Origin of the sequence: Desulfoluna butyratoxydans (genome assembly GCF_900699765.1) — a bacterium.
GTDB classification, from domain to species: domain Bacteria; phylum Desulfobacterota; class Desulfobacteria; order Desulfobacterales; family Desulfolunaceae; genus Desulfoluna; species Desulfoluna butyratoxydans.
The window spans coordinates 746,135-936,145 of record NZ_CAADHO010000002.1 but is presented as its reverse complement, the minus strand read 5'-3'; the positions used below and the strand labels follow the sequence as shown (position 1 = coordinate 936,145).

The following is a 190,011-nucleotide window of genomic DNA, read 5'->3' as shown; positions in this document are numbered from 1 at the left end:
TGGGCTCCCGCCTGTTTGCTGAAAAGCAATACCCTATAAGACCATCGAGTACCGAAAACCGGGCTTCTTGAACAAAGGATTGATGTGACCTTCGGTCACGAGCAATCCTTAATGTTATGAGGGATTCTCATATATTTCTTCAAAACCTTTCCAACCATGCTTTTTAGCACTTCTAATTAAAAAGTCTATATCAACAAAATCACCATCATCGCTTTCAAATTCATGCTCTTGGGTAGAACAGTGAAATCTTTGATCTTCAATATTGTATGAAATACTCTCAATTGGTTTTGTTTGCCAACGAGCACCAACTTCACCCCATAATGAAAGACCTATAAATGGAACAAAAGGGAGTGTAGTATCAATATATCCGCCAGCCCACCTTTTTTTATCAAGGCTCATTATTGTTAGTACAATTCTGACTTTATATTCCATTTTTACCTCAGTCGTGGTAGGAATACCGGTTGCCCAATACCCCCCACACAGATCCGGACGTGAAGTTTTCCCTCATCCGGCTCCTCGGTTGTACTCGCTTTCGCAGTCAGCAAAAATAAGAGCCTTACCACCAAACCCGCTGTTGTTTTGCCGGTTGATATTTCACCACCGGGTACTTCAGCTGGATCACGCTTAAAAGACTCTTCAACCTATCCCAAGTAAAACTCCTCCTTTGACTTCGCCTGTTCAGCCATTTGTACAGTGCTTTCACAACGCAACTGTACGGTACGTGCAGCGCTGACAGGTTACCCACCACACCAAAATAGTTGTAGTGGCCTTGTAGCTTCCGGTTGAGCTTGTTTATCAACAAAGGTATTTTCATGTGTCGGTGTTTCTTGACATACTCTTTCAGGGCAGCTTTCACAATTTTGAGTTTCTTTCTTGAAGTGCGCTTGAACAGCCGGGGTTTCCCCTTCTTGTCCGTGCTCCAGTAAAACTCAAACCCCAAAAACGTAAAACGATTCTTCAGCCCAGGAGCAAATCGACTAAAGCGCAAGATATTCGTCTTGTCTTCTGCCACTTGCAGGTTAAACTTACCGAGTCTTTTCGGTAACACGTTGTAAAACCGCACTGCATCGCGCTGATATTGAAAACCACAGACAAAATCATCTGCGTATCGACACAGCACTGCATCTCCCTGGCACCTAGGTTTCACCACTCTCTGAAACCAATCGTCAACGACATAGTGAAGATAAATATTTGCCAAAACGGGCGAAATACTGCCGCCTTGAGGCGTCCCCTCCTCTGGATACTGTATGCTCTGATCTTCTTCCAGTATGCCAGCCTTCAGCCATTTGTTTATCAGCCTTATGAAACGTTTGTCATCGACCCTATGCGCCACCATTTTCAGCAGTACGTCATGATCAAGATGATTAAAGAAACCCTTGATATCGGCCTCTACAACATATCCGAATCGTCCGAACTGCATCCTCACGGTCAAATCATCCACAGCATCTCTACCGCCACGGTTGGGACGGTATCCATAACTGAAAGGATAAAACGCTTGTTCATAGATCGCACTTAACAAAGCCGATACCGCTGTCTGCACCAGTTTGTCTTCAATCGCCGGTATTCCCAGCGGACGAGTCTTTCCTGGAGCCTTCGGGATGTGTTTCCTCCGGACCAACTTAGCCTTGTAACTCTCCCGTTTTAATCTGCCTATCAAATCATTCAGATTTGCATCTAAATTCTTCCTGTATTCTTCCACGGTGACTTTATCCACCCCCGGTGCTGACTTTCGATTCAACTTTCGAAAGCAATAGACCAGAAGAGGCTTGTCAAGACAGCGGGACAGATCCTTGAATCGATAGTCCGGTCTTCGTTTTGCCTTGTTTGCTATTCCCCGCAGGAAGGTTGGCTCATGGTTACCCCGATCTGCTTTGTCGGGCATCAGTTGCCTTTGCGGGCTACGTACTTCCGTCATTCCCTTCCCCTTGTAATTGGCTCTCCCAATCTCTGAGTACTATGAAATGATCCGACTCCCACCCCGTCATCAGCGATTTTCCTCTTCAAAGTACTCTACGCCTACCTGCTTTGCAGGAACTGAAGTGGGTCTCCCAAGTTCTTGAACGCATCTCTTTGTACATGCCACAGTCTGATGACTCCGGAGACCCTCCACATCCTCACCACGATACGGATGCTTCTGTATTGACTTCGGTGCGCGTTAAAGCCCTCGTCGATCTCGACTTTCATTTCGAAGCTGTACCAACTCTCAGGAGCTGCGAACTCCCTACGGCCTGCACAATTCTCTGTGTACGCTTCACCTGTCTTGTTCGCTTGACTTTCCAAGCTCCGCAACAGGCGCAACACTCGATACGGGTGGCGGGTTAGACCTTTCCCGGCAGGGACTTACACCCTGCAAGATGCGCCAAGCTTTGCTTGGCGCTCTAACGCCGCAAATCACCGGCGGCAAAAGTTGCAAAGCGAAGCGGCGCAGCTTTTGACGTCCAAGTGCATTTGCATTGTTAGGCGCATTTTGAAATTAGTTCTTATTTGTAAAGACCTGCCGAGATACCAATGAACCATCGTTGTGATGACAAATCATTTCTTTTGATGATGTATCATAAAAGTTATGTGTAATTTCATGGGCTTGAAATATGTTTTTATGAAGCGGTATTTCAGCATATGGATTATAGTAAATATGCAAACCATCAAGGTGAGTTTCAGTATATTCACTAGATTTACAGAAGTGCATATCCGAGCCAAACACTATATCATCAAGTGGCTGCCGCATTGAAATTACTTCATGTGTATCAGAAAGCTTAGATTGTGCTATTCCGAGCTTTTTGGCTCCTTCATTGGAGAGAAAATCAACGATATTGCTTTGTCTATACCTCGTAGACTTTACCATACAATCAATACCACCTTGAAGTATTGCCTTACCAAACATACCTGTAGTTGAAAAAATGACAGCACTGATCTCTTTGAAACTATCATCTGTAAAAATACCAACTTTTACTTTATCTCCGCTGTATGTCTCTATATGAGAACTTTTTTTAACATTAAAAGTTCCATCATAATTTTGCTTTGGTGGTTCTACTCCATATAAAACTTTATTAATGGCAGTATTATTTTGAGAGAATGATAAGTCGTTATCAAAAGGTGCTATAGCTACTACAAATGGCTTACCTTTAACATGTTCTAAAGAAGAGTATGGATGCTTTTTACCACCATCTCCTAAAAACAAATCACGTTTATCACTAATTTTTCTTAGAAGTTTGAGGCTTGAATAATTTAAAAAGTCCTCTTCGCTCATTTCAGTAGCATTGATTTCATTTTCTGAGGGCTTATTAGATGTAACCGCTTCAACATTTAACTCTCTTCCAGATTTATGTTTAAGAAAAAAAATCTGGACTTTCTTTTGAGTAGTCAATGGAAAAACCAAGAAGCTTAAAGGCCTTATTTAGATACAGCTCCCATAAGGAAGAACTGAAACTTATTTGAAACTCTTTGATGAATTTATCAGATTCCTTTTTCCTTTCACTAAATCCGCCAGCCCACTCTTCTATCGACTCCAGTGCAGGTTTGTAAACATCTTCTGTGATAATTTGCTTGAAATAACGATTTAGCTTTTCATCTTTGTATTTTGGTTCAAAAAGTTTCATCTTTTCTGCTTATATAAAAGTTGAAAGTTTACGCTGTGCGCCTAACGTGCGCTTCACCGGGCGCAAAATGCGGAGCGAGGAACGAGCGCAGAATTTTGCGATCCGTGTGCAAGCGGCTTGTTAAGGCTTTATGTCTTTTTTGAATATTGTTAAATTTTGTTTTTCAATCTGATCTATAGGAACCCAATCATTTTGTATAAAAAAAGCAGTAGCAGTTGCAGAACGAGAATAAATTTTTGAGAATCCCAAATCGACAGATAAATTTTCAATTGCATCAATCAATTTTGTACCTATACCTTTCTGCCTTTCCTCCGCTATTACATAAAGTGAAGTGACCCAAGGGCTTAATTGATAATGTGAGCCTGACTTTTGTCTTAAAGCAACCGAACCGAGGAATTTACCATGTTTCAAAGCTACCAAACAAATAGGAAGTTTATCTTTATTGCAAAATGAGTATATATCTGAAAGAGCATCCCCTTGGCCTCCAGGTCTGTAATATTCTTTCCATTCTTTTTTATACGACTCTTCTATAATAGAAAATAAATGTCGATTATCTTCGATGAATTCTATTTTTATGTCTTCTGCCATGATGCCTTAACATTCTGAATACCCCGCCAAATTTTCTATGTATCACCCATATAAAATGGATAATTTTCCAGGGTATCGGTTATTCAAGGGCCAAAAGTGGAAAATCGAGGGGATTATTTTCCATGTTTTGGAGTACAATACTGTCGAACAAAATTTTCTGTTATCTTGGGCATCAAACTATCTCGCACGCCAAGCAAATGCCATACATCCCGACGCATCAAAACCCTTGTTTTAAAGGATCATTCTATCCAACGAGCATACAACCCGTACCCTCAAAGGGGTATTGATACACCCCGATAACAATTTCCACTTTTGTGGCTTTAATACGGTGATACCCGGAAAATTTTCCACCTTTGCTCCTGGATACGTATAATTTTCCATGTTTGCCTCTTGATACCCCAATCAAAAACAGCTTCGTAGGCAATGTAATGCATCACCTTTCCAACCAAAGCCCACCGAGTCATTTCAAGTCATACGCCTGAAATATCGAATTTTCAATCTGAAAAACTCATTTTACCGTAGAAAGAACTTTATCCAACATCCCGTAAACCAATCACATGATTCATTTCAATATATCTCGAAATAACGAAACGATTATGCAATACGGCGTTCTCTTTTCCTGAATAGCGATTCGAAAACCAGCTTTCAAGGTGGCTCACCTTGCCACCGGAGGCATCGGTTTTTGTATTTTATTATTTTTGGTACGGCCCCAAAGCGCTGCATGAAACTACGCAGCCCTGTCCGTGAACGCTTCAGAACGGTTAGACGGATATTATTTCAGTAAAGCTCGAAATGAATAACAGTATGATTTAGTGATAAAAAACTATTGACACGTCAAAAGGATGGAATTAGGGTGAGAGGTAATAACTAGTTATTACGAAGATCATGGAATGCATGTTGCGACCCGACAGGATGCGCTAACATCCTGCCAGGCCTGACCAAAACAACCTTGACAGGAGGTCGTTATGGCTACACGATTTTTTACACCACACTCACCCCCATTTCAAGTCGTATTTTCCTCGTCACGCGCAATCCAGCGCGCCTTTCACCAACACTATCGCCGTACAAAATGGCCCTTGATCACGCGGGTTTCTGACTGACAGGCAGAGTTGCGCCCCTTCGGAAGCTTGTGTTGTGCTGCGGCAGGCCCGGCCTTCTGGTTTGGGTTGGGTTTTCTCTTTTTCCTTTTGCCGGGGGGGCCTCCATAAAAAAAATTGTGAATGGTGAATAGTCAGTAGTGAATAGATAAGGCATTGGTGCGTTGTTGAGCGATTCGGTAGGTCTCATTTTACTTTTCTGTACCTGAAAACCGGGATGGTGCACTACGGGCTAAAGGCTAAAGGCTAAAGGCTAAAGCGAATAAGGCTGGATGTCATTATGCTCAAGGTAAAATGGTTGATTTTCGACTATTTTTCCGTGCCCTGCCTCCTGTTCTCTATTCACCGCTCACTATTCACTCAAAAAGGAGCCACCATGACTTCACCGGACAGCCAGCCCGGCCCCGTCATGTTTTCCGGGTCGGAGATTGCTGAGCTTTGCGATGCCATCAAGGACGTTCATCGCCTCCTCACATCCGTGGGGGCATTCTTTTCCGAACTGGAAGCTGCCGAGGCCCCGGGAGGAAACGGCCTTCAGATCGATTTCAAGAAATGGGGCCTCAGAACCATTACCGAGGACCTTTTGGAGCGGCAATACAAGGCCGTGGATCGGATTGTTGCGTTTTACAGGGAGGAGCAGGAACGGATGGGGAAGGGAAAAAAGTGAATAGGGAGTAGTGAGTGGTGAGTGGTGAATAGGTTGGGAAGAGCTGTGGGTCGGGAGGACCTGCGGTTTGGGGAATAGAAAGTGGAGGGAGGTGAGTAGAAAGTAGTGAGTGGTGAATGGGGTGGGAAGAGCTGTGGGTGGGGAGGGCCTGCGGTTTGGGGAATAGAAAGTGGAGGAAGGTGAGTAGCAAGTGGTGAGTGGTGAATGGGTTGGGAAGAGCTGTGGGTGGGGAGGGCCTGCGGTTTTGGGAATAGAAAGTGGATGAAGGTGAGTAGCAAGTGGTGAGAGGCGAATAGATTGGGAGAGCCGTGGGTGAGGAGGCTTGCGGCTTGAGAGACCGAAGGGGGAAAAGGGCGGGGTCGTGCCGGGAGGTGGGAGGTTCGGCTCCGTTCCTTTTTTTAGGGAAAGACATCGAAAAATTGGTTTGGACGGTGCCGTGAGATTGTGGGGTATGAAATAGAGGGGGTACGGTTAAAGAGGGGGCGGTGTTTTTTTTGCGAAATAAGTGGGATCTTGAGGCGGGGGCGGTGCGCACGGCGCACCCTACGAGGTGGCGATCACTCGGGCACTATTCACTATTCACTATTCACTGTTCACTATTAGCCTAAAAACCGGCACCCGGATCGGGGTGCCGGTTTTTAATAGGCTCAAAATCAGGAAACCCTGACCTTTACGGAGCGGGCGTGGCCGCTGAGGCCTTCGGTTTCGGCGAGGAGCATGACCTCTTCGGCTTCTTTGCGGAAGGCGTCTTCGGAGTAGCAGATCAGGCTGCTCTTTTTGGTGAAGTTCTCCACGGACAGGGCTGAGGAGAACCGGGCGGTACCGGCTGTGGGCAGGACGTGGTTGGGGCCTGCCACGTAGTCGCCCATGGGCTCTGGGGTGTAGTGGCCCATGAAGATGGCCCCTGCGTTGCGGATCATGCCCACCACTTCAAAGGGGGCTGTAACGAGGAGTTCCAGGTGCTCGGGGGCCAGACGGTTGGCCAGCTCGCAGGCGGACTCGATGGAATCGGTGACCATGATGGCGCCGTAGTCGCGGATGGAAGCCCCTGCGATCTCTTTACGGGGCAGCTCTTCCAGCTGGCGGTCCACTTCGGCGCGGACCTTCTTGGCCAGCTCTGCGTCGGTGGTGACGAAGATGGAAGAGGCCAATGGATCGTGCTCGGCCTGGGAGAGAAGGTCGGCTGCGGCCCATACCGGGTTGGCGCTCTCGTCGGCGATGGCGAGGATCTCGCTGGGGCCTGCGATCATGTCGATGCCCACGGTGCCGGAGACCAGCTTCTTGGCCAGGGTCACGTAGATGTTGCCGGGGCCCACGATGACGTCCACCTTGCCCACGGACTCGGTGCCGTAAGCCAGGGCGGCCACGGCCCAGGCGCTGCCCGCCTTGTAGACCACGTCCACGCCCGTGCGCCGTGCAGCGGCCAGGAGGTGCTTGTTGACGGTGCCGTCGGCCATGGGGGGCGTGACCATGGCGATGTGCTTGACCCCTGCGATCTTGGCGGGGATGGCACCCATGAGCACGGAGGAGACCAGGGGCGTCATGCCGCCGGTGGCGCCGGGCACGTAGACACCGGCGGCGTCCACGGGGTTGACCACCTGACCCAGGGTGACCCCTTTGCGGGGCATGTCGATCCAGGAATTCTCAAGCTGCTTGCGGTGAAAGGACTCCACCTGGGTGGCGGCCAGATCCAGGGCCTTCATAAAATCGTCGTCCACCGACGCAACGGCCTCGTCAATCTCGGCTTCGGTAACCACGAGCTGAGAAAGAGTCATCTCCGGGGCGTCAAAACGGCGGATATAATGCAAAAGAGCTTCGTCGCCGCCTGTGCGAACCGCCTCGAGAATATCGATAACGCCCTTTTCGTCCTCTGCCGTGTATCCCAGGCCACGATCCGTGATGGCACGAACCTTGGCTTCAGCCTCTACCGAAGGATAGTTGAAAATGTCCATGATGTCCTGTCTCCATGCCCGCCTTGTGGGCAGATTGTCTCTTGCTATATAACTCGGTCAATCCGTCGTAACATAGGGGTAACTGTTCAGCCTGACGTCGCCTTCGGCAGCCCTGTTTAAATCATCCGGCAAACAGGTAGTTAATGACCACTGCCAACGCAGCGGCCGCATTCCCGTGCGTCCCGTCCCTGCATCGCGACCTGTGGGCGCAGAGGAAAGCCGGGTAACCGGAACGTTTTTTAGGCGCTTTTTTACAAAAGCGGCCCGCCAAAGGCATCGCTGAATAATCACAAAAGGCCTGCATTATACCCGGAGGCACCCTCTGTGTAAACCGGCTTTCCCCTTGCATAAACCGAATATCCGCAGAGAAGGTTTTCTACCTGACGAACGGATCCAGGGACGAAGGCGCGCATTCCCCCGCGAACCGGCTCTCCCGGGCCAGGATGGCCCCGGTGAGAAGATAGCCCGCAGGCACGGCCAGGGCCAGGGGAATGGCGTACAGGGCCAGGGTGTCCAGGGCAAAGAGCATGGGAAACGCCGTTGCCACCAAAAGGACAAAGGCCACCATGGCCCTGCCGAAGGTGGTGCGGCCTGCCCCAAGGGTCTCCCGGGTTGCGGTGTCTTTGGAGGTTCCGTACTTGGGAGTTCGCTTAAACTCCCCGTGGCTCTGGAAGAAGCCCTGCACCGCTGCCCGGGCCAGGAACGGGGCCACCCCGATGCAAACCAGGGGAATCATGGGCACGTAGCGCACAAGGTGCCGGGTACGGGGCTCTGTAAAGGCATACACCGTGTAGTAAAAAAGGATGGCCCCGCAGCTTCCGGTGAGGGCGGCCACCCCGGGGATCCAGGCCAGGGACGCGGCCCGCGTGCCGTGGACCATCAAGGCGGGCCAGAGGGTCACCGTGGCAACAGCCCCTGCCACCCAGCCCAGGCCACCCAACAGATGAAAGATCGCCTCCACCTTCACCCGCCGGGGCAAGGCCGTGCTGAGAAGACGGGGCAACACCTTTACCGCGGTCTGGCTGGCCCCCTTGGTCCATCGCTGCTGCTGGGAGATAAAGTCCGTGAGGGTGGGCGGCAGCTCGGAAGGCACCACGCACTCTCCGTAATAGGAAAGCCGCCACCCGGCCATCTGGGCCCGGTAGCTTAAATCAAGGTCTTCGGTGAGGGTGTCCGCTCGCCATCCCCCTGCCCCGATGATGGCCTCTTTGCGCCACACCCCGGCCGTGCCGTTGAAGTTGAAAAAGCGCCCCCCCGCATGCCGGGTAGCGTGCTCGATATCAAAGTGCGCGGACAGGGTCAGGGCCTGGACCCCGGTGACCAGAGAAGATTCATCGTTTAAAAACCCCCATCGCGCCTGGACCATGCCGATGCCCGGGGACGTAAACCGGGGCATGGTCTTCAGCAGAAAGTCCGAAGGCGGGATAAAGTCGGCGTCAAACACGGCAATGTAGTCGCCCCGGGCCTCTTCAAGGCCTGCGGCCAGGGCCCCTGCCTTGTACCCCTTGCGGCTGGGCCGCCTCAGCACCGAGGCCGTCACCCCGCGCGCCGTCAGCCGGGCTACGCCCTGGTCCACCACCTCACGCGTTCCGTCCGTGGAGTCGTCCAGCACCTGGATCTCCAGGCAATCCAAAGGCCAGGAGAGAGCCCCTGCCGCCGCAATCAACCTCTCGGCCACGGCCTCTTCGTTGTAAAGGGGAAGCTGCACCGTTACCACGGGCACCTCGTCCGGCACGACCGCCACGCCCCCTCTCCGGCGCCGCACACCAAGCCACTCCCGCAAAAGAACCAGCCGGTGCACACCGTACAGGGCCACCAGGACCACGGATATCAGGTGAAGGAGATACATCGCGTGAAACAGCATATCGCTCATAAAAGCCCTCTGTGATCGAGTTAGGAGAAGAACATCAAAAAAGCTATGCCTCCGGCGGCCCTGCCGGGGGACAAACGTTCGAAAAGTTTGATAAACAGGTCTTGAGTCATGATTTCAAGGCTTCGCCGGAACAATTATTCAGTTTGTACTCCGTGCATCAATATCAAAACACGTCATGTGTCGAACGGCTCGGTAACATAAAAACCCTGGGGGACCCGGGCATGGTGCACAGAGTGCACCCTACGCGATGGGCACGGCACCAGGGCCGTCGCCATGCCAACGGGTTCGGCTTTGCCTTTGCCCATCCTACGCATTTTCGGCCCATCACCGCCGGTGGCCGTATGTAACCTCAGGATGTCGGGGCTCTCCTGCAGACGCGCTTGCCGAATGTCACACGTCACGCGAATGCCTCGATAGCGCTTGGAGAATGATTGCCTCCATGCATTCGCCATAGGGTTTCAAGGTGCCCCCACCTTGCCGCCGGAGGCGTTTTTTACAACACCTATAAAAATAATCATGCGTTGGCCTTGCCCTTCCACCATGCCACCACCAGGGCGCACACCGGCACACTGAAAATCCAAAAAGGGACCCAGGCCCCTTCGGACCAGACCCCGGCGGACAGGTAGTCCGTAAGCACATTGTAACCCAGAAGGGGGGTCAGGGTCATGAGGTAGGCCGGGGCCACGCCAAGGCTACCTGCCCCCATGAAGGGCAGGCACATGGCCAGGTAGAGGCCGTACCAGGGGTGCAGGGTGGGGGTGACAAGGAGCCAGGCAAAGGCTGCCCACCCCATGAAAAAGCCGGGGGTTGAGGGGGACCGCACCTGGCGGTAAAGCAGCCCGGAAAAAGCGCAGGCCAAAAGGGCTGCCATGGTCATGCGGGCCAGGCCGTTCATGCCGGTCATGTCCCGCACGGTTCGAAAGAGAAACCCGGAAAACTCCCAAGTGGTGCCGTACACCCGAAGGGTCTCCAGGGCGTGGACGGCCTGGGGCAGATAGGGCACCACCAGAAAGACAGACACCACGGCCCCGCCAAGGGTCGCCCACCCTGCCCGCCTGCCTGCGGCAAGGAGCAGAAAAGGAGCAAACATCACCGGGATCAGCTTCACCCACACGGCCACGGCAAAGAGGCCGCCAGCCCAGATCGCCCTTTTCTGGCCCCTGGCCGTGGAGATCAGCAGGGTGGCGGCCAGAAGAAAGGGCAGTGCCAGGGCGTCGATGTGGCCGGACCAGGCGATCTCCCAGACCACCAGGGGGTTCCAGGCGTAGAGAATCAGCCTGTGAAGCGGCGGTCCTCCCCGGCCGGAGGCCGTGAGAAACAGAATAATAACTGCGAGGTCTGCGGCCACCAGCAGGGCCTTCATCCCGGCCATGCCCAGGGGGGCGGCAAAACGAAAGAAAAACTGGGCCGCCGGGGGGTAGAGGGTCACCAGCGTGGGGTGGTTGACCTTTGTGGCCAGCTCAGCCAGAATGGTCTTTGCAGCGGATTCGTCACGGCCGGGCAAAAGCAGTGATGCGTAATGCTCGGGAGACCGTGCATAGGGGCTCTCCCCTTCTACCTGGACCATCCCGTCAAACAGGTACCTGTAGATATCGTCCGACAACACAGGGGAAGACATCACAAAGGGCACCCGAAGCAACAGGGCAACGACCAGAAGGGTCGAGGCCTTCAGGGGCCACGTGCCGGACTCGGCGAGACGGGCAGTTGCATAAACCAATCCCCCCTGAACGCAGGCAGCCGCCATGAATATACCCATGGCAAAGGGGCGGCTGCAAAAGAGCAAACCCATCCAGGAGGCAAGACAGATGCAAAAGAGACTTGCGACTCTCATACCCATTCTCATGTTGGTGGTCTCGGTGTGTGTCGTTGGAGTGCCCGCAGGGGCGGTGGAACGGATCACCCCGGGCTCGTTGGATACCATGGAAGAAAAACCCGTTATCCTGGATGCCCGGCCGAAAAAGGCGTGGGCCAAAGGGCACATCCCGGGTTCCTTCTCCTTTAACTGGGAAGAGTATACAAAAACCGATGACCAAAAGATACCTTACAGAACCTTTCCCCCCAAAGAGATGGCCGAAGCCTTAGGAGCATTGGGTATCCAGGCGACATCGCCCATCGTCATCACCGGCGACGCAGACAAATCCTGGGGCGGCGAAGGCTGGATCGCCTGGTTCCTGAAGTGGATCGGCCATCAGGGTCCGGTTTACCTGCTGGACGGAGGCATGCCCGGCTGGATCGATAAAAACCTTCCCTTGAAGGAACAACCCGAAGGGCTTCAGGATGCCCCTTTGAGGGCCCTGTACACACCGACTCCCGACCCCACCCTCTTTATCACGGCCGAGGACCTTCGGAACAACCCGGACACCTACACCCTGGTGGACACCCGCTCCTTCGCGGAGTGGCTCACCGGCCACATCCCCGGGGCCGTCCACATCTCCTGGAAAAAGATGGTGGATAAAAACTCCCGCACCCCCATCTCCCCCGGGGCCATGAACGCCCTTCTTGCCAGGAAAAAAATCCCCCTGGACAAGCCCGTTGTCTACTACTGCACCGGCGGAGTCCGCTCAGGCTGGGCCTGGATGACCCACACCATGGCCGGGCTCCCCACCGCCTTCAACCTTGAAGGGGGGTATGAAGAATGGCACGCGACAGAGCATTAACCCGGATAGTTCAATGCCGCCTCCGATAATCGCCAGCAATTCCTTTTGACGCATGGTAGATCATGGCCAGACCACACAACCACGTGACCGAAAAAAGGAAGAAGCCATGAATACCGTATTTGCGCCAGGATGCGCTCTGGCCATTGAAAACCCCGGGGCGGCAGACCGCATCTTGACCCTTCTGAATCAACACATGGGGCCCACCCAGCGGCTTGATACCTGTTGCAGGAATTCTCCGGAACTGTCCCCCGGCACCACCGTGATAAATGTCTGCGCGGGATGCGACAAACGCTACAGGGAAAACTACCCGGACTGCACCACGATATCCCTTTGGGAAATTCTCGATAAAGAAGATTTCTGGACCTTCCCGGACCACAAAGGCGCACCCATGTCCGTGCTTGACCCATGCCCTGTGCGAACGGAGAACAGGGTCCATGGGGCCGTGCGCTCCCTGCTTGAAAAAATGAATATCCAGGTCAGGGAAGCCGAAAGAATCAAAAACAAAAGCATCTGCTGCGGAGACAGTGCCTGGGGCGTGCTGCCAACAGAGAAAATCATAGAAAAAATGACGCAGAGAGCGGATCAGATGCCCGAAGAAGACGTGGTGGTCTACTGTGTATCGTGCATCAAATCCATACACAACGGGGGGAAAACCCCGCACCATTTGGTGAATTTGCTTTTCGGCCAGCCCACAACCCCCGGCACATGCGATCCCGATCAGTGGCATGCCGAGCTGGAAGCTTATGTCCAGGCGCACTGACCTTTAGCCCGTATATTTCATGAGAAAACAACCATTCAAATGGATAATGATCAGAAGAATGGAGCGCCGCACTCCGGTGCGGCATAGCCACGGGACACGAAAAAAGCCCCACGGGAATGCGGCGCTCCACCAGGTGCTATCGCCCGGCGCCACGTAACCATTGATATATCGCAGAACCACTCAATAGAAAGGAGACAAACCGCGACATATCGCGGATACGACAACCGCATGGAACAAAAGGCCCGCCAAGCGGGCCTTTCGCCATATGGCATGCTTGTTGCCTGATTTTTTCCTAGGCCGCGCCACCGCACTGCGATGCCGACGGCAGGACCATCTCAATACACCCCACTTTAAGGAGAGACGGATGAAGAAGGTAGAACGCGTGTTGATTGTCGGGGCAGGAACCATGGGCCAGCAGATCGGGTACCAGTGCGCGGCATGCGGCCTGGACGTGACCCTCTACGACACCAGCGAAGAGGCGCTGGCCAAGGCCCTCACCACCATGGAAAAAATCGGCAAGGCCATGGAAGCCGGGGGCCGGGTGAGCCCGGAAGCGGCCAAAGCTGCCATGGCCCTTATCCGCACCACAACCGACCTTGCCGAGGCAGGAAAAGACGCAGATTTAGTGAGCGAGTCCGTGCCCGAAGACCCCAGACTCAAAGCCTCGGTCTTTGCCTCCCTGCATGCCATCTGCCCGGACCACACCCTCTTCACCACCAACACCTCCACCCTGGTGCCCTCCATGATCGCCGAGCACACCGGTCGGCCCGACCGCTTCGTAGCCCTTCACTTCCACGACGTGCGCATCACCAACATCGTGGACATCATGCCCCACCCCGGTACCTCCGAGGAAACCCTTTCGGCTATCCGCGAATTCGTCTTCCAGATTGAGCAATACCCCATCGAACTCAAAAAAGAGCAGCACGGCTACGTGTTCAACACCATGCTCTCCCAGCTCTTCGGCTCCGCCCTTACCCTTGCCAGCCGCAAGGTGGCCTCCGTGGAAGACATCGACCGCGCCTGGATGGGCATCATGAAAACCGCGGTGGGCCCCTTCGGCATCATGGACTCCATCGGCCTTGAGACCATCTGGAAGGTGACGGACTACTGGGCCCAGGTCACCAAAGACCCCCAGAGCCAGAAAAACGGCGAGTTCGTCAAAGCCTACGTGGATGCAGGGGACCTGGGCGTCAAAACCCAGAAAGGGTTCTACAGCTACCCGGACCCCGCCTTTATCAGTCCGGAGTTTATGAAGGGGATTAAATAAAAGTCCCTCGCTTTGGAGCGCCCCACTCCGGTGCGGCATGTGCCACGCCCCCCAAAAAAGCCGCACGGGAGTGCGGCGCTCCATCGCCCATGCCGCTCCACGCGATGCCCAAACACATAAGGCGTAGCTTCTTCCGTTCCAGGCCATTGCCCATCTTTTGGAGCGCCGCACTCCGTGCGGCATGCGCCACGCCACCAAAAAAGCCGCACAGGAGTGCGGCGCTCCATCACCCATGCAACCCCACGCGATACCTAAACACATAAGGCGTGGCATCTTCCGTTCCAAGCCATTGCCCATCTTTTGGAGCGCCGCACTCCGTGCGGCATACGCCACGCCTCCCCAAAAAGCCGCACAGGCGTGAGGCACCCCTTCCCCACCTCTCCCATATATTTTTTTATTGCCTTTTGTATAATTTTTTATACAATAAACCCATAAATCATGACAAAAAACCAATTTATAGAATTTTTTATATTTCAATCTTAATCAAAACCCCAGGATTCCCATGCAGAGCCCGGACACCCGACTGACATCGTACATCCCCGTCGCCGACATGATCGCCAGCACTTTCGGGAAGCACTGCGAGGTGGTCATCCACGACCTCTCCATGCCCCAGAACTCCGTCATCTACGCCGTCAACAACCACGTCACCGAACGGCAGGTGGGTCAGTCCTTTGACCACCTTATCAAGCAGGTTCTCCTCTCCAAGAAGTTCAAAGGGGACATGACCGCCAACTACAAAACCGTCACCGAAGACGGCCGGGAGATCAAATCCTCCACCGCCCTGATCCGGGACGCCACAGGCGAAGTCATCGGCGCCCTGTGCATCAACTACGATCTCTCGGCCATGGGGCCCATCAAAGCCTTTCTCGACGACTTCCTGCCCGTGGAAGCCGAACCTGCTGCCCCGGCTTCGGCACCGGTGGAGAATGTGGTGGAGATCGTGGACGACCTCATCGAAAAAATCATCGCCCAGGCAGACACCGCCTCCATGAAAAAGAGAGAAAAGATCCGGCTCATCGCCTTCATGGAGAGCAAGGGTATCTTCCTTATCAAAGGGGCCATGGACAAAGTGGCGGCCCGACTGGGCATCTCCAAGGTCACGGTCTACAGCTACTTAGATGAAATCAAAAAAAACAAGGCAAGGTAACACCATGGACACCATCACCACAGACAACGCCCTGAAACCGGCCGGTCACTACAGCCAGGCCATCGTCCACAACGACATGATCTACACCTCCGGCCAGCTGGCCTTTGATGCCGAGACCGGAGAGAAGAGGAAAGCAACCATTGAAGAGGAAACCCTCCAGGTCCTCACCAACCTGGAGCTGGTCCTCAAAGAAGCGGGCAGCAGCAAGGACAAGGTTCTCAAAACCACCATCTACATCTCGGACATCGCCCTGTGGGACCAGGTGAACCGCGTCTACGCGGAATTCTTCGGCGACCACAAGCCCGCGCGCTCCGTGGTGCCCACCCACGGTGAGCTGCACTTCGGATTCCATGTGGAGCTGGAGGCGGTGGCCGCTGTTTAGCAAACAGGTCGTTCTGGTTTTTCATGGTTGTCGTTTGACCCGCAACCTTTAAAAAACCGGAACAAACCGCCCGAAACGGAGCGCCGCACTCCGGTGCGGCTTTTTAGTCCGTCATTACCCGTGCCGCACAGGAGTGCGGCGCTCCAAACCACCCTTGCCGCCCAAGGCAGCGTTGCTCAACACCGAGGGGCAGATGCAATACCCTGAGACCGGATATCTTTCGTTCCCAGGCTCCGCCTGGGAATGGTGCATGGAGGCTCTGCCTCCACAAAACGAGCAAAACGGTTAAAACGTTAAACAAACAGGCTTTTGCTCTGACGTTCGAGGCCCCTGCGAGATTCAAACCAGGAAAATTTTTTGCGGAGCTTTTTTTCAAAAAAGCGACCCGCCGGAGGCATAAAATAACCCTCACCGAGGACACAGCATGGCACGATACATAGATCCCAAGACCAACGAGACCTTTCCCATCGACGACCCCATCTGGAGAGCCCCTTCGGGCGGCCCCCTCATGCTCACCGAACTTCCCGGCATCACGCGCGGACAGATCGACACCTCGGTTCGCTCCATCTGGCGATACCGGGCGGCCTTTCCTTTTGAGGTCAAAGAGCCCATCACCATGGGCGAGGGGTGCACCCCCCTGGTCACCAAAACATTCGGCGGGGCGTCCTGCTCATTCAAGCTGGAGTGGTTTGCGCCCACGGGCTCCTTCAAGGATCGCGGCACCTCGGTGATGCTCTCCATGCTCAAGGCCCAGGGCATTTCCTCAGTGCTGGAAGACAGCTCCGGCAACGGGGGCTGCTCCGTTGCCGGGTACGGGGCCGCGGGCGGACTGTCCACCTGCATCTGCGTGCCGGAGTCCACCTCCCCGTCCAAGATCGCCCAGGTGCGGGCCTACGGCGCCGAGGTGGTACTGGTCTCCGGCCCCCGGGAGGCCACGGAGGCCGCGGCCATCGAAAAATCCGCCGAGATCTTCTACGCCAGCCACAACTGGCACCCCTTCTTCCTTCAGGGCACCAAGACCCTGGGCTACGAGATCTGGGAAGATTTTAACTTTTCACTGCCGGACAACATCGTCATCCCCGGCGGGGCCGGAAGCAACGTCCTGGGGTGCTATATCGCCTTTAAAGAGCTCATGGCCGCAGGGGAGATCAAGAAGATGCCGCGCCTGTTTCTCTCCCAGCCCGCCCACTGCGCCCCGGTACACGCCAGCTTCCAGGCCGGTGCCGAGGAGTGCGTGGAGACCGACTTTGCCCCCACCGTGGCCGAAGGCACGGCCATCAAGCGCCCCATCCGCATGAAACAGATCCTGGCCGCCCTGCGTGAAAGCAACGGCGGCACCGTGGCCATCCCCGAAGAGGAGATCATCGAAACAAGCCTCGCCCTTGCCCGCACCGGCCTCTACACCGAGCCCACCAGCGCCCATGCTGCAGCGGCCTTTACCCGGCTTGTAGAAGCGGGAACCATCAAGGCAGACGAACAAACCGTGGTGATCTTGACGGGCACGGGCATCAAGACCACGCCGTTTTACGAGGCGCAGATGGCTTCGGAGTAAGGCAAATGAAGGGAAAAAACCACCGGCGGCCTGGGGCTACGCCCGTAAAGCTTGTTTGCTTCGCTCCCAGGCTCTGCCTGGGAGTGTCGGGCGCAAGGCTCTGCCTTGCCTGAAGGTAAAAGCGAACGCGGGATAACACACCGCAGGCTCAGGCGACACCAACATGGAGGCAGAGCCTCCGAGGAGCATTCCCAGGCGGAGCACGAAACAATAGTTACAAACACAGGTCACATGGAGACAAAACCAATGCATCTGACGACACTGGAAACCCCTTGCCTGGTTCTGGACAAGGCCAAGCTGCAGAAGAACATCCGAAATCTGAGCGCGCGCATGAAGGCCCTGGGGGTGAACCTAAGGCCCCACGGCAAGACCGCCAAGAACATCGATGTCATGACCATGGCGTTGGAAGGGCAGGAGGGCGGTATCACGGTCTCCACCCTGAAAGAGGCGGAATACTACTTCGAAAAGGGCATCACGGACATCGTCTACGCCGTGGGCATTGCCCCGGTGAAGCTGCCCCGGATCTTTCGACTGATGGACAAAGGTGCAAAGATCACCGTGCTCCTGGACTCTGCTGAGCAGGTGCGGTTCGTTGCCGAGGCGGCTGCTGAGCACGGGGTCACGGTTCCGGCCCTCATCGAGCTGGACTGCGACGGGCACCGGTCCGGCATCACACTGGAAGGAGAAGATCTTATTGCCATCGGCACCCTGCTCCATAACGAGCACGGAGTCTCCCTCAAAGGCGTGCTCACCCACGCAGGGGAGTCTTACCAATGCCGCTCCACCGAGGCAATCCGCGCCATGGCAGAGCAGGAACGGTCCATGGCCGTGGCCTGCGCCGAAGCCTTGCGGGCATCCGGCCTTCCCTGCCCCGTGGTAAGCGTGGGCTCCACCCCCACCTCCAACTTTGCCGAGGACCTCACAGGCGTCACCGAGGTGAGGGCCGGGGTCTACATGTTCTATGATCTTGTGATGGCTGGCCTTGGGGTGTGCAAGGAAGAGGATATTGCCGTCTCGGTCCTGGCCTCGGTCATCGGCCACCAGAAGCGAAAGGGCTGGGTCATCACCGACGCGGGCTGGATGGCCATGTCCCGGGACAGGGGCACGTCAGCCCAAGCCCTGGACCAGGGATACGGAAGGGTCTGCGGTGTGGACGGAGCACCCATGGAGGATCTCATTGTCTCCGGGGCCAACCAGGAGCACGGGATCCTTTCCGACAGAAACGGCAAAGAGCTTCCCTGGGCTTCCTGCGGCATCGGGTCCATGGTCCGCATCCTGCCCAACCACGCCTGCGCCACTGCCGCCATGTACGACCGCTACCATGTGGTGGATAAGACAGGAGAGGTCGTGGACACCTGGCACCGCGTCAACGGGTGGTAGGAAATGAATGGATTCGCCCTGTTTTTCCCTGTTCTTTTGGTAACATTTCGTGTATTTCGTCTGCTCTATGGAGAATCCGTATACACACCCAGGTGCCGTTACGAAATCGGCACCCCACACATAAAGGACAAAAAGCCATGACCGAAACCATCACCATCAGGCAGGAACCCATCGAACTCTACAAAGTCCTCAAGATCGCCAACTGGGTCGGAGCCGGAGGCGAAGCCAAGTTCGTCATCTCCGAAGGGCTGGTGGAGCTCAACGGTGAGGTGGAAACCCGCAAGGCAAAGAAAGTCTACAACAACGACGTGGTCACCTTTCAGGAAATGTCTGTGAAGGTAGTTGTTGGGGAAACCCCGGAAGAGTAAACGGCGGAACATCGCAGTCAAGGTTGGATAGCATGATGAGCAGGGCAACAGTCGCACAAGCCGCCCGGGAGGGCGTGGCAAAGGGATGGTTCGGATTTCTCTGGATGATGAAGATCCTTATCCCCATCTCCTTTTTTACCCTGGTGCTGGACTACACCGGCATCATCACAAAACTCGATTTTATCCTCTCCCCGGTGATGGGGGTTCTCTCACTGCCCCCGGTGGCGGCCCTGCCCCTGATCATCGGCCTGCTCACCGGCATCTACGGGGCTGTTGCCGCCATGCTCGTACTGCCCATGGCCCCGGAACACATGACCCTGGTGGCGATATTCCTCCTCGTCAGCCACAACCTCATCCAGGAGAGCGCCATCCAGGGGCAGGCCGGGCTCAACCCGGTGAAAGCCACCCTCCTGCGCCTCACCACCTCGGTCATCACCGTGGCCATCTGCGCCCTGGTGCTGAACCCGCCCGATGTTGCCCCCGCAGGCGCAGGCCTTGCCGCAGCCTCCAAAGGGGCCTTTGCTCCCCTTGCCAAGGCGTGGGCCCTGGCAACCGCGGGGCTCGCAGCCAAGATCCTGGCCATTATCATGACCATCATGGTGGCCCTTCAGGTGATGAAGGCCGGAGGGGCCATCCCCGTGATCCTGCGCCCCCTGGGGCCCTTTATGTCCGTCATGGGCGTGGACAGGAAAATGGGCATCCTCTGGCTCACCGCCACCCTTTTCGGCCTCTCCTACGGGGCCGCCGTCATCGTGGAAGAGACCAAGGAGAACACCTTCACCGACCATGAGCTTACCCAGCTCCACCTCTCCATCGGCATCAACCACGCCATGATCGAAGACCCCGCCCTCTTTCTCCCCCTGGGCATCGGCGTGTTCTGGCTCTGGGTCCCCAGGCTCATCGCCGCCATCACCGCCGTACAGCTCCTGAACCTGTGGCACCGCATCCGGTCATCCCACGCCAGGGAAACCAAGGCAGCTTAGGCAAACGCCGGCGTCCATGGTTTCCCCGGACATGATGGGCACGGCGCCAAGACAGTCCCCATCCCAACGGGTTCGGCTTGGCCTTTGCCCATCCTACGTAGTCTCGAAACATCGCCACCGGCCGGTCTATGACATCCGTAGGATGGGCAAAGCGAAGCGTGCCCATCGTTGCATCATGAACCCGCACCACCCCAAAGCCATAACATCCCCACATGGGAACCGTCACCACACGCGATGGGCACGGCGCCAAGACCGTCGCCATCCCAACGGATTCGGCTTGGCCTTTGCCCATCCTACGTGGTCTCGGAACATCGCCACCGGCCGGTCTATGGCATCCGTAGGATGGGCAAAGCGGAGCGTGCCCATCTTTGCTCGGTGAACCCGCACCACTCCAAAGCCATAACATCCCCACATGGGCACCGTCACTACACGCGATGGGCACGGCACCAAGAGCGTCGCCATGCCAACGGCTACGACCTTGCCTTTGCCCATCCTACGCACCTTCGGCATATCCACCACGGTCGCCCTGTGACATCCGTAGGATGGGCAAAGCGGAGCGTGCCCATCTTTGCTCGGTGAACCCGCACCATCCAAAAGCCATAACATCCCCACATGGGCACCGTCACAACACGCGATGGGCACGGCGCCAAGAGCGTCGCCATGCCAACGGCTACGGCCTTGCCTTTGCCCATCCTACGAACCTTCGGCATATCCACTCCGGTCGCCCTGTGACATCCGTAGGATGGGCAAAGCGGAGCGTGGCCATCGTTGCTCGGTGAACCCGCACCACCCCAAAGCCATAACATCCCCACATGGGCACCGTCACCACACGCGATGGGCACGGCGCCAAGAGCGTCGCCATGCCAACCGCTACGGCCTTGCCTTTGCCCATCCTACGCATCTTCGGCATATCCACCACGGTCGCCCTGTGGCATCCGTAGGATGAGCAAAGCGAAGCGTGCCCATCTTTGCACCATGAACCCGCACCACCCCAAAGCCATAACATCCCCACATGGGCACCGTCACTACACGCGATGGGCACGGCGCAAAAACCGTCGCCATGCCAACGGCTACGACCTTGCCTTTGCCCATCCTACGCACCTTCGGCATATCCACCACGGTCGCCCTGTGACATCCGTAGGATGGGCAAAGCGGAGCGTGCCCATCTTTATTTCATACGCGATGGGCACGGCGCAAAAACCGTCGCCATGCCAACGGCTACGACCTTGCCTTTGCCCATCCTACGCACCTTCGGCATATCCACCACGGTCGCACTGTGACATCCGTAGGATGGGCAAAGCGGAGCGTGCCCATCTTTATTTCACACGCGATGGGCACGGCGCAAAAACCGTCGCCATGCCAACCGCTACGGCCTTGCCTTTGCCCATCCTACGCATCTCCGGCTTATCGCCACAGGCCGCTTTAATCAGCCGATTTCAACCCCATCATCTTCCTGGCCGCGGCCAGGCGCTCTGGCAGGTGCTCGTCTTCCAGTTCATCCACCAGCTCAGAGAGGACTTCGGGGATGTCGATGTGCTGGGGGCATTTATCCAGGCACTCCCCGCACTGGACGCACTGGGACGCGTAGCCCGTGCCGCCGGGCCTCAGGACGCCGCCGAGGCGAAGGGCGTAGAGAAACTTTCCTTCCTCTTTCTTTCCGAACAGGTGCACCTTGTTGAACACTTCAAACGCCGCCGGGATCATGACCCCGGCCGGACAGGGCATGCAGTACCCGCAGCCGGTACAGCCCACGCGCATGAGCTCATGGTAGGTGTCGGCCACCCGGTCCACCAGCGTGCACTCTTCGGGGGTCAGGGAACCGGGCAGGGCGATCTCTGCGATGGCAAGGTTCTCCTTGATGTGGGTTTCGTCGTTCATGCCCGAAAGGACCACCGTCACCTCGGGGCGGTTCCAGACCCACTGCAGGGCCCAGGCCACAGGCGTGCGGGAGACCGGCGCTTCGTCCCAGATTTTTTGGATGGCCGGAGGAGCCTCGGGCGCCCCCAGGTTCCCGCCCCGCAAGGGTTCCATGATGATCACGCCCAGGTTCTTTGCGGCCGCGTATTCCAGGCCTTCGGTGCCTGCCTGGTTCTCCTGGTCCAGAAAATTGTACTGGATCTGGCAAAAGGTCCAGGGGTAGGCGTCCACAATGCGCTTGAAATCCTCCACGCTGCCGTGGAAGGAGAACCCTGCGTTCTTGATTCTGCCATCGGCAAGGGCCGTATCCATGAAATCGATAACACCCAGGCTCTCCAGCTTATCCCAGCTTTTGCCGTCCAGGGCATGGAGCAGATAATAATCGATGCAATCCACCCCGAGCTTATCCAGCTGGGTGTTCAGGTACGTGTCCATCTCCCCGCGGGCATTGACCAGCCAGGAGGGCAGCTTGGTGGCGACCTTCACCTTGTCCCGGTAGCCGTCTTTCAGGGCACGGCCCAGGATGGTCTCGCTCTGGCCGCCGTGGTAAGGCCAGGCCGTATCCAGATAGTTGACGCCGCTGTCCACGGCAGACCGGATCTGCCGGATGGCCCGGTCCTCATCCACCTGGCCCTCTTCGGTCATGGGCAGGCGCATGGCCCCGAACCCCAGGGCGGACAGCCTGTCGCCCGTTTGCGGAACATGCCTGTACTGCATGGTGTCTCTCCTTTCTCGTCGGTGTGATAGGGGGGAAAGGCTTGCAATCAACGAGTATCCCGTGAATGGCCACCGGTGGTCAACCGATGCAGCATAAAGGCCCTCACATACCCGTTATATAATAAAAAACCCCGCCGCTTTTGTAGCACATCAAAGCGACGGGGCCTCTTGTTCACGTGTTTCGTCGGGGCGGATCAGATAAGGGTATCCCGATCTCTAACGCCCACCAGATACAAAATACTGTCGAGGCCGAGGGTGGAGATGGACTGGCGGGCGCCCTGTTTCACCACGGGTTTGGCATGAAAGGCGATGCCGAGGCCTGCCAGGTTCAGCATGGGCAGATCGTTGGCCCCGTCACCCACGGCAATGACCTGCTGGAGATTGATCTCCTCTTTCTTGGCGAGCATCTGGAGGAGTTCGGCCTTTTTGGCGGCGTCCACGATGTCCCCCACCACCTTGCCGGTGAGTTTGCCGTCCTTGATCTCCAGCTCGTTGGCGTAGACGTAGTCCACGCCCAGCTTTTTCTGGAGGATCCGCCCGAAATAGGTAAAGCCCCCTGAGAGGATGGCGGTTTTGTAGCCAAACTGGCGGAGGTTGGCGATGAGGCGCTCGGCCCCGTCGGTCATGGGGATTCGCTCGGCCACTTTCTGCATGCTCTCTTCTGAGAGTCCTTCCAGGAGCCCGAGCCTGCGCCGCAAGCTCTCCTTGAAATCGATCTCGCCACGCATGGCCGATTCGGTGATGGCGGCCACTTTCTCCCCTACCCCGGCTTCGGCGGCCAATTCGTCGATGACCTCGGCCTGAATAAGAGTAGAATCCATGTCAAAGGCCACCATGCGGCGATTTCGCCTGTAGGGGGTCTCCTCCTGCAGGGCGATATCGATGCCCAGGCGGGCGGTGATCTCCAGGAATTTTTTGCGGATGCCCTCCAGCTCGTCGGGGGTGCCGCGCAGGGAGAGTTCGATGCAGACCGGCTTTTCGGTCTTCTCCACGTCGGTCAGGGGCATGCGGCCGGACAAGCGGGTCACGCCGTTGATGTTGAGTCCGCTCTCGGCCAGGACCCGGGTCACCTCGGCCATGTGCACGGCCGTGACCTTGCGGCCCAACAGGGTAACGATGTACCGCTTCTTCCCGGAGGCCGCCACCCAGTCCCGGTAGCGGGCATCGGAGATGGGCCGGAATTTTACGTTGATATCCAGATCATGGGCCGCAAAAAGAACCTCTTTGACGATGGGTGCCGCCTCATGCTTGACAGGAATCCGAATGAGAATACCCAATGAGAGATTATCGTGGATCACGGTCTGGCCCATGTCCAGGATCTCCACATCGTATTCAGCCAGAATACCTGTCATTTGTGCGGCAAGGCCGGGCTTGTCCTGGCCGTAGATATGGATCATGATCAATTCGTGCATGCTGGGCTCCGATGGGGATGATACGTCACGGGTTGTTTGGATGAAATTATTGTCTCAGACGGCGCATTATATAGCATTCCTGAGAGGGTATGAAAAGGTGCGATGCGTCCTAATTTAAAGTCTCTGGATCAAGTAAACATAGGCGGGAAGGCCGCTTGCTTCCTTGATCTCGTGGAACATGGGCAGCACCTCTTCGCGGCGCTGGGTCTCCACCAGGGGCGAAAGATAGACGCAGCCCTTGGCCCCCTCTTCCCGGGAAACCGACCCCAGAAGCGCCATGATGGACGCGTGATGGGCCTTGGAAAAGGTGGTGCCCAGAAGAAAATTGGCGGTGACGTTCACCGACGGGTAGCGGGCGTTCACCGACACCATTTTGTGCAGGGCCTCGGTGACCATGGCCGCGGTAATGGGCTTGCCGAGCATCTTCAGGGTGTCGTTGTCCGCGGACTCCAGGCCCAGGTTGATGTAAACGGTGCAGGGCAACGCCTCAAGGGCCTTGAAGGTCTCGTCCCCGGCCTTGGAAAACGAGGCACAGCTCCCAAAGAGAAATACCGAGGGGGGCGCCCCTTTGGATGCCCCGAAGCCAAAGGCCTCACAGGCGGTCTGCGCGGCATGGGCCACCCGCTCTCCACCCGCGGCCAGGGCGTCGTGATCTCCCAGGAACAGGGCGTTAAAATTTTGGAGGCTTGAGCCGTAGTACCCTTTCAGGGCCTCGATCTGGGCGGCGATCTCCTCGTCGCTCCTGGAGGCAAAGGGTGCCCGGGATTTCACCGAGCAGAAGCGGCACTTGTAGAGGCAGCCGTCGGCGATGTTCAGGGGGATCACCTCGTAGTCCACATGGCGGGTGTCCGGGGGCAAAACGCTTACCCGGCCGCCGATGATGCGGTGCAGGTCTTCGGCCCGCCGGATCAGGGCGGAGTCGTCGTTGGCCTTGATGACCTGCTCCACAAAGGCGCGCATCTCCGGGGCCAGCACCTCAAGGGAGGTGGTGCAGAGGGTCCCGTAGACCTGGGACCAGGCGGAAAAAGCCCGGGCAATGCCCGGCTCCGTGTACGGGGTCACCTCCCGGATGGCGTTGCTCTCATAGGAGAGGCAGGGCAGGTAGTCCTCCCCCACCCAGTCCTTCACCCGGCCCTGGCCCCTGTCCAGCCCCACGGAGTAGTAAACCCAGTCGTTGCCCCAGCTCCGCTTCAGCCACTCCCAGGGATGGGGCCAGGCCCGCGTCAGCCCGCGCATGTAGCGGATCTCTCCGGTGGGGTTGAAGTGAAAGGCAAACTCCCGGCTCCGGATCTCGCCATAGATCCCGAAACGCGCCGGGTAAGTCCCCTTGGCCGTGGGAATGGCCCCCCTGGTGTTGATAATCACCACCAGGTTCCCCAGGCAGCAGGAGCGCATCTCTTCATCGTCCATTACCGATTCCGGCTGTTGATTCAAATCCGTGGTCACCGTCATGAACTCTCTTTCTCCTAACGGGGCTGTTCATACATTAAGGGGATAAATAACGCACCAACCATACAAGAGATTGACAGGTCCATCCACCACATTTATAGTCATCGGATCATGAAAACCATCTAAGACATATCCCCCTTTTCTCTATTTGGGACGCGCGGTGGCCAAGGCCCGGGACCGGTGAGGTGCGCCTTTGCGACACAGCCCCCGCCTTTTTTTTACGCGCCGCCCCTCCTGCACCGTATGTCACCTTCAACATAAGACAATTCCGGCACAGCTCCGTCAAAGGACGGCCGGACCATGAGGTTTTCATGAACATCAAACAACTCATCGACGCATCCAAAAAGCCCGAACTCTACGCCCCTGCTACAGCAACCATGTGGGACGACCCGTACATCGGTGCCCGGCTCCTTGAAACCCACCTGAGCCAGGCCACAGACCTCGCCAGCCGAAAAGAGGCGACCATCACGGACACGGTAAACTGGATCCTGGGTCAGGCCCCGGACAAGCCCCTTGACATCCTGGACCTGGGCTGCGGCCCCGGCCTCTACTGCGACAAGCTGGCCCGGCTCGGCCACAGGCTCACCGGAGTGGACATCTCCGCCACCTCCATCAAATATGCCCGGCAGGCGGCCCGGAAAAGCGGGCTAAAGATCTCCTACCTGAACCAAAACTACCTGGAGCTGGACCATGACAGCCGGTACGACCTCATCATCATGATCTTTTGTGACTTTGGGGTCCTGACACCTTCACAGCAGAACCGCCTCCTTGCAAAGGTCCACCGGGCCCTGGTGCCGGGCGGGGTCTTTGTCTTCGACGTCATGAACGAAGGCGTTCTCGCCACCCTTCCCGACCCGCAATGGGAAGCTTCGGACAAGGGATTCTGGAGGGACCGGCCCTACCTCGCCCTGTCCCGGTCCTTTTGCTATGAAGAGCAAGGGGTATGCCTCAGCCAGCATATCGTGGCAGATGAATCCGGCTCGGTGGATTCCTACCGCTTCTGGACCCATACCTTCTCCCACGAAACGCTGCACCGCCTGCTGTGGGCCCGGGGGTTCCGAAACATCAGCTGCCATGACGGGCTCTTGCCCGACAGCGATGCCCACCGATCCCGTGACGTGACCTTCTGCGTCGCCCGCAGGTAAGCCCCGGCGCATGTGCTACGGGAGTCATTGACAGATACAGGAGCCCAGGCCTAAACTAAGGAAAAGCAAGATAAGGAAACGTTGATACCGAAGGAAGGGCGGCCCATGAACATTTCAGAGATCATGTCCAAGCGAATCGTCACCGTGGAACTCGACGACACCCTGCGGGTCGTCAGGGATATCTTTGCCAACGTGGCCTTTCACAACCTGCTGGTGGTGGAGAACAAACGCCTCTACGGCGTCCTCTCCGACCGGGCCCTGCTCAAGGCCCTCAGCCCGAACCTGGGCACTGCCGCAGAAACTCAGGAAGACCGGGCCACCCTGAACAAAAAGGTGCACCAGGTGATGAGCCGCGAGCCCATCACCCTGCCCCGGGACGCGTCGGTGCGGGATGCCGTGCGCCTGTTCAACACCGAGACCATCACCTGCATCCCGGTTGTGGACGACGACAACCGGCCCGTGGGCATCATCAGCTGGCGGGACATCATCAAGATGCTGGGGGCCATGATCGAAGAAAAATCCAAAAAGCACCGCTGCCCCCACGCCCGCGGATAAAAGCCCGCCACACGCCACACCTTAAATCAGACAAAAAAAAGGGCCGCCTCGCACAAGCGAGACGGCCCTTATAACTTGCAATCAACGGATCTCCCTGAAGGGAGGCATCAATTAGAAGCCTTCAACCCTTTCGAAGATGGCGCATGCGCCCATACCGCCGCCGATACACATGGAGACGATACCGTACTTGCCACCGGTACGCTCCAGGTTGGCAATGAGGGTAGCGGTGAGCTTGGCACCGGTACAACCCAGGGGGTGACCCAGGGCGATGGCGCCGCCGTTGAGGTTGATCTTGGACTCGTCGAGGCCCAGCTCTTTGATGCAGTGCAGGGACTGGGTAGCAAAAGCTTCGTTAAGCTCGATGACGTCGATGTCTTCAACCTTGAGGCCAGCTTTTTCCAGAGCCTTGGGAATGGCGTACTTGGGACCAACACCCATTTCGTCGGACTTGCAACCGGCTACGGCGTAAGTCACGAGCTTTGCAAGGGGCTTGAGGCCGAGACGCTCGCATGCTTCCTTGCTGGCAAGGAGGGTAGCGGCAGCGCCGTCAGTGGTCTGGGAAGAGTTGGCTGCGGTAGCCACGCCACCGGCCTTGAAGGGGGAGTTCAGTCGAGCGATCCCTTCAACGGTGGTGCCGGCGCGAACGCCGTCGTCTTTTTCGACCATGAAGGTCTCTTTCTTGAAGGTACCGTCAGCCTGCTCAACAAATTTGTATGCGGGAACGGGTACGATCTCGGTGAAGTAGCCTTTCTCCTGAGCTTCAACCGCCTTGTTTACGGAGCGAACGGCGAACTCATCGCACTCCTGACGGGTGATGCCGTAACGGTCAGCCACGTTCTCAGCGGTTACACCCATGGAGATGTAAGCCTCGGGCTTGACGGCGGAGAATTCAGGGTGAGGGCGGGGAGTGTGACCACCCATGGGAACGTAGGTCATGGACTCAAGACCGGCACCCATGGTGAGATCAGACCAACCGGCCTGGATACGAAGGGAGGCCAGGGCGATGGCTTCGATGCCGGAAGCACAGAAGCGGTTCACGGTGGCACCGGACACTTCGTCGGGGAAGCCAGCCATCTGGGCTGCGACACGGGCAACGTTAAGGCCCTGCTCACCTTCGGGGAAGGCGCAACCGCACATGACGTCGTCGATCTCGAGGGGATCAACCCCTGCTTTTTCGACACAAGACTTCATGATAAAGGAGAGGAGGTCCTCAGGACGGGTCTCCTTGAACTGACCCCTCTTATTCTTACAACCAGGCGTTCTCACTGACTGGACGATGTATGCATCTCTCATGTTCTATTCCTCCATTTTCCTGATGCCCTTTTTTCCTGCATCCGCCGGAGTGAGGCACAGGGCGGGCGACCCGCCCTGTGCGTCACGGCGTGATGCATGTACTCTTCACAGGCATCGAAATTGAACGTAAGGCTATTGGCCAACCCGGCTATTAGTTACGGAGAGGTTTGCCGGTTTTCAGCATGTGCGCGATACGGGCAACGCTCTTCTCTTCCTTGAGGAAGTCGATGAAGGCTTCACGCTCGAGCTTGAGAATGGCTTCTTCGCTCACTTCGGTGCCGGACTTCACGTCGCCGCCTGCGATAACGTAGGCGATGCGCTTGGCCAGCATGGCGTCATGCTCTGACAGGAACCCACCGTTGAGCATGTTGAAGATCTCTGCGTTGACCATGCCGTAACCTTCGCGGCCGATGACGCGGACTTTCTTCTTCATGGGGGGTGCGTACCCGTCTTCCACCATACGCAGGACCTCTTTCTTGGCTTCGCCGATGAGGAGATCGCGGTTCATGACGATGCGGTCCTTGGTGGGGGAGAGGTGACCGTTGGCAACGGCGCCTGCAGCACTCATGGAGACAGCCGCCATGGCGATCTTCATGAAGGTGGGGATGAAGAGCTTGGCAAGGTCGGTGTCTTTGTCGGTACCTGCGGGAAGAGAGGTGATGTACTTCTTCCAGAGGTTAAGGCAACCGCCGCCTGCGGGCAGGAGGCCAACACCGATCTCAACGAGGCCCATGTACAGCTCGGAGTGGGCAACGATCTTGTCAGCAGAGAGGCACACTTCGCAACCGCCGCCGAGGGTCATGCCGTAGGGGGCAGCCACAACGGGGAAGGAAGAGTACAGGCCGCGGAGCATACCCATCTGGCCTTTTTCGAGGAAGGCGTCGAGCTCGTCGTAAGCCTTGTCTTCTGCTTTCTTGAGAACGAAGGCGAGGTCTGCACCGGCGGAGAACGCACCGGGCATGCCACCGGCCTGGTTACCGATAACAAGGCCTACACCGTGCTCATCTACGTAATCCAGGGCGCCGCCCATGAAGTCGATGATTTCGCCGTTGAGGGCGTTCATCTTGGTGGTGAACTCGAGGCAGTAAACGCCGTCACCGATGTCAACGAGAGAAGCAGAGGGGCAAGAGAGAGCCACTTTGCCGTCGGCCTTGGCAGCAGCCAGGGACAGAGCGGAAGCTGACAGGGGTACGTCTACGTAAGCAGCCTTGTCGAAATCGTAGTACTGGGGAATACCCTTTTCTACGCGGTAGAAGCTCTCAACGCCTGCGTCGAGCATGGCTTTTACTTTGGCGGAGACGGGGAGCCCTTCGGCTTCCATCTTCTCAACGGACTTGCGTACGCCGATGGCATCCCAGGCTTCGAAGGGACCTACATCCCAGCCGTAGCCCCACTTCATGGCGTTGTCGATCTCAACCAGAGAGTCGGCAATCTCGGGAATGCGGTTGCCACAGTAAGTCATGGCGTTGGCGGTGCACTTCCAGACAAACTTGGCGCCTTTGTCGTCGCCGTACACGATGGCCTGCATCTTCTCTGCGGGGGTAGCGGCCTTTTTGGCAGCATCCAGGCAGGGGAAAGAGGGCTTCTCGATGTCGATGTACTCGCCGGTGGCGGGGTCAAGCTGCTTCTTGAAGCGCTTGCCGTTCTCGTCACGGCCTTTCTTGTAGAAGCCTTCCTTGGTCTTGTTGCCCAGCTTGTTGTCGGCGAGCATCTTCTTAACGAAGTCGGGAACAACAACGGTGTCGCGCATTTCGTCGTCGGGGCAGAGCTCGTAGGAGTTGTCGGCGACGTGAACCATGGTGTCGAGGCCTACCATATCGGCGGTGCCGAAGATGGCGGTACGGGGACGACCCATTGCGGGACCGAGCAGTGCGTCGGCTTCGGCCATGGTGATGTCGTCTTCAACAACGGCCTGGAGTACGCGGCCGATGCCCTGGATACCGATACGGTTACCGATGAAGTTGGGGGTATCCTTGGCCCAGACAATCCCTTTACCAAGGTATACTTCGCCGAAGTTGGCGATGAAGTCGAGGACTTCCTGCTTGGTCTCCGCTCCGGGGATGAGCTCCAGAAGGTGCATGTAGCGGACGGGGTTGAAGAAGTGAGTGCCGAGGAAGTGCTCTTTGAAACCTGCAGAGAGGCCGTCAGAGATCTTGGCAAGGGGAATACCGGAGGTGTTGGAGCTGATGATGGCATCGGCTTTTCTCACCTTATCGATACGAGCGAAGAGTTCCTGCTTGATCTTCAGGTTCTCTACAACCACTTCGCAGATCCAGTCGCAATCGGCGAGCTTGTCGAAGTCGTCGGTCAGGTTGCCGGTCTCGATGAGAGCAGCGTCCTTCTTGGTCATGAACAGAGACGGCTTGGCAGCCAGAGTGGCTTTCAGACCGTTGTCTACCATGCGGTTACGTGCCGCAGGGTCGTTCTTTTCCTCATCGGTGAGGTCAAAGGGGACGATGTCCAAAAGGAGCACCTTCACGCCTGCAGCAGCCAAGAGAGCTGCGATGCCGCCGCCCATGATCCCGGACCCGATCACTGCAGCTTTTCTGATTTTTCTACTCATAATTCCCTCCTGTGCATAATAAATTACAATCACGCCATGAAATGAATGATCGTTCAATTTATATATTGACAGTGAATGTTGTAACAGACCGATTATTTGTATGTCAAGAGAAAACAAGTCTCTTTGAATTGCCTCTTACCAGGACATGCATAGGCCTTAATATATGGCCTTTTACAAGTTTTTTTCTCCCTTTTAAACGCTTCGGCACATACTTTGTATACATACCATTTAAGTCAATGATACCAGGTGAATGAAACATCATTCAACGACCCCTTTTCAGGAAAAGAAACATAGGGTAACCCTCCCACTTCAATCCAGATATCCAAGTTCCCCCTTGATTCCGACACCCCCTTCTGCTAAACATCATCGGTATATTTTACCAATCGGTATAACACCCTGACCTGCGGGGCCCGGACCCGACCGGAACCCCTTTGCAGTGCAAATGAGCTGGGAAAGTGAGGTGGCGTTCATGGAGTTTAAAAGATTGGACAAGGAAAGGGTGGCGACCCTGGATCTGGAGTCGGTGGCGGCCTCCATCGTCCGGACCCAACTCCCCTCGGGCGAGATTCCCTGGAGCGACGGAGACAAGACCGACCCCTGGGATCACGTGGAATCGGCCATGGGCCTGTCCGTGGGCGGCCACATCACAGAGGCGCGCAAGGCCTTTGCCTGGCTGGCCGCCATGCAGCTGGAAGACGGAAGCTGGTACGCCTCCTATAAGAAAGGTGTGCCCGAGGACCAAACCCACGACACCAACATGAGCAGCTATGTGGCCGTGGGGATTTACCACCACTTCCTTATTACAAAGGACCGCCAGTTCCTCGCCGACTACTGGCCCATCCTGAAACGGGGCCTCGACTTTGCCCTCTCCCTGCAGGCACCCGGCGGCGAGATCCACTGGGCCACAAGCCCCGAGGGCGTCGTAGACCCCATGGCCCTGCTGACGGGATCCAGCTCCATCTTCATGAGCCTCAAATGCGGGCTGGCCATTGCCCGGGAGCTGGGCCACGACATGCCCCGCTGGACCGAAGGCCTCCGCCGCGTTCGGGAAGCCATCCGCACCCGGCCCCACTCCTTCAACGTCACCAAGTCCCGCTTCTCCATGGACTGGTTCTACCCCATCCTCTCCGGGGCCCTCACCGGGGCCGAAGCCCAGAAGCGACTGGACAAATACTGGAAAAAATTTGTCGTGGAGGGCCAGGGGGTGCGGTGCGTCTCCGACGAGCCATGGGTCACCGTGGCCGAGACCGCCGAGTTCATCCTGGCCCTGTCCGCCATGGGCCACAGGGACAAGGCCGAGATCATCTTTGACTGGATCAAGGACTCCCGGTTTGACGACGGCTCCTACTGGTGCGGCTACACCTTCCCGGACATGGTGATCTGGCCCGAAGAGAAGCTCTCGTGGACCAACGGCGTGATGCTCATGGCTGCCGACGCCCTTTTTGACCTGACCCCGGCCGGGCGGCTGTTCTCCCATGACTTCTGGGCGACCCACGAGGCCCTGGCAGGCGAGAGCCTTGCCGAATGCCTGTAACCACTAGAATCAACCCCACACTGCGCCGGGACGTTTGACGTGAAAAAAGACCACAGACCCTATTGGCTGAAACGCCTCTACATCCTGTTTCAGAAGTACTATGCAAACCGTTACATCCGCCCCCAGCTCGACTTCATGGGCCGGGGCGGGGCCTATATGAAGCCCTGGCACCTGGAACTCTTCGGCGGCCCCATCCGCATCGGCTCCTACCCCACGGTCATCGCCGCGCCGGACCGGAAGGTGCGCCTCACCGTCTGGTCCGCCGACCCCGATGTCAAGGGCATCACCATCGGCGACTACTGCCTGGTCTGCCCGGGGGTGCGCATCCTGGCCGCCTCGGAGATCACCATCGGCGAGAGCTGCATGATCGCCAGCGGCGCCTACATCACCGACTCGGACTGGCACGGGATCTACGACCGCAGCCTGCCCATCGGCAAGACCTGCCCGGTGGTCCTGGAAGAGAACGTCTGGGTGGGGGACAGCGCCATCATCTGCAAAGGGGTGCGCGTGGGGAAAAACAGCATCATCGGCGCCGGGGCCGTGGTGGCATCGGATATCCCGGCAAACGCCATCGCCGTGGGCAACCCGGCCCGGGTCGTCAAGTACCTCGACCCCGACACCAAGCTCCGCACCCGGGGGGAATGGCTCTCAAATCCCGGCCAGCTGGCCCGGGAATTCGATATCATCGATCGGGATCAACTTCGCGGGAACTCCGTGGTCGGGTGGATGCGAGCCCTTCTCTTTCCCCGTCCCGGGGATTGAAATGCAGGCCCCAGACGGCCGGTGCCCCGCCCCGGACAAGGCTGTTGTTCCCGACGCGGTATCCCATGAATACCAAAGGGCATCTTTTCGATTTCCAATTTGACGAAAAAGGTGCATAATGCAATTTCGCAAAAAAGGGGCCTTTGCCTTTTTTTCATTGTAAAACACCCGGTTGGAAGCAAGGAGCGTGACATGTCCGGTAGCATGACGTTCGAAAAGGACATCGTACTGATCTATTACGAAGACACCCCCCTGGCCTTCGCTCGTATCGAGGAGATCTGGGAAGATGACAAACCCGACTGGTTCCACGTCAAGCTGCTCTTTCTGCAGATTCCCGTGCACTCGGCGACCTGGATCCTCAAGGGGGCGTACATCGATGGGGATGAGTTCACCATGGGCGGCAAGCGCATGCGCCTCGAAAAAGTCGTCTGCCCCGAAGTGGACCAGGACGAGGACTGGGACGACGAACCCCTGACCGAGATGCAGGAAGTGCCCGCGATGGAGGAACACCTCGCCGTCAACGACGACGAGCCGTCACCGCAACAGCCCGATGCCAAAGTGATTCAGTTCCCCTTTGGGAACAAGTAGCCCCTTTCGGAAAGGTGGATGGCAACACGCAGTTCCAAACGACACGTCCTCTCCGTTTCCCGGCGCAGCGATATCCCGGCCCACTACCTGGACTGGTTTATGGACTCCGTCGCAGCCGGAGAGGCCCTCGTTGATCACCCCTATACCGGTGAAACCCGGCGGGTTGCCCTCACCCCGGAGAGTGTCCATACCCTTGTGTTCTGGACCAAAGACATCGGCCCCTTCCTGAAAAGGGGCTGCGATGACAGTCTCCGAAAAAAAGGGTTTCATCTCTACTTCAACCTCACCGTCAACAGCACGGACAGACTTCTGGAACCCGGCGTCCCCCCTCTGGACCGCCGCCTGGAAGCCATGGCCGAGCTCTGCCGTCGCGTGGGCCCGGACGCCGTTGCCTGGCGCTTTGACCCCATCTGCCACTACCGGGACGCAACCGGTACCCCCTGCGACAACCTCCACGATTTTTCCCGCATCGCAAAGGCGGCCCGCGACGCCGGGATCCGCCGCTGCATCACCAGCTTCGCGGATCTCTACCCCAAAGTGGTTCGCCGCTGCCGGGCCGCGGGAATCGAGTTGACGGATCCTCCCATCCATGAGAAAGTAGCCGTCGCTTTGCGCCTGAACCGGGAGCTGCAAGCCCTCGACATCGATCTGTTTACCTGCTGCGAGAACGCGCTCCAGGACGCCCTGCCCTTCGGCAGCGGCATCACGCCGTCCGCATGCATCCCCGGCCCCTTGCTGGCCGGGCTCTACGGGGGCGACCTCTCCCTTGCACGGGACTCGGGCCAGAGAAAAGAGGCCGGGTGCCGGTGCACCCAAAGCAAAGATATCGGTTCCTACACACGGCACCCATGCCCCACGGGCTGCCTGTACTGCTACGCCAGTTCCGCGAAGGCTCCTGCCCCCAAGACTTAAGGGACGGCGCATTCGCCCGCAAAACACAAACGCCCGGGCAGGGTACGCCCGAACCATAGAGACAAGAGATGACACGTTTTACCATTGGAAACATCAAGCTGGACAGCCCCACGGTGATGGCCCCCCTGGCCGGCATCACCAATCTCCCCTTCCGCCTCATGGCAAAAGAGATGGGGGCCGGCCTCGTGGTCTCCGAGATGGTGAGCGCCAACGGCCTCATCTACGCATCGGAAAAGACCTACCGCCTCATGGACAGCCGCCCCGAAGAGAAGCCCCTGTCCATCCAGCTTTTCGGCTCGGACCCGGCCATGATGGCCGAGGCGGCCCGAAAAGTGGAGGCCGCAGGGGCCGAGATGATCGACATCAACTGCGGCTGCTCCGTAAAAAAGGTCCTCAAAACCGGCTCGGGCTCGGCCCTCATGGGCGAACCCGCCCTGGCCAGAGAGATCTTCAAGGCTGTCAGGGACGCCATCTCCATCCCCCTTACCGTGAAGATGCGCTCCGGCTGGGACGCGTCAGGGGACGATGCCCTGCTCCTGGCCCGGTTTGCCGAAGAGGCGGGCGTCGATGCGGTGGCGGTGCACCCCCGCACGGCAAAGCAGGGCTTTCGCGGGCACTCGGACTGGTCCGTCATCAAGCGGGTCAAGGAGGCCATGGGCATCCCCGTCATCGGCAACGGCGACATCCTCACCCCGGAAGACGCCCTTCGCATGTTCGAGACCACCGGCTGCGACGCGGTGATGATCGGCCGGGCCGCCATCGGCGATCCGGCCCTGTTCAAGCGCATCAACTCCTTGTTATCCGGGGATATCGTAAAGCCGTCACTGGTTGACCACTTCACCATGATGGAGCGATACTTCACAGACACCCTCGACTACTTCACCGATGAATTTATCGCCTGCAAGACCATGCGAAGCCGCCTGGGATGGTTTGTCAAAGGCCTGCCCGGATGCAGCAATTTCAGGAAAAGGGCCGTTACCCTCTCAACGCGGGAAGAAGGGCTCTCCCTCATCCGTTCCTATAAGGAGAAACTCTGTCACGGCGAGATGCATGAAAAAGTGGTGGCCACCGGACTCTTCGATTAACAACAGCCCCGTTTAACGGGGCTGTTCACGATTTCTCCCACCCTTTTCTCCCTTCTTTTTTCTAATATACCTTATCAAAACGTACCCTCTGCGAATACTCATCACTTCCTAATTATCGCCTAAAAAACGATTCCGTTTGACACCATGAGAAATATCTGTTACCAAAAAAAATCCGCATAAAAAGAGAATTGTCGCCCCAGAAGGGACGGCAAACGTTCCCGGACGACATGCCCATCCCATGGTGAGTTTGCCGATAAAGGAATGATTTATCACCGCAATTTTTATGACGGCGCCACCCCGGAGTCACCCCATGCCTGCATTGATCGCACGCCGGGCGACCCCGCATCGGTAACATACATTTCGCCGATTCACATGACGCCGAGCAACATCTTTTGCCATAGGAGTTGCGTACCATCACCAGGCACAGGAGTATTTTTCATGAGCGATTTTCTCCAATCCATTCGCAACCAGTCCAAAGACAAGCGATACCAGCACAACCACCAGTCCCGCCGCCCCTACGACCACAACAACGGCGGCCACTCCAATCATCACCACAACCAGCAGAACCATCACAACAACCAGCAGCAGTACCAGAACAATCAGAACAACAGCAACAACTACCACCATCGCAACAACAACGACAACCAGAACAACTACCACCGCAACAACGACAACCGGCGGTACCACCAGCGCCCCCGCAACGACTACGCCCAGAAAGATGAAAACCTCGGCCTTATCAAAGACCTCCTGGAGACCATGGTGACCCAGCAGAACCAGGCCATGGAGATCCACGAGCGCAGAGCCATCGCCGAAGAGCGCAAGGCCGAAGCCATCGAAGAGATCGCAAGCATCATCAGTTCCCTTGCAGGGGCCGAATTCCCCACCATCGACAAGGTTGTCTCCGGCATTGACGCCGTGGCCCGTGAGTACGAAGACGAGCTGGGCCTTGTGGACGATGAGCCCATGGACGACCTCCCCGAGCAGGAGGCTGCCCCGGCCGCCGAGATGTCCAAGGACGAAATCATCGGCATGATCCACAAAATGCGCGCCCAGGGCTCCACCTACAACGAAGTGGCCGCCCACCTCACCGAGCTGGGCCTGCCCACCTTCTCCGGTCGCGGCAAATGGCACGCCCAGACCATCCATCGGCTCTGCCAGCAGGAAGGCTAAAGACCTCCGCCCCCCAGACAAAAAAAGGCCGGTACCCTGGAGATATCCAGGTACCGGCCTTTTTTATTCGTCTTTACGCCATGGGGAGCGATCCGCGTCGCTTTACACGCTGCTTTTTTTCACACCCTCCAGCCACGCGTCCCACTCCATGGGCAGCAGCTGCTTCTTCTTGGTGTTGCACGTCTTGCAGCAGGGCACCACATTGCCCTTGGTGCTCATTCCGCCCCGGGCCACGGGAACCACATGGTCCATGGTCAGCTCGGCCGGTTTCACCGGCTGCTCGCACCAGTGACACACGCCCTTGGCGCAGCGGCGCTTCCACCACTGGCTCTGGCGAAGCTCCCGCGCCTTTCGCCGCTCTCGCTTGATGTGCGCTTCATCGGCACCAATAAACCAGTCCATCGCTAAATTCCCAGACGTCGGATGGCCTTGGTGTCCTTGCACCAGTTCTTCTCCACGCGGACAAAGAGCTTGAGGAAGACCTTTTTGCCCACCATCTCTTCGATGGCTTTTCTCGCCTCCTCGCCGATGGCCTTGAGCTTGGTTCCCTTTTTGCCGATGATGATCCCCTTCTGGGAATCACGCTCCACGTGGATGGTGGCCTCCACGTGCACGAGCTTCTTCTCCCGGGTGAAGGTATCCACGGTGACGGCCGTGGAGTAGGGAATCTCCTGGCCGGTGAGGCGAAAGATCTTTTCCCGCACCATCTCCGCCACAAAAAAGCGCTCGGGCAGGTCGGTAATGACGTCTTCGGGGTAGAAGGGAGGGCCCTCGGGCATGATCTTTGCGATCTCCGAGAGCAGGGAATCCACCTGGTCTCCGTGCTTGGCGGACAGGGGGATAATGGCATGAAAGTCGTGGATGCTTCGCCACTTTTCGATGTGGGCCAGTACCTCGGGCTTCTTGATGCGGTCCACCTTGTTGAGGGCCAGGATCACGGGCCGGTTCACCTTCTTGAGCTGGCCCACGAGGTAGGCGTCCGACTCCTCGTCGGGCTCATGGACGTCGGTCATGAAGACCACCACGTCCACATCGCCCAGGGCGGTGAGGGCCACATCCACCATGCGCACGTTCAGGGCGCGGTTGGACTTGTGCACCCCGGGGGTGTCCACAAAGACAAGCTGCATCTCTTCCCGATGCACCACGCCGAGGATACGGTGGCGCGTGGTCTGGGGCTTTCTGGAGGTGATGGAGAGCTTTTCTCCCAGCAGCTTGTTCATCAGCGTCGATTTGCCTGCGTTGGGCGCACCCACCAGGGCCACGAAGCCGCTTTTAAATCCGTTGAAATCGTGTGTGTTTTCCATATAGGTGGTCCCTTACTCCTGGTCCATGGGGGCCGAAGGCGGCGCGATCAACTCGGTGATGGCCTGCCAGACCTCGTCTCTGCCGCTTCGCGTCAGGGCGGAAAAAACGATCATCTCGCGGCTCTTCAACCCCAGCTCCCTGGCAATGCGCGACACATTGCTCTGCCGCTTGTTGTTGGAAAATTTATCGGCCTTGGTCAGCACCACCCGAAAGGGAATGCCGTGGGCCCGGAACCACTCGATGAGGTTGAACTCATCCTCCCGGGGCGACCGCCGGATGTCGATGAGGAGCAGCGCCCCTTTCAGGGAGCGGCGCTCGGCCAGGTAGCGTTCCACCATGGGGCCCCACTCGCGCACCACGCGCTTGGGCGCCTTGGCGTACCCGTAACCGGGCAGGTCCACAAAGGTGATCTCATCGTTGATGTCAAAAAAGTTCACCAGCTGGGTCCGCCCGGGGGTGGAGCTGGTCTTCACCAGGCGCTTGCGGTTCACCAGCACGTTGATCAGGGAGGATTTCCCCACGTTGGAGCGGCCTGCAAAGGCGATCTCCGGGAGCCGGAGCTCGGGGTACTGATCCACCTTCACCGCACTGGTCACAAACTCGGCTGACAGGATTTTCATGGTCTGTTTCTTTCCCGGCGGCCCGTGCGCAGGTGCATCATGCCGCGGCATCATAAACCGCAGAGCGTCAAGGCGCCACAGTTTGTGGTATACAACGAAAAGCCCGGGCCATACGGCTCCGGGCGTATATGTCAATCAGGTTCGGAGGACGGGAAACGTCTCTTTCTTCCGAATGGTTTCATACCCTTACCACAACCCCAAGGGCACTTGCCACAAAAAAGAAGCCTCCCGCCGCGGGAAGGGGTTATTTGTTGATCACCTTGTTCAAGGGGTACTCGATGATCCCTTCGGCCCCCTCCTTAAGGAGCTTGGGGATCAGGTCCCGCACCGTGCCCGAATCCACCACCGTTTCCACGGAGAGCCAGTCGCTCTGGTAAAGGTGAGCCACGGTGGGGGCGTGGAGGCTGGGCAACAGGTTCACCACGTTTTCCACATCCTCTTTGGAGACGTTCATCTTGAGCCCCACGAGCTTTCCGGCCACCAGGGCCCCTTTCAGGAGCATGGCCATCTCTTCGATCTTCTCCCGCTTGGCAGGATCCTCCCAGACCACGCGGTTGGCGATGAGCTGGGTGTTGGTCTGCATGAGCTCGTGGATCACCCGAAGGCCGTGGGCCTTGATGGTGCTCTCCGTCTCCGTGATCTCCACGATGGCATCTGCCAGGCCGGAGACCACCTTGGCCTCGGTGGCGCCCCAGGAGAACTTCACCTTCACGTCGATGCCCTTGTCGGCAAAGAACCGCTTGGTCACCCCCACCAGCTCCGTGGAGACGGTCTTGCCCTGGAGGTCTTCCAGGGTCTGTACCGGAGAGTCGTAGGCCACGGCCACCACCCACCGGGCGGGCTTGGCGCTCACCTTGGAGTAGACCAGGTCCGTCACCACGTGGACGTCGGACTGGTACTCGGCGATCCAGTCCCTGCCGGTGAGCCCCACGTCCAGGGTGCCGTTTTCCACATTAAGGGCCATCTCCTGGGCCCGGCAGAGGGCACAGGTCATGGTGTCGTCGTTGATGTCGGGAAAATAGCTTCGCCCGCTCACCGACACGTTCCAACCCGCTTTCTTAAAGAGGGCAAGGGTGGCCTCTTGGAGGCTGCCTTTGGGAAGTCCAAGTTTCAACTGCTCGTTCATACACACTCCATGCATGAAGGCTTCGTCAAACCACCGAAGACTTCGGTCTGTGCCCGGCTCGCGGCAAACGGCCATACACCAACATCAAAGGCCCCCGCCCGGCCGGGCGTTGATCACCAAATCGTGTGGCCGCCTCCGTCTTCTATCCCCATAGAGCATGGGCAGACCACGCCTTTTTTATCTCTTACTTCTTGTACACTTCGTCCGGGTCAAAGAGGGGCTCTCCGGTCACCACGAGCTCTTCCCCTTCCACCTTCCTGAAAAAGCAGCTCTTGTACCCCAGGTGGCAGGCGGCCCCGCCCTTCTGGACCACCTTGAGCAGCACGGTGTCTGCGTCGCAGTCGATGCGGATCTCCTTGACCACCTGCTCGTTGCCCGAGCTCTCGCCCTTGACCCAGAGCTTACCCCGGGATCGGCTGAAGTAGGTGGCCTTTTTGGTCTCCACCGTAAGCTTAAAGGCCTCTTCGTTCATAAAGGCCACCATGAGAACGTCTCCGCTCTCCCAATCCTGCACCACGGCCGGGAGAAGACCGTCAAATTTCGTGTAATCCAGTTCCACCATCACCTCGTCTCCTTCCACAGGTATCGTTTTCGCGCCGGGCCGCACACGGCCCCGCACATCACGCTGTTTCACACCAGAATCCGCCACGGATCGACCCCGACGGTACGTACCGTCACCGAAGGGGCTCCGCCCGGGGTCCCTGCCGCTTACGCGCCGCAGATCCCCGGCGTCCGAGCCGGGCATGCTCCTTTGCCTAATCGCTGCCTCCGCCCTTGTCAATTGCTTTTTCATTCCCGCCCCTTGCATCGGGGTCCAATCCTTGATAGTTTTTTTCGATTGTACGACGACATCCCACAACGATCCCATGCCCTCCTCCCCCAGGGAAAGAGAGGCTGCATACAGTGGGGGAATATGCCATGGCGCCGCCCCCCCGATATCATAGCTAACAAAGAGATTGTCATGACCGATACCCCAGATCACCGCGACCCGAACACCACCGACGCTACCCCTCCCGAGCCCGCCCCCAGAAAACGGCGTATCTTCCGTTTTCTGCTGCGGGTTGCGCTCCTGGGGTTCTGTCTCGCCCTGGTTTCCGGTATTTCCATCTACCTCTACTTCAGCGCCGACCTGCCCAAAATCACCCAGCTGAAAGATTACCGGCCCCCCACGGTCACCGTGGTCACCTCGGACGACGGCCGCAAAATCGGGGAATTCTTCCGGGAGCGACGCATTGTCATTCCCCTGTCCGAGATGCCCCCCCAGCTGCTCCAGGCCTTTGTCTCCGCCGAGGATGCGCGCTTTTACAAGCACCGGGGCATTGACCTGTTCAGCATCGTCCGGGCCTTTACCAAAAACCTCAAGGCCGGTGCCATTGTCCAGGGGGGCAGCACCATCACCCAGCAGGTGACCAAGTCCTTTTTCCTCACCCCGGCCCGGAACTACAAACGAAAGATCAAGGAAGCGATCCTGGCCTACCGGCTAGACAAAAGCTTCAGCAAAAACGAGGTGCTCTACCTCTACCTGAACCAGATCTACCTGGGCCACGGCGCCTACGGGGTGGAGGCCGCCGCGGAAAACTACTTCGGCAAGCCGGCCAAGGACCTGAACCTGGCTGAATGCGCCATCCTTGCAGGACTCCCCCAGGCCCCCAGCCGCTACTCCCCCTTCCGCTACAAAGAGCGGGCCAAGCAGCGGCAGATCTACGTCCTCAACCGCATGGTGGAGGAGGGCTACATCACCAACATCCAGGCCACCGAAGCCATGGCCACCCCCCTGGACATCAAGCCCAGGCGCAACTGGTACATCGAAAAGGTCCCCTGCTACACCGAATACGTCCGACGCTACGTGGAGAAAAAATACGGCGCCGACGCCCTCTACGAAGGGGGCCTCAAGATCCAGACCGCCGTGAACATCGAAATGCAGAAGATCGCCCGAAAATCCGTGACTCAGGGCCTTGAAGCCCTGGACCGTCGCCAGGGCTACCGGGGCCCCCTTGGCCACCTTACACCGGCCGAGGCAGAGCAGACCGCCGCCGACCTCGCCCGGGAGATGGAGGGCAAGACCATCTCCGACGGCACCATCATAAAAGGGGTGGTGGAAAAGGTGGACGACAAAAGCGGTGAGGTGCTGGTCCGCAGCGGCAACCGGCGCGGTGTGCTGCCCCTGGCCAACATGAAATGGGCCAGAAAACCCAACATCAACAGAGGCTACTGGGAAGACCGCATCAAAAAACCCTCGGAGGCCCTCACCCAGGGAGACCTCATCCTTGTCAAAGTCACCGGCATGTATGACGGCAAGGGCGAGTGGGGAACCGACAACCCCGGCACCGACACCCAGGCCCTCCTCAGCAAGTCCGAGCTCTGGTCCCTGGCCCTCCACCAGGACCCCACCTCGGAGGCGGCCCTGCTCTCCATCGAGGCAGACACCGGTTACGTCAAGGCCATGATCGGCGGACGCGACTTCCAGAACAGCCAGTTCAACCGGGCCATCCAGTCCCGGAGGCAGCCGGGCTCCGCGTTCAAGCCCATTGTCTACGCCGCCGCCATCGACAAGGGCTACACCCCGGCCACGGTGATCATCGACTCCCCGGTGGTCTACCTGGACGAAGACCGGGACTTCACCTGGAAGCCCAACAACTACGAGCGCACCTTCCACGGAGCCACCCTGCTGCGGGAAGCCCTCACCAAGTCCATGAACATCATCACCATCAAGATCCTGAAAGAGATCGGGGTAACCTACGCCATCGACTACGCAGGCAAACTGGGCATCACCTCCCCCATCAACAAAGACCTCTCCATTGCCCTGGGGTCTTCCGGGGTTTCCCTTTTGGAGCTGGTCCGGGCCTACTCGGTCTTCACCAACCTGGGCTATCTGGTGGAACCCACCTTCATCACCCGCATCGAAGACCGGGACGGAAACGTCCTGGAAGAGGCCGTGCCCATCAAAAACCAGGCCATTGAGCCGTCCACCGCCTACCTCATGACAAGCCTTTTGAAAAGCGTTGTGGAAGAGGGCACGGGCAGGCGCGTACGCAAGCTCGGACGCCCTGCCGCCGGCAAGACCGGCACCACCAACAACCTCTACGATGCCTGGTTCATGGGCTACACCCCCACCTACGTCACCGGGGTCTGGGTGGGCAACGACAAGAAAGCGCCCCTGGGCAAAAGCGAAACCGGCTCACGGGCCGCCAGCCCCATCTGGCTGAGCTTCATGAAGGGGATCCTCGCCGACAAACCCGTGAAGGTCTTTGAGGTGCCCGAAGGGGTGGTCTTTGCCAAGATCGACACCGAAACCGGTCTCCTGCCCGGCCCGGACACAAAAAAAACCCTCTTTGAATGCTTCAAAGAGGGCACCGTTCCCACCGAGCAGTCCCAGCCCCTCACCCGGGAAGCGGACCGCGACGAAATCTTTAAAGAGAACCTGTAAAGGCAGATTCCAGGGCATCGATCTCGGCCTCGCTGAAGACCCGGATGCCGTGCTGTTCAAGAAGGGCCGCGGTGACGCCGCGGCCCGGAACGCGGGTCCCCTGAAAGCGGCCGTCGTAGATGAGGTGGCTCCCGCAGGAGGGGCTTCTCTCCTGGAGCAGGGCATAACGGATGCCCTTTTCCAGGCAAAAGGCCAGGGCCTTTCGGGCGCCGTCCACAAAGGCTTCGGTCACATCCTCCCCCTTCTCGGTTGCCACGCGGGCCGTGCCGTCCAGCACGGCCTTTCCGCCCCCCTCACCGATGATCTCAGCCGGGTCCCGGGGGGTGACCAGTCCGCCCTCCACCTCCGGGCAGAACAAAACAGCCGTTCCCTCCGCCAGCCACTTTTTGAGCCGTTTGTCCACATCCTCCACGGGAATTCCGTTGTACCGAACGTTTTCTCCCGCCAGGCAGGCGCTGATCATCACATGAGGCATGTTTACTTTTCCTTCCATCCTTCTATATAATTGCCGAAACAAAACCATGCCCTTCACCCTGACACAGGATGAGACATGTCCCTTTTCATCACACTTTCCACGATTCTTTTTCTGGCCCTCATCGGCTACCACCTGGTCTACGGGAGCCCGGGCAGCCGCTTTCATCTCTCGGGGGCGGCCTTTCTCCTGGTAGGATACCTCCTGGGCCCGGACCTCCTTGGGATCCTCGACGAACAAACCGCCACGGAGCTCTACCCCCTGGACGGACTGGTCACCGGGTGGGTGGGGTTGATGTACGGCCTGCAGCTGGACCTGCCCTTTATGCGGAGGCTCTCCCCGCCGTTTCTGGTTGCTGTCATCCTGGACACCGGCATGACCCTTCTTCTCTTCGTGGCCGTGATCCTGCTCTTTTTCCCCCTGCTGGAGCCGGGGCACACCCTCTCCCTGGCCCTGGTGACGGCGGCCACGGCCGCCTGCAGCTCCCAGGCCGCACTGGTCATGGCCAGCCCGGGACTGAAGCCCACCCGGGCCGTCACGACCCTGATGCGCATCGCAACGGCGGGAAGCCTCCTCAGCCTCGCCGTGTTTGCAGCGGCCTTTTTCTTCTGCGCCCCCAACCCTTTGCCGGACCGGCTCTCCATGTCCATCCAGACCGACCTTCCCATGGTCCTCATGAGCACCGCCGCCCTGGTGGTACTCTACACCCTCTTTTTCTCGGAGCGGCGCCCCAGGGAAGAACTGCTCCTCATTGTCACCGGCATGGTGGTCCTCACGAGCGGGCTGGCGGCAACCCACCATTTTTCCCCCCTGCTGGCCAACGCCATCACCGGATTTTTCCTCGGAAACACCACCCGGTACAGGGACCGCATTTTATCCATGGTGATCATCCTTGAAAAGCCCCTTTACCTGCTCCTGCTTATTTTACTGGGAGCCCGGGCCATCACCTTCTCCCAGAGCCTTGTGCTGACGGCGGTCCTTTACCTTCTCCTGCGCTCGTCAGCCAAACTGGCCGGAGGATGGCTCATCTCCCACCTGCACACCGGCGTGGCCCTGCCCAGGCGTGCTGGCATTGCCTTTATGGAGCAGGGAGGCCTGGCCCTGGCCCTCTGCTTTGACGCCCAGCACGCCTTTCCAGGAGCGATCACCCACAACCTTGTCACCGCCATCCTCCTGGCCACCCTGGTCAGCGACCTCTCCGGACGGCTTACCTGGGGCGAGCTGATCCCCAAAAGGGAGACCACGCCATGACGCCTCGCCCCGCCACCCGCATCGTCCGAAACGCCATCACCCTGGCCATGGCCGTGGCCCTGTGCGCCTGGTCCATGGAGATCCCCATCGACAGCAGCTGGCAGGTGGCAGGCGCCATCAACATCACCCTGGCAGCTACCCTGCTCTGCGGCTTTCTCACCGCCGAACTCCTCGCCCACCTGGGCATCCCCAAAATCACCGGCTACATACTGGCAGGGGTGGTGGCAGGCCCCCACGTCACCCAGTTCCTCGATGTGGACACCGTGGAAAAGCTCCAGCTCATCAACGAGATCGCCTTGAGCTTCATCGCTCTGCACGCCGGGGCCGCCCTGGACCGGACCCTGCTGTCGGGACGCAGCCTGGCCCTGGGCCTCAACCTGGCCTTTCAATGCCTGCTGGTGCCCCTCATCGTCTTCGGCGCCATCATGGTCACCGCCCCCTTCTTTGCCTTCACCGCCCAGATCACCCAGGCCCAGCTCCTGGCCCTGGCCCTTTTGTCGGGCATCATCGCCATCGCCAGATCCCCCTCGTCGGCCATGGCCATCATCACCGAATGCCGCGCCCGGGGTCCCTTTACCGAAACCGCCCTGGGCATCACCGTGGCCATGGATGTGCTGGTCATCGTCCTGTTCACCGCGGCCCTGGCCCTGCTCTCCCCCCTTTTGGACGGAAGCCGCGCCACGGGCTGGCACCAGGCCGGGGTCCTGGGCCTCGAACTGGCAGGCTCCCTTACCATGGGGGCCCTTCTGGGCATGGGCATCAACGCCTTTTACAAGCGGGTGGGAAAAGACCACGCCCTTTTTCTGCTCTTCATCGCCTTTACCGTCACCCGCCTCTCCGTGCTCACAGGGCACCAGCTCAGCGCCTTTACCGCCCTCCACCTCAGCCTGGAGCCCCTGTTGATCTGCATCGCCGCAGGCTTTGTGGTCCGCAACGCCACCCCCTTCGGCGAAGAACTCGAAGGGGACCTCATGCGCCTCTCCCTGCCCATCTACGTGCTTTTCTTCTCGGTGGCAGGGGCCTCCCTGGACCTTGGTGCCCTGGCCATCTGCTGGCCCCTGGCCCTGGTCCTGGCCACCTCCCGCGCCGCAGGGCTTGCCATCTCCACCCGCCTTGCAGGGCGCATGGCAAACCTCCCCGCACCGGAACGCCGCCTCGCCTGGATGGCACACCTCACCCAGGCCGGGGTGGCCATCGGCCTCACCCAGATCATCGCACGCAAAGACCCGCTCACCGCAAGCTACCTCACCACCCTCACCCTGGCCGTCATCACCATCAACCAGTTCATCGGCCCCGTGGCCTTCAAACGCGCCCTGGTGCTGACCGGAGAAGAGGGAAAAGACCGGCGATAAAGCCTGCCTCCGGCGGCGAGGTGAGCCACCTCGAAAGCTGATTGCCCTTGCGCTTTGCCCCTCGTTCCTCGGGTCAAAGCGCAAGGGCCTTCGGCTCGGGCTTCGCCCGACATGAACGCAGATGGTTTGTCCGAGCTGGCTCACAAGCGTCTAAGCCACTGGATGCGCAGCCATGGTTTACTGGTTATCCGAGTTAACCGATAGCCTTCTTCACGGGCGAAGCCCGTCAGCGAATGGGATCGGACTGAGGCACGAAGGCCGGGAGCATTCGCGACCACGGAGGCATTTTTTAAGAAGGAATCAAACCAGGTTGGAGAGGGGGCCGCCTTCGGTCATGGGGGTGACGGTATAAAACCCGCGCTCTTCGCGTCGGCCGGAGATGGTACGGCCCACGAACTTTTTCAGGCGGCGAAGCAGGGCATCGGTTTCCACGATGGAGAAGATGGCGCGGCTGCGGGTGATGCCGCCCCCTGCCATAAGACGGAAGCCCGCAAACAGGGGCACATGGTGGCTGATGATCTCCAGGGCGTCGGTGGCATCCACCACGGCGCTCATGGTGACGCCCAGGTCCATAAAGCCGGTGATAAGTTCATCGGCGGTCTCTTCGCTCTGCACAACGATCATCATCTGGTACACGGCTACACCTCCCCGCCGTACCAGGCAATCTCCGCGTCCTTTTCAATCCGCCGGATGGTCTCCCAGAGGGTCCCGGCATCCGGGGACCGGCGAATGGCCTCGGGGAAGGCCTGCTGCTTGCACAGGCGTGCGGTACGGGCCAGGATCTGCAGGTGCTCCGACGGGTTGGTGGTGGGAATGATCAGGGCCAGAACCACGTCCACGGGCTCATCATCGATGGAATCAAAGTCCACGGGCCGGGTGAGGCGCAGGAGGAACAGGGTGGTGCGGGTGCACAAAGGCGACGTGGTGTGGGGCAGGGCAATGCCCAGGCCGATGCCGGTGGTGAAGCTCTCTTCACGCTCCCGGAAGCCGGACAAAAGGGTCGGGGCATCCGCGGCAAGGCCGGAGGCCGCCGCTTTGTCCGCCAGGAACGCCAGGACGTCGTCCTTGCCGGGCAGGTGAACCCCCACGTAGATATGATTCACGTCAAGGCATTCTCGAATCTTCATGGCGACCCCTTTCCCCTAAGATAAATGGGAGATGCATGGCCAAAGAATACCCAAGGCCGGGCATCATTTCAAGGGGGACGGCACCCCATCCCCCTTGAAAGGCCCCTGAAAACCAGGGACCCGGGTTTCTTCCTTAGGGCTGGATATCAATGGTGGGAAAGATCCCCTTGCTCTTGCCTGTCAGGTAGGGTTGCAGGGTGTTGAAGGAGATCATATGACCGGCCTGGGCATGGCCCCTCACCTTGCTGACATCCCCGAAGAAAGCGCCGTTGGCCTCCAGGATATGGTCGATGCGGTGCTCGAAGGCGTGCACCAGATCGTACCCGCTGCCGGAGAACGTCAGGTTGCCCAGGGTCACCTCGCCGGTGACCTCGGAGAGATCGTCCAAAGCGATGCTGTGGTTTTTCAGATCGTCGGCGTTTCTGATATAGCCCCAGACCGCATGGCGCTCTGGAATGGTCAGAGGCTCTTCCACGTCGATGATGGTATGGGGCATCACCATGGAACCGGCGCCGATGGAAACAGGCATGCCGGGCTTGCCGTTGATAAAGGAGTTGAACCCCACAAACACCCGCTCACTTAAGTTGGCGTTGATGATCTTGGCGCCGTGGGCGGTGACATCGTTCTTCTCCAGCATGGAGTTGATGACGTAGGAGTGCTCCTGGGCATTGGTGCCCGGCCCCATCCAGGCGTTGTCCAGGTAGGCCCGCTGGGAAACAAGGACATTTTCATGGATGTGGGTGTCCCCTGCCACGTAGGCGTACCGGTTGAGGGCGGACTTGCTGGAAACAGTCACCGGCGTGGTGCTCACAGCCGAGCTGTAGATGTCGCTGTAATCCCCTTTCCTGTCCTCCATGAAATCCCAGAGGACCCCTTCGGGCTTGCCGCCGGGAACGTTCTTGATGTAGCGGGCCAGCACTTCGGGATCGTAGGTGTACTTGAATTCAAAGGTGCCCCCGTTGATCCAGATGGTGCCGTCGGGGATCTCTTCATGGTAGAGGTCCGTGGCGCTCTGGACAAAGGCAAAGGTCCCCACCTTGCAGCCGTGCAGAGAGGTCAGGTCCACGGTGGCAAAGGGGGCGATATAGCACCCTTCCACCGGAGCGCCGTGGATGTTGGAATAAAAGCTGGCGATGGTGTTCCGGATCAGGAACTCCTCCGGGGCTTCGGGGTCGTGGGAGTAGTTGTGGATCAGGGCCTTGATGAGGTAGCTGTCCTTGATGTGGATCTCCTCATCTTTTTCCACGGGCACTTCCGCGCCCTGGAAGAGCATGGTGTCCCCTTTGCGCTTGAGCTCGTCCCCGCGCACATCGGTCTTGTACAGGACGGCGTTGTCCGTAAAGCACTTGCCGAGAAAATAGCTGCCCGCCAGGCTGGAGTTCTTGAAATTGACGTGGAGGGGGTGGTGGCTGGTGACGCCGTAAAAGGCGTTGAAGCGAAGCATCTGCTTAAAGGGAACCACATCTTTGGCATAGGGCTCCGCATCAAACGAAAACGTCCGCAGGTTCACGTTGACCCGGGCGATCACGCGATCAATGAGTTTTTCCAACTGTTTCATCTTGTGGTACCTCCTTTTTTCGATTGCCGCCACAGGAAAGGGGGGTTTTGCCCCCATGCCGTCCTTTTGAAAAAAAACGGCGGCATGGTCGTCCGGGCTTCAAACGGTCCATGGACCGTCCTGTTCGGCAATGTTGTCCTTCGTTGCCGGGGGACGGGCACATGGCCCGTCCCCCCTCGTCTTGCACCTTGGTTCGGCCTTGATCAGGCGCTGACTGCCTCTTCCGCAGGCAGATACTTGGAAAGGGGACACCCGCCACAGGCGCCCTCTTTGTGGATCTGCTGGTAGATGGCGGTCAGGGCCCTCTCCCCGTTGGGGTAGATGTTCTCCTTGCCGATGGTCTCCAGAAGGTGGGTCCGTTCCAGAACGGCGACCACCTCCTCCTTCATGGAGCTGAAGGAGATGCCGCGTCCGCTCTCGCGCACCGTCTCAATGAGAATCGCCAGGGCCTCTTCCCCGGAGGCATCCACGTCGTTGATGCCGCTGGACTCGATGAGGATGTGGCGAAGGTCCGGCTTTTCGGTGATGAACTCCAGGACCTTGTCCTCAAGATACGAGGCGTTGGTGAAGATCAGGGGTCCGTCGAACCGGACAACGGCGATGTGCTGGCACTCCTTGAGGCCGAACTTCACAGAGCTTCGGAAGGTCTGATCCTCGGACCTGGAGAGCAGGGCCACGCGGGGCCGCAGGTTCTTGTAGATGAAGACGATGAAGGTCAGGGCGACCCCCACCATGATCCCCTCTTCCAGATGCGGTGCAAAGTAGAGGGTGCAGATGAAGGTGATGACGCTGATGGCGCCGTCGGCCCGCTTGGCTTTCCAGGCGTGCACAAAGCCTTTCACGTTCACCAGGCCGATCACCGCCATCATGATGACCGAGGCCAGCACGGCCTGGGGCAGATGGTAGAGAAGGGGGGTGAAAAAGAGCAGGGTCAGGGCCACCATAAGGCTGGTGACCACCGAGGAGATCCCGCTCACCGCGTTGGCCTGCAGGTTCACGGCAGACCGCGAAAAGGAGCCTGAAACCGCGTAGCTCTGGCCGAAGGAGCCGATGATGTTGGCCAGACCCTGGCCGATGAGCTCCTGGTTGGGATCCAGCTTCTGGCCGGTCTTGGCTGCCATGGCCTTGGCAATGGCGATGGCCTCCATGAAGCCCAGAAGGGAGATGATCACGGCAAAGGGCAGCAGCTGGATAAAGGCCCCCAGGAAGGTGGTGTTGTCGGGCAGGGCGGGGATGCCCACCTTGAGGCCCTTGGGGATGTCCCCCACCACGGCACCGGCGCCGATCATCTTCAGGCCGTCCAGGGCCAGGGGCTTGTTCCCCACCTTGAGGCGCCACTTACGCCCGTCGGTCTCCATGCCCTGGGGTTCTTGGCCCCACACGTAAAAGGCGGGACTCTCCCCGGCCTCCTTGGGTGCGGAGAAATGAACCAGGCGCAGCGCCTCCCGCGTGGAGCCAGAAGAGGCCTTCAGGGTGTCGATGCGCGCGTTGATTCGTGCCAGCTCGTAATCCAGCTCCATCTGCTCGGAGCTGGGGATGGGCCCTTCGGTATGATCCTCCACGGCCTTGAGCCGGGTGTTAAGGGCGGCTCGCTCTGCCCCCAGGCTGGCAATCTCAGCCACATCCCGGTTAAATGCGTCGATCTTGGCGGTGATGGCCGGAGCCTTGATGCTCGCCGCAGGTACAAACACATCGTGATTGAACTTAAAGGCAAAGGAGATCACCGTGGTGACGGCAACGGCCACCAGCACGTTGGGAATCTTGGGATTGACCCGCTTGAGGATCACCATGATGGCGATGGAGAAGACCCCCATGGCGAGGGTCGGAAGGTGGGTGTAGTGAAGGGCCGACCGGCAAACATGGAGGATCGTCTCATAATGATGAGGCGCCTTGTCCACGTAGACCCCGAAGAGCTTCGAGAACTGGCTCGATGCAATGATGATGGCCGCCGCGTTGGTGAACCCGTTCACCACCGGGTGGGAGAGAAGGTTCACCACCAGGCCGAGGCGCAGCACGCCCAGCAGGAACTGAAAGGTCCCCACGGTAAGGGCCAGCAGCACCGAATAGGCGATGAATTCCGTACTCCCTGCCGTGGCCAGCGGTTCAAGCGATGCCGCCGACATCAGCGACACCACAGCCACCGGTCCGGTGGCCAGCTGGCGACTGGAGCCGAAAAGGGCCGCCACCATGGGCGGCAGAAAAGCGGCATACAGGCCGTAGTAGGCCGGAAGACCGGCCAGCTGGGCATATGCCATCGATTGTGGAATCAAAACCATGGCCACGGTAATGCCGGCCACCACGTCGGTTCTGAACTTTCCTGTGTCGTAGTCCTTGAACCAGAGCAGAAATGGAAACACTTTGGTCAACATAACGATACTTCCCCCTGAAAATCAGAAAATTAAATACATAAACCTCTTTCTTCCTATTCTTAAAAGGAACTTCCCTGTCCTTTTATATCCGGTGTCCAAACCGCAGAGGGTCTTGCACAAACCCTGCCGATTGATCATAAAACAACAAACGCCATCACCTGGAGCGTGGTTTCGTCCCTTGTGCTCCAGCAGGCGTCTGTTCCACTTGCGATTACTTGCCGAAAAGCACGTATTGGCCTTCCCAAACCAAATAAAAAGTTCTTTTCGAGCAATTAGAATGCAGATATATGACGATGAAAGTTTTGTCAATTGTAAAGCCGCTAACGAAATGATTCCCTTCATCTTTTTCTTGCAGGAGTACCGGGGGAACGCAAAATCAAACGCCTGACCGATGAATAGGTCCGGTCAATAATCCCATTGATTTTTTATCAATCCCCGACGCGGACATCCCCCCGCGCGTCTCCCCATCCGGCAAAGCGGACACTCAAACCGAAAATCAGGTCCCAGACCCGAAACGGCGTTCACCGCGCGTAGGGTCCTTTTGGCCTTGATCCGCATCAGAAAAAAGGCGCAATCGCACAAAAAACAGAGCAGTTCGGATGTGTCGGGGGATGAATCGGACAGGAGGGCTCCAGGCGCACGGTCATGCGCCCGGACAGATGCAAAGCGGAAGAAAAGACGTCAGGAAAGACGGCCGATGAGGACGGTGAGATCCAGCCCCCCATGGGACATGGGATGCCCGTGAAACCCCTTGGGCAGGGGCCGGGGAACCTGCTGTTTTGGCACGGCCAGGGCAGCGGTCCATCCGCGCCAGTGGGTGGCGAGATGCTCCAGCAGGCGCACCACAAAGGCATCGTTGCCCCCTTTGATCCGCTTGCCGTACGGCGGATTGAACACCACCACACCGGGCTCAGAAGCAAAGGAGGCCGGATCCAGAGCGAAAAAATCCCCGGCCCCAACCCCCACGGCCTTGCCGAAGGGCAGCGCCTCCAGGGTGGCACCGAGGCGCTCCACAGCCCCCTGGTCCAGATCCGAGGCAAAGATCACGGGGGCCGACACCTCGTGCTGTGCTTTTTGGGCCTCCCGCTTCATGTGGGCAAAGCTTTTCTCCCGAAAGGAAGGCCAGGTTTCAAAGGCAAAGTGGCGATACATGCCCGGGGGCGTGCGGGTTGCCCGCATGGCCGCCTCCAGGCTGAAGGTCCCGGCACCGCACATGGGATCTGCCAGGGGCGCCTCCCCGGTGTACCCGGCCAGGGTGAGGATGGCCGACGCCAGTGTCTCCCGGATGGGCGCCCGGCCGCCGTGGGTCTTGACCCCGCGCTTGTACAAAGGCTCGCCCACGGCATCCAAAGAGAGGGTAAAGCGATCGTCCTCCCCCCTCAGATAAATCTTCTGGGGCACCTGCCCCTCCCCGCCGGGCAGGGCCTTTTCCACCACACCTGCCACCCGCTGGGCCACGGCGTCGGTGTGGTAGAGACGACAGTGGTGGGAAGTCACCACCACCTCGGGGACGGCATGGGCAGGGAGCCAGAGATCCCAGGGAATTTCAGCGACACGCCGCTCCAGCTTCTCAAAGTTCTCGGCCTTGAAGCTTGCCAGGCGCACCAGGATGCGGTTGGCAAGGCGCAAGGAGAGAGCCGCCTGCCACATGGCCTCCAGGCGTGCGGTAAACTCCACCCCGCCGGTGACCCGCGCCACGGAAAGGCCCAGGCACTCCTCGGCCTCCTGGGCCAGCAGCCCGCCGAGGCCCGGTGCGGCACTTACATAAAAGGTGTGCTCTCGGCCCGCCACACGACGGCGCACCCTCTTTTCAAAGGCGGTGTCGCCTTTTTTCGTCTCCTGAGGTGTTTCCAGTCTCCGGTCCTCCAAAAATAAAAAACATAAATAAAAAACAAGCCTCCGGCGGCGAGGTGAGCCACCTCGAAAGCAGATTGCCCTTGCGCTTTGTCCCTCGTTCCTCGGGCCAAAGCGCAAGGGCCTTCGGCTCGGGCTTCGCCCGAAACATATGCTGGTGGTTTGTACGAGCGATACGACAAGCCTTGAAGGGCTAAGATTCGTTGGCGCAACTCGTTGATTATCAGCGTTAACCGGACTACCTCCAAGGAGGCCGGGCAATTTAAAAACCTGTTTGTCAAGCTTTTCAAAAGCTTGGCCCCCGGCAGGGCCGCCGGAGGCTTATTGATTAAATCAGCAGCGCCTTCTCCCGGGTTTCGGTCTCCAGGAAGGTCTTGGCGATGTTGGATGAGTAGACAATGATCTGAACCATGAGGTTCATCAACTCGGTATGGACCTCGTGGGTCTCCACGGAGGCCTCCTGCTTGCCCACCAGCCGGTCGAGGTGGTGGACCCGGTACTGAAGCTCCAGGTCCAGGTACTTTCGTTCCTTGACCATGATGCGGTTGGCCTTCTCCAGGTCCTGCTCGGCAAAGGCCTCTTTCAGGAGCCGGATCTGCTTGCACACCTTTTGGTGATAGATGGTGAGCTCTTCCCTGCCCTCTTCGGAGAAGTCGTGGGCCAGGGCATGCTTTTTCCGGATCAGGGGCAGCACGTTGCGGTGAATGATATCCCCGATGCTCTCCATGTCCCGGACAATGGAGACCATGGCGTAGACCACGCGCAACTGGGCGTCCGAGGCCCCGCTGCGGGCCACCTTGAGCAGGTAGTCGGTGATCTTCTCCTCCAGAAAATCGATCTCCTCTTCGCGCATGTCGATGCCCTCCATGAGGGTCAGCTCCGGGTAGACCTTGTCCCGCTTGGGGCTCTGGGTCACAAAGGGGATGGCCACGGCCTTGAGCAGGTACTCCAGGGCCGCTGCCATGCGTGAGATCTCGGAACGGGCCAGGTCAACGGCCAGGGCCGGAGAGAAGATCTTGCTCTCATCCAGGAAGGTGGTGGTATACCTGGGGATGGGGCAGGAGGTCTCCGGCAGCATCCGCACGATGAGCCTTGCAAAGGCGTCGCTGAAGGGAAGCACGATGATGCCGATGGCGATGTTAAACACGGAGTGGGCGTTGGCAATCTCACGGGCAATGTCGGAGTTGAACTCAGCCCCCAGCCAGGCAATGCACCAGGTAAACTCGGGGATGAACCCGATGAACAGCATGACCCCGATGACCCGGATCATCACGTTGGCAAGGGCCACCCGCTTGGCATCCCGGTTGGCGCCGATGCTGGCAAACCCCGCGGTGACACAGGTGCCGATGTTGGCCCCCAGGACCATGGGAATCGACGCCTCCAGGGAGATGAGCCCCTCAAGGCCCAGCACGATGAGGATACCGATAAAGGCGGTGGAGCTCTGGATCAAGGTGGTGAGCACAACCCCGATGAGAAGGCCCAGGAACCGGTTCTCAAGGCCCGAAAGCAGGGTAATCACCTCCTGGCTGCTTCGCAGGGGCCGCATGGAGTCCCCCATGAGCTTGAGACCGTAAAACAGGACCCCGAACCCCAGGAGCACGTCGCCAAAGGATTTCACCGAGTCCCTCTTGGCAAGGAGCCGGATGAGAAAACCCGCCACGATCATCAAAAGGGCGTAATCGGTCACCTTGAAGGCGATGAGCTGGGCCGTGATGGTCATGCCGATGCCCGACCCGATGAGCACCCCGATGGTCTGGATAAACTGCATGAGACCGGCCTGGACAAAACCCACCAGCATCACCGAGGTGGCGCTGCCCGACTGCACCAGCATGGTGACCACGATACCCAGGAGCATCCCCCGGTACTTGTTCTTGGTCAGGTTGGCCAGGATGGTTCGAAGCCTGTCCCCGGCCGCCCGCTGCATGCCGTCGCTCATGAGTTCCATGCCGAAGAGGAAAAAAGCCAGCCCCCCCATCAGCCCCATGATCTGAAATCCCCAGTGAATCTCCGAAAGACCGTCGGCCCAGGCATCCGCCGCAAAAAAAAGAGTGCCTGCCCCCACGAGCCAGGCCCATACGTTCCGTTTCGACCTCATCCAACACCTGCCATCTCAAGAGTGGTCATTCAGCGCCCGTTGCCCGCGCCCTTCAGGCCATACCCCGTTTTGAAAAAACCGTCACAGCATAGGCGCGCATCCCCTTTTCGGGGTCCCACCATCCCTGCAGTTTTTTTTAAAGCCGCCATGGGAGCTTCTCTCCGGTTCGGCTATGGGATTTCATCATCTTAGTGAAGGCACTTGGCAACCGTCAACAGGATTTACGCTCCCCGAAGAAGCCCGCCCGCCCCGGTTAACCCCGCCTGTGGCCCGGAAATCCGCCCCGGCATGGGAAGGCGAGCAGATTGACAACCCTTTCCATATCTTGTATCTAATCCATTCATAATGGCTTGTTCGACTTTTTGCGAAGCTGTCATTACTCAATTGATCTGTAAATAAAGGGCTCCGGCCCATTCGATTTGACCTTCCAAGGAGGCATCCATGGCCAGTTTAAACAAGGTGATGATTATCGGAAACCTGGGCAGGGACCCGGAGGTGAGCTACACCCCCAGCGGTCTTGCCATTTGCAAATTCAGTATCGCCACCACCGACGTCCGCGTGGACCGCAACAGTGGAGAGCGCACCGAAAGAACAGAGTGGCACCGCATCACCGTGTTCGGGAAAACAGCAGAAAACTGCGGCCGGTTCCTCGCCAAGGGACGGCAGGTCTACGTCGAGGGACGCCTCCAGACCAGCTCCTATGAAAAGGACGGCATTACCCGATACTCCACCGACATCATCGCCAACCAGGTCACCTTCCTGGGCGGCCGCAACGCAGACGGCGGCGGCCAGCAGGGTGGCGGCTTCGGCGGAGGCCAGAACGGCGGCTATCAGGGCGGCGGATACAATCAGAACCAGAATCAAAACCAGGGTGGTGGCTACGGCAGCGCTGGAGGCTACCCGGGCAGCTACAACAGCGCGCCCCAGCAGCCCGCACAACAGCCCCCCCAGCAGCCTGCAGCCCAGCCCCAGGGCAACGGCTTTGACCAGGGCGGAAGCTTCGGCGGCGGTGACCCCGGTTTCACCAACCCGCCCGACGACGACATCCCCTTCTAGGACCTGTTAAAACGCCCGGGACCCAACGCAAAAAGCCCCCTTGCAACGCAAGGGGGCTTTTTTTGTTCAACACACGCTTGTCAGTCCGCAGAAGACTTACACGCTGCAGGAGGCCGCGGCCCTGAAGGCGGTGGCAATGGAGATCCCTGCCCCGCTCTTCTCCCGCTTCCAGTCCTGATGGGCCAGAATGCTGCCGGCCACGAACAGGCTCGGATCCACCACGTTGCCTTCGCTGTCCAGGGGGCGCATGGCCGTATCGGCGATGATCCCGGCCCGGTTCACGGCGTGGCCTTCGGGGTGGAAGAGATCGCATCGGTGCCAGGCGTCACGGCTCTGGGGCTGGGAGACGTACAGATCCAGAAGGGGCTCGGTGATCCGGAGCCGATCTCCGGCCAATCCGCCGCCCATGAAGCGGCCGGTGGCCAGGATCATCTTACGGGCCGAAACGGTCCGCTCCTCGCCCCTCAGGGAAGCGGTCACGGTGAACCCGCCCTCCCCTTTGGAAGCCTTTGTGACCCGCCCGCCCACGAAGGTCGCAACACCATACCTTGAGAAGGCCCGGTCCAAGGCTTCTCGCAGCCGGACGCCGGCGGCCGTGGGGGGCATGCCCGGGATTTCAAAACAGGGAACGCCCAGGCCCTTTTCCATATAGGCCAGAGTCTCGCGGCTCTTCTCCATGCCGAGGACAGGGGGAAGGCCCACGGCCTTGTGCCCGTCCAGGTGGGGGCGGATGGCCTCAATGAGCCGATCGCATGCTTCGGGAAGGTCCAGCTCCCGCGCCAGGGCTTCGGGATAAATGTCCCCGGGACGCCCCAGGCCTTCGGGGGCCACCACAACCGATGAAAGACCGGGCCAGATGGGGGCTGCCGACTGAGCCACCTGGCTCGCCTCAAACCCTTTGAGCCTTCGGATTCCGACAATGAGGGTCTTGAGACCCTGCTCAAGGGCCGTTGCCCCTGCGACCATGGTCTCGGGCAGGGCGTAGCTGGCCTTGAGAGACCCCACGCTGGTCACCACCCGGGCGTTGGTATCACAGATTCGATACCCCAGCCCTTCCTCTTCCAGAATCGCAAGGAACCCTTTGAACGCCTGGGCAATGGCGTCGGCTCCGACCTTTCCGTAGGGGTGACCGGGCCCCTGGCTCACCAGGTCCTGAACGGTCTGCCAGGGGGCTGCGGAGTAACCCTTGTCTCCGGGCACCATGCCCGCCAGGTCAAACAGGCCGCTGGACAGGGGCAGCTGGCTGCCCGTGCCCACCACGGCAACCTTGAGCCCTTTTTGAGCCGCAAAGAGAGCTGCCGCGCTTCCGGCAAGTCCGTTTCCCACCACCACGACGTCTCGCTGGCCGTCCCAGGGGTCTCTGGCCGTAAGGCCCATATCCGCTGCATTACTCATGCCCCACCTCCATTCCAAAGAGTCCGCACTGCAGGGCCTCATGAAGCTCCGCCCGGGCGAGGTTCTCTCCCCAGGAGACGGATCGCATCCCCTTCCAGCGCTCCTTATAAAAACGGGCCAGACCGGAGAGGCCCTCGTCCCCTGTCACGTGCCCCTGGCCGTACATCCAGGCAGCCAGCCTCAGCCCGCAGAAGCTCCCCTGGCAGGGCCCTTTGCCCACGCGGCTTCGCAGGCCCACTTCCACAAGGCCCCGGGCAAGGCCCTGGCTCTCCAGGGAGGCCACCAGGGAACCGATGACCGACTCGGAGACCATTTCACACTCGCAGATCATGCCGTCACCGTCCTGGTGACCGGACATCCACTTTTTAGGGGCCGCACCGGGCTCGGTCCACATGGCGTCGCCACTGGCCGGCAGGATGCGGGTACGGGTCAGACAAGGGCCCCCCGTGCCGAGGTAATGGCAGACGGCGTCCGCAGCCCTTTCCGCCATGAGTCGGTAGGTGGTGAGTTTTCCGCCGGTGATGGTAAACAGGTTTTCCACCCCCTCCTCCGCATGATCCATCAGGACAAATCCTCGACTGACGCTGCGGTCGTCTCCGCCGGAGGCGGCGCCGAACAGGGGACGAACCCCGCTGTAGGCCCGGATCATCCGCGTCCGTTCAAGGATCGGCAACAGGGGAATGGCCTCCTCCACCATGCGATCCACTTCATCGGTGGTGGGCCAGGCCGCATCCGGGTCATCCACATGGGAGGACGTGGTCCCCACAATGGAAACGGTGCCTCCGGGCACCACAATGTCCGCGTCCGAAGGCGGGCGCAGGCGGTTCACAACCCGGGTGGTGAGGCGATGGTCCGTCACCAGAAGGCTCCCCTTGGAGCACCGCACCTGGGTCGTGGCCCCGGCAATGGCCGCCACCTGACCTGCCCAGGCACCGGCGGCGTTGACCACGCAGGAGGTTTCCACCTCCACGGTCTCGCCCGTTGCCCGGCGTTTCAAAAGAGCATGGGTCACTTTGGAGCCCTTGCGGGTCACCCCTGCCAGCTCTGTGCCGCAGAGGAGTTCCGCCCCGTGGCTCAGGGCGTCGGAGACGTTGTCCAGAGAAAGGCGAAACGGGTCCACGGTGGCGTCGGCAACCTCATAGGCCGCAACAATGCCGCCGGTGAGGTTCGGCTCCATGGCACGCGCCTCGGCCACGTCGAGCTGCCTGTGGGGCATATCGCTCTGGCTCAGAAGGCTCTCAAAGTCCGCCATGTAATTTTCGTCATCCCCTTCCACACCCACAAACAAGCCGCCGGTGGCCTCGATGCACTGGGGGGCCATCTCGCGGAGCAGGGCGTTCTCATCCCGGCACTCTTCGGCGGAGTGCCGATCCGAATAGAGATACCTCGCCCCGCTGTGGAGAAGGCCGTGGTTGCCCCCCGACGCGCCGGAGTTGACGTCCCCGCGCTCCACAAGCAACACCTTCAATCCCCGAAGCGCCAGGTCGCGCGCTACGCCGCACCCGGTCGCTCCGGCCCCGATGACCGTTACATCCGCTTTTATTCGCTTCATCATCCCATGATGCTCCGTCTTATAGAGTCAGATTAAGGACCTGCCCGTCAGTGCAACAGCGCCCCCGCATTCCATGCATGGACCGAGACCGCCCGTCAAAAGATCCCCCGCAGCTCAGGATGTTCGTTTTCCAAAACAGACACACATTTCGGATACCCGGCGGGCACGCTGCGGTAAACCCTTTGGTTTTCAACCATAAACTCCATGGCATTTCCAGCGCGTCCGGTTCCCTCACAAGGTTCGGAATCGATCCTTTGATCATCCACATCCAGCAGATTGTTCACAATACAACATAAATTTTCGGATTTGAAAACCCAAAACTATTGCTTCCGGCACAGAGAATCGGGATAATAGCTCTTGAGAAAAAGGAATTACGATGCTATCACACATTAAACTTTGCAGGTTCGTTCTCATCAAAACCGAAAATCAAGGAGAGTAGAGGTGAACACCGGGGATCGGGAATACAACGCAGCAGATGTCATCCGAACGCTGCCGAGACGTCAGAAGGCGATCTATGACATGGTCCTTGAAAAAGGCTTTGTCTCCATCGAAGGGCTCTCCCAGCACTTCTCCGTGACGCCCCAGACCATCCGGCGGGATATCAACAACCTGTGCAGCGCCAAGCTGCTCCAGCGTTACCACGGAGGCGCCGGTCTCCTGAACAGCGTGGAAAACTTCACCTACTCCACCCGAAAATCGCTGTGTTCGGAAGAGAAAATCCGTGTGGCCCAGCACGTGGCCCAGTTCATCCCCAACAACGCCTCCCTGTTCCTGGACATCGGAACCTCCACCGAAGAGGTGGCTCGGGCCCTGGTGGACAAAACCGGCCTGCGGGTCATCACCAACAACCTCAACGTGGCGTCCATCCTGGGCCAGAACCGGGGCTTTGAGATCCTGGTCTCCGGGGGCGTGGTCCGAAACCACGACCTCGGCATCACCGGAGAGGCGGCCATCGACTTCATCAGCCAGTTCAAGGTGGATTTCGGCATCATCTCAGTGGCGGGCATCGACCCCGACGGCACCCTCATCGACTTCGACTACAACGAAGTGCGCATCGCCCGGGCCATCATCAGCAACTCCCGCCAGGTCTTTCTGGTGGCCGACCACTCCAAGTTCAACCGAAGCGCCATGGTGCGTATCGGCAACCTGGAAGAGGTGGATGCCCTCTTTACCGACCGCACCCCCCCGGCCTCCTTCCTTGAGATCATCAAGCGGGGCGACGTGAAGCTGCACATCGCACACGGCGGCAAACACTGACCCCCTGAAAACAGCCGAACGAACCATTGCTGCATTCGAACGCAAAAAGGGCCGCCCCCATCCGGGGCGGCCCTTTTTTTTGCCGATGCACGGCTTTTTTTGTGCTCACAACCAATGTCTGCAGTGACGACCCGGACCCAGGAGGGCCCGGGCCCATCGCTGCAATGCCGGGGAAGGGGCCAATGGCGATGGCGGGGTGCCCCTCCCCCGAGGACACCGACGGTCGCCGGTGCCGGGAGACTGGAAAAAATCAGAAGCGGGCTGTCAGGGTCACGCCCCCGCCCACGATGTAGCCGTCGGCGCTGGCTGAAACCACGTTGCCTGCAAAGCTTTCGTTGAGGTTCGTGCTCTCGCCACCCACCACACGGGCCTGCTCGATGTCCGTGTACTGGAACACCGCATCGATGGTGTAGCGACCGAAGTTGAAACCGGCTCCCAGGGAGTAGGTCTTCTTGTCCGCATCAGGCCACTGCATGTCCAGGGTGTTGTCGGGGATGGGCGTGGGGTCGTAGAAGTAACCGCCGCGCACGGTGATCATGTCGTTGATGATGTATTCCATGCCGAAGCGGAGCTGCTTGGTGTCTTCCCAGTCCCTTTCATAGGCTTCTTCCATGCCACTCTGTATGGGATCAGCACCAGGAAACACGCCAATGTCTATGGGGTTGGACAGCTTGGACACCTGGTCCTTGTTAATGCTCCAGTCCGTCCAGACAAGGTCGCATTCAATGGAGAACTTGTCATGGGGCTGGTAGCGTACACCGGCCTGTATCTGCTGGGGATGATTGTAGTCCATCGTTGCCGTTGCAACCTTGACACCGTCTTTAAACACGTCGCCTTCAAAATCGGCATCGCACTCGCTGCGGTAAGTCAAACCGAGGGTAATGGTCTCCTTGGGCTTGTACATCACACCGATGTTGTACGAATAGTTTACATCATCCTCCAACTCCATGCCGATGGCGGCCTGATGGTCGGGGGAGGGAAGGTTCCCAAATTCACTTCCGTCCACAATCCCGGCTGCGCTCAGCTTGGCTGAGTAGGCCGCTGCCTCCCCATACTTTTCAGGGTCGGCAGCCGCTGCATTCGCATACACAACGGCAGCACCCGCAACGTTATTAATTGGACCTGTTCCCATTTTCTTGCTGATCGTATCGGCATTGTCGATCAGTTTCCCCACAAACTCAGTGGTATTGGAAATCAGATACTTACTCGTATCTGCACCGGCCTCGGACTTGCCGATGGTGACCCCCACACCAAAGGAGAGTTTATCGTTCACCTTGTACGAAAGGGAAGGCGTCACGCCATACCGCTTATAGTAGGAGTGATAGGCACTGTAAGAGCCCGGGTTTTTCGTAGGGTCCTTTTCCCAGTCCAGCTCCATGCCCCAGGGGGCGTAGGCGGCAACGCCCAAAGCGAAACGCTCGCTGATCTTCTGGGCATAGCCCAGGTGGGGGGCCACGAGAAGGTCGGAGTCGTCACTGAAATCCGTGGGCTCGATGAGGTTTTCCGACATGTCAGAGCGGTTGGTCACCGTAAACTGGGACATCTCGATGGTGGGATCCACCGCAAGGGCTCCCACAGAGAAGACCTTGCCCTCAATCTGAGAGAGGCCCGCCGGGTTGTAGTACGCGGCAAAAGGGTCGTCGGCCGTGGCCGCATAGGCCCCGCCCAGGGCGGTGGCCCTGGCACCGATACCGTATGTATCCACTGAACCTGCATAAGCCATCGTGGAAGCGGCAAGCACACAGGCCGCCGCACAAGCAAAACGTTTCACCATTGTTTCCTCCTTACACATAGCATGTCAACATAGCAGCGACGCTCGAAACTCGGGACCGGAATCATCCCTTCATACCAGTGCCCCATCCATAAACACCGTCCCGCCGTCCACCATGGATCGCCCTTTCCAGGGAGGTTTCCGGCAAGATATCGGGAATGTTGCGACCCAGCACACCGATCTCAGAGTCAAAAAACCGACCGTACGGAACACTACACATCAGGTGCATATTAAAGCCCGGTTCAAAAGTTAATGACGCCTTCTACACATGCGACCAGCGTTCACTCAAACCGCGCAGCACTGTACCACTCTTCTACCGTAAGTCAATTGTGCAACCATCGTGCCATCATGTGAACAATGGTTATTGAGTAATCATTCCACCACATTCACAGAATCATGGAACGGACAGGTTACGCGCCCTTTCGTTTCATATTGAAATCATAGTTTCAAAATGATACAAAATTTAAACCATAAGCCCACATTCACAGAGGTGATCATTATGCTGTCCGACCCCTTCTCCCCGTCGCAACTCATCACCCGGGACCCCCAATACGGGTTCCCCCTCTTCGGCCCCAGCCGTGTCCTGGGCGTCAGCATCGCCACCCTGGAACGGTTTTACCGGGACTTCACCGAAATGGTGGACAAAAAAACCCGCCGACGCATTGCCGAAAACCTGGGCTACGAAGTCGGCCTGGGCCAGGCCACAACCCTGTCCGGGCTCTGCGCCTTTTCATCGGCCTCGGAGCACCTGCACGCAGGGAGCAGGCTTCGGAACTTCACCGGCTACTGTAACGAACGCATCACCTCCCTGGACATCACCCCCGAGGGAAAGCTGGTGCGATTCAGCGGCCGGTGGGCCGGATCCTTTGAAACCGCCATCTACCTCAAAACAAACAGCCGCAAAAACAGGGGACATGCCAGCCGGCCGGTGTGCCTGGCCCTGTGCGCCATCCTCAGCGGATATGCCTCGGCGGTGTTCGGAGAGAAAATTGTGGTGAGGGAAACGGCCTGCCAGGCCATGGGAACAGCGGAATGCCACTTTGAAGGAAAACCGGCGACGGCATGGGACCACGGCGAAGCCCCGCCGTACATGGATGATGAGGGCGACCACGCCCTGGAGAGCAACATCACCAAGCTGAGGGAAATCCTGGGCCTTGAAAATCGCCCGGCCGCGGCCCCGCCCTTTTTCGCAACAGCCGACCCGGTGTGCAGGGATCCGGGCTTTCGGGCCGTGCTGGACCGCACCGACAAGGTGGCCCCCACCGATGCCACGGTCCTTATCTTAGGGGAGAGCGGATCGGGCAAGGAGGTTGTGGCCCGCCGAATCCACGCCGGATCCCGCCGCAGCAATGCCCCCTTCCTGGCCATCAACTGCGCGGCCCTGCCCCCGGAGCTCCTGGAATCCGAACTCTTCGGCCACGTGCGCGGAGCCTTTACCGGCGCGGAGAAAACAAAAAAAGGGCTCTTTGTCTCCGCAGGGGAGGGCACAATCTTTCTGGACGAAATCGGAGACATGCCCCTGCCCGTCCAGGGCAAACTCCTGCGCGCCCTGCAGGAAAGAGAAGTACGCCCGGTGGGCGGCCTGGAGGATATCCCCGTCAAGGCCCGCATCGTCGCCGCCACCAACCGGGACCTGGCCGCCATGGCCCGAGAAGGCTCCTTTCGCCAGGACCTCTACTACCGGTTGTCGGTCTTTCCCATCACCCTGCCCTCACTGGCCCAGCGCAAAGAGGATATCCTCCCCCTGGCCCACGCCGTCTTGAAAAAACGGGCTCCGGATCACCCGGGGTTCTCCTCAGCCGCAGAAAAAGCCCTGCAAGGCCACACCTGGCCCGGTAACGTCCGCGAACTCGAAAACTGGGTGGAACACGGCCTGATCCTCGCCGGCAACACCCCCATCGACACCGATCACCTCCCGGAAGCCCGGCACACCACACCCTCCGGCGACAGCATCGACGGCGACCTTCCCAGCCTGGAAGACCTCACCCACCGCTACATCCACAAGGTCCTGGCCCACACCAACGGCAACAAAAAAGAGACCGCCGGCATCCTGGGCATCGGCACGGCAACCCTGTGGCGACACCTTAAAAAGGAAACGATGGGGGGCTAAGGGCTAAGGGCTAAGGGCTAAGGGCTAAGGGCTAAGGGCTAAGGGCTAAGGGCTAAGGGCTAAGGGCTAAGGGCTTATAGGTGCCTGAAAAACGGATGTCAAGCCCACGATTCGGCACCTCGTCACTCTTTCTAATGATGCCTCCGGCGGCCCTGCCGGGGGCCAAACTTTTGCCAATTAGATGTCTTGGGTTTGACAAACAGGTTTTGCTCAATTTCACAAAAATCTTCGCGAAAGCTCTTCCCCTGAGGAACGAAGGGGGAGGGCTTTCGCAACCTGGGGTCCAGGGGATTTATTCCCTGGCCGCCGGAGGCACGCTTTCAACTGGGGCAGGTTGCTTCCCAGGGTTCCCGTTCGTCGGCCCGGGAGAAGATCTCCCGGTACTGGATGGCTTCGGCCACGTGGGGGGTATCGATGGCATCGGCGCCTTCGAGGTCGGCGATGGTACGGGCCATTTTCAGGCAGCGCATCCAGGCTCGGGCTGAAAGGCCCAGGCGTTTCACCGCGGCTTCAAGCAGGTCCCGGGAGTCCGGGCCCACCTGGCAGAAGGCTCTTACCTCGCGGCTTCCCATCTGGCCGTTGAACCGGACGGAAAGGTCTTTGAACCGGTGTGATTGCCGGGCCACGGCGGCCACCACCCGGGCCCGCACCGCGGCCGACGGCTCTGCCCCGGCCTGTTTCCGTCCGGAGAGTTCGTCAAAGGAGACGGCGGGCACCTCCACATGGAGGTCAATGCGGTCCAGTAAGGGGCCGGAGATGCGTTCCTGGTATCGTTCCACCTGCACGGAGGAGCAGCGGCATTCCCGGCCGGGGTGGGTGGCATACCCGCAGGGACAGGGGTTCATGGCACAGACAAGGAGGGTGTCGCTGGGGTAGGTAACCTTGATGCGGGCCCGGGCGATGTGGACATCCCCATCTTCCAGGGGCTGTCTCAGGACATCCAGGACCCGTTTCTTGAACTCGGGGAGTTCATCTAAAAACAGCACCCCGTTGTGGGCGAGGCTCACCTCCCCGGGCATGGGGTTCTGTCCTCCGCCGATGAGACCCGCATCGGAGATGGTGTGGTGGGGCGAGCGCACCGGGCGAATGGTGACCAGGGGCGTGCTTCTGTCCAGAAGGCCCGCTGCGGAGTGGACCCGGGTGGTCTCCAGGGCCTCATCAAAGGAGAGGGTGGGCAAGATGGAGGGCAGGGCGCGGGCAAGCATGGTTTTTCCGGATCCCGGAGGCCCGTTCATCAGGAGGTTGTGGCGCCCTGCCGCCGCGATCTCAAGGGCCCGCTTGGCATGATGCTGGCCCACGATATCTGAAAAATCCACAGGGCAGCTGCCGGCACCGGGCTCCAGCCCGTCAAAGGGCGGCTCCGGCACCAGGGGATGGATGCCCTTAAAAAACCCCACGGCCTCGGAGAGGCTTCCCACGGCAAAGACCCTGATGCCCCGCACCACCGAGGCCTCGACGCCGTTGTCCCTGGGGACCATCACCGCGTTCATCCCACGACGCCCGGCCTCCATGGCCATGGCCAGGACGCCTCGCACCGGCTTGACACGTCCGTCCAGGGCCAGCTCTCCGCAGATCAAAAAGCCCGATGCCGCGCCCTGGGGCACCATGCCCGTTGCCGTGAGAACCCCTAAGGCCACGGGCAGGTCAAAGCCCGTGCCCTCCTTGCGCATGTCGGCAGGGGCCAGGTTGACGGTGATGCGATCCCTGGGAAACTGAAAACCGGAATTGGTCACCGCCGCCTTGACCCGCTCCCGGCTCTCCCGTACGGCGGTCTCGGCAAGCCCCACCGTGGTAAAGGCCGGAAGTCCGCGGGCGATATCCACCTCCACATCCACCACCCGGGCTTCCACCCCCACCAGTGCACTGCTGAAAACCCTGGCCAGCACGCCCCCTCCTTTTCACCCCCCAGGGAGCCCCGGGGCTCCGGGATGACAATGGCTTTGATATTTCATGGTATTTGATATATAAACCCACTAAGTTGAGATTTTTCCGAATAATCAGGGGCCACGGACCACGGCACCCACATCCACCCGCGTGTGTCGACTTTACGAGTGATACCACGCACAGACAGACGGCCCTCACAGGGCATAGGATGTCGACACGCCTGATGCGTTTATCGGACAAACCCATCACACCACCATGCACAAACGATTTGGATACTTCGGGAAAAACTCTCAAGGGACACTGAAACGATCGGACACGATCAAAACGACGATATCGGGCGGCCTTTATCAGGCCCCCGCAGACGATACGGTGATGACAATTTACATGAATCAACGCACCTTAGCAAAACCTTTTTCATGCTCGGGAACCGGCGTCCACTCCGGTGTTCGGGTCAACCTGACCGTCCATCCGGCCCCCGCCAATCACGGCATTCGGTTCCAGCGCAGCGACCTCCCCGACAGCCCCACCATCCGGGCCCTGTTCCGAAACGTCGTGGACACGAGCCTTGCCACGGTCATCGGCCAGGAGGGCGCCATTGTCTCCACCATCGAACACCTCATGGCCACCTTTGCAGGCCTTGCCATCGACAACGCCCTGGTGACCATCGACGGGTATGAGATGCCCATCATGGACGGCAGCGCCCGCGTGTTTGCCCAAGGCATCATGGAAGCAGGCATTGTGGCGCTGGACAAGCCCCGGAGCTTTCTGGCCATCACCAAAAAAGTGGAGCTCTGCGAGGGGGACAAGCGGGTAACCGCCGTGCCGTGCGACCACTTCTCCATCACCTGCGGCATCGCCTTCAATCACCCCATGATCAACGAACAGAGCGTCACCCTGGACTCCCGGGACAACACCTTCCTCACCGACATCAGCCCGGCCCGCACCTTCGGGTTCTACCGGGACATCAAGATGCTCAAGCTTTACGGGCTGGGGCGGGGCGCGGAGCTGGACACCGGCATCGCCCTCACCGACGACGGCATCATGAACGAAGGGGGCCTGAGGTTCCCCGATGAGTTTGCCCGCCATAAGCTCCTGGACTGCCTGGGTGATTTTTCCCTTCTGGGGATGCCGATCCTTGCCCATATCACCACCAATAAGTCCGGACACGCTTTTAACCACGCTTTCCTGGAGACCCTCTTCGAACACAAGGACTCCTGGGAGACACGCACGGTGGAAGCCGACGCCCTATGAAAAGCCGACTCTCAACGCTTGCCGTCTGTGTGGTGCTCCTGATTCTCCTCCTTGCCGCAGCCGCAGGGGCTGCGTCCCAGGACCCGCGGCTTGCAAGCCTCACCATCACCAACACCCGGGACCACCTGCTCCTTTACACCGAGCTGGAGGGGGCCTTTGTGGAAAAGGTGGAAACCGCCGTCCAGAGCGGGGTGGAGACCACGGTCTCCTACGACATCGACATCTTTGAACAGAAGCGGTTCTGGTTTGACAAGCGCATCGCCTCCATCCGGGCCGAACACCGGGTCAAGTTCGACGCCATGAAAAAAGTCTACACCATCACCCGCTCCTGGGCCGAGCCCCAGAGCCTCACCACCGAAAACTACGAGGAGGCCAAGCAGGTCATGAGCCGCCTGGAAGGGCTGCGCGCGGCCGCCCTCACCGACCTGACACGCGGGGAAGCCTACCAGGTCCGGGCCAGGGCCCGCCTGGAAGAGTTCACCCTGCCCGTTTACCTGAAGTTCATCGGCCTCTTTGCCGATCTGGACGCCTTTGAAACCGACTGGCGACACGCCGCCTTCGTCTATTAAGAGGTGGCCATGACCCCACCCCTTGACACGCCCCCCACCGAGCCTTCCCAGAAAACCGGTTCCTCCCCCGGCCGGATGCCCATGGACCTGTCCATGAAGCGCCCCTCGGCCGAGGCGGAAAAAAAGCGCCAGAAGCGGGAGTTTCTCTTCATTGGCCTTCTTGTCGTGACCGTGGGGCTCATCTCCTACGCCATCAGCAAGGCGTCAAACTACGGCGCCAACTTCCCCATCTCCAACACCCTGTTGATGTTCATCCTCATCAACATCAACATGATGCTGCTGCTGACCCTGATCATCCTGGTCTTCCGCAACCTGGCCAAGGCCTACTTCGACAGACGGAAAAAGACCATGGGCTCCAAGCTCCGGGTGAAGCTCGTCATCGCCTTCATCACCCTGACCCTGGTGCCCACGGTGGTGCTCTTTTACTTTTCCATGCAGTTCATCTCCACCAGCATCGCCTACTGGTTCAACGCCCCGGTGGAACAGGCCCTTGAAAACTCCCTGTCCATCGGGCGGGAGCTTTACACCCACATCGAAAAAAACAACGCCTTCTTCCTGGATCGCATCGCCTACCAGCTGGACAAAAAATACCTGAGCTCCAGCAAAAAAAGCGCCCTGTCCAATTACATCGTGGTGAGCCAGCGCGCCTTCAACTTAGACGCCATCGAGGTCTACGGCAAAAACACCGAGCGCCTCACCTTCTCCATCTCTTCGGATACCGCCCCCACCACCCTCAACCTCATCGCCGCCGGGGAACTCCAGAAAGCTGCGCAGTCCAAGGGGATCCACACCCTCATCGAAGAGAGCGGGGGCCAGGAACTCATCCGCAGCATCGCCACCGTCCCCTTCCGGGCCGATCGCCAGAACGCACGAGCCTACGTGGTGATCACCATCCGGGTCTCCAGGGAGCTGGTGGGCAACATCTCTTCGGTAACCCGGGGCTTTGAGGAGTATCAGCAGATCAAGCTGATGAAAAAGCCCATCCGCACCACCTATTTCATCGCCCTGTCCATTGTGGCCCTGCTGGTGCTCTTCTGCGCCATCTGGTTTGCCTTTTACCTGGCCCGCTCCATCACCATCCCCATCATGGAACTTGCCAAGGGCACGCGGCGCGTGGCCGAAGGGGACCTCTCATTTCACATCGACGTGGTGGCAAACGACGAGATCGGAAGCCTGGTGGTGGACTTCAACAAGATGACCCGTGACCTTGGGATCAGCCGGGAACAGCTGGCCCTGTCCGCCCGCATGCTTAAAGAGCAGAACCTGGAGATCGAAGAGCAGCGACAGTACATGGAGATTGTCCTGCAGAGCGTCTCGGCCGGGGTCATCTCCCTGGACCCGTCGGGCCATGTGGCCACCATCAACAAGTCTGCCGAGCGCATGCTGCAGGTCAAGAGCAAGCATGTGATCCGCCACCACTACACCGAACTCCTGGGGGGCCAGGAGAGCCAGACCGCCAAGGAGATCTCGGAAAAACTGGAAAACTCCGGCAACGGCATCAACTTTCCCGTCTCCCTTGCCATCAGCGGCAAGCCCCGGAGCTTCAACGTCCACTCCACCACCCTCCGGGACGACAACGGTAACCCCATGGGCCTGGTCATCGTCTTTGACGACATGACGGAGCTGGAAAAGATCCAGCGCCTTGCGGCCTGGAGAGAGGTGGCCAGGCGCATCGCCCACGAGGTCAAAAACCCCCTGACCCCCATCGCCCTGTCGGCCGAGCGCCTCAAGCGCCGCTACTCCAAGGTGGTGGCCGAGCCGGTTTTCGACGAGTGCACCCGCACCATCATCGAACACGTGGACCTCATCCGCAACCTGGTGAACTCCTTTGCCTCTTTTGCCCGCTTCCCCACCGCCAACCCCGAGCCCTGTGAGCTGCCCCCCATCGTGGAAGACTGCCTGGTGCTCTACCGGGAAGGCCTCCCCGATATTGAGTTTACAGTTGAGTTTGTAAATGATATTCCCCTTTTGAATCTCGACCGTCAGTTGATCAAGCAGGCCCTCATCAACCTGATCGAAAACGCCGTGGCGGCTGTTCGGGGCCGGGGGCGAATCGCCCTTTCCCTTTCGTACAACAGCCTCAAACAGGTGGTCACCCTGGAGGTGGCCGACTCCGGAACCGGCATCCCCGATCCCGTCAAAGCCCGGCTCTTTGAGCCCTACTTTTCGACCAAAAAATCCGGGACCGGCCTGGGCCTTGCCATCGTCAACTCCATTGTTTCCGACCATAACGCCGAAATCCGGGTGCTGGACAACGATCCCACCGGCACCCGCTTCGTCATTGAATTCCCGGTACAGGCCCCGGCCTGATCCCGGCTTCGGCTCACCAAGAGCCCGCCCAAGGAGAACACCTTATGTTTCCAACCCTGCTTATTGTGGATGACGAACAGCCCATCCTCCATTCCCTTGAGGGGCTGCTCTCCGACGAGGGATTTAACGTCCTGACAGCCCCCAACGGCTATGAGTGCCTGAAGACCATCGATGCCGAGCACCCCGACCTGGTGCTGCTGGACATCTGGATGCCGGGCCTGGACGGCATTGAAACCCTGCGGGAGATCAAGAAGTCCCACCCGGACATTCCCGTTATCATGATCTCCGGCCACGGCACCATCGACACGGCGGTCACCGCCACCAAGTACGGGGCCTTCAGCTTCATCGAAAAGCCCATCAGCATCGACAAGGTCATCGTGGCCATCAACAACGCCCTGAACTTTCGCAAGCTGGAAGAGGAGAACCGCTTCCTGCGGACCCGCATGATCGCCAAAAACGCCATCGACGGATCCAGCCCCCCCATCCTTGCCCTGAAGCAGCAGATCATCGCGGCCGCCCCCACCGAAGCCCCCATCCTCATCACCGGGGAGAACGGCACCGGCAAGGAGCTTGCCGCCCGCACCATCCATCAGTTCAGCACCCATTCAGAGAGCCCTTTAATCACGGTCAACTGCGCGGCCATCCCGGAAGCCCTTTTTGAAAGCGAGCTCCTCGGCCACGAAAAAGGCGCCTTTGAAGGGGCCAAGGCCAAGCACATCGGCCGCTTTGAGCTGGCCGACGGGGGCACCCTCTTTTTCAACGAGATCGGGGACATGACCCTGGCCAACCAGGGCAAGCTGCTCCAGGTCATCGAAGAGAAACGCTTCTGCCGCCTGGGCGGAAGCCGGGTCATCGACGTCAACGTGCGCATCATCGCCGCCACCAACAAGGACCTGAGAAAAGAGATCGAAGAGGGTCGCTTCAGGGAAGACCTCTACTTCCGCCTCAACGGCGTGCCCCTGGAGATGCCCCCCTTGCGCAACCGGATAGAGGACCTCCCCCTGCTTGTGGGGCGCTTTACCCAGGAGTGGTGCAAAGCCTCCGAATCCGAGCCCAAAGCCTTTGAACAGGACGCCATGGAAGCCCTGGCCGACCACAACTGGCCCGGCAATGTGCGGGAGCTGAAGAACCTTGTGGAGCGCCTGCTCATCACCGTCAACAAAGAGACCGTCGCCCTGGCCGATCTTCCCACGCCCTACCGCGCCCCGGAGGCCAGAGAGAGCGCGGACAGCCTCTCTGAGCTGGCCGATATCGCCGACTTCCGGGAGGCCAAAGAGGCCTTTGAGCGGGAGTACATCAAAAGGCGCCTCGCAGAGTGCGACAACGACACGGCGGCAGCAGCCAAAAGCCTGGGCGTCAGCAAGGGCCACATCACCAAAATTCTCAAATCGTAAGGGCATCAGGCATCATCCATGCGCATCATTGGCGGAGAACGACGCAAGAAAAAACTCCTGGCCGTCCCAGGCATGGCCACCCGGCCCACGGCGGACCGGGTCAAGGAGACCCTCTTCAACATCATCCAGAACCACATCCGGGGGGCCTTTGTCCTGGATCTCTTCTCGGGCACCGGGGCCCTGGGCCTCGAAGCCCTGAGCCGGGGGGCGGACCATTGCCTCTTTGTGGACAACCAGCGCCAGGCCCTGGAGACCTGCCGAAAGAACATCGCCGCCTGCGGCTTTGAGGAGAGAAGCACCGTCACAAAGTGGGACATCGCCCGCAACCTGGGCTGCCTCTCCCGCTACCCCGCCCGGCTGGACCTGGTGTTCATGGACCCCCCTTATCGCAAGGGCCTGGCCGACCTGGCCCTGGCCCACCTCATCCAAGCCGGGGCCCTGGCCCCGGAAGGGCTTGTGGTGGTGGAACACGCCGCAGACGAGTCACCGGCGGCGCCCGACGGCCTGGCCCTCACCGAGACCCGGCACTACGGCTCCACAGCCCTCTCCTTCCTCTCTCCCCTGTAAGGGAGCCCCGAAAAATGCGGGCCCTCCGGCTCGCCCCGGGCAACTCCCCTTAATTCATGGGGTTCCCGTCACCTGCTGCCGCGGCATTCACTGCCGCGGTGGCGGAACCGGTAACCGGCCTTCGCCCTCCAGCCCTCTAACATATGCAATTTCCGATGAAAAAGGTTGTTCACCCTCTTTTTTTTGTGTTAGAGCTTCTCTGACATTGGGCCCACTGTTCATTCAGCGAAAAAGGATCTGACACCATGGAAACAATCGCCGTTTACCCCGGTTCCTTCGACCCCCTCACCAATGGCCACATCGATCTTGTGGAACGTGGATTGAAAATCTTCGACAAAGTGGTCATTGTGACCCTCAACAACCGGGCAAAAAAACCCCTCTTTTCCGTGGAGGAGCGCCTGTCCATGATCCGGGACTGTTTTCAGGGAATGGATTCCGTGGAGGTGGATGCCTTTGACGGGCTGGTGGTGGATTACGCCCGAAAGCGAAACGCCAACGCCATCCTGCGCGGGATGCGGGCGGTTTCGGACTTCGAGAACGAATTTCAGATGGCCATGTTCAACCGGCGGCTCAACCGCGATGTGCAGACGGTCTTTCTCATGACCGGCATGCGCTGGATCTTCACCAGCTCCTCCGGCATCAAGGAAGTGGCAAGCTTCGGCGGGGACGTCTCCGGCATGGTGCCCCCCTCCATCGAGAAAAAGCTCAAAGATAAATTTCACCAGGCATACAGCAAGGGTTAACGGGCATGGATTTCTGGCAACTGACCATATTCTGCAAGGTGGTGGAGCTCAAGAGCTTCTCCCGTGCAGCCGAAGCGATCTACCTCTCCCAACCCACGGTGAGCAGCCACATCAAGGACCTGGAGGAGCACTGCGGATTCCGCCTCCTGGACCGCCTGGGCAAAGAGGTGCTGCCCACCAAGGCAGGGACCCTGCTCTTCAGCTACGCCAAGCGCCTGCTGGCCCTGCGGGACGAGGCCGAGACCGCCCTCTCCCAGTTCCGGGGTGTCACCAAAGGCTCCCTGACCCTGGGCGGAAGCACCATCCCCGGCGGATACATCCTGCCTGAAATCATCGGCCGGTTTGCCAAGGCCCACCCCGAAGTCCAGGTCTCCCTCATCATCCGGGACACCCGGGACATTGCCGACGGTATCTTGAACGGTGACGTGGAGCTGGCCGTCACAGGGGCGCCCCTTTCGGACCCGGCCATCTTTCAGGAGCCCCTTTTCGAAGACGACATGCGCCTCATCGTCCCCGCCGATCACCCCTGGGCCAAACGAAAAAGCATCCCCGTGGAGATGCTGAAAACCGAACCCTTTGTCACCCGGGAAAAGGGCTCCGGTACCCTGAAGTCCCTGGACCAGAGTCTCTCCGACGCCGGATTCAACCCGTCTGACCTGAAAATCGCCGCCCGCATGGGCAACACCGTCTCCGTGTGCGAGGCTGTCAAGTGCGGGGTGGGGGTCTCCATCCTCTCCACGCGGGCCGTGGAGCGGGACATCCAGGCCGGCCTTTTGTCCGCCATCGCCATCGAAGGGGTGAACCTCAAGCGCTCCTTCTACCTCACCCGCCACAAGAAGCGCACCCCCTCCCCCCTGGCAGACGCCTTTGCCGCCTTTCTCAAGAAAACAAGTTAAAAGCGAGCCTCCGGCGGCGAGGTGAGCCACCTCGAAAGCTGATAGCCCTTGCGCTTCGCCCCTCGTTCCTCGGGCCAAAGCACAAGGGCCTTCGACTCCGGCTTTGCCCGACATAAACGCCGATGGTTTATGCGAGCTGGCTCACAAGCTTCGACGTAACAGGGTATGGTGTTGCGACTTGTCCAATGTGGATCTATCCGCACTGCCTCCGGCGGCCAGGTGGGACCAAGAACAGAATACCCCCGTGGTTTAACCTTTGTTCCTCGGGTTAAGACACGGGGGCATTGGTAATGCATCGATATCGCTTGCAGCGATGGGTTCCGTTCATGCAGGCGCTGAAAGGTTTCAAGCTGCCCCCAGCGCGCGCCCTACATCACGTGGGCAATAAGAACAAACCCGCCCACGAGAAGGACGGTGAAGGCGGTAACCACCAGGTTGAAGTACTTGTCGATAAAGGCTTTGATGGTGGGGCCGAAGAGGTAGATGAGCCCGGCCACCAGACAAAAGCGACCGGCCCTGCCCACGGCGGAGGCAAGGACAAAGATGGGAAAATTGATGGAGAAGAGCCCTGCGGCGATGGTGAACACCTTGTAGGGAATGGGTGTAAACCCGGCGATAAAAACCACCCAGGCGTCCCAGGTGTTGTAGAGGTGTTCCACCCGGGCGAACTTGTCGGCAAAGCCGAAGAGGGCCACGATGCGGTCCCCGATGGCGGCCATGAACTGCCAGCCGATGAGGTACCCGAGCATACCCCCCAGCACTGAGCCTGCGGTGCAGATCAGGGCAAACCGAAAGGCCTTTTTGTGGGCGCCCACGGCCAGGGCAACGAGGAGGACGTCCGGGGGAATGGGAAAAAAGGACGATTCGGCAAAGGCGATGAGGAAAAGGGCCCAGCTCCCGTAGGGGGACTCCGACCAGCTCAGCACCCAGTCGTAAAGACGACGCATAATCTGCATCGGTTGTTACTCCTTCCAGCCGAATTCCCCGATGAGGGGAACAAATCGGCACTTGCCCATGTTTTCGTGCACCAGCTCATTGCCCGCACGCGTGATGCGAAGCAGGTCCTGGGTATCGGCGCCCCCCACCGGCATGACGAGCCGTCCGCCGTCCGCCAGCTGATCGGTGAGGTGAGTCGGGATCTCCGGGGCCCCTGCCGTCACGATGATGGCGTCAAAGGGGGCCTCTTCGGGCCAGCCCGTGGTGCCGTCTGAAAACCGGGGTACGATGTTGAAATAGCGCAGGGTGTCAAACACCTTCCGCGCCCTCATATACAGGGTATGGATCCGCTCGATGGTATACACGCGATAGACCAGCCGGGACAAAATCGCCGCCTGGTAGCCGGATCCGGTGCCCAGTTCCAGGACCCGGTCATCCGGTGACAGGCCCAGGGCCTGGGTCATCTCGGAAACAATGAAAGGCTGCGATATGGTCTGCCTCTCTCCGATGGGGAGGGGAAAGTCTCCGTAGGCCCGATCCATGAGGGCCTCGCTCACAAAAAGGTGACGGGGCACCTCCCCCATGACCTTCAGCACGCGGGGATCGCTGATGCCGCGCCCGGCGATCTGACGCTTGACCATCTCCTCCCGCTGGCGTGCGTATTTTCTCTCCAACACATCCATGCCCATCCCTTCCAACCCTTGCTTGATGAAAATATCGTAATGCAGTGAACACAGGCAGTACCGGGCCTTGATCTTGCCTACGACCTCTCCGTCAGTCTACTAGAAATTTCGTCTGGGCTGTGTATAGCACAACTTATTAACGAATAGTATTGGAAATACTGCTTTTTTTTCTGTAAAATGGGGGATCTTTTCACCCGCAAAAGGCAAGACGCTAAAGGTGATTTTCCTTTAAACACAGGATGTTGCAACACCAAACATCCGACTGTCAACGACAGGGGCGGATCCATTGGAAGGGCTCAAGCAGGTCGCTATTTCGGTCATTCTCCTGATGCTCATCATCACGGTGGGCATCGGTGGGTTTATGACCATCGAAGGGTGGGGCATCACCGATGCCGCCTACATGACCCTGATTACCATCACCACCGTGGGTTTCGGAGAAATACACCCCCTCTCCCCCGTCGGTCGGCACTTCACCATGGTCATCATTGTCCTCGGGACCAGTTTTTTCATTTACGTGGGCGGATCCGTGGTCCAGTTCATGGTGGAGGGCCAGATTCAAACCCTCATGGGGAGGCGAAAATTGGACAAGAAAATCACCCGTCTGAAAGACCACCACATCATCTGCGGCTACGGCCGCATCGGCCGTGTCCTCTACCACCAGCTCATGGCCACCACCCCCATGGACATCGTGGTCATCGAGAAATCACCGGAGCTGGTGCCCCACATGGAAGCGGACGGCGCCCTGTACATCTCCGGGGATGCCGCCCTGGAAGAGAACCTCATCCGGGCGGGCATCAAAAAAGCGTCCTGCCTGGTGGCGGCCCTGGCAACAGATACGGACAACGTCTTTCTCGTGCTCACGGCCCGGCAGCTCAACCCGGAGATCTTCATCATGGCCCGCTGCTGCTACAAAGAGTCCCGGTCCAAGCTCATCACGGCCGGGGCCAACATGGTGGAGTCCCCCTACGATATGGGGGCCGCCAACATGGCCCTGAAGCTGCTCCGCCCCACGGTGACCAACTTTCTGGAACTGGCGCTCCAGGACCGCAACAAGGACATCCAGATGGAGGAGATCGTCATCCACGACGATTCCGAGCTGGTCAATGTGATGCTTCAGGATTCGGGCATCCGGCAACGGTTCGACCTGATTATCATCGCCATCAAAACCCCGGAGGGCACCATGCTCTTCAACCCCTCCTTTGAAACCGTCCTCAAGCCTGGAGACACGGTGATCGCCGTGGGCAAACGAACAAGCCTGACAGGCTTGCAGGCTGCACTCCAGCCTTGAGGAACGGAGAACCCGGCCGACATCAAATCTTGTAGATGGTCCGGGTATCGGTGACGATGATGTCGATGTGCTTGTTTCTCGAATCGGTGGGGACCTGGGCAATCACCTGCTCTTCAAAGGCGATGGCCACCTTTCGGGTTGTGATGGGGAGCTTCTGGACAAACTTGTCGTAAAACTTGTCCCCGATGCCGATGCGGCCGCCCTTTTCATCAAAGGCCTGGCCCGGCACGATGGCAATGTCGATGTGGTTGATGGGAACGGTCTTGCACCGGGCGGGGTCGGGAATCAGGCAGCCGTCGGGGCCGTCAATGAGGTCTTCGGGGCTGCTTTCCACCTTATACAGGGTGGTTTTGCTGGACTCCCGGTTGAACACGGGCAGCACCACAACCTTGCCCCCGTCAAGGGAACGCTTGATGATATCGAGTGTCTCCACCTCGCTCTGCTTGGCCAGGTAGAGAAGCACAACCTTGGCTTCCATGAAGTTGGCAAAATCGAAGAGCCGTTCCTCAATGGTCTTCTGCTTTCGAGACTTCTCCTCGGGCGGAAGCGCATCCAGAACAGCTTCCACCTCAGCGATTATTTCCTTTTTTTTCTCTCCGGCATCTTCCATATATAATCTCCAGTCTTTTTCGCTAAACACATAAAATCAGTAATGATTGGTAATTTTCAAAGCTATTGACTGCCACCATGGACCGTGATAGTAATTTTAAGTTTTTAAAAACAAAAAACCACAATGCCGACCATACCACGAAACGGCATGATATCCGTGGCCCAGCCCGGTCCTCGGTCCATACCATAACACAATACGATATGGGAATCGACAGCTCTGACACAAAATCGTGGTTGTGTGTCCTGCCGAGGCTCTGTAAGGCCGGGTTGCCAAGCGTCCACCATCCCACGTTGCCAGAACAGGTACCTTATTATGCTTGAACTCAAGTACGTCAGAGACAACCTCCAGACCGTGGAGGATGCCCTCAAGAAACGAGGTGGCAAAGCCGATCTCGTCACCTTCGCCGCCTGCGAAGCCAAACGCCGTGAACTCATCGGTGAACTCGAAGCGCTCCGCAACCAGAGAAACACGGTCTCCGATGAGATCGCCGCCATGAAAAAATCAGGGGAAAACGCCCAGCCCCAGATTGATATGATGAAATCGGTCTCCACCCGCATCAAGGCCCTGGACAAAGAGGTCAACGAGGCCGAAGCCACTCTTCAGGAAATCCTCATGGGGATCCCCAACATTCCCCACCCCTCGGTCCCCGAGGGCAAAACCGACGAGGACAACATCCTGCTGCGGACCGTGGGAACCCCCACCTCGTTTGCCTTCGAGCCCAAGGCCCACTGGGACATCGGCGAAGACCTGGGCATCCTGGACTTCGGTCGGGCCTCACGCATCACCGGTGCACGCTTTCCCCTCTACTTCGGGGCCGGAGCGCGACTGGAACGGGCCCTCATCAACTTCATGCTCAACCTGCACACCGAAGAGCACGGGTTCTCCGAGGTACTGCCCCCCTTTATCGTCAACCGCAACAGCCTCAAGGGCACGGGCCAGCTTCCCAAGTTCGAAGAAGACCTCTTCAAGCTGGAAGGCCAGGAGTACTACCTGATCCCCACGGCCGAGGTGCCGGTGACCAACATCCACGCGGGCGAAATCCTCACCGACAAGGACCTGCCCATCCGGTACACGGCCTACACCCCCTGTTTCCGCTCTGAAGCAGGCTCCTACGGCAAGGACACCCGTGGCCTTATCCGCCAGCACCAGTTCAACAAGGTGGAACTGGTCAAGCTTGTGGACCCGGCCACCTCGTACGACGAACTGGAGACCCTCACCCAGAACGCGGAAAAGGTCCTCCAGCTCCTGGGCCTGCCCTACCGGGTGGTGACCCTCTGCAGCGGCGACCTTGGGTTCTCCTCTGCCAAGACCTACGACATCGAAGTGTGGATGCCCGCCCAGGACACCTACCGGGAGATCTCCTCCTGCAGTAACTTCGAAGACTTCCAGGCCCGCCGCATGGGCATCCGCTTCCGCCCCGAAGGCGAGAAAAAGCCGCGCCTGGTTCACACACTCAACGGCTCCGGACTGGCTGTGGGCCGCACCGTGGCCGCCATTCTGGAAAACTGTCAGCAGGAAGACGGATCCGTGAAGATCCCTGAAGTACTCGTACCCTACATGGGCGGCAAGGAGGTCATTGCCAAATGAAACCATCGGATTTTCCAGAAGACATCAGGGACCTGATCCTTCCGTCATCGGAAGGGACCATGATCTACCGCTGCCTGGGCTGCGGCAGCGAGCACGGCATTGACGAGCTGCTCTACGTCTGCCCGGACTGCGGCAGCGTCATGATGCTCCACGAGACCTCCGGCCTGGCGGCAAAAAAAGCAGACGGTCCCACCTGGCGAAAGATCCTGGACTACCGGCGCATGCTCAACATCCCCGCACTCAAGGGGATCTACCGGTACCACGAGTTCCTCGGCCCTGTGGTCCCCCTGGACGCTGTGCTCTACCTGGGCGAAGGGCACACCCCTGTGGTGGAAGCCAACACCCGCCTCCAGGAGCTTACCGGCGCCCGCTTCTTTTTTAAAAACGACGGCCAGAACCCCAGCGCGTCCTTCAAGGACCGGGGCATGGCCAGCGCCCTCTCCTACATCAACTCCCTGATAAAAAAAGGGAGCATGAAGGAGATCCTGGCCGTGTGCGCCTCCACCGGAGACACCTCGGCGGCTGCCGCCCTGTATGCCTCCTACCTCACCGACGGGATCAAGTCCGCCGTGCTGCTTCCCCAGGGCAAGGTTACGCCCCAGCAGCTCTCCCAGCCCCTGGGCAGCGGCGCAAAGGTCTTTGAGATCCCGGGCGTGTTCGACGACTGCATGAAGGTGGTGGAGAACCTTTCCTCCCGCTACGACGTGGCCCTGTTAAACTCCAAGAACGCCTGGCGCATCCTGGGCCAGGAGTCCTACTCCTTTGAGATCGCCCAGGACTTCGACTACGCCATGGAGGACATGGTGGTGGTGGTTCCCATCGGCAACGCCGGGAACATCACGGCGGTGATGAACGGGTTCCTGAAGTTCTACGAGGCAGGCATCATCGAGACCCTCCCCAAAATCATCGGGGTGCAGTCTCACCACGCCAACCCCGTTTACAAGTATTACCTGGAGCCGGACACGGCCAAGCGGGAGTTCAAGCCCGTCACCGTCAAGGCCAGCGTGGCCCAGGCGGCCATGATCGGCAACCCCGTCTCCATGCCCCGGGTCATCAACGTGGTGGAGACCTACAACCGCCTCTCCGAAAAGAAAAACGTCTTCTTCATGGAAGTCACGGAGCAGGCCATCATGGACTGCGAGCTCCTGGCCAACCGCAACGGCCACATTGCCTGCACCCAGGGCGGCGAGACCCTGGCCGGCCTCATGGAGGCTGTCAAGCAGGGCCTGGTCACCGACCGGGAGACCGCTGTCATCGACTCCACGGCCCATGCCCTGAAATTTTCCGGTTTCCAGGAGACCTACTTCTCCGGGACCTTCCCGGAAGAGTTCGGCATCACCCCGAACCCGGAGCTGGTCAACGCACCCGAGGATGTCAAGGCCGAGGGCCTCACCGAGTTCCCTGCGTCCGGGGCGCCCCTCACCGGGGAGTCCTTTGAGCGGTTTGTCCGCCTGACGGCCGATGCCATCGCCACCCGCCTGGACCTTGCCCGTCAAACATCATAAATCATTGCAGGGCAGGGGCCTTTTCCCGTGAAAAGGCCCCTGCCCCGTCAAATCCCAGGCCCTTTCCCGGTTCATGCCGATCCATGGACAGGGCCTCAGTCCACCATGGAGGCCCCGGAGCCTATGGGTTGTAGGAACAAACGGCTGTTGCCCCTGCTGGTTCTTCTCGTCATCTGTATCGTTGCGTCCGGCCACGCCCGGGCCGAGGTACTCTACAAGCGCTACTACGTCCAGAACGTCAACGGCCGGGATGTCCTCAGCGAGCCCTACACGGTGCGCCCCAACGACTATGTCATCAAGATTTTGAAGCGAAAAGGGGAGATCTCCCACACCAACTTTCCGCTGTTCCTGAACATATTCAAGCTCATCAACCACCACATCGCCGACATCAACCGCATCCACCCCGGCCAGAGGATCTTCGTCCCCCTGAAGTGGCTCGAACCCGACGCCCTTCCCGGGCAGCGGCGGGGCGTCGTGGACCTTCCCTTTATTACGGCGGCACCGGTCAAGCAGCTCATCACCCAGGGCGCCAAAACCCACAAGGTGGCCCCCGGAGACTCGGTCTCCCGCATCATCTCCAACCAGTTCGGGCCCGCAGGAAGCCGGACCTACCGGGAAGGCGTCAAACTCTTCCGACTGGTGAACCCCACGGTCAAGGACCTCAACCGCATCTACATCGGCCAGGCACTCAAGGTCCCCGATGCGTCGGTTCTGAATGAACAGTGGTACTCCTCTGTGTTTGAAGCAGACGGTGAGGTGGTGTTGAACGCTTCCCCCACCGACGCCTCGGCACCGGAGGAAACCGGGGACACCCAGTACGACGAAGAGGAGGCAGACGGCCTGAAGGATCCCTTTGACTCCCTTGCCAAGCTCCTGGGCGGCGTTCTCCTGAACCGAGGGCGATACTATTTTCCCGACGCCGAAGGCACGGACTTTTCCGTGAACCTGTCGGAAACCCCCATTCTGCAGCTTCCCGAGGGACGACGGATCCTCTTTGTCCAAAACGGCCTCTCCCTGTCCACAGAGCGACGGCGTATCATGGCCACCCATTTCAAGAACCTGCAGTTCACCGACATCTCCACCGAACCCAGCCTGCCCCTGCTCCTTGACGCGGTTCAGCTTGCGTACCCCAAAATGCGCCTGCCCATGCCCCTCTCCTTCTCCGAAGAGGGCATGAACCTCTCCCTGAAAGCGCGCTGGGCCTTTAAGTACGACCGGTCCAAATCCCCAGAGGCTTTCCGGGGCATCATCGTCTCGGACCTTTCCGACCCCTCCGGGCGCTTTCCCGTCCCCCTGACCGCCTACTTTCGAAAGCACGGACTTGTGCTGCGGGAATCCCTCCAGGGCGAAGCCCTTCCGCCGGTTTTCTATGCGGTGGAAAAGAGCACCTCACTGAAACGGATAGTCCCCCGCACACGCAAAATTTACGTGGAAAAGCTCGCCAATGCCCTGGGCCTTCTGTACGATTCCAACATCACCATCTCCTTCTCCTATGCCGGTACCCAGCTGGAAACCACCTCCAACATGATACGGGATCCCCAGGGAGAAGGCGCCCTGGTTGACTTCGGCCAGCTCTACGGTGACGCTGCTTTCGCCATCGAAAGCTCCGGTCTTAAGGTGGTCTCCATCCGTAAGGGCGACTATCTCTTCAACGCCACCCTCAAACTCCTCTCCAAGCTGGGCATTCCCCATGAAAAGAACCCGCGCTTCGAGTTCGGAAAGACGGGTGACGGCCTTTCCTGTGCCCTCACCGTGGACGGCATCCTGGTCAAGCCCGCCCCCCTGGTCAAAAAGCTCATCGTCGCCTCCACATTGCCCGACCCGGTCATCGCCCTCCTCGAAGAGCAGGGACTCGGCATTATCCAGGTCCGATAGCCCGAACCTTTTTGAAAAAAGGGACCCGCCGGAGGCAACTGGCAATTGCAATAAACCGAGATTCATGGCACGTTGCGCTATAGGCGCAAACACAGCGTTTTCTCCAAAGATACCTCCCTTCACGGGGGCTTGACCATGACCCATAGGCGATACGAATCGCAACGATCCCGACCATCGCACACACCATCTAAACACCGGGGGCATCATGAATTCATCTGCACGCATCCTGCTCGTTCTTCTGGCCGCGGCCCTGCTGGCCGGTTGCGCCAGCAAAACACCCATGTTGAAAAAGCAATCCGAGGCCCAGCGCAACCTGGGTGAGGCCTACCTGAGCCAGGGCGACTACACCGCCGCCCTCAAAGAACTCCTTGAGGCCGAGAGCCTCTACGCCGACGATTACCTCCTTCAAGACGACCTGGGCAAGGCCTACACCGCCAAAAAACGGTACGAAACCGCCCTCATCCACTTCCAGCGATCCATCGACCTGCAGCCCGACTACGGCCCGGCCAAAAACAACATGGGATCGGCCCTGTTGCTGATGGAACGATGGGACGATGCCATCGAAATCCTCAACCAGGTGTCAAACAACATCCTGTATGCCACGCCCCACTACCCGGTCTACAATCTCGGATGGGCGTACTATAACAAAAAAATGTACGCCAAGGCCGTCGGCTACTTCAACAAAGCCCTGGAGATCCACCCGGAGTTCGTCCTTCCCATGCGGGGCATCGCCCTGTGCCACATGGCCGAAGGGCGCCTTGCCGATGCCACGCACTGGTTTGAAAAGGCCGTCGACACCGCCCCCAGATTTCAGCAGCTTCACTACGAACTGGCAGGGGCCTACCTGCGCTCCGGTTCCTATGAAAAGGCCAAAACCACGCTGACAGCAACCATCGAAATCAACGACCAGACCCCCATTGCCGCCAAAGCGCAGCGTGAGCTCGCGGCCCTTTCCATTTAACCCTCTCCTTCCAGTGGCACGGCCCCGGTCTCTCACCGGGGCCATGGCCACGTGAAACCTTTCGTCACGGGCCAGTGATGCGCTCCGGCAGGGGCCACGTATAAGGCCTCCCCAGACTCAAGAGAAACGAGCTGTCTCCTCCCCCAAGCACGTCCGTCTGGCTCGGGCCGGACCTCCCCCATGCTTTTGCCACCATAAAAAAAGGGAGCGAGGTGTTTACCACCTGCTCCCTTTCGTTGCTCAAATCACTCTTTGGTATTTCCCCCTGCCACGAAAGCAGGGGGAAGCATGTCTAAATTTTCAATTCATCCATTTTCACCACGCGGGGGGTGAGGAAGACCAGCAGCTCCTGCTTCTCTTCCGTACGCGTGCGGTTCTTGAAAAGCCAGCCCAGCACGGGGATCTGGGACAACACCGGAAATGCCGACTCGGCAAAGGTCTTGTTGGACTTGATGATGCCGCCGATGACGATGGTCTCCCCGTCGTTCATGATCAGCTCGGTCTCCACCCCTTTGGTGTTGAGGCCCGGGATCCCGTCGGTGATGCTGCCCACGTCATTCTTGTCGATGAGCACCTGCAGGGAGATCCGGTCGTCGGCCGTCACATGGGGGGTCACCTCCAGCTTCAGCTCCACCTCTTTGAACTCGATGTCCACGTCGCCGTCTTCAACGGTCTGGTAGGGAATCTCAACCCCCTGCTTGATGGTGGCCTTCTTGTTGTCCAGGGTAAGGACCTTGGGTGAGGAGACGATCTTACCGGTGCCCTTGGTCTCCAGGGCCGTGAGCTTGGCATCCAGGATCAGGGTATTGCCGGTGAGCCGTGAAAAGTTGATACCGATGCTGTTGGTGGTGTCCACCCCGTAGTCCATGGCCACGCCGTAGCCGTACACACCGCCCAGGGTGCCGCTCTCGTTGCCCTCTCCAACGGTGGGATAGCCCTCGGTCTGGGCGTTCCAGGTTACACCAAAGGCCCGGGTGAAGTTGGATGAGGCTTCCACAATCCGAGCCTCGATGATCACCTGGGGCGTGATCCGGTCGATCTGGGTGACAATGGCACGGGCCTGGGCGATCTTTTCCGCGGTGTCGGTGATGATCAGCTGGTTGGTCCGGATGTCCACACTGACACTCCCCCGCTCCGGGGTAAGGATGCGCTCGATATGGGGCCTGATGTCCGCGTCTGCGTTGGAGTAGCTGATAAGGATGTACTCCGTGGACATGGGGGCCATGGCCTTCTGGATCTCCTTGGAGAACTGCTGGGAGGCGATGTACTGCAGTCGGGCCGCCTCCTCTTCCTTCAGGGTCTTCAGGGTGGCGATGCGGGTGATGCCGTTTTCTTTCACCGACCCCAGCATGTTCATCTTGAGTACCAGATCCAGGATCTGGTCCCAGGGAACCGGGTTCTGGAGGGTCATGGTGACCTGGCCCGTGACATCCTTATCGATGGCAAAGTTCTGCCCGCTCACGGCCCGGATGATGCGGAACACGTTTTTGATGTCCGTCTCAAAGAAATCCACGGCGATTCTCTCGCCGGTGTAGGTTTTGGACTTGCCCACGGAGATCTCCGGTTCCGCGTCCGCCACCACAACGTCCGGAACCGGGGCGGTACCCACAGCCCCTTCAGGGAGTACGGCCATACCGGCGTCCGCCCCTTGGGGCAGGGCCATGACATCGGCCCCGGCAATGGCTTCTTTCCAGCTGGGCAGGTTGGCATCGTCCTCTTTCTGGGGAGGCACGGTGGTGGGATCGATGCTCACCTCAATCTGGTCGCCGCTCTGGGTCACCAGGTACGGTACGGCATCCCTGAGTTCGATGATAAACAGGGTGTCACCGGCCATCCGATCCGTCTGGACCGGCAATATACGGTTCACGGCGCTGTTGAACCGCGTGGTGATGATGGGGCGCTTCCGGGAGTCGGGCAGGGAGGTGTCGGCAAGCTTGATGTAGAGGGTCTTCTCATCTTTCTTGCTCACTTTGTAGTCCACCGGGCCGGTGGTGCCGATCAGGATGGTGGACGCCCCGCTCTGGCTGCTGGTAAAATCGATCTGGCTCACCGTGGCAGGCCCCACCGCAACGGGCTGAACGGGCGGTGTCTCTACCTTTTTCTCGGCCTGAACAACCACGGCTTCGGATTCCACCGTCATCTCGGCCACGTCGGCCTCTGCCGGTGCCGGTGCGTCTTCAGGCACCAGGGCCACCTCGGGCACGGCCGCGTCCAGGGTGGTGAAGACCACGTCCAGTCCGTTTCCGTTGCGGACCACATCGTACTCCGCCTCCTCCGTAAGGAGAATCTTGATTTGAGTGGCGCTTCCCTTGCGGGAGGTTGTGATGGTCTCTACCACCTCATAGTTCGCCGGCGATTGAACCGCCCCTTCCGCCACATCCGTATCGGGGAAATGCAGGACAACCCCCGGGGGAAGGGACTGGGGTATCATGGCATAGGTCAGCATGGCACTGCCCTGGATGGACACAACCACTTCGCCGGAGTTTCCACGGGTGTCCACACCGGTAATGACCCGTTCAGCCATGACAGATTGCGTCTCAACAGCAGGCGTGACCGCACCCTTATCGGATGCACAGCCGCCAGCCGCAAGCGCCGCGAAAAAAACAAAAAGCACGACTGAAGCTGCCTTCCAGCGCAACATTGAGGTCTTGTCAAACATATTAGTCTTCTCCAAGAGGTTTCTGAAGTTTAAGTTCCCGTGTCCGAACCACAATTTTCCCGAGGAAATTCTCCACTTCTTCTTCAATAACCACCCGGTCCCTGGTGATCTCCACTACCTGTCCCGAGTTGACGCCCATATAGGTCCCCTTTCGGACCACATAGCCTTTGCCGCCGGTCTCTTCCACCATGGCCATACTCCGGCCCGGCATGCTCACGATCCCCACGAGTTTCAGCTGGCCGATATCCAGTTTTTCCAAGGGGGTCAACCGGGACATCCTGCTCTGGCGCACCGTGGGGCGGGCCTCTCCCTCAACGGCCTGGGAGCTGATGCTGCCCCGTGCGAACAGTGGCTCAAAGGGATCCACGCGCCCTGCAGGGTCGTAGCTGGTTTTCCCGTAGAGCATCTCATCCGAGGCCTTTTCAGAAAGCACCTCCGGCTTGGTGGCCTTCACTGAATCAGCCGGGGGCAACCCGGCCACTGCCGGGATCTGTGTCGCGTCCGCCGCCTCGGGCTCGGGTTTGGCCTTGGCCTTGATCGGCACCGTTTCCTTTTTCGATACCTTGAAGGTCTTGACGGCTTCCCGGGACTGTGATGCATCGTCTGCCCTGTCACACCCGAAAAAGAGAGGCCCGGCAAGAAACGCAACCGTCACTATCGATGTCATGATCTTTTTTTGCATGGCTCACGATCTTTGTATTTGATGGATTATTTCTTCTTTGCAGGCTCTTTCTTATCGATGAACTTATACGTCACAGCCGTACACTTCGTTGAAATTTTGCCCTCTTTGTATCCGCCGATCTTGATGTCCCGGATGTTGACGATACGGTTCAAGCCGGTCACCTTATCCATGAACATCACCGTGTTGTGAAAATTCCCCTTCACATGCAGGCTCACGGGGATTTCGCCGTAAAACTCTTTGTTCACCTCTTTCTGGGGCTGAAAAAGGATAAACTCAAGCCCCGTGTCCTGTCCGGACTGAGAAATACTCGTCAGAAGCGAGGGGATCTCCTTTTTTTCCGGCAGGGCCCGCATCACTTTCCTGAATTCCGCCTCTTTCATTTTCCACTCCCGCTTGAGGGAGGCCAGGCGGGCGGCCTTCTTCCGGGCAATCTCAAGCTGGGTTCCAAGGGACTGAAGCGTCTGCTTCTGCTGCTTGATCTCTTCGTATTTGGGCAGGATGGAGAAGTAGAAGATCGACCCGATCAGGACGATGCAGGTGATGGCGCAGATGGCGATCCGCTGAATCTTGTCGAGCTCTTCGACCCTTTTGAACAGGGGGTCCATCGACTGAAACGCTGAGGACTTGTTCATCATTTTACCTTCATACCGGTTGCATTGGTGTTTTTTTGTTTCAACTTGGCCCGGGTGCACACGATTTCAAAGTTCTTCATGGCCACGCTCTTTTTGGACGCCCCCAGCTTCAGGAACCTCAGGCTGGCACTGGAGAAGTAATCCGATGTTTCGAGTTTCCGTGTGAAATCCGCCACGGTGATCTCGTCCAGGGCCGCTCCCTTGAGGGTAATCGTCCTTCCTGTCTCGTCGTAGCTCTTGATCCACATGCGATCGGGAATCACCAGGTCTGTCATGGCGCTGAGAACCCGGACAGGATCCTTGCGAACCACCTGAAGGGACTCAATGATATCTATTTTCTTCTGCAGCACCTTGTTTTTCTTGTTGATGGCGTCCACCTCACGGGCCTTTTTCTTGAACTTGTTCAGTTCGGCCTGGGTGTCGCTCACCTCCTGTTTATACTTCTCAACCGCCGCCCCCACGCTCAGGGAGTAAGCCCCCATTCCCACCCCGATCAAAATAATCAGGAGCACGAAGATGGACACCTGACGGCGGACATTCTCTTTGGTTCGAGCATCTCGAAAAGGCAGTAAATTGATTCGTATCATTTGTCGTTCACTTTCCTTATCGCAAGCCCCATGCAGATGGCCGCCTGGGGCGCCATCTGCTTGAGATAGTCCTCGTCAATGCGCCCGTCGCCCAAATCCACGCCCTTGAACGGGTCGATGGTTTCGACCTCGGTGGAGGTCCTCAGCGCCAGCATCTTCTTGAAGTCGGCGATGTTGCCGCCGCCTCCGCTGATCAGGATCTTCTGGATCCTCTCCTCGGGATAGGTGGAATAGAAGAAATCCAGGGCACGACTGATCTCCGTGCACCAGTCCGCAATGACGGCCGATTCGATATCCTTGAGCTCTTCATTGGAGATACGCTCCCCATTGTTGTTCAACTTGATCTCTTCGGCTTCGTCGGCAGAACAATCCAGCATGGATGAAATTTTCTGGTTTGTCTGGCCGCACCCCAAAGAGACATCCCGCATGAACAGGGAGTTTCGACCTTTGAGAATGTTCAGGGAGGTTTTGCTGGCGCCTACGTCGATGAGGGCCACGAACTCGTCACCGGTGGCGTCCGGCCCCATGTAACCGAGTTCGTAGATATTCTGAAGGGCAAAGGCATCCACATCCACGATGCAGGAGGCCAGGCCTGCCATATCCAGGACATTCACGTAGTCGGCGATCATCTCTTTTTTGGCGGCCACGAGGAGCACGCTCATCTGGTTGGGGTTGTGCTCACTCTCGCCCATGATCTGAAAATCGAGATTGACGTCACTGATATCAAAGGGGATGTACTGTTCGGCTTCGAAGTGGATGGTGGACTGGAGGGCCTCCTCGGTCATGGTCTGGACGTTGATTTTTTTAACCACGACCGAATACCCCCCGATGGAGATGGCGGCGTTGGGGGTCTTGATGTTATAGGCCCGAAGGGCTTCGCGGACGGTTTCCGCCACCTCTTCCGGGTCTCGGATGACCCCCTCCTCGATGGCGCCGCTGGGCATGTCGTAAAGCCCGAACCGCTTTAACGCATACCCGTTTTTCGTATCAGCCACCTCAGCCACCTTGATGGCACTGGACCCGATATCAAGACCGATCAGCTGATCTTTTTTACCAAATGTCATAAGTACACCCTAATACAGGAATGGAATTTTACGGACTTCATGCGCATGCCCCATCGGGCATACGATGACTCCACGGAGGGCAACACGCCGCATCTGCGGTGCAACAGATCTGAATCTCGGATTTTCGCGTCAATGTTGAAACGGAGTGGCGTACGCCTTGCGAAAACCTGTTTATGATTTTATTAATTGTCAGGTACATATATTCGAGTATTGCTATAATGAAGTCAAGGGAAATATATAACTCGCTTGGATAACTGACATATATTGTGCATTAGCCAATTTTAAATCAAGATATTGTATTCATAGAACGTTCTTCATTCCTTTTTTTCATATTGTAACAATATCCGACAAAGGTAAAAATGATGGGGTTGATTGTGACTTGACGAGCAACGGCTCCAAGGCCTGGACAAAGCCTAAGTCAAGGCGAAAGAGGAGCACATTCCGGAAGATTTGGTGAGTCCTTTAACGCGGCCTTTTTCTCAAAAATGGGGGGAATAATCAGGCCAGGACGTGGATAAAAATATACTATATCTTTACGATTATCCACTCGCACATGATTCTGTCAAGGATTTTCCATTGTGGGGCAGATGAAAAGGGGGGACGATGGACGTGCCGGGCGCAGGGCCGAATAAGCAATGCAACGCCCTGAAAAAAAACGGCGCCCCAAAAGGGCGCCGTCTCCATCTGTCGTCACGCGGCGGGCCGGGACAAGGCGCCCCGGCCGCAATGCGGTTCTTACTTGCCTGCGACTTTCTCCGCCGCCAGGTCTTTATACAGTGAGGCCGAAGGGCTCTCGAGGATCTCGCGGTAAAGGGACTCGGCCCCTTGGGTGTCACCGCTCTTTTCCTTGATGCGTGCCAGGAGAAACGTTGCCTCCTCCTGTTTTACAGTGGCCGCGCTGGACCGCACCTTTTCATATATGGACGCGGCTTCATCGGCTTTCCCAAGCCCCTCCAGGGCCTGGGCCTGGCCACACAAGGCAATGTTCCGAAGGGCACTGCCCGAGTCGAACCCCTTGGCGGCCGACGCGTACCAGGCGGAGGCGGACTCGAAGTCACCGCTTTCAAAGGCCAGCCCGCCGTACCAGAGCAGCGCGGCGTCGTAGGTGGCGGCCCCGCCCTTTATGCTCGCAAGGGCATCGGGGGCCTGCCCCAGCCATCGCTGCAGGGCAACCTCACGGCCTTCTTTGGCCTCAAGGGCCTGAAAATCCACTTTCAGTGTCTGAAACGCCAGGGACGCCTGACGGGCAGCCTTATGGCGGTACAGGCCCGTCCCGGCAACCAGGACCAGGCACAGGACCACGCCGGCAACCCCCAGGGTCACCTGGGATTTGTGTTCCCGCACAGCAACCAGGGTTTTCTCAACAAATTCTACGAACCGATCCTTTTCGGCCACGGCCTGGGGATTCTCTTTCTGCATCTCGCACCATCCTCCACAATAGTCTCGTCGTAAACCGCCCGCGCCTTGCTTCAGGATGCGGGCAGCGTGTTTCTGATGCGGGCCCATCCCGCCTCGGGAATATCCGCCCCGGTGACACAGCACACTTCATACCCGCAGGCCGAAGCGATGTTGCCGCACGTCTCGGCGGAGTAGCCCATGACCATGCCGTAGAGAAAGCCTGCGGCCCAGAGGTCGCCAGCCCCCGTGGTGTCGACGATGGTCCCCCCGGATACGGGCGCGACCTCGGTCACGGTGCCGTCAACGGCGATGCGGCTGCCGCGGGACCCGAGCTTTAAAACGGCGACATCGGCACACCGGCTCATCTCGTCCAGGGCCGCGGCCTCGTCGGAGAGCCCCGTAAAGGCACGGGCCTCGTCTTCGTTGGCGATGAGAATGTCCACAGCAGGGATCACCTCCTCCTTGATAAAGGAGAGGGCCTCTTCAACCACGGTAAAGCTGGCAAGGTCCATGGCCACGAGGGCACCGGCCTCTTTGGCCGAGGCCAGGGCCTTGGTCATGAGGGCCTGATTGAAAACCAGATATCCCTCAATGAGGACGATGGCAGCCCCTGCAAATGTCTCCGGAGAGATCTCCTCGGGGGCCAGCTCAGAGGCCGCCCCCAGGTAGGTGAACATGGAACGCTGGGCATCCGGTGTGATAACGGACAGAACACGGCCCGTGGGGGTATCGGACATCACAAGGTCCGGGGTCACCCCGTTTTGCTTGAGATCCTGTTCAAAGTGCTCGCCGTAGCTGTCCCGGCCTCGCTTGCCCACAAAGGTGGCAGCCCCGTTCAGGCGCCCCACCCCCACGATGGTGTTGCAGGCGGCGCCGCCGGGGACCACCGTTACCTCTGAGGTGACTTTTTCAAGGACCCCTTCGGCAAACGATCCGTCCACAAGGGTCATGCCCCCCTTGATATCGCTGATTCCCTTCAAAAACGCGTCGTCTTCAAACACCAGAAGGTCCATCAGCGCAGAGCCCACCCCGACAATCCCTTTTTTCTCTCCGCTCAACTTGTCGTACATAGTCAACAACTCCTGCAACCCCGCCCCGGGTATCAGCGGGGCATTAAAAAAACGGTGCGACTTACCACACCAGCGATTTGTGAATCCACCCCTTGTCACCGTCGGCGTGCTGGACATGGATCCAGTTGCCCTTGCGGCTCAGCACCTTGAACGGCACCCCGCTGTCCACCACAAATGCCAAAGGCTTCTTGGTTCCCGGCCCCTTCCTGACATTGCATCTCTCTTTTGTGGTGATCACGGTGCGGGTCTTGTCCACCAGCTTCTTGAAGATCCAGCCGGTGTCGCTTTCGAAATCCTTGACATAGTACCAGGACCCGGCCTGGTCCAGAACCAGGAGCGGGTAGTGTTTCTCGACCCCTTTCCAGACAATCTCATGCTCGGTTCCTGGACCGGTTCGCACATTGGCCGACTCAACGCTGACACTGACGCGCTGAGCTGCCGCACACAGGGCGGGTGCCGCCAGCAGCACCGCCAGCACGAAAGGAATCATCCTGCGGATTCGCATCTGTTACTCCATTTATGATGGTTGTTGTGTTCGAAGAATACCGGGCAGGCCCTTTCGTCAGTGGATGGGCTCCACCATGATCTTCTGGGCCATACCCCGGCCAAGGATGTAGCGCTTGTTCTCCACGGCAATGACAAATTGCCCGCGGCCCTGGCTGGTGATCACCTCGATGACGTCTCCCCGCCGGATACCCATGGACAACAGGCGGGCCTCCAGGTTTTCCCCGCACTGGTACTCCCGGATGATGAGCCTTTCGCCGGGTTTTGCCAGCATCAGGGGCATAAGGGGCACCCTTTTCTTGAGGCAGGCAGAGCAGATGCCGTAAATATCCATGCGATGCTGAAGCATGTGAAACCCGTGACGGGCGGCGATGGCCTCCTGAAGCCGCTCCAGGTGGGCATCGGCAAACTCGGTGATTCCGCCGCATCGGGTGCAGATCATGTGGTCGTGGTGGTCACCCAGGTGCCGGTGCTCGTAGAGTGTCCGGCCGTTGTCGAACCGGTTCTCCTGGGCGAAACCGTAATGGCACATCAGTTCAAGGGTCTCTCGGAGGAAATCCGTGTCCACCGTGTGCCCCTCTTCGGCCAGGAGCCGGGCGAGATCATCGGCGGTGATGTGCTCTTCCGTTTTCAGAAACGTGTCAAGAATGGTGAAACGTTCGTCAATATTATCAATCCCCTCTTCCTTGAAGAGGGTGATAAACTGCTGTTTTTCAAGGTCATGAATCTGCATCATTGTCATATGTGCCTCCGCCCCGGAGGATAGTACAGCGTCTATAAGATGTCAACCGACCGAAACAGGTGATCCGCCCTGTTTTCAGCCGCCTTCCAATGGGACCGCCATGAAAAAAGGCCCGCCCTCCCACGGGGGGAAAGCGAGCCTTGTCTCGTCGGTCGGGATAAGCTGCGGGCGATGCCCGGGCGGCGCTACAGCGCCTTGGCCATCAGGTCACCCACGCGCTTGGAGAAGAGGGCCGGGTCTTCCACGCGTCCCCCTTCGCTGATGATGGCCAGGTCATACAGAAGCTGTGCATGATCCGGCAGCACGGGGTTTCCGGCGTCCTTTTCAAAGAGGGACTTGACCGCGTCAACCAGGGGATGATCCCCGTTGAGCTCCAGCACACGCTTCTGCTTGGGCATCTCCTGGCCGGAGGCCTTCATGATCTTTTCCATGTAGGCGCTCATGCCCAGGGCGTCCCCGGAAAGGCAGGAGACGGAATCCTTGAGGCGGCTGGAGAGCTTGACCTCTTTGATCTCCTCGTCCAGCTGCTTCTGGAGGTACTCCATGAAGTTCTTGAAGGCCTCTTTCTTGTCGTCATCCACTTCGGTGAGGTCAAGATCCCCCATTTCCGCGCTCTTGAGCTTCTTGCCGTCGAACTCGGGCAGGGACTGAACCACCCACTCGTCCACGGGGTCGCTCATGAGAAGGACCTCGTAGTCCTTGGCCTTCAAGGCCTCCAGGTGGGGGCTTCCGGCCAGGGAGACCAGGTCTTCGCCGGTGATGTAGTAGATGAACTCCTGGTCCTCTTTCATATTTGCCACGTACTCTTCCAAAGAGACATAGGCCCCGTCGGACTTGGTGGTCTTGTAGCGGATCAGCTTGGCCAGCTTGTCCCTGTTGTCGTGATCCATGGGAATGCCGGACTTGATGGCCGCGCCGAACTCGTCAAAGAAGGTGTCGTAGCTCTCCTTCTCCATCTTGGTGAAGAGCTCCAGGACCTTTTTCACCAGGTTCTTGCGGATGTTTTGCACCAGGCGGTTCTGCTGGAGGATCTCACGGCTTACGTTGAGGTTCAGGTCGGAGGCGTCCACCACCCCTTTGATGAAGCCCAGGTACTCAGGCATCAGCTCGGTGCAGTCGTCCATGATGAAGACGCGCTTGCAGTAGAGGTGGATGCCGTTTTTCTTCTCGCTGTAGTACATGTCCATGGGCGCCTTGGAGGGCACATAGAGCAGGGCATCGTACTCGGTGGTCCCCTCGAACTTCATGTGGATCTTGTCCAGGGGGGCGTTCCAGTCGTGGCTGATGTGACGGTAGAACTCGTCGTACTCCTCGTCGGTGACCTCGCTCTTGGGCTTGGCCCAGATGGCCTTCATGGTGTTGAGGGTCTCGTCGGCGCGGACCTTTTTGGTGGTCTCTCCGATGGGCTTGCCGTCGGAATCCTTGATGATCTCCTCGTCGGGGAGGGGCTCGGTCTTCTCCACGTTCATGATCACCGGGTAAGCCACAAAGTCGGAGTGCTGCTTGACCACGCGCTTGATGGCCCACTCCTCGGTGAAGTCCTCTTCCAGGCCCTCTTCCTTGAGCTGGAGGGTGATGGTGGTGCCGTGATCCTTTTTGGCGCAGGTCTCCAGGGTGTAGGATCCCAGCCCGTCGGACTCCCAGCGCACGGCCTCGCCCTCGCCCGCCTTGCGGGTCTCAACCGTCACCTTGTCGGCCACGATAAAGGCGCTGTAAAAGCCCACGCCGAACTGGCCGATGAGCTCAGGGGCAATGGCGTCGCCCTTCTTGGACTCTTCCATGGCCTTCATAAAGGCCGCGGTGCCGCTCTTTGCGATGGTGCCCAGGTTCTCCACCACCTCATCCCGGGTCATGCCGATGCCGTTGTCCGAGATCACAAGGGTCTTGTTGTCGCTGTCCGGCGTGATGCGGATATGAAGGTCGCCTTCCCCTTCCAGCAGCTCGGTGTGGGTCTGGGCCTCGAAGCGAAGCTTGTCGATGGCATCCGACGCGTTGGAAATCAGCTCCCGGAGAAAGATCTCCTGGTTGGAATAAAGGGAGTTTACGATCAGGTTCATCAGTTGCTGAACTTCCGTTTCAAACTGACGCGTCTCTTTGCTCATGGTCTCTCCTCACATCATGTGTGTTCATGGTTGTTCTGTGGTGCCGCAAGGGCGTGCTGCCTCTGGCCGGCGGGCGCCCGAAAAGGCCCGAATATGTTTTCCCTGCCCCCGGCAGAGATATAAACCACATAAAATTTTATGCAGAATCAGGTGATGTCAAGCGCACCGGCCAAAAAAAATCCAGGCCTGCCCCCCGCCTTGAAAGAGCTTGCACCCCGCCATGAATCTACGATAATGTGGCGTAATCATTCAACCCGGAGCCCTTTTCACGGAAGCAGGGGGCCCAAGCCCGTTGATTTTGTTAAGGGTTCAAAAAAATGTGCCGCGCCCGGCATCCCGGCCACCTCCAACGGCCCGGAGCCCGCTGCACCGAAATTTATTACGACGACCGAAGCCGCGCCCGTCCAACCCAGGCGGAGAGCGCGCTTCCACACACGATCGGACACACGCTATGAATGAGTACGGCATGGATTACGAAGGCATGATTTTCAGGCCCCCTTCGGAGGCTTACAGCATCCTGCTCCAGGTGACGGTGGGCTGTTCCCACAACAAGTGCACCTTCTGCGAGATGTACAAGGAAAAGCGAATCTTCAAGATCAAAAGCGATGAGCAGATCATGAAGGACCTCGCCTTTGCGGCAAAGCACCACCGCCACATCCGGCGCCTCTTCCTCTGCGACGGCGACGCCCTCATCCTGCCCCAGAAACGCCTGGTGCACATCTTGAAAGAGGTCAGGCGGCAGCTCCCCTGGGTGGAACGGGTGGGCACCTACGCCAACACCAAGAGCATCGCAAAAAAAAGCGTGGAAGAGCTCAAGGAGCTGAAAGACTTGGGGCTTTCCATCGCCTACATGGGCCTTGAGACCGGTGACGACGAGACCCTTTCCGCCATCAAAAAAGGGGCGGACTCCGCCCGCATGATCGACATGGGCACCAAGATCCGGTCCGCCGGCATCAAGCTTTCGGTGACCGTCCTTCTGGGCATCGCAGGCCGCGAGCGCTCCATGGTCCACGCCCGGGAGACCGGCCGAGTCATCTCGGCCATCGATCCCGAGTACGTGGGAGCCTTGAGCCTCATGCTCACCCCGGGCACCCCCCTGTACCAGGACCACCTGGACGGCAAATTTCCCGTGCTGGAGCCCGATGAGCTGCTCCATGAGCTGGGGGCCATGATCGCGGCCACCCACATGACCGACGGCCTCTTCCACTCCAACCACGCATCAAATTACCTTCCCATCCGGGCCAAACTGCCCGAAGAGAAGGAGGAGACCCTTGCCCTTATCAATCGGGCCCTTGAGGGAAAAGTGGCCCTGAAACCGGAGCATTTGCGGGCCCTGTAATCCATTGATTTGGTTTGACAAAGGGGAGCGCCCCCTGTAAAACCAGTGGCTCAACGAATCATTCGGGCAAATCGACATCCGCGCCCCCGGAACGGACGCCTCCCCGCGGAGGAGACCTGAGCCGCGCTTCTGCGTGTATTTAAGGAGCGTTGCCGCCGCCCCTTCTCCGGTGAGGCCAGGTGTCGGCCTGCCCCAAGACGTTTGCCATACTCTATTTTTCAGTTTGTAATACTCAGTAAGGAGACAGTACGCCATGAGCGACAGCCAGCTCACCCTTGACGATCTTTGCATCAACACTCTGCGCACCCTGGCCATGGATGCGGTTCAAAAGGCCAACTCCGGCCACCCGGGTGCCCCCATGGGGCTGGCACCGGCCGCCTATGTGCTCTGGACCAAACACCTCGCCCACAACCCCAAAAACTCCGCCTGGCCCGATCGCGACCGGTTTGTCCTCTCTGGCGGCCACGGATCGGCCCTGCTCTACAGCCTGCTCCACTTAACCGGGTACGGCCTGAGCCTGGACGACCTCAAGTCCTTCCGCCAGTGGGAAAGCAAGACCCCCGGCCACCCCGAATACGGGCACACCAACGGGGTTGAGGTCACCACCGGCCCCCTGGGTCAGGGCATTGCAAACGCCGTGGGCATGGCCATGGCCGAACGCCACCTGGCAGCCACGTACAACACCGACGAGCACACCATCGTGGACCACCGCACCTACGTCATGTGCGGTGACGGGGACCTCATGGAAGGCGTGGCCCTGGAGGCCATCTCCATGGCCGGCCACATGGGCCTGGGCAAGCTCACCTGTCTCTACGACGACAACCAGATCACCATCGAGGGCGGCACAGACATCGCCTTCACCGAAGACGTGGCAGCCCGCTTTGCAGCCTGCGGCTGGAACACCATCCGCGTGGAAGACGGCAACAACCACGAAGCCATCGACGCGGCTCTCACCGAGGCCAGGTCCCAGGACGAAAAGCCCACCGTCATCCTCATGCGTACCACCATCGCCTACGGCAGCCCCAACAAAGGGGGCACATCCGGCGCCCACGGCGCTCCCTTGGGCGAAGAGGAGATCCTCCTCACCAAAAAGGCCCTGGGCTGGCCCTCCACCGAGCCCTTTTTCGTGCCCGAAGAGGCCAAAGCGGTCTTTTCCGCCTGCATGGAAAAAGGCGAAGAGGCAGAAAGCCAGTGGCAGGAGCGCTTCAACGCCTACGCCAAGGCCCACCCCAAGCGCACCAACCAGTGGGTGGACGGCGTCAGCGGCTTCCTCACCTTCGGCTGGGACAAGGAGATCCCCACCTTCACCCCCGAAGACGGCAAGATCGCCACGCGCTCTGCGTCCGGCAAGGTCCTCAATGCCATCGCCCCCAACCTGCCCGGCCTTGTGGGCGGCTCCGCCGACCTTGCGCCCTCCAACAACACCTTCATGAACGACTGCGGTGAGTTCCAGAAAGGCGCTTACGAAGGCCGCAACATCCGCTTCGGCGTCCGTGAACACGCCATGGGAGCCGTGATGAACGGCATGTTCGTCCACGGCGGTGTCCGCCCCTTCGGCGGCACCTTCCTTGTCTTTGCCGACTACATGCGCCCGGCCATCCGCGTGGCCAGCCTCATGAAGCTGCCCATCATCTACGTGTTTACCCACGACAGCATCGCCGTAGGCGAAGACGGCCCCACCCACCAGCCCGTGGAACATGTGGCCGCCCTGCGCGCCATCCCCGGCCTCACCGTCCTGCGCCCGGGATGCGCCTCCGAGACTGCCGACGCCTGGCGCGTGGCCCTCAAGATCACCGACGGCCCCACGGCCCTTATCCTCTCCCGCCAGGGCCTGCCCGTCTCCGACCGCAGCCAGTCCGAAGGATCCGTGCCCAGCGGCGCCTACATCCTCAAGGACTCCGAGGGCACCCCCGACGCCATCCTCATGGCCTCCGGCTCCGAGGTGCACATCACCGTGGAAGCCGCCGAAAAGCTGGCTGAAAAGGGCGTCAAAGCCCGCGTGGTGAGCATGCCCAGCTGGGAGCTCTTCGACATGAACCCCCAGAACTACAAGGACTGGGTCCTCACCCCCGAGGTCAAGACCCGCGTGGCCGTGGAAGCGGGCATCGCCATGGGCTGGGAAAAATACGTGGGAGACAAGGGCACCGTCATCTCCATGGAGGGCTTCGGCGCCTCCGCCCCCGGCGGCACCCTCCTCAAAGAGTTCGGGTTCTCAGCCGACAACATCGTCGAAAAGACCCTGGCCCTCATCGAGAAAAACAAGGCATAGGTTCGCACATGCTCCGGGGCGCGTTCCTCGCGCCTCTTTCAAGGGGCAGCACAATTCAAGAGCCAACAAAAACCATTCAGTGATAGCCCCAGGCGGCTCTGCCGAGGAGCGCTAAAAAGAACGGAATGGTTACAATAAAAAAGCCCGACACCATTAAAGCATGGTGTCGGGCTTTCTTGTTTTTTACGGGCGAATGCGATGGGCCCGAGGAACGAGGGCCCAGAGCATTCGCAACCTGGGGTGCAGGGGATTTATTCCCTGCCCGCCGGAGGCTGGCTTTTGGCCCTTAGTAACGGTAGTGATCCGCCTTGTAGGGACCTTCCACGGGCACGTTGATGTAGTCTGCCTGCGCCTTGGTAAGGGTGGAGAGCTTGACGCCGAGGCGGTCAAGGTGGAGACGGGCCACCTCTTCGTCCATCTTCTTGGACAGGGTGTAAACCTTCACCTCGTAGTTGCCGGTGGCCAGCTCGATCTGGGCCAGGGTCTGGTTGGTGAAGCTGTTGCTCATAACAAAGCTGGGGTGGCCGGTGGCGCAACCCAGGTTCACCAGGCGGCCTTCGGCCAGGACGATGATGGAGCGGCCTGAGTTCAGGGTCCACTTGTCCACCTGGGGCTTGATGTTGAGCTTGGTGCAACCGTTGTTGGACTCAAGGTAGGCCATGTCGATCTCGTTGTCGAAGTGACCGATGTTGCAGACGATGGCTTCGGTCTTCATCTTCTCCATGTCGGCGCCGGTGATGACGTGGTAGTTGCCGGTGCAGGTAACGAAGATGTCGCCCTGGCCCACAGCGTCTTCCAGGGTCACGACCTCAAAGCCTTCCATGGCGGCCTGAAGAGCGCAGATGGGGTCGATCTCGGTGACCAGAACCCGGGCACCGTAACCGCGCATGGAGCGGGCGCATCCTTTGCCCACGTCGCCGTAACCGAGGACGATGACCACCTTGCCGGCCAGCATGATGTCGGTGGCACGCTTGATGCCATCGGCCAGGGACTCCTGGCAGCCGTAGAGGTTGTCGAACTTGCTCTTGGTGACGGAGTCGTTGACGTTGATGGCGGGGAAGAGGAGCTCGCCGCGCTCTTCCAGCTGGTAGAGGCGGTGTACGCCGGTGGTGGTCTCCTCGGAGACGCCCTTGATCTTTTCAGCCATCTTGGTCCACTTGGTGGGATCCACCTTGTAAGCGGCCTTCAGGCGGTCCAGCAGGCACTTTTCTTCGGCGTTGCCGGGCTCACGGTCGAGGAGGGAGGGGTCTTTCTCGGCCTTCACACCTTCGTGGATCAGCAGGGTGGCGTCGCCGCCGTCGTCCACGATGAGATCGGGACCGCTGCCGTCAGGCCAGGTCAGGGCCATCTCGGTGCACCACCAGTACTCTTCGAGGGTCTCGCCTTTCCAGGCAAACACCTTGGCGGACTCGTTGGCGGCAATGGCTGCGGCTGCGTGGTCCTGGGTGGAGAAGATGTTGCAGGAAGCCCAGCGGATGTCCGCCCCGAGCTCCTTGAGGGTTTCAATGAGCATGGCCGTCTGGATGGTCATGTGAAGGCTGCCGGTGACCTTGAGGCCCGCCAGGGGCTTTTCGGGTCCGTACTTCTCGCGGGAAGCCATGAGGCCGGGCATCTCCAGCTCGGAAAGCTGCATGTCCTTGTTGCCCCAGTCCGCCAGAGAGATATCGGCCACCTTGTGTGTAAGGGTCAAATCGAGTTCCTGAAACGCCATGTCGCGTCCTCCTTAAAGAATGTCTGTAGTCAATGACTGTTTGGTCTTTGGGTTGTTTTAATGCGGTATATAAAAAAAGTTTGAACACATCCGCTACCAGCTTTCAAGGTGGCACACCTTGCCGCCGGAGGCTGTTTTTTTCAACTGAATATACTTACAAAAGTTGCTCGCTAATCAGGTCGCCCCCCCTTGCCGCCGTCGGCTTTCACCGCCTGGCAGATCATCACCGCAGGCCCCCGGGCAGGCGCAAAATGCCGGGTGCTCTCCACGGCAAACCCGGCCTCTCGGATCCAGCCCAAAAGCTCTGCTTCGGAAAAACCGAGCCAGCGATCCCCGAAGCGGTCCCGAAGGGATTCGTCGGCGTGCTGGCCGAACTCGGCCACGAGAAGCCGCCCCCCGTCGGCCACCACACGTCCCGACTCGTTGAGGGCCAGGCGCGGGTTGTCCAGATGGTGCAGGGCCAGGGAGATGACCGCCAGGTCCGCTTCCCCGTCCCCCATGGGGAGATGTTCGAGTTCCCCGAGGCGCAGGTCGAAGCCGCCGCCCAGGGCCTGAAGCCTTTTTTCCGCCTCCTTGAGCATGTTGGAGGAGCTGTCCACCCCCACCACCTGGGAAACTCGCTCGGAGAGCCGGGCCATGAGGGCCCCGGTGCCGCACCCCAGGTCCACGGCCGTGCTGCAGGGCCGGATATCGGCCATGAGGGCCTCGTTCAGGTCAAAATCACCGATGAGGTCCACTTTCAGGTGTTCCCAGCGGGGGGCGATGTCATCAAAGAATTTCTGACGGCGGAGCCTGCGCTCAAACACGATGGCCTCGGCACGGGCAAGGTCGTCCTCCATGAGGGACTCCCCTTGTGACAAGGACTCCACCAGGGTGGCCACCAGGGCCCCGGCCCCCTCGTTGGCTGCCGAATAAAAGGCCCACACCCCGTCACGCCGACAGGAGAGGAGCCCGCAATCCGTGAGGATTTTCAGGTGCCTGGAGATCCGGGACTGCCCCATGCCCATGAGCCCGACGATCTCGTTGACGCTCATCTCATGGTGCAGCAGAATATGGTAGAGGCGAATGCGCGTGCTGTCCGCCATGGCTTTGAAATAGATCAGACTTTTCATCCCCGAAGGATCCCCCTGCCGTGAAAATATCCATATATCAAGATTTATTGATATATAGAGTTTCCCTACTCCTGTCAAGTGGTTGCCAGCGTCCACAGCCGGAAAATCACCTTGCACCCCGATGACGCCACGGCTATAATTAGCGATGCGAGCGGTACACAGCCCCGACCGACAAGGCCCTGCACCGGCCTTCCGCATGATTTCCCGCCACGGCTGGAAATCGGCCCCTGTCGTTCAACCGACATGACCCTGTTTTGCCCCGACCAACCACCCTGACGGGCGATCGAAGGACTGACACCCATGGATCTAAAAGCAATTGGAGAAGATCTCGGCCTGGAAGAGAGCGAGTTCCTCGAAATCGTAGAGCTCTTCCTGGAAACGGCGGAAGCCGATATCACGCGCCTCAAGCAGGCCATCGACGGCCATGACATGCAGACCCTCACCGAGGCGGCACATTCCCTCAAGGGTTCCGCCGGTAACTTGGGGTTTACCGAAATCTATCGTCTGTCCAAAGAGATCGAAACCGCGGCACGAGAACACACCCTGGACAGCCTTGGCCCTGTCCTGGATTCCATTGAAACCCTGAAGGGAGATATTCAAGACGCCCTGAACGCCAAGACAGCCTGATCCCACGCCAGCGGCAGGCCGTCCCCCCCCATCGAGGTGAGCCATGTCCCCCAGCTTCACCATTCTGGTCGCCGACGACAACTCCGTTAACCGGGCGCTGATGGCCAAGACGCTTCAAAAGGAGGGGTATCGCATCGTCACGGCCGATTCCGGCAAAAAGGCGAGGTTCCTTGCCGATGAAGAGCCCCCCGACCTCATCCTCCTGGATATCTGCATGCCGGGTGAAAGCGGCTTCGACGTCATCAAGCACTTCAAGTCCGATGCCCGCACCGCGGCGATTCCAGTCATCTTCCTCACGGCCCTCACCGATGTCGACTCCAAAATCGAAGGATTCAACTTAGGGGCCGTGGATTACATCACCAAGCCCTTCCACCCCGAGGAACTTTCCGCCCGGGTCAGCCTCCACCTGAAGCTCTCCATCGCCACCAACTCCCTGATCAACAGCCAGGCGGAAAAACTCCGTCAGCTCACCGAGGCCCAGGCCTCGTTTCTCATCACCCCCGAGCAGGAGCCCGGTGCCCGCTTCGGGGTGCACTACCTGGCCCTCCACGAGGCCGGAGGTGACTTCTACGACGTCCTCCACATCTCCGACCATATCTACGGATACTTCATCGCCGACTTCTCGGGCCACGACATCAGCACCGGCTACCTCACCTCTTCGGTGAAGGGCCTCCTCAAACAGAACTGCACCCAGATCTACACCCCCCTGGAGAGCATGAACCTCATCAACGGGGTCCTGGTGGAGATCCTCCCGGCGGAAAAGTACCTCACCGCCTGCTACGCCCGCCTGAATCGGCGCAAAGGGATCATGGAGATCGTCTTTTCAGGGCACCCGCCTGTCTGCTACGTGCCCCAGGGCGGTCCCCCCGAGCTCGTGGGGGCCGACGGCGATCCCATGGGCATGTTCCAGAGCGCCCTGTTCGGCCTCACCACCCTCACCGTCTCCAAGGGCGACCGGGTGTACATCTATACCGACGGCCTGGTGGAGTCCCCGTCCACCAAAAAAGTCTGGCACAGCGAAACGGAAAAGATGCTCGAAGCCTGCGACCGGGCGCGATCAGAGCCCATCACAGCAGCCCCCCGTTCCGTATCTGAGTACCTCTGCCCCAACCGGGAAGCCCAGGAGGACGACGTGGTCATCCTCGCCATGGAGATCTGAGCCCTATGAATCCTTTTGTCGTGACAACGAAAGCCAACGGCCTTGAAATCGACATGCAGGCCTCCCTCGCCCTGGTGGACCGCGCCGTGGATGAAGTCACGGCGTTCTGCAGGCAACACGGCATCTCCAACGCTCTTTTTGCCATCATCATCACCATGCGGGAGGGGCTCACCAACGCAGTACGCCACGGCTCGTCCCTCTCCCCCGACGCCCAGGTCCACTTCTCCATCTTCCTGGCCGATGACACCGTTCACATGGAATTTGAAGACAAGGGACCGGGGTTTGACTGGCAGACCATGATCGACAGCCAGGCCGCCAGCGATTCAGAAGGGGGTCGAGGCATTGAAATCATGAGAAAATACTGCCACAACATGGCCTACAGCAAGCGGGGCTGTCATCTGCACCTTACCATCCGGGTAACAGCAGAGAAGCCCGACTGAGATCAAGGGGTCGGCCGGGCCCGGTTTTTTTGCTCAGCCGTCAATAATGATTGATAAAACACTCACAATTTTCTACCTTTACAGCCATGGGACACGTATTCAACTTTCAGGAAGCCGGGCAATATGCCCAATGGCTTGAAATGGATCGGCACCGAGACGCAGCCGAGCGCCAAAGCCAGCTGATGGTGAAGCTCATCAAGCCGGCCTATGGAGACCGGCTCCTGGACATCGGCTGCGGAACCGGGATCACCCTTGCCTGCCTGGACCACATCAAGCCGGGCCTGGACCTCACCGGCCTGGACGCCTCCACCTACATGCTGGATATCGCCGGAGAAAAGCTGAACCACCGCGCCGATCTCTTCAAGGGAAGCGCCGAAGCCCTGCCTTTTGAAGACAACGCCTTCAACTTTGCCGTCCTCAACCTCACCCTGGAGTTCGTGGACTCCCCGGAAAAAGTGATCGCCGAGGCAGCGCGCGTGGCCAAGGACCGCCTCTACATCGGTTTTTTCAACCGCCTCTCCTTAGGGGCCGTTCCCTCCCTGGGCAAGGGCCTCCACGGCAACGCCGTCTTTTCCAAGGCACGGTTCCTCTCCACCTGGGAGGTCCGGCAGATCATACGGGGCCTTTTGGGCAAAGTGCCCCTGACCTCCCGCACCATCACCTATCATCCCCCCTCGGGGGGCCGGCTCCTGGGACGCCTCTTCCACCGCCTGCCCTACGGGGCGTACACCGGCCTGTCCGTCAGCCTGGTTCCCCGGTTCACCACCCGTCCCCTGGCGCTGTTCGCCGACAAGCCCCGCCCCCGGAACATGAGCATCGGGGAGCAGTACTTCAAACCCGATCCCCGATAACCTCCCTTATGGCCAAGGAGCCCATCATGGTCGAAGCCCTGTTGTATGAACGACTGGAAAACAATGCGGTGCGCTGCAACCTCTGCAGCCACCGCTGTACCATCAAGGAAGGCCAAAGGGGACGGTGCAGTGTTCGGGAAAACCAGGGGGGGACCCTCGTCTCCCTGGTCTACGGCCAGCTGGTGGCCGCCGCCTCCGACCCGGTGGAAAAAAAGCCCATCTGGCACCTGGCCCCGGGCAGCCTCTCCTATTCCGTGGCCTCCGTGGGCTGCAACTTCAGCTGCAGCTTCTGCCAGAACGCCGAGATCTCCCAGCTCGCACCGGACGACAACGGCCGCACAGGCATCACCGTCACCCCGGAACAGACCGTGGCCGAGGCCCTTAACGCTGGGGCGCGCAGCATCGCCTTTACCTACACCGAGCCCACCGTGGCCTTTGAATTTGTCCTGGACACGGCCCGCCTGGCACGGAGCCGGGGGCTCTTCACCATTCTGGTCACCAACGGCTTCCTCACCTTTGAGGCCATCGACCTTCTGGCCCCGTACCTCACAAGCGCCAACGTGGACTTAAAAGCCTTTACCGAGGCCTTCTACACCCGCTATTGCCGGGCATCCCTGGAACCCGTCAAGGACGCCATCCTCTACATGAAACAACAAGGGGTGGCCCTGGAAATCACCACCCTGGTGATCCCCGACCTCAACGACGGCGCCGAGGAGCTCAAAGAGATCGCCCGATTCATTGCAGAGGGCCCGGGTATCGACACCCCCTGGCACCTCAGCCGCTTCTACCCCACCTACCGCATGACCGATCATCCCCCCACCCCCATGGAAACCATCCTCATGGCTCGGGATATTGGCATCGAAGCCGGATTGCGCTATGTATACACGGGCAATCTTCCCCACAACACGGGGGAAAACACCTTCTGTTACGGCTGCGGCAAAGCGGTGATCCAGCGATCGGGGTACCGGCTTACGGCCGTGGATATCAAGGACAACCGCTGCAGCTTCTGCGGCACCTACATTGACGGTATTGATATTGATGGACAGACTTCGTAATCGGCTCACAGCGGCCTTCACCTCCCCTTCTGCCGCAAAAGTCAAAGAGACCCTCATCGTTTACGGGCGCATGATCAAGTTCAGCCACACCATCTTCGCCCTTCCCTTTGCCCTCTCCGCCGTGGTCCTTGCCACCGCCGAAGCACCCCTCACCATCCTGAAACTCTTCTGGATCCTGGTGGCCATGGTGGGTGCCCGCACCGCCGCCATGGGCGTGAACCGCATCGTGGACGCCGACATCGACAGCAGCAACCCCCGCACGGCCATGCGGGAGATCCCCAAAGGCGAGATCGGCAAAAAAGAGGCCTGGCTCGTGGTGGCCGGCTCCTCCCTGCTCTTTGTCTTTGCCGCGGCCATGCTCAGCCCCCTGTGCTTTAAGCTCTCCTTTCCCGTGCTGCTGCTTCTGGGGGCCTACTCCTTTACCAAACGATTTACCTGGCTTTGCCACATCTACCTGGGCTTCGCCATCTCCCTGGCTCCCCTGGGTGCCTGGATCGCCGTTACCGGAGGCTTTTCCGGCGGTATCCTCATCCTGACCCTGGCCCTTCTCACCTACATCGCAGGCTTTGATATCCTCTATGCCTGCCAGGACAGCGACTTCGACAGGGAAAAGGGCCTCCACTCCATCCCGGCCACCATGGGCATCAAAAAGGCCCTGTCCATCTCCACCTGGATCCATGTCACCACCTTCGGGTTCATGCTCCTGCTCTGGCCCGTGTTCAGCCTGGGCTGGCCCTACGGCCTGGCCGTGGCCCTCATCGGAGCCCTTCTCGTGGTGGAACACAAGCTGGTGAACCCCGACGACCTCACCCACGTCAACATCGCCTTCTTCCACATGAACAGCATCATCTCCGTGGTGCTCTTTCTGGGGATCCTGGCCGGCCACCTCACAGGGGGCGCCTAAGATGAAACGCATCGTCACCGCCCTCACCGGCGCCTCGGGCGCCCTCTACGGCCTCCGGCTGGTAAAAGCCCTGGCCGAGGCCGGTGCGCACATCGACCTCATCGCATCGGACGCCGCCTTCATCGTGGCCGAAGAGGAACTGGGCCTCCCAAAAGAGGCCTTCCTCGAAAGCCTGCGCGGGTTCGGGCCTGACAGCATCGAGATCCACGCAGTGAACGACTTCACCGCAGCCCCGGCCAGCGGCTCCTGCCCGGTCCACGCCATGGTGGTGGCCCCCTGCACCATGGCCACCCTGGCCGCCATTGCCACAGGCAACGGCCACAACCTCATCCACCGGGCCGCCGACGTCACCCTTAAAGAAAAACGGCCCCTGGTCCTCGTCCCCCGGGAGATGCCCTACAGCCTCATCCACCTCAACAACATGACCGCCGCTGCCACAGCAGGCGCCACCATCCTGCCCGCCTCCCCGGCCTTCTACTCCAGGCCAGATACCCTGGAAGCCCTGGCCGATACCGTGGTGGCCCGCATCCTCGACCACGTCGGCATCACCCCGGCCAAAGACCTGGTAAAACGGTGGAAAAGCTAAAAAAGTCTCCGACTGCAAGGGGCGAGCCCCTTGACCCCAGGTTCGCACATGCTCCGGGGCTCGTTCCTCACCCCTGCGCATGTGCTGACGGGCTTCGCCCGTAAAAACAACGTTGAAGATGCCTCCGGCGGCCCTGACGGAGGCCAACCTTTTGAAAAGTTTGACAAACAGGTCTTACCCAATATCCCAAAAGCCTTGACGGATGTCCTCGTCCTGAGGAACGAAGGGAGAGGACATCCGCAACCTGGGGTCCAGGGGGGGCGAAGCCACTTAGGCCAAAAATCCCCTGGCCGCCGGAGGCACGCTTTTTGATCCGACTTTAGCCATAGAAGGCACATACCCTTGGAAAAAACATCCAAAAAAGCAGCAGAACTCCTCGACCGCGCGCACATCATGACCCTGGCCACGGCCTGTGACGGAAAACCGTGGGCGGCGGCTGTCTATTATGTGGCGTACAAGGGGAGCCTCTACTTTTTTTCGAGCCCGGAGTCGAGACACATTATAGAAGGAAAAGGAGAGGCAGCCGCTGCCACGGTCCACGAAAACCCGTTTCATTTCCAGGAGATCGAAGGCCTGCAGATGGAAGGGGTGATCACCAAAGCAGGCTTGACGCCAAGGGCCATGGGAGCCTTTTCCCGGTATGTGAAGCGGTTCCCCTTTCTCAAGGACCTCTTTGCCCCGCAGCACCTGGGAAGCCTTGCCGGTTTCCTCGCAGCAGGCAAACCCAAGTGGTACCGATTTACCCCGCAGACGGCCCTCTACCTTGACAACAGCGAGGGTTTCGGACACCGTGTGGCAGTCAACCCGGAAGCGCTTTTTCCTCAAGAGGAATAAAAAAAACAGGCCTCCGGCGGCAAGGTGTGCCACCTTGAAAGCAGATAGCGGATGTGATTTGCCCCTCGTTCCTCGGGTCAAATCACATCCGCATTTATAACGGCATTCATGCAACTTTTTTATGACCTATTTGTTAAACTTTTTTAAAAGCTTAGCCCCCGGCAGGGCCGCCGGAGGCATAAGCTGAATAGTTACCTGAAAACAAATGAAAGGCTGTTGGAATCCACGGGACTTTAACCGGAGACAACCTGATTAACTGCTTTGATCTTAACCTATCCACGGGCGAAGCCCGTCGGCCAATGGGATCGACCTGAGGAACGAAGGTCGGGAGCATTGGCGAACGTGGGGTCCAGGGGATCATCCCCTGGCCGCCGGAGGCACCATGACCTATGCCAGTATGAGAGAGTGTGTGGAGGATTTGGAGGCCAACGGCCACCTGATTCGTATCCAAGAAGAGGTGGACCCGTACCTGGAGATGGCGGAGATCCATCGCCGGGTGTATGCGGCGGGGGGGCCGGCCCTGTTCTATGAGAAGGTCAAGGGGTCTCCCTTTCCTGCGGTATCCAACCTGTTCGGGACCCTGGAGCGTTCCCGGTTTATCTTTCGCCACACCCTGGACCGGGTCTCCCGCATGGTGGAGGCCAAGTCAAACCCGGCTTCCCTTTTAAAACACCCGCTGAAAAACCTCATGCTGCCCTTTGCCGCGGCCTGCGCCCTGCCCCGAAAGGTAAAAGAGGCACCGGTCATGGCGTGCACCACCGACCTCTCCAGCCTTCCCCAGGTCACCTGCTGGCCCGACGACGGCGGCCCCTTTGTGCTCCTTCCCCAGGTCTACTCTGAGGACCCGAAAAAGCCGGGAATCCTGGGCTCCAACATGGGCATGTACCGCATCCAGATGGCAGGAAACGATTACGTCAAAAATCGCGAAGTGGGCCTTCACTACCAGATCAAGCGGGACATCGGGCGTCACCACGCCCACGCCATTGAAAAGGGTCAACCCCTGAGGGTTTCTGTCTTTGTGGGGGGGCCGCCAGCCCACACCTTTGCCGCGGTGATGCCCCTGCCTGAAAACCTGCCCGAAGTGGCCTTTGCAGGGGCCCTTGCCGGGCGGCGTTTCCGCTACGCCAAGGAAGGGGGCCACACCCTCTCGGCCGAGGCTGACTTCTGCATCGTGGGCACCGTGGATCCCAAGGCGGTGAAGCCGGAAGGCCCCTTTGGGGACCACATCGGCTACTACAGCCTCACCCATCCGTTCCCCTTTTTAAACGTGGAAAAAGTCTACCACCGCAAGGACGCCATCTGGCCCTTTACCGTGGTGGGGCGCCCCCCTGCCGAGGACACCAGCTTCGGGGCCCTCATCCACGAAATCACCGGCCCTGCCGTGCCCGATTCCATCCCCGGGGTATCGGCTGTCCATGCAGTGGACGCCGCAGGGGTCCACCCCCTGCTCCTGGCCATGGGCAAGGAGACCTATGTCCCCTACGCCAAAGACGACGCAAAAAAACCCATGGAGCTCCTCACCCTGTCCAATGCCATCCTAGGCTTCGGCCAATGCTCCCTGGCCAAGTATCTCTTTATCGTGGACGAAGGGGACAACCCCGCCCTGGACATCCATGACGAAAAAGCCTTTTTGGTCCACCTTCTGGAACGCATGGATTTTTCCCGGGACATCCACTTCCAGACCCGGGCCACCATGGACACCCTGGACTACTCCGCCGAGGGCCTCAACGAAGGCTCCAAGGTCGTCTTTGCCGCAGCCGGAGAGAAAAAACGCACCCTTGCAACCACCCTGCCCCCGGACCTCTCCCTGCCCGACGGCTTTTCCAATGCCCGCCTTGCCCTGCCCGGCGTGATCATGGTGGAAGCGCCCCCCTTCACCGATGCCGAAACAGGCGAAGCCTCAGCCCAGGAGCTGGCCTCTCTCCTGGCCCAGGCCGACACCACGGGCATGGCCCTCGTGGTCCTCACCGAGGACGCCGAGTTTGCCGCCGCCACCCTCAACAATTTTCTCTGGGTCACCTTCACCCGCTCCAACCCCAGCCACGATATCCACGGGGTGGGAGCCACCACCATCCACAAACACTGGGGATGCACCGGCCCCGTCATCATCGACGCCAGGCTCAAACCCCACCACGCTCCGCCCCTCATCGAAGACCCGGAGGTTTCCGCCCGCGTGGACGCCCTGCTCCGTAACAACGACATCCTGTAACGCAAATTAAACCGGATGAAAAAAGCCAGCCTCCGGCGGCGAGGTGGAGCCACCTCGAAAGCATATTGCCATTGCGCTTTGCCCTTCGTTCCTCAGGGCAAAGCGCAATGGCCTTCGGCTCGGGCTACGCCCGACATAAACGCTGAGGGTTTGTTCGGGCTGACTCACACGTTTCCACGTCTCAGGATACGTTGTTGCCACGTGTCCAGTATCAATGTAACCGCAGTGCCTCCGGGCAAAACTTTTTCCGGATTTCAGGGCTTGGGTTTGACAAACAGGGCCTTACGAATCATTGGTATTCAACACGGGCGAAGCCCGTCAGCAAATGCGTTGGGCGAGGAACGAGCCCCGGAGCATTTGCGAATCAGGGGTCCAGGGGATTTATCCCCTGGCCGCCGGAGGCTTGTTTTTTTACCTGCATTGACAACAAACACGGCTGTTTCGTATGGTCGGAGTGAGTCTTGTTGATTTGGGCCGAAAAGGTCCTTTCTTTGGCATGTTTGAGGTGTGTATGGCCCGAGTACTGATTATCGATGATGACGAAACCCTTTGTTACTCCCTCTCCAGGGTGGTGCGCTCCGCCGATCATGAGGCCCTGACGGCCCAGACCCTGCACGAGGGGCTGGCCCTTGCCGAGGCAGGGGATGTGGATGCGGTGTTCCTGGACGTGCGCCTGCCCGACGGCAACGGGCTGGAGGCCTTGCCTGCCCTGCAGAAGGCCCCGTCTGCCCCGGAGGTGATTATTCTCACGGGCCTGGGCGACCCGGACGGCGCCGAGCTTGCCATGATCAACGGGGCCTGGGACTACATCGAAAAGACCGCCTCGAAAAAAGAGATCACCCTCACCCTTGCCCGTGCCTTGCAATACCGCCGGGAAAAAGTCTCGGCCATGGAGCGCAACCCGGTGGTGGCCCTGAACCGCGAGGGCATCGTGGGAGAGAGCCCCGTGATGAACGACTGCTTTGACCTGGTGGCGCGGGCCGCGGCCAGCGACGCCAGCGTCCTCATCACCGGGGAAACCGGCACCGGCAAGGAGCTCTTTGCCCGGGCCGTCCACGCCAACAGCCTGCGGCAGGACGCGCCCTTTGTCATCGTGGACTGCGCCTCCATTCCCGAATCCCTTGTGGAGAGCCTCCTCTTCGGTCACGTTAAGGGCGCCTTTACCGGGGCGGACCGGGACCGCGTCGGCCTCATCGCCCAGGCCCACAACGGCACCCTCTTTCTCGACGAGGTGGGGGAGTTGCCCATGTCCCTGCAGAAAGCCTTCCTGCGGGTCCTTCAGGAGCACACCATCCGGCCGGTGGGAAGCCGGGAGATGGTGACAAGCCACTTCCGGCTGGTCTGCGCCACCAACAGGGACTTGGAGGCCATGGTCAAGGAGGGCACCTTCCGCAAAGACCTGCTCTACCGCATCCACGCCTTCTCCCTGGAACTGCCCCCCTTGCGCCAACGGGGAACCGACCTGCGCGAGATCGCCTCCTACCACATCGCCCGGTTCTGCAAAGAGACGGGGCGGGACCAGAAAGGCGTCTCCTCGGACTTCTTCGACGTCCTGGAGAAACACAGCTGGCCGGGCAACGTCCGGGAGCTGGTGAATGTCCTGGACCAGGCCCTCATCTCCTCCCGCCATGAGCCCACCCTCTTTCCCAAGCACCTGCCCATGAAACTCAGGGCCCGGGTGGCACGGGCGCGGGTCAGCCATGGCGACCACCCGTCCGAGGCCCAAGGCCCGGAGGTGACCCCGCATTACGACCCCGAGGCCATGCCTCCCCTCCAGGCCTATCGGGACCGCGTCTGCGCCGAAGCCGAAGCCCGCTATCTCAAAGACCTCATGGCAGGCAGCGGCGGCAACGTGAAAAAAGCCTGCGCAACGGCAGGCCTCTCCCAGTCCCGCCTGTACGCCCTGCTCAAACGGCACGACATCTCCCACTGATGCCCAGCCCCATTCCTGCCCCGCAAGAAAAATGCCTGCGGGGCAAGAGAAATACGTGTGTCTCCTCGTTCCATGCGCCCTCGTTTCCCTACCCCAAACCCCTTCCATTTCAGCATATTGTGCCCTACCATCCCGATTTGGTACGGCTGTTGCTATTTCTCTTGGGCAACGATGTCTTTGGATGCGCCTCCTGGCCCCAGGATGCCGCCCGATCATAAGCCCGGCCCGCTCGCGCCGCCCCACCAGCGCCCCCGGACTCCGGCCGTACGCACCATCAAGAGAAAGGATCATGCAGGATGCAAGAACTCAGGGTGTTGTCACCAACCGCCATACTGGGATACGGATTTCCCATGGCCTCCTTTGAAGAGGGCATGAAGCGAAAACCCCATGTGATTGCCGTGGATGCCGGTTCCACGGACCCCGGGCCCTACTATCTGGGCGCGGGCATCTCCTTTACCGATGCCACGGCCGTCAAGCGCGACCTGGCCGTCATGATCGAAGCTGCCATGAAGGCAGACATCCCCGTCATCGTGGGAACAGCCGGAGGCGCGGGCGGAGAGCCCCATCTCGCCGAGGTGGTGGAGATCGTCCAAGCCATCGCCCGGGAAAAGGAGCTGACCTTTCCCATGGCCGTGATCCACGCGGAAATCGACAAGGAGACCGTGGCACGCAAGATGGCCGAAGGAAAGGTGAGCCCCCTGCACCCCGCCCCGGAACTCACCGGCGAGGAGCTGGACCGCACCGAACGCGTCGTGGGCCAGATGGGCCTGGAGCCCATGATCACGGCCCTGGACAACGGGGCCCAGGTGATCATCGCAGGGCGCGCCTACGACCCCACGGTCTTTGCCGCATTGGCCGTCAAAGAGGGCTTTGATGCGGGCCTGGCCCTTCACATGGGCAAGATCCTGGAATGCGCGGCCATCGCCGCCACCCCGGGCAGCGGCAGCGACTGCATGTTCGGGTACCTGGCCAAAGACCACTTTCGCCTGGAACCCCTCAACCCCATCCGAAAATGCACCACCCTCTCCGTGGCTGCCCACACCCTCTACGAAAAGACCGACCCCTACCACCTGCCGGGCCCCGGCGGCCTCATCGACCTGTCGGAGACCACCTTCGAGCAGGTCACCGACAGCATGGTCAAGGTGTCGGGCTCCCGGTTCGTGCCCTCAAAGGCCTACACCATCAAGCTGGAAGGGGCCAAGCGGGTGGGCTACCGCACGGTCTCCATCGCAGGCACCCGGGACAGCATCATGATCTCCCAGATCGACACCATCATCGAAGAGGTCAAAGAGCGGGTCAGAGACAACTTCTCCGAGGCCGGGTTCACCTACCACCTGGACTTCAAGATCTACGGCAAAAACGGGGTCATGGGCAGCCTGGAGCCATGTACGGACATCCCCGGCCACGAGATCGGCATTGTCATCGAGGCCGTGGCCGATACCCAAAAAATAGCCAACACCATCTGCGGGTTCGCCCGCTCCACCATGCTTCACTACGGATACCAGGGCCGCATCTCCACGGCAGGCAACCTGGCCTTTCCCTACTCACCCTCGGACTTCAAAGCCGGTGAAGTCTTTGCCTTCAGCCTCTACCACATCGTGGAGGTGGACCCCCATGAACTGTTTCCCATCGACTACGTAACGGTTGGAGAGGAGCGCCCATGAAAACCACACTCAAAGAGATTGCCGACGTCATCCGTAGCAAAAACGCCGGCCCCTACGAACTGACCTTCGATATCATCTTCAAAACCCAGGAAGACTTTGAAGCGGCCTGCGCCAAAAAAATCATCAACGAAGAGGTCATGGCCGGGCTCTACCGCATCCCGGTCTCCGACGTCATCAACATCATCGAGTTCAAACCCGCCAAAGCCATCAAAGCCACCATCGTAAGACCCATGGCCTCCGGAGAACTCGGAGAAACCGACGTCTACGGCGCCCAACAGCACGCCCCCCTGGTGGACCTGGAGGTGACACTGTAATCGGCAGAAAACAGATAAAAACCAGCCTCCGGCGGCCCTGCCGGGGGCCAAACTTTTAAAAAGTTTGACAAATAGGCCTTACATCGCCATTTCCTGGCTCCGCCAAAACAATCACGATATTTGTTACACCCGTGCGTCGTTGTGATCGGCCCGAAGGGCGATCACAACGACGCACGGGTGCATTAGGAAAATTTTTTGCGGAGCTTTTTTTCAAAAAAGCGACCCGCCGGAGGCAACTGAATTTTTACATGCGTTGGCCCTGACCTGACACAGCACCTTGGTTGACGCTTGCGGGGCATTTGTCATAAAAAAAAGAGTGCGTGCCGGCTTGGGGCGTTCAGGACACAAGGGGGGATCCATGGTGTGCAGGTGGGTACTGTTTTTCTGGTGTATTGGGGTCTGTGTTGCGCCGTTACGCGCTGCCGGGGCCTCGGAGGGGAAAGACGTTCGGGACGTATTGGTGCTCAACTCGTACAGCCCCGGGTATGTGTGGTCGGACTGGAAGACCAAGGGTATCCGAAAGGTGCTGGATGCCGAGGGCAGCTCGGTCCGTCTCAGCTTTGAGTACATGGACACCAAGCGGTACAAGCCGTCGGAGATCTTCGACACCCTCAAGGAGGTCTACCGACTCAAGTACGCATCGGTCTCCTTTGACGTGATCATCGCCTCGGACAACAACGCCCTGGATTTTCTGCTCCTGTACCGGGCCGCCCTTTTCCCCGGGGTTCCGGTGGTGTTCTGCGGGGTCAACGACTTTTCCAGGGCCATGCTTAAAGGCCAGACAGGCTACACGGGCATTGCCGAGGACTACGACCTCAAGGGGACCCTGGACCTTGCCCTGTCCATCCACCCGGAAACCACCCATGTGGCCTATATATCGGGGGGCGGCACCTCCAGCCACATCATCCGCGACCAGTTCGAGAGCCTCATCCCTGGCTACGCCTCCAGGGTGGACTTCATCCGCCTCTCCATGATGTCTCCCGACGATCTGAAAAAAGCCCTGGCAGACCTGCCCGAGCATACCGTCATCCTTTATCTCTCTTACTACGTCACGCCCGACGGAACCCGATTCACCGTGGCCGAGGGCCTCTCCCTGATTTTCGAAGCCGCCAGAAAGCCCATCTACGGTATCTGGGACTACACCCTGGGCAACGGGGCCTTGGGGGGGCCGATGCTGCGGGTGCAGGAACAGGCCTCAGAGGCAGCGCGCATGGCCCTCAAGGTGCTTGACGGCACCCCGGTGGATGACCTGCCGGTGATGCGGGAAAGCTTTCTGGATCCCATCTTCGATTACACCATGCTTGATTACTTCGACATCTCCATGGGGCGGCTTCCCAAGGGGAGCGTGGTGATCAACGAACCGGTGACGGTCTACTACCGCTACAAATACGTCATCTGGGCAACGGTCCTGTTTCTCATCTACCAATCGGTGACCATCGTGGTCCTCATGCGCATCATCGCCCGCAGAAAACGGGCGGAAGAGAGGGAAAAGGCGCTGGAGGCCCAGCTCCGCCAGGCCCACAAGATGGAAGCCATGGGCACCTTTGCCGGGGGCATCGCCCACGACTTCAACAACATTTTAGGCGGCATTGCCACCTGCACGGAGCTTGCCGCAGACGAGGTGGAGGGCGAGAGCCCGGTGCAGGAAGACCTGGCCCAGGTCCTCAAGGCGGTCAACCGGGGGAAAAGCCTGGTTCGCCAGATCCTCACCTTCAGCCAGAACAAGGACCGGGAGATGCAGCCCGTGCAGATGCGCCTCATCCTCATGGAGTGCACGCAGCTGCTGAAAAGCTCCATCCCCTCCACCATCGACGTGCGGCTCAACGTCCAGGCAGAGGCCGGGTTTGTGCTGGCCGACCCCACCCAGATCCACCAGGTGATCATGAACCTGTGCACCAACGCCCGCCACGCCGTGGCCAATCAGAAAGGATGCATCGAGATCTCCCTGGACGCCGTGGAGCTGGACCGCAAAGCCTCCCTGCGCCACCCGGACCTCCACAAAGGCAGGTACTCACGCCTCACCGTGCGGGACAACGGCAAAGGCATCGCCCCGGAAAACATGGAGCGCATCTTCGACCCCTTTTTCAGCACCCGCAAGGAAAACGGAGGGACGGGCCTCGGCCTCTCCATGTCCCACGGCATCATCAAGAACCACGGCGGTGCCATCACCGTGGCGAGCCACCCGGGCCGGGGAACCATCTTCTCGGTGTTCATCCCCTGTGCCCACGGGGTGGCGGCAGTGCCCGGCGAGGCCGCCGCCGCCCCCAACATACACACCCAGGGCACGGTGATGCTGGTGGACGACGATGAACAGATGCTCTACGGCACGGAAAAACTCCTCACCCGCATGGGCTACGAAGTGGCGGCCTTTTCCGGAAGCCTGGAGGCCCTTAAGGCCTTTCGCACCGACCCCATGCGCTACGACCTGATCTTCACCGACCACATGATGCCCTTTTTAAACGGCATGGAACTCGCCGCAGAACTCCTGGCCCTGCGTAGCGACATTCCCGTGGTGCTCTGCACCGGCTACCAGGACGAGCTCCAGGCCCTCACTCCGGAAGTCCTGGACCAAAACGGTATCTCAGAGGTCATCTCAAAACCCTTCAAACGCCAGGAACTGGAAACAATCCTTCCCGGCCTCTGCAAGGCCAACGCATGTAACAGTTCCGTTGCCTCCGGCGGGTCGCTTTTTGAAAAAAGCTCCGCAAAAACGTTCCGGTAAACGTAAAAATGAGAGGGGCTATGCAGGATTGCCGAGTTCACCAAAAAAAGAAACCTGTTTGTCAAACTTTTCAAAAGTTTGGCCCCCGGCAGGGCCGCCGGAGGCGAAAATCTAAATGCGCTATCCTTTCGGCCTCTGTGCCTCACATCGCAACTGTGATAAAAGGCCCTTATGAACTGGAAAGAGATGCTCGACAAATCGGTGGTATCGGCAAAAGAACTGGCCGATGTCCTGGGAGAGAAGACGGACGAAATCGCCCGTGTGGCCGGGGTTTACCCCATGCGCATCAACCCGTACTGGCTGAAGTTGATGAAAAAACCCGGGGACCCGTTGTGGCGACAGGCCGTGCCCTGCGCCGACGAGCTTTCCGACTCCCCCCTGCTGGAGGACCCCTTGTGCGAGGAGAAGGACTCTCCGGTCTTCGGCCTGACCCACCGCTACCCGGACCGGGTCATCTTTCTCGTCTCCAACCGATGTGCCCTCTACTGCCGCCACTGCATGCGAAAGCGAAAGGTGGGCAAGCACCAGGGCGCGGTGACGGACGCCACCATCGAGGCGGGCCTGGCCTACATTGAACAGACCCCTGCGGTGCGGGACGTCATCGTCACGGGCGGGGACCCCCTGCTCCTGGAAGACGCAAAGATCGACGCCATCTTAAAGCGCCTCTCCGCCATCCCCCACGTGGAGATGATCCGCATCCACACCCGGGTGCCCTCAACCCTTCCCATGCGCATCACCGAAGGGCTCTGTGCCGTGCTTTCCCAATATGAAAAGCTCTGGATCAACACCCACTTCAACCACCCGGCAGAGTTCACCCCCGAAGCAGAAAAGGCGCTCAGGCTCTTGAACCGAACCGGAGCGCCCCTGGGCTGCCAGACCGTGCTTTTAAAAGGCGTCAACGACGCCCCCGAAACCATGGCCGGGCTCATGCGCAAGCTTACCAAAAACCGGGTACGCCCCTACTACATCCACCACGGGGACGCCGTCAAAGGCACCGGTCACTTCCGCACCTCCATCGAAACCGGCCTTGCCGTGGTCAACGGCCTGCGCGGCCACCTCTCCGGCCTTGCCGTGCCCGCCTACGTCATCGACCTGCCCGGCGGCGGGGGCAAGGTGCCCCTGCTTCCCGAGTCCATCCTCGCCCGGGACGATAAAAGCCTCACCGTCAAAGGCTACGACGGCAAAACCTACACCTACCCACTATAGGCAGGGGCTACAGCCCCTGCACCCCAGGTTCGGGAATGCTCTTTCGCCTTCGTTCCTCAGGCTCATCCCATTCCCTGACGGGCTTCGCCCGTGTTGACTATGACTTCCGAGACTTCATCAAAATAATGTCGCACCCGCGCTTCGTTTTAATTGCCTCGAAGGGAGATCAAACGAAGCGCGGGTGCATTCTAACAGTTTTTTGCGGAGCTTTTTTCAAAAAAGCGACCCGCCGGAGGCAAATTGAATCTTATCCCTTCGCCTCCTTTGCCCGTTACTTTGTCATGTGCGTAAACGAGTCCTTCACCACCTTGTCACCGGCCTTGACCTTCACTTTCAAGGTGTAGGTTCCTTTCTGTTTCATCTCCACGTCCGCTCCGTGGCCGCCGCCCATGGCCATGGCCATGGTTTTGACCTCTTTGCCGTCGGGATCGGTGATGACGAATCCGACCTTGGCATCATGGACCATGGCCCCGTTTTTCCCTTTCACATCCAGCATCAGGTGGTGGGAAGCCATCTTGCCGGACATGGACTCCATGCCCTCCATATCCTTCATTCGCTGATGCATATCGATGAGGCGGTAGGTGAGGGTCAGGTCGTCAACGGTATGGGTGCGGATGACCTCCCCCATTCCATGGCCCTTCATTTCTTTTCCATGGTCCATGCCCATCTCTTTGCCGTGGTCCATGCTCATCTCTTTGCCATGATTTGAGGAGCCGTGCTCCTTGTGTTCAGCCGATGCAAGGGAAAAAAGTCCCAGGGTCAACAGAGCCAGCAGGCTCAAGATCAATGCGTGTCGTTTCATGAATTACGTTTCCTTCTATCTGTGTTGGTTGTTACCTGTCGACCCCGTGGCACCTTTGCCCGGGCCCGACCCTTCAAATTACCCGAACGCCGCCCACGCTAGACGGGCGAAGCCTCGGAGCCTTTGCGAACCTGTATCTCCCTGGCCTTGATCCCGTAATAGATGGCCGGGATGATGATGAGGGTCAGCACGGTGGAGGAGACAAGCCCGCCCACCATGGGAGCTGCAATGCGCTTCATGATCTGGGCGCCGGTGGCGCTGCCCCACATGACCGGCAGCAGGCCGATGAGGGTGGTGGCAACGGTCATGAGCTTGGGCCGAACCCGCTCCACGGCCCCTTCGATGACAGCCCCGTAGAGATCCGCAGGGGTGTTCATCTTCCCCTCACTCTGACGCCTCGTGTAGACCTCATTTAAGTAGACAAGCATCACCACCCCGGTCTCTGCGGCAAGACCTGCCAGGGCGATAAAGCCCACCACAACGGCCACCGAGAGGTTGTAGCCCAAAAGGTAGATGAGCCAGATCCCGCCGGTAAGGGCAAAGGGGAGGCTTGCCATGACCACGGCGGCCTCGGTGAGGCTGCCGAAGTGCAAGTAAAGAAGCACAAAGATGATCACCAGGGTGGCCGGAACGATAAGCATCAAAGAGGCCCTGGCCTTTTCCATGTACTCGAACTGACCGGACCAGACGATGGAGTACCCAGGAGGCAGGGTCACGTGGCTGCTCACCACCTCCTTGGCCTTCTTCACATAGGTGCCCACGTCCATGCCCTTCAGGTCCACGTAGACCCAGGCGGTTCGCCGGGCGTTTTCGCTCTTGATGCCTGCCGGGCCGTCTTTAAAGGAGAGGGTGGCAAGCTGGGCCAGGGGCACGTGGGCGCCTGACGGGGTGGGCACCAGAACCCGGCCCAGGCTCTCCAGATCGCTGCGGTACTCACGGCTGTAGCGCAGGTTCACGGGATAGCGCTCCAGGCCTTCCACGGTCCAGGTGATGTTAAGTCCGCCAATGGCGGTCATGATCACCTCCTGCACGTCGTCCACGGAGAGGCCGTAACGCACGATGTGGTCCCGGTTGATGTCGATATCCAGATATTTGCCCCCTGTGACCCGCTCGGAGTAGACGGACAGGGTCCCTTCAAGGGGACGAAGAACGGCCTCCACCTGGGCTCCCAGCGTGGAGAGAATCTCCAGGTCCGTGCCCATGATCTTGACCCCCACCGGGGTCTTGATGCCCGTGGAGAGCATATCGATGCGGGTTTTGATGGGCATGGTCCAGGCGTTGGTGAGTCCGGGGAACTTCACGGCCTGGTTCAGCTCGTCGGAAAGCTCCTCCATGGTCAGGTAGCGCTCTTCGGGGAGAACCCAGCCAAGGGGCGTTTTCAAGAAACCGGGCCAGCCCGAAAAGAACCGGGGCACAGGCCGCTTGCGCCACTCATGGAGAATTTTTCCTTTTTTCTCCTTGGGAAACACCAGGGAGAGAGGGCGAGCCAGCCACCCCGGCCAGCCGTCGTAAAACCGGTCCACCACCAGGGTCTCGTACTCCACCTTGGGCCGCAGCACGATGGTGGTCTCAATCATGGACAAGGGAGCCGGGTCCGTGGACGTCTCGGCACGGCCCACCTTTCCCAGGGTGTGGCGCACTTCGGGAAAGCGCTGGATGATCTTGTCGGTCTGCTGCAGAAGCTCCCGGGCCTTGGTCACCGAAATGCCCGGCAGGGTCGTGGGCATGTAGAGCAAATCTCCCTCGTTCAAGGGAGGCATGAACTCACTGCCCAGCCGGGAAGCAGGCACATAGGTGGCCGCAATAATAAGGGTGGCCACCACGATGGTCAGCTTTCGATGGGCAAGCACCCCATGGATCACCGGCCGATAGAGGCGAATGAGAACGCGGCTCAAGGGATTCTCTTTTTCGCTGAGGATCCTCTGGGGCAGCGCCACCATCACCACAAGGATGCCCACCACCAGGGCGACCCAGAAACTCCAGGAGGGCATCGAAACGCCAAAGGAGCGGGCGGCCAGCACCCCCACAGGGGGCAGCACGCCTGCCAGGCTGTAAAGGAGACGGCGACGCCCTTTTGGCTGGTCATCGGCCATCCCTTTTTCCCTGATAAAAAAGGTCATGAGCACGGGGATCACCGTCACCGCAAGAACCGAAGAGGCGGCCATGGCAAAGGTTTTCGTATATGCCAGGGGACGGAACATGCGCCCCGACTGCTCTTCCAGGGTAAAGACCGGCAGAAAGGAGACGGTGATGATCAAAAGGCTGTAGAACAGGGCCGGGCCCACCTCCCGGGAGGCGTCGATGATGATCTGCCGGTGGGAGCGGGTGCCCCCGCTCCGCTCCATGTGCTTGTGGGCGTTCTCCACCAGCACCACCGAGGCGTCCACCATCACCCCGATGGCAATGGCGATGCCCCCCAAACTCATGATGTTGGCGTTGATGCCCAGGGCGTACATGACGGTAAAGGAGATGAGGATCCCCACGGGCAGGGTGAAGATGGCCACAAAGGCGGACCGGAAGTGCAGGAGAAAGATCACGCAGATGAGCGCCACCACGGACATCTCCTCCACCAGTTTCACCCGAAGGGTGGAGACGGCCCGTTCAATGAGGCCCGAACGGTCGTAGCCCATCTCAATGGTCACCCCCTCGGGCAGGCCGGCTTCCAGCTCTTTCAGGCGGGTCTTCACCCGCTCAATGGTGGCCAGGGCGTTCTCACCGTAGCGCATCACCACGATGCCCCCCACCACCTCGCCTTCGCCGTTCCACTCCAGGACCCCGCGCCGCAGCTCCGGGCCGATCTTTACCCGGGCCACGTGCTTCAACAGGATCGGCGTGCCTTTTTCATCCACGCCAAGGGAGATCTTCTCCAGGTCCTCCACCGAGGAGAGATAGCCCAGGCCCCGCACCATGAACTCGGTCTCGGCCATCTCCACCAGGCGGCCCCCCACGTCGTTGTTGGACCGCTCAATGGCCTTGCGAATCTGGCCGATGGTCAGGTTGTAGGCATTGAGGCGAGAGGGGTCCACCTCCACCTGGTACTGCTTCACAAACCCGCCGATGCTGGCCACCTCCGAGACACCGGGCACCGCCGTAAGCTCATAGCGCAGGTACCAGTCCTGAATACTGCGGAGCTGCTGGTTGTCCAGGGAGCCCGATGCATCTTTAAGCACGTACTCGTACACCCACCCCACGCCCGTGGCATCCGGCCCCAGGCCCGGGGTCACCCCGTCGGGGAGGCGCCCTGCCACCACGTTGAGATACTCCAGCACCCGGGAGCGGGCCCAGTAGATGTCCGTGCCGTCTTCAAAAATAATGTAGACAAAGGAGAGCCCGAAAAAGGAGTACCCCCGCACCGACTTGGCGTAGGGCACACTCAGCATGGCCGTGGTCAGGGGGTAGGTCACCTGATCCTCCACCACCTGGGGGGCCTGGCCGGGCACGTCCGTATAAACAATCACCTGCACATCGGAAAGATCCGGGATGGCGTCCAGGGGCATCCGCGACATGGCAAGGAGCCCCACCGCTACAACAAACAAGGTGGCTAAAATCACCAGGAACCGGTTCCGCACAGACCATATAATCAGCTTTTCAATCATCTTTTTTCGCCTTGGTTAGAAGGACAATGTCTCTTAAAAAAATGCCTCCGGCGGCAAGGGGCTGAGCCCCTTGACCCCAGGGTCTCGAATGCTCCCGGCCTTCGCTCCTCAGGCCGATCACATTCGCTGACGGGCTGTGCCCGTGCTAAACACCGAGGGCAAGGTGCAATAAACGGAATCAAGATATCTTTCGTTCCCAGGCTCCGCCTGGGAATGATCTATGGAGGCTCTGCCTCCACGCTTGAAATTGCTTCGCCCTTGTCGAAATATGAGAAAATGCAAAGATTCCACACCACCCATCACGGGCGAAGCCCGTCAGTAAATGTGACGTCCCTGAGAAACGAAGGGACGGAGCATTTACGAACCTGGGGTGCAGGGGATTTATCCCCTGCGTCTTACATATCCTCTAAAAAATCATCTTCTTTGGAATCCATCGACCTGGCCTCGGGTGCCGGCGGGTTAACGGCCTCCATCATCTTGGCCACGGCTTCTTTGAGCTGGGATTCCGAGTCCAGGAGGAACTGGCCGGAGACCACCACCTGGTCCCCGGGGGCAACCCCCTGGAGGACATGGAGACGTCCGTCATCCAGGGTCACGCCGGTGAGGACCTCCCGGGGGGTGTAGCGCCCCTTTCCGGTACGCACGAACACCGTCTCTTTGCTGCCGGAGCGCAGGACAGCCTCGGAGGGGATCACCACCCCTGAGTCCCCGGTGCCGGTTTCGATGGTGACGTTGGCGTACATGTCGGGCTTTAAAAAGGCGTCGTCGTTGTCAAACTCCATACGCACGGTGATGTCGCGGGTCTTGCCCTCCATAAAGGGATAGACAAAGGCCACCTTGCCCGTCCGGCTCTCACCGGGGCTGAAGGGAAGCACCATGGAGGCCTGCTGACCGGCCCTCACCCGCGCCACTTCGTACTCATAGACATGGGCCTCCACCCAGACCCTGGAGAGGTCCGAGACGGTGAACAAGGTGGTACCCGCCCCGAAATACCTGCCTTCCACGGCCCGTTTGTCCACCACCACCCCATTATAGGGGGAGGTGATTGTCACGGTATCCAGGGCCCGCCCCCGCTTCTCCGCCCGACGAATCTCGGACGGGGCCATGGCATAATTGAGCAGCTTTCGTTTCGCCGAGGCCAGGAGCCTCTCGTTGTAACCGCTTCCCGGCCCCCCCAGCCGCTGCCGGGCGTGGAGGTACTCCTCCTGGGCGGCGATGAGCTCCGGGGAGTAGACCGTAAACAACGGGTCGCCCTTTTTCACATTCTGGCCTTCAAAATTGGCGTGGAGGGTCTGGATCCAGCCGGAAAACCGGGGGCTGATGTCGTAGGTACGGGTCTCATCCCAGGTGACATGGCCCCAGGTATGAACGCTGCGGGCCAGTCGGGCGCGCTCCGCGGCCTGGATGCGCACCCCCATGTTCTGCTCCACCACCGGATCGATACGAATCTCCACCCCGCCCACCAGTTCATCCTCGTACACGGGAACCAGGTCCATGCCCATGGCGCTCTTGCCGGGGGCATCATATATCTCGGCAGGGTTCATGGGAGCCCGCCAATAGGCCACCACCCTCTCTTTGTCCTGGGCCAGGGCAGGTGCCTCCACCGCCTTCGGGATCAGGGCCATGCCGCACACCGGGCAATCCCCGGGCTCATCCAGCACAATGAAGGGATGCATGCTGCAGGTCCACAATTCCGCCTCGGTCTCATGGGTGTGATCGCCATGGGCCACGCCGGTGGTTCCGGTGGCCGCCGGGCCCGCCCGATGCATGGTCAGGGCCATCCCCACACCCACCACGGCGAGGATCACCACGATTCCTGCGGCCCAGGCCCACTTGGGTACATTTCGTTTCCGTGTCATGTGTCACTCTCCTTCATTGGGTTTGGTCCGCGTGGGGTCTGAGTCGGATGGGGATTTCTCAGCCCCGGCGTGCATCAGCGACGCAACGCCGGGAAAGGTTCCGCCAGCCAGCTCCATGAGCTTCACTTCGGCCAGCAGGGCATCCCTCAAGTACTGCCTTGCCGTCAGCTCGGCCCGCATGGCCGCCATGGCCGCCTCGATCATATCGGTGTAGGAACTCCCCCCCACCTCGTAACGGGAGACCAGGGCCTGGGAAAGCTGGCGCGCCCTGGGCACAAGGTCCCTGTTATAAAACTCGTGGCGGTCAACGGCCGTGGCCATCTGCGTTGCCACCCCGTCGATGAGATGGGGCAACTCCAGGCGGTAGCCCTCATAGTTGAGCAGGGCCGCTCTCTCCGTCGCCCTTCGGGAGGCCACAAGCCGGTCTTCTCGCCGGGACTTCCAGACAGGAACCGGAAAGGAGGCGGAGAGGGAGACAAAGTCATCCCTGCTGTTGCCCATGGGATCGTCTTCCCGCTGACCGTAAGCCAGCTTCACGTCCACATCGGGCATGGATTCCTTTTCCGCCAGCGAAAGGGAGACCCGGCTCAGGGCCACCTCGTGCTTCAACACCTCCAGACGCGGGTTCCCCCTTTCTGCCTGTGCCACCCAGGATGTGGATGGCCGAAGCCGGGGCAGGCCCAGGCCGGTCTCCGGGATCACCGGAAGATGAGCCTCCCGCTGAAGCAGGCGGTTGATCCGAATTTCCAGCCCACGGCGTTTCCCGTCCAGGGCCAGCCGCTCGTTGGTCAGGCCGCTCAACTCCAGTTCTCCGGTGAGCACAGCCTGCTGGACTTCCCGTCCAGCGCCGTACCGCGATGCCGAGGCATGGATCAGCTGACTCACCAGGTCGTAAAGCTCTCCGTTAAGACGAAGGCTCTCGGTCACGAACCAGAGTTCATAGTAGGCCCCGGCCACCTCCCGCTGGAGGGCCAGGGCCTTGGCCTTGAGCCCGGCCTCGGCCCGACGGGCGGCGAGAAGCCGGGACTCTGCAGCCAAGCCTCTTTTTCCGGGCCAGGGGAGGCGCTGCGTCACGGAGATCTGTTTCTGGGTCATGGCCTCCTGATCCAGATCAAAACTTCCCGTGGGCACGTTGAGAAGCCCCACGCCGATTTTGGGGTTGGGCAGGGCCCCTGCATACTCGGAGGCGTCCAGAAGCCCCTGCACCACCTCGCGGTCGGCACGAATCTCGGCGTTGTTTTCCATCGCCTCCAAAACCAGTTCGGCCAAAGACTCTTCCCCCTCCCACCCCATGGCCGGGGTAATCGTCCAAATCAGGAGGCACATGGCTGTCATCACTGTTTTCATCATCATGGTTTTACATTCCGTCATGAACATATCGGGTGCACAAACGATGGTGGCTTTTTGGCGTGCTTCCACCCATCAGAGCCACTCTCTCCGGCCCTTTTCCCTTTACCTGTCCATCTGGTTCATCATGCCTTGCATCTGGTCAATCATTTGCCGGTTCATCTTCTCGATACGTGCCTTGTCGACGGTTTCCGACGACATCTCCCCTGCCATCGCATCAAAATGCCGGGACAGACCTTTCATCATCTTTGTCATGTCCCGCCTCTGTGAGCGGGTCATGTTTTCCGGCATCCCCTGAACCATCGTTCCCATGGTGACCATGGTCTTTCCCATGCTCCGCATCATCGGGCCGTGATGCACCATGGTCTCCCCTGTGGAGCCCCCATGCATGGACTGGTGATTCGCGCCTCCATTGCTGTGGGAACCACCCATCATCGAGGAGCCATGCCCCCCGCCAGATCCGGATCCCATTCCGCCACCTCCCATGGAGGCAATGCCTGTTGCTGACGTCAAAAAAAGAATGGCCAATGTTCCGATAATCATTTTCTTCATGTTTTTAGGTCCTGATTTGCTGTTGTTAAAAAAATTTCAAAATTACAGGCAGTCCCCGACCTTGAAAATACGCGGGGGCCGCCGACAGCCTTGGGCTGTCCCATGAACTGCACCTGGTGAATAGCAGGATATATGCCAACTTGTACCGAGGAGAAAAACAGTCTGTAGTTCAGGTAGGATAGCCCCGCGACCGGCAGAGTTCCGCCCTGTCGGGGCAATGGGGTTGAAGTCTATTCTTCATGCCGATGAAGAGTATTCATCACGGACTCAACCCGAAGTTTATATAAAAGGTAAAAAGCCACCTGTGCTGGCAGGTGAGAGGTCTTATGAGGTGAGAAAGCCGGTAATAGAAAAATCCGACCAGAGGGTCGCGGCCTTTTCCCGGCCTTGAAGGTGTCTTTCCGAGAATTGTCCCCGATGTGTTGAAGACATCTCTTCACCCCCCTTCTGTATTCGTTGTGTTACCACGTTTGCCAAGACCAGAATACCGCACCAACCTACCAATTTTAAAGACAAAAAAATAAAAATACATTGTGGCACGCTTTATGAATATCCCCATAGGCAGATAAATTAAATTCCAACGTTTTACCGGATCGACTCACCCAGACCGGGGGGCATCCAACACAACACAAAAGCGGAGATTTTTAACCATGAAACACATTACCTCTTATACAAAACACCTTTTTTCAGCAGCCCTCGTGCTGCTTGCCCTGACCGTGACCGCCGGCACCGCGTCCGCCGGATTTTTTGATTTTACCCAGGGCCGCGTGGCCCAGCCGGGGACGGATCTTCACGCCCTGGGCACCCAGGCACTGAACACGGGGCTGGGTGGTATCAGCTACTTTACAAACGGTGAGGGCCGAGTCATTGAGGTCCGGGCCAAAGAGATGCCCAACGGTGATCTCCGGGTCTCCCAGCGAAGGGTTTACATTCCCAAGAATTACGTGGCAAAAACCCATGACCAAACCCTGAAAGCCGAGCGCATCAGAAATAACCTGGCCGAGCTGGCCGACCAGCAGCCCTGGGTAGGGGGCTACGCGCTCCTGCCCCAGAACGAAGGGGCCAAGGCTTACAAATACGGTGTCATGGTGGAGACCGAGCTTCGACGTAACCACCAAAGCGACAACTGATGCTTTAAGGCATCGGCGTCTTTCATCCGACGGTGACGCGGGGGCCTCCCCCAGGCCCCCGCATCCCCATCCCCTCCCTGGGCCTGACCCAGGCTCACCCCTCCTCCGTATTTCCCGTCACGCCCTGCAGCCCGGATCTGCAACGCCCAGGCACCTTGCCGCCCTCTTTAATAAACGATTGTTCATTTTTCCATAAACTTGTCTAAAACGTTTACCCTTTGATACCGGAACGTTGCGTGTCTACAACTTCATCCCGCCAGACAGTGCCCTCCTGCCAAAGGTGGTTCCGGCTGTTGAAAAGGAGCCGCCGGAACCCAGAATGCGTCCCGGGTGGATCCCTGACCCACCCGGCCCACCCCGGCAGGACTCCGCCCCCAGAAATCTCCCCCATGGGAACCGCCCTACCCCCACACGGATAAACAAACATTCGTTTATCCATTTTTATGTCAATAACCGCAACACAGCTGAAATAACACCAAATACAAAGAAGCGCAGCCCCGCCCGTGCACCCCGATTTTCACCTGAAACGGCCTGTTGCGGTAAGGCAGGCCTCCTTGACACAAACCGGCCGATACCGTATTCTTTTTACGTGATGAACGCCCACAGGCCGCACCAACAAAGAGCTTTGTCATCACCCCATGGCCCCTTCCCCGCCCACGATGCGCCTTTGCCGGAGCGGGACTCCCCACGGGCATGAAAAGGCGGCCCCTTGCATCTCCCAACCCGATCCCCGCACCTGAATCCTGAGCCTGCACATCAGACACCACAAATGCCCCCAGTGGTCATGCACCCTTTGGCCCGTCTCGGAGGCAGGGATCCCCGTGCCATGCCATCCTCCTATAGGAGGAGACGTTCATGCCACCGCGATGTGATCGCCGTGGTACAGATGCAGCCCTTCATCGCAAAAAACTGCCTCCGGCGGCCCTGCCCGGCGCCAACCCGTTAATACGTTTTTCAACCAGGCAAATAACAGTGGCGGGCCCACCGCTGTCCATGGGCCTGCCTTGCCACCGCCTTCACCCTTTTCCCGCAGCGGCATTCCCACAAACCGACCCCGCGGGTTCACGGGGTCCAGGAGTTCCCATGGCGTCTCCGGTGCACCGCACATATGGCTTGACGGCCCTTTGCCTCCTGGTGCTGGGGTGCCTTCTTGGGACGCCGGGCAACGCGGACGGATCGAGCCTTGCCCAGCGTGTCCTTCTCCTGCACTCCTACCACCAGGGATACGCGTGGACCGACGGCATCACCGAAGCCGTCACCCGCGCCTTTGAGGGCAGAAACATCGAGCTCCAGGTGGAATATCTGGACAGCAAGCGACGTTCCGTGGCCGAGGTGGCCGGTCCGAGCCGGGACTTTCTCGCCAGGAAGTACGTGTCCAGACAGCCCCATGCCATCATCTGTTCGGACAACAACGCCCTGAACTTTCTCAGGCAGTACGGCCCGGAACTCTTTCCCGGCGTTCCCGTGGTCTTCTGCGGCATCAACAGCTTTGTCCCGTCCATGCTCCAGGGGTTTGACGGCAACATCACCGGTGTGGTGGAGCAGCCCGACCCCCTGGGCACCGCAAGGCTGGCCCTGTCCCTCTTTCCCAAAACCAGGCGGATCATCGTCGTCACCGGCATCACCCCCACGGCCAAAAATATGAAACAAGAGACGCAACAAGCCTTTGAGGAGTTGAGGGGCAAGGTGGAAACACTGTGGTGGAACGGCCTTTCCCGGGACGACCTTACGCGAAGGCTCAAGGACCTGGACTCAAGGGACGTGGTCCTGCTCCTCCTCTTCCACCGGGACGGCGCCGGGGAGTACTTCTCTTATGAAGAGGGCGCCAGGATCATCGCCCAGGCCTCACGGGCTCCCGTCTTCGGGCTCTGGGACTTTTTCCTGGGCACCGGTGTGGTGGGCGGGCGCATGGCAAATTCCACGGACCAAGGACAAAGTGCGGCGGCCCTTACCTTGAGGATCCTCAAGGGAAAGGAGGCTGGACAGCTTCACATCATCGACTCCAGCCCCAACCTGTACATGTTCGACAACGCCATGCTGAAAAAATTCAACATCCCCAAAAAAGACCTGCCCCTGGGCAGCGTGGTGTGGGGAGAGTCCGAGGGGGAACTGCCCCGCCCCTTTTTTTACATCAACACGGTCATCCTGTTTCTCTGCTTTGTGGCCGTCATCTACATCCTCCTGATCTCGGCCCGGCTTCTCAGGAAGCGCAGGGCCCTGCCCCAGTTCTCATCCCAGATCTCCCAGATGGTCATCGCCGTGCCTGCCATGGTCCTGATCCTGGCCACCCTGCTCTGGGCTGGGCAGGACTACCTCCAGTTCCGTGACAACAGCCGAAGCCTCCGCCTGAAGCTCATGGAAGAGCTCCGACGAACCATCTCCTATCAGGTCAACCGGGCCATGGAAGACATTGCCTTTCAGAGAAAGGCCGAACGGGCCCGCCTGCGCCGGGACCTGAAATCCCGGACTGAAGAGGCCCTGGGCATCACCGATCATCTCTACAACACCCACCGGCACCAACCGAAAAAAGAGATCGAAAAACGGATCTATGATGCCCTGTACGCCCTGCGCTGGAACGACAGGCGCGGCTACTATTTTGTCCTGGACACCACAGGCCGGATGGTTGTCCACCCCTTGCTCCCGGACTTAGAAGGGCGGGACCTGGCGGACCTCACCGATGAAGACGGGGTCCTGTTGATCCAGAATTTCATCGCCACCATCCAGGAGACCGGAGAGGGCTTCAGTCAGTACAAGTGGCTCAAGGGCCCCGACGAGGAGTTCCAAACCCCGAAACTCTCCCACCTTCGCCTCTACGAACCCCTGGGCCTCATCATCGGCACCGGCGAGTACCTCGACGACATCCAGGGCGACACCCAGGCCCTGGCCCGACAACAGCTGGAGGGCATCTCCTATGCCGGGGGCGAGGGGTATGTTTTCGTGACGGCCTACGACGGCACCCTTCTGGTGAACCGCACCCGCAAGGACCTCATCGGAAAAAACCTGTGGGACGATACCGACCCCCACGGCATGAAGACCGTCCAGGAGTTCATCGCCGCGGCCAAGCACCCGGACGGTGGGTTCGTAACCCACGCCTTCCGAACCCCTCCGGACCCCACCCTCATGAAGAAAATCGCCTATGTCCGAGGGGTGGATGACTGGCAATGGGCCGTGGGCTCCTGCCTCAACCTGGACAGGCTCGACGAGGCCGTGGCCCTGGCCAAGCAGAAGATGGTCACCAACTTCTCGGCCCGGCTCGGCCTGATGCTGGCGGCCATGGGGGCCTTAGGCCTGTTCTGCACCTGGCTGGGGCGCCGGTACTCCACCCGGCTGGTGACCCAGTTCCAGACCTTTCAGGAGGACTTCACCACCTCCGAGGGCAATCCCCTGGACAGTACGGTCTACGGCCACGCCGAGTTCCGCGACCTGGCCGTGGGGATCAACGAGGTCCTGGAGGAGCGACAGCGGGTCTCCACCGTCCTTCTCAAGCAACAATCCCTGCTGGAGGCCATCTTCGCGTCCACCACCGACCTTTTGATGCTCAAGGACAAGGGCGGGGTGTATCGCATGGTCAACGAGGCCTGCACCGCCTTTATGAAAAAGAGGCGCGAGGCCATCGAAGGGCGCACCGACTGGGAACTATTTTCCCGGGACCAGGCCGAGCTCTTCTCCAAAGGGGACCGGGAGGTGCTGGAGCAGGGTGAGCCCATCACCGACGAATGGACGTTCAGCAAAGAGGGGGCCCTCAAGAGCCTTCTCATCTCCAAAACCGCCGTGCTGGAGGGCACCGGCAGGATCACCGGGGTCCTGTGTTCCGCTCGGGACATCACCACGGTTCGCCTGGCCCAGGAGGAGCTGCAGCAGAGCGAAGAGCGCTTCCGGCGCCTTTTCCGCGACACCGCCGACTCGGTCTTTCTCATTGCGGACAACCGGTTCATCGACTGCAACGAAGCGGCCCTGCACATGCTGCGCATGCCGTCCACCGAGGAGGTGATCGGCGCCCATCCATCCCGATTTTCTCCCACCCACCAACCCGACGGCACGCCCACGGCCCCGGCCATGGACGCCCTCTTCTCCAAGGCCCTGGCCCAGGGTCCCACCTCCTTTGAATGGATGCACCGGCGGGCCGACGGCGAAGCCTTCTGGACGGACGTGAGCCTCACCCCCATCGCTTTTCAGGACCGCCAGGTGCTGCACTGCGTCCTGCGCGACATCACCGAGCGCAAGCAGATGGAACAGCAGCTCCGGGACGCCCTGGAGCAGGCCGAGGAAGCAAGCCACGCCAAGAGCACCTTCCTTGCCAACATGAGCCACGAGATCCGCACCCCCATGAACGGGGTCATCGGCATGACCGGCCTCCTCCTGGAAACCCGGCTCACCGACGAACAGCGCCAGTTCGCCGAAACGGTCCAGGCCTCCGGGGAGTCCCTTCTCGCCCTGCTCAACGACATCCTCGATTTCTCCAAGATCGAGGCGGGCAAACTCAACCTGGACCTTCTGGACTTCGACCTGCGGGCCATGCTGGACGACTTTACCGGGCTCATGGCCGTCAAGGCCGAGGAGAAGCACCTGGAACTCATCTGCGCCCCGGCACCGGAGGTGCCCCCCTTCCTTAAAGGGGACCCCGGCCGCCTCAAGCAGATCCTCATCAACCTCACGGGCAACGCCGTTAAGTTTACGGAAAAGGGGGAGGTCTCCGTGCACGTGGACCTCCAGGAGGACACCGGCCAGGAGGTGCTCCTCAAATTTTCCGTCAAAGACACCGGCATCGGCATCTCCCCGGCCAAGCAGCCCATGATCTTCCAGAGCTTCCAGCAGGTGGACCCGTCCACCACGCGTCAGTTCGGGGGCACAGGCCTGGGCCTGACCATCTCCAAGCAGCTCGTGGAACTCATGGGCGGCGAGATCGGTGTGGCCAGCCGGGAAGGCGAGGGGTCCAACTTCTGGTTCACCGTGCGCCTGGAAAAGCAGAAATCCCAGCCCGAGCCCCTGCGCCTGGCCGAACTCGACGGCCTGCGCATGCTGGTGGTGGACGACAACCACACGAACCGGCGCCTCCTCACCACCCAGCTCACGGCCTGGGGCATCCGGGCCCGGGCCGTCTCCGGCGGGGCAGAGGCCCTGGCCGACCTCGACCGGGCCAAGGCCCAAGACGCGCCCTATCACCTGGCCATCCTCGACATGCAGATGCCCGAAATGGACGGCGAGGCCCTGGGGCGGGCCATCCGCGCCAACCCGGTTCACCGAGGGACCCTGCTCCTCATGATGACCTCCATGGGCCAGAGAAGCGACGCCCGGCGCCTGGAGGGGGTCGGGTTTTCCGGCTACCTCATCAAGCCGGTCAAACAAAAAGATCTTTACGACACCCTGGCCGCGGTGGTGGGCAAGGGCCCTGTGGACGGCGGACGTGCCCCCATCATCACCCGCCGCCTGGTCAAGGAGAACCAGCGCCGCAACGGCCACGTCCTCCTGGCCGAAGACAACCCCACCAACCAGAAACTCGCCGTGCTCCTGCTCCAGAAAATGGGCATCCACACCCATGCGGTGACCAACGGCAAAGAGGCGGTCCAGGCCCTCTGCCATACCCCTTACGACCTGGTCCTCATGGACGTGCAGATGCCCGAGATGGACGGCTATGAAGCCACGCGGCTCATCCGCGCCCAAGGGTCCGGGGTGTTGAACCCGGAGATCCCCGTCATCGCCATGACCGCCTTTGCCATGAAGGGAGACCGGGAGGCCTGCCTGGACGCCGGCATGAACGATTACCTCAGCAAGCCCATTCGCAAGGCCGAACTCTCCCGCATCCTGGACCGCTGGCTCCCCACCAGGGGGCAGGCATCCTGAGCGGGGCGTTCCCTCCCGAGGCCGCCAACCCCTTGAAAATAATTATGTCTTGACATCCCTCCGACACAGCGATTATCAATAAATTACGCTGTTCATCCCCAACAACCCACCGTGTGCGCCCCGGCTCCACACCGTTGCCGTGAACCACGGGCGCCCGCGCATCGGAACGCAGCCCCATGGTGTTTGTCATCACATCAGCCGCCCTGGCCGGGATCATCCTGGCCCTCTACGCCCAACCCCATGCCCGGCGCATGAAGGAAAAACGCCGCGCCAAAAGCCGAGGCTGCCGCCTGATCCCCTGAAAGCCCCACAAAGGCGGGCCATCCCCCTCCCTTTTCGGCCCTTGTGGCCCATTTTTAGGTTGATCCACCGGACGCATTGTCGTATCGTCTTGGCACCTTAGCCGGCCCCTTTATTCCCAGAGGGGCCGTTTCTGTCTTGGGCCGCCGGAGCCCGAAGGATTCAGGTAATACCAGCGTGAGCAAACGCAAGCTGCGGCCGCCCGGCGATGACATGTGACATCGGCCCGTTACCTTGGACGTGTGGAGGTGCAGGGGCCTTCGCATCCCTTTCGTTCTCCTCACTCCCCCTCAACCGTCCTCACGGAGTACATATAAAATGGAATTATCTCAGCAACAGGCGGCTGCCGTGGAGCACCTCGGCTCCCCCGCCCTGGTTGTGGCCGGTGCCGGCTCGGGCAAAACCCGAACCCTCACGGCACGGTTTGCGCGACTCATGGAGCGCAACGTGGACTCCAGACGCATTCTGGCCATCACCTTCACCAACAAAGCCGCAGGGGAGATGAAGACCCGTCTCATGCAGATGACCGGTCGCATGGACACGGATTTCCCCTGGGTGCGCACCTACCACAGTGCCTGCTACACCATATTAAAGAAACACTGCACCAAGCTGGGCTACCGCATGCCCCTGGAGATCTTCAGCAGCTACCACCAGCAGAAGACCATCAAGGAGATTGCCCTGACCCAGAACATCGACAAAAAACACGCCCCGGCCATCCTGTCTGAAATCTCCCGGGCCAAGAACTCCGGCAACGTCAACCGGTACTTCGATGCCCTGCCCCTCATCACCCGGAGCCGCACCGAAGGGATCTACCGGGAGTACGAGCGCATCTTAAAAGAGAAGAACGCCCTGGACTTCGACAACATCCTCTGCCTCACCCGGGACCTGCTGCGGGATCACCCCGAAGTCCAGGCCGAGTACCGGGAAAAGTTCCAGCACATCCTCGTGGACGAGTACCAGGACACCAACAACCTCCAGGAGGAGATCACCCGCCTCCTGCTGGGCCATGAAAACCTCTTCTGCGTGGGCGACGACTGGCAGGCGGTCTACGGGTTCCGGGGCAGCAACGTCAGCCACTTCCTCTCCTTCCCCGACAAGTACCCCAACGCCCGGATCTTCCGCCTGGAGCAGAACTACCGGTCCGCAGACGAGATCGTCCAGCTGGCCAACGGCATCATCGGCTTCAACGAGAGCCGCATGGACAAGCACTGCTTCTCCGAAAAACGAGGCGCCGTCATCCAGGCCCGCACCTTCTTCAACGAGTTTGAAGAGGCCGAGTGGGTGGCCCGGAAAATCCGCACCGAATTCCGCAGCGGGGTGGACTACGAGGACATGGTGGTGATGTACCGCACCAAGGCTCTCTCCCTCTGGTTTGAAAAGGCCCTGCGCCAGCTCCAGATCCCCTATCAGATGGTAGGCTCCAAGGGCTTCTTCGAGCGCAAGGAGATCCTCGACCTCAACTGCTTTCTCCTGGCCGCGGCCTTTCCCGGGGACGACGTGGCCTTCGAGCGCATCGTCAACACCCCCAAGCGGGGCATCGGCCCTTCCATGATCACCAAGATCTCCCAGGCGCGGGTGGGCCTCATGAGCCTGCAGGAATCCGCCAGGCAAATGGTCAAAAACCGCGTGCTCTCCAAAAAAGTGCACGATGGCCTCACCATGATCTTCGAGCTCCTGGACGCCATCAAGGAGATGCCCCCGGCCCTGGCCATCCAGGAGATCCTGGACCGCACCGACTACCTGGGGTACCTCGAGGGGTACTGCAAGACCCCGGACGAGTTCAACACCCGCAAGGACCAGGTGGAGGAGCTCCTCCACACCGCCTCCCTGAAGGAGAACCTGCTGGACTACCTGGAAGACGTAAACCTGATCCAGGAAGACAAGGACGACGATGACGGGGGCGGCAAAGGGGTCCACCTATCCACGGTCCACGCCAGCAAGGGCCTGGAGTACCGCATGGCTTTTATCGTGGGCCTGGAAGAGCAGCTCTTCCCCCACTGGCGATCCATGGAGAGCGACCGCGAACTCGAGGAGGAGCGCCGCCTCATGTACGTGGCCGTCACCCGTGCCGAAAGCCACCTCTACGTCACCTCCGCCTCGTCACGGCGGAAAAAGCGCACCAAAAAAAGCCGCTTCTTCTACGAACTCGACGAAGCCATGGACGAACTGGGCATCTGATTCCCCTCAAAGCGCCCCGGCAGTCGGTCTGCCGGGGCGCTTTGCCTTTGGGCCCCCTCCCCTGCCCCCACCTCTTTTTTACCGCCTGTACACATTTTTCTTGACACAAGGGTCACCGAAGAAATACCTTTGCATACAAACTAATATGACGAAACACCATTTTTAGCTTTTCCAAGATAATATTTTCAATTTATTAACTAAAACATAAAAATAGGGCACAAGAGCAAGATCAAGGGAAGTTATCCTTACAAACTTTAACCCGACATCATCGTGCCGGACAGCCCCATACTGAACATTGATCATGTCTCCAAAATAGAGGCCCGTCGCAAAGACTCCCGGAACGGCCCAAACCCCGCTCCGCCAGGCAAACGTCTCTTCCCGGAAGACAACACACGGACACACGAAACCCACGGGATCACATGATAAAAACGTACAAAGACTGCATCTGCTTCCTGTTTGCCAAGGCCAACCAGAAATCACAGGCCGTCTTGAAGAAAATGCTCAAACCCTACGGCCTGACCCCGGTCCAGATCCTGATCCTCGAAGCCCTGTGGGAGGACGACGGGTTGACGGCAGGGGACTTGAGCAAGCGCCTGGTTCTGGACAACGCCACCCTTTCCGGGGTCCTGGACCGGCTGGCCGATGCCGACTGGATCTCCAAGGAGACCGACGCCGAAGACAAGCGGGCCATCCGGATCCACCTCTCGGCCAAGGCCCGGGAATACCAGGAGGACCTCCTCCAGGCCCGCGAGCACGTCAATGAAACGATTTTGCAGAGCTTTTCCCAGGAGGAGAAGCTTCTTTTAAAACGTCTTTTAAAGGACTTGAGGTAAGTGTATTGCGGCGGATGGTAAGCGCCGGGGGTGCCCGCCGAGCCCAGGCCTTCATTGGAGCCGCTTCATAAACGCCCACACCCTTACATCAATGAAGAAGGAAAGGAATTGAAATGGATTTCAACTTATCACCACTGAACAAGATGGTCATCAAAACGGCAAAGGCGTTCTGTGAGACAGAGATCCCCGGGATAGATGCTTACATGAAAGAGCACAAAGACTATCCGCCCAATCTCCAGGAGATCTTTGCAAAGCACAAGATGCTCGGCATGGACGTTCCCAAAAAATACGGGGGCATCGGCGCCGACAACTTCAACCTCATCCTCATTGCCGAAGAGGTGGGCAAAACCGGGTCCACCTGCATGCTCCCCTTCTTCATGAACAACTCCGTTGCAGAGACCATCTGCCACTGGGGCACCGAAGAGGTGATCGAAAAATTCGTTCCGCCCCTGTGCGACGGCACCGCCTGGGCCTCCATGGCCTTCACCGAGCCCAACACCGGTTCCGACCCCCGCGCCCTGACCCTCACGGCCGAGCCCGACGGGGACGACTTCATCTTAAACGGCACCAAGCGTTTCATCAGTATGGCCAACAAGCCCGGCTACGGCATCTTCTTTGCCAAGGACCTCTCCATGAAGGGCAAGCCCTTCGACACCACGGCCTTCATCGTGGACAAGACCTCCCCGGGCATCACCTTCTCCGGCCACTACGAGCTCATGGGCCTGGACGGCGCCGACACCTGCGATGTCTTCTTCAAAGACGTCCGCGTGCCCAAGGCCAACATCCTGGGCAAGCAGGGCAAGGGTTTCCCCATTCTTCTGCGCTGGATCGCCGGTGAGCGTATCCAGCAGTGCGCCGCCACCATCGGCGGAGGCCAGGCAGCCCTGGACGAATCCGTGAAATACGGCAACGAGCGCGTGGTGGGTGGTTTTCCCATGGGCTACATGCAGGGCTTCTCCTGGATGCTGGCCGACATGAAGACCCGCGTCGAGGCGTGCCGCCTCATGTGCTACAAAACCGTCAAGCTCCAGGACGAGAGCAAGAAAGGCTTTGAGGCCGCCTCCTCCGAGCTCAAGGTCTTCACCGTGCCCATGATCCAGGAAGTGTGCCGCCAGGCTGTTCAGTTCCACGGGTCCTACGGCTACTCCAAAGAGTACAAGGTGGAAAAACTCTTCCGTAACGCCATGCACGTCGGCGTTGTCGCTTCAAGCCTTGAGATCAACAAGACCATTGCCGGCATGACGATCCTGACTCAGAAGTAAGGCACGCGGCGACACGCCGGCCCGGTGCCCGTGGGCGAAACAGCCCATGACGCGATCACACGCGAATCGACGACTTTACCGATTAAGAGGACTTCTAAGATGAAAATCATTGTATGCATAAAACAAGTTCCCGACGTAACCGAGGTAAAATGGGACGAAAACGGCTCCCTGATCCGATCCGGTCTTCCCAGCATCATCAACCCCAACGACAAGAACGCCATTGAGGCGGCCCTGACCCTGAAAGAGGAGAAAGGCGCCGAGGTGACCGTTGTCTCCATGGGGCCCCCCCAGGTTGAGGAGGCCCTTCGGGAGGCCCTGGCCATGGGATGCGACCACGCGGTGCTCCTGACGGACCGCAAGTTCGGCGGCGCCGACTGCTGGGCCACGGCCTACACCCTCGGCCTTGCCATCAAGAAGCTGGGCAACTTCGACCTGATCTTCTCCGGCGTGGAGGCCATGGACGGCAACACCGCCCAGGTGGGCCCCGAAATCGCCGACTTCCTGGAGCTTCCCCTGCTCTCCTACGCCGAAAGCATCGAGGTGGGTGACGGCACCGTCAAGATCCACCAGAAAATGGGAGACCTCACCCGGGTCATCGAAGGCCCCATGCCTGCCCTGATCACCTGCGAAAAAGAGCTCAACGTCCCCAGGATTCCCCGCATGGACCTGGTGTTCGAATGCTTTGAAAAAGAGATCCAGGTCCTGGGCATGGCCGATGTAGACGGCGAAGTGGGCAACTTCGGCCTCAAGGGCTCCCCCACGCGCCTGCGCAAGGTCTTTTCACCCAAGCGCGCCAAGGCTCAGGTGGAGTTTCTCGACGGGACGCCCAAAGAGTCCTCGCAGAAGCTGGTGGAAAAACTTCAGGAAATCAATGCCATCTAAGGAGACGATCATGACTGCTAAAAAAGATCTGAGTGCATATAAAGGCGTATGGGTATTCGTGGAGCAGTTTCAGGGTAAGCTGACCCGCTCCACCCTTTCATTGGAGATCCTCGGAGAGGGCCGCAAGCTCGCCGACAAGCTGGGCAGCGAGCTCACCGCCGTCATCCTCGGGGAGAACGTCGAGGAAACCGCCAAGGAGCTCATCGCCTTTGGTGCCGACAAGGTGCTCATGGCCGATGCCCCGGTCCTGGCCGATTACCGCACCGAGCTCTACACCGACATCATCTGCAAGGAAGCCGAAGAGCGAAAGCCCGATATTCTCCTGGTGGGCGCCTCGGCCACGGGCCGCGACCTGGCCCCGCGCATCTCCTTCAGGCTCCACACCGGCTGTACCGCAGACTGCACCGAGCTTGACATCGACGAAGACAAGAAAATCCTCGTCTCCACCCGTCCGGCCTTCGGCGGCAACGTCATGGCCACCATCCTCTGCCCGGATCACCGGCCCCAGATGTCCACCGTACGTGCCGGCGTCATGGCCGTTCCCCAGAAAGATGAGTCCCGCACCGGCGAGATCATCAAGATTGAGGTGACCGCCAAGGAAGAGGACGCACAGGTCAAGGTTCTGGAAGTGAAGCAGCACGAGGCCTCTGCCCAGAACATCCAGGAAGCCATCCGAGTGGTCTCCGCCGGCATGGGCGCCTGCTCCGGCGACTGCTTCGACCAGCTCAAAGACCTGGCCAAGGAGCTGGACGCCGAGATCGGCGGCACCCGCCCCGTCTTTGAGACCGGCCTCATCTCCCACGACGTCCAGATCGGCCAGACCGGCAAGACGGTCCGCCCCGAGCTCTACCTCGCCGTGGGCATCTCCGGCACGGTCCAGCACACCACGGGCATGGCTGATTCCCGTACCGTCGTGGCCATCAACAAAGACCCCAACGCCGAGATCTTCAAGTTTGCCCACTACGGCATCGTGGGCGACGCCAAAGACGTGGTGCCCCAGCTCATTGAGCAGCTGAAAGCCGTCAAGGCATAGGGCACACGATCTAAGAAAAGCGGGGCCCGGCTGGAGAGAGGGGTCCCGTTTTTTTTGGCGATCGACGCGGCAGCTTAAGCGGCAATGAAGCCTCCGGCGGGTCGCTTTTTTGAAAAAAAGCCCCGCAAAAAATTTTTCTCAGGCCTGAAAGGTTTACTCAAAACCTGTTTGCCAAACTTTTTAAACGTTTGGCCCCGGCAGGGCCGCCGGAGGCAATTTTTTTTCAGGAAGGAGGATCAGTGATTCAGACAAAAATAACTGAGATGTTCGATATCGAGTACCCCATCATCTGCGGTGCCATGATGTGGATCTGCAAACCCGAGCTGTGCGCCGCCATCTCCAACGCCGGGGGCATGGGCAACATCACCGCGGCCATCTACAAGACCGAAGAGGAATTCCGGGGCGCCTTGAGGAAAACCCGGGAGCTGACGGACAAGCCCTTCACCGTCAACATCACCCTGCTGCCCTCCATCAACATCACCCCCGAACACCACAAGATGTACCTGACGGTCTGCGCCGAAGAGAAGGTGCCCGCCCTGGAGATCTCAGGGGCGCCCATCGACAAGGCCTGCGGCATGGAATACATCGACATGCTGAAAAAAGCAGGGGTCAAGCTCTTCCACAAGGTGGGCTCCGTGCGCCACGCCATGCACGCGGAAAAAGCAGGGTATGACGGCATCTTTGCCGCAGGCATCGAAGAGGGGGGCCACCCCCTGAACGACGACGTCACCACCATGCTCCTGACCCCCCGCATCGTGGAGTCCGTGAACATCCCTGTGGTGACCACCGGGGGCATCGCCAACGGCAAAACCATGGCCGCCGCCCTGATGCTCGGAGCCGACGCCGTCATGATGGCCAGCCGGTTCATGGCCACCAGAGAGTGCGATATCCACCAGAACATCAAGGACGAGCTGGTGAAACGCCAGGAACGCGACACCACCCTCATCTGCAAATCCGTGAACCTCCAGGGCCGGGCCCTGATCAACGAGACCACCAACGCCGTTCTGGACGTGGAAAGCAAAGGCGGCGGCCTGGAGAAGATCATCCCCCTCATCACCGGGGACAAGTGCCTCAAGGCCTGGGAGACCGGAGACGTGGACGTCGCCCCCATGATGGTGGGCCAGTCCATCGGCCTCATCCACGAGGTCACCACCTGCAAAGAGCTCCTCGCCTCCATGGCGGCAGAAGCCGAGGCAGAGATCAGCAAGCTCCACGGCAAGCTCATCGCCTAAACCCTTTCGGCTAAAGCGATTCAGCGCATCCAAATCAATTAAAAAAGGCGGAACCCATTGGGGTTCCGCCTTTTTTATTTCCTGAAGGCCCTGAAAACCAGACAGATATCTCTGCAAAGACGACTGCCGAATGTCACGAACCACGCCGCCGAGGGCTGGCTTTCCCACCCACTTTAACCATAGAAGGCAGTGCGGTTAAATCGATAATGGACAAGGAGCGACATCGTATCCTCTTACCTCGAAGCTTGTGAGCCTCCCCGCACAAACCATCAACGTTTATATCGGGCGTAGCCCGAGCCGAAGGCCCTTGCGCTTTGGCCTGAGGAACGAAGGGCAAAGCGCAAGGGCAACCTGCTTTCGAGGTGGCTCACCTCGCCGCCGGAGGCCTGCTTTTCCCCCACTTTAATCATAGAAGGTCTCCGGTTTTGCCGCGCACTCGTATGTCAACAGGTTGTCCTGCACAAAGCGCCCCGGCGTGGTCCCCACCACGCGCTTGAAGTGATACGTCAAATGGCTCTGATCAGAAAACCCCACAGCCAGTGCTGCCTCGGCGATACCCGCCCCGTCCGAGAGAAGGCCCCGGGCCTCGGCAACGCGCCGATGGGTGAGGTACCGATGGGGAGACATGCCGTATCGCCGGGTAAAAAGACGCTGCAGGTGAAAAGGGCTGAGGCAGGCAACGGCCGACAGGGTGGCCAGGGTCAGGGGCTCTGCGTGGTGGGTGCGGATGTGGTCCCGCACCCGCGCCATGGCCGCATCCTGCCGCCCCACCGCACACACCTCCGGCGGATCCTGGGCAAAGGAGAGGATGATTTCAGAGAGCAGGCCGTAAAGAAGGCTCTCCTTGTCAAGGGCTGGGGCCAGGGGATCGGAGAGCATCCTGAAAAAGCGCCCAAAATCCCGGGAAATGGTGTCATGTGTTGCGTGCACGCAGCCGAACCACACCCCGGACACGCTCTTTTCAGAGATCTCGGAGGCCACGCGGGCCAAAACCGCCGGATCCACCGACAGGAGGCGATAGCTGTGGGCGCCCTCCTCCCCGGAAGCGCAGGCATGCACCTGACCGGGGTTCAGAAAGAAAAGCCCGCCCCTCAAAATGCGCGATTCGCCATGCCCGTGGGCGATCACCCGAACGCCCACGTCCACCATGCCCACAACAGCGGTTGTGTGACTATGGGATTCAAAGGTGTTGGACACGTCCTGCCCTGCCACCGCTTCCACGCCGCATAAAAAGGGAAGGCTCGAAAATGTGATGCGCTCCCGTGTTGCCATGGTCTCTTTTTTGGCCTCCGAAAATCAGCCTCCGGCGGCAAGGTGTGCCACCTTGAAAGCAGGGTGCGGACGCGTTTTGCCCCTCGTTCCTCGGGTCAAATCACATCCGCATTTAGAGCAAAATTCATTCAAAAGAAATTTTTAAGACCTGTTTGTTAAATTTTTTTTAAAAGTTTAGCCCCCGGCAGGGCCACCGAAGGCAATGCGATTAAATCGATACTGGACAACCTGTGACATCGTATCCTGTTACTTTAAAGCTTGTGAGCCAGCCCGAACAAACCATCAGCGTTTACGTCGGGCGAAGCCCGAGTCGAAAGCCCTTGCGCTTTGGCCCGAGGAACGAGGGACGAAGCGCAAGGGCAATCAGCTTTCGAGGTGGCTCACCTCGCCGCCGGAGGCACGCTTTTGGAGCCGACTTTAACCATCGAGGACAGGCTTTTTCACGGATCTCTCAGTTGCTCAGGGCAAGGCAGGAAAAAACGTGGCGCGAAGCAGGAGCCCTTTGTCTCCAGCTTTGACGCCATGGGCTTCCCCCTTGGGTATCACGGCAAGGCGCCCCATGTGGTAGGGGTGGTGCTTTCCGTCAAACTCAAGGGAGCCCTCCCCGCCCAGGACCTCATGGAGCTCCCACTCTTCCCCGTGGACGTGGGACTCCAGGGTGCAGCCGGGGTCGATGCGAACCATGTGGGCGCTCAGCGCCCCGTCCGTGCCCTCACCGGAGACAAGGGACTTTAAGTACACCCCTTTAAAGAGAGGGTGAGGGTTCCACGGGCCGGTCTGTTTCGGAGCCTCCTCTCCCTTGTACGTTACAGAGCCGTTGGCCATTGCCGCAAACAATTCCTTTTCCATTTCCATGGCATCCTCCAAGTCAAAAAATTTGGTTGGGTCGTGTTGACGTCACGGCAACACTACCTGCCCGCGTCTCCGGAATCTTGGAGGATCTTGCGAAAATGCTCTGCGGCTTCAGTCTACGTCGTCCTTTTCCAGGGCGTACCAGTCGATGCCCCGGGTGATGTACATGACCACCGAAAGCACGAGAAACAGGCCGACACTGCCCATGATCAGGGCGTAGTCTTCAAGCTGAAGCACAATGTAGAGGTAGGCATAGAGCACGGTCAGGATCCCGAACACCGTGACGGTGAAGCGGTTGTTGCGCAGAATCCCCCGGGAGTATCCCGTGATGAGGGCCGTGACGGCCGTTGCCGAGATGATGTAGGCCAGATCGAAGTTGAGGTGCTCGGAGATGGAGAGGAGCAGCACGTAGAAGAGCAGCACGGCCAGCCCGATGAGGATGTACTGAATCGGGTGGACCCTTTTCTTGCTGATGATCTCGGAGAAGAAAAAAGCGGCAAAGGTAAAGACGATAAACATCACCGCGTATTTTGAGATGCGGATGGACTTCTGGTAGATGTCCGCCGTCACCAGAAGGTTCACCCCAAAGGCGGAGTCTCCCACCTTGTACTGGTTTCCGGACCACACCTGGGGGTAGTTCCGGTTCAGGTGGAGCACCGACCAATCCGCGGAAAAGCCCCGGTCCGTCACCTCCCGCTGGCTGGGGAGAAACGAGCCGTTAAAGCTGGGGGAAGGCCAGCTTGACGCCAGGGTCACCCGGGTGGTCTCCCCCACGGGGATAAAGTGGAGCTCTTCGCTGCCGTTGAGCTTTAGCCGCAGGGAGAAGGGCGTTTTGGCCCGGTCCGGGGACAGGGGGATGGCGCACTGCACCCCGGAGGAGGCAATGTCCGTGGTTTTGAGCCCCGGGCCTGCCTTGTAAGTCGCCTCCCCGCAGGTCACGGAGATGGTGTCCCGGATCCCCCGCATGTCCGAAATCCCCACGGAAAAAACCGCCTGATCCCAGAGCACATGGTCGGGGTCGATGCCGGAACGGGCCAGGTCGGGAAGGGCAAAGGCCCCGGAGATCTCCAGCCCGGCGGTGTAGAGCACGGCCTCGTAGAGGCTTCGGTAGCGGACCTCGGTATCGAGCTGCCCCTTGATGGCCACCTCCTCGGGCAGTACATGAAGGTACCGCAGGGTGTAGGTCAACTTGTCGTCTTCATCGCGGAAGTAGGACTTGTAGGGAACCGTGAAAAAAGGCCCGGTCACGGTCTGGCTGTTGCCCCACTTGGCGTTGATCTCGTACACCACGTCATCGCGCCGGAACTCCCGCTCCCGCATCAGGGAAGAGACCATGGCCATGGGAATGAGCAACACCAATACCAGCACGCCGATGGAGATCACCTTCACCGTGGCAGAGTTCCGTATAAAATCACCGGTCTTTCTCATCGTTTCCTGTTTTTTCATACCATCTCCTAAAAATAAGGACAGCCTCTAAGGTTAAAATCGGGAGCAAAAAAAAGCCTCCGGCGGCGAGGTGAGCCACCTCGAAAGCTAATTGCAAATGCGCTTTCCCCCTCGTTCCTCGGGGAAAATCACATTCGCATTTGGTTTGGATTGGCCTGAGTCTTTTTTAAGCCTTACCGTTAGGACCATGCCAAGATTAAATGGCACATGACGGGATCATCTCATAAGTCCTCAGCATGATTTTTTGATCGATGCGTCAATACATAACGAATGTGAAGCAGAGTATCGTTTTGTATTAATATTTGTAACTATTCTGCTATGCCTCCGGCGGGTCGCTTTTTTAAAAAAAGTTCCGCAAAAAACTCTTCTAAGAAAATGTCGAAATTGTTTCGGCGTAGCCTGGAAGGCTTACTTAAGACCTGTTTGTCAAACTTTTTAAAATTTGGCCCCCGGCAGGGCCGCCGGAGGCAATTTTGAGCTGAATAGGTACTAATATTTTAAGGCATAACCCTCAGACGCGATACGTGACCTGCATCCCCTGAATAAAATTCCGCAGGATCTGGTCCTTGCACTCCCGGTAATGCTTGTGGCCGGGCTTTCGGAAAAAAGCGCTCAGCTCGTGCCTGCTCATGCCGAAATTCGCCCGGGCCATGATCGCCAGGACGTCGTCCGAGGTGAGGTTCAAGGCAATCTTGAGCTTTTTAAGGATAAGATTGTTTGTCAGGCGCGTCTCGGCCTCGGGCTGCGGGCCTTCTCTCCGGCCCCGCCTGTGGATGATGAGCCCGTTTAAAAAACTCGCCAGCTTGCGGTCGGAGAGTGTTTCAAAGGAAGGATCCTCCTCCCGTTTCAACCAGGCGGCAGCCTGCTCCCGGGTGACCTCAAGGCCCCCTGAGACGAAGAGCTCCGCCATCTTCGGATCGCTGAAGTCAAAGGCATAGCGAATCCGCCTCAGTATATCGTTGTTGTCCATCGTGTGGTCCTTGTTTTCTCGTAACGATTCAGCTCAAAAAAAACAGCCTCCGGCGGCAAGGTGTGCCACCTTGAAAGCAGGTTGCGGATGTGTTTTGCCCCCTCGTTGCTCGGGTCAAATCACATCCGCCTTTAAAGTAAAAATTCACTCAAAAAGATTTTTTGAAACCTGTTTGTTAAATTTTTTTAAACGATTAGCCTCCGGCAGGGCCGCCGGAAGCATAAGCTGAACAGTTACGTTTTCTCCATCAAAAAAAGGGGTATGGTAACGATTCATAGGTCACCCCGCCATACGCATTTCCCTTTACATCCCATATGCACCTGCATTAGTAAACCGATGCGGTCTATTTCCTTTTCTAAAATAAAGGATTTGCTTCTCCACGGTTTCTGTTAGGGCATAGCCCTTACGCCATGGTTCCATCCGTCTGACGCTATAGAATAAAGTTGGTGATATGAGATTGACTGATTTGCGACGTGCCCTGCCTGATTTGCTTCACCCTGTGTTTGTCTTCTTTTTTATCCTCCTGATCATGACACCCACCGCCTTTGGGGACTGCCGGGGCTGCTGCTCCGGCCACGGCGGCGTGGTCTGCCAAGACGGGGTGACGATCTGTGGTGACGGGACGCCCCTGTCGGAGGCCTGCCAAGCCAGGGGCTGCATCGGGTGCGACTCCGAACCCTCTGTGATCGCCCAAAACGATCCGGGCCCATCCGCAGAGCCCCTGGCCGTGGCCAACTTCAACATCCAGGTATTCGGTGTCTCTAAAGCAAAAAAACCCGAGGTGATGGAGGCCCTGGGATCCATTATCTCCCACTTTGACGTGGTGGCCGTCCAGGAGATCAGGGACAAAAGCGGAAAAGCCATCCAGTCCCTGGAAGAGCAGGTGGACGCCCTGGGACGGGACTACGAAACGGTCATCGGCCCGCGTTTGGGGCGCACCTCCTCCAAAGAGCAGTACGCCTACCTCTACAGGACCGATGTCCTTGAGTTCATCGAGGCCTACACCTTTGACGATTCACGCGAAGATACCTTCCACCGGGAGCCTTTCATCGCGCAGTTCAAGACACGGCAGAGCAATTTTTCCTTTGTCCTCATCACCCTCCACACCGACCCGGACGATGCCACCTCGGAGATCAACGCCCTGCCGCAGGTGGTGACCGATGCCCGCGCCCATTTCCCGGAAGAGACCCGCTTCGTGATCCTGGGGGACCTGAACGCGGACTGCGCCTACTACGATGAGGACGAACTCTCTTCTCCCTTGAGGGGCGAGGGGTTCAGGTGGCTCATCACCAACGGCATGGACACCAACCTCGCCCGGTCGGCCTGCGCCTACGACCGCATCATCATCACCGAGGAGACCGCCCCGTACTTCACCGGCACCTCCGGGGTCTTTCCCTTTGACGAGATCCTGGGCCTGTCGGCCAAGGAGGCCAAAGCCGTCTCCGATCACTACCCGGTCTACGGGGTCTTCACCACCGCCCCTGTCGGACAGTAGATAAACTCACGATGAAGGCCCGACCACGATCTCCTTTCCATCCACGAGAAAGCGGGCCCCTGACTTGTCCATGACGATCCGTACTGTTTCAAACCCGTCCAGGGGCGCCGAAGCCCCGTTCCATTCCAGCCGGTCCTCCCGGATCACAATGCGATGGGTATTGCCGTCCACCCTGGCCGTCACCCGGCAAACCGAGCCTTCGGCGTAACTCAAGGCCGAGACCACATCGCCTGTGAACGTGTAGGTCACGGTCTTTCCGTTGAACGTGGACGTACCGGAGGACGTGTCTGCAGACACAGGCCCGGTGCAGCCAACGAAAAGAACAACAAAGAGAAAAACACGCACAAAACGGTGCATATAAAAAACCTCGCGTGGGTGTGTTTAAAGCGTATGCCTTCTATGGGAAAAAACATGCCACCGGCGGCCAGGTGGGGGCACCTGGAAACCCTATGGCGAATGCATGGGAGCAGACACCCTGCAAGCGGTTTCGGTGCATTCGCGTGGTGTGTGACAACTGGCAGCCGTTTTTGCAGGAGAGGCTCATTTCATTCTTCTGGAAACACAATAAAGGGTATTTGGGATTCCCTTGCCTTTAATCGGAATAACTCCGGCGGCAAGGCAGGGCCGCCGGAGGCAAGATCTACATACGTTTGCCCTGGGCGGCAAGGTGAGCCACCTTGAAGGCAGGTTGTGAACGTGCTTTCATGGTATTTTCCGCTCACGTGGCTTCGGCCCTGTCGTTGCAAACGTTTCCCAGAGTCCTTCATGTTATGCCAGAAACCGGAGTATTGGGGGTGTGATCTGCATTACACATGCAAAAATCCATGGCGGGAAAAAGACGAAAGGCGTGTCATGGGGATTGACCGGAGTGCCTTGGTGCGCTTTGTCGCTGCGGTGTCTCGCGATGCGTTCCTTATAGTAAGGAATTTTCGGAGCACCAGCCTTCCTGCAGGGGCCCGGTATCAGGAAGACGGCATGCCCTCGATAACCTGGGCGGCCAGGTGCTTGATCACCCCGGTGCCCGCAAGGTCGGGCTCGCGCTCTCCCCTGGCTTTCTCTTTGAAGCGCCGGATGCCCTCCCTGTCGGAAAGGGCGATTCGTCCCTCAATCCAACGAAGGGCTCCATCTTCGGTATGGAACACCACGGCGGGCCCGAAGAAATCCTCCCCGGTCCCTTGGGAAAGCCGCCCCCTGACAAGGCAGTGTTCAATGGCAAAGGACGCCGGCTCCGGTCCAAGCGTCAGCAGCTCCCCGAACAGGGCCACACTTTCCTCCACAGAGCCGGCATCCTTCCACTCCACGGCCGCCCTCCCCTCGTACTCAAGCTGCTTGATGTCGGCCTCGGTAAAGGAGAGATCCAGGCGCGAAATGGCTTCTTGATAGACACTCTCCACCGACGCCGCCTTGCGGCTGATAACCACATCCGAGTCGCTTAGGATGCGCATGGCGTTACGGATGCTGATCATCTCTTTTAAGGTGGGCTCTTTGCGCATGGCCACATCATCCACGGTACTTTTATAGACGGGCAGATCGTTATCCAGCACAAGGAGGGTCTGCGGCTCCTCCCCTGTGGCGCCTTCGGGGAGGTAAAGTTCCAGTCCCCGGATCTCACGGCTTCTGAACCCGGCGGCCACAAGGAGTCCCCGCATGGCTTTTTTATCGATCTTCCTGCCGCTGCCCACGGGACCGAGGCTGGCAAGCACCCGCTGCTTCATGCGGTCCAACGCCAGCTTTTCCAGAAGATTGTCTTTAAACGACATGGCGGCTCCTGCTGTTGAGGGTTGTCGGCCATACTAAAATCCAGGGCCAGCGCATACCTTCCCCTTGCATTTTATGAAAAAGCACGGGCTTTTGTCCTAAATATCGAACACCTGCGAGCCGATATAATAAAATACATCGTACACATTCATGTTCGCCCCTGAAAAACGTGCCGTTTAGTCCCTGCGGAGACGATCCCGATCCCCTGCGGGAATTCCTCTGTCCTTCCGTCAGGCGAGGTGCGTGCCACACAGGGCAGGGTGACATGGCACAACCTTCTGTCTCATAACCGTATAACATGTAACGAAAAAAATAAAACGCTGCAACACACGCGGATCGATACAAGGAGACTTTTCATGTTCAAAAAACTCAAGTTGAGGGGGAAAATCGTTCTGCTCATCTCCCTGGTGGCCCTCGTCGCCTTCACCGTGTCCATAACGGTCATGACAACCAAGACCCACCGCATGGTCAAAGACGAAGCCCTGTCAAAGGGCATCGAACTGGCCAACCGCCACGGCAATGAGGTCAAGGCATTGCTGGAGCTGCCCCTGGAGTCGTCACGCACCGTTGCCCGGAGCATCATGGGCCTGAAGGGTCAGGGGGGCATACCCGACCGAACGGCGTTAAACCGGCTCCTCAAGGGGGTCATCGCCAACGACCCCGAGCTCCAGGGCATCTGGGCCTGTTTTGAACCAGACGCCCTGGACGGTCGGGATGCCGAGTTTGCGGGCACGGCCAACCACGACGACTCCGGTCGCTACATTCCCTATCTCTACCGCCTGGGTTCGCCCCTCACCGTGGACAAACTCACCGATTACACCGTCCCGGAGACCAACAACTACTATGTGATCCCCCAGCGGACCGGCAAAGAGTACATCACACCGCCCACGGTCTATACCATCGGCGGCAGGGAGGTCATCCTCACCAGCCTGACGACTCCGGTGATGGAAAACGGCGGAGCCATCGGGGTTGTGGGGCTTGATATCCAACTCAACAGCCTCTCCGACCTGGTGGCCGACATCACCCCTTACGGCACCGGATATGCCGCCATCATCGCAGCCAACGGCACCTATGCCGCCCATGTGGACAAAAAGCGCATCGGCCAGTCCATCGGAGATCAGGGCGACTGGGCCAGGGCGGGTGAAGCGGTCAAAAAGGGAGAGCCCTTCCGCTTCACCGACCACTCCGCACACCTTGACTCCGATACCTTAAGACTCTTCGTCCCCATCGAAATCGGCAACACGGGCCAGCACTGGTCCTTCCTCGTCACCCTGCCCCTGGACAAGGTGATGGCCAACGCCGACAAGATCCTTGTCACCAACATCACCATCGGGGTGCTCTCCTTTCTGATTTTTGCGGCCGTGGCCTGGGCCATCGCCACCTCCATTGTGGGGCGCATCAAAGAGAACGCCGCCATGATGAACGACATCGCCAAGGGGGAAGGGGACCTGACCAAGCGCCTTGAGGTTCGATCCGAAGACGAAATCGGCGAGCTCTCCTCGGGGTTCAACCTCTTCATGGAAAAACTCCAGGGCCTCATCCGGGAGGTGGCCTCCGGGGTCTCCTCGGTAAACGACGCCTCCGAAGGCCTTTTGTCCATGTCCGAAGAGCTGGCCGGGAGCGCGGACAACGCGTCCTCCCGTTCCACACGGGTGGAGCAGTCCACGCGGGACATGACCGAGAACCTCACCGGGGTGGCCGCGGCCATCGAACAGTCCTCCACCAACATCGCCATGGTGGCAACGGCAACGGAAGAGATGTCCGCCACCATCAGTGAAATCGCCAAAAACACGGAAACCGCCCGGGGGGTCTCGGCCACTGCTCTGGAGCGTACCCACGGCACGTCCCGGGAGATGGACGCCCTCCGCAGCGCAGCCGAGGAGATCGGCAAGGTCACCGAGACCATCACCGAAATCTCTGAACAGACCAACCTGCTGGCCTTAAACGCCACCATCGAAGCGGCCCGTGCCGGAGAAGCCGGCAAGGGGTTTGCTGTCGTGGCCCACGAAATCAAAGAGCTGGCAGCCCAGACCGCCGAGGCCACGCAGGGCATCAAAAAAATCGTGTCAAGCGTCCAGGCCACTGCCACGGCGTCGAGCACCGGCATCCTGGAGATCACCTCGGTCATCACCGAAGTCAATGACATTGTGGCCACCATCGCAGGGGCCGTGGAAGAGCAGTCCGCCGCCACCAGCGAGATTGCCGAAAACGTGAACCAGGCATCCCTGGGCATCCAGGAGGTAAATGAAAACGCCGCCGGATGCACGGTCATGGCAGGGGAGATCGGAAACGACATCGCTGAGGTCAACAACGCCGCCGAAGGCGTCACCCGTATCGGGGGATCCCTCCAGGCCAGCGCCGAAGAGATGCGCACCATGGCCGACCAGCTGGGTTCCCTGGTGGGACGCTTCAAAACATCCTGACACCGCGCAAAAAAACCGGGGCACACATCCTGATGATGCGCCCCGGTTTGTCTTGGGGGACATTCTTGGGGGACAGGTTCTTTATGTCTGGGATGGGATGTCTGGGACGATTGCCATCACCTGAAAAAAAGAGAATGATACCCAAGGATGATAGTCTAAAATAGGGACAGGCTCTTTATGTTCTCTCAAGAGCACAGCCCCCCAGGGGCCCCCGCAGTGGAAATGGCTTTGCCGAAAGAAAACCAATCCAGCCGGGAAAATGCCGCATCGTAAGCGTCAAAAGTTTAAGGTACGGGAGTCTCTTCTGGCGAAAATGAAAGAGGATGGGTGTTACCCTTGGGGTAAATACTCTGAAAATGGCTCCGTTGAACACCCTCCATGCCTTGGTCACAACATTTCAAGGCGTCCCCACGTTGCCCCCAAAGGCTCCGTGGCGCCCTTTGCCTGCTACGAATGCCCTGGCCCCTTTCAAAGCGTCATCATTGTCAAACACCACAGCGGCATTCTTAAGTTCATGGTCAAGGGCCTCATCGATGGGCATGGTAAAATGACTCAAAGTATTGCACCTGTCGCACATCAGCCCCTCAAAGGGGAATCCAGCCATCTTCGCTGCAAGGGCTTCGGCCTCTTCGCGCACAGTTCCATCCGCCACCACCCGTGTCACAAGGCCGTAGGAGAGGGCCTCTTCCGAATAGACCGGACGCCCCGTAAGGATCATCTCCATGGCCCGCCCATGGCCGATAATGCGAGGAAGGCGCACCGTGCTGCCGTTGCAAAGGGGAAGCCCCCATCGCCTGTTGAAAAAGCCGAAGACTGAGCTCTCTTCGGCGATGCGAATATCACAGAAGAGGGCCAGTTCAAGGCCACCTGCCACCGCATATCCGGCTATGGCCGCAATCACCGGTTTTGAAAGGGAAAGACGCGAAATGCCCAGGGGGCCGTCCCCCTTTTGCTTTATCGGATTACACCCCTCGGCCACCATGGCTGCCAGATCTCCGCCAGCACAAAAATGCCCTCCCCTGCCGCACACAACGGCCACACGGGCATCCGGATCGTTTTCAAAGGCCAGAAAAGCCTCCGACAACTCCTGGGCAGCACGAGTGTCGATGGCGTTACGGACATGGGGACGATTGATTACAAGTGTTGTTACGGGTCCTTTTCTTTCAATACAAACAGATGGGGAATCAGGGACGCTGGAAACAGATTTCATGGGCACACCTTCGGTTATTGATTGAGCGATCGAAAAAAGCTCTAAACCGATCCGTGGGTGCCTTCAAGAAAAAAATCAAAAGAAAAGGGACAGGCTTTTTATACTGAACCAAACCAGCGTCCCAATGGAACGGCAGCAGCATCGGCTTTCCTGCCCAAAAGCCGTGTTACGCTATCGACGACAAAAGGCCTTGTGAAAAGAATCCTGCCACTATCAATCGTCCATCAGCGGGCCAAATAAAACAGCCCCATCGGGAAGCAACAGGCTGTCATACGTAAAGACAAATCCATCGTACATATCTGCAATCCTGAACAGGCTTTCCCAGATTGCAGGATTCTCTTCAAACTCTTTGTCGGTGGTGAGCCCAAGCACGATGCGCGTATGGCCAATGGCATGACATATATCCGCCCTTGTCTCAAAGTCATGGACACGAGAAGAGATATATCCGAGAAAGCCTTTGATGTGCTCAGGCACGAGGGTTCTTTCCATCACGTTGAACCGAACGACATCGTCCCCTATCCTGACCTCAAAAAACGTTGGCGTCTTAAAAAGACCATTGTCACTTTTAACGTCCTCAAACAGATCCGAAAGATCAACCGCCGTGTCGTATTGAATATATATTGCAGCGCTTGCCGGCATGTATTCTCCTTTGGTAATGGAAAGAGGCAGGCTCTTTATTCAAGAAAGGCATAGGGGAATCAGCGGCAACCAAACACCGAATCAGGCATCAACCAGGCGTTTCAAGGAATACATACCTTCAATTCCAGTCACCCGTTTCGGAATTTTATCCCGCTTTGCCCGAAAACGGTCTTTAAACGCCTCATAACCTGCTTCAACAAATGCCTTTGAACCGATGATCCCCGAATCCGTAAAATAGCGACTCCTGTGCCGGAACCGTCTCACCCGTGCCAACTCAAAACCTCCGAGGGTCTCCTCATTCAATATCTCCTCGGAAATATTTGCGGCCCCTTTTTTTTCGATGGCCCCAGCATGATAAAGATATTCTCTGTATTTACGAAACCGCATAGCCGGATTTTCCATGCCGAAATCAGGCATCCCAAAGTCCGCAGAAAGAAACCCATCCCTGTTTCCTGTCTGGGCGTGGTACCCGATGGAGCACCAGCGATAATCCTCAGGACGCTTCACGATCCCGGCTCGCACGGCGTTAAGGTCAATATATGCAAGGCAATGGGTCAGGGTGTTTCCCTTTTGAACAATCACACTCTTGAACCGCTCACCCCAGAGAGTCCCTTTTCGCTTTTTCCGTTTATTGTAAAAGCAGGAAAACCTCTGCTTAATATCCTTAACATAGGCAGAAAGATTGGAAAACCGTTCCCGATACTCATTGAGGCTTCCTTCAGGGAACTCCACATCGTCACCATAAAGAAGCCGATAACGCCTCCGCACCTCGTCGTCCGACACCATGGAACCGGGAAGAATTTCCACAAGCAAATGAAAATGATTGCCCATGACGGCAAAGCCTATTACCTCAACACAGTAAACCACCGAATACCTCTGAATGATACGAACCAGCTCGTCTTTCTCGGCAGGGCCGAAGGGAAGACCGTCCAGGGCGGTTCGGCTGATGATGTGGTATGCTGATTTCTGACCTGAATCTGTAACGACCATTCGGGGAATGCGTGGCATGGAGCCCTCCTCCTCTCAATATTTGTGGAACCAATACTCGCACCGGGCACAAAAACTCATTTTTGCCAATAATCAAGAACATATGACCACTTCGAAACGATCCCATGGGAACCTGGTGGGTGCTCAGCATAAAGAGCCTGTCCCCTGACGATTTGAAATCTTGGGCAAATTGTGGTTAAACCCAACTACTTTAAAGACAACAATAACTTGAGGGGGATGGTGCAGGAGTATGTCACAGGAACGATTGTTTCGAAAATTGATCAACCGGTATCTCATTGACGGCCTGAGCGGCATGGCGCTGGGGCTTTTTTCGACCCTTATCGTGGGGCTGATCATCAAACAGATCGGAGCGGGCATCGGGGGCACCACCGGAGGGGTGCTGCTTCAGGTGGGAGGGATGGCCCTTGCCATGACCGGAGCAGGCATCGGCGTGGGGGTCTCGCACAAGCTGGGAGCTCCCAACCTGATCATCTACGCCTCGGCTGTGACCGGAATGTTCGGGGCCTTTGCCGGTAAGATCCTGGCCGGGAGTGTCTTTGTGGGGCGCGCCGTTCACCTGGCAGGCCCGGGGGAGCCCCTGGGCGCGTTTATTGCCGTGCTGGCAGGCATTGAGGTGGGGCGCCGGGTATTTGGCAGGACCCGGCTCGACATCATCATCACCCCCATGGTCACCCTGATAAGCGGCGGAATCATTGCCCTTCTCATCGGGCCGCCCATCTCCACCTTCATGACCTACCTGGGCGAGATCATCCTCTTTGCCACCCACCAGCAGCCCTTTGTCATGGGGGTCATTATTTCGGTCTGCATGGGGATTTTCCTGACCCTGCCCATCAGCTCGGCGGCCATCTCCATCATCCTGGGCCTCAAGGGCCTCGCCGCAGGGGCAGCCACCGCAGGATGCGCAGCCCAGATGGTGGGCTTTGCCGTGGCCAGCTACCGGGAAAACAAAGCCAACGGCCTCTTTGCCCAGGGCCTTGGCACCTCCATGCTCCAGATGCCCAACATCGTAAAAAATCCGAGGATATGGATCCCGGCCATCGCGGCCAGCGCCATTACCGGTCCCATCGCCACGGTGCTGTTCGGCATGGAGAACAATCCCAGCGGCGGGGGCATGGGCACCTCAGGCCTCGTGGGCCAGATCATGACCTGGAACACCATGATCGGCACCCAGCACCCCGCGATCCTGTTCGTTAAAATCGCCCTCATCCACTTTATCTTTCCGGCAGCCATCGCCTACGGTGTCTCGGAATACCTTCGCCGCATCGGCTGGATCAAGCCGGGCGACATGTGGCTGGAGCCCTGATCGCCTGCTCCCCGGAAACAGGGCATCAGAACTTGATCCGCGCCCCTGTGATAAGTGCGTGGATCGACTCGTAGCTGCTGATATCAGCGTCCAGGTCGTAAAAATAGTACCCGGCGTAAAGCTCGGCACCGAAGTCTTTGATGTCCTGAACCACCTGGGCGCCGATGACATCACCCTTGCCGTACTGCCGGGCAATGCTGCCATCTAAAGTCAGGATGTCGTCATACTGGCCGAAGTCCACGGAAAAACGCGTCTCCCCAAAGGAGGCGAGCATGGTCTTGTAACCAAACTTAAAGTAATAGAAGGAGCCGTCATCGGCACGGTCTTGCTTGTACTCCTGAAGCCCACTGGCAAAGGCCAGGTTAAACCCGGAATCAAACAGCAGGGCCACGGAGCCGTCGTACTGGTTCTTGACCGTATCCGAGGCATCGCTGGGCCTGGCGTATGCGATGGCAGCCAGCATCTGGATATCAGCCAGCTCCCCGTCGTACCTGAGCGCCACATCGCCTCCACCGTCGGCCACCCAGGACCCCGAGACCATCATCCCGGCAAAGGAGGGAGAGTCGTATCGCATCCTGTCGTCCCTGCCCAATCCATCCATGCTGTTGTAAATTTTTGATATGTTGATACCCGTCAAGCTGTTCAAGTTCTTGTCGTAAAAAATAAGGCCGCCGGCGTAATCGCTCACGGCTGAGGCGCCTGCCAGGTAAGTCCCCGAAAGATCGAGGCTGGTGGTGTCATCCGAAGCCGTGGACCCATGCCCCATGGATAAAGTCCCCCACCTCGTGTGCTTCATATACAGGTCCACGTGCCTGCGCTTGAAGGTGTTGTCTACGTCGTCACCCCTGGGGTCTTCCTGGCTCACACCATCACTAAGGTTCAAATTGAGCCCGGCCTCCAAAAGGGTCCCGAACATGAGCTCGTCGGAAACCTTGATGGTTCCGCGAATACCAAATCGGGACTGGGAAGCCGCGTTGTCCACCTGGTACACGTCGGCATCATTTCCGTCATCGGCGGCAAGGAGGGCGCGGTTGATATGGCCGTACAGCACCACCGAGGAGGCCTTGTTCCCACTGAACACAAAGGGCGACCGAAAGTTGGCCCCATCCTCTTTTTCAGAGGTCAAGGCGTCGATGGTGGCCCTCATCTCTTCCAGGGCTTTGGCCTGGTCGGCAAGTTGTGTCTGCATTTCGAGGAGTTCTTTTTCCGGAGCGCCATATGCCGTGCCGCCAAGGGCGGCCAGGGCAAAGACCGAGATAAAGAAAACGTGAATCAACTTCTGCTTCCTGCGTTTCATGGCAATCCCTTTCCCAATGAGGTTACTGGTCAATCACCGCGAATCATGCGTTCATCCCCAAAAGCGATGCAAAAAAACAGATATTGCAGAACAAGGTCATAAGACCTTTTTTATAAACAAGGTTTTGTGATTCTCCAAAAAAGTGCGTCACGGATCGCAGATAGGCTCACCTGATATCGCACCTGTTCGGCCTGGCCCCACTGCCATAGAGCCCTGGGGCTTTACTTAAAAATCAATACTGGAAAGGAAGAGATGTACGAGACGTTATGACTTGTCCACAACAACATCGCACACAAAGAGAAAAAGATCAATCGGATAAACACGTTATACTGATTGAGTCATTTATTTTAATGGAGTCATCCTTCGTCAAACCACGATTTCGCCGGAGAGTATCGCGTCAATGGGCACGCCAAAGCTCCTGATGGCGGGAAGGGTGGCGTTGTGGTGTGCCCGGATAGCATCTCCGGAGGCGTGGGGCTTGTCATGGGTGGTATGGGCATCGGCGGCCAACGTCACACGATATTTTAATCCGGCGGCCCTGCGGGCGGTGGTGTCCACGCAGAACTCCGTGGCGTAGCCGCAGAGGATCAGGTGGGTTGCCCCCAGCTTGGTCAAAAGTTCGGTAAGACGGGTTCGCAGAAAAGAGTCCGGTGTGGTTTTGCGAATCACATGATCCCCGGGCTCCCCCCGAAGCCTTGGGTCCAGCCCCCAGCCGAGAGAGCCATAAACGAGGCCCCCGTTTTCGGTCTCATGCTGCACAAAAATAACCGGAACCGAAGCGTTTCGACAACGGGATGCCAGCTCATTGATACGAGATATCACGGGCTCCGCTTCAAAGGGCGCGGGTTCAGGCCCGAAGAGCCCCTTTTGAACGTCAATGACCAACAACGCAGATTTCATCACCCACTCCTTGAGATACACGTCAACATAAAGCCCTGCACACGAACCATGGACATCGCCCCGCCCCCGGGTTACCCTGTGGTCCGATCCCTGATCGCTCCCCCCATGGGCTGGTATACCACCGAATCAGATAAAAACCATAGCCCGGATATTTCACGGGTCGAGGGCCCCCCCCGAATTCAAGGCGTCAGAACTGCAGATGCAGTGGATACCTCAACGCTCTGATAACGCAGAAGATGGGTGCACTCGGCTCACCCCAAGGGAGAGATAAACGAGCCGAAATCGGTGAATGACATTTTGTCTTGTAACTATTCAGCTTGCCTCCGGCGGGTCGCTTTTTTGAAAGATTAGAACAGCCAAAATCGCTGAAATTCGCCCCAAAGCTGTCAAGACCGGTTTGTCAAACTTTTCAAAAGCTTGCCCCCCGGCAGGGCCGCCGGAGGCAATCATAAGCAGAATAGTTACTTTGTCTTTTTGACATCGTGACGTTTCCTATTAACCGACAGCAGTAACAACCTTAACGATTCAGGGCTGCCCGTTTTCTCATGACATATCCGGGATAGCCCGGCCCCATCGAGCCCTTGACAGGAGACCCCATGAACATACATCAGATTCGCCTGGCGAAAATGGCCACTTTTGCCTACATCGTTGAAGACAAAGCCACACACCGCTGCCTTCTGGTGGATCCGGCTTTTGAGGTTAAACGAATTCTCCGGGAGGTTCACATCCTGGGACTGGAGGTGGTGGGACTCGTCAACACCCACTGCCACAGCGACCATACGGCTGGCAACCGGGCGGTGGTGGAGGCGACCGGTGCTCCCCTGATGATTCACCGGGATGATGCCAAGGCGCTTTCCGGCATGGGAAACCGGACCCTCACACGGGCCCTGGGGGGCAAGGGATCGCCCAAGCCTTCCCGGCTCCTGAAAGACGGCTCCGTGATTGAGGTGGGAAAAGGCCGCCTGACGGTCCTTCACACACCCGGCCACACCCGGGGAGGCATTTGCCTCTACACGCCTGGCCACGTCATCACCGGGGACACCCTGTTTGTGGGAGGGGTTGGCAGAACAGACCTTCCGGGAGGTAACCTGAAAACCCTGAAACGCTCCCTGCGCGAAAAGATCTTCACCCTGCCGGGGGACACGGTGGTATGGCCGGGCCATGACTACGGTGCAAAGCCCACCTCCACGGTGAGTCGAGAGAAGGCCACGTTAAGAGTGTAATCGTCCCTTAGAAGGGAGGCTGTTTTTCAACCAGGGTGAACCGATGGGCTGCACGGGGCACACACTTTGCGACTGAAGCGATGGATCACCGGGGTGCCCTGGCCGTGCCGGACGGCCCGAACCACGGCGGCCTGGTCTTCGGGAACCGTGCCTGCCAGGATACGCACGGGAAGGTGGGCAAAGGCCGCGGGAACCACCGGGGTGCTGGGCCCAAGCATGATCACCCGGGTCATGTCCCGGGGCAGCTGGGCAAGGAGTTCCTCGGTGCTGCGATTGAGAATGGAGGTGGAGGTCAGCAGCAGCACCTCGGCCCAGCCGTTGAGTTTTTGGAGAAAGGAGGGGCGATCGCCCACACCCTGGGTGTCGTCCAACACCTCCACAGAAGCGCCCCGGGCCGTAAACTTTTTCATGAGGGGCCGAAAGAACCCCACCATGGCCACCCGGGTCTCGGGGCCGATGGCAAAGGAATCCATCCAGCCTCCGTCCCCGGCATCTTCCGGGTACCCGCAGGCCTCGTGGTAATTCAGGGCATTGACCAGGGCCAGGGCCATGGTGCGATGAAGGGGCACGCCGGACTGCAAAAGGTCCAGGAGTTCGGTGGCGGGAAGCCCCTCAAAGTCGCGATACTCCCCGGCCTTGCCGCAGCCCAGGGACGAAGGGTCTGTCCAGGCCAGGCCGATGCCCCCGTCGTCGGTGGTCACGGCCGTGTATTTCAGACCGATGGTCACAGAGGTCACAATGGTACGGCTCGCCTTATCGGAAAAATGCGCCGACAGGTTTCGAATCAGTTGCATGGAACTCTCCTCATATTCGTTGGCCATGGGCCTTTCGGACGCACAAAAAGCCAAAAAAGGAATTGACTGATTTCTTACCAAATGCAATGTGAGTATGTCAAATGACGCTTAAAAACGCCATATATACGTCAGACAAATACTCGCAAAGGAAATCAAACAGATGAAACCGTTCACACGCACAGCTTCCCTCATGGCCGCCGCCCTGATCTTCCTGTCAGGCCTGGGCGTTGCACGGGCCGATGTGGTGGTGTTTGCCGCCGCATCCACCACCAACGCAATCACAGACATCGGTGAACTCTATGCCGCCAGAAAACTTGGCCGCATGGTGCCCTCCTTTGCCTCCTCCTCCACCCTGGCCAAACAGATCGGAAACGGGGCGCCTGCTGATGTCTACCTGTCGGCAAACACCAAATGGATGGATTACATCGCCCAAAAAGGCCTGGTGGGCCAGGGAAGCCGCGCCGACCTCCTGAAAAACCGCATCGTCCTCATCGCGCCTGCGAAAAGTGCCCTCACGGACATGGTTGTCAAACAGGGTTTTTCCCCTGCCTCGGCCCTGGGCGAAACCGGGCGCCTGGCCATGGGAGACCCCGGCCACGTCCCGGCGGGCATGTACGGCAAAAAGGCCCTGGAGAGCCTTGGGTCCTGGGACGAGGTCAAAGACCGCCTGGCCCCCATGAAAGATGTGCGGGCAGCCCTGGTGCTGGTGGAGCGCGGTGAATGCCCCCTGGGCCTCGTCTACGCCACGGATGCCGCCATTTCAAAAAAAGTGCGCGTGGTGGGGACCTTTCCCGAGTCCTGCCACCCGCCCATCGTCTACCCCGTGGCCGCCGTCAAGGGAGGCAACGCCGAAGAAGCCCGGCGATTCCTTGACTTCCTGCAGACCCCGGAAGCCCGGACTGTCTTTCAAAAATACGGGTTCGGCGTCAGGTAATGGGCATTTTTACCCTCACCGCCCTGGAGCGTGAAGCCGTGACCTTAAGCCTCCAGGTGGCAGGATGGGCCGTGGTGCTCAGCCTGCCCGCAGGGATCTTGACGGCCTGGGCCCTTGCCAGGGGCCGGTTTCCCGGAAAATCCATTCTGGAGGCGCTGGTCCACCTTCCCCTGGTCCTGCCTCCGGTGGTCATGGGATACCTGCTGCTGGTGCTCCTGGGGCGAAACGGTGCCATCGGAGGCCCCCTCTTCAACTACCTGGGCATCTCCCTGGCCTTTACCTGGAAAGGAGCGGTGCTGGCTGCAGCGGTCATGGCCTTTCCCCTGCTGGTCCGCGCCGTACGCCTCTCCCTGGAGAGCGTGGACCCCGGGCTGGAAGCCGCGGCACGCACCCTGGGGGCCGGACCCGTCGCGGTCTTTTTCACGGTGACCCTGCCCCTCATGGCCCCGGGTATCCTCACGGGAACCCTCCTGGCCTTTGCCCGGAGCCTGGGGGAATTCGGCGCCACCATCACCTTTGTCTCCAACATCCGGGGAGAGACCCAGACCCTGCCCCTGGCCCTCTACACCCTCACCCAGGTGCCGGACGGCGAGACCGGTGCCATGCGCCTGTGCATCCTGTCGGTGCTCATCGCCATGGTGGCCCTCATCGTTTCCGAGACCCTTGCCCGCCGAGTCGCAGCCCGCATGAAGGCATAAATGAGGGGTAACAATTCAGCTCCGAAAAGCAGCCTCCGGCGGCAAGGTGTGCCACCTTGAAAGCAAGTTGCGAATGCGCTTTCCCCTTCGTTCCTCAGGGAAAATCACAGTCGCCTTTGATTGAGATTAAACTGAATCAGTTGTTAAAACCTGTGTATCAAACGTTTCAAACGTTTGGCCCCGGCAGGTCCGCCGGAGGCATAAGCTGAACAGTGACAAGGAAGGATTCCATCCCGTGCTGAATTTACAGATCCACCATACACAGGGCCGGTTTATCCTTGATGTGGCCTTTGAGGCACCCGGAACCGGGGTCACGGCGCTTTTCGGCCCGTCCGGGGCGGGGAAGACCTCCGTGGTCAACATGGTGGCCGGGCTGGTCCGGCCCGACTCCGGCCGCATCTGCGTCAACGGGCTCTGTCTCTTTGATTCAAAGCTGGGCATCGACCTGCCCCCGGAAAAGAGGCGCATCGGGTATGTGTTTCAGGAGGGACGGCTCTTTCCCCACCTCTCGGTGCACTCCAACCTCACCTACGGCATGCGGCGGACGCCCGCTGACCTGCGCTTTGTGGATTTTGATGAGGTGACCTCCCTTTTGGGCATCGGCCATCTCCTCACCAGGCGACCGGCAGGTCTCTCCGGAGGGGAAAAACAGCGGGTGGCCATTGGCAGGGCCCTGTTGACCAGCCCGGCCATGCTCCTCATGGACGAACCCCTGGCCTCCCTGGACACGGCACGAAAGGCCGAAGTGATCCCCTATATCAAAAAACTCGCGGCCCACGTCTCCATCCCCGTTCTCTACGTCAGCCATGCACCTGATGAAATCCGCGCCCTGGCAGCCCACGTAGTGGCCCTTGAAAACGGGGGCGTCACCGCTGAAGGCTCACCAAAGGATCTTTTCTCAGATGAAAGGCTCTCTTCCCCATGGAGTACCGGGCCCATGGCCGTTACGTCCCCCTGATCGCCGTTTCCACCACGCACTCACCCAAAAAGCAAAACCCCCGGGGCACCGTTGCCCCGGGGGTTTTACACCACTACAATTTAGGAGAATATAAGGATGATTTTTTCCCTGAACCGTCCCCTTAAGGGCGCTTCAGAAAAGAGTCTTGCTGTTTTCAGATTTCGGGGGGTGCCTTGCGGCACCCCCTTCAACCTTATGGAGATAGGAGGATGAAGAATATATGTAAACACCGTGTTGACGACCCGGGCCACCGGATCGCGATGAGGAGATTCTTTAAAACAGCTTCCGAAGGACCCGGCTCAAAGGGATTTCCAAAAAAGGGGGAAAAGAGGTTTCTTTGGGTTGTTTTGCGTTTTGTTCGGTTGAGCCGGGCCTTCGAGAGGCTTGTCTTGGTTAATTTGCAACCCGCGTGCCAAACCAAAATTTATTTTTGGTTAAAATTCATAACAACCCTTTATCAAAGGCCATACGCCCAACAAAAAGATTCAGCATACGTTTTTCACCCTTGCAAAGCTCGCCACCTCGCCCTCACCATGGATACTTTTTAACCATATGATTACCCCCTCACCCGAAGGCTTTGGTTACTTTGTAGCCACCTGCTCCGGCAACGCACCAAGACAGGCACGGCATACCGCACTGGAACACGACCTTACCGATAACGAGTCGGCTTGCCTTCTATTTGGTAAAGCAGGGAGCAGAAACAAGCCTCCGGTGGCCAGGACTCCCCTGGCCCCCAGCTTGCGGATGCTTTTTTGAGCTGAATGGTCACCCGTGCCGGCTCCAGGACCAAACGCAAAACCCCCGGGGCACCATGCCACGGGGATTTTACGTATTGCACCACTGCAATTCAGGAGAATAAAGGATGAAGCTATATGTGAACACCGTGACGGCCCGGGCCACCGGGCCGCGATATGGTGGTATGTCCTTCAGGTTTGGATCATGGTCTATTTCGTGAACCGGACCAGGGCATACCCCCGACCCCTGCGGATGATGAGCATGTCCACCTGCTCACCCTCATCGATGCCCTCCAGCACCTCGAAGTAGTCGTCTTCGGATCGAATGGGCGTGTGATTGACCTCTTTGATGATGTCACCGTGGACCAGGCCGATCTGGCTGCCTTTGCTTCGGGGCTTCACCCCGGTGATGAGAACACCCTGGGTGTCGGACAGGTTGAAACGCTTGGCCATCTCAGGAGAGATGGAGGCGATGTCGATGCCCAGGTCCGCATCCCCGCTGCCCATGCCCTGGGCGCCTGCGGTCCTGCGATCTTCACGCTTGCCGATCTTGACCTTCACGGTCTTCTCTTTGCCGTTCCTGAGAAAGGTGACCTTGACCTTGTCCCCCACCTTCTGTGAGGCCACAATGCCGGTGAGGTCTTTTAAGGTCTCCACTTTTTTGCCGTCGATGGAAAGAATGATGTCCTTGGCCCTGATGCCCGCCTTCTCCGCAGGGTCACCCTTGAAGGCGTCCATGATCATGACCCCTTTGGCACCGGGAAGTCCGTAGTATTTCACCACGTCACCCTCGATCTCCTGGATGGAGACCCCGAGCCACCCGCGGGTGACGTTGCCGTCCTCCTTGAGCTGGGCGATGATGCCCGCCGCGAGCTTCACGGGAATGGCGAAGCCAAGCCCCTGGCCGCCCTGGATAATGGCGGTGTTGATACCGATGACCCGACCTTCAAGGTCCAGAAGGGGTCCCCCGCTGTTCCCGGGGTTGATGGAGGTGTCGGTCTGGATGTAGTCGTCGTAGGGCCCGCTGCCCAGGACCCGCCCCTTGGCGCTGACAATACCGGTGGTGACGGTGTGGCCCAGGCCGAAGGGGTTGCCGATGGCCATGACCCACTGCCCCACCTTGATCTCCTGGGTGTCCCCCAGCTCAAGGGCGGGAAGCTCTTTTTCCGCATCGATCTTGATCAGGGCCAGGTCCGTACTGGGGTCCCGCCCCGCAATGGTGGCCTCGTACTCATGGCCGTCCTTGAGGATCACCTTGATCTCCGTGGTGTTCTCCACCACGTGGTTGTTGGTCACGATGTAACCGGACGGGTCCACGATAAAGCCGGAGCCCAGGCTGCGCTGCTTGAACTCACGCTGGCGCTGATCCCCGAAAAACCGCTCAAAGAACTCATTCATGGGGTCGTTGGGGTCCATGCCCTGAAAATGCCGGGAGACACGGCCACCGCCGTTGACGGTTTTCTCGGTCCGGATGTTCACCACGGACGGGGAGGCTTTCTCCGCCAGCTCGGAAAAATCGGCGGGAATCATCTTGACCGCTTCCGCCCTGACGGGAACGGCCGTCAGGAGCACGGCCAGGGAAAGCATCATCAGGGCTGCGATACGTAAAGGGTGTGACGATTGCGGGATGGCTGTTTCTCGTGTGTGCATCATCTATGGGGTAGCTCCGTTGTTAAACGTTGTCGTCTCGTTTTAAAAAATCTTCCGAAGGGCCCGGCTTGGAGGGGTTTTCCAAAAAGGGGGAAAAGAGGCTTCTTTGGGTGTGTTGCGTCTTGCTGAACAAGCCGGGCCTTCGGAAGGCTTGGAGACGAGTTAGTGCAACCGCTGTGCCAAAACGTAAAACCACCCCACAGAAGCGCCCTGTAACCTGCTGTCATAACAGAAAAGATAAACAGCCTTCTTTATTCTTCAACAGCCGCGTTCTTTTTTTTCTTGCAGGCCCGGGCCACATGGTGGATACTTTTTAGCCATATGATTCCCATGTAACCGCATGGCCATGGTTATTTTTTAACCACCTGCGCCAGAAAACGCCCGCTTTGCCCCAAGGCGGTACAGCACCCGTCCGTTCGTCCAAACGATCTCGGGCCCTGTATCGTCCTTTCAGGTAAGGGCCTTGAAGCCAAGGCTCGCCAGGCAGGGCCTGGATGGCGCACGGCCTGGCACCGGTTTTGCTATTCAGATTCCATTGGGCTTTATGCACCATCCCCCCGGTCCGGCGACCGGGCCATGCCCTGAACCATTATAAAACAAGAGAGACGGTATGCCATCGGAACGGAAATTCTGGTCGGAAGTCCCGCCCTGGATCTTTATCGGAGCGGTCGTGGTGCTTCTGCCCATCTCCTCCTGGGTCACTTTTGACAAAATCAAACGCCAGCGGGAAAACAGCATCCAGCTCCTCATTGAAAAAGGGGCGGCCCTGATCCGCTCCTTTGAAGCCAGCACCCGTACAGGCTTCATGGCCGACAGCTTCCGGGAGAACCGAAAACTCCAGAAACTCCTCTTTGAAACGGCCCGTCAGCCAGACATCTCCTATATCCTCGTGGCCCAAGACGACGGTCGCATCATCGCCCACAACAAGGCCTCCCTGGCGGGCAAGCACCTGAACCTCACCTACCAGGGTAAGGAGCTGGACCTGAAGCGCATCGCCGGGTCCGGCCGCCTCTTCTGGCAGATCATCCACGAAGAGGGGGGCAAGCAGACCCTGGTCATTTTCCGCCGATTCACCCAGGAGGCCTCCAGCCTCTTGCGGATGCAGATCTCCAAATACGACAACCGGGTCCTCCCCGATGCCGTGCTCCAGCTTGAAAAGGCCCCTGAGCGTATCATCTTCGTGGGCCTGGACATGAGTTCCGTGGAAAAAGCCGGAAAAATAGAAATGCAGGACTCCCTCATCTCCGGGGTGGTGCTGCTCCTGTCCGGGTTCGGGGGGGTGATCCTCCTGTTCATGATCCAGGCCTACCAGTCCACGCGAAGCTCCCTCTCCCGCATAAAGGCATTTTCCGATACCATCGTGGAGAACCTGCCCATCGGGCTCATCGCCTTTGACAGCTCTTTCCGGATCCTCTCCTTCAACCACGTGGCCAAAAAGGTGATGCAGCTGCCGGACAACACCACGGGCAAAGAAGCCCGGGCCCTCTTGCCCGGAGAGTTCACCGACCGCATCCAGGAGCTGAAGTACGGCATCGGCATGGTGGAGGATCAGGTGGAGTGCACCACCCCCCAGGGGGCCTTTCTTCCCCTTCAGGTGAGCGCCGCCCCCTTGAGGGACGAAGAGAACCTGGTCACCGGGTACCTCTGCCTCTTCAAAGACCTCACCGAAGTGCGGAGCCTGAAGCGGGAGGTGGAGCGAAGCCGCCGCCTGGCCTCGGTGGGCAAGCTCGCCGCGGGCGTGGCCCACGAAATCCGCAACCCCTTGAGCTCCATCAAGGGATTTGCCACCTATTTCAGCGAGCGATACAAGGACAACCCCAACGACTTGAACATCGCCCAGATCATGATCAAAGAGGTGGACCGCCTCAACCTGGTGGTGGGCCAGCTCCTGGAATTTGCCCGGCCCGTGAGCCTCTCCCCCAAGCGGGTGGAACTCGACCCCTTCATCGACAACTGCGTCAAGCTCGTCAGCATGCGGGCCAGGGAGCGGGGCATCACCATCGCCACGGTCTTTGACGACGCACCCGAGACAGCCCTTTTTGACCCGGACAAGATCAGCCAGGTGCTGCTCAACCTCTTTTTAAATGCCATTGAGGCAACAGAGCCGGGGGGCAGCATCGATTTGAACGTCACCCGTCCCGTGGGGTCGACCAATCTCGTCCTCACGGTAACCGACACCGGGTGCGGCATCTCCGATGAGAACCTCGCCCATATTTTTGACCCCTATTTTACGACCAAAGCATCTGGAACCGGGCTGGGACTGGCCGTCAGTCACAACATCGTGGAAGCCCACGGTGGCGAAATCCGTATCAAGAGCATCGAAGGTGAAGGCACCGCCATCACCCTGGTCATCCCAACCAAAGCGGAGCAGACAGATCATGACAAAAAACTTCTCGATTCTGGTTGTTGACGACGACACCTCCCATCGAACCATGCTGGCCACCCTTCTCACCGGGTGGGGCTACACCATCTTTGAAGCCAACGACGGCGAGCCCGCCATCGAGATGGTCAAGGAGCGTTACTTCGACCTTATTCTCATGGACATCCGCATGCTCAAGGTCTCGGGCCTGGAAGCCATGGAGAAGATCAATCAGATCAACCCGGCCATTCCCATCATCATCATGACCGCCTACTCCTCCATTGAGACGGCGGTGGGGGCCTTAAAAAACGGGGCCTACGACTACCTCACCAAGCCCATCGACTTCGACAAGCTCCGCCTCACCATCGAACGGGCCACGGAACGCCAGCGCCTTCAGGAAGAGAACCAGCGCCTGCGCCTTTCGTTAAAGGAGCAGTTCGACCGGCAGAACATCATCGCCCGAAGCAACGTGATGACCCAGCTCCTGGACACCGTGGCCCAGGTGGCTACCTCCGAGGCCACGGTCCTCATCACCGGGGAGTCGGGCACCGGCAAGGAGCTCATCGCCGGGGCCACCCACTACAACAGCACCCGGCGGGAAGGCCCCTTTGTGAAAATCAACTGCGCGGCCATCACCGAGACCCTCCTGGAGTCTGAACTCTTTGGCCACGAAAAGGGGGCCTTCACCGGTGCCCAGCGCCGCAAGGAGGGAAAATTCGTCCAGGCCCACGGTGGCAGCATCTTTTTGGACGAGGTCTCGGAGATGCCCCTGTCCATGCAGGTGAAGCTCTTGAGGGTCCTGCAGGAACGGGAGATCACCCGGGTGGGGGGCGAAGAGGTCATCCCCATCGATGTCCGCGTCATCACCGCCACCAACAAAAACCTGGCGGATCTTGTGCGGGAGGGAAAATTCAGGGAAGACCTCTACTACCGGCTCAACGTGGTGGACCTCTACCTGCCCGCCCTAAGGGAGCGGCGCGACGACATCCCCCCCATCGCCCAGCACTACCTTAAAAGCCTGGCCGAGAAAAACCGCAAAGAGATCTCCGGGTTTACCCCGGAAGCCATGGACATGCTGGTGCGCTACCGCTGGCCCGGCAACGTGCGCGAACTCATCAACACCGTGGAGCGCGGGGTCGTCCTCTGCCAGAGCCCCTACGTGGGCATCGAGTCCCTGCGCCTCATGGAAGAAGAGCAGCTGGAACCCGCCCACGCCACCGCCGGATTTTCCGGCGAAGTCCGGCCCCTGGAAGAGGTGGAAAAAGAGGCCATCCTCTTCACCCTGGACGCCACCGGCAACAACAAAAGCGAAACCGCAAGGCAGCTCGGCATCACAAGAAAAACCCTGCACAAAAAGCTCAAAGCCTACGGGGTGATGCCATAGGGCAGATAAACGGCCTCCGGCGGCCCTGCCGGGGGCCAAACGTTTAAAAAGTTTAACAAACAGGTCTTGACAGCGTTGCCATGAATTCCAGCGATTCCGACTGTTCTAACCTTTCGGAAAGTTTTTTGCGGAGCTTTTTTTCAAAAAAGCGACCCGCCGGAGGCAACTGAATCGTTACAAAAAAAGGGCTCGTGATCTTAAAAGATTCACGAGCCCTTTTCTTTTTCCTTGCCATGTTCTGTGATCATTTATCGCGCAGCGACAAGCAGCCCCCACATCCCCGCTCACGGGCGCCGCCCGTCTGCACATGTGAAGGGGCAACGCCCCGGAGCATGTGCTTTATCTGTTTTTCCAGTCAAACACCTGAATGTTTTCCGCCTTGTACTTGTCCGGGCCCTGCTCGATGGCGTCAAACTCCAGGATGACGCCTTCGCGTTTGTAGCGCATCAGCTGATCGCTGACGATCTTGGGCTCGAAGTCGTTGACGTGACAGAAGACATTACTCTGCACCTCGCCGACCCCCAGGCCGGTGCGCATGTTGACAAACCCGTACTCGCGGCCCTCTTTCACGGAGTAGATGATGCCGCGCTCCCGGCGCTTGTTGTCGAACCGGCTGGGCATGAGCCCGGGTACGAGGAAGCCCGAAAAGCTGTTGTCCACTTCGCGACGCAGCTCGGAGCTCGTGTTGTCAAAGGAGAGCAGGTCCACGCGCTTCCCCCGGTTCTGGAGGGCCCTGACCAGGCGCAGAAAATCGCCGTCTCCGGTGCCGATGAGCACGTAATCGAGGTTCTCGGACTGGAGCAGGGCGTCCACGGCCAGGTCGAGGTCGGCGTTGGCCTTGACCACGGTGTCCCCGTCGTCATTGAAGTAGCGTTTCACGGGTTTTAAGATCAGGTGAAAACCGGCCCGGCGCATGGCGTTTCGGTACTCTTCGCTGCGCATGCGGTATTCGTGGTCAAACTCCTCCCGGTCGAAATCCGCGGCCAGATAGGCGTTGGCCCGTACAATGGTGGTATCCTGGGCGGAAACCAGGTCGCGAATGACGCTGTAACGCATGCCCCACCCACCATTGAAGCTGAGGTTGTCTACATCAAGAAAAATACCTGCCTTGAGCATAATGTACAAATCTCCGATACATGCGTGGGACGATTTCTCCTAAATCAATTAAAAAAAAGCCCCCCCGAGCAAACGATCCGGCACGCATAACATAATAAACGGCCTTACCGGCGGAAAACAGCGACGGGGTCAAGGTGCGAATCATCCATTGAAGCCCTCAACCACCGCCCTTTTCCGAAAGGCCACGATTCATAATCTGCGATCACCCTGGCGCACATTGTAAAATTCGATATGCACCGTCATTTAGTGTAGGAATATCATTCACATCTTTACCATAGTTTTTCATTTGCCACAAAGGGGGAACATTTTTTAAAACCACGCGAAAAGCCATTATCCTTGAGGGGCTATCCCCTCGGCAGCCCTTTCCCGCCATGCCGTGTCGCCAAAACAAAAAAAGGCATGCCCCCGGAGCTCTCTCCGAAAGACACGCCTTTACCGTTAGAAAAAAGGGAACTATTCAGATCAAAAAAGCCTCCGGCGGCCCTGCCGGGGGCTAAACTTTTGCCTGATTTTCTAAAGGCGGGTTTAACAAACAGGTTTTAAAAAATCTTTTTGAGTGAATTTTTACTTTAAAGGCGGATGTGATTTGACCCGAAGAACGAGGGGCAAAACACATCCGCAACCTGCTTTCAAGGTGGCACACCTTGCCGCCGGAGGCTGTTTTTTTGAGCTGAATAGTTACCGAAAAAAGAAAATAATCAGGCCAGCATGCCCCCGTCCACCACCAGGGAACTGCCCGTCACATAGGAGGCCGCGTCCGAGACGAGGTAGAGGACCGCACCGGCCATCTCCGAGGGCTCGGCCACGCGGCCTGCAGGGATCTGGCGGTTCACCTCCTTCATGATGTCCTCATTCCGGGTGATGGCAGAGGCGAACTTGGTGTCGGTCAGGCCCGGAAGCAGGGCGTTGACCCGGATGTTGTCCGGGGCCATCTCCTTGGCCAGGGCCTGGGTCATGGCGATCATCCCCGCCTTGCTCACGGAGTAGACCCCTTGAAAAAAAGCAGGCCGGACCCCGTTCACCGACGCCACGTTGACGATGGCCCCGCCGCCCCTCTCCTTCATCAGGGGGGCGGCGTTTCGGATGAGAAAAAACGGGCCCTTGAGGTTTACGTCGAAGATCTTGTCCCAGGCCCACTCTTCGGCGTCCACCATGGGCCCGAAGTGGGGATTGGCCGCGGCGTTGTTCACCAGGATATCCAGCCCTCCGCAGAGGCGCTTGACCTCTGCCGTCAAATGGGCAATCTGCTCAAGATCCCCGGTGTGGCAGGCCACGGCATGGGCCGTACCCCCTGCCGCTTCGATTTTTGCCTTTACCGCTTCAAGCCCCTCGATCTTGCGGCTCGAAAGCACCACCGTCGCCCCGGCCTCTGCAAGGGCCATGGATATGGCCTCTCCGATGCCCCGGCTTGCGCCGGTGACCAGCGCTGTTTTCCCTTCAAGTGAAACCGATACAGCCATACCTACCTCCCATGATCCATTGATTTCCGGTTCAGTACATATGATAGAGCGGCCCTCTCAAGGATCTGCACCGCAAAAATCAGCATGGCAAACCGCTTGTCCCTGGTGAGGCCCTTGTGGTACCGCTGGTAAATCTGCTGGGCAATAACGGCCAGGCGAAACAGGCCGAAGCAATGGTAGTAATCAAACCTCGAAACATCACGGCCCGTGAGCCTGCCGTAGCGAGCCACCATCTCGGACCGGGAGAGCGCCCCGTCCATGTTCGTAGGCATAAGGCGGATCATCTGCATCTCTTCGGGATCGTCTTTCTCCACCCAGTAGGCCAGGGAGTTGCCCAGGTCCATGAGGGGGTCGCCATAGGTGGCCATCTCCCAGTCCAGAACCCCGATGATCGCCATGGGATCGACCTCAGACAACACGATGTTGTCCAGTTTGTAGTCGTTATGGACGATGGTGGGCTGCGGCGTGTCTTCGGGCATGTGGTCCGCAAGCCACTCCATGACGGCTTCGAAGTCCGGGGCGTCGTCGGTCCGGGCGTTGCGGTAGCGCCTGCTCCACCCCTCCACCTGACGCCTTACATACCCTTCGGGCTTGCCCAGAAAATCAAGCCCCGCCTCTTCCACGTCGATACCGTGGAGGGCCACCTGAACGTCCAGAACCCTTTCGCAGAGGCCTTTCGCCTGGGCCGGAGTGTAGGCAAGGCCTGCGGGCAGGTCCTTTCTCAGGATGATCCCCTCCATGCGTTCCATGACGTAAAAGGGGCACCCCATCACCTCCGGGTCCTCGGTGTAGTACAACGGCTCGGGGCAGTATGGAAAATGGGGTCTTAAGGCGCTTAAGATACGGTACTCGCGGCCCATGTCGTGGGCGCTCTTGATCCTGGCCCCGAAGGGAGGCCTGCGCAGGACCATCTCGGTCTCTCCCACGCGTACCAGATAGGTAAGGTTGGAAAACCCGCTGGGAAACTGGGTCAGTGTCAGGGGGCCGGAAAGCCCCGGGATGTTGGCCACCAGGCAATCATACAGCTTGCCCTCATCCAGCCCTTCTCCGTCACGAATCGCCTGTGCTGTGTCCTTCATGCGCTCTCCTCTTCCATATCTCTGAATTAGGCAGACAGAAAAAACAGCCTCCGGCGGCCCTGCCGGGGGCTAAACTTTTAAAAAGTTTAACAAACAGGTTTTACGACTATCTTTTAAGGCTCCGCCGAGACAACCTCGACAGGTTGTCATGTTCCATGGGGAACGTTTTACGGTTCTTTTTTCCCAAAACGGAGGCAGTGCGGTTAGATCCACAATGGACAAGTAACAACAACGTTCCCTGTTACGTCGAAGATTGTGAGACAGCCCGCATAAACCATCGGCGTTTATGTCGAGCGAAGCCCGAGCCGAAGGCCCTTGCGCTTTGGCCCGAGGAACGAGGGACAAAGCGCAAGGGCTATATGCTTTCGAGGTGTTTTCGTTATCGTGGCTTCGCCACCCTCGCCGCCGGAGGCACGCTTTTTGCCGGTCACTTTAACCATAGAAGGCAGCTTTTCCTTGAGCTTATGCTAACCGAGAGAAGGCCATCTCGATGACGGCGTCAGCGTAGGATTCCACGGAGGTGCCCCGTTTTTTGAACTTCCAGCGTTTCAGGTACCAGTCCTGCTGCATGGCTTTTATGAGCCCTGCGATCAGGGCGGCATCGCAGGGGGCAAACGCCTTTTCCGCGATGCCCTCTTCAATCTGATCGGTGAGGGCTTTTTCCGTTGCCGCTTCCATGGCAAGGGCCCGGCTGACATCCTCTTTGCCCAGGTGGCGGGACTCCATGAAGCTGAAAAAAAACCACGGCCGGGCCACCTCGCTCAGGTAGATGTGCGCCCGGATCAGGGCAGCGAGTTTGTCAAAGGGGTCGGTGAGGTCTGTGACGCTCTCCCGTAAAAACCGCTCCAGAATCCGCCGTCCCTGCCCCTGGATCAGGGCAAGGAGCTCTTCTTTGCTCTGGATATACCCATACAGCCCGCCCATGGAGAGACCGCTTTCGGTGCACAGGTCCCGCATGCTCATGGCCTGGAACCCCTTCTCCATGGAAATGGCGAACACCGCCTGGATGATCCGCTGGAGGTTCTTCACCGCCGTGGCCTCTTTTTTCACACGGATGGACCCTGCGTTTTCCCGGAACAGCTCCCGGATCATCTCCTCCCTGGAGACCTCGAACTTCTCTTGAAATACACGATAATCTTTCGTCGTCACGTCAGCCCCTTGCCCTTGTCTCATACTGATATTACCCAAACTAAAAACGAATGGTAACCATTCAGCTTATGCCTCCGGCGGCCCTGCCGGGGGCTAACCTTTTGAACAGTTCAACAAACAGATTTTAAAATCATATTTTACGTTTACGCCGACACAAATACGGATGTGATTTGACCCGAGGAACAAGGGGCAAAGCGCATTCGTAACCAACGTTCAAGGTGGCACACCTTGCCGCCGGAGGCTCGTTTTTCTACCTCACCTCCCGTCCTTCATAGCTCCGCAGGATCCGTTTGGCCAGAGAGGTTTTATGGACTTCGTCGGCGCCGTCGTAGATACGGGCGGCGCGTTCGTGGCGATAGAAATAAGCCAAAATGGTGTCGTCGGTCATGCCCAGGCCACCGTGGACCTGCAGGGCCCGGTCCACGATGCGGTTCATGGTGTTGGCCACCACGAACTTGATCATGCTGATGCTGTCCCGGGCCTTGGCCGCCCCGACGTTGTCGATCTGCCAGGCGGCGTGGAGGGTCATGAGGCGGGCGGCCTCCATCTCGGCTGCGGATTCGGCGATCCAGCCCTGGATGATCTGGCGGGTGGCCAGGGTTTTCCCGTTGGGGGCGATGACCCGCTCGTTGGCCCGCTTGCACATGAGGTCAAAGGCCCGCCGGCAGATCCCCAGCCAGCGCATGCAGTGATGGATACGTCCCGGGCCCAGGCGCTCCTGGGCGATGACAAACCCCTGGCCTTCGGGTCCCAGAAGGTTTGTTTGAGGCACCCGGCAGGACTGATAGAGGATCTCGGCGTGACTTGCGTAGCCGTTGCCTTCATGGCCCATGACCGGGATGTTGCGCACGATGTTGAACCCCGGGGTGTCACCGGGCACGATGATCATGCTGGCCTGGAGGTACGGGGGAGCGTCCGGGTTGGTGACGGCCATGACAATGGCAAAGTCAGCTCCGTCGGCGCTGGTGGTGTACCACTTGTGGCCGTTTATGACGTAGTCGTCCCCGTCTTTCTCCGCCGTGGTCTCCAGCATCACCGGGTTGGATCCCGGCATATCCACCTCGGTCATGGAAAAGCAGCTGCGGATGTCGCCCGCCACCAGGGGATTCAGGTAACGTTTTTTCTGCTCATCGGTGCCGAACATGTGAAGGATCTCCACGTTCCCCGCATCCGGGGCCTGGCACCAGAACACAAAATGACCCAGGGGAGAGCGCCCCAGAGCCTCGGAGACCAGCCCGTGCTCCACCAGAGAGAGCCCCATGCCCCCGCACTCCACGGGAAAATTAGGTGCCCAGAGCCCCATCTGCCGAACCATGGCCTGCTTCTCCCGAATCCTCGGCAGCATGTCGTTAAAATCATGCACGAGGTACTCCGGCTCCATGGGAATCAGCTCCCGATCCACAAACTCGTTGATCATCGAGACGATGGTCTCAATGCGTTCCGATACGCCAAAATCCATGACGGTCTCCTCGATTTAGAGTTTAGCCTGATTTATAAAACCGGGTTTGACAAACAGGTCTTAAGCAAGCCTTTCCAGGCTCCGCCGAAATAATTCCCACTTTTTCGCAGAGCTTTTTTTCAAAAAAACGACCCGCCGGAGGCACGCTGAATGGTTGCGCCAAATCTTTATCTATACGTCACCCACTCCCGGCCCAGAAGGGCCAGATGGGCGGACACGTTGGCGTCCATGAGACGTATCCCTCGTTTGCCGACACGCAGGGTCGAATACCCCCCGTTTACAAGCTCCCATGAAAGGGCCATGGACTCCGACGGCGACAGGTTGAGGGCAACCCCCAGGGCCATGGCAATGGCACCGCCCGAAGAAAAGACAGCGACGGTTTCCCGGGGGGCAAGGTCTGCTGCAAGGCCCATAAGGCCGGAACGGACACGCCCGGCAAACGCGCCAAAGGACTCCACCCCCGAAGGCAGGGGCATGCCGCCCACCCAGAGAGAGAGGGCCTCTTCAAAAAACGGCTGAAAGGTATGGTTGGAAAAACGGGCGTCAAGGGCCTCTGTCAGATGGGGATGGCTTCGGGCAATGAGGGGATGGGCAGCGTCAATGATGCCCATGTGGTCGTATTCGTTAAAATCGGAACAAACCGCCACATCCCGGGGCGTGTTCATCACGGACAGGGCCAGGGCTGCGGACGCCTGCTGGCGCTCCGGCTCTCCTGCCACCACCCGGTCAAAGGAGACCTTGCAGGCGCTGAAGTGGTCCCCCACCGCTTTGGCCTGGGCTTTTCCCAGGTCGGTGAGGCTGTCATAGCGCTGGCTTCCAAAGGCGGCCTGCCCGTGCCGTATGAAAATGATTCGGGCCATGTCCGTATCCCCTTCGTTCAGGTGAGATGACCGGCCGCGGAGATGTGTCAGTGAGGAAAGGCTGGCCCGCGACCGGCCACACGGATCATCGGCAGCCCCTGCCTGGTGCTGCCGCGGTATCGCTGCTGAATCACACTCTAAAAAGGCCGACGCCCCCTGTCAAGAAAAAAAACGAGCGCTCGCTTTTTTTTGTTGAAACCCTTTTCCCCCCACGCTACAGTAACCATGTACCCACGAAACCGGAAAAAGGGGGAGAGGTCCCATGCACATCGCTGTGCTCATCAAGCAGATCCACAACACCGGTTCCACGCAGCTCCAGCCGGACACGGAGGCATCACCCGGGGACTTTCGCATCAACCGCCTGGACGAACACGCCCTGGAAGAGGCCCTTCGCATCAAAGAGTCCATGGAGGGCACCGTGCTCACCCTGATCTCCGTGGGCCCCCACCGGGTCACCGAAGCCCTGAGGCGCGGACTCGGCATGGGGGCCGATAAAGCCATCCAGATCAAGGCAGACATTGAGCCCCTCTGCGCCACGGAAACGGCTGCTGCCCTGTTTCCGGTCCTTGACGACCTCAGGCCCGATCTCATCCTCTGCGGGGCCATGAGCGAAGACCTCATGCAGGGCATGACCGGCCCGGCCCTTGCCGCCATGCTGGGCATCACCCACACCTGCCAGGTCGTGGAAAAGCTCCGCATCGAAAAAGCCCCCCACGTTCTGGAGGTCACCCGGGACGCCGGGGCAGGCATGCGGCAGGTGGTGAGCCTGCCCTTTCCCTGCCTTGTCACCGTGCAACAGGGGTTCAACACCCCCCGCTACCCCAACATCGCCCACATGATCAAAGCGCGCAGCCAGCCCGTTGAGTGCCAAAAAGCGCCCCCGGCAGCCCCCACGGTCACGACCCCGGTCACCGGTACCTCCCCCCCGCTCCAAAGGGGCCGCGGCCTCCGCATCAAGGGATCACCGGAAGAGCAGGCCGCACACGTCATCGCCTATCTCAAGGAACGCCAGGTGTTGCCAGAATAAAAAAAGCAGGCCTCCGGCGGCGAGGTGAGCCACCTCAAAAGCAGATTGCCGTTGCGCTTTGCCCCTCGTTCCTCGGGCCAAAGCGCAACGGCCTATAACCTATAACCTATTTCCTATTATCTACTTTATCCTGACATCATGATCGCACTTATCATCGACATCTCCGGCACCCACCTGCCCGCCGTCTCCATGGAGCTGGCGGCCCTGGCCCTGCGGCTGAACAAAACCGAAACATCCGGCATCATGGCAGTGGTGTGCGGAAAAGAGGCGGCCCTTGGCGCCAGCCGGTTTGCCGAAGCCTCGGGAATAGACACCCTGGGGTTGGTGTGTGACCTGGAAGCCCATCCTGCCGCGGACATGGCAACGGCCCTCAGGGCGGTGCTCCCCGCACAAGGGCTCCGGCACCTCCTGTTGTCCCACACGCCCTGGTCCATGGAAGTGGCCCCGGTCCTGGCTGTGGGCTTGGGACTCCCCACGGTTCCCTGTGTGACAGGATACGAGACGGAAACGGCGACCTTTTTTCGCAGCGCCGGATCAGGCACCTCCCGCCTCCACGTCAAGGCCCCCGCTGGCGGGGTGATCACCCTGCAGGCCGGGGCGCTCTCCCCTGCTCCGGGCGCCGATGTTACGGGGCGTGTCACTGTCCGCCCTTTGACTGTGGCTCCGGGCCCTGTCCGCATCCGCTCCACATCGGCTCGGGAAAAAGGAAACACCGCCCTGTCCGGCGCCCGGGTGGTGGTCTCCGTGGGCCGGGGCATCGGCTCACAGGAGAACCTGTCCCTGTTCCGCCGCTTTGCCGACGCCCTGCCCGGTGCCGCCACTGGGTGCTCCCGCCCCCTCGTGGACATGGGCTGGATGCCCTATCCTTGCCAGGTGGGGATCACGGGCACCGCCATCACCGCGGATCTCTACATCGCCCTGGGCATCTCCGGCTCCACCCAGCACCTTGCAGGAATCCCCCAAGGCACCACCGTGGTTTCGGTGAACCGCGACCCGGATGCGGCCATCCACGCCGTCAGCGACCTTATCATTGAGGCCGATCTCCTTCCCTTCATGGAGGCGACCCTGGCGCTTTTGGCAACCCAATAAAAAAGGGGCACCGACCTTAAGGTCGGTGCCCCTTTATATCATGCACAATATGGTGCGCTCACCCTCTTAGAATCAGGCTTCGGCTTCTGCCGCTTCCTTCTTCTCCTCTTTGGGTGCTTCTGCTTCGGGAGCCTCTGCCGCTTTTTCAGGTGCGGCCTCGGTGGCCTTGGGCTCGACCTTCTCTTCAAGCTCGGTCATCTTTCCGGTGAGGAACTTGATGGGTGCGCCGTAGCCGGGGGCGATAACCCCGGGCTTGCACTGGACCTGGAGACAGGGTGCGTCTTCACAGAACTGGCATTTGTCGTAATCGATCTCGCAGAGGTTGTCCACCACCTTCATGGCGTCATGGGGACAGGCCTTGACGCAGAGACGGCAGCCGATGCAGCCCACGTTGCAGACCTTTTTGGTCTGGCCGCCCTTCTGGCGGTTCTGGCAGCCGATGACGCTGACGGCGTTGTCGGGGACCAGGACCATGATGTCCCTGGGGCATGCCGTGACGCAGAGGCCGCATCCCACGCAATTGTCCACGTTTACCTTGGGCACGTTGAGCTCGCCGATGACAAGGGCGTCAAAGGGACAGGCACGTACGCAGTTCCCCAGTCCAAGGCAGCCGTATTCGCAGCCTTTTTCACCGGCAAAGAGGTTGGCCGCGGCTTCGCAGTCGTTTAAGCCGTTATAGATGTATTTGGTGGTGCTGTTGGTTTCGGGACAGCCCTTGCAACGGGCCACGGCCTTTACAGGCTTGATCTCCGCAGCTTTTTTTCCGGTGAGCGCGGCAATTTTCTGGGCCACCTCGTTGCCCCCCGGCGTACAGAGATCAGGGCGCACCTCCGGGTCTTCCACCACGGCTTCGGCGTACTGTCCGCACCCGGCATAGCCGCAGTTGGCGCAGTTACCCGCAGGGAGGATGTCGGCGACCTCATCGATAAGAGGGTTGGTCTCGACGGCAAGTTTTTTGTCGGCAAGGGCAAGCAGAAGGCCAATGGCAGCTCCCAGCCCACAAAGTACCAGTAAAGGAATCACAATGGTCATAACTACCCCATAGAAGGATATTAGGTGTTGGTTCCGGCAACCCCCGGGTCGCCTTGTATCACCCGCCACACAGTCTTGATAAACGTGTCACACGTCGATGAGCCGACGGGTCGTCCCGACCTCGGCAAGCCATGAGGTCGAGGTCACTTTACAGCCGGTTTCCAAAAATGTAAATACCCGACTTTTCACAACGATACCATTTTAGCAAAATGGTGACCCGGATAAAATGTGCCGACACATGGAATGGCCCCGTTGCCATACGTCCTGTGGCTCCACCGGGGACATGCCCTGCATCGGGCTTTTCCGGCCACCCCTTTCCATAACGGGTTAAGCCCCGTCTTTGTCCCCTACTTCTTACAAAAATTATGCCACTTTTTCAAATGCATCTTTTTTCCATTGTTCCCCCGAACACCGCCCAACAACGCCAAATGTCTCCCCTTCCGGGCGTGCAACCCGCCTGTTTTCCAAAAATCCGTACACCGGCCCGCCCCCATCCGTTATTTCGGACACCACAGGGTCCCCAACGCCCCTTTCACCTGCTGAAATCATGGGGAAATTTTTTCCAGCCCACATGGCACGCATGTTGTAATGTTTCTCTCCTGCCTGCATTGGCACCGGACCCGCATCGTCCCGGCCCCTTGTTCTGAGAATGGAAACCATCCCCCCGTTTTTCACTCTCTTGACCCGTTTGGCCGCTGTCGACGATGCGGGTTCCTCTTTTTCCGGGGGGCCCTTGCCCCGGTTCCCCAGCCCGAATCAGCCCCCTCCGGGGCCACGGTCACCGGACCTTTGATTTTTGTGCGGGCATCTTATATGGTGCCATGTGCCCCAGCTGAAAAGCGCGGGGATGGACCCAACCACCTTGAAGGACACACCATGAGACAAGAAGAAGGCATCGTCATCAAAACAGCATCCCACGGCCGCGCCTGGGTGGAAACCGTCCGCACCTCCGCCTGCGAGGGCTGTGCCTCCAAGGGATCCTGCCATGCCTCGGGAAAATCCATGGAGGTGTGCGCCATCAACGATGCCGGAGCCCACATCGGGGACCGGGTCCTCGTCTCCATCGGCACCGGCACCCTCATCAAGATGTCCCTTCTGGCCTATATCTTTCCGGTATTTGCCCTCATGGCAGGGGCGGCCGCCGGAAACACCCTGGGCCCGGCCCACGGGATGAACCCCTCCCTTGCCGCCGGTATCGGTGGGTTCGGGGCCCTGGCCGTCTCCTTTGTCATCATCCGCTTCTTTGAGGGGAAGATTGCCCGGGGGGACTCCTACACCCCACGCATTACTCGCATTCTTCCCGGAGCGCCCCTGGCCTGACAACGGTCCTATCACGCAACCAACGTCCCTTCAGGGGAACCTTTTTTCAAGACGGCTCTCCTCTTTTTTCCGGAATTGCTCCTGTAAATGAGACCTTTTTTTCCTGATTTGCGGAGGCAAGCCATTGTCAATCGCAGCTTTCCGCTCCTCCGAAACAAAAAATCCCCCTCCCGTTGTCAAATCCATCGCTACACAATAAGAATGTTTTCTGGTACAGTTCTTGCGATTAATTGCTTGATAATTTTTCACCTGGCCCAAGGGTGTGCCCGGTTTCATCATAGATTCACAGGGGTTCCCCCGGAACGGCCAAAAAACAGGGATTTCTCAGGCACGTGGAGTACACGGGACGGTTACCTCAATTTTGTCGGGCGTGCCGCCCCGGACGAAGGTGTCATCACATGAAGGGGGTATAGTCGGGGACCCGGGAACATGAACGACGTGCATCCGCACGCGGCGACCTCACCGGTCACGTTACGTGACGCCGGTCAGCTGTCCGGTCGCTGTTTTCATGGACGCCCACGGTCCTTACCGCTTGACGCTGCCTTGAGAAACACACTCACTATTTAACCACCCAGGACTTAAGTTGGAAGAAGGGATGCAACACCCGTCGACACGCCGGAGGGTTTTGCACATGGGCGCCGGGCCTCGGCTCGCCCATGGCCGGAAAACCAAAGGGCTCGCGCCTTCCGCCCAAGGCCTGCAAGGATGAGAGAGGAAGTTGACTTAGGATGCGCCCAGAAAACGAGAGGAAACTGGCCGTCATACTGGGATTGGTTCTGCTGGCGACAGCGGCGCTGTGCTACACGGTGCTGAAGCCTGACGCGCCGGAAGAACCGGTTCGTATGCTCTTCAAGGGAAGCGCGGGGGATGTACTTTTTACCCACCAGATCCATGTCAATGAGTACGACACGGACTGCGCTTCATGCCATCACAACCTGGATGACGGTGATGAAGAGTACAACTGCAGCGAATGCCATGAACCCGGCGCGTCGGAAGACGACGATGTGATGGGTCGAACCGACGCCATACACGCCCAGTGTATCGGTTGTCATGAAGAGATGGGGGCTGGTCCCGCCGAATGTGCGGAATGCCATGCCACGCCAAAGTAACGGGCCTATTCGTCATGAGATGACGCCACCGCCCATGCCTTGACGACCCCCTTGCCGGCGCCTGAAAGGCCATGGGCCCGACCCATGGGAACGTTCCGGGCGGCTGGACTCATCACCAAAACACCATCACAACACAGGGACTGAGACTACTACAATGATACGACGATCGTTTTTCGGCTACCTGGCGGCAAAACTGCCCTACGAGACGGTGCAGGGCGGACTTCCCGACCCCGTGGACACCGGTCTCCCCGGGGAAGTCACCCTCCAGATTCAGGTGGGTGCCGACCAGAAAAGCCTCGTGGATAAAAAGAAAACCATCCTGAAAAAAGGGGTGGAGGTTCAACGGGGAGCCCTCTACGGACTGTTTGATGAAAAGAAGCACGACCTGACCGCGCCGGTCTCCGGCACCGTCGGCAGCGTGGAAACCCGCACCGGCAACTACGGACGGCACTTCGCCCTGGTGAACATCGCCACCAGCGAAGAGGGTGAGCCTTCCCCGGCCTTTTCCGAGGCCCTGGACCAGGACCCCAAAGGCGAAACAAGCCTTGCCTTTCTGTCCAACCTTCCCGGACGCCCGCCCTTTGCCCGGCTCGGAAGCGACAGCATCCACACCGTGATCCTGAGCGCCCTGGAAAAGGACCTCTTCACCAACGTCAACCAATACGCACTCCAGGCCCGTAAGGCCGACTTCAAGCGCGGCGCGGACTTCATCAAGGAGCTGGCGCCCAAGGCCCGCGTGGTCCTGGCCCTGCCCCAGTACCTGGAGGCCGAAGCCGGGGACACCGGCTGCGAGACTGTGGGGGTGAAAAACCTCTACCCCAACGGCAACCCCCTCCTGCTGGCCAAGCGCCTGTCCGGCACCCCGGTGGAAGCGGGCAAAACCCTGGAAGAGGCCGGCTTTCTCTTCTTCAGCCCCGAGTCTGTGGCGGCCGCCGGAAAGGCCCTTCGCACCCGAAGCCTTCCCCAGGAAAAGCTCGTCAGCCTCACCCTTAAAAACAAGCAGACCAAGCTGGTCAATGCCCGCATCGGCACCCCCATCTCCCGGATCTTCGAAGCGGTGGGCGAGACCCTTGTGAAGCGAGACCACCTCATCGTGGGCGGCCCCCTCACCGGCATGTCGGTCTACACACCGGACTTCCCCGTGGACCCGGACACCGACGCCATCCTCTGCTACGGCCCGGAGAACATGCCGCGCCTCACCGACACATTCTGCATCAACTGCGGCAAGTGTGTGCGTGTCTGCCCGGCCAACATCCCGGTCAACCTTCTTATCCGCATGCTGGAAAACGGCCTCTACGAAGAGGCGGTGGAAAAGTACGATCTCGACGCCTGTGTGGAATGCGGCCTCTGCAGCTTCATCTGCGTGGCCAAGATGCCTCTGTTCCAGCAGATCATGCTGGCGCGGCACACCCTTGCCGAGAGTAAAAAGAGTGCTGAAACGGGAGGCTCCAATGACTGATTCAACCAAACTGATTGTATCCCACGCGCCCTTCTACCGGGACGCCTGCACCGTCATGAAGCGCAGCTACCTCATCATGGCCGCTGCCCTTGTGGCCCTGATCCCCGGCTGGGTCATGTTCGGCGCCCCTGCCCTGGGTGTTTCCGCCCTGGCCGTGGCCTCGGCCATCTTCTGGGAGCTGGCCGCCAACACCCTCATGAAGCAGCAGCCCACCGTCGGTGACGGCAACGCAGCCATGGTGGGCCTCATCCTCTCCATGCTGCTGCCCGCAACCGCCCCGTGGTGGATGGTCATCACCGGCACCTTTGTGGCCATCATCATGGGCAAGGTGGCCTTCGGCGGCATCGGGGGCAACCCCTTCTGCCCGCCGGCCCTTTCCGCGGCGGTCCTCACCGTCTCCTGGCCCTCCCTCATGAACTTCAACGGCATGCTCGTGGATTACGACATGATGTGGACCATGGTGGATCCCCTCATCAACGTGAAGTTCTTCGGCGCGGGCATGGCCGAGCTCTACCCCCCCATGGAACTCCTCATGGGCCACCAGGCCGGTGGCATCGGAGCGGTCTGCGGAGCCGGGCTCATTGCCGGCGGCATCTTCCTGATGATCCGCGGCATCAACCGGTGGGAGATCTCTCTCTCCTTTCTGGCGGGCGTCTTTGTCAGCGCCTGGCTGTTCAGCATGAGCAACCCGGACCTTTACGCAGGACCCGTCTTCCATCTCCTCAGCGGTTACACGCTGGTGGCCGCCTTCTTCCTGGCCACGGAAGACGCCTCCTCTCCGGTAAACGTCGTCCCCATGCTCATCTACGGCTTCGGGGGCGGGGTGCTCACCGTGCTGATCAGAAACAAAGGGGCCTGGGTGGATGGTGCCCTGTTTGCCGTGCTTCTCATGAACCTGGCAAACCCCATCCTCGACATGATCCGACCGAAAGCATTGGGAAAGGTGTAACATGAACGATATGTTTAAGATGGTACTGGTTCTCGCCGTCCTCACCTCCGTCTCGGGCGGGGTGCTGGCCGGGGTTCGAACCCTGACGATGGACCGCATCGAGTACCAGCAACTCAAATTTCAAAAGGAACCGGTCATTCGATCCATCCTGGCGGATGCGGACAATGACCCCATGGCCGATCGTTTCAAGGTCAAAGACGGCGAAGTGTCCCACACCATCTTCCCCGCCAAGATCGGCGATCAGAACATCGTAACCCTCGAAGCCTTCGGCAAGGGTTTCTCCGGCCCCGTGGGGCTGCTGGTGGCCTTTGACATCGACAACGACACCATCGTCGGCAGCGGAGTCACCATCTCCACCGAGACCCCGGGTTTCGGCTCCAAGGCCAAGGAGGACCCCTCCTTTGTGGCCCAGTTCGAAGGAACCGGCACCGACCAGACCGCCTCGGTGAGCAAGGACGGCGGCGACATCGACGCCATCTCCGGCGCCACCATCACCAGCCGTGCCGTGTGCGTGGCCGTCAACGAAGCAGGTGCCCTCTACACGCGCCTGAAGCCGGAGCTGGTAAAACGCATGGACAACCTCGCGTCTGAAGGAGGGAGCAACTGATGGCCAAGTCATTATCCCAGGAGTTCGTCAAGGGTCTCTGGGAAGAGATCCCCCCATTTCGCCTGGTGCTGGGCCTCTGCCCGGTCCTGGCCGTCACCCGGTCCGTGGAGAACGGCATCGGCATGGGCATCGCCACCACCTTCGTGCTGGTCTGCTCCAACCTGCTGATCTCCATGCTGCGAAACGTCATCCCCTCGAAGATCCGCATCGCCTGCTTCATCACCATCATCGCCACCTTCGTTACCGTGGTGGAGTTTCTCATGCAGGCCTTTGCCTACCCCCTCTACCTGAAGCTGGGGATCTTCATCCCCCTCATCGTGGTTAACTGCATCGTTCTGGGCCGGGCCGAAGCCTTTGCCTGCAAGAACGATGTCGCCCACTCCCTGGCCGACGGCCTGGGCATCGGCCTGGGATTCACCCTCTCCCTGGCTGTGTTGGGTACCTTCCGCGAAGTGCTCGGTGCAGGGACCTTTCTGGGGCACAGCGTTTTCGGAGACGCCTTCCAGCCCTTCACCTTCATGGTTGAGGCCCCCGGCGCGTTCATCGGGCTGGGCATTCTCCTCTGCCTCATGAACATCGCATCGTCGAAATAGAAAGGAGGGCGAGACACCATGACCGAATACATTTTGCTGGCCATCAGCTGTATCTTCGTCAACAACATCATGCTCACCCAGAACCTGGGGGCCTGCCCCTTCCTGGGGACCTCCAAGAGCATGGACACCGCCGTGGGCATGAGCATGGCCGTCATCTTCGTTCTCGTGATGGCGGGTATCACCACCTGGACGGTGGAAGCGGCGATTTTGAAGCCCCTGGACCTTCAGTTCTTAAGGACCGTGGCCTTCATCCTCATCATCGCCTCCCTGGTGCAGTTCGTGGAGATGTTCCTTAAAAAGAGCATGCCCTCCCTGTACGCGGGCCTCGGCATCTTTTTGCCCCTTATTACCACCAACTGTGCGGTAATGGGGGTCTGCCTCATCAACATCAACGAAGAGTACACCTTCATGCAGGCCCTGATCTCTTCGTTCTGCTACGCCACAGGCTTCGGCCTGGCCCTGGTCCTCTTTGCAGGGGTCCGGGAGCGTGTGATCCTGGCCCGAGTGCCCCGCCCCTTGCGGGACACCTCCATCGGCCTCATCACCGCAGGCTTCATTGCCCTGGCCTTCTTCGGCTTCAAGGGCATGGGGTAGCGATTCTCCCCTGAGGCAAGATCTGTAAACACGAAAAAGGGCGACCCGTTACGGGTCGCCCTTTTTTTGTCTCCGGTGGGTCGCTTTTTGAATAAAGCGCCGCAAAAACGTCCCGGGGTTGAAGAGACGCGCCTTGATAAACAAAAAAATAAAAGGAGTTATGGCCGGTTGTGATGCATCCAAAAAAATAAAACCTGTTTATCAAACGTTTCAAAAGTTTGGTCCCCGGCAGGGCCGCCGGAGGCAAACTCTAAATGCGTTTGCCCTGTTCCAAAACCCTTGACCCACAGCACCTATTCTGACAACGTGTTACCGTAAAGCACACATGTGTTTTCCAAGGCACCCCTTTCACAGCCCCTCAAAGACCGACCAAGAGACCCTGACCATGACAAACACACCGTCCCAGGACACCCCCAACCTCCCCATCGGCACGGTGATCCACGACAAGTGGATCGTCCTCGAATTTGTCGCCAAAGGCGGCATGGGCGAGGTGTACAGGGCCCACCAGGTCAACCTGAAACGCGACGTGGCCATCAAGGTCATCTCCCGGGAGTGGCTCCTCTCGTTCCAGGGGGACGATGAAGAGCTGGAAACGGCCCTTAAGCGCTTCAGGCGAGAGGTGGAAGCCATGGCCTCCATCCGGCACCCCTGCGTCATCCAGGTCTATGACCACGGCCTCTTTACACCGCCGGACGGCAGGGAGGCCTTGGAGTTCATCGCCATGGAGTTTGTTCCCGGGGCCACCCTGCGAGACACCATGACGGAAAGCGGCTTCGACCCGGAGGACGAACCGGCGGCCCGGTGGATCCGGCACACCTTTCTGCCCCTTCTGGAAGGGGTGGAGGCCATACATGCCGGCGGCATCGTCCACAGGGACCTGAAGCCCGAAAACATCCTCATGGATGGGGCCACCCCGAAGATTTCCGATTTCGGACTGGCCCGCTCGGGAAAGTGGCAGGGCCTCACCCACACCATGGATATGCTGGGCACCCTGCAGTACATGTCGCCGGAACACATGGCCGATGTCCGCCGGACCACCCACCTGTCCGATGTCTACGCCCTGGGCAAAATCCTCTTTGAAGCCATGGCCGGGCCCGAAGCCTTGCGGCCCCTCACCTTCAAGCAGGCAGGGCTTCCGTCCCCGGAGTCGCCCTTTTTTGAAGAGATCCACCAAATCATCGCCTCGGCCACGGCAGAGATCCCGGAAGAGCGCACCGCCACGGTGGCGGAGCTGAGCAGCAGGCTCACAGAGGCCCTCTCCCTCACGGGCAGCCCGGCCACGGCTTCAACGAAAAAAACGGTGCCCGCCCTTTACACATGGGCCATCCTCTGCCTTCTTGCGCTGTTGTGTGCCATCCTTGTCTGGCACTTCTCCGGCCCGGAACCGGTGAATCACCTCGGCGGCGGAGCAGCCGGCGAGCCTCCGGGGGGCCAGCCCCTCCTGGCGGAAAACAACACCACCATGCTTCGCATCAACTCGCCCCGTGCCCAAGAGGGAGCCCCGGCCTCCTTTTACATGTCGGAAACCCAGGTCACCAACCTCCAGTTCATCGCCTTTTTGAACCAGCAGCCCAGGGCACGGGTCACTGTGGACGGCAACCGGGTCATGGGAGACGGCAGGCTCTGGATGCTCATGAAAAAACAGCCTCTCCCTCCGCCTCCGGGGACGTCCGACCACCAGGCCCCCATTACCTTTAAAAAGGGACAGTTTGTTTTGATCAGCGGAGACAGCGCCGCCTGCCCCGTGGTCAATATCTCGGGATACGCGGCCCTTGCCTATGCCGAGTTCTACGGCAAGGCCCTGCCCAGCTTGGACCAGTGGGAGGCCGCAGCAGCGGTGCCGCCATCCGATGATGCCACACCGGAAAGCCTCCCCTTTCCCTTCCCCGTACTTGTCTTTAAGCCCAACACCTTCGGCATCCGAGGCGTGGGTACGCCGGTGATGACCGAGTGGGTGCTGGCCGAAGGGGACGTGGCCCCTGAACCCGTCCTTGCGCGCCCGACCATGCACCCCAAAGCCGACGGAAACGATACCTTCCCCGACGTGGGCTTCAGGCTGGTGGCCCCGGCAACACCGGTCAGCGACTAGCCCAAGGCCCGACGTATCAAAAAGGCAAAAGCCTAGCCCGGATATTTCATGAAAAAATCAAACAGCAAACGCTGATTTACATTTTGCATTTTCAAAATAGCTGACATTCTTATTATAGATAACTAAAATCATGGTGTTTTTCATTTGGAAGATTATTTTCTCATGAAATATCCGGGCTAAATGCGTTGGCCATAGCCTTTCCTTGATGTGTAGAGACTGCTCAGCACCATAATAAGGCAGGCCAGGGCCGTAAAAGCGCCCCAGATCATAAGGCTGGGATCCCGCAACACCCCGGGAAGCCGGGTAAGGTCCCGGCAGAGGCCTGCAGCAGAAGGAAACAAAAGAAGAGCAAAAAAAGCGGAAAAAAGCAGGTTTCGATGCAGGGTTCCAAGAAAAGAGCGCCCTGCGCCCAGGGCATGGACCAGGGGCATAAAAACGTCCTCCGGGGTGCCATGGAGTGGGTTGCCCTGGTCCACAGCCAGATCGGCCTTAGCCATGGCCGGAGCGTCTTCCGACCCATCCCCAACCACGCAAAGATTTTTTCCCCGGTCACGAAGGGCTGCCACGGCCCCTCCCTTCTCCCCTGAAGGCAGATCGGCCAGCACCCCGTCCATGCCCAGTTGCGAGGCCAGGACACCGGCGGAGGCGGCAGGTGCCCCGGTCAGAAACAGCACGGTGAGCCCCATCTGTTTCAAGGAGGCCACAGCGGCTTCGGCCCTGTCTGTCATGGAGTCGGAAACAGCCAGAAATCCCAGAACCGTTTTTTCGGATGCCACCACCAGGGTGGTGTTCCCGTCGGCTTCAAGGGCGTCCAGTACCTCCCCTTCGTGATGAAAACAGACGCCGAGGGACGCCAGCCAGCTGGCCTTGCCCACCCGGACAATCCGGCCGTCCACCACCGCCTCCACCCCTTCTCCGTGGGGTTTAAAGTCGGTTGCCCGGCTTCGGAAGTTACCCACCCGCTCGGCGTACAGCGCAACGGCCTTCGCCAGGGGGTGGTCTGAGTCCGCCTCCGCTGCATCGGCAAGGCGCACCAGCCGGGATTCGGTCTCACCGTTCATGGGCACCGCATGGATCACCCGGGGCCGCCCCCGGGTCAGCATACGGCTGCTGGAGAAAACCACTGTGTCGACCCGACCGAACCGTGCCAGCCCCCCAGGTTGCCTTTCCCACAGACAGCCCGTTGGGCCTTTTTGCCAAACGGCCACGGGCAGGGCCAGCCCCACGACACAGGGAAGGGCAAGCATGAGCACCATGGCTCCACGGCCCAGGGCAACCACAAGCGAACCGGTGGCCAAAGCCCACGCCACGAAGATCACCATCGCGGCAAGTCCCAGCACAGCAACCAGCATCAGCGCCGCCCGACTCGCAGCTCCGGGCATGGCAGCCCCACGCCCTTTATTCACATGTTCCGAACCACTGCCAGCGACACGTCCGTTGCCGTGTCCCACCATGCCTGGTGCCCTCATCTCTGCTTCGCCCATCTTTACCCATCCGTTCTTTATAAAAAAAACACCCGCTACACACCGGGCACGGCGACACGATAATCGAACCCGCGGGGAATGGCAATGCCGCACAGCCGGTCACCCAGGGTAAACGCATGTAACAATTCAGTTGCCTCCGGCGGGTCGCTTTTTGAAAAAGGCTCCGCAAAAACGTTCCGGTAATCAAGGAGCTATGCAAGGTTGCTGTGTACACCAAAGAAATAAAGCCTGTTTGTCACACTTTTCAAAAGTTTTGCCCCCGGCAGGGCCGCCGGAGGCAAAAATCCAAATGCGGTGGTCTAAGCGGTCACCCTTCAGCGACGCAGCACCCGGGCCCAGCGCCAGACATTGAAAAAACCGGCCAGGGCCGCGGCCACGTAGGTCAGGGAACAGGCCACAAGGATTCGTCGGGCGGCGGGAAGGTCCTCTTTGGGGATGTAGGGACCAGATTGAAGGAGGGGCAAAGCCCTGCGGAAGCTGGCGTCCAGCTCCACGGGCAGGGTGACCAGGTGGACCAGCACCGGCGTGATGAGCAGGATTCCTGCTCCCACCAGGATCAGGCGACCCATGATGGGAGCCTTGAGCACCACGCCCACAAGGGGAAAGACGATAAAGATCAGGGTGCCGCATCGATCCACGGCCTCCGACAGCTTGATGAGGCGCCCCCGGGCAAAAAAAGGGGGGTAACCCCGTGCGTGCTGGAGGGCATGGGCCACTTCATGGGCGGCCACCACAACGGCGGAAAGGGTCCTGCCCTGGGCAAAGGCCGGTCGCAACCCCACGCACTTTTGCCCAGGGTCGTAATGATCCCCCAGCAGGGAGACCTCGGCCCGAACCTCCTTCAGCCCCAGCTCCTTGATCAGAAGACGGGCGAAATCGA

General features: G+C 59.0%; 152 protein-coding genes (1 of these 152 running past the window's edge). 80 read left to right on the top strand and 72 right to left on the bottom strand.

The window, feature by feature from the left end:
• Positions 1 to 114: 114 nt before the first annotated feature.
• The 5 genes from MSL71_RS08965 to MSL71_RS08945 form a co-directional block, all read right to left on the bottom strand.
• Entirely contained in the window at positions 115 to 432 is a 318-nt protein-coding gene (locus tag MSL71_RS08965; RefSeq protein ID WP_180138938.1) for a hypothetical protein, read from the bottom strand.
• 124 nt (positions 433 to 556) lie between these two features.
• Complete coding sequence (ltrA, locus tag MSL71_RS08960) at positions 557 to 1,915, bottom strand: group II intron reverse transcriptase/maturase (protein ID WP_218950978.1); 1,359 nt, start codon at positions 1,913 to 1,915, stop codon at positions 557 to 559.
• Positions 1,916 to 2,473: 558 nt separating this feature from the next.
• Complete coding sequence (locus MSL71_RS08955; RefSeq protein ID WP_218950977.1) at positions 2,474 to 3,364, bottom strand: hypothetical protein; 891 nt, start codon at positions 3,362 to 3,364, stop codon at positions 2,474 to 2,476.
• A complete protein-coding gene (locus MSL71_RS08950) occupies positions 3,327 to 3,596 on the bottom strand; it encodes a hypothetical protein (RefSeq protein ID WP_218950976.1) in 270 nt (89 codons plus the stop codon). Before MSL71_RS08950 ends, MSL71_RS08955 begins: the two co-directional genes overlap by 38 nt.
• Before the next feature lie 120 nt (positions 3,597 to 3,716).
• Entirely contained in the window at positions 3,717 to 4,184 is a 468-nt protein-coding gene (locus MSL71_RS08945) for a GNAT family N-acetyltransferase (RefSeq protein WP_180138936.1), read from the bottom strand.
• Positions 4,185 to 5,657: 1,473 nt separating this feature from the next.
• Here MSL71_RS08945 and MSL71_RS08940 point away from each other — a divergent pair.
• Complete coding sequence (locus MSL71_RS08940; RefSeq protein WP_180138933.1) at positions 5,658 to 5,948, top strand: hypothetical protein; 291 nt, start codon at positions 5,658 to 5,660, stop codon at positions 5,946 to 5,948.
• Between the two features lie 653 nt (positions 5,949 to 6,601).
• Here MSL71_RS08940 and hisD read toward each other — a convergent pair.
• From hisD to MSL71_RS08925, 3 genes are all read right to left on the bottom strand, one after another.
• Complete coding sequence (gene hisD / locus MSL71_RS08935) at positions 6,602 to 7,900, bottom strand: histidinol dehydrogenase (protein ID WP_152005108.1); 1,299 nt, start codon at positions 7,898 to 7,900, stop codon at positions 6,602 to 6,604.
• Between the two features lie 376 nt (positions 7,901 to 8,276).
• Complete coding sequence (locus MSL71_RS08930) at positions 8,277 to 9,773, bottom strand: glycosyltransferase (protein WP_180138931.1); 1,497 nt, start codon at positions 9,771 to 9,773, stop codon at positions 8,277 to 8,279.
• 514 nt (positions 9,774 to 10,287) lie between these two features.
• Positions 10,288 to 11,604 carry an MptA/MptB family glycosyltransferase gene (locus tag MSL71_RS08925; RefSeq protein ID WP_180138929.1) on the bottom strand — a complete coding sequence of 439 codons (1,317 nt, stop codon included), beginning with the start codon at positions 11,602 to 11,604 and terminating at the stop codon, positions 10,288 to 10,290.
• Between MSL71_RS08925 and MSL71_RS08920 the strand changes: the two genes are divergently transcribed.
• The 9 genes from MSL71_RS08920 to MSL71_RS08880 all read left to right on the top strand — a co-directional run bounded on the left by MSL71_RS08920 (position 11,579) and on the right by MSL71_RS08880 (position 20,269).
• Positions 11,579 to 12,430, top strand: a complete 852-nt coding sequence (locus tag MSL71_RS08920; protein WP_180138927.1) for a sulfurtransferase — start codon at positions 11,579 to 11,581, stop codon at positions 12,428 to 12,430. The two genes, MSL71_RS08925 and MSL71_RS08920, sit on opposite strands and share 26 nt — an antisense overlap.
• A gap of 106 nt (positions 12,431 to 12,536) precedes the next feature.
• Positions 12,537 to 13,190 (top strand): (Fe-S)-binding protein, encoded by a 654-nt coding sequence (locus MSL71_RS08915; RefSeq protein ID WP_180138925.1) that lies wholly within the window; start codon positions 12,537 to 12,539, stop codon positions 13,188 to 13,190.
• 364 nt (positions 13,191 to 13,554) lie between these two features.
• A complete protein-coding gene (locus tag MSL71_RS08910) occupies positions 13,555 to 14,457 on the top strand; it encodes a 3-hydroxyacyl-CoA dehydrogenase (protein WP_180138923.1) in 903 nt (300 codons plus the stop codon).
• A gap of 502 nt (positions 14,458 to 14,959) precedes the next feature.
• Positions 14,960 to 15,604 (top strand): helix-turn-helix transcriptional regulator, encoded by a 645-nt coding sequence (locus MSL71_RS08905; RefSeq protein WP_180138921.1) that lies wholly within the window; start codon positions 14,960 to 14,962, stop codon positions 15,602 to 15,604.
• Positions 15,605 to 15,608: 4 nt separating this feature from the next.
• Entirely contained in the window at positions 15,609 to 15,986 is a 378-nt protein-coding gene (locus MSL71_RS08900; protein WP_180138919.1) for a RidA family protein, read from the top strand.
• 424 nt (positions 15,987 to 16,410) lie between these two features.
• On the top strand, positions 16,411 to 17,538 hold the full coding sequence (locus MSL71_RS08895) for a threonine synthase (RefSeq protein WP_180138917.1): 1,128 nt from the start codon (positions 16,411 to 16,413) through the stop codon (positions 17,536 to 17,538).
• Between the two features lie 246 nt (positions 17,539 to 17,784).
• Positions 17,785 to 18,918: a DSD1 family PLP-dependent enzyme gene (locus MSL71_RS08890; RefSeq protein WP_218950975.1), complete on the top strand. Its 1,134-nt coding sequence runs from the start codon at positions 17,785 to 17,787 to the stop codon at positions 18,916 to 18,918.
• A 137-nt stretch (positions 18,919 to 19,055) separates the two neighbouring features.
• A complete protein-coding gene (locus MSL71_RS08885; RefSeq protein ID WP_180138913.1) occupies positions 19,056 to 19,286 on the top strand; it encodes an RNA-binding S4 domain-containing protein in 231 nt (76 codons plus the stop codon).
• A gap of 32 nt (positions 19,287 to 19,318) precedes the next feature.
• The gene (locus tag MSL71_RS08880; RefSeq protein WP_180138911.1) at positions 19,319 to 20,269 is read left to right on the top strand and encodes an iron transporter; all 951 of its coding nucleotides are present in this window, start codon (positions 19,319 to 19,321) and stop codon (positions 20,267 to 20,269) included.
• A gap of 1,422 nt (positions 20,270 to 21,691) precedes the next feature.
• Here MSL71_RS08880 and MSL71_RS08875 read toward each other — a convergent pair.
• The 3 genes from MSL71_RS08875 to MSL71_RS08865 all read right to left on the bottom strand — a co-directional run bounded on the left by MSL71_RS08875 (position 21,692) and on the right by MSL71_RS08865 (position 25,767).
• Entirely contained in the window at positions 21,692 to 22,903 is a 1,212-nt protein-coding gene (locus tag MSL71_RS08875) for an aldo/keto reductase (RefSeq protein ID WP_180138909.1), read from the bottom strand.
• Positions 22,904 to 23,097: 194 nt separating this feature from the next.
• Positions 23,098 to 24,315, bottom strand: coding sequence for a phosphoserine phosphatase SerB (gene serB / locus MSL71_RS08870; protein WP_180138907.1), 1,218 nt, complete (start codon positions 24,313 to 24,315; stop codon positions 23,098 to 23,100).
• Between the two features lie 114 nt (positions 24,316 to 24,429).
• Positions 24,430 to 25,767 carry a radical SAM protein gene (locus MSL71_RS08865; RefSeq protein ID WP_180138905.1) on the bottom strand — a complete coding sequence of 446 codons (1,338 nt, stop codon included), beginning with the start codon at positions 25,765 to 25,767 and terminating at the stop codon, positions 24,430 to 24,432.
• Positions 25,768 to 26,075: 308 nt separating this feature from the next.
• On the opposite strand from MSL71_RS08865, the gene MSL71_RS08860 reads away from it, so the two are divergent.
• Both MSL71_RS08860 and MSL71_RS08855 read left to right on the top strand, forming a co-directional pair.
• On the top strand, positions 26,076 to 26,909 hold the full coding sequence (locus tag MSL71_RS08860) for a class I SAM-dependent methyltransferase (protein ID WP_180138903.1): 834 nt from the start codon (positions 26,076 to 26,078) through the stop codon (positions 26,907 to 26,909).
• Positions 26,910 to 27,014: 105 nt separating this feature from the next.
• On the top strand, positions 27,015 to 27,464 hold the full coding sequence (locus MSL71_RS08855) for a CBS domain-containing protein (RefSeq protein WP_180138901.1): 450 nt from the start codon (positions 27,015 to 27,017) through the stop codon (positions 27,462 to 27,464).
• A 111-nt stretch (positions 27,465 to 27,575) separates the two neighbouring features.
• Here the strand turns inward: MSL71_RS08855 and MSL71_RS08850 are convergent, their stop codons facing one another.
• A complete protein-coding gene (locus tag MSL71_RS08850) occupies positions 27,576 to 28,757 on the bottom strand; it encodes a thiolase family protein (protein ID WP_180138899.1) in 1,182 nt (393 codons plus the stop codon).
• 151 nt (positions 28,758 to 28,908) lie between these two features.
• Positions 28,909 to 31,320 (bottom strand): 3-hydroxyacyl-CoA dehydrogenase/enoyl-CoA hydratase family protein, encoded by a 2,412-nt coding sequence (locus MSL71_RS08845; protein ID WP_180138897.1) that lies wholly within the window; start codon positions 31,318 to 31,320, stop codon positions 28,909 to 28,911.
• A 469-nt stretch (positions 31,321 to 31,789) separates the two neighbouring features.
• Here MSL71_RS08845 and MSL71_RS08840 point away from each other — a divergent pair, with 469 nt between their 5' ends.
• From MSL71_RS08840 to MSL71_RS08815, 6 genes are all read left to right on the top strand, one after another.
• Positions 31,790 to 32,854, top strand: coding sequence for a prenyltransferase/squalene oxidase repeat-containing protein (locus tag MSL71_RS08840; protein WP_180138895.1), 1,065 nt, complete (start codon positions 31,790 to 31,792; stop codon positions 32,852 to 32,854).
• A 39-nt stretch (positions 32,855 to 32,893) separates the two neighbouring features.
• Positions 32,894 to 33,616, top strand: coding sequence for an acyltransferase (locus MSL71_RS08835; protein ID WP_180138893.1), 723 nt, complete (start codon positions 32,894 to 32,896; stop codon positions 33,614 to 33,616).
• A gap of 192 nt (positions 33,617 to 33,808) precedes the next feature.
• Positions 33,809 to 34,204, top strand: a complete 396-nt coding sequence (locus MSL71_RS08830) for a hypothetical protein (protein WP_246317751.1) — start codon at positions 33,809 to 33,811, stop codon at positions 34,202 to 34,204.
• An 18-nt stretch (positions 34,205 to 34,222) separates the two neighbouring features.
• Positions 34,223 to 35,116: a DUF1848 family protein gene (locus tag MSL71_RS08825; protein ID WP_180138891.1), complete on the top strand. Its 894-nt coding sequence runs from the start codon at positions 34,223 to 34,225 to the stop codon at positions 35,114 to 35,116.
• Positions 35,117 to 35,184: 68 nt separating this feature from the next.
• Entirely contained in the window at positions 35,185 to 36,201 is a 1,017-nt protein-coding gene (gene dusB, locus MSL71_RS08820) for a tRNA dihydrouridine synthase DusB (RefSeq protein ID WP_180138890.1), read from the top strand.
• A 438-nt stretch (positions 36,202 to 36,639) separates the two neighbouring features.
• Positions 36,640 to 37,371, top strand: coding sequence for a hypothetical protein (locus tag MSL71_RS08815; protein ID WP_180138888.1), 732 nt, complete (start codon positions 36,640 to 36,642; stop codon positions 37,369 to 37,371).
• A gap of 102 nt (positions 37,372 to 37,473) precedes the next feature.
• Here MSL71_RS08815 and MSL71_RS08810 read toward each other — a convergent pair whose 3' ends face one another.
• The 5 genes from MSL71_RS08810 to hisI all read right to left on the bottom strand — a co-directional run bounded on the left by MSL71_RS08810 (position 37,474) and on the right by hisI (position 40,984).
• Positions 37,474 to 37,773, bottom strand: a complete 300-nt coding sequence (locus MSL71_RS08810; protein ID WP_180138886.1) for an HNH endonuclease — start codon at positions 37,771 to 37,773, stop codon at positions 37,474 to 37,476.
• 2 nt (positions 37,774 to 37,775) lie between these two features.
• Complete coding sequence (gene era / locus MSL71_RS08805; protein WP_180138884.1) at positions 37,776 to 38,675, bottom strand: GTPase Era; 900 nt, start codon at positions 38,673 to 38,675, stop codon at positions 37,776 to 37,778.
• A gap of 12 nt (positions 38,676 to 38,687) precedes the next feature.
• Positions 38,688 to 39,296, bottom strand: a complete 609-nt coding sequence (yihA, locus tag MSL71_RS08800) for a ribosome biogenesis GTP-binding protein YihA/YsxC (RefSeq protein ID WP_180138882.1) — start codon at positions 39,294 to 39,296, stop codon at positions 38,688 to 38,690.
• A 244-nt stretch (positions 39,297 to 39,540) separates the two neighbouring features.
• Positions 39,541 to 40,422: an ATP phosphoribosyltransferase gene (gene hisG / locus MSL71_RS08795; RefSeq protein ID WP_180138880.1), complete on the bottom strand. Its 882-nt coding sequence runs from the start codon at positions 40,420 to 40,422 to the stop codon at positions 39,541 to 39,543.
• A gap of 184 nt (positions 40,423 to 40,606) precedes the next feature.
• Positions 40,607 to 40,984, bottom strand: coding sequence for a phosphoribosyl-AMP cyclohydrolase (gene hisI / locus MSL71_RS08790; RefSeq protein ID WP_180139080.1), 378 nt, complete (start codon positions 40,982 to 40,984; stop codon positions 40,607 to 40,609).
• Positions 40,985 to 41,383: 399 nt separating this feature from the next.
• Between hisI and MSL71_RS08785 the strand changes: the two genes are divergently transcribed.
• Positions 41,384 to 43,849 carry a penicillin-binding protein 1A gene (locus tag MSL71_RS08785; RefSeq protein WP_180138878.1) on the top strand — a complete coding sequence of 822 codons (2,466 nt, stop codon included), beginning with the start codon at positions 41,384 to 41,386 and terminating at the stop codon, positions 43,847 to 43,849.
• Here the strand turns inward: MSL71_RS08785 and MSL71_RS08780 are convergent.
• Positions 43,833 to 44,324, bottom strand: coding sequence for a 2-thiouracil desulfurase family protein (locus MSL71_RS08780; RefSeq protein WP_180138876.1), 492 nt, complete (start codon positions 44,322 to 44,324; stop codon positions 43,833 to 43,835). The genes MSL71_RS08785 and MSL71_RS08780 overlap by 17 nt on opposite strands.
• Positions 44,325 to 44,399: 75 nt before the next feature.
• Here MSL71_RS08780 and MSL71_RS08775 point away from each other — a divergent pair, with 75 nt between their 5' ends.
• Both MSL71_RS08775 and MSL71_RS08770 read left to right on the top strand, forming a co-directional pair.
• Positions 44,400 to 45,572, top strand: a complete 1,173-nt coding sequence (locus tag MSL71_RS08775) for a cation:proton antiporter (protein ID WP_180138874.1) — start codon at positions 44,400 to 44,402, stop codon at positions 45,570 to 45,572.
• The gene (locus MSL71_RS08770) at positions 45,569 to 46,924 is read left to right on the top strand and encodes a cation:proton antiporter (protein WP_180138872.1); all 1,356 of its coding nucleotides are present in this window, start codon (positions 45,569 to 45,571) and stop codon (positions 46,922 to 46,924) included. The genes MSL71_RS08775 and MSL71_RS08770 overlap by 4 nt, the downstream gene beginning before the upstream one ends.
• A 300-nt stretch (positions 46,925 to 47,224) precedes the next feature.
• Here the strand turns inward: MSL71_RS08770 and MSL71_RS08765 are convergent, their stop codons facing one another.
• The 6 genes from MSL71_RS08765 to MSL71_RS08740 all read right to left on the bottom strand — a co-directional run bounded on the left by MSL71_RS08765 (position 47,225) and on the right by MSL71_RS08740 (position 55,927).
• Entirely contained in the window at positions 47,225 to 47,560 is a 336-nt protein-coding gene (locus tag MSL71_RS08765) for a hypothetical protein (protein WP_180138870.1), read from the bottom strand.
• A gap of 2 nt (positions 47,561 to 47,562) precedes the next feature.
• Positions 47,563 to 48,051 carry a PTS sugar transporter subunit IIA gene (locus MSL71_RS08760; RefSeq protein ID WP_180138868.1) on the bottom strand — a complete coding sequence of 163 codons (489 nt, stop codon included), beginning with the start codon at positions 48,049 to 48,051 and terminating at the stop codon, positions 47,563 to 47,565.
• A 133-nt stretch (positions 48,052 to 48,184) separates the two neighbouring features.
• Positions 48,185 to 49,609: a transferase gene (locus MSL71_RS08755; protein WP_180138866.1), complete on the bottom strand. Its 1,425-nt coding sequence runs from the start codon at positions 49,607 to 49,609 to the stop codon at positions 48,185 to 48,187.
• Between the two features lie 203 nt (positions 49,610 to 49,812).
• On the bottom strand, positions 49,813 to 51,978 hold the full coding sequence (locus MSL71_RS08750; RefSeq protein WP_180138864.1) for a SulP family inorganic anion transporter: 2,166 nt from the start codon (positions 51,976 to 51,978) through the stop codon (positions 49,813 to 49,815).
• 681 nt (positions 51,979 to 52,659) lie between these two features.
• The gene (locus MSL71_RS08745) at positions 52,660 to 53,847 is read right to left on the bottom strand and encodes a THUMP domain-containing class I SAM-dependent RNA methyltransferase (protein ID WP_180138862.1); all 1,188 of its coding nucleotides are present in this window, start codon (positions 53,845 to 53,847) and stop codon (positions 52,660 to 52,662) included.
• Between the two features lie 313 nt (positions 53,848 to 54,160).
• Positions 54,161 to 55,927 (bottom strand): Na/Pi cotransporter family protein, encoded by a 1,767-nt coding sequence (locus MSL71_RS08740; RefSeq protein WP_180138860.1) that lies wholly within the window; start codon positions 55,925 to 55,927, stop codon positions 54,161 to 54,163.
• Positions 55,928 to 56,368: 441 nt separating this feature from the next.
• Here MSL71_RS08740 and MSL71_RS08735 point away from each other — a divergent pair, with 441 nt between their 5' ends.
• Positions 56,369 to 56,983 (top strand): single-stranded DNA-binding protein, encoded by a 615-nt coding sequence (locus tag MSL71_RS08735; protein ID WP_180138858.1) that lies wholly within the window; start codon positions 56,369 to 56,371, stop codon positions 56,981 to 56,983.
• A 96-nt stretch (positions 56,984 to 57,079) separates the two neighbouring features.
• Here MSL71_RS08735 and glpB read toward each other — a convergent pair whose 3' ends face one another.
• On the bottom strand, positions 57,080 to 58,378 hold the full coding sequence (gene glpB, locus MSL71_RS08730) for a glycerol-3-phosphate dehydrogenase subunit GlpB (protein WP_180138856.1): 1,299 nt from the start codon (positions 58,376 to 58,378) through the stop codon (positions 57,080 to 57,082).
• Positions 58,371 to 59,933: an anaerobic glycerol-3-phosphate dehydrogenase subunit GlpA gene (gene glpA / locus MSL71_RS08725; protein ID WP_218950974.1), complete on the bottom strand. Its 1,563-nt coding sequence runs from the start codon at positions 59,931 to 59,933 to the stop codon at positions 58,371 to 58,373. Before glpA ends, glpB begins: the two co-directional genes overlap by 8 nt.
• A gap of 438 nt (positions 59,934 to 60,371) precedes the next feature.
• Between glpA and MSL71_RS08720 the strand changes: the two genes are divergently transcribed.
• Entirely contained in the window at positions 60,372 to 61,187 is an 816-nt protein-coding gene (locus MSL71_RS08720; protein ID WP_246317750.1) for a DeoR family transcriptional regulator, read from the top strand.
• Positions 61,188 to 61,437: 250 nt separating this feature from the next.
• On the opposite strand, the gene MSL71_RS08715 is transcribed toward MSL71_RS08720, so the two are convergent.
• Positions 61,438 to 62,961 carry an OmpP1/FadL family transporter gene (locus MSL71_RS08715; RefSeq protein WP_281374459.1) on the bottom strand — a complete coding sequence of 508 codons (1,524 nt, stop codon included), beginning with the start codon at positions 62,959 to 62,961 and terminating at the stop codon, positions 61,438 to 61,440.
• Between the two features lie 496 nt (positions 62,962 to 63,457).
• Here MSL71_RS08715 and MSL71_RS08710 point away from each other — a divergent pair, with 496 nt between their 5' ends.
• Positions 63,458 to 65,068 (top strand): sigma 54-interacting transcriptional regulator, encoded by a 1,611-nt coding sequence (locus MSL71_RS08710; protein ID WP_180138852.1) that lies wholly within the window; start codon positions 63,458 to 63,460, stop codon positions 65,066 to 65,068.
• A 320-nt stretch (positions 65,069 to 65,388) separates the two neighbouring features.
• Here MSL71_RS08710 and MSL71_RS08705 read toward each other — a convergent pair whose 3' ends face one another.
• Positions 65,389 to 66,954: a YifB family Mg chelatase-like AAA ATPase gene (locus MSL71_RS08705; RefSeq protein ID WP_180138849.1), complete on the bottom strand. Its 1,566-nt coding sequence runs from the start codon at positions 66,952 to 66,954 to the stop codon at positions 65,389 to 65,391.
• Between the two features lie 382 nt (positions 66,955 to 67,336).
• Between MSL71_RS08705 and lpxC the strand changes: the two genes are divergently transcribed.
• The 7 genes from lpxC (at position 67,337) to MSL71_RS08670 (ending at position 74,682) form a co-directional block, all read left to right on the top strand.
• On the top strand, positions 67,337 to 68,203 hold the full coding sequence (gene lpxC / locus MSL71_RS08700; protein WP_246317749.1) for a UDP-3-O-acyl-N-acetylglucosamine deacetylase: 867 nt from the start codon (positions 67,337 to 67,339) through the stop codon (positions 68,201 to 68,203).
• A complete protein-coding gene (locus MSL71_RS08695; protein ID WP_180138846.1) occupies positions 68,200 to 68,772 on the top strand; it encodes a DUF4390 domain-containing protein in 573 nt (190 codons plus the stop codon). The genes lpxC and MSL71_RS08695 overlap by 4 nt, the downstream gene beginning before the upstream one ends.
• A 9-nt stretch (positions 68,773 to 68,781) precedes the next feature.
• Positions 68,782 to 71,082 (top strand): ATP-binding protein, encoded by a 2,301-nt coding sequence (locus MSL71_RS08690; protein WP_246317748.1) that lies wholly within the window; start codon positions 68,782 to 68,784, stop codon positions 71,080 to 71,082.
• Between the two features lie 44 nt (positions 71,083 to 71,126).
• Positions 71,127 to 72,476 (top strand): sigma-54-dependent transcriptional regulator, encoded by a 1,350-nt coding sequence (locus tag MSL71_RS08685; protein WP_180138844.1) that lies wholly within the window; start codon positions 71,127 to 71,129, stop codon positions 72,474 to 72,476.
• A gap of 18 nt (positions 72,477 to 72,494) precedes the next feature.
• Positions 72,495 to 73,043 carry a 16S rRNA (guanine(966)-N(2))-methyltransferase RsmD gene (rsmD, locus tag MSL71_RS08680; RefSeq protein WP_180138842.1) on the top strand — a complete coding sequence of 183 codons (549 nt, stop codon included), beginning with the start codon at positions 72,495 to 72,497 and terminating at the stop codon, positions 73,041 to 73,043.
• Positions 73,044 to 73,288: 245 nt separating this feature from the next.
• A complete protein-coding gene (gene coaD, locus MSL71_RS08675) occupies positions 73,289 to 73,786 on the top strand; it encodes a pantetheine-phosphate adenylyltransferase (RefSeq protein WP_180138840.1) in 498 nt (165 codons plus the stop codon).
• Between the two features lie 5 nt (positions 73,787 to 73,791).
• A complete protein-coding gene (locus MSL71_RS08670) occupies positions 73,792 to 74,682 on the top strand; it encodes a selenium metabolism-associated LysR family transcriptional regulator (RefSeq protein WP_180138838.1) in 891 nt (296 codons plus the stop codon).
• 368 nt (positions 74,683 to 75,050) lie between these two features.
• Here MSL71_RS08670 and MSL71_RS08665 read toward each other — a convergent pair whose 3' ends face one another.
• On the bottom strand, positions 75,051 to 75,638 hold the full coding sequence (locus tag MSL71_RS08665) for a YqaA family protein (protein ID WP_180138836.1): 588 nt from the start codon (positions 75,636 to 75,638) through the stop codon (positions 75,051 to 75,053).
• Positions 75,639 to 75,644: 6 nt separating this feature from the next.
• Positions 75,645 to 76,307: a protein-L-isoaspartate(D-aspartate) O-methyltransferase gene (locus MSL71_RS08660; RefSeq protein ID WP_425484403.1), complete on the bottom strand. Its 663-nt coding sequence runs from the start codon at positions 76,305 to 76,307 to the stop codon at positions 75,645 to 75,647.
• Between the two features lie 322 nt (positions 76,308 to 76,629).
• On the opposite strand from MSL71_RS08660, the gene MSL71_RS08655 reads away from it, so the two are divergent.
• Positions 76,630 to 77,589: a potassium channel family protein gene (locus MSL71_RS08655; protein WP_180138832.1), complete on the top strand. Its 960-nt coding sequence runs from the start codon at positions 76,630 to 76,632 to the stop codon at positions 77,587 to 77,589.
• Positions 77,590 to 77,611: 22 nt separating this feature from the next.
• Here the strand turns inward: MSL71_RS08655 and MSL71_RS08650 are convergent, their stop codons facing one another.
• Positions 77,612 to 78,199, bottom strand: coding sequence for a 5-formyltetrahydrofolate cyclo-ligase (locus MSL71_RS08650; RefSeq protein WP_180138830.1), 588 nt, complete (start codon positions 78,197 to 78,199; stop codon positions 77,612 to 77,614).
• Positions 78,200 to 78,511: 312 nt separating this feature from the next.
• Here MSL71_RS08650 and serS point away from each other — a divergent pair, with 312 nt between their 5' ends.
• From serS to MSL71_RS08630, 4 genes are all read left to right on the top strand, one after another.
• Entirely contained in the window at positions 78,512 to 79,786 is a 1,275-nt protein-coding gene (gene serS, locus MSL71_RS08645; RefSeq protein ID WP_180138828.1) for a serine--tRNA ligase, read from the top strand.
• Positions 79,783 to 81,291 carry a threonine synthase gene (thrC, locus tag MSL71_RS08640; protein ID WP_180138826.1) on the top strand — a complete coding sequence of 503 codons (1,509 nt, stop codon included), beginning with the start codon at positions 79,783 to 79,785 and terminating at the stop codon, positions 81,289 to 81,291. Before serS ends, thrC begins: the two co-directional genes overlap by 4 nt.
• A gap of 123 nt (positions 81,292 to 81,414) precedes the next feature.
• Positions 81,415 to 83,166, top strand: coding sequence for a LysM peptidoglycan-binding domain-containing protein (locus tag MSL71_RS08635; RefSeq protein WP_180138823.1), 1,752 nt, complete (start codon positions 81,415 to 81,417; stop codon positions 83,164 to 83,166).
• 205 nt (positions 83,167 to 83,371) lie between these two features.
• A complete protein-coding gene (locus MSL71_RS08630; RefSeq protein WP_180138821.1) occupies positions 83,372 to 84,127 on the top strand; it encodes a tetratricopeptide repeat protein in 756 nt (251 codons plus the stop codon).
• A 292-nt stretch (positions 84,128 to 84,419) separates the two neighbouring features.
• Here the strand turns inward: MSL71_RS08630 and MSL71_RS08625 are convergent, their stop codons facing one another.
• From MSL71_RS08625 to htpG, 10 genes are all read right to left on the bottom strand, one after another.
• The gene (locus MSL71_RS08625) at positions 84,420 to 86,651 is read right to left on the bottom strand and encodes a type IV pilus secretin PilQ (RefSeq protein ID WP_180138819.1); all 2,232 of its coding nucleotides are present in this window, start codon (positions 86,649 to 86,651) and stop codon (positions 84,420 to 84,422) included.
• A gap of 136 nt (positions 86,652 to 86,787) precedes the next feature.
• Positions 86,788 to 87,453, bottom strand: a complete 666-nt coding sequence (locus MSL71_RS08620; protein ID WP_180138816.1) for a pilus assembly protein PilP — start codon at positions 87,451 to 87,453, stop codon at positions 86,788 to 86,790.
• Between the two features lie 41 nt (positions 87,454 to 87,494).
• Positions 87,495 to 88,103, bottom strand: coding sequence for a type IV pilus inner membrane component PilO (locus MSL71_RS08615; RefSeq protein ID WP_180138815.1), 609 nt, complete (start codon positions 88,101 to 88,103; stop codon positions 87,495 to 87,497).
• Positions 88,100 to 88,687, bottom strand: a complete 588-nt coding sequence (locus MSL71_RS08610) for a PilN domain-containing protein (protein ID WP_180138812.1) — start codon at positions 88,685 to 88,687, stop codon at positions 88,100 to 88,102. Before MSL71_RS08610 ends, MSL71_RS08615 begins: the two co-directional genes overlap by 4 nt.
• Complete coding sequence (gene pilM / locus MSL71_RS08605) at positions 88,684 to 89,751, bottom strand: type IV pilus biogenesis protein PilM (protein ID WP_180138810.1); 1,068 nt, start codon at positions 89,749 to 89,751, stop codon at positions 88,684 to 88,686. The genes MSL71_RS08610 and pilM overlap by 4 nt, the downstream gene beginning before the upstream one ends.
• Positions 89,752 to 90,486: 735 nt before the next feature.
• Positions 90,487 to 91,170: a tetratricopeptide repeat protein gene (locus MSL71_RS08600; RefSeq protein ID WP_180138808.1), complete on the bottom strand. Its 684-nt coding sequence runs from the start codon at positions 91,168 to 91,170 to the stop codon at positions 90,487 to 90,489.
• 50 nt (positions 91,171 to 91,220) lie between these two features.
• Positions 91,221 to 92,219, bottom strand: a complete 999-nt coding sequence (locus MSL71_RS08595; RefSeq protein WP_180138806.1) for an adenosine kinase — start codon at positions 92,217 to 92,219, stop codon at positions 91,221 to 91,223.
• Between the two features lie 61 nt (positions 92,220 to 92,280).
• The gene (locus MSL71_RS08590; protein WP_180138804.1) at positions 92,281 to 92,724 is read right to left on the bottom strand and encodes an SH3 domain-containing protein; all 444 of its coding nucleotides are present in this window, start codon (positions 92,722 to 92,724) and stop codon (positions 92,281 to 92,283) included.
• A gap of 57 nt (positions 92,725 to 92,781) precedes the next feature.
• Positions 92,782 to 93,465, bottom strand: a complete 684-nt coding sequence (locus MSL71_RS08585; protein ID WP_180138802.1) for a transcriptional repressor — start codon at positions 93,463 to 93,465, stop codon at positions 92,782 to 92,784.
• A 185-nt stretch (positions 93,466 to 93,650) separates the two neighbouring features.
• Complete coding sequence (htpG, locus tag MSL71_RS08580) at positions 93,651 to 95,567, bottom strand: molecular chaperone HtpG (RefSeq protein WP_180138800.1); 1,917 nt, start codon at positions 95,565 to 95,567, stop codon at positions 93,651 to 93,653.
• A gap of 466 nt (positions 95,568 to 96,033) precedes the next feature.
• Between htpG and MSL71_RS08575 the strand changes: the two genes are divergently transcribed.
• Together MSL71_RS08575 and tkt are read left to right on the top strand one after the other, a co-directional pair.
• Positions 96,034 to 96,906: a radical SAM protein gene (locus MSL71_RS08575; RefSeq protein WP_180139066.1), complete on the top strand. Its 873-nt coding sequence runs from the start codon at positions 96,034 to 96,036 to the stop codon at positions 96,904 to 96,906.
• 253 nt (positions 96,907 to 97,159) lie between these two features.
• On the top strand, positions 97,160 to 99,175 hold the full coding sequence (gene tkt, locus MSL71_RS08570) for a transketolase (protein ID WP_180138798.1): 2,016 nt from the start codon (positions 97,160 to 97,162) through the stop codon (positions 99,173 to 99,175).
• Positions 99,176 to 99,461: 286 nt separating this feature from the next.
• On the opposite strand, the gene ahcY is transcribed toward tkt, so the two are convergent.
• Together ahcY and MSL71_RS08560 are read right to left on the bottom strand one after the other, a co-directional pair.
• The gene (gene ahcY, locus MSL71_RS08565; protein ID WP_180138796.1) at positions 99,462 to 100,886 is read right to left on the bottom strand and encodes an adenosylhomocysteinase; all 1,425 of its coding nucleotides are present in this window, start codon (positions 100,884 to 100,886) and stop codon (positions 99,462 to 99,464) included.
• Between the two features lie 170 nt (positions 100,887 to 101,056).
• The gene (locus MSL71_RS08560; protein ID WP_180138794.1) at positions 101,057 to 101,998 is read right to left on the bottom strand and encodes an ArsR/SmtB family transcription factor; all 942 of its coding nucleotides are present in this window, start codon (positions 101,996 to 101,998) and stop codon (positions 101,057 to 101,059) included.
• 300 nt (positions 101,999 to 102,298) lie between these two features.
• Here MSL71_RS08560 and MSL71_RS08555 point away from each other — a divergent pair, with 300 nt between their 5' ends.
• From MSL71_RS08555 to MSL71_RS08490, 14 genes are all read left to right on the top strand, one after another.
• Positions 102,299 to 102,625: an Hpt domain-containing protein gene (locus tag MSL71_RS08555; RefSeq protein ID WP_180138792.1), complete on the top strand. Its 327-nt coding sequence runs from the start codon at positions 102,299 to 102,301 to the stop codon at positions 102,623 to 102,625.
• 43 nt (positions 102,626 to 102,668) lie between these two features.
• Positions 102,669 to 103,784 (top strand): fused response regulator/phosphatase, encoded by a 1,116-nt coding sequence (locus MSL71_RS08550; RefSeq protein ID WP_180138790.1) that lies wholly within the window; start codon positions 102,669 to 102,671, stop codon positions 103,782 to 103,784.
• Between the two features lie 5 nt (positions 103,785 to 103,789).
• Positions 103,790 to 104,224 carry an ATP-binding protein gene (locus MSL71_RS08545; RefSeq protein WP_180138788.1) on the top strand — a complete coding sequence of 145 codons (435 nt, stop codon included), beginning with the start codon at positions 103,790 to 103,792 and terminating at the stop codon, positions 104,222 to 104,224.
• A gap of 140 nt (positions 104,225 to 104,364) precedes the next feature.
• Entirely contained in the window at positions 104,365 to 105,075 is a 711-nt protein-coding gene (locus MSL71_RS08540; RefSeq protein ID WP_180138786.1) for a class I SAM-dependent methyltransferase, read from the top strand.
• A gap of 26 nt (positions 105,076 to 105,101) precedes the next feature.
• Complete coding sequence (gene amrS / locus MSL71_RS08535; protein ID WP_180138784.1) at positions 105,102 to 106,130, top strand: AmmeMemoRadiSam system radical SAM enzyme; 1,029 nt, start codon at positions 105,102 to 105,104, stop codon at positions 106,128 to 106,130.
• On the top strand, positions 106,114 to 107,034 hold the full coding sequence (locus MSL71_RS08530; RefSeq protein WP_246317747.1) for a UbiA-like polyprenyltransferase: 921 nt from the start codon (positions 106,114 to 106,116) through the stop codon (positions 107,032 to 107,034). Before amrS ends, MSL71_RS08530 begins: the two co-directional genes overlap by 17 nt.
• A gap of 1 nt (position 107,035) precedes the next feature.
• Complete coding sequence (locus MSL71_RS08525; RefSeq protein WP_180138782.1) at positions 107,036 to 107,620, top strand: UbiX family flavin prenyltransferase; 585 nt, start codon at positions 107,036 to 107,038, stop codon at positions 107,618 to 107,620.
• A gap of 342 nt (positions 107,621 to 107,962) precedes the next feature.
• A complete protein-coding gene (locus MSL71_RS08520; protein ID WP_180138780.1) occupies positions 107,963 to 108,454 on the top strand; it encodes a pyridoxamine 5'-phosphate oxidase family protein in 492 nt (163 codons plus the stop codon).
• Between the two features lie 382 nt (positions 108,455 to 108,836).
• Positions 108,837 to 110,663, top strand: coding sequence for a UbiD family decarboxylase (locus tag MSL71_RS08515; protein WP_180138778.1), 1,827 nt, complete (start codon positions 108,837 to 108,839; stop codon positions 110,661 to 110,663).
• 511 nt (positions 110,664 to 111,174) lie between these two features.
• On the top strand, positions 111,175 to 112,596 hold the full coding sequence (locus tag MSL71_RS08510) for a sigma-54-dependent transcriptional regulator (RefSeq protein ID WP_180138776.1): 1,422 nt from the start codon (positions 111,175 to 111,177) through the stop codon (positions 112,594 to 112,596).
• Positions 112,597 to 112,892: 296 nt separating this feature from the next.
• Complete coding sequence (locus MSL71_RS08505) at positions 112,893 to 114,260, top strand: acyclic terpene utilization AtuA family protein (protein WP_180138774.1); 1,368 nt, start codon at positions 112,893 to 112,895, stop codon at positions 114,258 to 114,260.
• Positions 114,257 to 114,574 (top strand): DUF4387 domain-containing protein, encoded by a 318-nt coding sequence (locus tag MSL71_RS08500; RefSeq protein WP_180138772.1) that lies wholly within the window; start codon positions 114,257 to 114,259, stop codon positions 114,572 to 114,574. The genes MSL71_RS08505 and MSL71_RS08500 overlap by 4 nt, the downstream gene beginning before the upstream one ends.
• A gap of 460 nt (positions 114,575 to 115,034) precedes the next feature.
• On the top strand, positions 115,035 to 117,296 hold the full coding sequence (locus MSL71_RS08495; RefSeq protein ID WP_180138770.1) for an ATP-binding protein: 2,262 nt from the start codon (positions 115,035 to 115,037) through the stop codon (positions 117,294 to 117,296).
• Between the two features lie 171 nt (positions 117,297 to 117,467).
• Positions 117,468 to 118,502: a KamA family radical SAM protein gene (locus tag MSL71_RS08490; protein WP_180138768.1), complete on the top strand. Its 1,035-nt coding sequence runs from the start codon at positions 117,468 to 117,470 to the stop codon at positions 118,500 to 118,502.
• Between the two features lie 271 nt (positions 118,503 to 118,773).
• On the opposite strand, the gene MSL71_RS08485 is transcribed toward MSL71_RS08490, so the two are convergent.
• From MSL71_RS08485 to MSL71_RS08465, 5 genes are all read right to left on the bottom strand, one after another.
• Positions 118,774 to 119,304 carry a hypothetical protein gene (locus MSL71_RS08485; protein WP_180138766.1) on the bottom strand — a complete coding sequence of 177 codons (531 nt, stop codon included), beginning with the start codon at positions 119,302 to 119,304 and terminating at the stop codon, positions 118,774 to 118,776.
• A 98-nt stretch (positions 119,305 to 119,402) separates the two neighbouring features.
• Positions 119,403 to 122,900, bottom strand: coding sequence for an efflux RND transporter permease subunit (locus MSL71_RS08480; RefSeq protein ID WP_180138764.1), 3,498 nt, complete (start codon positions 122,898 to 122,900; stop codon positions 119,403 to 119,405).
• 395 nt (positions 122,901 to 123,295) lie between these two features.
• Positions 123,296 to 124,759: an efflux RND transporter periplasmic adaptor subunit gene (locus MSL71_RS08475; protein WP_180138762.1), complete on the bottom strand. Its 1,464-nt coding sequence runs from the start codon at positions 124,757 to 124,759 to the stop codon at positions 123,296 to 123,298.
• A 3-nt stretch (positions 124,760 to 124,762) separates the two neighbouring features.
• Entirely contained in the window at positions 124,763 to 126,112 is a 1,350-nt protein-coding gene (locus MSL71_RS08470; protein ID WP_180138760.1) for a TolC family protein, read from the bottom strand.
• A gap of 99 nt (positions 126,113 to 126,211) precedes the next feature.
• Positions 126,212 to 126,658 carry a hypothetical protein gene (locus MSL71_RS08465; RefSeq protein WP_180138758.1) on the bottom strand — a complete coding sequence of 149 codons (447 nt, stop codon included), beginning with the start codon at positions 126,656 to 126,658 and terminating at the stop codon, positions 126,212 to 126,214.
• Positions 126,659 to 127,308: 650 nt separating this feature from the next.
• Between MSL71_RS08465 and MSL71_RS08460 the strand changes: the two genes are divergently transcribed.
• From MSL71_RS08460 to MSL71_RS08425, 9 genes are all read left to right on the top strand, one after another.
• Complete coding sequence (locus MSL71_RS08460; RefSeq protein WP_180138756.1) at positions 127,309 to 127,788, top strand: hypothetical protein; 480 nt, start codon at positions 127,309 to 127,311, stop codon at positions 127,786 to 127,788.
• 1,083 nt (positions 127,789 to 128,871) lie between these two features.
• On the top strand, positions 128,872 to 133,629 hold the full coding sequence (locus MSL71_RS08455; RefSeq protein ID WP_180138754.1) for a cache domain-containing protein: 4,758 nt from the start codon (positions 128,872 to 128,874) through the stop codon (positions 133,627 to 133,629).
• 176 nt (positions 133,630 to 133,805) lie between these two features.
• A complete protein-coding gene (locus tag MSL71_RS26665; protein ID WP_281374457.1) occupies positions 133,806 to 133,931 on the top strand; it encodes a hypothetical protein in 126 nt (41 codons plus the stop codon).
• Positions 133,932 to 134,247: 316 nt separating this feature from the next.
• Positions 134,248 to 136,107: an ATP-dependent helicase gene (locus MSL71_RS08450; RefSeq protein WP_180138752.1), complete on the top strand. Its 1,860-nt coding sequence runs from the start codon at positions 134,248 to 134,250 to the stop codon at positions 136,105 to 136,107.
• Positions 136,108 to 136,526: 419 nt separating this feature from the next.
• Entirely contained in the window at positions 136,527 to 136,940 is a 414-nt protein-coding gene (locus MSL71_RS08445) for a MarR family winged helix-turn-helix transcriptional regulator (RefSeq protein WP_180138750.1), read from the top strand.
• A gap of 113 nt (positions 136,941 to 137,053) precedes the next feature.
• Positions 137,054 to 138,202, top strand: coding sequence for an acyl-CoA dehydrogenase family protein (locus tag MSL71_RS08440; RefSeq protein WP_180138748.1), 1,149 nt, complete (start codon positions 137,054 to 137,056; stop codon positions 138,200 to 138,202).
• 99 nt (positions 138,203 to 138,301) lie between these two features.
• Positions 138,302 to 139,084 carry an electron transfer flavoprotein subunit beta/FixA family protein gene (locus MSL71_RS08435; protein WP_180138746.1) on the top strand — a complete coding sequence of 261 codons (783 nt, stop codon included), beginning with the start codon at positions 138,302 to 138,304 and terminating at the stop codon, positions 139,082 to 139,084.
• A 10-nt stretch (positions 139,085 to 139,094) separates the two neighbouring features.
• Positions 139,095 to 140,117 carry an electron transfer flavoprotein subunit alpha/FixB family protein gene (locus tag MSL71_RS08430; protein ID WP_180138744.1) on the top strand — a complete coding sequence of 341 codons (1,023 nt, stop codon included), beginning with the start codon at positions 139,095 to 139,097 and terminating at the stop codon, positions 140,115 to 140,117.
• A gap of 239 nt (positions 140,118 to 140,356) precedes the next feature.
• Positions 140,357 to 141,349 (top strand): NAD(P)H-dependent flavin oxidoreductase, encoded by a 993-nt coding sequence (locus MSL71_RS08425; protein ID WP_180138742.1) that lies wholly within the window; start codon positions 140,357 to 140,359, stop codon positions 141,347 to 141,349.
• A gap of 269 nt (positions 141,350 to 141,618) precedes the next feature.
• Here the strand turns inward: MSL71_RS08425 and MSL71_RS08420 are convergent, their stop codons facing one another.
• The 5 genes from MSL71_RS08420 to MSL71_RS08400 form a co-directional block, all read right to left on the bottom strand.
• Positions 141,619 to 141,759 carry a hypothetical protein gene (locus MSL71_RS08420; protein ID WP_180138740.1) on the bottom strand — a complete coding sequence of 47 codons (141 nt, stop codon included), beginning with the start codon at positions 141,757 to 141,759 and terminating at the stop codon, positions 141,619 to 141,621.
• Positions 141,752 to 142,621, bottom strand: a complete 870-nt coding sequence (locus MSL71_RS08415) for an AraC family transcriptional regulator (protein ID WP_180138738.1) — start codon at positions 142,619 to 142,621, stop codon at positions 141,752 to 141,754. Before MSL71_RS08415 ends, MSL71_RS08420 begins: the two co-directional genes overlap by 8 nt.
• A gap of 459 nt (positions 142,622 to 143,080) precedes the next feature.
• Complete coding sequence (locus MSL71_RS08410; RefSeq protein WP_246317746.1) at positions 143,081 to 143,476, bottom strand: cupin domain-containing protein; 396 nt, start codon at positions 143,474 to 143,476, stop codon at positions 143,081 to 143,083.
• Positions 143,477 to 143,584: 108 nt separating this feature from the next.
• Positions 143,585 to 144,919: a cell envelope integrity protein CreD gene (gene creD, locus MSL71_RS08405; protein ID WP_180138736.1), complete on the bottom strand. Its 1,335-nt coding sequence runs from the start codon at positions 144,917 to 144,919 to the stop codon at positions 143,585 to 143,587.
• A gap of 511 nt (positions 144,920 to 145,430) precedes the next feature.
• A complete protein-coding gene (locus MSL71_RS08400; RefSeq protein WP_180138734.1) occupies positions 145,431 to 145,889 on the bottom strand; it encodes a YehS family protein in 459 nt (152 codons plus the stop codon).
• A 451-nt stretch (positions 145,890 to 146,340) separates the two neighbouring features.
• Here MSL71_RS08400 and MSL71_RS08395 point away from each other — a divergent pair, with 451 nt between their 5' ends.
• Positions 146,341 to 147,384, top strand: coding sequence for an exonuclease/endonuclease/phosphatase family protein (locus MSL71_RS08395; RefSeq protein ID WP_180138732.1), 1,044 nt, complete (start codon positions 146,341 to 146,343; stop codon positions 147,382 to 147,384).
• 6 nt (positions 147,385 to 147,390) lie between these two features.
• Here MSL71_RS08395 and MSL71_RS08390 read toward each other — a convergent pair whose 3' ends face one another.
• Positions 147,391 to 147,633, bottom strand: a complete 243-nt coding sequence (locus MSL71_RS08390) for a hypothetical protein (RefSeq protein WP_180138730.1) — start codon at positions 147,631 to 147,633, stop codon at positions 147,391 to 147,393.
• Between the two features lie 713 nt (positions 147,634 to 148,346).
• Positions 148,347 to 149,144, bottom strand: a complete 798-nt coding sequence (locus tag MSL71_RS08385; protein WP_180138728.1) for a hypothetical protein — start codon at positions 149,142 to 149,144, stop codon at positions 148,347 to 148,349.
• A gap of 354 nt (positions 149,145 to 149,498) precedes the next feature.
• Between MSL71_RS08385 and MSL71_RS08380 the strand changes: the two genes are divergently transcribed.
• A complete protein-coding gene (locus MSL71_RS08380; protein ID WP_180138726.1) occupies positions 149,499 to 151,565 on the top strand; it encodes a methyl-accepting chemotaxis protein in 2,067 nt (688 codons plus the stop codon).
• A gap of 397 nt (positions 151,566 to 151,962) precedes the next feature.
• Here MSL71_RS08380 and MSL71_RS08375 read toward each other — a convergent pair whose 3' ends face one another.
• From MSL71_RS08375 to MSL71_RS08365, 3 genes are all read right to left on the bottom strand, one after another.
• Positions 151,963 to 152,775: a crotonase/enoyl-CoA hydratase family protein gene (locus MSL71_RS08375; RefSeq protein ID WP_180138724.1), complete on the bottom strand. Its 813-nt coding sequence runs from the start codon at positions 152,773 to 152,775 to the stop codon at positions 151,963 to 151,965.
• A gap of 213 nt (positions 152,776 to 152,988) precedes the next feature.
• A complete protein-coding gene (locus tag MSL71_RS08370; RefSeq protein ID WP_180138721.1) occupies positions 152,989 to 153,414 on the bottom strand; it encodes a hypothetical protein in 426 nt (141 codons plus the stop codon).
• An 81-nt stretch (positions 153,415 to 153,495) separates the two neighbouring features.
• Positions 153,496 to 154,422, bottom strand: coding sequence for a transposase (locus MSL71_RS08365; RefSeq protein ID WP_180138719.1), 927 nt, complete (start codon positions 154,420 to 154,422; stop codon positions 153,496 to 153,498).
• A gap of 229 nt (positions 154,423 to 154,651) precedes the next feature.
• Between MSL71_RS08365 and MSL71_RS08360 the strand changes: the two genes are divergently transcribed.
• Entirely contained in the window at positions 154,652 to 155,725 is a 1,074-nt protein-coding gene (locus tag MSL71_RS08360; RefSeq protein WP_180138717.1) for a PTS sugar transporter subunit IIC, read from the top strand.
• Positions 155,726 to 155,750: 25 nt separating this feature from the next.
• Here MSL71_RS08360 and MSL71_RS08355 read toward each other — a convergent pair whose 3' ends face one another.
• Both MSL71_RS08355 and MSL71_RS08350 read right to left on the bottom strand, forming a co-directional pair.
• Positions 155,751 to 157,022, bottom strand: a complete 1,272-nt coding sequence (locus MSL71_RS08355; protein ID WP_180138715.1) for a porin — start codon at positions 157,020 to 157,022, stop codon at positions 155,751 to 155,753.
• 366 nt (positions 157,023 to 157,388) lie between these two features.
• Positions 157,389 to 157,922: a cysteine hydrolase family protein gene (locus tag MSL71_RS08350; RefSeq protein WP_180138713.1), complete on the bottom strand. Its 534-nt coding sequence runs from the start codon at positions 157,920 to 157,922 to the stop codon at positions 157,389 to 157,391.
• Between the two features lie 596 nt (positions 157,923 to 158,518).
• Here MSL71_RS08350 and MSL71_RS08345 point away from each other — a divergent pair.
• Positions 158,519 to 159,145, top strand: coding sequence for an MBL fold metallo-hydrolase (locus tag MSL71_RS08345; protein WP_180138711.1), 627 nt, complete (start codon positions 158,519 to 158,521; stop codon positions 159,143 to 159,145).
• A gap of 26 nt (positions 159,146 to 159,171) precedes the next feature.
• Here MSL71_RS08345 and MSL71_RS08340 read toward each other — a convergent pair whose 3' ends face one another.
• Entirely contained in the window at positions 159,172 to 159,939 is a 768-nt protein-coding gene (locus MSL71_RS08340) for a DUF364 domain-containing protein (RefSeq protein WP_180138709.1), read from the bottom strand.
• 160 nt (positions 159,940 to 160,099) lie between these two features.
• Here MSL71_RS08340 and modA point away from each other — a divergent pair, with 160 nt between their 5' ends.
• The 3 genes from modA to modC all read left to right on the top strand — a co-directional run bounded on the left by modA (position 160,100) and on the right by modC (position 162,529).
• A complete protein-coding gene (gene modA, locus MSL71_RS08335; RefSeq protein WP_180138707.1) occupies positions 160,100 to 160,873 on the top strand; it encodes a molybdate ABC transporter substrate-binding protein in 774 nt (257 codons plus the stop codon).
• Positions 160,873 to 161,571 carry a molybdate ABC transporter permease subunit gene (modB, locus tag MSL71_RS08330; protein WP_180138705.1) on the top strand — a complete coding sequence of 233 codons (699 nt, stop codon included), beginning with the start codon at positions 160,873 to 160,875 and terminating at the stop codon, positions 161,569 to 161,571. Before modA ends, modB begins: the two co-directional genes overlap by 1 nt.
• Positions 161,572 to 161,806: 235 nt before the next feature.
• Entirely contained in the window at positions 161,807 to 162,529 is a 723-nt protein-coding gene (gene modC, locus MSL71_RS08325; RefSeq protein ID WP_180138703.1) for a molybdenum ABC transporter ATP-binding protein, read from the top strand.
• 944 nt (positions 162,530 to 163,473) lie between these two features.
• On the opposite strand, the gene MSL71_RS08320 is transcribed toward modC, so the two are convergent.
• Complete coding sequence (locus MSL71_RS08320; RefSeq protein ID WP_246317745.1) at positions 163,474 to 164,916, bottom strand: Do family serine endopeptidase; 1,443 nt, start codon at positions 164,914 to 164,916, stop codon at positions 163,474 to 163,476.
• Positions 164,917 to 165,523: 607 nt separating this feature from the next.
• On the opposite strand from MSL71_RS08320, the gene MSL71_RS08315 reads away from it, so the two are divergent.
• Both MSL71_RS08315 and MSL71_RS08310 read left to right on the top strand, forming a co-directional pair.
• Positions 165,524 to 167,323, top strand: a complete 1,800-nt coding sequence (locus tag MSL71_RS08315; RefSeq protein ID WP_180138701.1) for an ATP-binding protein — start codon at positions 165,524 to 165,526, stop codon at positions 167,321 to 167,323.
• Entirely contained in the window at positions 167,292 to 168,656 is a 1,365-nt protein-coding gene (locus tag MSL71_RS08310; protein ID WP_180138700.1) for a sigma-54-dependent transcriptional regulator, read from the top strand. The genes MSL71_RS08315 and MSL71_RS08310 overlap by 32 nt, the downstream gene beginning before the upstream one ends.
• A gap of 339 nt (positions 168,657 to 168,995) precedes the next feature.
• On the opposite strand, the gene MSL71_RS08305 is transcribed toward MSL71_RS08310, so the two are convergent.
• The 6 genes from MSL71_RS08305 to MSL71_RS08280 form a co-directional block, all read right to left on the bottom strand.
• On the bottom strand, positions 168,996 to 169,772 hold the full coding sequence (locus tag MSL71_RS08305) for a LabA-like NYN domain-containing protein (RefSeq protein WP_180138699.1): 777 nt from the start codon (positions 169,770 to 169,772) through the stop codon (positions 168,996 to 168,998).
• A gap of 698 nt (positions 169,773 to 170,470) precedes the next feature.
• Positions 170,471 to 171,232, bottom strand: coding sequence for an SDR family oxidoreductase (locus MSL71_RS08300; protein ID WP_180138698.1), 762 nt, complete (start codon positions 171,230 to 171,232; stop codon positions 170,471 to 170,473).
• A gap of 2 nt (positions 171,233 to 171,234) precedes the next feature.
• The gene (locus tag MSL71_RS08295; RefSeq protein WP_180138697.1) at positions 171,235 to 172,311 is read right to left on the bottom strand and encodes a phosphotransferase family protein; all 1,077 of its coding nucleotides are present in this window, start codon (positions 172,309 to 172,311) and stop codon (positions 171,235 to 171,237) included.
• Between the two features lie 462 nt (positions 172,312 to 172,773).
• Positions 172,774 to 173,460 carry a TetR/AcrR family transcriptional regulator gene (locus MSL71_RS08290; RefSeq protein WP_180138696.1) on the bottom strand — a complete coding sequence of 229 codons (687 nt, stop codon included), beginning with the start codon at positions 173,458 to 173,460 and terminating at the stop codon, positions 172,774 to 172,776.
• A 250-nt stretch (positions 173,461 to 173,710) separates the two neighbouring features.
• The gene (locus MSL71_RS08285; RefSeq protein WP_180138694.1) at positions 173,711 to 174,919 is read right to left on the bottom strand and encodes an acyl-CoA dehydrogenase family protein; all 1,209 of its coding nucleotides are present in this window, start codon (positions 174,917 to 174,919) and stop codon (positions 173,711 to 173,713) included.
• Positions 174,920 to 175,086: 167 nt separating this feature from the next.
• On the bottom strand, positions 175,087 to 175,779 hold the full coding sequence (locus MSL71_RS08280; protein ID WP_180138692.1) for a histidine phosphatase family protein: 693 nt from the start codon (positions 175,777 to 175,779) through the stop codon (positions 175,087 to 175,089).
• A gap of 262 nt (positions 175,780 to 176,041) precedes the next feature.
• On the opposite strand from MSL71_RS08280, the gene MSL71_RS08275 reads away from it, so the two are divergent.
• On the top strand, positions 176,042 to 176,806 hold the full coding sequence (locus MSL71_RS08275) for an electron transfer flavoprotein subunit beta/FixA family protein (protein ID WP_180138690.1): 765 nt from the start codon (positions 176,042 to 176,044) through the stop codon (positions 176,804 to 176,806).
• Positions 176,807 to 176,944: 138 nt separating this feature from the next.
• Complete coding sequence (locus tag MSL71_RS08270; RefSeq protein ID WP_180138688.1) at positions 176,945 to 177,895, top strand: electron transfer flavoprotein subunit alpha/FixB family protein; 951 nt, start codon at positions 176,945 to 176,947, stop codon at positions 177,893 to 177,895.
• A 72-nt stretch (positions 177,896 to 177,967) separates the two neighbouring features.
• On the opposite strand, the gene rnfB is transcribed toward MSL71_RS08270, so the two are convergent.
• The gene (gene rnfB / locus MSL71_RS08265; RefSeq protein ID WP_180138686.1) at positions 177,968 to 178,927 is read right to left on the bottom strand and encodes an RnfABCDGE type electron transport complex subunit B; all 960 of its coding nucleotides are present in this window, start codon (positions 178,925 to 178,927) and stop codon (positions 177,968 to 177,970) included.
• Positions 178,928 to 179,803: 876 nt separating this feature from the next.
• On the opposite strand from rnfB, the gene MSL71_RS08260 reads away from it, so the two are divergent.
• The 8 genes from MSL71_RS08260 (at position 179,804) to MSL71_RS08225 (ending at position 187,647) form a co-directional block, all read left to right on the top strand.
• Positions 179,804 to 180,247: a SoxR reducing system RseC family protein gene (locus MSL71_RS08260; RefSeq protein ID WP_180138684.1), complete on the top strand. Its 444-nt coding sequence runs from the start codon at positions 179,804 to 179,806 to the stop codon at positions 180,245 to 180,247.
• 728 nt (positions 180,248 to 180,975) lie between these two features.
• Positions 180,976 to 181,356, top strand: a complete 381-nt coding sequence (locus tag MSL71_RS08255; RefSeq protein WP_180138682.1) for a cytochrome c3 family protein — start codon at positions 180,976 to 180,978, stop codon at positions 181,354 to 181,356.
• Between the two features lie 154 nt (positions 181,357 to 181,510).
• On the top strand, positions 181,511 to 182,815 hold the full coding sequence (locus MSL71_RS08250) for a 4Fe-4S dicluster domain-containing protein (RefSeq protein WP_180138680.1): 1,305 nt from the start codon (positions 181,511 to 181,513) through the stop codon (positions 182,813 to 182,815).
• A complete protein-coding gene (locus tag MSL71_RS08245; RefSeq protein ID WP_180138678.1) occupies positions 182,808 to 183,764 on the top strand; it encodes an RnfABCDGE type electron transport complex subunit D in 957 nt (318 codons plus the stop codon). The genes MSL71_RS08250 and MSL71_RS08245 overlap by 8 nt, the downstream gene beginning before the upstream one ends.
• Before the next feature lies 1 nt (position 183,765).
• Positions 183,766 to 184,371 carry an RnfABCDGE type electron transport complex subunit G gene (rnfG, locus tag MSL71_RS08240; protein ID WP_180138676.1) on the top strand — a complete coding sequence of 202 codons (606 nt, stop codon included), beginning with the start codon at positions 183,766 to 183,768 and terminating at the stop codon, positions 184,369 to 184,371.
• Positions 184,371 to 184,964, top strand: coding sequence for an electron transport complex subunit RsxE (gene rsxE, locus MSL71_RS08235; protein ID WP_180138674.1), 594 nt, complete (start codon positions 184,371 to 184,373; stop codon positions 184,962 to 184,964). Before rnfG ends, rsxE begins: the two co-directional genes overlap by 1 nt.
• An 18-nt stretch (positions 184,965 to 184,982) precedes the next feature.
• Complete coding sequence (gene rsxA / locus MSL71_RS08230) at positions 184,983 to 185,558, top strand: electron transport complex subunit RsxA (RefSeq protein WP_180138672.1); 576 nt, start codon at positions 184,983 to 184,985, stop codon at positions 185,556 to 185,558.
• A 385-nt stretch (positions 185,559 to 185,943) separates the two neighbouring features.
• Entirely contained in the window at positions 185,944 to 187,647 is a 1,704-nt protein-coding gene (locus MSL71_RS08225; protein WP_180138670.1) for a bifunctional serine/threonine-protein kinase/formylglycine-generating enzyme family protein, read from the top strand.
• Between the two features lie 176 nt (positions 187,648 to 187,823).
• Here the strand turns inward: MSL71_RS08225 and MSL71_RS08220 are convergent, their stop codons facing one another.
• Together MSL71_RS08220 and MSL71_RS08215 are read right to left on the bottom strand one after the other, a co-directional pair.
• A complete protein-coding gene (locus tag MSL71_RS08220) occupies positions 187,824 to 189,101 on the bottom strand; it encodes an HAD-IC family P-type ATPase (RefSeq protein ID WP_281374465.1) in 1,278 nt (425 codons plus the stop codon).
• Positions 189,102 to 189,445: 344 nt separating this feature from the next.
• On the bottom strand, positions 189,446 to 190,011 hold the 3' portion of the coding sequence (locus MSL71_RS08215; protein ID WP_180138667.1) for a zinc metallopeptidase. 115 nt of this gene lie beyond the right edge of the window; only the last 566 of its 681 coding nucleotides appear in the window; its start codon lies beyond the right edge, outside the window — the gene reads right to left on this strand; the stop codon is at positions 189,446 to 189,448.

Bases quoted from the DNA above. Each gene is read 5' to 3' on its own strand.
- MSL71_RS08965 (WP_180138938.1), bottom strand. From the start codon at position 432: ATGGAATATAAAGTCAGAATTGTACTAACAATAATGAGCCTTGATAAA.
- ltrA (WP_218950978.1), bottom strand. From the start codon at position 1,915: ATGACGGAAGTACGTAGCCCGCAAAGGCAACTGATGCCCGACAAAGCA.
- MSL71_RS08950 (WP_218950976.1), bottom strand. From the start codon at position 3,596: ATGAAACTTTTTGAACCAAAATACAAAGATGAAAAGCTAAATCGTTAT.
- MSL71_RS08945 (WP_180138936.1), bottom strand. From the start codon at position 4,184: ATGGCAGAAGACATAAAAATAGAATTCATCGAAGATAATCGACATTTA.
- MSL71_RS08940 (WP_180138933.1), top strand. From the start codon at position 5,658: ATGACTTCACCGGACAGCCAGCCCGGCCCCGTCATGTTTTCCGGGTCG.
- hisD (WP_152005108.1), bottom strand. From the start codon at position 7,900: ATGGACATTTTCAACTATCCTTCGGTAGAGGCTGAAGCCAAGGTTCGT.
- MSL71_RS08930 (WP_180138931.1), bottom strand. From the start codon at position 9,773: ATGAGCGATATGCTGTTTCACGCGATGTATCTCCTTCACCTGATATCC.
- MSL71_RS08920 (WP_180138927.1), top strand. From the start codon at position 11,579: ATGCAAAAGAGACTTGCGACTCTCATACCCATTCTCATGTTGGTGGTC.
- MSL71_RS08925 (WP_180138929.1), bottom strand. From the start codon at position 11,604: ATGAGAGTCGCAAGTCTCTTTTGCATCTGTCTTGCCTCCTGGATGGGT.
- MSL71_RS08915 (WP_180138925.1), top strand. From the start codon at position 12,537: ATGAATACCGTATTTGCGCCAGGATGCGCTCTGGCCATTGAAAACCCC.
- MSL71_RS08910 (WP_180138923.1), top strand. From the start codon at position 13,555: ATGAAGAAGGTAGAACGCGTGTTGATTGTCGGGGCAGGAACCATGGGC.
- MSL71_RS08905 (WP_180138921.1), top strand. From the start codon at position 14,960: ATGCAGAGCCCGGACACCCGACTGACATCGTACATCCCCGTCGCCGAC.
- MSL71_RS08900 (WP_180138919.1), top strand. From the start codon at position 15,609: ATGGACACCATCACCACAGACAACGCCCTGAAACCGGCCGGTCACTAC.
- MSL71_RS08895 (WP_180138917.1), top strand. From the start codon at position 16,411: ATGGCACGATACATAGATCCCAAGACCAACGAGACCTTTCCCATCGAC.
- MSL71_RS08890 (WP_218950975.1), top strand. From the start codon at position 17,785: ATGCATCTGACGACACTGGAAACCCCTTGCCTGGTTCTGGACAAGGCC.
- MSL71_RS08885 (WP_180138913.1), top strand. From the start codon at position 19,056: ATGACCGAAACCATCACCATCAGGCAGGAACCCATCGAACTCTACAAA.
- MSL71_RS08880 (WP_180138911.1), top strand. From the start codon at position 19,319: ATGATGAGCAGGGCAACAGTCGCACAAGCCGCCCGGGAGGGCGTGGCA.
- MSL71_RS08875 (WP_180138909.1), bottom strand. From the start codon at position 22,903: ATGCAGTACAGGCATGTTCCGCAAACGGGCGACAGGCTGTCCGCCCTG.
- serB (WP_180138907.1), bottom strand. From the start codon at position 24,315: ATGCACGAATTGATCATGATCCATATCTACGGCCAGGACAAGCCCGGC.
- MSL71_RS08865 (WP_180138905.1), bottom strand. From the start codon at position 25,767: ATGACGGTGACCACGGATTTGAATCAACAGCCGGAATCGGTAATGGAC.
- MSL71_RS08860 (WP_180138903.1), top strand. From the start codon at position 26,076: ATGAACATCAAACAACTCATCGACGCATCCAAAAAGCCCGAACTCTAC.
- MSL71_RS08855 (WP_180138901.1), top strand. From the start codon at position 27,015: ATGAACATTTCAGAGATCATGTCCAAGCGAATCGTCACCGTGGAACTC.
- MSL71_RS08850 (WP_180138899.1), bottom strand. From the start codon at position 28,757: ATGAGAGATGCATACATCGTCCAGTCAGTGAGAACGCCTGGTTGTAAG.
- MSL71_RS08845 (WP_180138897.1), bottom strand. From the start codon at position 31,320: ATGAGTAGAAAAATCAGAAAAGCTGCAGTGATCGGGTCCGGGATCATG.
- MSL71_RS08840 (WP_180138895.1), top strand. From the start codon at position 31,790: ATGGAGTTTAAAAGATTGGACAAGGAAAGGGTGGCGACCCTGGATCTG.
- MSL71_RS08830 (WP_246317751.1), top strand. From the start codon at position 33,809: ATGTCCGGTAGCATGACGTTCGAAAAGGACATCGTACTGATCTATTAC.
- MSL71_RS08825 (WP_180138891.1), top strand. From the start codon at position 34,223: ATGGCAACACGCAGTTCCAAACGACACGTCCTCTCCGTTTCCCGGCGC.
- dusB (WP_180138890.1), top strand. From the start codon at position 35,185: ATGACACGTTTTACCATTGGAAACATCAAGCTGGACAGCCCCACGGTG.
- MSL71_RS08815 (WP_180138888.1), top strand. From the start codon at position 36,640: ATGAGCGATTTTCTCCAATCCATTCGCAACCAGTCCAAAGACAAGCGA.
- MSL71_RS08810 (WP_180138886.1), bottom strand. From the start codon at position 37,773: ATGGACTGGTTTATTGGTGCCGATGAAGCGCACATCAAGCGAGAGCGG.
- era (WP_180138884.1), bottom strand. From the start codon at position 38,675: ATGGAAAACACACACGATTTCAACGGATTTAAAAGCGGCTTCGTGGCC.
- yihA (WP_180138882.1), bottom strand. From the start codon at position 39,296: ATGAAAATCCTGTCAGCCGAGTTTGTGACCAGTGCGGTGAAGGTGGAT.
- hisG (WP_180138880.1), bottom strand. From the start codon at position 40,422: ATGAACGAGCAGTTGAAACTTGGACTTCCCAAAGGCAGCCTCCAAGAG.
- hisI (WP_180139080.1), bottom strand. From the start codon at position 40,984: ATGGTGGAACTGGATTACACGAAATTTGACGGTCTTCTCCCGGCCGTG.
- MSL71_RS08785 (WP_180138878.1), top strand. From the start codon at position 41,384: ATGACCGATACCCCAGATCACCGCGACCCGAACACCACCGACGCTACC.
- MSL71_RS08780 (WP_180138876.1), bottom strand. From the start codon at position 44,324: ATGCCTCATGTGATGATCAGCGCCTGCCTGGCGGGAGAAAACGTTCGG.
- MSL71_RS08775 (WP_180138874.1), top strand. From the start codon at position 44,400: ATGTCCCTTTTCATCACACTTTCCACGATTCTTTTTCTGGCCCTCATC.
- MSL71_RS08770 (WP_180138872.1), top strand. From the start codon at position 45,569: ATGACGCCTCGCCCCGCCACCCGCATCGTCCGAAACGCCATCACCCTG.
- MSL71_RS08760 (WP_180138868.1), bottom strand. From the start codon at position 48,051: ATGAAGATTCGAGAATGCCTTGACGTGAATCATATCTACGTGGGGGTT.
- MSL71_RS08755 (WP_180138866.1), bottom strand. From the start codon at position 49,609: ATGAAACAGTTGGAAAAACTCATTGATCGCGTGATCGCCCGGGTCAAC.
- MSL71_RS08750 (WP_180138864.1), bottom strand. From the start codon at position 51,978: ATGTTGACCAAAGTGTTTCCATTTCTGCTCTGGTTCAAGGACTACGAC.
- MSL71_RS08740 (WP_180138860.1), bottom strand. From the start codon at position 55,927: ATGAGGTCGAAACGGAACGTATGGGCCTGGCTCGTGGGGGCAGGCACT.
- MSL71_RS08735 (WP_180138858.1), top strand. From the start codon at position 56,369: ATGGCCAGTTTAAACAAGGTGATGATTATCGGAAACCTGGGCAGGGAC.
- glpB (WP_180138856.1), bottom strand. From the start codon at position 58,378: ATGAGTAATGCAGCGGATATGGGCCTTACGGCCAGAGACCCCTGGGAC.
- glpA (WP_218950974.1), bottom strand. From the start codon at position 59,933: ATGATGAAGCGAATAAAAGCGGATGTAACGGTCATCGGGGCCGGAGCG.
- MSL71_RS08715 (WP_281374459.1), bottom strand. From the start codon at position 62,961: ATGGTGAAACGTTTTGCTTGTGCGGCGGCCTGTGTGCTTGCCGCTTCC.
- MSL71_RS08710 (WP_180138852.1), top strand. From the start codon at position 63,458: ATGCTGTCCGACCCCTTCTCCCCGTCGCAACTCATCACCCGGGACCCC.
- lpxC (WP_246317749.1), top strand. From the start codon at position 67,337: ATGAATCAACGCACCTTAGCAAAACCTTTTTCATGCTCGGGAACCGGC.
- MSL71_RS08695 (WP_180138846.1), top strand. From the start codon at position 68,200: ATGAAAAGCCGACTCTCAACGCTTGCCGTCTGTGTGGTGCTCCTGATT.
- MSL71_RS08690 (WP_246317748.1), top strand. From the start codon at position 68,782: ATGACCCCACCCCTTGACACGCCCCCCACCGAGCCTTCCCAGAAAACC.
- MSL71_RS08685 (WP_180138844.1), top strand. From the start codon at position 71,127: ATGTTTCCAACCCTGCTTATTGTGGATGACGAACAGCCCATCCTCCAT.
- rsmD (WP_180138842.1), top strand. From the start codon at position 72,495: ATGCGCATCATTGGCGGAGAACGACGCAAGAAAAAACTCCTGGCCGTC.
- coaD (WP_180138840.1), top strand. From the start codon at position 73,289: ATGGAAACAATCGCCGTTTACCCCGGTTCCTTCGACCCCCTCACCAAT.
- MSL71_RS08670 (WP_180138838.1), top strand. From the start codon at position 73,792: ATGGATTTCTGGCAACTGACCATATTCTGCAAGGTGGTGGAGCTCAAG.
- MSL71_RS08665 (WP_180138836.1), bottom strand. From the start codon at position 75,638: ATGCAGATTATGCGTCGTCTTTACGACTGGGTGCTGAGCTGGTCGGAG.
- MSL71_RS08660 (WP_425484403.1), bottom strand. From the start codon at position 76,307: ATGGGCATGGATGTGTTGGAGAGAAAATACGCACGCCAGCGGGAGGAG.
- MSL71_RS08655 (WP_180138832.1), top strand. From the start codon at position 76,630: ATGCTCATCATCACGGTGGGCATCGGTGGGTTTATGACCATCGAAGGG.
- MSL71_RS08650 (WP_180138830.1), bottom strand. From the start codon at position 78,199: ATGGAAGATGCCGGAGAGAAAAAAAAGGAAATAATCGCTGAGGTGGAA.
- serS (WP_180138828.1), top strand. From the start codon at position 78,512: ATGCTTGAACTCAAGTACGTCAGAGACAACCTCCAGACCGTGGAGGAT.
- thrC (WP_180138826.1), top strand. From the start codon at position 79,783: ATGAAACCATCGGATTTTCCAGAAGACATCAGGGACCTGATCCTTCCG.
- MSL71_RS08635 (WP_180138823.1), top strand. From the start codon at position 81,415: ATGGGTTGTAGGAACAAACGGCTGTTGCCCCTGCTGGTTCTTCTCGTC.
- MSL71_RS08630 (WP_180138821.1), top strand. From the start codon at position 83,372: ATGAATTCATCTGCACGCATCCTGCTCGTTCTTCTGGCCGCGGCCCTG.
- MSL71_RS08625 (WP_180138819.1), bottom strand. From the start codon at position 86,651: ATGGCTGAACGGGTCATTACCGGTGTGGACACCCGTGGAAACTCCGGC.
- MSL71_RS08620 (WP_180138816.1), bottom strand. From the start codon at position 87,453: ATGACATCGATAGTGACGGTTGCGTTTCTTGCCGGGCCTCTCTTTTTC.
- MSL71_RS08615 (WP_180138815.1), bottom strand. From the start codon at position 88,103: ATGATGAACAAGTCCTCAGCGTTTCAGTCGATGGACCCCCTGTTCAAA.
- MSL71_RS08610 (WP_180138812.1), bottom strand. From the start codon at position 88,687: ATGATACGAATCAATTTACTGCCTTTTCGAGATGCTCGAACCAAAGAG.
- pilM (WP_180138810.1), bottom strand. From the start codon at position 89,751: ATGACATTTGGTAAAAAAGATCAGCTGATCGGTCTTGATATCGGGTCC.
- MSL71_RS08600 (WP_180138808.1), bottom strand. From the start codon at position 91,170: ATGCAGAAAGAGAATCCCCAGGCCGTGGCCGAAAAGGATCGGTTCGTA.
- MSL71_RS08595 (WP_180138806.1), bottom strand. From the start codon at position 92,219: ATGTACGACAAGTTGAGCGGAGAGAAAAAAGGGATTGTCGGGGTGGGC.
- MSL71_RS08590 (WP_180138804.1), bottom strand. From the start codon at position 92,724: ATGCGAATCCGCAGGATGATTCCTTTCGTGCTGGCGGTGCTGCTGGCG.
- MSL71_RS08585 (WP_180138802.1), bottom strand. From the start codon at position 93,465: ATGACAATGATGCAGATTCATGACCTTGAAAAACAGCAGTTTATCACC.
- htpG (WP_180138800.1), bottom strand. From the start codon at position 95,567: ATGAGCAAAGAGACGCGTCAGTTTGAAACGGAAGTTCAGCAACTGATG.
- MSL71_RS08575 (WP_180139066.1), top strand. From the start codon at position 96,034: ATGGATTACGAAGGCATGATTTTCAGGCCCCCTTCGGAGGCTTACAGC.
- tkt (WP_180138798.1), top strand. From the start codon at position 97,160: ATGAGCGACAGCCAGCTCACCCTTGACGATCTTTGCATCAACACTCTG.
- ahcY (WP_180138796.1), bottom strand. From the start codon at position 100,886: ATGGCGTTTCAGGAACTCGATTTGACCCTTACACACAAGGTGGCCGAT.
- MSL71_RS08560 (WP_180138794.1), bottom strand. From the start codon at position 101,998: ATGAAAAGTCTGATCTATTTCAAAGCCATGGCGGACAGCACGCGCATT.
- MSL71_RS08555 (WP_180138792.1), top strand. From the start codon at position 102,299: ATGGATCTAAAAGCAATTGGAGAAGATCTCGGCCTGGAAGAGAGCGAG.
- MSL71_RS08550 (WP_180138790.1), top strand. From the start codon at position 102,669: ATGTCCCCCAGCTTCACCATTCTGGTCGCCGACGACAACTCCGTTAAC.
- MSL71_RS08545 (WP_180138788.1), top strand. From the start codon at position 103,790: ATGAATCCTTTTGTCGTGACAACGAAAGCCAACGGCCTTGAAATCGAC.
- MSL71_RS08540 (WP_180138786.1), top strand. From the start codon at position 104,365: ATGGATCGGCACCGAGACGCAGCCGAGCGCCAAAGCCAGCTGATGGTG.
- amrS (WP_180138784.1), top strand. From the start codon at position 105,102: ATGGTCGAAGCCCTGTTGTATGAACGACTGGAAAACAATGCGGTGCGC.
- MSL71_RS08530 (WP_246317747.1), top strand. From the start codon at position 106,114: ATGGACAGACTTCGTAATCGGCTCACAGCGGCCTTCACCTCCCCTTCT.
- MSL71_RS08525 (WP_180138782.1), top strand. From the start codon at position 107,036: ATGAAACGCATCGTCACCGCCCTCACCGGCGCCTCGGGCGCCCTCTAC.
- MSL71_RS08515 (WP_180138778.1), top strand. From the start codon at position 108,837: ATGACCTATGCCAGTATGAGAGAGTGTGTGGAGGATTTGGAGGCCAAC.
- MSL71_RS08510 (WP_180138776.1), top strand. From the start codon at position 111,175: ATGGCCCGAGTACTGATTATCGATGATGACGAAACCCTTTGTTACTCC.
- MSL71_RS08505 (WP_180138774.1), top strand. From the start codon at position 112,893: ATGCAAGAACTCAGGGTGTTGTCACCAACCGCCATACTGGGATACGGA.
- MSL71_RS08500 (WP_180138772.1), top strand. From the start codon at position 114,257: ATGAAAACCACACTCAAAGAGATTGCCGACGTCATCCGTAGCAAAAAC.
- MSL71_RS08490 (WP_180138768.1), top strand. From the start codon at position 117,468: ATGAACTGGAAAGAGATGCTCGACAAATCGGTGGTATCGGCAAAAGAA.
- MSL71_RS08485 (WP_180138766.1), bottom strand. From the start codon at position 119,304: ATGAAACGACACGCATTGATCTTGAGCCTGCTGGCTCTGTTGACCCTG.
- MSL71_RS08480 (WP_180138764.1), bottom strand. From the start codon at position 122,900: ATGATTGAAAAGCTGATTATATGGTCTGTGCGGAACCGGTTCCTGGTG.
- MSL71_RS08475 (WP_180138762.1), bottom strand. From the start codon at position 124,759: ATGACACGGAAACGAAATGTACCCAAGTGGGCCTGGGCCGCAGGAATC.
- MSL71_RS08470 (WP_180138760.1), bottom strand. From the start codon at position 126,112: ATGATGATGAAAACAGTGATGACAGCCATGTGCCTCCTGATTTGGACG.
- MSL71_RS08465 (WP_180138758.1), bottom strand. From the start codon at position 126,658: ATGAAGAAAATGATTATCGGAACATTGGCCATTCTTTTTTTGACGTCA.
- MSL71_RS08460 (WP_180138756.1), top strand. From the start codon at position 127,309: ATGAAACACATTACCTCTTATACAAAACACCTTTTTTCAGCAGCCCTC.
- MSL71_RS08455 (WP_180138754.1), top strand. From the start codon at position 128,872: ATGGCGTCTCCGGTGCACCGCACATATGGCTTGACGGCCCTTTGCCTC.
- MSL71_RS26665 (WP_281374457.1), top strand. From the start codon at position 133,806: ATGGTGTTTGTCATCACATCAGCCGCCCTGGCCGGGATCATCCTGGCC.
- MSL71_RS08450 (WP_180138752.1), top strand. From the start codon at position 134,248: ATGGAATTATCTCAGCAACAGGCGGCTGCCGTGGAGCACCTCGGCTCC.
- MSL71_RS08445 (WP_180138750.1), top strand. From the start codon at position 136,527: ATGATAAAAACGTACAAAGACTGCATCTGCTTCCTGTTTGCCAAGGCC.
- MSL71_RS08440 (WP_180138748.1), top strand. From the start codon at position 137,054: ATGGATTTCAACTTATCACCACTGAACAAGATGGTCATCAAAACGGCA.
- MSL71_RS08435 (WP_180138746.1), top strand. From the start codon at position 138,302: ATGAAAATCATTGTATGCATAAAACAAGTTCCCGACGTAACCGAGGTA.
- MSL71_RS08430 (WP_180138744.1), top strand. From the start codon at position 139,095: ATGACTGCTAAAAAAGATCTGAGTGCATATAAAGGCGTATGGGTATTC.
- MSL71_RS08420 (WP_180138740.1), bottom strand. From the start codon at position 141,759: ATGATTAAAGTGGGGGAAAAGCAGGCCTCCGGCGGCGAGGTGAGCCAC.
- MSL71_RS08415 (WP_180138738.1), bottom strand. From the start codon at position 142,621: ATGGCAACACGGGAGCGCATCACATTTTCGAGCCTTCCCTTTTTATGC.
- MSL71_RS08410 (WP_246317746.1), bottom strand. From the start codon at position 143,476: ATGGAAATGGAAAAGGAATTGTTTGCGGCAATGGCCAACGGCTCTGTA.
- creD (WP_180138736.1), bottom strand. From the start codon at position 144,919: ATGAAAAAACAGGAAACGATGAGAAAGACCGGTGATTTTATACGGAAC.
- MSL71_RS08400 (WP_180138734.1), bottom strand. From the start codon at position 145,889: ATGGACAACAACGATATACTGAGGCGGATTCGCTATGCCTTTGACTTC.
- MSL71_RS08395 (WP_180138732.1), top strand. From the start codon at position 146,341: ATGAGATTGACTGATTTGCGACGTGCCCTGCCTGATTTGCTTCACCCT.
- MSL71_RS08385 (WP_180138728.1), bottom strand. From the start codon at position 149,144: ATGTCGTTTAAAGACAATCTTCTGGAAAAGCTGGCGTTGGACCGCATG.
- MSL71_RS08380 (WP_180138726.1), top strand. From the start codon at position 149,499: ATGTTCAAAAAACTCAAGTTGAGGGGGAAAATCGTTCTGCTCATCTCC.
- MSL71_RS08375 (WP_180138724.1), bottom strand. From the start codon at position 152,775: ATGAAATCTGTTTCCAGCGTCCCTGATTCCCCATCTGTTTGTATTGAA.
- MSL71_RS08370 (WP_180138721.1), bottom strand. From the start codon at position 153,414: ATGCCGGCAAGCGCTGCAATATATATTCAATACGACACGGCGGTTGAT.
- MSL71_RS08365 (WP_180138719.1), bottom strand. From the start codon at position 154,422: ATGCCACGCATTCCCCGAATGGTCGTTACAGATTCAGGTCAGAAATCA.
- MSL71_RS08360 (WP_180138717.1), top strand. From the start codon at position 154,652: ATGTCACAGGAACGATTGTTTCGAAAATTGATCAACCGGTATCTCATT.
- MSL71_RS08355 (WP_180138715.1), bottom strand. From the start codon at position 157,022: ATGAAACGCAGGAAGCAGAAGTTGATTCACGTTTTCTTTATCTCGGTC.
- MSL71_RS08350 (WP_180138713.1), bottom strand. From the start codon at position 157,922: ATGAAATCTGCGTTGTTGGTCATTGACGTTCAAAAGGGGCTCTTCGGG.
- MSL71_RS08345 (WP_180138711.1), top strand. From the start codon at position 158,519: ATGAACATACATCAGATTCGCCTGGCGAAAATGGCCACTTTTGCCTAC.
- MSL71_RS08340 (WP_180138709.1), bottom strand. From the start codon at position 159,939: ATGCAACTGATTCGAAACCTGTCGGCGCATTTTTCCGATAAGGCGAGC.
- modA (WP_180138707.1), top strand. From the start codon at position 160,100: ATGAAACCGTTCACACGCACAGCTTCCCTCATGGCCGCCGCCCTGATC.
- modB (WP_180138705.1), top strand. From the start codon at position 160,873: ATGGGCATTTTTACCCTCACCGCCCTGGAGCGTGAAGCCGTGACCTTA.
- MSL71_RS08320 (WP_246317745.1), bottom strand. From the start codon at position 164,916: ATGATGCACACACGAGAAACAGCCATCCCGCAATCGTCACACCCTTTA.
- MSL71_RS08315 (WP_180138701.1), top strand. From the start codon at position 165,524: ATGCCATCGGAACGGAAATTCTGGTCGGAAGTCCCGCCCTGGATCTTT.
- MSL71_RS08310 (WP_180138700.1), top strand. From the start codon at position 167,292: ATGACAAAAAACTTCTCGATTCTGGTTGTTGACGACGACACCTCCCAT.
- MSL71_RS08305 (WP_180138699.1), bottom strand. From the start codon at position 169,772: ATGCTCAAGGCAGGTATTTTTCTTGATGTAGACAACCTCAGCTTCAAT.
- MSL71_RS08300 (WP_180138698.1), bottom strand. From the start codon at position 171,232: ATGGCTGTATCGGTTTCACTTGAAGGGAAAACAGCGCTGGTCACCGGC.
- MSL71_RS08295 (WP_180138697.1), bottom strand. From the start codon at position 172,311: ATGAAGGACACAGCACAGGCGATTCGTGACGGAGAAGGGCTGGATGAG.
- MSL71_RS08285 (WP_180138694.1), bottom strand. From the start codon at position 174,919: ATGGATTTTGGCGTATCGGAACGCATTGAGACCATCGTCTCGATGATC.
- MSL71_RS08280 (WP_180138692.1), bottom strand. From the start codon at position 175,779: ATGGCCCGAATCATTTTCATACGGCACGGGCAGGCCGCCTTTGGAAGC.
- MSL71_RS08275 (WP_180138690.1), top strand. From the start codon at position 176,042: ATGCACATCGCTGTGCTCATCAAGCAGATCCACAACACCGGTTCCACG.
- MSL71_RS08270 (WP_180138688.1), top strand. From the start codon at position 176,945: ATGATCGCACTTATCATCGACATCTCCGGCACCCACCTGCCCGCCGTC.
- rnfB (WP_180138686.1), bottom strand. From the start codon at position 178,927: ATGACCATTGTGATTCCTTTACTGGTACTTTGTGGGCTGGGAGCTGCC.
- MSL71_RS08260 (WP_180138684.1), top strand. From the start codon at position 179,804: ATGAGACAAGAAGAAGGCATCGTCATCAAAACAGCATCCCACGGCCGC.
- MSL71_RS08255 (WP_180138682.1), top strand. From the start codon at position 180,976: ATGCGCCCAGAAAACGAGAGGAAACTGGCCGTCATACTGGGATTGGTT.
- MSL71_RS08250 (WP_180138680.1), top strand. From the start codon at position 181,511: ATGATACGACGATCGTTTTTCGGCTACCTGGCGGCAAAACTGCCCTAC.
- MSL71_RS08245 (WP_180138678.1), top strand. From the start codon at position 182,808: ATGACTGATTCAACCAAACTGATTGTATCCCACGCGCCCTTCTACCGG.
- rnfG (WP_180138676.1), top strand. From the start codon at position 183,766: ATGAACGATATGTTTAAGATGGTACTGGTTCTCGCCGTCCTCACCTCC.
- rsxE (WP_180138674.1), top strand. From the start codon at position 184,371: ATGGCCAAGTCATTATCCCAGGAGTTCGTCAAGGGTCTCTGGGAAGAG.
- rsxA (WP_180138672.1), top strand. From the start codon at position 184,983: ATGACCGAATACATTTTGCTGGCCATCAGCTGTATCTTCGTCAACAAC.
- MSL71_RS08225 (WP_180138670.1), top strand. From the start codon at position 185,944: ATGACAAACACACCGTCCCAGGACACCCCCAACCTCCCCATCGGCACG.
- MSL71_RS08220 (WP_281374465.1), bottom strand. From the start codon at position 189,101: ATGGTGGGACACGGCAACGGACGTGTCGCTGGCAGTGGTTCGGAACAT.